This window comes from Meiothermus sp. Pnk-1 (genome assembly GCF_003226535.1).
GTDB lineage: Bacteria > Deinococcota > Deinococci > Deinococcales > Thermaceae > Allomeiothermus.
Genome location: NZ_QKOB01000006.1, coordinates 114,071 through 339,926 on the forward strand (window position 1 = coordinate 114,071; position 225,856 = coordinate 339,926).

The 225,856-nt window shown below is 64.4% G+C and carries 213 protein-coding genes, 5 tRNA genes, 1 other RNA gene, 2 pseudogenes and 2 riboswitches (2 of these 223 cut by a window edge); of the genes and pseudogenes, 119 read left to right on the plus strand and 102 right to left on the minus strand.

Translation table 11 applies throughout. The annotated features are described in order from the left end of the window. Together metX and DNA98_RS09850 are read right to left on the minus strand one after the other, a co-directional pair. A protein-coding gene (gene metX, locus DNA98_RS09845; protein WP_110530659.1) for a homoserine O-acetyltransferase crosses the window boundary here: on the minus strand, nt 1–809 show its 5' portion. Its footprint begins 361 nt before the window's first position; 809 of the gene's 1,170 nt are visible here — the first part of the coding sequence; the start codon lies at nt 807–809; the stop codon falls past the left edge of the window. 62 nt (nt 810–871) lie between these two features. Beyond that, the gene (locus DNA98_RS09850) at nt 872–2,176 is read right to left on the minus strand and encodes an O-acetylhomoserine aminocarboxypropyltransferase/cysteine synthase family protein (RefSeq protein WP_110529804.1); all 1,305 of its coding nucleotides are present in this window, start codon (nt 2,174–2,176) and stop codon (nt 872–874) included. A gap of 158 nt (nt 2,177–2,334) precedes the next feature. Continuing rightward, nucleotides 2,335–2,473, minus strand: a riboswitch (SAM riboswitch). Between the two features lie 268 nt (nt 2,474–2,741). Here DNA98_RS09850 and leuC point away from each other — a divergent pair. The 5 genes from leuC to ilvD all read left to right on the plus strand — a co-directional run bounded on the left by leuC (nt 2,742) and on the right by ilvD (nt 8,736). Beyond that, entirely contained in the window at nt 2,742–4,166 is a 1,425-nt protein-coding gene (gene leuC, locus DNA98_RS09855; protein WP_110529807.1) for a 3-isopropylmalate dehydratase large subunit, read from the plus strand. A 378-nt stretch (nt 4,167–4,544) separates the two neighbouring features. After that, nucleotides 4,545–5,150, plus strand: a complete 606-nt coding sequence (gene leuD, locus DNA98_RS09860; RefSeq protein ID WP_110529809.1) for a 3-isopropylmalate dehydratase small subunit — start codon at nt 4,545–4,547, stop codon at nt 5,148–5,150. Nucleotides 5,151–5,204: 54 nt separating this feature from the next. Further along, nucleotides 5,205–6,263, plus strand: coding sequence for a 3-isopropylmalate dehydrogenase (leuB, locus tag DNA98_RS09865; RefSeq protein WP_110529812.1), 1,059 nt, complete (start codon nt 5,205–5,207; stop codon nt 6,261–6,263). A gap of 19 nt (nt 6,264–6,282) precedes the next feature. Then, complete coding sequence (locus DNA98_RS09870) at nt 6,283–7,026, plus strand: SDR family NAD(P)-dependent oxidoreductase (RefSeq protein ID WP_110529815.1); 744 nt, start codon at nt 6,283–6,285, stop codon at nt 7,024–7,026. A gap of 48 nt (nt 7,027–7,074) precedes the next feature. Continuing rightward, nucleotides 7,075–8,736 (plus strand): dihydroxy-acid dehydratase, encoded by a 1,662-nt coding sequence (ilvD, locus tag DNA98_RS09875; protein WP_110529818.1) that lies wholly within the window; start codon nt 7,075–7,077, stop codon nt 8,734–8,736. Between the two features lie 220 nt (nt 8,737–8,956). Here the strand turns inward: ilvD and DNA98_RS09880 are convergent, their stop codons facing one another. From DNA98_RS09880 to DNA98_RS09895, 4 genes are read right to left on the minus strand one after another with little or no spacing between them, the layout of a single operon-like run. Then, complete coding sequence (locus DNA98_RS09880; protein ID WP_110529821.1) at nt 8,957–9,397, minus strand: DUF4864 domain-containing protein; 441 nt, start codon at nt 9,395–9,397, stop codon at nt 8,957–8,959. 50 nt (nt 9,398–9,447) lie between these two features. Further along, a complete protein-coding gene (locus tag DNA98_RS09885) occupies nt 9,448–10,635 on the minus strand; it encodes a M20 family metallopeptidase (RefSeq protein WP_233493175.1) in 1,188 nt (395 codons plus the stop codon). Between the two features lie 37 nt (nt 10,636–10,672). Beyond that, a complete protein-coding gene (locus DNA98_RS09890; protein ID WP_110529824.1) occupies nt 10,673–11,044 on the minus strand; it encodes a cupin domain-containing protein in 372 nt (123 codons plus the stop codon). A gap of 23 nt (nt 11,045–11,067) precedes the next feature. Beyond that, nucleotides 11,068–11,694 (minus strand): phosphoribosyltransferase, encoded by a 627-nt coding sequence (locus DNA98_RS09895; RefSeq protein ID WP_110530663.1) that lies wholly within the window; start codon nt 11,692–11,694, stop codon nt 11,068–11,070. A gap of 197 nt (nt 11,695–11,891) precedes the next feature. Between DNA98_RS09895 and DNA98_RS09900 the strand changes: the two genes are divergently transcribed. Beyond that, complete coding sequence (locus DNA98_RS09900; RefSeq protein ID WP_110530665.1) at nt 11,892–13,571, plus strand: long-chain fatty acid--CoA ligase; 1,680 nt, start codon at nt 11,892–11,894, stop codon at nt 13,569–13,571. A gap of 72 nt (nt 13,572–13,643) precedes the next feature. On the opposite strand, the gene DNA98_RS09905 is transcribed toward DNA98_RS09900, so the two are convergent. The 5 genes from DNA98_RS09905 to acs form a co-directional block, all read right to left on the minus strand. Then, nucleotides 13,644–14,780, minus strand: a complete 1,137-nt coding sequence (locus DNA98_RS09905; RefSeq protein WP_110529827.1) for a cysteine desulfurase family protein — start codon at nt 14,778–14,780, stop codon at nt 13,644–13,646. A 7-nt stretch (nt 14,781–14,787) separates the two neighbouring features. Continuing rightward, nucleotides 14,788–15,243 carry an Rrf2 family transcriptional regulator gene (locus tag DNA98_RS09910; RefSeq protein ID WP_110529830.1) on the minus strand — a complete coding sequence of 152 codons (456 nt, stop codon included), beginning with the start codon at nt 15,241–15,243 and terminating at the stop codon, nt 14,788–14,790. A gap of 56 nt (nt 15,244–15,299) precedes the next feature. Continuing rightward, nucleotides 15,300–16,106, minus strand: a complete 807-nt coding sequence (locus tag DNA98_RS09915) for a metal ABC transporter permease (protein WP_110529833.1) — start codon at nt 16,104–16,106, stop codon at nt 15,300–15,302. 1 nt (nt 16,107) lies between these two features. Then, entirely contained in the window at nt 16,108–16,863 is a 756-nt protein-coding gene (locus DNA98_RS09920) for a metal ABC transporter ATP-binding protein (RefSeq protein WP_110529836.1), read from the minus strand. A 69-nt stretch (nt 16,864–16,932) separates the two neighbouring features. Next, a complete protein-coding gene (acs, locus tag DNA98_RS09925) occupies nt 16,933–18,888 on the minus strand; it encodes an acetate--CoA ligase (protein WP_110529840.1) in 1,956 nt (651 codons plus the stop codon). A 199-nt stretch (nt 18,889–19,087) separates the two neighbouring features. Between acs and DNA98_RS09930 the strand changes: the two genes are divergently transcribed. The 9 genes from DNA98_RS09930 (at nt 19,088) to DNA98_RS09970 (ending at nt 29,570) form a co-directional block, all read left to right on the plus strand. After that, complete coding sequence (locus DNA98_RS09930; protein ID WP_110529843.1) at nt 19,088–21,745, plus strand: AMP-binding protein; 2,658 nt, start codon at nt 19,088–19,090, stop codon at nt 21,743–21,745. Nucleotides 21,746–21,770: 25 nt separating this feature from the next. Next, entirely contained in the window at nt 21,771–22,043 is a 273-nt protein-coding gene (locus DNA98_RS09935; protein WP_110530667.1) for a DUF485 domain-containing protein, read from the plus strand. A gap of 12 nt (nt 22,044–22,055) precedes the next feature. Continuing rightward, nucleotides 22,056–23,591, plus strand: a complete 1,536-nt coding sequence (locus DNA98_RS09940) for a sodium/solute symporter (RefSeq protein ID WP_110529846.1) — start codon at nt 22,056–22,058, stop codon at nt 23,589–23,591. A 61-nt stretch (nt 23,592–23,652) separates the two neighbouring features. After that, on the plus strand, nt 23,653–25,473 hold the full coding sequence (locus DNA98_RS09945) for a DUF294 nucleotidyltransferase-like domain-containing protein (protein WP_110529848.1): 1,821 nt from the start codon (nt 23,653–23,655) through the stop codon (nt 25,471–25,473). A gap of 78 nt (nt 25,474–25,551) precedes the next feature. Next, a complete protein-coding gene (locus DNA98_RS09950; protein ID WP_110529851.1) occupies nt 25,552–26,163 on the plus strand; it encodes a 3'-5' exonuclease in 612 nt (203 codons plus the stop codon). A gap of 292 nt (nt 26,164–26,455) precedes the next feature. Beyond that, on the plus strand, nt 26,456–27,148 hold the full coding sequence (locus DNA98_RS09955) for a MotA/TolQ/ExbB proton channel family protein (RefSeq protein ID WP_110529853.1): 693 nt from the start codon (nt 26,456–26,458) through the stop codon (nt 27,146–27,148). After that, nucleotides 27,145–27,552 (plus strand): biopolymer transporter ExbD, encoded by a 408-nt coding sequence (locus DNA98_RS09960; protein WP_110529857.1) that lies wholly within the window; start codon nt 27,145–27,147, stop codon nt 27,550–27,552. Before DNA98_RS09955 ends, DNA98_RS09960 begins: the two co-directional genes overlap by 4 nt. A gap of 1 nt (nt 27,553) precedes the next feature. Continuing rightward, nucleotides 27,554–28,870, plus strand: a complete 1,317-nt coding sequence (locus DNA98_RS09965; RefSeq protein ID WP_110529860.1) for a hypothetical protein — start codon at nt 27,554–27,556, stop codon at nt 28,868–28,870. Nucleotides 28,871–28,874: 4 nt separating this feature from the next. After that, complete coding sequence (locus DNA98_RS09970; RefSeq protein WP_165364021.1) at nt 28,875–29,570, plus strand: hypothetical protein; 696 nt, start codon at nt 28,875–28,877, stop codon at nt 29,568–29,570. Nucleotides 29,571–30,567: 997 nt separating this feature from the next. Here DNA98_RS09970 and DNA98_RS09980 read toward each other — a convergent pair. The 5 genes from DNA98_RS09980 to DNA98_RS10000 form a co-directional block, all read right to left on the minus strand. Continuing rightward, complete coding sequence (locus DNA98_RS09980; protein ID WP_110529866.1) at nt 30,568–31,095, minus strand: hypothetical protein; 528 nt, start codon at nt 31,093–31,095, stop codon at nt 30,568–30,570. A gap of 226 nt (nt 31,096–31,321) precedes the next feature. Then, complete coding sequence (locus DNA98_RS18520) at nt 31,322–31,612, minus strand: helix-turn-helix domain-containing protein (RefSeq protein WP_110529869.1); 291 nt, start codon at nt 31,610–31,612, stop codon at nt 31,322–31,324. Between the two features lie 484 nt (nt 31,613–32,096). Next, the gene (locus DNA98_RS09990) at nt 32,097–32,957 is read right to left on the minus strand and encodes a tyrosine-type recombinase/integrase (RefSeq protein WP_129865683.1); all 861 of its coding nucleotides are present in this window, start codon (nt 32,955–32,957) and stop codon (nt 32,097–32,099) included. Nucleotides 32,958–33,038: 81 nt separating this feature from the next. Continuing rightward, nucleotides 33,039–33,115, minus strand: a tRNA-Met gene (locus tag DNA98_RS09995). 2 nt (nt 33,116–33,117) lie between these two features. Then, nucleotides 33,118–33,194, minus strand: a tRNA-Met gene (locus tag DNA98_RS10000). 118 nt (nt 33,195–33,312) lie between these two features. Between DNA98_RS10000 and DNA98_RS10005 the strand changes: the two genes are divergently transcribed. From DNA98_RS10005 to DNA98_RS10030, 6 genes are all read left to right on the plus strand, one after another. Continuing rightward, the gene (locus DNA98_RS10005; protein WP_110529874.1) at nt 33,313–33,687 is read left to right on the plus strand and encodes a hypothetical protein; all 375 of its coding nucleotides are present in this window, start codon (nt 33,313–33,315) and stop codon (nt 33,685–33,687) included. Nucleotides 33,688–33,946: 259 nt separating this feature from the next. Then, nucleotides 33,947–34,300: a transfer-messenger RNA gene (gene ssrA, locus DNA98_RS10010) on the plus strand. A gap of 96 nt (nt 34,301–34,396) precedes the next feature. Continuing rightward, the gene (locus DNA98_RS10015; RefSeq protein WP_165364018.1) at nt 34,397–36,562 is read left to right on the plus strand and encodes a VWA domain-containing protein; all 2,166 of its coding nucleotides are present in this window, start codon (nt 34,397–34,399) and stop codon (nt 36,560–36,562) included. 37 nt (nt 36,563–36,599) lie between these two features. After that, nucleotides 36,600–38,522 (plus strand): S8 family serine peptidase, encoded by a 1,923-nt coding sequence (locus DNA98_RS10020; protein WP_110529877.1) that lies wholly within the window; start codon nt 36,600–36,602, stop codon nt 38,520–38,522. Between the two features lie 30 nt (nt 38,523–38,552). Next, a complete protein-coding gene (locus tag DNA98_RS10025) occupies nt 38,553–39,707 on the plus strand; it encodes an LCP family protein (protein ID WP_110529880.1) in 1,155 nt (384 codons plus the stop codon). A gap of 23 nt (nt 39,708–39,730) precedes the next feature. After that, a tRNA-Leu gene (locus DNA98_RS10030) sits at nt 39,731–39,816 on the plus strand. 74 nt (nt 39,817–39,890) lie between these two features. Here DNA98_RS10030 and DNA98_RS10035 read toward each other — a convergent pair. The 7 genes from DNA98_RS10035 to DNA98_RS10065 form a co-directional block, all read right to left on the minus strand. Beyond that, the gene (locus tag DNA98_RS10035) at nt 39,891–40,109 is read right to left on the minus strand and encodes a helix-turn-helix transcriptional regulator (RefSeq protein WP_110529882.1); all 219 of its coding nucleotides are present in this window, start codon (nt 40,107–40,109) and stop codon (nt 39,891–39,893) included. Next, nucleotides 40,099–40,329 (minus strand): hypothetical protein, encoded by a 231-nt coding sequence (locus tag DNA98_RS17810; protein WP_158531635.1) that lies wholly within the window; start codon nt 40,327–40,329, stop codon nt 40,099–40,101. The genes DNA98_RS10035 and DNA98_RS17810 overlap by 11 nt, the downstream gene beginning before the upstream one ends. Then, nucleotides 40,326–40,526: a hypothetical protein gene (locus tag DNA98_RS10045; RefSeq protein WP_110529885.1), complete on the minus strand. Its 201-nt coding sequence runs from the start codon at nt 40,524–40,526 to the stop codon at nt 40,326–40,328. Before DNA98_RS10045 ends, DNA98_RS17810 begins: the two co-directional genes overlap by 4 nt. Before the next feature lie 254 nt (nt 40,527–40,780). Then, nucleotides 40,781–41,239 carry a hypothetical protein gene (locus DNA98_RS10050; protein ID WP_110529887.1) on the minus strand — a complete coding sequence of 153 codons (459 nt, stop codon included), beginning with the start codon at nt 41,237–41,239 and terminating at the stop codon, nt 40,781–40,783. After that, nucleotides 41,236–41,934, minus strand: coding sequence for a 16S rRNA (uracil(1498)-N(3))-methyltransferase (locus DNA98_RS10055; RefSeq protein WP_110529890.1), 699 nt, complete (start codon nt 41,932–41,934; stop codon nt 41,236–41,238). The genes DNA98_RS10050 and DNA98_RS10055 overlap by 4 nt, the downstream gene beginning before the upstream one ends. Continuing rightward, entirely contained in the window at nt 41,931–42,692 is a 762-nt protein-coding gene (locus tag DNA98_RS10060) for a 50S ribosomal protein L11 methyltransferase (protein WP_110529892.1), read from the minus strand. Before DNA98_RS10060 ends, DNA98_RS10055 begins: the two co-directional genes overlap by 4 nt. Nucleotides 42,693–42,704: 12 nt before the next feature. Then, complete coding sequence (locus tag DNA98_RS10065) at nt 42,705–43,598, minus strand: metal ABC transporter substrate-binding protein (RefSeq protein WP_110529895.1); 894 nt, start codon at nt 43,596–43,598, stop codon at nt 42,705–42,707. A 58-nt stretch (nt 43,599–43,656) separates the two neighbouring features. Between DNA98_RS10065 and DNA98_RS10070 the strand changes: the two genes are divergently transcribed. Next, nucleotides 43,657–44,040, plus strand: coding sequence for a Fur family transcriptional regulator (locus DNA98_RS10070; protein WP_110529898.1), 384 nt, complete (start codon nt 43,657–43,659; stop codon nt 44,038–44,040). A 2-nt stretch (nt 44,041–44,042) separates the two neighbouring features. Here DNA98_RS10070 and DNA98_RS10075 read toward each other — a convergent pair whose 3' ends face one another. The 7 genes from DNA98_RS10075 to DNA98_RS10105 form a co-directional block, all read right to left on the minus strand. Then, a complete protein-coding gene (locus DNA98_RS10075) occupies nt 44,043–45,002 on the minus strand; it encodes a carbohydrate kinase family protein (RefSeq protein WP_110529901.1) in 960 nt (319 codons plus the stop codon). Nucleotides 45,003–45,016: 14 nt separating this feature from the next. Then, on the minus strand, nt 45,017–46,471 hold the full coding sequence (gcvPB, locus tag DNA98_RS10080) for an aminomethyl-transferring glycine dehydrogenase subunit GcvPB (RefSeq protein WP_110529904.1): 1,455 nt from the start codon (nt 46,469–46,471) through the stop codon (nt 45,017–45,019). A 55-nt stretch (nt 46,472–46,526) separates the two neighbouring features. Continuing rightward, nucleotides 46,527–47,828: an aminomethyl-transferring glycine dehydrogenase subunit GcvPA gene (gene gcvPA, locus DNA98_RS10085; RefSeq protein ID WP_110529907.1), complete on the minus strand. Its 1,302-nt coding sequence runs from the start codon at nt 47,826–47,828 to the stop codon at nt 46,527–46,529. Nucleotides 47,829–47,879: 51 nt separating this feature from the next. Then, nucleotides 47,880–48,263, minus strand: a complete 384-nt coding sequence (gene gcvH / locus DNA98_RS10090) for a glycine cleavage system protein GcvH (protein ID WP_110529910.1) — start codon at nt 48,261–48,263, stop codon at nt 47,880–47,882. 14 nt (nt 48,264–48,277) lie between these two features. Further along, nucleotides 48,278–49,330, minus strand: coding sequence for a glycine cleavage system aminomethyltransferase GcvT (gcvT, locus tag DNA98_RS10095; RefSeq protein WP_110529913.1), 1,053 nt, complete (start codon nt 49,328–49,330; stop codon nt 48,278–48,280). Between the two features lie 76 nt (nt 49,331–49,406). After that, nucleotides 49,407–49,997 (minus strand): ATP/GTP-binding protein, encoded by a 591-nt coding sequence (locus DNA98_RS10100; RefSeq protein WP_110529916.1) that lies wholly within the window; start codon nt 49,995–49,997, stop codon nt 49,407–49,409. Between the two features lie 91 nt (nt 49,998–50,088). Continuing rightward, on the minus strand, nt 50,089–50,580 hold the full coding sequence (locus tag DNA98_RS10105) for a roadblock/LC7 domain-containing protein (protein ID WP_110529919.1): 492 nt from the start codon (nt 50,578–50,580) through the stop codon (nt 50,089–50,091). 3 nt (nt 50,581–50,583) lie between these two features. On the opposite strand from DNA98_RS10105, the gene DNA98_RS10110 reads away from it, so the two are divergent. The 3 genes from DNA98_RS10110 to hemW are packed head-to-tail and all read left to right on the plus strand — an operon-like array spanning nt 50,584 to nt 54,047. Continuing rightward, complete coding sequence (locus DNA98_RS10110) at nt 50,584–51,939, plus strand: M20/M25/M40 family metallo-hydrolase (RefSeq protein ID WP_110529922.1); 1,356 nt, start codon at nt 50,584–50,586, stop codon at nt 51,937–51,939. A gap of 9 nt (nt 51,940–51,948) precedes the next feature. After that, a complete protein-coding gene (locus DNA98_RS10115; RefSeq protein WP_110529924.1) occupies nt 51,949–52,878 on the plus strand; it encodes a S9 family peptidase in 930 nt (309 codons plus the stop codon). 50 nt (nt 52,879–52,928) lie between these two features. Beyond that, nucleotides 52,929–54,047, plus strand: coding sequence for a radical SAM family heme chaperone HemW (gene hemW, locus DNA98_RS10120; protein WP_110529927.1), 1,119 nt, complete (start codon nt 52,929–52,931; stop codon nt 54,045–54,047). Between the two features lie 159 nt (nt 54,048–54,206). On the opposite strand, the gene DNA98_RS18090 is transcribed toward hemW, so the two are convergent. Beyond that, the gene (locus DNA98_RS18090) at nt 54,207–54,413 is read right to left on the minus strand and encodes a nucleotidyltransferase domain-containing protein (protein WP_233493176.1); all 207 of its coding nucleotides are present in this window, start codon (nt 54,411–54,413) and stop codon (nt 54,207–54,209) included. Nucleotides 54,414–54,606: 193 nt separating this feature from the next. Here DNA98_RS18090 and DNA98_RS10130 point away from each other — a divergent pair, with 193 nt between their 5' ends. Together DNA98_RS10130 and DNA98_RS10135 are read left to right on the plus strand one after the other, a co-directional pair. Continuing rightward, a complete protein-coding gene (locus tag DNA98_RS10130; RefSeq protein ID WP_110529930.1) occupies nt 54,607–54,855 on the plus strand; it encodes a CopG family transcriptional regulator in 249 nt (82 codons plus the stop codon). Next, the gene (locus DNA98_RS10135) at nt 54,842–55,270 is read left to right on the plus strand and encodes a type II toxin-antitoxin system VapC family toxin (RefSeq protein WP_110529933.1); all 429 of its coding nucleotides are present in this window, start codon (nt 54,842–54,844) and stop codon (nt 55,268–55,270) included. Before DNA98_RS10130 ends, DNA98_RS10135 begins: the two co-directional genes overlap by 14 nt. A gap of 163 nt (nt 55,271–55,433) precedes the next feature. Here DNA98_RS10135 and DNA98_RS10140 read toward each other — a convergent pair whose 3' ends face one another. The 4 genes from DNA98_RS10140 to mfd all read right to left on the minus strand — a co-directional run bounded on the left by DNA98_RS10140 (nt 55,434) and on the right by mfd (nt 60,712). Then, nucleotides 55,434–55,691 (minus strand): choice-of-anchor Q domain-containing protein, encoded by a 258-nt coding sequence (locus DNA98_RS10140; RefSeq protein WP_110529936.1) that lies wholly within the window; start codon nt 55,689–55,691, stop codon nt 55,434–55,436. Nucleotides 55,692–55,758: 67 nt separating this feature from the next. After that, nucleotides 55,759–56,709, minus strand: a complete 951-nt coding sequence (locus DNA98_RS10145) for a VWA domain-containing protein (RefSeq protein WP_110529938.1) — start codon at nt 56,707–56,709, stop codon at nt 55,759–55,761. Between the two features lie 127 nt (nt 56,710–56,836). Continuing rightward, nucleotides 56,837–57,601 carry a CsgG/HfaB family protein gene (locus DNA98_RS10150; RefSeq protein ID WP_110529941.1) on the minus strand — a complete coding sequence of 255 codons (765 nt, stop codon included), beginning with the start codon at nt 57,599–57,601 and terminating at the stop codon, nt 56,837–56,839. 162 nt (nt 57,602–57,763) lie between these two features. Further along, entirely contained in the window at nt 57,764–60,712 is a 2,949-nt protein-coding gene (gene mfd, locus DNA98_RS10155) for a transcription-repair coupling factor (protein ID WP_110529946.1), read from the minus strand. A gap of 215 nt (nt 60,713–60,927) precedes the next feature. Here mfd and DNA98_RS10160 point away from each other — a divergent pair, with 215 nt between their 5' ends. The 4 genes from DNA98_RS10160 to DNA98_RS10175 all read left to right on the plus strand — a co-directional run bounded on the left by DNA98_RS10160 (nt 60,928) and on the right by DNA98_RS10175 (nt 68,414). Beyond that, a complete protein-coding gene (locus DNA98_RS10160) occupies nt 60,928–62,091 on the plus strand; it encodes a lipid-A-disaccharide synthase-related protein (protein WP_110529949.1) in 1,164 nt (387 codons plus the stop codon). Further along, entirely contained in the window at nt 62,084–63,169 is a 1,086-nt protein-coding gene (locus DNA98_RS10165) for a glycosyltransferase family 4 protein (protein WP_110529952.1), read from the plus strand. Before DNA98_RS10160 ends, DNA98_RS10165 begins: the two co-directional genes overlap by 8 nt. A gap of 34 nt (nt 63,170–63,203) precedes the next feature. Next, entirely contained in the window at nt 63,204–64,436 is a 1,233-nt protein-coding gene (locus DNA98_RS10170) for an aminopeptidase (protein WP_233493177.1), read from the plus strand. A gap of 402 nt (nt 64,437–64,838) precedes the next feature. Continuing rightward, nucleotides 64,839–68,414, plus strand: a complete 3,576-nt coding sequence (locus DNA98_RS10175) for an alpha-amylase family glycosyl hydrolase (protein ID WP_110529955.1) — start codon at nt 64,839–64,841, stop codon at nt 68,412–68,414. 3 nt (nt 68,415–68,417) lie between these two features. Here DNA98_RS10175 and DNA98_RS10180 read toward each other — a convergent pair whose 3' ends face one another. Both DNA98_RS10180 and DNA98_RS10185 read right to left on the minus strand, forming a co-directional pair. Continuing rightward, nucleotides 68,418–69,551, minus strand: coding sequence for an FAD-binding oxidoreductase (locus tag DNA98_RS10180; protein ID WP_110529958.1), 1,134 nt, complete (start codon nt 69,549–69,551; stop codon nt 68,418–68,420). A 52-nt stretch (nt 69,552–69,603) separates the two neighbouring features. Continuing rightward, nucleotides 69,604–69,678, minus strand: a tRNA-Ala gene (locus DNA98_RS10185). A gap of 189 nt (nt 69,679–69,867) precedes the next feature. Between DNA98_RS10185 and rpsB the strand changes: the two genes are divergently transcribed. The 9 genes from rpsB (at nt 69,868) to DNA98_RS10230 (ending at nt 77,811) form a co-directional block, all read left to right on the plus strand. Next, nucleotides 69,868–70,617: a 30S ribosomal protein S2 gene (rpsB, locus tag DNA98_RS10190; protein ID WP_110529961.1), complete on the plus strand. Its 750-nt coding sequence runs from the start codon at nt 69,868–69,870 to the stop codon at nt 70,615–70,617. A 33-nt stretch (nt 70,618–70,650) separates the two neighbouring features. After that, complete coding sequence (tsf, locus tag DNA98_RS10195; RefSeq protein WP_110529963.1) at nt 70,651–71,241, plus strand: translation elongation factor Ts; 591 nt, start codon at nt 70,651–70,653, stop codon at nt 71,239–71,241. A gap of 58 nt (nt 71,242–71,299) precedes the next feature. After that, nucleotides 71,300–72,004: a UMP kinase gene (gene pyrH, locus DNA98_RS10200; protein WP_110530675.1), complete on the plus strand. Its 705-nt coding sequence runs from the start codon at nt 71,300–71,302 to the stop codon at nt 72,002–72,004. Between the two features lie 79 nt (nt 72,005–72,083). Then, nucleotides 72,084–72,641, plus strand: a complete 558-nt coding sequence (gene frr, locus DNA98_RS10205) for a ribosome recycling factor (protein ID WP_110529966.1) — start codon at nt 72,084–72,086, stop codon at nt 72,639–72,641. Between the two features lie 148 nt (nt 72,642–72,789). Continuing rightward, entirely contained in the window at nt 72,790–73,617 is an 828-nt protein-coding gene (locus tag DNA98_RS10210; protein ID WP_174720033.1) for a CDP-archaeol synthase, read from the plus strand. Nucleotides 73,618–73,624: 7 nt separating this feature from the next. Further along, nucleotides 73,625–74,749 (plus strand): 1-deoxy-D-xylulose-5-phosphate reductoisomerase, encoded by a 1,125-nt coding sequence (gene dxr, locus DNA98_RS10215; protein WP_110529972.1) that lies wholly within the window; start codon nt 73,625–73,627, stop codon nt 74,747–74,749. Between the two features lie 23 nt (nt 74,750–74,772). Further along, nucleotides 74,773–75,819: an RIP metalloprotease gene (locus tag DNA98_RS10220; protein WP_110529975.1), complete on the plus strand. Its 1,047-nt coding sequence runs from the start codon at nt 74,773–74,775 to the stop codon at nt 75,817–75,819. A gap of 166 nt (nt 75,820–75,985) precedes the next feature. Further along, complete coding sequence (locus DNA98_RS10225) at nt 75,986–76,624, plus strand: glycosyltransferase (RefSeq protein WP_110529978.1); 639 nt, start codon at nt 75,986–75,988, stop codon at nt 76,622–76,624. 53 nt (nt 76,625–76,677) lie between these two features. Next, nucleotides 76,678–77,811: a CofH family radical SAM protein gene (locus tag DNA98_RS10230; RefSeq protein WP_110529981.1), complete on the plus strand. Its 1,134-nt coding sequence runs from the start codon at nt 76,678–76,680 to the stop codon at nt 77,809–77,811. A 17-nt stretch (nt 77,812–77,828) separates the two neighbouring features. Here DNA98_RS10230 and DNA98_RS10235 read toward each other — a convergent pair whose 3' ends face one another. The 7 genes from DNA98_RS10235 to DNA98_RS10265 all read right to left on the minus strand — a co-directional run bounded on the left by DNA98_RS10235 (nt 77,829) and on the right by DNA98_RS10265 (nt 85,227). Beyond that, complete coding sequence (locus DNA98_RS10235; RefSeq protein WP_110529982.1) at nt 77,829–78,995, minus strand: ABC transporter permease; 1,167 nt, start codon at nt 78,993–78,995, stop codon at nt 77,829–77,831. Beyond that, on the minus strand, nt 78,992–79,714 hold the full coding sequence (locus DNA98_RS10240) for an ABC transporter ATP-binding protein (RefSeq protein WP_110529984.1): 723 nt from the start codon (nt 79,712–79,714) through the stop codon (nt 78,992–78,994). The genes DNA98_RS10235 and DNA98_RS10240 overlap by 4 nt, the downstream gene beginning before the upstream one ends. An 86-nt stretch (nt 79,715–79,800) precedes the next feature. Then, nucleotides 79,801–80,340 (minus strand): hypothetical protein, encoded by a 540-nt coding sequence (locus tag DNA98_RS10245; protein WP_110529986.1) that lies wholly within the window; start codon nt 80,338–80,340, stop codon nt 79,801–79,803. A gap of 111 nt (nt 80,341–80,451) precedes the next feature. Then, nucleotides 80,452–81,279, minus strand: coding sequence for an ABC transporter permease (locus DNA98_RS10250; protein ID WP_110529988.1), 828 nt, complete (start codon nt 81,277–81,279; stop codon nt 80,452–80,454). A 47-nt stretch (nt 81,280–81,326) separates the two neighbouring features. Further along, nucleotides 81,327–82,142: an ABC transporter ATP-binding protein gene (locus tag DNA98_RS10255; protein WP_110529990.1), complete on the minus strand. Its 816-nt coding sequence runs from the start codon at nt 82,140–82,142 to the stop codon at nt 81,327–81,329. 301 nt (nt 82,143–82,443) lie between these two features. Then, nucleotides 82,444–83,580: an FAD-binding oxidoreductase gene (locus DNA98_RS10260; RefSeq protein WP_110529992.1), complete on the minus strand. Its 1,137-nt coding sequence runs from the start codon at nt 83,578–83,580 to the stop codon at nt 82,444–82,446. 33 nt (nt 83,581–83,613) lie between these two features. Next, nucleotides 83,614–85,227, minus strand: coding sequence for a Na/Pi symporter (locus DNA98_RS10265; RefSeq protein ID WP_110529994.1), 1,614 nt, complete (start codon nt 85,225–85,227; stop codon nt 83,614–83,616). 169 nt (nt 85,228–85,396) lie between these two features. Between DNA98_RS10265 and DNA98_RS10270 the strand changes: the two genes are divergently transcribed. Further along, a complete protein-coding gene (locus tag DNA98_RS10270; protein ID WP_110529997.1) occupies nt 85,397–86,020 on the plus strand; it encodes a GNAT family N-acetyltransferase in 624 nt (207 codons plus the stop codon). 316 nt (nt 86,021–86,336) lie between these two features. Here DNA98_RS10270 and DNA98_RS10275 read toward each other — a convergent pair whose 3' ends face one another. Genes DNA98_RS10275 through metH form a run of 4 tightly spaced genes read right to left on the minus strand, consistent with a single transcriptional unit; the run spans nt 86,337 to nt 93,389 of the window. Next, the gene (locus tag DNA98_RS10275) at nt 86,337–87,074 is read right to left on the minus strand and encodes an aminotransferase class IV (RefSeq protein ID WP_110530000.1); all 738 of its coding nucleotides are present in this window, start codon (nt 87,072–87,074) and stop codon (nt 86,337–86,339) included. Continuing rightward, nucleotides 87,071–89,047: a chorismate-binding protein gene (locus DNA98_RS10280; RefSeq protein WP_110530003.1), complete on the minus strand. Its 1,977-nt coding sequence runs from the start codon at nt 89,045–89,047 to the stop codon at nt 87,071–87,073. Before DNA98_RS10280 ends, DNA98_RS10275 begins: the two co-directional genes overlap by 4 nt. A gap of 36 nt (nt 89,048–89,083) precedes the next feature. Continuing rightward, nucleotides 89,084–89,635 carry a Uma2 family endonuclease gene (locus tag DNA98_RS10285; protein ID WP_110530006.1) on the minus strand — a complete coding sequence of 184 codons (552 nt, stop codon included), beginning with the start codon at nt 89,633–89,635 and terminating at the stop codon, nt 89,084–89,086. Between the two features lie 25 nt (nt 89,636–89,660). After that, nucleotides 89,661–93,389 carry a methionine synthase gene (gene metH / locus DNA98_RS10290; protein WP_165364035.1) on the minus strand — a complete coding sequence of 1,243 codons (3,729 nt, stop codon included), beginning with the start codon at nt 93,387–93,389 and terminating at the stop codon, nt 89,661–89,663. Nucleotides 93,390–93,476: 87 nt separating this feature from the next. Here metH and DNA98_RS10295 point away from each other — a divergent pair, with 87 nt between their 5' ends. Then, nucleotides 93,477–95,027 (plus strand): nicotinate phosphoribosyltransferase, encoded by a 1,551-nt coding sequence (locus tag DNA98_RS10295; RefSeq protein WP_110530009.1) that lies wholly within the window; start codon nt 93,477–93,479, stop codon nt 95,025–95,027. A gap of 25 nt (nt 95,028–95,052) precedes the next feature. Here the strand turns inward: DNA98_RS10295 and DNA98_RS10300 are convergent, their stop codons facing one another. The 7 genes from DNA98_RS10300 to DNA98_RS10330 all read right to left on the minus strand — a co-directional run bounded on the left by DNA98_RS10300 (nt 95,053) and on the right by DNA98_RS10330 (nt 102,492). Then, on the minus strand, nt 95,053–96,801 hold the full coding sequence (locus DNA98_RS10300) for an ATP-binding protein (RefSeq protein WP_110530679.1): 1,749 nt from the start codon (nt 96,799–96,801) through the stop codon (nt 95,053–95,055). Nucleotides 96,802–96,814: 13 nt separating this feature from the next. Continuing rightward, entirely contained in the window at nt 96,815–97,759 is a 945-nt protein-coding gene (locus DNA98_RS10305) for a hypothetical protein (RefSeq protein ID WP_110530013.1), read from the minus strand. Between the two features lie 53 nt (nt 97,760–97,812). Then, on the minus strand, nt 97,813–98,919 hold the full coding sequence (locus tag DNA98_RS10310) for a tetratricopeptide repeat protein (RefSeq protein WP_110530016.1): 1,107 nt from the start codon (nt 98,917–98,919) through the stop codon (nt 97,813–97,815). Between the two features lie 16 nt (nt 98,920–98,935). Continuing rightward, complete coding sequence (locus DNA98_RS10315) at nt 98,936–100,192, minus strand: ATP-dependent protease ATPase subunit HslU (protein WP_110530017.1); 1,257 nt, start codon at nt 100,190–100,192, stop codon at nt 98,936–98,938. A 40-nt stretch (nt 100,193–100,232) separates the two neighbouring features. Then, nucleotides 100,233–100,781, minus strand: coding sequence for an ATP-dependent protease subunit HslV (gene hslV, locus DNA98_RS10320; protein WP_110530020.1), 549 nt, complete (start codon nt 100,779–100,781; stop codon nt 100,233–100,235). 75 nt (nt 100,782–100,856) lie between these two features. Continuing rightward, nucleotides 100,857–101,711 (minus strand): signal peptidase I, encoded by an 855-nt coding sequence (lepB, locus tag DNA98_RS10325; protein ID WP_110530023.1) that lies wholly within the window; start codon nt 101,709–101,711, stop codon nt 100,857–100,859. Nucleotides 101,712–101,730: 19 nt separating this feature from the next. After that, nucleotides 101,731–102,492, minus strand: coding sequence for a patatin-like phospholipase family protein (locus DNA98_RS10330; protein ID WP_110530026.1), 762 nt, complete (start codon nt 102,490–102,492; stop codon nt 101,731–101,733). A 118-nt stretch (nt 102,493–102,610) separates the two neighbouring features. Between DNA98_RS10330 and DNA98_RS10335 the strand changes: the two genes are divergently transcribed. Next, entirely contained in the window at nt 102,611–103,402 is a 792-nt protein-coding gene (locus DNA98_RS10335) for a serine/threonine-protein kinase (RefSeq protein WP_110530029.1), read from the plus strand. 182 nt (nt 103,403–103,584) lie between these two features. Continuing rightward, nucleotides 103,585–104,805 (plus strand): annotated as a pseudogene (locus tag DNA98_RS10340) (IS256 family transposase). 309 nt (nt 104,806–105,114) lie between these two features. Here the strand turns inward: DNA98_RS10340 and DNA98_RS10345 are convergent. From DNA98_RS10345 to DNA98_RS10355, 3 genes are all read right to left on the minus strand, one after another. Further along, nucleotides 105,115–105,702, minus strand: a complete 588-nt coding sequence (locus DNA98_RS10345) for an NYN domain-containing protein (RefSeq protein ID WP_110530032.1) — start codon at nt 105,700–105,702, stop codon at nt 105,115–105,117. Between the two features lie 73 nt (nt 105,703–105,775). Continuing rightward, on the minus strand, nt 105,776–108,451 hold the full coding sequence (locus DNA98_RS10350) for a phosphoenolpyruvate carboxylase (RefSeq protein WP_110530035.1): 2,676 nt from the start codon (nt 108,449–108,451) through the stop codon (nt 105,776–105,778). 53 nt (nt 108,452–108,504) lie between these two features. Continuing rightward, nucleotides 108,505–109,938, minus strand: a complete 1,434-nt coding sequence (locus DNA98_RS10355; protein WP_110530038.1) for an amidohydrolase — start codon at nt 109,936–109,938, stop codon at nt 108,505–108,507. A gap of 48 nt (nt 109,939–109,986) precedes the next feature. On the opposite strand from DNA98_RS10355, the gene DNA98_RS10360 reads away from it, so the two are divergent. Together DNA98_RS10360 and ribF are read left to right on the plus strand one after the other, a co-directional pair. Next, the gene (locus DNA98_RS10360; RefSeq protein WP_110530041.1) at nt 109,987–110,478 is read left to right on the plus strand and encodes an NUDIX domain-containing protein; all 492 of its coding nucleotides are present in this window, start codon (nt 109,987–109,989) and stop codon (nt 110,476–110,478) included. Further along, nucleotides 110,465–111,352 (plus strand): riboflavin biosynthesis protein RibF, encoded by an 888-nt coding sequence (gene ribF / locus DNA98_RS10365; protein WP_110530044.1) that lies wholly within the window; start codon nt 110,465–110,467, stop codon nt 111,350–111,352. Before DNA98_RS10360 ends, ribF begins: the two co-directional genes overlap by 14 nt. A 13-nt stretch (nt 111,353–111,365) precedes the next feature. Here the strand turns inward: ribF and DNA98_RS10370 are convergent, their stop codons facing one another. After that, a complete protein-coding gene (locus DNA98_RS10370; protein WP_110530047.1) occupies nt 111,366–111,764 on the minus strand; it encodes a DUF4258 domain-containing protein in 399 nt (132 codons plus the stop codon). 210 nt (nt 111,765–111,974) lie between these two features. On the opposite strand from DNA98_RS10370, the gene DNA98_RS10375 reads away from it, so the two are divergent. The 3 genes from DNA98_RS10375 to DNA98_RS10385 all read left to right on the plus strand — a co-directional run bounded on the left by DNA98_RS10375 (nt 111,975) and on the right by DNA98_RS10385 (nt 113,894). Next, complete coding sequence (locus DNA98_RS10375; protein WP_110530051.1) at nt 111,975–112,199, plus strand: hypothetical protein; 225 nt, start codon at nt 111,975–111,977, stop codon at nt 112,197–112,199. A 20-nt stretch (nt 112,200–112,219) separates the two neighbouring features. Beyond that, on the plus strand, nt 112,220–113,260 hold the full coding sequence (locus DNA98_RS17930; protein ID WP_199489383.1) for a hypothetical protein: 1,041 nt from the start codon (nt 112,220–112,222) through the stop codon (nt 113,258–113,260). 79 nt (nt 113,261–113,339) lie between these two features. Further along, a complete protein-coding gene (locus DNA98_RS10385; RefSeq protein WP_110530053.1) occupies nt 113,340–113,894 on the plus strand; it encodes a hypothetical protein in 555 nt (184 codons plus the stop codon). A gap of 69 nt (nt 113,895–113,963) precedes the next feature. Here the strand turns inward: DNA98_RS10385 and hemL are convergent, their stop codons facing one another. Further along, nucleotides 113,964–115,268, minus strand: a complete 1,305-nt coding sequence (hemL, locus tag DNA98_RS10390; RefSeq protein WP_110530057.1) for a glutamate-1-semialdehyde 2,1-aminomutase — start codon at nt 115,266–115,268, stop codon at nt 113,964–113,966. A 212-nt stretch (nt 115,269–115,480) separates the two neighbouring features. Between hemL and DNA98_RS10395 the strand changes: the two genes are divergently transcribed. The 10 genes from DNA98_RS10395 to hemG all read left to right on the plus strand — a co-directional run bounded on the left by DNA98_RS10395 (nt 115,481) and on the right by hemG (nt 125,604). After that, the gene (locus tag DNA98_RS10395; protein WP_110530060.1) at nt 115,481–116,668 is read left to right on the plus strand and encodes an NAD(P)-binding domain-containing protein; all 1,188 of its coding nucleotides are present in this window, start codon (nt 115,481–115,483) and stop codon (nt 116,666–116,668) included. Then, the gene (gene hemC, locus DNA98_RS10400; protein WP_110530063.1) at nt 116,661–117,575 is read left to right on the plus strand and encodes a hydroxymethylbilane synthase; all 915 of its coding nucleotides are present in this window, start codon (nt 116,661–116,663) and stop codon (nt 117,573–117,575) included. Before DNA98_RS10395 ends, hemC begins: the two co-directional genes overlap by 8 nt. After that, nucleotides 117,572–118,267, plus strand: coding sequence for a uroporphyrinogen-III synthase (locus tag DNA98_RS10405; protein WP_110530066.1), 696 nt, complete (start codon nt 117,572–117,574; stop codon nt 118,265–118,267). The genes hemC and DNA98_RS10405 overlap by 4 nt, the downstream gene beginning before the upstream one ends. 71 nt (nt 118,268–118,338) lie before the next feature. Next, complete coding sequence (hemB, locus tag DNA98_RS10410; RefSeq protein WP_110530069.1) at nt 118,339–119,325, plus strand: porphobilinogen synthase; 987 nt, start codon at nt 118,339–118,341, stop codon at nt 119,323–119,325. Nucleotides 119,326–119,334: 9 nt separating this feature from the next. Further along, entirely contained in the window at nt 119,335–120,540 is a 1,206-nt protein-coding gene (locus tag DNA98_RS10415; protein ID WP_110530072.1) for a sensor histidine kinase KdpD, read from the plus strand. Next, on the plus strand, nt 120,537–121,277 hold the full coding sequence (locus DNA98_RS10420) for a response regulator transcription factor (RefSeq protein WP_110530075.1): 741 nt from the start codon (nt 120,537–120,539) through the stop codon (nt 121,275–121,277). The genes DNA98_RS10415 and DNA98_RS10420 overlap by 4 nt, the downstream gene beginning before the upstream one ends. Then, nucleotides 121,274–122,341 carry a uroporphyrinogen decarboxylase gene (hemE, locus tag DNA98_RS10425; RefSeq protein ID WP_110530078.1) on the plus strand — a complete coding sequence of 356 codons (1,068 nt, stop codon included), beginning with the start codon at nt 121,274–121,276 and terminating at the stop codon, nt 122,339–122,341. Before DNA98_RS10420 ends, hemE begins: the two co-directional genes overlap by 4 nt. A gap of 9 nt (nt 122,342–122,350) precedes the next feature. Next, nucleotides 122,351–123,139 (plus strand): chlorite dismutase family protein, encoded by a 789-nt coding sequence (locus DNA98_RS10430; protein WP_110530081.1) that lies wholly within the window; start codon nt 122,351–122,353, stop codon nt 123,137–123,139. 126 nt (nt 123,140–123,265) lie between these two features. After that, nucleotides 123,266–124,222 (plus strand): ferrochelatase, encoded by a 957-nt coding sequence (gene hemH, locus DNA98_RS10435; RefSeq protein ID WP_110530084.1) that lies wholly within the window; start codon nt 123,266–123,268, stop codon nt 124,220–124,222. After that, nucleotides 124,219–125,604 carry a protoporphyrinogen oxidase gene (gene hemG, locus DNA98_RS10440; protein ID WP_110530087.1) on the plus strand — a complete coding sequence of 462 codons (1,386 nt, stop codon included), beginning with the start codon at nt 124,219–124,221 and terminating at the stop codon, nt 125,602–125,604. The genes hemH and hemG overlap by 4 nt, the downstream gene beginning before the upstream one ends. On the opposite strand, the gene DNA98_RS10445 is transcribed toward hemG, so the two are convergent. Both DNA98_RS10445 and DNA98_RS10450 read right to left on the minus strand, forming a co-directional pair. Beyond that, nucleotides 125,579–126,706, minus strand: a complete 1,128-nt coding sequence (locus DNA98_RS10445; protein WP_110530090.1) for an ABC transporter permease — start codon at nt 126,704–126,706, stop codon at nt 125,579–125,581. The genes hemG and DNA98_RS10445 overlap by 26 nt on opposite strands. Nucleotides 126,707–126,730: 24 nt before the next feature. Next, nucleotides 126,731–127,165: a 3D domain-containing protein gene (locus DNA98_RS10450; protein ID WP_110530093.1), complete on the minus strand. Its 435-nt coding sequence runs from the start codon at nt 127,163–127,165 to the stop codon at nt 126,731–126,733. Between the two features lie 531 nt (nt 127,166–127,696). Here DNA98_RS10450 and DNA98_RS10455 point away from each other — a divergent pair. After that, a complete protein-coding gene (locus DNA98_RS10455) occupies nt 127,697–128,038 on the plus strand; it encodes an Asp23/Gls24 family envelope stress response protein (RefSeq protein WP_110530095.1) in 342 nt (113 codons plus the stop codon). Nucleotides 128,039–128,070: 32 nt separating this feature from the next. Beyond that, entirely contained in the window at nt 128,071–129,672 is a 1,602-nt protein-coding gene (locus DNA98_RS10460) for a DAK2 domain-containing protein (protein ID WP_110530098.1), read from the plus strand. Nucleotides 129,673–129,679: 7 nt separating this feature from the next. Here the strand turns inward: DNA98_RS10460 and DNA98_RS10465 are convergent, their stop codons facing one another. Then, nucleotides 129,680–131,077 carry a S8 family serine peptidase gene (locus DNA98_RS10465; protein ID WP_233493178.1) on the minus strand — a complete coding sequence of 466 codons (1,398 nt, stop codon included), beginning with the start codon at nt 131,075–131,077 and terminating at the stop codon, nt 129,680–129,682. A gap of 146 nt (nt 131,078–131,223) precedes the next feature. Then, a riboswitch (cyclic di-GMP riboswitch) is annotated at nt 131,224–131,309 on the minus strand. A 129-nt stretch (nt 131,310–131,438) separates the two neighbouring features. On the opposite strand from DNA98_RS10465, the gene DNA98_RS10470 reads away from it, so the two are divergent. The 6 genes from DNA98_RS10470 (at nt 131,439) to DNA98_RS10520 (ending at nt 142,105) form a co-directional block, all read left to right on the plus strand. Continuing rightward, nucleotides 131,439–132,515: a TRAP transporter substrate-binding protein gene (locus DNA98_RS10470; RefSeq protein WP_110530683.1), complete on the plus strand. Its 1,077-nt coding sequence runs from the start codon at nt 131,439–131,441 to the stop codon at nt 132,513–132,515. Nucleotides 132,516–132,551: 36 nt separating this feature from the next. Further along, nucleotides 132,552–135,026 carry a hypothetical protein gene (locus DNA98_RS10475; RefSeq protein WP_110530101.1) on the plus strand — a complete coding sequence of 825 codons (2,475 nt, stop codon included), beginning with the start codon at nt 132,552–132,554 and terminating at the stop codon, nt 135,024–135,026. 61 nt (nt 135,027–135,087) lie between these two features. After that, entirely contained in the window at nt 135,088–135,471 is a 384-nt protein-coding gene (locus DNA98_RS10480; protein WP_110530103.1) for a response regulator transcription factor, read from the plus strand. A gap of 49 nt (nt 135,472–135,520) precedes the next feature. Then, on the plus strand, nt 135,521–140,116 hold the full coding sequence (locus DNA98_RS17680) for a PAS domain S-box protein (protein ID WP_146237989.1): 4,596 nt from the start codon (nt 135,521–135,523) through the stop codon (nt 140,114–140,116). Beyond that, complete coding sequence (locus DNA98_RS10515; protein WP_110530106.1) at nt 140,113–140,574, plus strand: response regulator; 462 nt, start codon at nt 140,113–140,115, stop codon at nt 140,572–140,574. The genes DNA98_RS17680 and DNA98_RS10515 overlap by 4 nt, the downstream gene beginning before the upstream one ends. A 1-nt stretch (nt 140,575) precedes the next feature. Then, nucleotides 140,576–142,105 (plus strand): hybrid sensor histidine kinase/response regulator, encoded by a 1,530-nt coding sequence (locus DNA98_RS10520; protein ID WP_158531636.1) that lies wholly within the window; start codon nt 140,576–140,578, stop codon nt 142,103–142,105. 98 nt (nt 142,106–142,203) lie between these two features. On the opposite strand, the gene ald is transcribed toward DNA98_RS10520, so the two are convergent. Further along, nucleotides 142,204–143,316 (minus strand): alanine dehydrogenase, encoded by a 1,113-nt coding sequence (gene ald / locus DNA98_RS10525; protein WP_110530113.1) that lies wholly within the window; start codon nt 143,314–143,316, stop codon nt 142,204–142,206. A 108-nt stretch (nt 143,317–143,424) separates the two neighbouring features. Here ald and DNA98_RS10530 point away from each other — a divergent pair, with 108 nt between their 5' ends. After that, nucleotides 143,425–143,889 (plus strand): Lrp/AsnC family transcriptional regulator, encoded by a 465-nt coding sequence (locus DNA98_RS10530; RefSeq protein WP_110530116.1) that lies wholly within the window; start codon nt 143,425–143,427, stop codon nt 143,887–143,889. Nucleotides 143,890–143,987: 98 nt separating this feature from the next. On the opposite strand, the gene truB is transcribed toward DNA98_RS10530, so the two are convergent. Beyond that, nucleotides 143,988–144,956 carry a tRNA pseudouridine(55) synthase TruB gene (truB, locus tag DNA98_RS10535; RefSeq protein WP_110530119.1) on the minus strand — a complete coding sequence of 323 codons (969 nt, stop codon included), beginning with the start codon at nt 144,954–144,956 and terminating at the stop codon, nt 143,988–143,990. Between the two features lie 64 nt (nt 144,957–145,020). Further along, complete coding sequence (locus DNA98_RS10540) at nt 145,021–146,235, minus strand: vanadium-dependent haloperoxidase (protein ID WP_110530122.1); 1,215 nt, start codon at nt 146,233–146,235, stop codon at nt 145,021–145,023. A gap of 77 nt (nt 146,236–146,312) precedes the next feature. Here DNA98_RS10540 and DNA98_RS10545 point away from each other — a divergent pair, with 77 nt between their 5' ends. From DNA98_RS10545 to DNA98_RS10590, 10 genes are all read left to right on the plus strand, one after another. Further along, nucleotides 146,313–147,911, plus strand: coding sequence for a CRTAC1 family protein (locus DNA98_RS10545; RefSeq protein ID WP_110530125.1), 1,599 nt, complete (start codon nt 146,313–146,315; stop codon nt 147,909–147,911). Nucleotides 147,912–148,174: 263 nt separating this feature from the next. Continuing rightward, nucleotides 148,175–149,212: a D-xylose ABC transporter substrate-binding protein gene (gene xylF, locus DNA98_RS10550; RefSeq protein WP_110530685.1), complete on the plus strand. Its 1,038-nt coding sequence runs from the start codon at nt 148,175–148,177 to the stop codon at nt 149,210–149,212. A gap of 142 nt (nt 149,213–149,354) precedes the next feature. After that, the gene (locus tag DNA98_RS10555; RefSeq protein WP_110530128.1) at nt 149,355–150,578 is read left to right on the plus strand and encodes a sugar ABC transporter permease; all 1,224 of its coding nucleotides are present in this window, start codon (nt 149,355–149,357) and stop codon (nt 150,576–150,578) included. Between the two features lie 25 nt (nt 150,579–150,603). Continuing rightward, on the plus strand, nt 150,604–151,353 hold the full coding sequence (locus DNA98_RS10560) for an ATP-binding cassette domain-containing protein (RefSeq protein WP_110530130.1): 750 nt from the start codon (nt 150,604–150,606) through the stop codon (nt 151,351–151,353). Nucleotides 151,354–151,466: 113 nt separating this feature from the next. Beyond that, on the plus strand, nt 151,467–152,633 hold the full coding sequence (gene xylA, locus DNA98_RS10565; protein ID WP_110530133.1) for a xylose isomerase: 1,167 nt from the start codon (nt 151,467–151,469) through the stop codon (nt 152,631–152,633). A gap of 24 nt (nt 152,634–152,657) precedes the next feature. Beyond that, nucleotides 152,658–153,467, plus strand: a complete 810-nt coding sequence (locus DNA98_RS10570; RefSeq protein ID WP_110530136.1) for an enoyl-CoA hydratase/isomerase family protein — start codon at nt 152,658–152,660, stop codon at nt 153,465–153,467. 143 nt (nt 153,468–153,610) lie between these two features. Next, a complete protein-coding gene (locus DNA98_RS10575) occupies nt 153,611–154,558 on the plus strand; it encodes a pseudouridine synthase (RefSeq protein WP_110530139.1) in 948 nt (315 codons plus the stop codon). Between the two features lie 66 nt (nt 154,559–154,624). Continuing rightward, nucleotides 154,625–155,161, plus strand: a complete 537-nt coding sequence (gene hpt / locus DNA98_RS10580; RefSeq protein ID WP_110530142.1) for a hypoxanthine phosphoribosyltransferase — start codon at nt 154,625–154,627, stop codon at nt 155,159–155,161. A gap of 41 nt (nt 155,162–155,202) precedes the next feature. Beyond that, on the plus strand, nt 155,203–155,874 hold the full coding sequence (locus DNA98_RS10585) for a queuosine precursor transporter (protein ID WP_110530145.1): 672 nt from the start codon (nt 155,203–155,205) through the stop codon (nt 155,872–155,874). Between the two features lie 272 nt (nt 155,875–156,146). Further along, on the plus strand, nt 156,147–157,910 hold the full coding sequence (locus tag DNA98_RS10590; protein WP_110530148.1) for a VanW family protein: 1,764 nt from the start codon (nt 156,147–156,149) through the stop codon (nt 157,908–157,910). 5 nt (nt 157,911–157,915) lie between these two features. Here DNA98_RS10590 and DNA98_RS10595 read toward each other — a convergent pair whose 3' ends face one another. The 4 genes from DNA98_RS10595 to crcB all read right to left on the minus strand — a co-directional run bounded on the left by DNA98_RS10595 (nt 157,916) and on the right by crcB (nt 159,692). Beyond that, nucleotides 157,916–158,224 carry a hypothetical protein gene (locus DNA98_RS10595; RefSeq protein ID WP_110530151.1) on the minus strand — a complete coding sequence of 103 codons (309 nt, stop codon included), beginning with the start codon at nt 158,222–158,224 and terminating at the stop codon, nt 157,916–157,918. A 33-nt stretch (nt 158,225–158,257) separates the two neighbouring features. Next, nucleotides 158,258–158,854 (minus strand): sulfite oxidase-like oxidoreductase, encoded by a 597-nt coding sequence (locus tag DNA98_RS10600; RefSeq protein ID WP_110530154.1) that lies wholly within the window; start codon nt 158,852–158,854, stop codon nt 158,258–158,260. Between the two features lie 119 nt (nt 158,855–158,973). Continuing rightward, complete coding sequence (locus DNA98_RS10605) at nt 158,974–159,306, minus strand: DUF190 domain-containing protein (RefSeq protein ID WP_110530687.1); 333 nt, start codon at nt 159,304–159,306, stop codon at nt 158,974–158,976. Nucleotides 159,307–159,326: 20 nt separating this feature from the next. After that, nucleotides 159,327–159,692, minus strand: a complete 366-nt coding sequence (gene crcB / locus DNA98_RS10610; protein WP_110530157.1) for a fluoride efflux transporter CrcB — start codon at nt 159,690–159,692, stop codon at nt 159,327–159,329. Nucleotides 159,693–159,781: 89 nt separating this feature from the next. Between crcB and DNA98_RS10615 the strand changes: the two genes are divergently transcribed. Together DNA98_RS10615 and tgt are read left to right on the plus strand one after the other, a co-directional pair. Beyond that, nucleotides 159,782–160,375 (plus strand): protoglobin domain-containing protein, encoded by a 594-nt coding sequence (locus DNA98_RS10615; RefSeq protein WP_233493179.1) that lies wholly within the window; start codon nt 159,782–159,784, stop codon nt 160,373–160,375. A 9-nt stretch (nt 160,376–160,384) separates the two neighbouring features. Next, nucleotides 160,385–161,539, plus strand: a complete 1,155-nt coding sequence (gene tgt / locus DNA98_RS10620; protein WP_110530163.1) for a tRNA guanosine(34) transglycosylase Tgt — start codon at nt 160,385–160,387, stop codon at nt 161,537–161,539. A 158-nt stretch (nt 161,540–161,697) separates the two neighbouring features. Here tgt and DNA98_RS10625 read toward each other — a convergent pair whose 3' ends face one another. The 3 genes from DNA98_RS10625 to rpmB form a co-directional block, all read right to left on the minus strand. Then, nucleotides 161,698–162,807 (minus strand): AI-2E family transporter, encoded by a 1,110-nt coding sequence (locus DNA98_RS10625; RefSeq protein WP_110530166.1) that lies wholly within the window; start codon nt 162,805–162,807, stop codon nt 161,698–161,700. A gap of 51 nt (nt 162,808–162,858) precedes the next feature. After that, a complete protein-coding gene (locus DNA98_RS10630; RefSeq protein WP_110530169.1) occupies nt 162,859–163,575 on the minus strand; it encodes a M23 family metallopeptidase in 717 nt (238 codons plus the stop codon). A gap of 91 nt (nt 163,576–163,666) precedes the next feature. After that, the gene (gene rpmB, locus DNA98_RS10635) at nt 163,667–163,963 is read right to left on the minus strand and encodes a 50S ribosomal protein L28 (protein WP_110530172.1); all 297 of its coding nucleotides are present in this window, start codon (nt 163,961–163,963) and stop codon (nt 163,667–163,669) included. Nucleotides 163,964–164,102: 139 nt separating this feature from the next. Between rpmB and lspA the strand changes: the two genes are divergently transcribed. Beyond that, entirely contained in the window at nt 164,103–164,555 is a 453-nt protein-coding gene (gene lspA / locus DNA98_RS10640) for a signal peptidase II (protein ID WP_110530175.1), read from the plus strand. Between the two features lie 15 nt (nt 164,556–164,570). Here the strand turns inward: lspA and DNA98_RS10645 are convergent, their stop codons facing one another. From DNA98_RS10645 to DNA98_RS10655, 3 genes are all read right to left on the minus strand, one after another. Then, nucleotides 164,571–165,722, minus strand: coding sequence for a pyridoxal phosphate-dependent aminotransferase (locus DNA98_RS10645; protein ID WP_110530179.1), 1,152 nt, complete (start codon nt 165,720–165,722; stop codon nt 164,571–164,573). A gap of 225 nt (nt 165,723–165,947) precedes the next feature. After that, complete coding sequence (locus DNA98_RS10650; RefSeq protein WP_110530182.1) at nt 165,948–166,943, minus strand: asparaginase; 996 nt, start codon at nt 166,941–166,943, stop codon at nt 165,948–165,950. A 134-nt stretch (nt 166,944–167,077) separates the two neighbouring features. Continuing rightward, nucleotides 167,078–167,446, minus strand: coding sequence for a DUF309 domain-containing protein (locus DNA98_RS10655; protein ID WP_110530185.1), 369 nt, complete (start codon nt 167,444–167,446; stop codon nt 167,078–167,080). An 87-nt stretch (nt 167,447–167,533) separates the two neighbouring features. Between DNA98_RS10655 and trxA the strand changes: the two genes are divergently transcribed. The 5 genes from trxA to DNA98_RS10680 all read left to right on the plus strand — a co-directional run bounded on the left by trxA (nt 167,534) and on the right by DNA98_RS10680 (nt 172,784). Further along, the gene (gene trxA, locus DNA98_RS10660) at nt 167,534–167,875 is read left to right on the plus strand and encodes a thioredoxin (RefSeq protein WP_110530689.1); all 342 of its coding nucleotides are present in this window, start codon (nt 167,534–167,536) and stop codon (nt 167,873–167,875) included. 166 nt (nt 167,876–168,041) lie between these two features. Beyond that, complete coding sequence (plsX, locus tag DNA98_RS10665) at nt 168,042–169,034, plus strand: phosphate acyltransferase PlsX (RefSeq protein ID WP_110530188.1); 993 nt, start codon at nt 168,042–168,044, stop codon at nt 169,032–169,034. A 130-nt stretch (nt 169,035–169,164) separates the two neighbouring features. Further along, complete coding sequence (locus tag DNA98_RS10670) at nt 169,165–170,214, plus strand: mechanosensitive ion channel family protein (protein ID WP_233493180.1); 1,050 nt, start codon at nt 169,165–169,167, stop codon at nt 170,212–170,214. 262 nt (nt 170,215–170,476) lie between these two features. Continuing rightward, nucleotides 170,477–172,006 (plus strand): carboxylesterase/lipase family protein, encoded by a 1,530-nt coding sequence (locus tag DNA98_RS10675; RefSeq protein WP_110530191.1) that lies wholly within the window; start codon nt 170,477–170,479, stop codon nt 172,004–172,006. Between the two features lie 112 nt (nt 172,007–172,118). Further along, a complete protein-coding gene (locus tag DNA98_RS10680) occupies nt 172,119–172,784 on the plus strand; it encodes a DUF5639 domain-containing protein (protein WP_110530194.1) in 666 nt (221 codons plus the stop codon). Nucleotides 172,785–172,795: 11 nt separating this feature from the next. Here the strand turns inward: DNA98_RS10680 and DNA98_RS10685 are convergent, their stop codons facing one another. Next, nucleotides 172,796–173,674 carry a diacylglycerol kinase family protein gene (locus tag DNA98_RS10685; protein WP_110530197.1) on the minus strand — a complete coding sequence of 293 codons (879 nt, stop codon included), beginning with the start codon at nt 173,672–173,674 and terminating at the stop codon, nt 172,796–172,798. 129 nt (nt 173,675–173,803) lie between these two features. Between DNA98_RS10685 and DNA98_RS10690 the strand changes: the two genes are divergently transcribed. After that, nucleotides 173,804–174,697, plus strand: coding sequence for a GNAT family N-acetyltransferase (locus tag DNA98_RS10690; RefSeq protein WP_110530200.1), 894 nt, complete (start codon nt 173,804–173,806; stop codon nt 174,695–174,697). On the opposite strand, the gene DNA98_RS10695 is transcribed toward DNA98_RS10690, so the two are convergent. After that, nucleotides 174,670–175,569, minus strand: coding sequence for a histone deacetylase (locus tag DNA98_RS10695; protein WP_110530201.1), 900 nt, complete (start codon nt 175,567–175,569; stop codon nt 174,670–174,672). The two genes, DNA98_RS10690 and DNA98_RS10695, sit on opposite strands and share 28 nt — an antisense overlap. Nucleotides 175,570–175,637: 68 nt before the next feature. Here DNA98_RS10695 and DNA98_RS10700 point away from each other — a divergent pair, with 68 nt between their 5' ends. From DNA98_RS10700 to DNA98_RS10735, 9 genes are all read left to right on the plus strand, one after another. Next, nucleotides 175,638–176,453, plus strand: coding sequence for a phosphatase PAP2 family protein (locus DNA98_RS10700; protein ID WP_158531637.1), 816 nt, complete (start codon nt 175,638–175,640; stop codon nt 176,451–176,453). Further along, a complete protein-coding gene (locus DNA98_RS10705; protein WP_110530207.1) occupies nt 176,450–177,154 on the plus strand; it encodes an endonuclease V in 705 nt (234 codons plus the stop codon). Before DNA98_RS10700 ends, DNA98_RS10705 begins: the two co-directional genes overlap by 4 nt. Before the next feature lie 169 nt (nt 177,155–177,323). Then, nucleotides 177,324–177,716, plus strand: a complete 393-nt coding sequence (locus DNA98_RS17685; RefSeq protein WP_129865546.1) for a hypothetical protein — start codon at nt 177,324–177,326, stop codon at nt 177,714–177,716. Between the two features lie 11 nt (nt 177,717–177,727). Then, on the plus strand, nt 177,728–178,786 hold the full coding sequence (locus tag DNA98_RS10710; RefSeq protein ID WP_110530210.1) for a MoxR family ATPase: 1,059 nt from the start codon (nt 177,728–177,730) through the stop codon (nt 178,784–178,786). An 11-nt stretch (nt 178,787–178,797) separates the two neighbouring features. Next, complete coding sequence (locus DNA98_RS10715; protein ID WP_110530214.1) at nt 178,798–179,799, plus strand: DUF58 domain-containing protein; 1,002 nt, start codon at nt 178,798–178,800, stop codon at nt 179,797–179,799. 76 nt (nt 179,800–179,875) lie between these two features. Further along, nucleotides 179,876–180,928, plus strand: a complete 1,053-nt coding sequence (locus tag DNA98_RS10720; protein WP_110530217.1) for a VWA domain-containing protein — start codon at nt 179,876–179,878, stop codon at nt 180,926–180,928. Nucleotides 180,929–180,938: 10 nt separating this feature from the next. Further along, nucleotides 180,939–181,898: a VWA domain-containing protein gene (locus DNA98_RS10725; protein ID WP_110530220.1), complete on the plus strand. Its 960-nt coding sequence runs from the start codon at nt 180,939–180,941 to the stop codon at nt 181,896–181,898. Nucleotides 181,899–181,937: 39 nt separating this feature from the next. Next, nucleotides 181,938–183,482: a phosphodiester glycosidase family protein gene (locus DNA98_RS10730; RefSeq protein ID WP_110530223.1), complete on the plus strand. Its 1,545-nt coding sequence runs from the start codon at nt 181,938–181,940 to the stop codon at nt 183,480–183,482. A gap of 9 nt (nt 183,483–183,491) precedes the next feature. Continuing rightward, nucleotides 183,492–184,847 (plus strand): hypothetical protein, encoded by a 1,356-nt coding sequence (locus DNA98_RS10735; RefSeq protein ID WP_110530226.1) that lies wholly within the window; start codon nt 183,492–183,494, stop codon nt 184,845–184,847. A 4-nt stretch (nt 184,848–184,851) separates the two neighbouring features. Here the strand turns inward: DNA98_RS10735 and paaD are convergent, their stop codons facing one another. The 5 genes from paaD to DNA98_RS10760 all read right to left on the minus strand — a co-directional run bounded on the left by paaD (nt 184,852) and on the right by DNA98_RS10760 (nt 188,277). After that, nucleotides 184,852–185,343, minus strand: a complete 492-nt coding sequence (gene paaD, locus DNA98_RS10740; protein WP_110530229.1) for a 1,2-phenylacetyl-CoA epoxidase subunit PaaD — start codon at nt 185,341–185,343, stop codon at nt 184,852–184,854. Continuing rightward, nucleotides 185,337–186,095, minus strand: coding sequence for a 1,2-phenylacetyl-CoA epoxidase subunit PaaC (gene paaC / locus DNA98_RS10745; protein ID WP_110530232.1), 759 nt, complete (start codon nt 186,093–186,095; stop codon nt 185,337–185,339). Before paaC ends, paaD begins: the two co-directional genes overlap by 7 nt. Beyond that, nucleotides 186,088–186,651, minus strand: a complete 564-nt coding sequence (locus DNA98_RS10750) for a phenylacetic acid degradation protein (RefSeq protein WP_110530235.1) — start codon at nt 186,649–186,651, stop codon at nt 186,088–186,090. Before DNA98_RS10750 ends, paaC begins: the two co-directional genes overlap by 8 nt. An 8-nt stretch (nt 186,652–186,659) precedes the next feature. Then, entirely contained in the window at nt 186,660–187,631 is a 972-nt protein-coding gene (gene paaA / locus DNA98_RS10755) for a 1,2-phenylacetyl-CoA epoxidase subunit PaaA (protein ID WP_110530238.1), read from the minus strand. 61 nt (nt 187,632–187,692) lie between these two features. Next, entirely contained in the window at nt 187,693–188,277 is a 585-nt protein-coding gene (locus DNA98_RS10760) for a Uma2 family endonuclease (protein ID WP_110530242.1), read from the minus strand. Nucleotides 188,278–188,341: 64 nt separating this feature from the next. Here DNA98_RS10760 and DNA98_RS10765 point away from each other — a divergent pair, with 64 nt between their 5' ends. Both DNA98_RS10765 and DNA98_RS10770 read left to right on the plus strand, forming a co-directional pair. Then, nucleotides 188,342–188,554 (plus strand): TraY domain-containing protein, encoded by a 213-nt coding sequence (locus DNA98_RS10765; protein WP_110530245.1) that lies wholly within the window; start codon nt 188,342–188,344, stop codon nt 188,552–188,554. 57 nt (nt 188,555–188,611) lie between these two features. Next, a complete protein-coding gene (locus tag DNA98_RS10770; RefSeq protein WP_233493181.1) occupies nt 188,612–188,782 on the plus strand; it encodes a type II toxin-antitoxin system RelE/ParE family toxin in 171 nt (56 codons plus the stop codon). A gap of 39 nt (nt 188,783–188,821) precedes the next feature. Here DNA98_RS10770 and DNA98_RS10775 read toward each other — a convergent pair whose 3' ends face one another. Both DNA98_RS10775 and DNA98_RS10780 read right to left on the minus strand, forming a co-directional pair. After that, nucleotides 188,822–189,439 carry a YceH family protein gene (locus DNA98_RS10775; RefSeq protein ID WP_110530250.1) on the minus strand — a complete coding sequence of 206 codons (618 nt, stop codon included), beginning with the start codon at nt 189,437–189,439 and terminating at the stop codon, nt 188,822–188,824. A gap of 30 nt (nt 189,440–189,469) precedes the next feature. After that, nucleotides 189,470–191,632: a glutamine synthetase III gene (locus tag DNA98_RS10780; RefSeq protein WP_110530499.1), complete on the minus strand. Its 2,163-nt coding sequence runs from the start codon at nt 191,630–191,632 to the stop codon at nt 189,470–189,472. A gap of 213 nt (nt 191,633–191,845) precedes the next feature. Between DNA98_RS10780 and DNA98_RS10785 the strand changes: the two genes are divergently transcribed. Further along, nucleotides 191,846–192,613: a nucleoside phosphorylase gene (locus tag DNA98_RS10785; protein ID WP_110530501.1), complete on the plus strand. Its 768-nt coding sequence runs from the start codon at nt 191,846–191,848 to the stop codon at nt 192,611–192,613. A 1-nt stretch (nt 192,614) separates the two neighbouring features. Here the strand turns inward: DNA98_RS10785 and DNA98_RS10790 are convergent, their stop codons facing one another. The 9 genes from DNA98_RS10790 to DNA98_RS10830 form a co-directional block, all read right to left on the minus strand. Beyond that, nucleotides 192,615–193,304, minus strand: a complete 690-nt coding sequence (locus DNA98_RS10790) for a D-lyxose/D-mannose family sugar isomerase (protein WP_110530503.1) — start codon at nt 193,302–193,304, stop codon at nt 192,615–192,617. After that, a complete protein-coding gene (locus DNA98_RS10795; protein WP_110530692.1) occupies nt 193,301–194,275 on the minus strand; it encodes a carbohydrate kinase family protein in 975 nt (324 codons plus the stop codon). The genes DNA98_RS10790 and DNA98_RS10795 overlap by 4 nt, the downstream gene beginning before the upstream one ends. A gap of 8 nt (nt 194,276–194,283) precedes the next feature. Then, entirely contained in the window at nt 194,284–195,045 is a 762-nt protein-coding gene (locus DNA98_RS10800) for a class I fructose-bisphosphate aldolase (RefSeq protein ID WP_110530505.1), read from the minus strand. 16 nt (nt 195,046–195,061) lie between these two features. Then, nucleotides 195,062–196,480, minus strand: a complete 1,419-nt coding sequence (gene xylB, locus DNA98_RS10805; protein WP_110530507.1) for a xylulokinase — start codon at nt 196,478–196,480, stop codon at nt 195,062–195,064. A 23-nt stretch (nt 196,481–196,503) separates the two neighbouring features. Then, nucleotides 196,504–197,019: a hypothetical protein gene (locus DNA98_RS10810; protein WP_174719986.1), complete on the minus strand. Its 516-nt coding sequence runs from the start codon at nt 197,017–197,019 to the stop codon at nt 196,504–196,506. Between the two features lie 106 nt (nt 197,020–197,125). Next, nucleotides 197,126–197,812: an outer membrane lipoprotein carrier protein LolA gene (locus DNA98_RS10815; protein WP_233493182.1), complete on the minus strand. Its 687-nt coding sequence runs from the start codon at nt 197,810–197,812 to the stop codon at nt 197,126–197,128. Further along, nucleotides 197,796–198,476 carry a hypothetical protein gene (locus tag DNA98_RS10820; protein WP_129865544.1) on the minus strand — a complete coding sequence of 227 codons (681 nt, stop codon included), beginning with the start codon at nt 198,474–198,476 and terminating at the stop codon, nt 197,796–197,798. Before DNA98_RS10820 ends, DNA98_RS10815 begins: the two co-directional genes overlap by 17 nt. Before the next feature lie 363 nt (nt 198,477–198,839). Then, a complete protein-coding gene (locus DNA98_RS10825; RefSeq protein ID WP_110530513.1) occupies nt 198,840–199,907 on the minus strand; it encodes a Gfo/Idh/MocA family protein in 1,068 nt (355 codons plus the stop codon). A 46-nt stretch (nt 199,908–199,953) separates the two neighbouring features. Next, a complete protein-coding gene (locus DNA98_RS10830) occupies nt 199,954–200,772 on the minus strand; it encodes a sugar phosphate isomerase/epimerase (RefSeq protein ID WP_110530515.1) in 819 nt (272 codons plus the stop codon). Between the two features lie 201 nt (nt 200,773–200,973). Here DNA98_RS10830 and DNA98_RS10835 point away from each other — a divergent pair, with 201 nt between their 5' ends. The 7 genes and pseudogenes from DNA98_RS10835 (at nt 200,974) to DNA98_RS10870 (ending at nt 210,015) form a co-directional block, all read left to right on the plus strand. Beyond that, nucleotides 200,974–202,035 carry a LacI family DNA-binding transcriptional regulator gene (locus DNA98_RS10835; protein WP_110530517.1) on the plus strand — a complete coding sequence of 354 codons (1,062 nt, stop codon included), beginning with the start codon at nt 200,974–200,976 and terminating at the stop codon, nt 202,033–202,035. Nucleotides 202,036–202,281: 246 nt separating this feature from the next. After that, nucleotides 202,282–203,817: pseudogene (locus DNA98_RS10845) on the plus strand (ABC transporter substrate-binding protein). A 137-nt stretch (nt 203,818–203,954) separates the two neighbouring features. Next, nucleotides 203,955–204,968, plus strand: a complete 1,014-nt coding sequence (locus DNA98_RS10850) for an ABC transporter permease (RefSeq protein WP_110530523.1) — start codon at nt 203,955–203,957, stop codon at nt 204,966–204,968. A gap of 57 nt (nt 204,969–205,025) precedes the next feature. Beyond that, on the plus strand, nt 205,026–205,865 hold the full coding sequence (locus DNA98_RS10855; protein WP_110530525.1) for an ABC transporter permease: 840 nt from the start codon (nt 205,026–205,028) through the stop codon (nt 205,863–205,865). A gap of 1 nt (nt 205,866) precedes the next feature. Beyond that, nucleotides 205,867–206,889, plus strand: a complete 1,023-nt coding sequence (locus DNA98_RS10860) for an ABC transporter ATP-binding protein (RefSeq protein ID WP_110530527.1) — start codon at nt 205,867–205,869, stop codon at nt 206,887–206,889. Beyond that, nucleotides 206,886–207,680: an ABC transporter ATP-binding protein gene (locus DNA98_RS10865; protein ID WP_199489384.1), complete on the plus strand. Its 795-nt coding sequence runs from the start codon at nt 206,886–206,888 to the stop codon at nt 207,678–207,680. Before DNA98_RS10860 ends, DNA98_RS10865 begins: the two co-directional genes overlap by 4 nt. A gap of 67 nt (nt 207,681–207,747) precedes the next feature. Then, nucleotides 207,748–210,015, plus strand: a complete 2,268-nt coding sequence (locus DNA98_RS10870) for a glycoside hydrolase family 3 C-terminal domain-containing protein (protein WP_165363892.1) — start codon at nt 207,748–207,750, stop codon at nt 210,013–210,015. A 38-nt stretch (nt 210,016–210,053) separates the two neighbouring features. Here the strand turns inward: DNA98_RS10870 and DNA98_RS10875 are convergent. Then, nucleotides 210,054–210,130: transfer RNA gene (locus tag DNA98_RS10875), tRNA-Arg, on the minus strand. A gap of 99 nt (nt 210,131–210,229) precedes the next feature. Between DNA98_RS10875 and DNA98_RS10880 the strand changes: the two genes are divergently transcribed. The 3 genes from DNA98_RS10880 (at nt 210,230) to DNA98_RS10890 (ending at nt 213,475) form a co-directional block, all read left to right on the plus strand. Then, nucleotides 210,230–211,444, plus strand: a complete 1,215-nt coding sequence (locus tag DNA98_RS10880) for an MFS transporter (protein WP_110530529.1) — start codon at nt 210,230–210,232, stop codon at nt 211,442–211,444. 85 nt (nt 211,445–211,529) lie between these two features. Next, nucleotides 211,530–212,126: a TRAP transporter small permease subunit gene (locus DNA98_RS10885; RefSeq protein ID WP_110530531.1), complete on the plus strand. Its 597-nt coding sequence runs from the start codon at nt 211,530–211,532 to the stop codon at nt 212,124–212,126. Continuing rightward, the gene (locus tag DNA98_RS10890) at nt 212,123–213,475 is read left to right on the plus strand and encodes a TRAP transporter large permease subunit (protein WP_110530533.1); all 1,353 of its coding nucleotides are present in this window, start codon (nt 212,123–212,125) and stop codon (nt 213,473–213,475) included. The genes DNA98_RS10885 and DNA98_RS10890 overlap by 4 nt, the downstream gene beginning before the upstream one ends. 48 nt (nt 213,476–213,523) lie before the next feature. On the opposite strand, the gene DNA98_RS10895 is transcribed toward DNA98_RS10890, so the two are convergent. The 3 genes from DNA98_RS10895 to DNA98_RS10905 all read right to left on the minus strand — a co-directional run bounded on the left by DNA98_RS10895 (nt 213,524) and on the right by DNA98_RS10905 (nt 215,911). After that, entirely contained in the window at nt 213,524–214,606 is a 1,083-nt protein-coding gene (locus DNA98_RS10895; protein WP_110530535.1) for a TRAP transporter substrate-binding protein, read from the minus strand. Nucleotides 214,607–214,716: 110 nt separating this feature from the next. Then, nucleotides 214,717–215,232 carry a DUF4384 domain-containing protein gene (locus tag DNA98_RS10900; protein ID WP_110530537.1) on the minus strand — a complete coding sequence of 172 codons (516 nt, stop codon included), beginning with the start codon at nt 215,230–215,232 and terminating at the stop codon, nt 214,717–214,719. 55 nt (nt 215,233–215,287) lie between these two features. After that, nucleotides 215,288–215,911, minus strand: coding sequence for a ribonuclease HII (locus DNA98_RS10905; RefSeq protein WP_110530539.1), 624 nt, complete (start codon nt 215,909–215,911; stop codon nt 215,288–215,290). A gap of 47 nt (nt 215,912–215,958) precedes the next feature. On the opposite strand from DNA98_RS10905, the gene DNA98_RS10910 reads away from it, so the two are divergent. Beyond that, nucleotides 215,959–216,786 (plus strand): isoprenyl transferase, encoded by an 828-nt coding sequence (locus DNA98_RS10910; protein WP_110530541.1) that lies wholly within the window; start codon nt 215,959–215,961, stop codon nt 216,784–216,786. 160 nt (nt 216,787–216,946) lie between these two features. Next, nucleotides 216,947–218,188, plus strand: a complete 1,242-nt coding sequence (locus DNA98_RS10915; RefSeq protein ID WP_110530543.1) for a LeuA family protein — start codon at nt 216,947–216,949, stop codon at nt 218,186–218,188. Here the strand turns inward: DNA98_RS10915 and DNA98_RS10920 are convergent. Continuing rightward, nucleotides 218,105–218,404: a type II toxin-antitoxin system HicA family toxin gene (locus DNA98_RS10920; RefSeq protein ID WP_110530545.1), complete on the minus strand. Its 300-nt coding sequence runs from the start codon at nt 218,402–218,404 to the stop codon at nt 218,105–218,107. The two genes, DNA98_RS10915 and DNA98_RS10920, sit on opposite strands and share 84 nt — an antisense overlap. Beyond that, on the minus strand, nt 218,394–218,624 hold the full coding sequence (locus DNA98_RS10925) for a type II toxin-antitoxin system HicB family antitoxin (RefSeq protein WP_110530547.1): 231 nt from the start codon (nt 218,622–218,624) through the stop codon (nt 218,394–218,396). Before DNA98_RS10925 ends, DNA98_RS10920 begins: the two co-directional genes overlap by 11 nt. Nucleotides 218,625–218,646: 22 nt before the next feature. Between DNA98_RS10925 and DNA98_RS10930 the strand changes: the two genes are divergently transcribed. From DNA98_RS10930 to DNA98_RS10965, 8 genes are all read left to right on the plus strand, one after another. Further along, entirely contained in the window at nt 218,647–219,885 is a 1,239-nt protein-coding gene (locus tag DNA98_RS10930) for a 3-isopropylmalate dehydratase large subunit (RefSeq protein WP_110530549.1), read from the plus strand. 18 nt (nt 219,886–219,903) lie between these two features. Continuing rightward, entirely contained in the window at nt 219,904–220,404 is a 501-nt protein-coding gene (locus DNA98_RS10935) for a homoaconitate hydratase (protein ID WP_110530551.1), read from the plus strand. Between the two features lie 21 nt (nt 220,405–220,425). Continuing rightward, entirely contained in the window at nt 220,426–220,755 is a 330-nt protein-coding gene (locus tag DNA98_RS10940; protein WP_110530553.1) for a paraquat-inducible protein A, read from the plus strand. A gap of 36 nt (nt 220,756–220,791) precedes the next feature. Further along, nucleotides 220,792–220,965: a lysine biosynthesis protein LysW gene (gene lysW, locus DNA98_RS10945; RefSeq protein ID WP_110530554.1), complete on the plus strand. Its 174-nt coding sequence runs from the start codon at nt 220,792–220,794 to the stop codon at nt 220,963–220,965. 125 nt (nt 220,966–221,090) lie between these two features. Continuing rightward, nucleotides 221,091–221,936 carry a lysine biosynthesis protein LysX gene (gene lysX, locus DNA98_RS10950; RefSeq protein WP_110530555.1) on the plus strand — a complete coding sequence of 282 codons (846 nt, stop codon included), beginning with the start codon at nt 221,091–221,093 and terminating at the stop codon, nt 221,934–221,936. A gap of 3 nt (nt 221,937–221,939) precedes the next feature. Beyond that, nucleotides 221,940–222,683 carry a sulfite exporter TauE/SafE family protein gene (locus DNA98_RS10955; RefSeq protein ID WP_110530556.1) on the plus strand — a complete coding sequence of 248 codons (744 nt, stop codon included), beginning with the start codon at nt 221,940–221,942 and terminating at the stop codon, nt 222,681–222,683. After that, complete coding sequence (gene argC / locus DNA98_RS10960) at nt 222,661–223,728, plus strand: N-acetyl-gamma-glutamyl-phosphate reductase (RefSeq protein ID WP_110530558.1); 1,068 nt, start codon at nt 222,661–222,663, stop codon at nt 223,726–223,728. Before DNA98_RS10955 ends, argC begins: the two co-directional genes overlap by 23 nt. Beyond that, nucleotides 223,725–224,534, plus strand: coding sequence for a [LysW]-aminoadipate kinase (locus DNA98_RS10965; protein ID WP_110530560.1), 810 nt, complete (start codon nt 223,725–223,727; stop codon nt 224,532–224,534). Before argC ends, DNA98_RS10965 begins: the two co-directional genes overlap by 4 nt. Here the strand turns inward: DNA98_RS10965 and DNA98_RS10970 are convergent. Beyond that, nucleotides 224,531–224,920 carry a hypothetical protein gene (locus tag DNA98_RS10970; protein ID WP_110530562.1) on the minus strand — a complete coding sequence of 130 codons (390 nt, stop codon included), beginning with the start codon at nt 224,918–224,920 and terminating at the stop codon, nt 224,531–224,533. The two genes, DNA98_RS10965 and DNA98_RS10970, sit on opposite strands and share 4 nt — an antisense overlap. A 4-nt stretch (nt 224,921–224,924) precedes the next feature. Beyond that, nucleotides 224,925–225,856 carry the 3' portion of a 1,4-alpha-glucan branching protein domain-containing protein gene (locus DNA98_RS10975; RefSeq protein WP_110530564.1) on the minus strand. It continues 631 nt past the right edge of the window, so the window shows 932 of its 1,563 coding nt (coding positions 632–1,563); its start codon lies beyond the right edge, outside the window; it ends in the stop codon at nt 224,925–224,927.

Genomic DNA, 225,856 nt, shown 5'->3' on the forward strand with positions numbered 1-225,856 from the left:
CTGGGAGCGCGGTAGGAGAGCATGGCGATCGAGCGGGCCAGTTGCAATCCTAGGGGCTGCTCGCTGTAGTAACCGCCCCGATACGCCGGGTCAGCGGTGATGGCATCGCGCGAAAGCCGGTTGAAAGCCCTAGCCCACGGCCCGTGGACGGGTGGGGCCGCCAACACCACCATCTTGCGCACCCGCTGAGGAAACAAGAGGGCGAACTCCATGGCCACCATCCCCCCCAGGCTGCCGCCGATCACCGTGACCTTTTCCACCCCCAAGAGGTCCAACAGCCGGGCCTGGGCTCGAGCCAGGTCGCGGATGGTGAGCCGGGGGAAGGTCGGGCCGTAGGCCAGTCCGGTCCGGGGGTTAGGGGTGAGGGGGCCGGTGCTGCCGTAGCAGCTACCGATATGGTTGGCGCAGATCACGTAGTGCCGCGCCGGGTCGAGGGGCCTCCCCGCCCCCACCAGATCGTCCCACCAGCCCTGCGGACCGAAAGCCTGCTCGAGCGGGCTCAGCCCCTTGAGCGCCAGCTCGCCGTAGGTTCCAGCCAAATGCGCACTCCCGGTGAGGGCGTGGAAGACCAGGTAAGCGTTGTCCTTGGCCGAGTTGAGCCGCCCGTAGGTCTCGAAGCGCAGCCGTAGCTCGGGAAGAAGCCCGCCGTGCTCGAGGGCGAAGTTCTCCTCCTGGAGGATAGCCGTGCAAGGAATGGGCTCTTGGGCGATATCGGGCTGGGGTACGGGTAAGCGCAAAATCGCCCCGTGCTCTCCCCACACCTCCCAGACAATGGGCTCGGATTCGGGTTGGAACGGTTCGCGCACCACCTGAACCTCCCTTGAGGTCACACGCCGTACGCCGAAGGTTTTTTCGACCTGCGACGCACGGCTCAATCTGCCGCCACCGAGGTCTTGGCCTGCAACGCCTGCTTGAGGTCGGCCTGGAGATCCTCCAGCGCCTCGATCCCCACGCTGAGCCGCACCAGCTCAGGGCTTACCCCAGCGCGGAGCTGCTCCTCGGCGGAGAGCTGGGAGTGGGTGGTAGAGGCCGGGTGAATGGCCAGGGTACGGGTATCGCCCACATTGGCCAGGTGCGAGACGAGCTCGAGACGGCCGATGAAGCGCTTGGCCGCCTCGTAGCCCCCCTTGAGCCCGAAGGTGAGCACCGCCCCCGGCTTGCCTTTGAAGTACTTGACGGCCTTGGCGTAGCTGGGGTGGTCCTCCAGCCCGGGGTAGTTGACCCAGGCCACCTCCTCCTGCTCGCGCAACCAGTGGGCGAGGGCAAGGGTGTTGTGCACTGAGCGCTCAGCCCGAAGGGAAAGTGTTTCCAACCCCAGCAGCAAGAGCCAGGCCTCGAAAGGACCCAGGGCCTGCCCCTGGTCGCGCAGGCCGTCCACCCGGGCCTTTAGGATAAAGGCCAGGTGGCCGAAGGCCTTGGTCAGCTCGAGGCCGTGGTAGCCGGGCTGGGGCTGGGTGAGCAGGGGGTAGCGCCCGTTCTCCCAGTCGAAGTTGCCCCCGTCCACGATCAATCCCGCGATAACCGCCCCGTGCCCGCCGATCCACTTGGTGGCCGAGTGCACCACCACGTTGGCCCCCCACTCGAGGGGCCGGAACAGGTACCCCCCCTGGCCGAAAGTGTTGTCCACGAAGAGAGCGATGCCACGTTCCTGGGCGGCTTGGGCAATATTCTCAAAGTCGGGAATGTTAAGCGCCGGGTTCCCCACCGACTCGAGGTACCAAAACCGGGTGTTGGCGTCGGTCAGGGCGATGAACTCTTCGGCGGTCTCGGCCCGGCTGGTGAAACGGCTCTCGATGCCCAACCGGGGCAGGGTAACTTTGAACTGGTTGATACTCCCGCCGTAGAGATTGGGGGTGCTGACGAAGTTATCCCCCGCTTGAGCGATATTGGTAATCGCCAGAAACTGCGCCGCGTGCCCCGAGCTGGTAGCGAGCGCAGCAGCCCCGCCCTCGAGCGCGGCGATGCGCTTCTCCAGCACGTCGGTGGTGGGGTTCATGATGCGGGTGTAGATGTTGCCGAACTCCTGCAGCCCAAAGAGCCGCGCCGCGTGGTCGGCGTCCTTGAACTGGTAGCTGGTGGTGGCGTAGATGGGCACCTGGCGGGCCCCGGTGCTGGGGTCGGGGCTATAGCCGGCGTGGAGCTGTAGGGTCTCGAAGCGGAGCTTCTTCTCGGACATATCGAACTCCTACCGCGTTTGGATTTGGGGCGCTGTCTGGCCTTTGCACACGCTTTGGGGTAGGAGTTTATAAAGAAAAACTCCCATCCCGATTCGTTCTCTTGGCTGGCGTGTGCCAGCGAATCTGGAAGGGAGTCACTGTGCCTAGCTCGTCCCTTCTCTCATCTTTCCCGGGCGTTTCCCCCGTCCGGGTCGGAATTGGCACCTTTGGTAAGCCACAGTCGGTGATGGGCGAATGGGCTTACCGGGTTGCCGCGACTTCATCGGGCCGAATCCCTCAGTCGCTCTGGATAAGAGAACGCACCTCTTTGTTGCCGCGCCCCGGCGCGGTTAGAGGTGAGTGTAGGGGTTGGCCGGGCGGCTGTCAAGCTTCTCCGCCCGAGGCAGCAGCCCGCAGGCTGTCATCCTTGACGTTTGGTATACCAAAGCGTATACTTCTTTCCAATGCGTGGCATCTCCTGCATCCTAGGCCCCCGAGCTCCGTGGGCCTGATGGTGCCGTACCCCCAGAAGCCCCGGAGCGAACCATCTCCGGGGCCTTTGCTGCGCGTAGAGGAGGAAGCCTGATGGGAAAAAGCCTGTACGAAAAGGTCTGGGAAGCCCACGCCATCCGCACGCTGCCGGGCGGCCAGACTCAGCTTTTCATCGACACCCACCTCATCCACGAGGTCACCTCGCCCCAAGCGTTCGGCATGCTCAAGGACCTGGGGCTTCGGGTGCGCTTCCCCGAGCGCACCTTCGCCACCGTGGACCACATCGTGCCCACCCATAGCCTTCTTGAGCCCTTCGCCGATCCCCAGGCCGACGAGATGATCCGAAAGCTGCGGGAGAACGTGCGGGAACACGGCATCACCTTCTTCGACGTGACCAGCGGCCTGCAGGGCATCGTGCACGTGATCGGGCCCGAACAGGGCATCACCCAGCCAGGCATGACCATCGCCTGCGGCGACTCCCACACCTCCACCCACGGGGCCTTTGGGGCCATCGCCTTCGGCATCGGCACCACCCAGGTGAGGGATGTGCTGGCCACGCAGACCCTGGCCATGAGCAAGCTCAAGGTGCGGCGCATCAACGTCGACGGGCGGCTGCGGCCCGGCGTGTACGCCAAGGACGTGATCTTGCATATCATCAAGGTGCTGGGCGTCAACGGTGGCCTCGGCTATGCCTACGAGTACGGCGGCAGCGTATTCGACAACTTCAGCATGGAAGAGCGCATGACCGTGTGCAACATGAGTATCGAAGGCGGAGCGCGCTGCGGCTACGTCAACCCCGACCAGACCACCTTCGACTACCTCAAAGGCCGCCCCTATGCGCCCAAGGGAGCCGAGTGGGAGGCGGCAGTCGAGCGCTGGAAGGCCCTGGCCTCCGACCCCGATGCCCACTACGACGACGTGGTGAACATTCGGGCCGAGGAGATCGCCCCTACCGTGACCTGGGGCATCAACCCCGGCCAAGGCTGCGCCATCACCGACCGCGTGCCCGACCCCGCCGACTACCCCGAGTCCGCGCGGGCGGGGCTCGAGGAGGCCCTCCGGCACATGAAGCTTCGGCCCGGCCAGCCCATCAAGGGGGTGAAGGTGGACGTGGCCTTCCTGGGAAGCTGCACCAACGGGCGCATCTCCGACTTCCGCGAGGTGGCGAAGTACCTCAAGGGGCGCAAGGTAGCTCCCGGCGTGCGGGCCATCGCGGTGCCGGGCTCGCAGGTAGTGGCCAAGCAGTGCGAGGAGGAGGGCATCGCCGAGATCTTCCGCGAGGCCGGCTTCGAGTGGCGGGGCGCGGGCTGCTCGATGTGCTTGGCCATGAACCCGGACAAGCTCGTCGGCGACGAGCTGTGCGCCTCCTCCTCCAACCGCAACTTCAAGGGGCGGCAGGGCTCGGCTACGGGCCGCACGGTGCTGATGAGCCCGGTGATGGTGGCCGCGGCGGCGGTGACGGGCGTGATCAGCGACGCGCGCGAGGTGTTCGGAGTGAGCGATCTGGTAAGCGCCTGAGCTCCTTAGGGAGACTTAGCTGCCCGAAAGGATGCAAGTGGTATTTTTAGGCCGTGAGCAGGAAAAGCACTTCCGAGCGGGTTCTGAACCCGTACCTTGGCCTGGGTGGGCAGAAACTTTTCGGCCTGGCTATGCCCTTTGCAAGGGTAGATGGGGTATTAGGGTGAGGTCTTCCGCCTTACGCATCGTTGGGGGGGTTGGCCTGGTGCTCTTGGGCGTGGTGGTTGCCGGTCTTGGAATCGCCCTTTCGGGATTCGCTGGGAAAGCCGTATCTCCCCAGGGTTATGTGATCCTAGCTGCGGGCTTAGCCCTTTCAGGCCTGATGGTTACAGCAGGAATCGTGGTTTTGCTGAGCGTGTTCAAAGAGTAGGAGGAAAAGTGGCCCTCGAACCGATCAGACAAGTCATCGGACGTGCCGTGCACGTCCCCGGCAACGACATCGACACCGACCGCATCACCCCGGCCCGCTACCTCAAGGTGGTCACCTTCGACGGGCTGGGCGAGGCGCTGTTCTACGACGAGCGCTTCAATCCCGACGGTTCGGAAAAACCTCACCCCCTCAACGACCCCCGTTTCAAAGGGGCCAGCATCATGCTGGTGGGGGCCAACTTCGGCTGCGGCTCCTCCCGCGAGCACTCGCCCCAGGCCATCTACCGCGCCGGTTTCCGCGCCCTCGTCGGGGAGAGTTTCGCCGAGATCTTCTTCGGCAACGCCACCGCGCTCTCCATGCCCTGCGTAAGCGCGGACAAAGCCGATATCGAACGCCTGGCAGCGGCGGTGGAGCACAACCCGGCCCTCGAGGTCACCGTGGACGTGGAGCGGCTCGAGGTGCGCTACGCCGACCGGTCTTTCCAGGTGAGGCTACCCGAATCCGCCCAAAAAGCCTTGGTCTCGGGCCGCTGGGACCCCATCGCCGACCTGCTCGAGGCCGGAAGCTTGCTGGAAGAGTTTGATCGCAAACTGCCCAAGGCGGTGAAAAGTTGACGTGCCCTACGCGCGCCAAGCGTAAGGCGTAGGACGCTTGGCAGAAAGGAAACCATGCCCAAAATCGCCCTGCTCCCCGGTGACGGCATCGGCCCCGAAGTAACCTATGCCGCCGTAGACGTGCTCAAGGCCGCCGACGAGGTGTTCGGCCTGGGGCTCGAGTTCGAAGCTTTCCCCTTCGGCGGCAATGCCATTGATTCCCACGGCGAACCCTTTCCCGAGGTGACCCAGCGGGGCTGCCTCGAGGCCGACGCCATCCTGCTGGGGGCCATCGGCGGTCCGAAGTGGGACAACGTACCCCGCGACATCCGCCCCGAGACCGGATTGCTGGCCCTGCGCAAATCCCACGGCCTCTTCGCCAACCTGCGCCCGGCCAAGGTGCTGCCCGGCCTAGAAGCCCTCTCCCCGCTCAAACCCGAGATCGCCAGGGGGGTGGACGTGCTGGTGATCCGCGAGCTCACCGGCGGGATCTACTTCGGCACCCCCCGCGGGATGAACGCAGAAGAAGCCTGGAACACCGAGCGCTACTCCCGCCTCGAGGTTCTGCGCATCGCCCGGGTGGCTTTCGAGGCCGCCCGCAAGCGGAGGGGACAGGTGTGCAGCGTGGACAAGGCCAACGTGCTCGAGGTCGGCGAGTTCTGGCGCAAGGCGGTGGAGGAGGCGCACCAGGACTACCCCGACGTCGCGCTCGAGCACCAGTACGTCGATGCCATGGCCATGCACCTCGTCACCAAGCCGGGGCGCTTCGACGTGGTGGTGACGGGCAACATCTTCGGGGATATCCTCTCCGACTTGGCCTCGGTGCTGCCCGGGAGCCTGGGCTTGCTGCCCTCGGCCAGCCTGGGCGAGAAGACCCCGTTGTTCGAGCCGGTGCACGGCTCGGCCCCGGACATCGCCGGAAAGGGGGTCGCCAACCCCACCGCGGCCATCCTCTCCGCGGCCATGCTGCTCACCCACGCCCTCTCCCGCCCCGACGCGGCCAAGGCGATCGAAGACGCCGTCGCTCAGGCGCTCGCCGCGAACCCCACCCCCGACCTGGGCGGCAAAGCCCGCACCGCCGAGTTCACCCGACAAGTTGCGGAGGCTGTGCGACGGATTGAAGCTCGCGCCTGAAACCTGGAATCTATAAGCCATGAAGCTCAAAGGGCAAACCTTTATCATCACCGGGGCCAGCCGCGGCATCGGCGCAGCGCTGGTCATGGAGTTGGCCAAAGCCGGGGCCAACGTGGTCCTGGGGGCGCGGAACAAAGGGGCGCTCGAGACGGTGCGCGAAGCGGCAAAAGGGCTTGGGGTGGAGGCGGCAGCGGTGGCGGGAAGCGTCGCCGACGACGGGGTGGCCCGGCAACTGGTGGAGGCCGCCAAGGCCCTCGGGAACTTCGCGGGGTTCGTCCACAACGCAGGGATCCTCAACGCGGGTCCTTTGGTGGTGGAACTCCCCGAGCCCCAGTACGACGAGATCCTCGAGTCCAACCTCAAAGGCGGCTACCAGCTAGCCCGCTACAGCTACCCCAACCTGCGGCCCCAGGGAGGGGTGGCGGTATTCTTGGGCTCTGGGGTCGCCGAACACCACATCCCTGGCATGGGAATATACGGCGTGGCCAAGGCCGCCGAGGAGTACCTGGCGCGGCAGCTGGCGCTCGAGGCCCCCGAAGTGACCTGCTTTATCTACCGCCCCGGCATCGTCGAGACCGACATGCAGCGCCAATTGCGCGCAGCGGAGGGGGGCGGGGCCACTGCATTGCGCCCGCTCTTCCAGGGCTACAAAACCCAAGGCCGGGTCCTCTCCCCCGAGCAGTCCGCCCGCACGCTGGTGCGTATCCTGGAGGGCGAAGCCCACAAATTCCACGGTAAGATAGCCACGTATCGCGACGCCTAAGCGTCAACATAGGCCATACGAAAGTACGACGCACCGGAGGTGCAACCCATGCGCTCTGACGTGATCAAACAAGGCCCACAGCAAGCTCCTGCGCGTGCGATGTTGCGTGCGGTGGGGGTGACGGATGACGACTTCAAGATTCCCTGGGTAGGCCTCGTGAACACCTGGACCGAAGGGATGCCCTGCAACTTCCACCTGCGCGAGCTGGCCGCCGACCTCAAGGCGGGGGCCAAGGAGGCCGGGCTGCATGCCTTCGAGTTCGGCGCCCCGGCCATCTCCGACGGGATTAGCATGGGCACGGTGGGGATGCGAGCCTCGCTCATCAGCCGCGAGGTGATCGCCGACTCCATCGAACTCATCGCCCGGGGCTACCTCTACGACGGAATGGTGGCGCTGGTGGCCTGCGACAAGACCAACCCCGGCGGGATGATGGGGGTGATCCGCGCCGACGTGCCAAGCCTGGTGCTTTACGGTGGCTCCATCGCCCCCGGAGTCCTGCGCGGTAAAAAGCAGACCGTGGTCTCGGTCTTCGAGGCGGTAGGGCAGTACGCCGCAGGCAAAATCACCGAGGAAGAGCTGGCCGAGGTCGAACGCACCGCCATCCCCGGCCCTGGGGCCTGCGGGGGGCAGTACACGGCAAACACCATGGCCATGGTGCTGGAGGTGATGGGCTTCTCCCCTATCGGCTACAACGCCATCCCTGCCATCGCCCCGGAGAAGAAAGCCGCCGGACGAAAGGCGATGTATGTCCTGGCCGACGCCATTCGGGAAAACCGCACGCCCAAGAGCTTCCTCACCCGGCAGTCCTTCGTCAACGCGATCGCCGCGGTGGCCGCCACGGGCGGCTCGACCAACGCGGTCTTGCACCTCCTGGCGGTCGCCCGCGAGGCGGGGGTCAAGCTCGAGCTCGACGACTTCGACCGCATCTCGCGCAAAACCCCGGTCATCGCCGATATGCGCCCCTGGGGCACCTACACCGCCTGGGAACTGTGGGAGGCCGGAGGCATTCCGCTCATCATCCGCCGCCTGATCGAAGGAGAGATGATCGACGGCAGCCAGATGACCATAACCGGTAAGACCCTGTGGGAAGAGGTCAAGGACGCCCCCGAGACCCCCGGTCAGCAGGTGGTGGTCCCGCGGGAGCGGGCTTTCAAAGCGGAGGGTGGCCTACGCGTCCTCAAGGGCTCATTGGCCCCCGAGGGGGCGGTCTTGAAGCTCGCCGGCACCGAGCGCAAGCAGTTCCGCGGCCCGGCCCGGGTCTTCGACGGCGAACCGCAGGCGATGAAGGCGGTGCTCGAGAAGCAGATTCGCCCCGGCGACGTAGTGGTCATCCGCTACGAGGGCCCTAAGGGAGCCCCCGGAATGCCCGAGATGCTCTCGGTGACCAGCGCCCTGGTAGGGGAAGGGCTGGGTCCGGAGGTGGCTTTGGTGACCGACGGGCGCTTTTCGGGCGGCACCAGGGGGTTGATGATCGGGCACGTCGCGCCGGAAGCTCAGGTTGGCGGGCCGATCGCGCTGGTCGAAGAGGGAGACTTCATCTCGATTGACTGTGACGCGGGGAAGCTCGAGCTGGAGGTTTCCCCCCAGGTGTTGGAAGCGCGCAGGGCTAAGTGGAAGGCCCCGGAGCCGCATTACCAGAGCGGGCTGTTTGCCCGCTACGCCAAACTGGTGAGCAGTGCGAAGTATGGGGCGGTGCTAGAGGCGGAATAGCGGCCACCAAACCGCCATGGCAGGGTTTCGCATAAACCCCGCCCAAAGCGCTCTGACGACCGGAAGTCCGCTGCTTTGCGCAACGGCCCTTGCCGCGCCCATCCCCGCCGTGCTTTCACGTAGCGAAACACGCAGGGCACACCCATTTTGGCCCAGAACCCCGCTTCGCTTGGGAGCGGTTCGGCGGTCCCAACCCGCTCGAGTCCCTCCGAAGACGCGATTAAACAGAATTAGGTGGGGCTTCGGCGGGGAGGGGCTCGAGGTACACCCCGGCGATCTTCCAACTCCCATCCGGCTGGCGCTCCATCAGGTAGTAGGCCCGGTAGCGCAGCCCTTCTCCGTCGGTGACGATGAGCACCTGAGTAGGTATACCTTGCAACAAACCGATGGCACCGAACTCCACCCGGGCTGGGCGATAGAGGGGCAGGTACCCCTGTTTGACCATCTGGAGAAAGCGCTCGGGGGTCTGAAACTTTTGGCGGATGCCCGGAGCGGCGAAGGAGAAGGCCCGCCCCGCATCGTCCTGTTGAAAAGCCGCCAGTTGTGCCTCTATCACCGCACGGATCTCGGCCTGTTGTTGCAGCGGTATGTCGGTAAGCCGCTGAGAAAGGGCTACGGCCGCCAGCAAAAGCCCCACCGCCACCCCAATTCGCGCAGCCATACCTCAAGATGGCGATCGAAGGCGGTGGGATGTGTCGCCTGCCCCACGGTTTAGGGCTTGAGAAACTCCAAGGTGGCCCTAGCCAGCAGTTCCACCGCCACCGGCAAGGCCCGCTCGTCATCGATGTCGAAGCGGGGGTGATGGTGGGGTTGGTTCTTCCCCGTGGCGGGGTCTCCCGCCCCCACCCAGAAATACACCCCCGGAGCCCGGTTCAGGAACTCGGCCATGTCGTCGCCGCCCATCACCGGGGGGGTCTCGAGCACCCGCTGCGGCCCTACCACTTCGCTCGCCAGAGCGCGGAAACGCTGGGTCAGCTCGGGGTCGTTGACCACTGCCGGCGAGCCATCCCGCCAGGCGATCTCAGCCGTCCCGCCCATCGCCAGGGCGATGCCCGTAGCCACCTCTTCGATCCGGCGCACCAGCTTGGCCCGCAGCGCAGCGTCAAAAGTACGCAAGGTCCCCTTGAGGGTGGCGGTCTCGGGGATGATGTTGTGGGCGCCTTCCCCGGCAGTAAGGGTGGCGATGGTAATCACCGAGGTACCCACCGGGTCGGTCTCACGGCTCACCAGGCTTTGCAAGGCGGTGATGATGTGCGCCGAGATCAGCACCGTGTCCACGCCCTCGTGGGGCATGGCGGCGTGGGTTCCCTTGCCGTGCACGGTGAGGGTGAAGGCATCGGCAGCGGCCATGCTGGGGCCGGGCCGTATCCCCACGGTCCCGGCGGGCAGCAGGCTATAGAGGTGCAACCCAACCACCCGGTCCACGCCTTCCATCACCCCCGCCTCGATCATCGGGCGGGCCCCCCCTACGATCTCCTCGGCAGGCTGGAAGACAAAGACCACGTTGCCCTCGAGCTGGTCTTTCATCTCGCTGAGGAGGGTGGCCACATGGGCTGCTACCGCCGCGTGGCCATCGTGCCCGCAGGCGTGCATCACCCCGGGGTTCTCCGAGGCGTAGGGGGCTCCGGTGGCCTCGTGGATGGGCAGGGCGTCGATGTCGGCGCGGACCAGCACGGTCTTGCCCGGCTTGGCCCCTTTCAAGCGCGCCACCACGCCGGTGGTGGCGATGCCGGTCTGGACCTCGAGCCCCAAAGCGCGCAGGTGAAGGGCTAGCTTTTCGGCGGTGCGGAATTCCTGGAAAGCCAGCTCAGGGTGGCGGTGGAAATCGCGTCGCATGGCGACGAGCGAGGGGGTGAGGTCAGCGATGCGGTTTCGGATATCCAGCGGTGCGACTTGCATGTCCCCCAGCATACTCCCGCCGAGGGAAATTTGCGCCTCACTCCTCGAGCCACTCCGTCGAATAGCTCGCGGTCTTGGGAATCACGCAGATGAACTCGGCCGTCTCAGGATCGGGATTTTCGTACCAGTGAGGGGTGTCGGCAGGGATGTAGATGGCCTCCCCGGCTTTGGCTTCGAAGATCTCCTCCCCGATACCGACGCGCAGCCGTCCGGTGATCAAGAACTGCTCGTGCTCCACGCCAGGGTGCTTGTGGCGGGGAATCCGCCCGCCGGGCAGGATGGTGAACTTACGGGTGATGTAGTGAGGAGCGCCGTCCTCAGGGCCAATCAGTACCTGAATAAAGGCCTGAACCCCCCGCTCGACGGGACGGGAGGGGGCTTGTTGGGCGGAGCGCACAAAGCCTTTCACGTCCCCAGTCTACCAACCCGGGGCTAGAGGTCGGCCCATGCGGAAAGCGTTTCCAGGACCTCTTGGTCGGAGACTTGGGGGAAGTCTTGATAAAAAGCCCCCACGGCATCGAAAGGAACCGGCGTATACAAGCACACTACCTCGACCTGGCGCCGCAGGTGCTCGAGCGCCTCCGGCGGGGCCACCGGAACGGCCACCACTAGCCGCCGGGGCTGCTCGGCCCGCACCGCCCGAATGGCCGCTTCCATGGTGCTGCCGGTGGCGATGCCGTCATCGACGACCACCGCGTCACGGCCCGCGAGCGGGACCTTGGGCCGCACCGCACGGTAGCGCTCCGCCCGCTCGGCGATCACCGCCTGCTGGCGCCGGGCCTCGGCCTCGAGGTAGGCCTCGCTCGCGTAGCGGTGGGCATAGGGTTGCAGGTGGATCGAACCATCCTCCCCCACCGCTCCCAAAGCGAACTCCTCGTGCCCGGGAGCGCCGATTTTGCGCGCCAAGACCACGTCGGCAGTACCTCCTAAAGCTCGAGCCAGCCGGTCCGCCAGCACCACCCCGCCCCGCGGAATCCCCAGGACCACCGGGCGCTCGAGGCCATGCCGCAGGGCCTGGGCCAACAGCTCTGCCGCCTGTGCCCGATCACGAAAGCGCACCGGCTCCCACCCGGCCTTTGCCACACGGCTTCATCTGCGCCCTCTTGCAAGGATTGTTGCACCCGCTCGCGCTATTGGCAACCCCGCCCGCAAGGATCTCGCTGCTCAAGGCCGAAAATTCCGGCGACCCTTGAACTCGGTATAAATTTTCCCTAAGCTGGTAGGTACAAGTCGTTGCTTAAGAGGTGGAGGAGCGAATGGAGCGTCCTTGGTTCAAGCACTACGACCCCGGTGTCCCTAAGGACATCGAGTACCCCGAGGTTCCCCTGTGGTGGCTGCTCGAGCACAGCGCAAACCGCTACCCCGAGAAGGTCGCTTTGGAGTTTTTGGGCAAGACCTTGAGCTACAAAGAGCTCTGGGAGTCTGCTCGCCGTTTTGCTGAAGCCCTGCGCGTCCAGGGGGTGAAGCCAGGCGACCGGGTAGCCCTCATGCTGCCCAACACCCCGGCTTTCGTGATCGCCTTTTACGGCACCCTGATGGCCGGCGGTATCGCGGTGAATGTGAACCCGCTCTACACCGCCCGCGAGCTCCACCACCAGCTCATAGACGCCGGGGCTGAGACCTTGGTGATGCTCGATATGCTGTGGCCCCGCTACGCCGAGATCGCCCAGGAGGTCCCGGTGCGGCGGGTGATCACCAGCGGGCTCCAAGACTATCTGCCCTTCCCCAAGAACCTGCTCTATCCGATCAAGATGCGCCGGGAGAAGCGCTGGGTCAACCTACCCAAAGATCCCAGGCGCCTCGGGCTCAACCCCCTGCTGCGCTCCCACCCCCCCATCGCCGAGCCGCTGCGGCCCAACCCCGACGACGTAGCCCTGCTCCAGTACACCGGCGGAACCACCGGGATCTCTAAGGGGGCTATGCTCACCCACCGCAATCTGGTGGCTAACACCTACCAGACCATCGCCTGGTCCCCGGAAAGCAAAGCCCTCGAGGGCAAGGGCGTGATGCTGGGGGCTATCCCCTTTTTCCACGTCTATGGGATGACCGTGGCCATGAACTTCGGCCTCGCCTTGGGATATAAGATCGTGCTCCTGCCACGGCCCGAAGTCGCCGCCTGCGTGGAGGCTATCGAAAAGCACAAGGTGACCCACTTCCCCGGGGTACCCACGCTGTACACCGCGTTCAATCACTTCCCCGGCATCCAAAAGCGCAAGATACACACCATACGCGTCTGCAACTCGGGCTCGGCCCCCCTTCCCCTCGAGGTGATGGAGCGCTTCGAACAGCTCACCGGGGGCAAGGTGCTCGAGGGGTACGGCCTAACCGAAGCCGCGCCGGTCACCCACTCCAACCCGGTCTCCGGGTTGCGCAAAAAGGGCAGCGTGGGTTTGCCGCTTCCGGGAGTGGACGCCAAGATCCTGGGACCCGATATGCAAGAGCTTCCCCCGGGAGAGGTGGGGGAGCTGGCGGTGCGCGGGCCTAACATCATGAAAGGCTACTGGAACCGCCCCGAGGAGACCGCTAAAACCCTGGTCATCGACTGGCTCCTCACCGGCGATATGGCCAAGATGGACGAAGACGGCTATTTCTACATCGTAGACCGCAAGAAAGACGTGATCATCGCGGGCGGGTACAACATCTACCCCCGGGAGGTCGAAGAGGTCCTCTACGCCCACCCGGCCATCCAGGAAGCCTGTGTGGTGGGGGTGCCGGACAGCTACCGCGGCGAGACCGTGGCGGCGTATGTGGTCCTCAAGCCGGGAGCTAGCCTGAGCGAGGCCGAACTCGAGAAGTACTGCCGGGAAAACCTGGCCGCCTTCAAGATTCCCCGCATCATCCAGTTCCGCAAGGAGCTGCCCAAGTCGGCGGTGGGCAAGATCTTGCGGCGGCAGCTGCGGGAAGAAGCGATACAAGCCCAAAAGGTCTCGAGCTGAAGCTGAATTTTCCCGCCCGAAGCGCCCTCCGGCTTCGGGCGAGGTCCCTGCACCACCGCCTCACCCTTAGCGTCAGCGCGCTGTGTCCGTGAGCCTCGAGCGCTCCACCGCCTGGGCGAAGATCCGGGCCGCCTCGTCCACCTCGGCCTCGGTGGTGAATCGCCCCAGGCTAAACCGCACCGAGGCCCGGGCTTCGGCCTTGCTGCGACCTATGGCGGTGAGGACATGGCTGGGCTCGAGGCTCCCTGCGCTGCACGCCGAGCCCGAGGAGGCGCACACCCCCATCAGGTCGAGGTTGAGGAGCAGGCCCTCGCCATCCGCATCCTTGGCCGTGACGTTGACGTGCTTGGGGCTCCTGTGGGTAGGGTGGCCGTTGAGCTCTACCCCGGGGAGGGCGAGCAAAGCGCGCTCCAGCCGACGGCGCAGGGCCAGCAACCGAGGGGTTTCTTCGGAAACCAGCCGCGCCGCCTTCTCAAGCGCCAAGGCCATCCCGTAGAGGGCGGGGAGGTTCTCGGTGCCACCCCGAAAGCCTTGTTCCTGCTTGCCGGGGGCGATAGGGAAAAGCTCGAGGCCTTTGCGCAAGTACAAAGCCCCGGCGCCTTTGGGGCCATAGAACTTGTGCGCCGCCAACGAGAGCATATCCACCCCCAGCTCCTGGATGTCGAGCGGCAAGGTCCCCGCCATCTGTACCGCGTCGGTGTGGAAGACGACCCCCCGCGCCCGGCAAACCTCGGCCATCTCGCGCACCGGGTAGAGGGTGCCGAGTTCGTTGTTGACGGCCATCACGCTCACCAGCAGGGTATCGGGGCGGAGGGCTTGGGCCAGCTGGTCGGGATACACCATGCCGGTAAGGGGTTCCGGCTGGAGGTAGGTGACCGCGTAACCCAGCCGCTCGAGCCCCCGCATCGCGGTGAGCACGGCGGAGTGTTCCACTTGGGTGGTGACGAGGTGGCCCTTACCCCGCGCGAGGGCATACCCCAAGATCGCCAGCGCATCCGCTTCAGATCCGCCGGAGGTGAAAATCACCTCGCGGGGGCGGGCCCCGATGGCCCTGGCTAGCCGCTCGCGGGCCTCCTCCAGCAGCGCCTTGGCCTTTCTTCCCGCGGCGTGCACCGAGCTGGGGTTCCCCCAGGCCGCGAAGGCTTGCGCCATCGCGGTGCTCACCTCTGGGTCCAGCGGGGTGGTGGCGGCGTAGTCCAGGTAGATCACGCTACACCTAGGCTGGCCGCTCGGCAGGCTCAATCTGGATGAGCTTGCGGGCCTCAATAGCCCGGCGCTGCTCGATCAAGTCCTTGAGCGAGGTGCTCCCCAGCACCCCGCGCATGGCCAGGTCCACCCGCTTCCACAGGGCTTCCGTGGAGCAGTGCCCGGTATGGTAGCACGACTGCGGGTCGTCCAAGCAGGTGACCGGGGCCAGGCTGCCCTCGAGGGCCTCTACCACCTCGAGCGCGGTGAGCTTCTCCGGCGGTTTCCCCAGCCTGTACCCGCCCTTGGCCCCGCGTACGCTGCGGATGAACCCGGCTCGGCGCAGTTGGGCGGCGATCTGCTCAAGGTAGTGCTGGCTGATGCTCTGGGCCTCAGCCACATCCTTGAGCGGGACCGCCTCCGGAGCGCGCAGACCGATCTCCACGAGCGCCCGCAAGCCATACTGGGATTTGGTGGAGACCCACATACCTCTACTATAATCCCGTATAAACCACCTGACAATTGTAGATTTGCTCCGGCTTGTTACTCTACCCGCTCCCGCTGTCCGGTAGCGAAGGCCACCGCGAAGACCACCCCCTGTACCAGCACGATGCTGGCTCCGCTGGGTACGTTAAGCTGATAGGACAAGGCCAGACCAACCAGCGCCGTAGCAACCCCCAGCACGACCGAGAGCAACGTCATGGTGGCGAAAGTGCGGCTCCACAGGCGAGCGGTAGCCGCCGGGATCACCAAAAAAGCCCCCACCAACAACGCCCCCACCACCTTTACCGCTACCACGGTGGCCACCGCGACGAGCGCCGAGAGAAGGTAGTCCTGCAACAGCACCCGGCGGCGGTCGGCCAAGGCCAAGTCACGGTCAAAGGTGACGTAGGCCCAGCGACCCCACGCAGGGAGCAGGGCTAGGGTCAGCCCGAGAACCCCTAGCGAGATCCAGAGGTCGGTGGGGGTCACGGCAAGGAGCGAGCCAAAAAGATAGGCCAAGGCTTCGGCGGCATAGCCGCTTCGGAAAGAGAGGATCAGGATACCCAAGGCCAGGGCCAGCGCGAGGAAAATCCCGATGGCCGAGTCTTCCGCAAGGCCCGTCCTCGAGCGCACCCAGGTGATCCCCAACGCCACCAGCACGGTAAACGGCAGCGCCACCCATAGCGGCTCGGTATTGAAGAAAAGGGCAATCGCCACCCCCCCGAAGGCCGCGTGGGCCAATCCGTGCGAGAGGAAGGAGAGCTTGCGCTGCACTACGAAGGGGGCGTAGTAGCTGATAAACGCCCCCACCAGCACCCCGGCCAGCAGGGCGCGCTGAAAGAAAGGGAAAGCGAGGGCCTCGAGCATATCAGGGCATACGGGGCTGGAGGGCCTCGTTCAGGTGAGCATGGCCCACGTGACCGAAAGCCCGGCTTAGACACTCCGGGCAGAGCACCTGCGGGGGTGGGCCGAAGCCGATCACCCGGCGGTTGAGTAGCAGTACGTGGGTAGCGTGGTGGTGGGCGGCCTCCCAGTCGTGGGTGATCATCAGGATGGTCGCCCCCGAGCGCTGCTGGTAGGCCTCCAGATGCCGGTACAAATCCGCCTCCCCTACCGCGTCCACGCCCGTGGCCGGCTCATCCAGCAGGAGCAACCTGGGCCTGTGCACCAACGCGCGGGCCAGGTAGACCCTTTGCAGTTCCCCCCCCGAGAGCCGCCCCAGCGAGCGGTTCTCCAGGTGGGAAGCCCCCACCTGCTCAAGCGCCTCCCGAGCGGTCTGGCGCTCGGCGGGGCGGACCCGAAACGGCCAAGCCCGACGAATCCCCGAGACTACCAGCTCGAGGGCTAAAGCGGGAAAGCTGCGGTCGAAGCCCTTGACCTGGGGGACGTACCCCACCTGCCCCGGCGGCAGGGCGGCAAGCGGCTTACCGAAGAGCTGGAAACGGCCCCGCTCGGGTTGAACCAAGCCCAACAGCACCCGCAGCAGGGTGCTCTTTCCGGCCCCGTTGGGCCCCACGATGGCCACGAAGGAGCCCTGGGGGGCCGCAAAGCTTACGTCTTGGAGCGCTTGAAAATCGCCAAAGCGCACCCTGAGGTCTTGTACCTGAACCGCTGGAGCCACCATACCACCTGATAATACGCTATCAAATGCAGGGGGCAAATGGCACCGCGGTTACGAAGCCGCACAGGTTCCCTACTGGGCGGCTTTGAGTCGCTCCACCACGCTACGGTCCTCGAGGGTGGAGGTGTCGCCCTTGATCTCCGATTCTCCCGCGGCAATCTGCCGCAGTAGCCGGCGCATGATCTTCCCCGAGCGGGTCTTGGGCATGGCCTCGGTGAAGCGAATCTCGTCCGGGCGGGCGATGGCACCGATAGCCTTGACCACGTGGGCCTTGAGCTCTGCGCCCAGCGCATCCGAAGCGGTATGCCCCGCCTTGAGGGTCACAAAGGCCACGATCCCCTCCCCTTTGATGGGATCCGGGCGGCCTACCACCGCGGCTTCAGCCACTGCCGGGTGCGAGACCAGGGCGCTTTCCACCTCCATGGTGCCCAGGCGGTGCCCGGAGACGTTGAGCACGTCGTCCACCCGGCCCATGATGAGATAGTAACCGTCCTTATCGCGGCGGGCGCCGTCCCCAGAGAAGTAGTTGCCGGGGTACTGGCTCCAGTACTGCCGCTCATAGCGCTCGGGATCGCCCCACACGGTGCGCAGCATCGAGGGCCAGGGACGCTTGAGGATCAGGTGGCCACCCTCGTCGGCGCTGGTGATCGTTTTTCCGCTGGTGTCCACGATGTCCGGCTCGACCCCGAAGAAGGGCTTTCCGGCATGGCCGGGCTTCATCGGATGCACCCCCGGCAGGGTGGTGATCATGATCCCCCCGGTCTCGGTCTGCCACCAGGTATCCACGATGGGGCAGCGGCCCTTGCCGATCACGTGGTAGTACCATAGCCAGGCCTCGGGGTTGATGGGTTCGCCCACCGAGCCCAAGAGCCGCAGGCTCGAGAGCCGATACTTACCCGGCCACTGCTCTCCCCATTTCATGAACGCCCGGATGGCGGTGGGAGCGGTGTAGAGGATGCTCACCCCGTATTTGTCGATGATGCTCCAGATCCGCCCCTCGTCGGGCCAGTTGGGGGCTCCTTCGTACATCAGCGTGGTGGCCCCGTTCAGCAGAAGCCCATATACCACGTAGCTGTGCCCGGTAACCCAGCCCACATCGGCGGTGCAGAAGTAGGTGTCGGTCTCCTTAAGGTCGAAGACGTAGCGAGCGGTGAGGGCCACATAGACCATATACCCAGCGGTGGCGTGCATCACCCCCTTGGGTTTGCCGGTGGAGCCCGAGGTGTAGAGGATAAACAGCGGATGCTCGCTGTCCAATGGCTCGGCCTCGCAGCGGTCGGAGGCTCCTGCCATCAGCTCGTGGTACCAGTGGTCGCGCCCCGGCAGCATGGGCACCTCCTGACCGACGCGCCTGACCACCACCACATGCCGGACGCTTTCGGTGCTGGCTAGGGCCTCGTCGGCGTTGGCCTTGAGGGGAACCACCGAACCCCGCCGCCAGCCGCCGTCGGCGGTGATCAACACGGTGGACTGAGCATCGTTGATGCGCTCGGCTAGGGCCGAGGCCGAGAACCCTCCGAAAACCACGCTGTGGATGGCCCCGATGCGGGCACACGCCAGCATGGCGATGGCGGCCTCCGGGATCATCGGCAGGTAGATGGTCACCCGGTCACCCGGCTTCACCCCCAGCCCCTTGAGCACGTTGGCGAACTGACAGACCTCGCGGTGCAGGTCGTGGTAGGTGAGCACCCGGGAATCGCCGGGCTCGCCCTCGAAGACGATGGCCGCCTTGTTGCGGCGGGAGGCGAGGTGGCGGTCGAGGGCGTTGTAGGCCAGGTTGGTCTTTCCGCCCACAAACCACTTCGCGTAGGGAACGTTCCACTCGAGCACCTTCTTCCAGGGCTCAAACCAGTGAAACTCTTGGGCAAAGCGGCCCCAGAAACCTTCGGGGTCCCTCAAGCTCTCTTCGTACAGGGCTTGGTACTCCTCGGGCTTTGAGATGAGCGCAGCCCGCCTAAACGCCTCGGCAGGTTCGAACACCCGCTCTTCCTTGAGCACCGCTTCGATCCGATCCGCGTTTTGATCCATAATCCCCCTCCTGGTGGTTGTACACGCACCTTACACAGTGGATCTGGCTACCAGCTTATGGAGCTGCACGCCCCCCTGCAAGAATGGCAGACTTTCGCGCAATGTTCAAAAGGGGCGGTTTCTTGACGCGGCAAGGGGCTCGAGGTAATGATGGCTCCGTCAGAGCGAAGCAAGTTTCAGAGGATTCCCAGGGAGGGTGATGGGAAGGAGCAAGCGGCTCAGCACAGTAGAAGCGGCCCTGCGGGTACTGGCCTACCTGGCCGCCCATCCGGAGGGGCTCGAGGCGAGGGAGGTGGCCCAGATGCTGGGCAAGAGCCTCTCCACGGCCTACGCCCTGCTGGCCAGCCTGGTCGCGGAGGGCTTCGCCGAGCGGGAGGGGTCTAGCTACCGGGTCTCCAAGGCCGCCTTGGCCCCCGCCCACCTCCCCCCCAAAGCCGAGCACTTCGAACGCCTGCAGGACGCGCTCGAGGAGCTTTACCTGCGCACCCGGGAGCGGGTCTATTTGGCCTTGCTCACCCCGGAGGGAGGGCTCGAGCTCGCCACCCGCGGCCGCCAGGGGCTGCCCAAGCCCGGGGGGCTGGAGAGGCAGGTCCAGGGGGGGTTGTACGCCTTCGCGCTGGGAAAAGCAGTCCTGGCCTACCTGCCGGAGGAAGAGCTCACCCAGCAGGTGGGAGAGTTGCGCCCCCGTACCCCCTACACCCTCACCGATCCTCTAGCCTTGCGCGAGGAGCTGGCGCGGGTGCGGCAGATGGGCTTCGCGGTGGAACTCGAGGAGTACGCCCTGGGCCTCTCTGGGCTGGCTGCGCCCATCTTTGGCTCCGAGGGACAGGTGATCGGCTCGCTGGGGGTGGTGGTGCCTTCGCGCCGGTTCCCCTACGCCTTTACCCGACTGCTCCGGGCAGTGCAGGAGGTGAGCCAGGCTAGCGCGAGCCAGGTTGGGGCGCAGCCCAGGCGTGAAGCCCCATCGCTCGAGAGCACCTGGCTGCCCGCACCCCCGAAAACCCCCGACAAGACGCCCGAAGCGCTCGAGGTGTGGGCCGATCCTGCGCTCCGCCGCGCGGCCAACCTGCAAGACTACCGCAGCGCTTATCGGCGCAGCCTAGAGGACCCCGAGGGGTTCTGGGCGGAGTGGGCTGAGCGCTTCTGCTGGTTTGAGCGGTGGAGGAAAGTCCAGGAGCTGAACCTGCCCCTTCATCGCTGGTTTGTGGGTGGGACGACCAACCTGAGCTATAACGCCCTCGACCGCCACGCAGCGGGGCCCCGGCGCAACCAGCTAGCCCTGGTGGCGCTTTCGGGAGAGGGCAAAATCCACAAACTCACCTACCGCGAGCTGCTGGAGCGGACGGCCCGGTTGGCTTCGGCCCTAAAGCGGCTGGGGGTGGCGGCGGGGGATCGGGTGGCCGTGTACATGCCCACCGGGCTCGAGGCGGCCCTGGCCATGCTGGCCTGCGCCCGCATCGGGGCGGTACACGCCCTGATCCCAGCGGGCTTAGGAGCGGCTGCCCTGCGCGAGCGGCTGGAAGACACCGGGGCCAAGCTCTTGATCGCAGCGGACCGGGCTTACCAGGCCGGACAGGCCGTATCCCTGAGCGGGATGGTCGAGGAGGCGGTGCAGGGGCTAGACCTGGAGGTGCTATGGCACCGCCGGGGCAGCACCCCCAGGCACCCCGAGTTCTGGGGGGTGCTCGAGGCCGAAAGCACCCTGGCCCCCGCCGAACCATTAGACAGCGAGCATCCGCTATTTATCCTCTACACCTCGGGCTCCACCGGCAAGCCCAAGGGGGTCGTCCACGTTCACGGCGGCTACATGGTAGGCACCACCTACCACCTGCGGCAACTGTTCGACCTCAAGGACGGCGAAACCCTGTGGACCACCGCCGATCTCTCCTGGATCGTAGGGCACGCCTACGGGCTCTACGCTCCCCTGCTCGAGGGCCTTACCACCGTCTTGCGCGAGGAAAAGCTGGCCTACCCCGATCCCTCGGCGTTCTACGGCATCCTGGACGAGCTGGGGGTGAACGTGCTGGTGACCAGCCCCACCTGGCTGCGCCACCTGCGCCGTTATGGGCCGGAGTGGGCAGCCCAGGCCAACCTCTCGAGCCTGCGCCTGGTGACCTCGGTGGGCGAGTACCTGGCCCCCGAGGTCTGGCAGTGGGCCCACACTTACCTCAAAACCCCCGTCATCGATCACTGGTGGCAGACCGAAACCGGGGCCCCTACGCTGAGCACCCCGCTTTGCGAACCAGCCCGGCCCGGCAAGGTAGGCCTGCCCCTCCCAGGGGTCGAGGCCAAAGTAGTGGACACCGAAGGTCGCGAGCTACCGCCGGGCCAGAAAGGGCACCTGGTGCTCCTCCAGCCCTTTCCCCATTTCATGCGCGGACTGTGGAACAACCCCGAGGGCTACCGTGCGCTGTGGCAGAGAATCCCCGGCTGTTACGTCACCGGTGACCTAGCCGTGCGCGACGAGGCCGGATACATCGCTCTCTTGGGGCGCTCAGACGACGTGATCAAGGCCGGAGAGCAGCGCATCGGCACCGCCGAGATCGAAGGGGCCATGCTCACCCACCCGGCGGTGGCGGAGGCCGCAGCCATCGGCCTGCCTGACCCCGAGCACGGCGAGACCATCAAGGTCTATGTGGTGCTCCGCACCCCGGACGTAGGGGCCGAGGTGCAGTCGGTGCTGGCCCAAAAGCTCGCCACCCATCTGCGCCGCCAGCTGGGGCGGCTCGAGGTACCCGTCGAGGTATCCTTCCTCCCCCGGCTCCCCCGCACCAAAAGCGGCAAGATCCTGCGGCGCTTGCTCAAAGCTAGGGAACTCGGGCGCGATCCGGGAGATCTGTCCAATCTCGAGGAGTAGCCCGTTCCAAATGGAGGAGGCAACCATGGGAGAAAAGGAGAAAGCCCTCGAGGCGCTAGCCGCGCAGCGTTGGCGGATTGCTTTACAGCTCACCCTGGCCATGATGGTGATCTACTTTGGCTTCATCCTGTTGGTGGCCTACGCCAAAGGGGCCATGGGCACCCAGCTGGTGCCGGGGTTGAGCCTGGGCATCCTGCTGGGAGCGCTGGTCATCATCGCCGCCTGGGTGCTCAACTGGATCTATGTGCGCTGGGCCAACCGCGAGTACGACGAGGCCATACGACGGTTGGGAGAGTAAAGGAGAAGTCCCATGCAAACCACGCTCGGACAGACCAACCCCGTCGCTATTCTCTTTTTCTTCCTTTTTATCGCCATCACCCTAGGCATCACCTACTGGGCCGCCCGCCGCACCCGCACCACTGAGCAGTTCTACGCCGCGGGGCGCAGTATCTCCGGCTTCCAAAACGGTCTGGCGCTGGCCGGGGACTACATGTCGGCGGCCAGCTTTTTAGGGATCGCGGGGTTGGTGGCCCTCTCGGGATTCGATGGGCTGATCTACTCCATCGGCTTTTTGGTGGGCTGGCCAGTGGTGATGTTCCTCATCGCCGAGCCGCTGCGCAACCTGGGCAAGTACACCTTCGCCGACGTGGTCGCCTACCGGCTGCGGCAGGTGCCGGTGCGAAGCGCCGCCGCGGTGAGCACCCTGGCGGTGGTAGCTCTCTACCTCATCGCCCAGATGGTGGGAGCGGGAAACCTGATCAAGCTCATGTTCGGCCTCTCCTACGAAGCCGCGGTGGTCATCGTGGGCGCGGTGATGCTGGCCTATGTGCTCTTCGGGGGCATGGTCGCGACCACCTGGGTGCAGATCGTCAAGGCCGTTCTGCTGCTGGGTGGGGCTTTCCTGCTGGCCCTTCTGGTGCTATTCCACTACGGACTCAACCCCTTGGCGCTCTTCCAGGATGCCGCCGCCAAACAGGGGGATAAAGTCCTGGCTCCCGGAGGGTTGGTGGCCAATCCCATCGACACCCTCTCGCTCGGACTGGCCCTCATGCTGGGCACCGCCGGGCTACCTCACATCTTGATGCGCTTTTACACCGTGCCCGACGCCAAGGCTGCTCGGACCTCGGTTACCTGGGCCACCCTCTTCATCGGGTTTTTCTACTTGGTGACCTTTGTGCTGGGCTTTGGCGCGATGACCCTGGTGGGGCCGGATGCCATCCGGGCCATCGACAAAGGGGGCAACATGGCGGCTCCGCTGCTGGCCGAGGTGTTAGGGGGTACCCCCTTCCTGGGATTCATCGCCGCGGTGGCCTTTGCTACGATCCTGGCGGTGGTGGCGGGCCTTACCCTCTCCGGGGCGGCGGCGCTCTCCCACGACATCTGGGTCAACGTGGTGCGCCGGGGCCACGTTTCCGAGGGAGAACAACTACGGGTAGCCCGGACCGCCACCCTGGTTCTGGGAATCGTGGCCATCCTCCTGGGGATCGCGTTTAAAGGGCAGAACGTGGCCTTCACCGTGGGCTTAGCCTTCGCCATCGCCGCCAGCGGAAACCTGCCGGCTTTGGTGTATTCGATCTTCTGGCGGGGCTTCACCACAGCAGGAGCGGTGGCCGCCATCCTGGTGGGCACGCTCTCCGCGGTGCTGCTCATCTACCTCTCCCCCACGGTTCAGGTAGATATCCTCAAGCATGCAGCGGCCATCTTCCCCTTGAAGAACCCCGGCATCATCTCTATCCCCCTGGGCTTCCTGGCCGGATGGCTGGTCTCGATCCTCTCCCGCGAACGCGAAGCCGAGGAGCGCTTCCTCGAGGTCGAGCGTCGGGTACACCTGGGTGCAGGTGACTAGGTGAGGTGATCCCGCTTTATGCCCACCCCGCCTAGCCGGCTAGGCGGGGGTTTTATCCATCATGAACACCCAAAAGTTCTCTGATCCGTTGGATTTTATTCGCTTGTGCCCGCCCTTTGACCAGCTCCCACCCCAGGGCTTGCAAACGCTGGAAAAAAGCCTCGAGGTGGCCTATTTGCCCGCCGGGACGCGGGTGCTCGAGGAGGGGGGTAAGAGCAGTAACCATCTATACCTGATCCGCAAAGGCTCGGTTCGACTCGAGCGAGGGGGGAAGGTGGTGATGCAGCTCGAGGAGGGTGACCTATTCGGTTACCCCTCGCTGCTCTCTCAGGACGCCCCGGCCTTCGATGTTATCGCCGAGGAAGACCTCTTGGCCTACCGCTGGCCCGCCGAGACCTTTCGCACCCTGATGGAGTATCCCGGCTTCGCCCAGTTCTTTACCCAGGGGCTCGCCGAACGGCTGCATAAGGCGGTGCAACCCGAATCCACCTACCTGAACGTAGATTTCAGCTTGCCCATCAGGCAAGTGGTGAGCCGGCCTGCGGTCTTTGTTCCCCGCGGATACACGGTGCAACAAGCAGCCCAGCTCATGCGACAGCACCGCATCAGCTCGGTGCTGGTGATGGGCGACCCGGTGGGCATCCTGACCGACCGCGACCTTAGAAACCGGGTCCTAGCCGAGGGCTTACCCCCCAACACCCCGGTAGAGCAGGTGATGAGCACTCCGCTGAAAACCTTAGCGGCCTCGAGTTCGCTCTTCGAGGCGCTATCCTTCATGATGGCCCACGATATTCACCACCTGCCCCTCACCGAGGAAGGGCGGATCATAGGAGTCGTCACCGATACAGTTTTTCTGCACCAGCAAGCGCGAAGCCCACTGTACCTAGCCCGGCGTCTCGAGCGTAGCGAAGATCCAGAACAGCTACAGGGATACGGGCTCGAGCTAGCCGGAGTGATAGAAAACCTGCTCAACGGTGGGCTGGGTGCGGCGGAGATCGGGCGCGCGGTGAGCACCCTCAACGACCTACTGCTATACCGTCTATTGCGCCTGGCCGAACAAAAGCTGGGGCCACCCCCTACCCCCTATGCCTGGATTGTCTTCGGCTCCGAAGGACGGATGGAGCAGACCCTCCTCACCGACCAGGATAACGCGCTGATCTACGCCCAGCCCTCTCCACAAGCCGCCCATTACTTCCCCCAGCTCGCGGAGTTCGTGGTAAAGGGGCTGCTGAGCGCTGGGTTCCCTCTTTGTCCGGGCGGTTACATGGCGACAAACTGGCACAAACCCCTGGCCGATTGGCTCCAGCTCTTCCGGGAGTGGATCGAGCGGCCTACCCCAGAGGCCCTGCTCGAAAGCGCCATCTTCTTTGACTTCCGCCCGCTACACAGCTCGCTTGATCTCAGCGTGCTGCGCGAAGCAGTGGGACAGGCCCGCTCGAACCAGCGCTTTCTAGCCCAGCTGGCCCGCTCCGCGCTCGAGTTCCGCCCTCCGCTCACCCTCTTCCGGCAAATCCGCCAGGATGAGGCCGGGCTCGACCTCAAGAAAAGCGGCATCACTCCCATCGTCAGCCTAGCTCGCCTCTACGCCTTAGCCGCCGGTTCCGAGGCGGTGAGCACGCCCGAGCGCCTGAAAGCTGCCGCCCAAGCCGGGACACTGAGCGAAGAGACCGCGCTGACTCTGGCAGAAGCCTTTGCCTTCTTGCTGCGTCTGCGGCTACGCGAACAGCTGCAGGCCTTCCGCAAAGGTCAGCCGGTGGGAAACCGAGTACGGCTAGAAACCTTGAGCCCGCTGGAGCGCCACCATCTACGCGAAGCCTTTCTGGCCATCCGCGAAGCCCAAGAGGCCACCCGCCTAAGCTTCCGCACTGACCAGCTCGGGTGAAGTCAGGCTGTGGTCGACCATGGATCCTCTCCCAACCAACGACAACCCCGCTTGATCGCATTTTCTTTGCTTACACCCATGCTTAAGCGCCTGCTACGACGCACCCCCGCATTGCCTTGGGAGGAAGTGGTGTACTGGGCGCTTGACCTTGAGACCAGCGGGCTCAAACCCCAAGATCAAATCCTCTCGGTGGGCATGGTTCCCATTCGGAAAGGGGTGATCCGCTACGGGGAGCACTTGTACAGCTTGGTGCGCCCCCACCGTTTCGACACGCTCTCGCTCGAGGGGCTGCGGGCCCACCAGATCCGTCCTTTTGAGCTGCGTGAGGCCCCCCCGCTTTGCCAGGTCTTGCGCGAAGTTCATCAGCGGCTCAAAGAGGGGGTTTTGCTGGTCCATCACGCTTTGGTGGACGTAACGTTTTTGAAGCGCGCGTATGCCCGTTGCGACCTGGTTTGGCCCGAGCCACAGGTAGTAGATACCGTCAAACTGCTGCACAAGCTCGGCCAACGGCGAGCGCTGCTCGAGCCCCACCTTGAAGCACCTCCTGAGAATTTGGCCAAGGCGCGGGCCTTTCTTGATCTACCACCTTACACCGCTCACCACGCTCTAATCGATGCGCTCGCTACCGCGGAGATATTTTTGGTCCTGCGCGCCAAGCTAGGAATCCGGACGTTGCGTGAACTGGTTTAGACAGTTCGTAGCCCTGGTCAGGTTTCTCAGAGGGGATTCTGTTTCAAGGCTTGGCCCCAATGATATGAACCCCACCCCAAGCGTTCCGCTAAGGGCAAGCCAAAGCCTATCTGTTATGACCGCTTCGATTGGCAGCGCTACCCGGCTATCGCCGCGAAAATACGCCGCGGTTGGGGTCCCAAAAATAAGAAAAAGCCAAGAAGATTTCTTAATGACCTCTATCCCTGGGTAAAACCCCGAACATCACAAGACTCTCATCCCTCTGACCTCAGCTCGTGGTACAGAAGAGCAAATGACCCCCCTCGAGCTGATCCAAGCGGCTGGGCCGGTGTTGTGGGCCATCCTGGCACTTTCGCTGTACGTGGTGTACACGTTCTTCTTGCACCTGCAAGCCCTCTTGCGCCTAGGCCGGGATAGCCGGTTACTCTTGACCCGGGTCCACGCCTCGATCATGCACGGCGACCTGGCCGGGGCCCTGCGGGAGGTGCGGCGTGAGCGGAGCGCGGTAGCGAATGTGCTGCGGGCGGGGCTCGAGCGGGCTGAAGTGGGAGGGATCGAAGCCGCGCTCAACGAGGCGGTGCAGTACGAGGAGGCCCGGCTTTTCCGGCCCTTGGGCGGCTTGGGAACGGCGGCCCAGATCGGCCCGCTGCTGGGGTTGTTGGGCACGGTGATCGGGATGATCCGCTCGTTCCTGGTCTTCGCTCAATCTCCCAACCCCACCCCCACCCAGCTCTCCACCGGGATCAGCGAGGCGTTGGTCAACACCGCAGCGGGGCTCATCGTGGCGATCGTGGCCTATCTGGCCCGTAGCTACCTGCGCAACCGAGCCGAGGCCCTGCTGCTGGGGGTGGACCGGGCGCGCGAGGCCCTCCCGGCTTGGCTCGCCGAGGCCCAGCTTCGCCGCGAGGGCCGCCTGCGAGGAGCCCCGGCCCCGCTTTACGAACCCGACCGGGTGGAGGCTGTGAGCCCCAAGGAGGGCGCATGAGGCGCCGAGCGGGCCTGGGGCGGCGCACCCTCGAGCCCGTAGAGTTCAACTTCGCCCCCATGGTGGATGTGGTGTTGATCCTGGTGATCTTCTTCATGCTGGCGGCCAACCTGAACCGCCCGGATCGGGCCTTTGCGGTAGACCTGCCCCAGGCCAGCACCGCCCAGGCCATCCCCCAAGCCCCGCTGGTGATCGCCCTCAGCCGGAACGGACAGGTGGCCCTCAACGGCCAGGTGGTGAGCCCGGCAGCGCTCGAAGGAGAGCTGCGCAAAGCCCTCAAGAACCCCAACCGCGCGGTCTTGCTCGAGGCCGATAAGGCCGCCACCCACGGAAGGGTGGTCTCGCTCATCAACCTGGTGCGCTTGGCCGGAGGGACCCGGCTGGAGATCGCCACCCTGCCCTGAAATGACCCCGTCCCTGCCCCCTAACGCCGAACGCAGCCGAGCGCTGCTGGCCGCGCTGCTATTTCACCTGGCCCTCTTGGTGTGGCTGGGGTTGTTGCCCCCCCTGCGCCCTTCGGCCCCGCCCCCGCTCCGCATCACCGTAGCGCCTCCCCCGACCCCGGCGGCGCAGCCTGCGCCTAGCCCCACCCCCCCGGCGGTCAGACCCCCCCAGGTGCGCCCGGCCCCAACACCCAAACCGAAACCTGCCGTACCCTCTTCGGCTCAGGCTCGAGCCTCCCAAGCCACCGCACAACCGCGGGCCGGGAGCCGCACCGTCCAGCCCGGCCCCCTACCCAAAGCTGAGCCTCAGCCCACCCCGCGTCCGGAGGTCGCCTCCCGGCCCAATCCGGCCCTCGACTCTCCGCAAAACGGCCCGCTCGAGCCCCCCAGCCCGGTCCGGTCCGCTCCGGTGGGCGAAAACACCGCGGCAGCTCGCCAGGCCCTCACCCCCTCCCCCGAAGGGAACCTGCCCGCCCGCCCTGCCCCCTCGCCCGAGATGCAAGTCGGGGGTGGACGTAGCCCCGGTAACACCCCCATCCCCGAGGGGCAGCCGCGCTCGAGGGCGGCCAACCCGACTTCCGCGCAGGCCGAACCCATAGCAGCCTCGCCGCGTTCGGGAAGCGCGCCGCTCCCCGAACCCCAGGCCGATACGGTATCCGCCCCTGACTCCCTGCGGCGCAACGGCACCTCTCCCGCGCCGGATGCCGCCTCGAGCCCCACCCCGGCCCCGCTCGCCGAGCCCCAACCTGCCGCGCCGCACCCTGGCCCTGAGACCGTGGGGAGCGAGTCCACCCGCATAGCCCCCAAGACCACCCCGTCCCCACATCCCAGCGAGCAAGCCCGCCAGGACGGCCCGGAAGCTGCCGCAGCCCAGCCGGGGGTCGAGGCAGACGGTCTCGCCGGAGGGAGGGCAGGCGGCAGGGACCAGCCGGATTGCGCCGTCGTGGTGGATGCCCGGGGACTCTCCCCCCGCCTCTCCCCTAGTCCTTCGCCGGCAGTGCTCGACCCCAGCGGTAAGAAAGTCTGGCCTAACTCCGAGGCCGTCAAGGGAATTTCCTCCAACTTGGTCAATAAGACCAGCATCGCCCTGTTCTTTGAGAAAGAAGCCGAGGTCGCCTTCGGACAATACACCCGCACCCTCAAGGTGCGCGCCGAGGCCACCAAGCCTTCGGAGTTCGCCACCTCCTCTAAATTCAACGACTACGTGATGGTTTCCAAAACCGACGCCGAGCGCATCCAATCGGCGGGGTTGACCTGCCAAATGATCTTCCTGAGGTGACCCGATGCAGCGGATGGTGATTTTTCTCAGCTTGAGCTTCCTCGCATCAGCCCTAGCCTGGCAACCGGCCCCCGACCTCGAAACCGCCCAGCGGGTAGTGGACGGGGCGTATAGCCGTATCCCTACCGTAGAGACCTCGACTACCGTGGACCTGAGCGTAAAGGACAAAAGTTTTTCCGGTGGCGTGGGGGTCAAGACGCTGTATGGAAACCCCGCCGCCTGCTTAGCCCCTTGGCTCGAGAACCCCGAGGCCTATGCCCAGTACGGTAGCCGCCCGCACTCCATCACGGTGGCGGGCCAGGCGGACGTAATCAGCCTGGAGGCTCAGCGGGTGCGCAATGCCTTCAAGAACCTATCCGCCCAGGAAGCGCTCTCGAGGGCACAAAAAATCCTGCCTGCCGGACACCTACGCATCTTTGTGGAGATTTGGGGGCTGGCCAAACCCGCCCTCCGCGCCGCCTATACCGTCGGGCTGGGCGGCCTAGGCAACGGCTTCGTGATGCCTTACAAATCGGCCTACCTGGACGACTGGAAACCGCTTGACAGCGACCCTGGGCGCTACAGCGGCACCATGGTCTATTACTTCGATCTCTCGAAGACCAGCGTGGATCCCAAAGGTACCCTCAACGTGGTGATCAAGACCGAGGCTGACAGCGATTGCGCCTATATCGTGCCGGTGGACCTGTCAAAGTTTGAATAAAAATCCGGAAGCGCTGGGCTTCCGGGGGTGGTGGCTATGGGCGGACTTGAACCGCCGACACCACGATTATGAGTCCCCCCAACCCACTGGTAATGTAGCCTCACCGGGTTCTGGACACAAGAACCGGTCTATGCCCTAATCCAAGGGGCAGTCTATGACATGCAGTCCATACTTTCAAGGGGGTACGCTTACCCGCCATTATATATGTCGGTACCCAAAATTCATGCCCCAATCCCTGTCCTACACGACCTTTCCTTGAGGTCAATACTTTCCCCTTATATACTCGAGTACAAGTTTGTAGACTTATCCCTGTCCTAGACTCTACTCATACACCTCAATGCTAGCTACTCACTCCTCTCAACCCTGTGCTGTGTGACTTACTCCTAAGGCAGTTGACCCCACCGAGGGCTAAGGTGAGCGCTATGCTTACCCTCATCCTTGTCCTGTGAGTACTTACTCCTCACATCCTTTGTACTTGGTAACCCACCTTCGTAGGTAGCCTTCGCCATGTAGCTCCCCCAACGTCCTATGTCCTTTTGGTCAATCCGTCCTCCCCACTGCGGCCTATGCTTGACTTCTGGGGCATGCCAACCGTGAAGCTCTGATTCGACCATGGCCCAGGTGTACTCCTCTAGGCGCTCAGCCGCACTCAGCAAGTTCCACGCTTCCCGCGTCTGCGCTGCTGTAACGTGGGCATGTGCACCCATCCCGTCAGCGTCAAGTTCATACTTGATGACGTGTGGAGTACTGCCGAGGGCGCGCTCGAGCTCACGCTCGAACGCACCCCGCTTACGCTTGTCCGTCAGCCACTCCTTCGGACCTTTGTACGTGCTTGTAATCACACCAGGTGCCCACTCCGGGTCACCGCTGCGCACTAGCCTGTCCAGCCTGTCCACCCACCGCTTGGTGGCCCTGGCGTGCTGCTTCCTCTCGAGGCTCGTGCGCCGTGCCGCTTCGGGCACATAGCGTACTGGTCTACGTGCTTTGCGCGGCATGGCTAGAATTTCTCGGTGACGTCGGCCATGGCCTCGAGGTCGCTCAACTGCACTACGTAGTACGGCTTGTGACCTTCAGCCTTGCCCTCGCGGACTTTCGCCGCGCTCTCGAAGTCGGCTAGGCGCTCGAGGCCTTGTCCGCCAAGCCGCGAAGGTAGGAAGCAGTACACCGCGCACACTTCCTCGCGCTTACTGTCCACCAGGGCGTAAATCAGCAAGTTGTCCCAGCGGTGCGCCTTCTCGGCCGTGCCTGCGGTGATGGTGACGCTACCGTGCCAGTGCGCGCCCTCAACCTCGGTTTGCTTCACCTCGATGCGCACTCGGTGGTCGCCCAAGAGGACCTCCGCGTCCCAGCCATGCGCACGTTCGTGTGACGTGTAGGACACCTGGTCCACAGGCTGAGGCAGCTTGCCATGCTTAGCCAGGGCCTCCAGCGCCTTAGGCACGATACGCGTTTCCCAGACTTTGAAGTACTCGTAGTACTCCAGGCTTAGGGTCGTCGTTGAAAGTGATGGTGTGCTATAATTCATTCATCTGAACCTCAAAAAAGTAGGTCAGGGGTCTGCCAACCCCTGACCTTTAGTTGCGACTACTTGTGAAGTTATCCAGGCCCGTAGGCCTTCACACGGACCTACTGCTGCCTGATGCTGCGCCGGGCTCCACTACCCTCGCCATGCCTCAATGCCACGAGGGGGGTTGGATACCCCCCTCGCTTTGGAAGCCCGTAAAACGCCTTATAGCGCCTTACAGGGGCCTTTAAACCTTGCCCTCAGCCTTAGCTTGCGCGTACTCCCGGCCCTCGAGGATACGCTGTAGCAGCTCGAGGCTTTCAGTCTCCAGCATGTAGCGCCTACCCCAGCGAATGCTAGGTACCTTGCCGCTACGTGCCCAGTCCCTTATGGTGTACCGGTTCACCCCGAGGATTCTTGCCGCTTGACCTGTAGTGAAAAGCATACGTCCTCCTGGCCTCAGCAAAGCCTGAGGCTCATAACTGCACCTAATTAGCTTGGACACCCCATTATATCGTGCGTGGGTTTTGAACCCCATACGCTGGGGGCTTGCCACATAGGTGGGCGGAGTGAGTCAAGGCCGACGCCTCCGCGAACTGGGGGTGGTCAGTACGACAGGTGCTCCTGCCCGCGCTAGCGCTGTGACCCCGCGCACTCGCACCGCGCCTTGGCCTCACTGTGGGTAGCTTTTGGGGGATATGCGGGGGGATTCGTCAATGGGCTCCAGCCTCCCGAGTCGCCACCCACACGGCAATCTCCACACTTGACGCTAGCTCACGGTCAAATTTCCGCTAATTCCCATTAGGGGAAATTTGCATTCAGCTTTGGTGCGCTTGCCGTGTGCCGCGCCGTGCGTACTCACCCGTCCGGCCTTGCCGCACTCGAGGAGTAGCTCATGAGGCATGGAGCGTGTCCACACAGCCACGTACCCACCTAGGGGGACAATTTTCCGGGCGTGACGCACCCCATAGCGTTATGGCCTCCCGATGTACCGGGGGCTGTCGCCGCCGCGCCGTGCTCAATCACACCCAGCGTTCCGGCCTAAGTACTCTGCGGTTGAGGTCTGCCGCTACATCATCCAGCACCAAGTTCACGTACCGCTGGGTCATGGAAGCAGTCTTGTGACGCATTAGCCGCTGTAGCCGGAAAGCGTCACCGCCTGCTTTCAGGTAATTTGTGGCGAATGTGTGGCGCAGCAGGTGCGCACCTACAGGCCTAGAAAGTCCAGCCCGCTTTGCCAGTCGCTGCACCCAGCGGCTCACCGAAGTCCCGGTGACCGCTAGACTACCGGTGGCGAAAAAGTAGCGGCTTTGCCCTCTGCGCTCCGTGGTCAGGTACGCTTTCATGGCCCGGTACACATCGCGGCTCATGGGTACGACGGCGTCTCCAGTCTTACCCCGTACAATGATAGCCGCGTTCTCCCAGTCCACATCCTCAACCCGCATTCGGGCTACCTCCGAAGCCCGCAAACCTGCCTGTAGCAGCACGTACAGCATGGCCCGATTGCGTAGCCGGTAGCGTGGGTCTGACCCAGCCGCAGCAAAAAGGCGGTTTACCTCCTCTTGGGTCAAGGTTTTCTTGGGCTTGTACTCCTCTCGAGGGCGCTTCATGCCCTCGAATGGAAATTTGGCGATGATGCCGTCACGGTACAGCGCTCTGGTGAATCCGCGTAGCGCCCGCTCATAGATGGCCTTGGTGTTGGTGGATACATTCCGGTCTAGCACCTTGAGCATAAGAGGCTTGGTCAAGGCGGTCACAGGGTCGCCCTGGTGGTCTCTAAGCAACAGGCTCAACGTGGTGCGGTACCACCTTATGGTGTCCGGACGCGAACCAAGCCGACGGTGGTCTGCCAGAAAGTACTCGATAGCCTCACCAATGGTCATACTGCCCTCCGTGCTTCGACACACAGACTAGGGCAGTAGACCGGTACACTTTACTTTTCAAACTCTTGCGTCTGGTAAGCTTGGTGGCTATGGGCGGACTTGAACCGCCGACACCACGATTATGAGTCGTGTGCTCTAACCAGCTGAGCTACATAGCCATTGGTTGCGGGGGAAGGATTTGAACCTTCGACCTTCGGGTTATGAGCCCGACGAGCTACCAGACTGCTCCACCCCGCGGTGTAGCGTCGCACTAGACGCAACGTTTATCTTAGGCGGGGTCGCAGCTAACGTCAAGCCTGGCGCAGAATTTTAGTCCGAAAAATCGAGGCATAATAAAGGCTGAGGGGGTAAAGGTATGGTCGGCACCCTGAGAGTCGAGCGCATCAATGCTTTACCCGAGAACCATGTGCTGGAGTGTCTGTTACAGGAATCGGGAGAGTCGATCCGGCTGGTGGTCCTGCATACCTCGCCGAGCCATTACGAGGCTTTGGGGAACATCGTCACGCGCAACGCCAAACATCTCTACCCACATTCCGGCCCCATGAGCGCAGAGCTTTTGGTCCACTGGCTAGATACTTTGTTGGTGAAGTGGAACCCTGAGGGTTCGATCAGCTGGCGAGAGCATCCGCTGGATGAGGCCACCCGTCAGTTCATCGCTACCGTGCGGCAGTCAGCGGCAGCGATAGCCAGCCGAGCCACGAGCAACGCCGCGCAAACCCCTGGGGACTAATTTGCGTACCCTTTTGGGCGACCCTGCTCAAGGAGGTTGATCTACCGGAGACATAAACCCGGGCGGCCAGGGAAGGTCGTCACGGGGCCGGAAGTACATGTGTCTGGGGGCTATCCGCACGAAGCCTCGAGCGCCGACGGATGTGATGGCCCTCCGAAAGTCCCCGGAGTCGCGGATAGGCTGAGCCGGCTGCATTGTCTGAAATGAGAAAAGCTGCTATACTGGACTTTGCCTCGAACGGGGACGCCGAGAGGTACAAGGGCGCGACCTGGCTTCGACGGGGGTCGCCAAAAGTGTGGTAGCGTGCCGAGGTGGTCGGTGGCCTCGTAAAACACCGGCAAAGCCATAACTGGCAACACTCAGCGTTCTTACGCTCTCGCTGCTTAAGTCCAGCGACGTTCCTAGCAAGCCTTGCCGTTGGCTCGGCTAGCGAACGACCTAAAACCGGCTAGCCCGCGCGAGGCTCCGTAAGCGTCGGGCGAACCTTTACGGGGCTTGGCTTAGAGCCCCTGCTGATGGGGAAACTCTAGGCGACAGCTAAACATCAGCTACGCACGTAGAGGCCCACTGGAGGGACTTTCGGACGGGAGTTCGATTCTCCCCGCGTCCACCAGCACGTTAGACTCCGCGCAAGCGGAGTTTTTCTTTTGGCCCAGCGTAGACTGGGTACACCTGGTTTAGCACTCGGTTTAGGCTTGATAATTGAGGGGTGCGGGGGCTGCGACTCGGGGTGATTTTGCTGCTGCTTTGCGCAGCTTGGGGGCCCAGCTTGCCGCTTCGCCCAGCCCGCACGGTGGTCATGCTCGATCAAAGCCCCTCGGCGCGGGAGGCTACGGCGCGATTGGCCCCGCAGCTCGAGCTTCCCGGAGCGCAGTACTTGGCCTTCGCCTCGAGGCCCCAACCCATCGCCACCCCCACTGCCCGCCGTACCGACTTGGGCGATGGCACCGACCTCGAGCAGGCTCTGGAGGCGGCCCAGGCATTCCGACCCGACCGTATCGTGCTGGTCTCGGACGGGCTATGGCAGACCCAGGTACCTCCGCCTCCGGTGCCGGTGTACGCCTTAGCGGTCTCTCCCAGCCCCAACCTCTCGCTTTCGTTGCTGCCCCCCGCTTACCCGATGAAAGGCGAGGTTGCAGAGGTGCGGGTACTGCTCGAGTCCACCACCTCCGCTCGAGCCCGGCTGATCGTGGAAGGCCCTGCCGGGCGGTTGATCCGCGAACTGCGGGTCGAGCCGGGGCAGCAGAGCTTGGGTTACCGCTTTCCCCTGGAAAGTCCAGCGGTGGTGCGGGCTACCCTGCAAAGCCCTTTAGGAACCAAGCAGGCCCGGCTCGAAGTGGCCCCTATAGACCAGGTGCGCGTCTGGGTGCTGGGGGACCCGGCGCTGGCCCGCTACCTGGAGGCCCAAGGTTTCGCCGTGGAAGAACCACAGCACATCACCCTACCTATAAAAGCCCAGGTGGTTGCGCTGGGCAAAGGCGCCCTTGAGTTTTCCCCCGCTGAACTCGACGCGCTGCAAAGCTTCTTGGCCCAGGGAGGAAGCCTATTATGGACCGCAACGCCCAAGGGCCTGTTCTTCGGGAGTTGGGAGCGCAGTACCCTGGCCGATGCCATCCCCCTCGAGCCGCTGAAAGAAGATGGCGGGGTGGGCTTGGTGCTGGTTCTGGACGTCTCCGGCAGCATGCTCGAGGCCGACAAGTTGGGGTTGGCGCTCTCCGGAGCGTTGGAGCTGATCCGCTCTGCCCGCGAGCAGGACTATATCGGGGTGGTGGCTTTCTCCAGCGGTGCCCACTGGATCTTCCGGCCCCGGCCTATGACCCCACAGGGACGGCGCGAGGCGGAGAGCCTGCTCCTGTCGGCTCGTGCGGGGGGCGGCACCGTGATGGGCGAGGCCTATGCCCAAGCCCTGCAAGCGCTACAAGGGCTCAAGGTGCAAGACAAGCAGGTGTTGGTGCTTACGGATGGGTTGGTGCAAGATCCCACCCCGCCCATCCTGCAAGCGGCCCACCAGGCCCAAACGAGCAAGATTCGCACCAACACGGTGGCTCTGGGTACCGACGCGGACCGCGGCTTCTTGCGCGAGCTGGCCCGGCAAGGCGGAGGGAGTTTTTACGACGTGCCCCGCCCGCAAGACCTGCCTCGCTTTTTCCTCGAGGAGGCCCAGCGAGCCTTCCGGCGCGAGGCTCTGGTGGGGAACTTTCCCCTATCCTTGCGCCTTCACCCCATCACCCGTGGCCTTAACCCACCCCCCCTCTCGGTAATCCTTCCCGCCAAGACCAAACCCTGGGCCCAGGGGCTGCTCTACTCGGGGGAGCGAGTGGCGCTGGCGGTAGGCGAGGCGGGGCGAGGGCGGGTGGCGGCTTTGGCGACCGATCTTTCGCGCTCGTGGCTAGGCTGGCGGGAGGTCAGCGGTTTTCTGGGAGGGATGGTGCGCTGGCTGGCCCAGACCCCGGCCCGCCCCCACATCCAGGCTTTGAGCCAACCAAACGGGGTGCGAGTGGTGTTGGAAGGCCAGTTCGAACACCCCTGGTTGCGCCACGCCGGCCTCGAGCAGGCTATGCCCCCGGTTGGGCCACTACGCTACGAGGCCCTCCTGCCTCCGGGCTCGAGCGGAGAGGCGGTGGTGCTCGAGGGCGATCAACCTCGCCTTAGCCTACGCCTACCCGAGCTGCCCGAGTGGCGCCTAGAGGATGGACGGGTCCACTTGGCCAGGCTGGCCGAAGCCAGCGGAGGGCGGCTTCTGACCAGCCCTGCTGAGCTGCGGCAGCTTCCTAGCCGCGCCGACCTCTCTACCCGGCCCTACTTGTTGGGGTTGGCGATCCTGCTGTTTTTGCTTGAGCGCTACTTCGAGCGGCGGGTTGGATTAGGCCACTAATGTTTCTCTCGAGGTTCTCACCTACACTGGCAAAGATATGCGTCTGGCTCTTTTGGCGCTGGTATTGGGCCTGGCGGCCTGTGCACAGCGGGGCGTCTCCCCCTCTCAGATTCGCCTTGACTATAGCGGTCAGGGAACCCTGGATTTAAACGTAAGCTACTCCACCGCCTGGAAGCTTATCCCCGGCAGCCCCTGGCTGACCACCACGCCCGCCGAGGGGCTAGGCCCGGCCCGGGTGAGCTTACAGGCTAAGCCGACGGAGCTTCCCGAAGCGCCTTCCATCAGCACCGACTTGCAATTTTCCGGCGATCTCCAAGGGAGCACCAAGGTCACCCTCCCGCTGGTCAAGCTCAGCGGCCAAGTCCAGGCACCTCCGTCGCAAACCTCCTTCTCTCTCGAGGCAGGCGCCGTCCCCCTGCGTGGCAAGCCCCAGAACCTCTCGACCGGTGAAATCCTGGTCAAGTACCGCTCGAGCGGGCTGGAGGGAAGCCGCACCGCTCTGCATGAGCCGGTCGAGATCGTCCCCCAGGGGGCCGCACTCCTCTCCAGCGACCGCCTCAACCGATTGGTCAAGCTTCGGACTTCCGACCTCCAAACCGCGCTGCGCCGCCTACAAAGCGACCCCCGGGTGGAGTGGGCCGAGCCCAATGGGATCGTCTGGGCCTTGGGCGAACCTGCCGATGAATTCTATCCTCTGGAGTGGCATTTGCGCCTCACCGGGGCGCGCTTTAGCTATTTGGGCTCCTATCCCAATCCGGTGACGGTCGCAGTGGTAGATACCGGGGTGCGCTATGACCACCCTGACTTACAGGGCCGGTTGGTGCTTCCCGGAGAGGGCGCGCTTGACCTGGTAGAGGGCGACTCTGACCCCACCGATACCGGCGATATCGCGTCTCCTGATAAGGGCAGCCACGGCACCCATGTGACCGGTATTATCACTGCCGGCGCCGGTACGTTTGTTGCTCCTTGCCCGAACTGTAGTAACAGCGGGGTGGTGGGGGTGGCCTGGCCAGCCCCAGTCAAGGTACTTCCCATCCGAATACTCGACGAGAGCGGCAATGGCACCTTCGAGGCGGTAGCGGCGGCTATCCGTTATGCCGCAGGCATCCCGGTGGAATTCGACGGGAAGAAGTACGTCAATCCCCAGCCAGCCTCGGTGATCAACCTCTCCTTGGGCTCCACGACGCAATCCCAAGCTATGTGTGAAGCCGTGGCCGAAGCCACCGCGCGGGGCGTGGCGGTGGTGGCGGCGGCAGGGAATGGGGGCGGAACCGCCTACTACTATCCAGCCTCCTGCCCCGGGGCGATCAGCGTGGGCGCCACCGATTACAACTTTGGCGGGCTTCCACGCCCGGCTTGGTATTCCCAGCGAAACGACCGCGTAAGCGTCGCCGCTCCCGGTGGAGACACCGCCCAGTTCACCGGCGGCCTCCTATGCCGCAACAAGCAGACCGAAGACGAGCGCCCCTGCCCGGATGGCATCCTCTCCACTACCTGGAACTTTAACACCAACCAGCCCAACTACGCCTTTTACATGGGCACTTCCCAGGCTGCTCCCCAGGTGGCGGCAGCGCTAGCCCTGCTCATCTCGAGCGGCCAAGCCAGCGATGGTCAAGCCGCTTGGGAACAGCTCAAAAGCCACCTCACCGACCTTGGTCCGGCCGGTAAGGACGACGCTTACGGCCTAGGGTTTCTCAACTTGCCGGGGGCGCTGGGCCTAAAGCTTCCGCCAGGGCCTTATGTGCTGGCGCTGGAGGGACCCACCCCCCGGCTCCTCAGGCCCGATGCCTCTGGGTACTTCGAGACTTACGTGATGGCCGGAGACTACGAACTCAGGTCCTGCCGTGACGATTCCCAAAACGGACTATGTGACGCCAGCGAACCACGTACCGTGCGACAACTGCAGGTGCCGTCCCAGGCCGAGTTCAGCATGGGGTTGCAGCGCGTACCGACTCCCTAGCCAGCCCGCCAAGCGCTACACTGGGCATGGGTGCGACGGCTCATATGGGTTTTGTTATTGATTGGTCTGGCGGCGCTTGGCTACTGGGCCTTTCCGCTTCTTCAGGCGTTCTTTCGCTACGGTAGCCTTCCGCGCAGTCTCAATAACCCCCTCAACGTGTTGGTGCAAGGGGTATCGCCAGAGTATTCCGGTTACCATACCCGTGCTCCGGAGAACTTTCGCGGTCACGCCGATACCTTGCTTCTGGTCCGCTTCGACCCCGGCCAGAAGCGGGTGGTGGTGCTTTCCATTCCCCGCGACACCTATGTGCAACTCCCCGGCCACGGCTACCGGAAGATCAACGAGGCCAACGTACTGGGCGGCCCCGAACTAGCCAAGCAGGCGGTCTCGAGCTTGGTGGGGGTGCCGGTAGATGCTTACGTTTCTATCAGTACAGAAGCCTTACGCCAAGCGGTAGACGCCTTGGGTGGGGTGGTGGTGTGCGTGGAACGTCCCTTGCACTACCGCGACAGCGCAGCTCAGCTCGAGATCAACCTCGAGCCCGGCTGCCAGCGGCTCGACGGCAAGAACGCCGAGGCCTACCTCCGCTTCCGCAAGGACGCGCTGGGCGACATCGGGCGCATCCAGCGCCAACAAGCATTTTTTCAGGCCCTGCACGAGCAACTGTTGAGCCCGGCGGGGGCGCTGCGGCTACCGCAGGTGGTGGCTGCGGTAGAGGCCAACCTTCGCACGGATTTGGGCCGCGCCCAGATCGGGCAGTTGCTGGGCTTCGCCATGCAGCGGCCCAGCCTGGTGAGCCTGCTGCTGCCGGGCGGTTTTGGTGGTGGCTGGGAAGTGGACCAGGCAGGGCTCGAGGCGCTGGTAAAGCGCTACTTCAAAGGCCAAGGGGCCGAGCAGGCCGCCGCGGTTCAGGATCTGCAGGGTCGGGTGGCTTCGGTGATCTACGCCCCTGAACAGTGGGAGGAGGCCAAGCAAATGCGCGACACCCTCCACCGGTTAGGGATGCGGGTGATTCTGCGCGAAGTGGATGCAGCCCCCCAACACAGCGAGGTGCTCTCCAACGGGGATTCAGGTTTGGCTCGAGCCTTAGCCAGCCAGCTGGGAATCTCCTGGCGCATCTCCGGGGAGACCACCTTGGGGGCTGACCTCACCGTGCGGCTTGGCGCAAGCCGCACGAACCCGTAAAATACGTAGCGCTGTCTATCTGTGCCGGGGTGGCGGAATGGTAGACGCTACGGACTTAAAATCCGTTGGGGGAAACCCCGTGTGGGTTCGAGTCCCATCCCCGGCACCACGTTTTTCGCACCGAGCCTGATTGCCCTGAGCCCATGTTGAGCCCGCAGCATTAGAAAAAGGGAGTGTGAAACTTCAGTCCGAGGAGTCGTCGCGTACGAAGCGGATTTCAAGCCGCATCCCGAGCACCTCGGCGATGCGCTCGAGGGTGGCCACGGTGTGGCCCTGGTAGTTCTCGGAGAGCCAACGTGGGACGTTGCCCCGGTCGGTGCCGAGGCGCCGGGCCAGCTCGGCCTGGCTGAGTCCGGCTCGGGCCAGGGCCTCGCAGATGGCCAGCACAGTCTCACTCGGCATCGGCCAGGGCCTCCTCGGCTTGCTCGGCGCTCGAGGCCAGCAGCACCACCTTGGCGTGGAGGTCGGCCTCGAGCTGCTCCCGCTCGTCGTCGCCCAGCGCCGCACCGCGCAGCCGCGCCCGCAAGTCGGCCGCGCTCTGCTCCAGCTCCACCAACAGGGCCTCGAGGGATTGGGTCTTGAGGCTCCTTCCTGGGCGAGGGGTGAGGGTGAGGCCCCTCAAGAGGGCCTCTTCTCGCGCTTGCGGATGTTGAGCCTGGCCCGCTCGATGTCCTTCTGCCATTTGCGGATGAGGGTCACGTCAGGTTGGGGCTTGGCCTGCTCCCTGGCGATCTTGGCCTCGTGCTCGGCGATCACGGCTTCCAGGCTCTCGATCTGCTTGCGGAGCTTCTTGTTCTCGCCATATACAACTGTTGTCAATACTTACAACAGGTAGGCTCATCGCACCCAAATGCATTTCAATGCAAAAAGTCTAGCAAACCGGACAACTAAATGCGCGTGTGTAACGGCATTTTGTGCCTGTTTGTGGACGAGGGGCATACCGTAAAACCCGCGGGTAGCGGGACTCTCAAGACCGTCCTTGCGGGCGACAGTCAGAAGGCGGCATACAGCCGCCTTAGCCAGACCCCCTCGAGCGCGACCCCCCGTATCCGGCCGTACCACGCCGGGCATTATTAGGGCGCGGACGGCGGGTTCGGGTCGGTAGGCAGGCTCGGCGTACCCGTATCCAGTTGTAATACCGCGGAGCCCTCGAGGATCACCACCAAGCGGTAGTAGTTTTCCAAGGCCGGTTTTTCGGGAGCGGTGGGATTTTGCGGTGCGGCCGCGCCGGTGCTTTCGGGCGGTGGGGTGGCAAGGGGCAAGCGGACCTCGAACTTACCCGGCCCCTCGACCCACAACGAGCGCTCGGCCAACAGGGTTTCCTCCTTGTACCACTTGAGTTCGATATAGCCCGGCCGGGGCATCCGGCGTACCTCGAGCTTTGCCACGATTTCCCTCTCGGAAGGCTCGAGGGTCCCGTAGAGGCTCGGGCGATCCGGGAAAGCGACCCGTTCGGGGACTAGCGGCAAAAAAGTATACCGGCACGAGGCCAGCGTCAAGGCCAGAACGAGAACGGTCAGAACGCGGGTCACACACCTTCTCCTGCGGTCACCAGGCTCAGCAGGGCCAGCGGCGCCGTCTCCGCCCGAAGGATACGCTGTCCCAATGTGACCGGGGTGAAGCCCCGCTCCGTCAAAGTTTGCATCTCGTCCTCGCTAAACCCCCCCTCCGGCCCGGTCGCGAGGGTTATCGGCCTGCTTAGGTCGAGCACGTCACGCACCCGCACCGCACTTCCCGGATGGGCCGCCAAGCCCTGCTCGACGGGAGGAATAGCCGATAGCGGGATCGGGGCCAGCACCTCGGGAACCGTGGTCCGCCCCGATTGTTTAGCCGCCTCGAGCGCCACCCGGCGCAAGCGCAGGAGCTTCCCCTCCCCTATCTCTTTAGGAACTGAATAAACACATACCAGCGGGATGATCCTGGTCGCCCCCAGCTCAGTGGCAGCCCGCACCACGTCAGCCAGTTTGTCGCCTTTGAGCAGGGCCACGTAGAGCACCACCGGCACGGGGACCTCGCGGCTGGCAGGCCAGGTCGCGGTGACCTCTAGCTCCACTACCCCACCCTCGACCGCACGAACTACGGCCCGACCTTCCAAACCTTCACCGTCAAAGACCGTGAGGGTATCCCCCGGCCTAGCCCGGAGCACCTCCGCCAGATGGCGGGCCTCTCGCCCGGTGAGGGTCAGCAGGGGCGCTAGCTTGGGAGCAAAAGCGCGGTGGGGCCTCATGGTTTGCGATAGGTCAAATGCATCCACTCGCCTTCCTGGCGGCGATGTAGGCTTTCGAAGCCTTGCGCACGCATGGCGCCATCCACTAAACTTTCACGCTCGCGCAATATACCGGTCATCAGCATCAAGCCGCCCGGAAGCAGGTACTTGGGGTACTCGGGGGCGAGCTGGGCATGGAGTTCGGCATACAGGTTGGCGACGATGAGGTCAAAGGAACCTTGGGCGTCTTCCAGCGTTCCGACATAGAATTCGGGGTCTACCCCATTGGCTGCGGCGTTATCGCGGGCCTGGGGGATCACCGCCGGATCGTTGTCGATTCCCACGGCCTGAGCCCCCAGCACCTGAGCGGCAATAGCCAGGATCCCCGAGCCGGTTCCCAGGTCCAGCACACGCATTCCTGGCCGGACGTGCTGGGCCAAGGCTTCCAGGGCCATGCGGGTGGTCTCGTGGTGGCCAGTACCAAAGGCCATGCCGGGCTCGAGCAGGATGCGTAGTTCGTCCCCTACCCACTCATGCCAGGGGGCCAGCACCACGAAGGGCCCTGCTCGCACCGGCTTGAGGTCGCGCCGCCAGGCCTCGAGCCAGTCGGTGTCGGGCAGCTCGAGCCACTCCCCGGGGAGGGGCAGCTCGAGGCGCTGGGGGAAATAGGCCCAGACCTCGCCGGGTTTCTCCTCGAGGCCCCGGGCCCCTAAATCGAAGAGCAGCGGCGTGTACGCGTCGAGGGTGTCGAAGTCGCCTTTCAGACGGAAGACGTGCATAGAGAATATCGTCTAGGGTCTGGAGGCCAAGGTCAAGCTCTCGCACACCGCCCGCCCGTTCCAGCGAATCAAGCCTAGGTAGGTGTTCACCTGGGCATCGAAAGCATCCGAGTAAATACGCGCTGTTTTGGCCCCGGTGGCCTCGGCCAAGGCGCGGGCTTCGGCAGGACTAAACTGCGGCTCGGTGAAAACGACTTTCACGCCCTGGCGCTTCATCTCCTGGGCCAAGCGGGCAAAGCTCTGGGGGCCTCTTTCCTGTCCGGCGAAATCGGCGATGGAGCCTACGATGGTGATGCCGTAGGCGCGGGCAAAATACAAAAGGGCCTCGTGCTGGCTCACGACCTTGCGCTTGTCCACCGGGACCGCGCGCAAACAGGCGCGCACCTCGGCGTCGGCCTTCTGGATCGCGGCGATGTAGCGGCTGGCGTTGGCAGTGTAGGTGGCCTTGCCGGCCGGATCAAGCTGGCCCAGCGTGTCGCGGATCCGCTCCACGTAGCGCACGCCATAGGCAGGGTCAAGCCAGAGGTGGGGGTCGTAGGCGGTGTGGGCGTGGCCTTGTCCTTCCTCCCCGGAGTGCTCATCACCTTCAATCAGGCCCGGCATCCCCTCGGCCAACTCGACTACCCTGGATCCTTGAGGAAGCTGGGCCTTCAATTTGTCCAAAAAGGGCTCGAGGCCCAGCCCGTTGGCAAATAGCACCCGCGCTCTCGATAGCTCCCGCATCGTCGAGGGGCGGGGCTCAAAGCTGTGGGGATCAGCCCCCAAAGGAACCACCGCCGTCACCCGGACCCGCTCTCCGCCCACGTTGCTTAGCATATCCGCGATAAAACCCGTGGTGGCCGTGGCCGCGATCGGCTGGGCCATCGCCAATCCGAGCAACACCGTCAAAGCTGGCCATACTCTCATGGCATTATTTGATATTGATATATCATTACTTGTCAAGGGGAGGTGGTATGCTTAACTCATGCGGCGCAACACCCGGCAGCGAGAAGCCATCCGCCAAGTCCTACGGGAGTCGGGACGGCCTCTTTCCACCCAGGAAGTCCTCCAGGCGGCGCAGGAAAAGGTACCCGGCTTGGGGATCGCCACCGTATACCGAACCCTCAACAGCCTGCTCCTGGAGCAGCAGATCTCTGCCGTAGAACTCCCCGGCGAGACCCCCCGCTACGAGATAGCCGGGAAGCGGCACCACCACCACTTCCACTGCACAGCCTGCGGCAAGGTCTTTGAGATCGAAGGCTGCCCAGGCGACCTCGAGCGGCTGGCTCCCCCTGGCTTCAAGGCCGAACGCCACGAGATCGTGTTGTACGGGCGCTGCCCGGAGTGCCCTTCGGCAAGCAAGCGCTAAGCCTATGGCGGGTTCACGCCATACACCCGCAGGCGCTGTTTGAGCTCATCGTCTGCCCGCCCCCTGGCCCCGAAACGGGTCACTACCCATCCAGCGACCTGAACGGCGAGCCTCCCGGCGGCTTGGGCGTCGCGGGAGCGTAGGTAGTGCCCTAAAAAAGCTCCACCGAAGGCGTCTCCTGCCCCCGTAGCATCTACCGCGACGTCCGCGGTGGCCTCGAGGTGGATCACCCGGCCCTTCTCGGCGATGAGCGCCCCTTTGGGCCCCAGCTTGAGCGCAACGGTAGCCTCCGGATACAGCTCGACCAAGGTCTCCAGCACCTCGTCTGGCTCGGTGGCCCCGGTGAGGGCCCGGCCCTCCTCGAGGTTAGGGAACAGAAAATTTATCGGGAACTCACGCAGGATTTGGCGGAAGCGGCGCGGCCCCAGTTGCAGGATCATCTGGTACGAACCCGGATCGAAAGAGACCGTAGCCCCAGCTTCTGCCGCGAGCCGGGCGGCCTGAAGCGCGGCTTGGCAGGGCGGATTGGTAAACACTGACCAGGCCGTGATGTGGACGTGAGCGGCCGCTTGCAGTACTTCTACCGGCAATTCCTCAGGCCGCAGGTCGAAGTCGGCGCCCTGGGAAGTCAGGTTGGAGCGCTCCCCGTTGGCGTCGATGAACACCACGATTACCCCGGTGGGTTTGGCCTCGCTCCAAATCACATGGGGCTCAACTCGCTCGGCCTCGAGCTCCTCTACCGCGAAAGTCCCGAAACGATCCCGCCCGACTTTCCCCACAAACGCGCTGGGGTAGCCCACCCGCGCCGCCCAGACCGCCAGGTTGGCGCTCGAGCCCCCTCCCGCCAGCTGCACCCGTCCCGTGGTGTCGCCCCCCGGCAGAAGCGGATGGTCCGGCTTGGCCAGCACGTCCCAGGTAAGGTCGCCGACGGCGACTAGGGGGCGGTAGCTGGGTTTGGTCATAATCCAGGGTACGCCTATTCCCCCGGATCCCAACGCAGCTTGGGCCTGCGGTTGGCCTGCACCTCGTCCAGTCGGCGCACCGGGGTCGAGTAGGGAGCCCCTTCGAGCCAAACTTGGTCTTTGTTCAGCAGCGCTCCGGCAGCCTGGGCAAAGGCCTCGAGGGTTTCCTTGCTCTCGGTTTCGGTAGGCTCAATCATCAGGGCTTCCTTGACGATGAGCGGGAAGTAGACGGTAGGCGGGTGGAAGCCCAGCTCGAGGAGCCCCTTAGCTACATCGAGGGTCTTGATGCCCTCCGGCGGCTGGGCCACGAACTCGTGCATGCAGGTGCGATCGTAAGGGATGCGGTAGCCCTGGTCTTTGAGCAGCTCCTTGAGGTAGTTGGCATTGAGCACCGCCAGGGCCGCGCTCTTTTTGATCCCCTCGGCCCCCAGCATCCTGATGTAGGCATAAGCCCGCACCAACGCCCCGAAGTTGCCGTAAAAGCTCCTGACCTGACCGATGCTATGCGGGAGGTCGTACTCGAGCGCGTAGGTTTCGCCGTTCTTAACCACTTGCGGAACTGGCAGGAAAGGCGCCAGGTGGGCCTTGACCCCTACCGGTCCCGAACCGGGGCCGCCGCCCCCGTGGGGCACCGTAAAGGTCTTGTGCAAGTTGAGGTGCACCACGTCGAAGCCCATGTCGCCGGGCCGGGCCATGCCCATCACCGCGTTGAGGTTGGCCCCGTCGTAGTACAGCTGCGCTCCCACCGCGTGGGCGGCCTGGGCGATCTCAAGGATATTGCGCTCAAACAGCCCCAAGGTGTTCGGGTTGGTGAGCATGATCGCCGCCACGTGCGGGCCGAGCTCGGCCCGGAGGGCTTCTAGGTCCACTTCTCCGTCGGGGCCTGAGGCGATCTCCTTCACGGTATACCCGGCCATGCTGGCCGTGGCCGGGTTCGAGCCGTGGGCCGAGTCCGGGACCAACACCACCCGGCGCTGTTCGTGCTCCCCTCGGCTTTTGTGATAGGCCCGGATGATCAGGATGCCGGTGAGTTCGCCGTGCGCCCCGGCAGCAGGCTGCAGGGTAGTGGCATCCATCCCGGTGATCTCGGAGAGGTCCTGCTGCAGCTCGTACATCAGTTGCAGCGCTCCCTGCACGGTCTCGGGGGCCTGATAGGGGTGCAAGTCGGCGAAGAGGCCCACCGCCGCCTCGTGCACCTTGGGGTTATATTTCATGGTGCAGGAACCGAGCGGGTAGAAGTGGGTATCCACCCCCATCTGGCGGCGGGAGAGGCCGGTATAGTGGCGCACCAGGGTGAGCTCGTCCACCTCGGGTAGTTTGGGCGGCGTGGCCCGAAGGTTATCGGGACCCAGCAGGGCCGCCAGATCCACCTCCGGCGCCTTCGGCGGGGTGATCCCGCGGCGGCCTGGCACGCTCTTCTCAAAGATGAGCGGCGATTCGACGACGGTTTCCTTTTTGTCAGCGATCATGCTTCACCCCAAAGAGGTAACACGTGATACGCCAGATGCTTTTGACGTACGACATTCACCGCAACACCTCGCGCAAAGCCTCAGCCAGGTTGTCCAGGTCGGCCTCGGTGTGCTGCTCGGTGCAGGCGAAGAGGGCCAGGTTGGGGCCGTACTCCGCGGGGACCGGGGTGGCGGCGGCGATGCCCTTTCGGGCCAAGGCCAGCCGGACCTCGAGCGCCCCCTTGGGCAGCCGCACGGCGAACTCGTTGAAGAAAGGCTCAGGGGTGACGAGTTCGACCCCGGGAATGCGGGAAAGCCTCTCCGCCAGAGCGTGGGCCATCGCCACCGAGCGGGTGGCTACCTCCTTGAGCCCCTGCGGGCCTAAGGCGGCGAGGTACACCGCCCCCATCAACGCGGTGAGCTGGGCATTGGTGGTGATGTTGGATTTGGCCTTGCTGCGGCGGATGTACTGCTCGCGGGCTTGCAGGGTCAGGATATAGCCGCGCTTGCCGTCGGCGTCGGTGGTCTCGGAGACCAGCCGACCCGGCAGCTGGCGCACCAGGTCTGCGCGCACCGCCATGAAACCGAAGTGCGGCCCTCCAAAAGCCATCGCGTTGCCCAGGGGCTGCCCTTCCCCTACCGCAACGTCGGCGCCATACTCGCCGGGGGGCTTGAGCAGCGCCAGCGAGAGGGGATCCACCACCGCCACGAGAAGGGCCCCGGCGGCGTGCGCGGCCTCGGCGAGGGCGGTGAAGTTGTGTACGCTACCGAGAAAGTCGGGGTTTTGCACCACTACCGCGCCGGTCTCGGGAGGGATGGGGTCGGCGGTGGACTCGAGCGTCACCAGCTCCGCCCCGATCGCCTCCAGGTAGGTCTTAACCACCCGGCGGTACTCCGGGTGGACACTTTTGAGGATCGCCACCCGCATCCTGCCGCTTTCCCGCAGCGCCAACAAGGCCCCTTCCGCCAGCGCCGTAGAGCCGTCGTACATGGAGGCGTTGGCCACCGGCAGGCCGGTGAGTTCCGAGATCATGGTCTGGTATTCGAAGATGGCCTGCAACAGCCCCTGGCTGGCCTCGGGCTGGTAGGGGGTGTAAGCCGAAAGAAACTCCGCCCTGGCCGCCAGCGCCGGGACCGCTGCGGGGATGTAATGCGCGCGGATCCCGCCCCCTAGAAACCCCACGCTTGCCGATTGGTTCTTGGCGGCCAGGGTACGTAAGTGGCGCATCAGCTCTGCCTCGGTCATGGCGGTGTCGAGCTGCAGGGGCGGATCCACGATCTCTTGCGGCAGGTCACGGTAAAGATCTCTGAGGTGTTTCGCGCCGACCCGCTCGAGCATCTGCTCGAGGTCGGCCTCGGTGTGGGGGGTGTAGTCCATGGGGATCAGCTTATAAGAGAAGGCGGGGGGCGAACGTCGCCCAGGCTATAGCTACTGGCTTTGGGCGAAGGCTTGGTAGGCGGCCGCATCCATCAGGACCTCGAGGTCGGCGGAGTTGTCAGGGCGCAGTTTGAAGATCCAGCCATCCTGGTAAGGGCTCTGGTTGAGGAGTTCCGGGGCTTCCTCGAGCGCTGGGTTGACCTCCACCACCTCTCCGGCCAGGGGAGCGTAGATATCCGAGGCGGTCTTGACCGACTCCACCACCGCTACCGCCTCTCCGGCTTTGTACTTCTTTCCCGGTACCGGCAGCTCCACGAATACCACATCGCCCAAGGCGTCTTGGGCATAATCGGTGATGCCCACCACGGCTAGCCCGTCCTCGAGCCGCACCCACTCGTGGGACTTGGTGTAACGCAGATCGTTCGGATAGTTCATAGGGCCTCCCGGGGTCATTTTAGCCTGACAAAGGGAGGGGATACGAGGCGAGCCGGGTAAGTTTTGCTGCGGATCTCCACCTCGAGGTGGCCCGACTCGGCACCCGCGCGCACATAGGCCAGCGCAATACCCTTCCTGAGCGAGGGGGAGAGGGTTCCTGAGGTAACCCGGCCTACCTCCGCCCCGCCCGAAAGTACCGCATACCCCTCGCGGGGAATGCCCTGCTCGAGCAGGAGGCCTACCAATATCCGCTCGCAGCGCCTGGCGAGCAAAGCCGCTTTTCCGTAGAATTCCTTGTGCTCCTTGACCACCCAGCCAAACGGGGTACAGCGGGGGTCGGTCTCGTCGGTGAGTTCGTGGCCGTAGAGAGGGAAACCGGCCTCGAGCCTTAGGGTATCGCGGGCCCCTAAGCCACAGGGGGTCACCCCGGCCCAAAGTAGCGCATCCCAGACCGCTTGCACGTCCTCGGCCTGGGTGAAGATCTCGAAACCGTCCTCGCCGGTGTAGCCGGTGCGGGCCAGGCGGGCCGGTCTTTCCGCCACGGTAGCGGTGAAGGTGTCGTTTTTCCGCTTGCTCGAGAGGTCTACGTCGCAAAATTTTTGCAACACCTCGGCGGCCTGGGGGCCTTGCACGGCCAGCAGCCCGGTGCGTTCGGAGGCGTCCTCGAGGCGAACGGCAAAACCCTCTGCCAGGCGTTGCAGATGGTGCCAGTCCTTCTCGATGTTCGAGGCGTTGACCACCACCAAGTACTCCTCTTCCGCTGTGCGGTAGAGGTAGATATCGTCTACTACCCCGCCCTGTTCGTTGGGCAGCATCGAGTACTGCGCCCGCCCCACCTTGAGCTTGGAGACGTCGTTGAGGGTGGCGTACTGAAGGAAGTCTAAAGCCTGGGGCCCGCGCACCCAGAACTCGCCCATGTGGCTTACGTCGAAGACCCCCACCCCTTCGCGCACGGCCAGGTGCTCGGCGGTGATCGAGGTGTACTGGATGGGCATCCAGTAGCCTGCGAAAGGGGCCATCTTGGCTCCTAGTTCCTGGTGGACTTTGGCCAGCGGTGTGGTTTTCATCTCGAGCACAGCATATCAGCTAGGCTCGAGAAAGCCCGGCGACCTCACCCCACCTTGAGGCAGGAGCACAAAGCAATCAGCTGGTAGCAACTACCTTGGCCAGCACCTGGCGGCTCACCGCCTTGAGGGTATCGAAGACCCCGGTCCCATTGCTGGCCACCGCTTCGAAGATCGGGTAGCGCTGTTCGGGATCGATGACCGCGTGGATCATCTCTACCGGGAGGGCGTCAGGGAGGTCACGCTTGTTGGCCTGCAACACCAAGGGCACATCCTCGGGGCGAATGCCGTACTCGGCTAGGTTCTCCCGCAGGTTGCGCATGGACTCGGCGTTGGCCCGCAGGCGGTTGGGGGCGGAATCCGCCACGAAGACGATCCCATCCACTCCGCGCAGGATTAGCTTACGGCTGGCGTTGTAGAAGACTTGGCCCGGCACCGTGTAAAGGTGAAAGCGGGTTTTGAAGCCCTTGACCTCGCCCAGGTCCACAGGCAGGAAGTCGAAGAACAGGGTACGTTCATCCTCGGTGGCGAGGGAGACCATCTCCCCTTTGCGGTTCTCCGGCACCTGCTGAAACACCCATTTGAGGTTGGTGGTCTTGCCAGACATGCCGGGGCCGTAGTAGACGATCTTGAAGTTGATCTCTCGAGCAGCGAAGTTGATGGTGCTCATACGAATCCTGCCTGTGATGGACTCTGCCCGGCCCGCCGGGCCGACCAGAGAGAGTAAGCTGCCAGCCGAACTGCCCTATCCCTTCGCATAGTCAGCTTCCGAAAAGCTCGTCTAACAGGGCGTTGGCTCCCTCGCGGTACTCGGTGTCGATGCCCAGCTTCTGCGGGCTCACCACCGACTCTGCGGCTATGCTGGCCAAAGCTTGCGCCGACTTGCGGGCGAAGAGCTTGACCCGGCCCACCGGGGTGGAGTTGTCGAAGATCACCAGGAGCAAGGCGTGCTCTCCGGCCCCTTCGACGTACAGGCTCTGATGCTGGCCTTGGTGAACCTGCTCGCTAAACTGTAGCTCTCCCAACATCCTGGCCAAGGCCTGGGTGGCGGCGGCATTCCCTGCCACCAAGGTCGCCAAGGAGTCTAAGGCCGGGGGACGAGGAGCCCAGAGCGCTTCTTTATGGGCGAGCACAAAGCCTTTGCGGTCAACCAGCATAGCGTAGCGGGCCCCGCTCTCCCGCAGAAGCTCATCGAGCACCCCTACGGCCTTTTCGAAAGCGGCCCCGTAGAGTGCCACAGTAGGTTCGACCATAGTATGGTTTACTCTAGCATGATGAAGCTGCCCAAACATGTTTATCAGTACGCCCGCGAAACCCTGGCCCATCTGGTGAGCTTTCCTACCGTTTCGGCAGAAGGTAGGGCCATCCCCGAGACCGCTCAAGCCGTGGCCAAGCTGCTCGAGGACCTAGGCCTCAAGGCCGAGATCCACCCCACGCCCGGCGCCCCGGTAGTCTACGCCGAGGGCGGGGAAGGCGGCCCGACCATGCTGTTCTACAACCACTACGACGTGCAACCCGCCGACCCGCTCGAGCTGTGGGAGAGCGACCCCTTCACCATGACCGAGCGCGACGGACACTGGTACGCGCGGGGCATCAGCGACGACAAGGGGGAGCTCACCTCGCGCCTGGCGGCCCTCAAGTGGCTCATCGAGGAGCACGGGAGGCTGCCTTTTAGGGTCAAGTTCGTCATCGAGGGCGAGGAAGAGATCGGAAGCCCCCACCTCGAGGCCTACGTGCGCGAGCACCGAGAGCGCCTCACAGCCGACGCGGTGATCTGGGAGTTCGGCAGCGTGGACACCTCGGGGCGCCCGCTGGTCTACTGCGGGCTCAAGGGCATCGTGGCGGTGGAGCTGCGGGTGCGCACCGCCGCCTACGACCTGCATTCCTCGCTGGGCGCGGTGGTGCAGAACCCCATCTACCGCCTCTCGGCGGCCCTGGCCAGCCTGCGCGACGACGAGGGCAAGGTACTGATCGAGGGTTTTTACGATAAGGTACGGCCCCTGAGCGAGGGCGAGCAGAGGAGCCTCGAGGCCATCCCCGACGAGTCGGAAGACCTGGCCCAGCTCTACGGCGTAAAGGGGTTTTTGGGCGGGGCCAAGGGCAGCGAGTTCTACCGCCGCCTGGCCGCCCTTCCGGTGGTCAACTTCAACGGCTTCCACGCCGGCTACGGCGGCCCCGGCTCCAAGACGGTGCTGCCCGCCGAGGCCTTCGCCAAGCTGGACTTCCGCCTGGTCCCCGACCAGGAGCCCTCCGAGGTGGTCGAGCTGCTGCGCCGCCATCTCGACAAACACGGCTTCACCGACGTAGAGGTGGTCACGCTCGAGGTCGGCGAGCACCCCGCCCGCAGCGACCTGGAGGCCCCCTGGGTCCAGCAGGCCGTGGAAGCCCTGCGCGAGACCTACGGGCTCGAGCCCATCGTGCACCTCAGCTCCGGCGGCAGCGGCCCCATGTACCCCTTCACCCACTACCTGGGGGCCCCGGTGGTGGCGATCGGCATCAGCTACCCCGGCAGCCGGGTACACAGCCCCAACGAGAACATCCGTATCGCCGACTTCGAGCGGGGGGTGGCGGCGATCAAGCGGGCGCTGGAGAAGTTTGCTGCCCTGCCCTAGCCTCGAGCCATGCGGCTTTTGCTCATCGGGGTTCTGCTCGCGGGAAACCTCTGCCTGGCCCAAAGCGGCCTGGCGGTTGACGATCTCGCCAAACGCAGCTACGGCGGCGGGCGGATCGCCATCGAGCGGGTGCTGGAGCGTAACCCCGACTTCACCCGATACCTCATCCGCTACCCTTCCGATGACCTGACCCTCTACGGTTTCATGAACGTGCCCACCGGGAAAGGCCCCTACCCGGTGGTGCTGGTGCTGCACGGCTACGTCAACCCCGCCACCTACCGCACCCTGGCCTACACCACCCGCTACGCCGACGCCCTAGCCCGCATGGGCTACGTGGTCCTCCACCCCAACTACCGGGGCCACCCGCCTTCGGAAGGCAAACCCGACCCACCTTTCCGGATAGGCTATGCGGTGGACGTGCTCAACCTATTGGCCATCGTGCGGGCTCAGGCTGGCCAACCCGGCCCTCTGGAAAAGGCCGACGGCGGACGCCTGGCCCTCTTTGGCCACAGCATGGGCGGGGGCATCGCGTTGCGCGTCGCGGTGGTAGACCCGCGGGTCCGGGTGGTGGTGCTCTACGGCTCGATGTCCGGCGACGAGGCGAAGAATGCCCAGCGCATCTACTACGTATTCTCAGGGCGGCAGCGGGGCCAGGAGGAGCTGCGCACCCCGGCCTCGGAGCTGGCCAGGATCTCGCCCATCAACTACCTGAGCCGCACCCAGGCCGCCTTCAGCGTGCACCACGGCACCGCCGACCCTCAGGTACCCTACGCCTGGAGCGTGGAGCTGTGCCAGAAACTAAAGGCCCTGGGCAAACGCACCGAGTGCTTTGGCTACGCCGGAGCAGGCCATCTCTTTCAGGGGCGGAACGACCAGGTATTTTTGCAGCGCGTCCAGGCGTTTTTCGCCCGGACGCTGAAAGGTGCCGATAGTCGATAGCCGGTAGCAGCGGCAGTGTGTCCTCATCGACTGGCTTGACCGGCCTCCGTATGCGAAGCCTTTACGTCCACGTCCCCTTCTGCCCCACCCTTTGCCCCTACTGCGACTTCCACGTAGTGCGGCGGCAGGGCGGGATCGTGGAGGCTTACCTCGAGCGCCTCGCCGAGGAAGCCGCAGCGCTCTACGAGCGCTTCCCCAGCCCGCTGGACACGCTCTACTTCGGGGGCGGGACGCCGAGTTTCCTGCGCGCTCACGAGCTCGAGCGCCTCTTCGCCGCCCTGCCCTGGCGGCTATCGCCCGGCGCGGAGGTGACCATGGAGGCCAACCCCGGCACCCTGAACCGCGAGCGGCTGGCGCTGCTCAAACACCTGGGGGTCAATCGGCTTTCCATCGGCGTGCAGAGCTTCCAGGACGGCGTGCTCAAAACCCTGGGCCGCGCCCACGGGAGGCGGGGGGCCTTCCAGGCAGTAGAAATGAGCCTGGAAGTGGGGTTTCGCACCTCCATCGACCTGATCTTAGGGCTGCCGGGCCAGGACTTCGAGGCCGACCTGCGCGAGGCCGCCGCGTTGGGGGTGGGGCATGTCTCGGCGTATACGCTCCAGGTCGAGCCCGGCACCCCCTTCGCAGTGCGGGGCGTGCGGCTGGACGAGGACCTCGAGGCCGCCGCCTTCGAAGCCGCCGAGGCGATCTTAGGGGAGGCCGGGCTGTTGCGCTACGAGGTCTCCAACTTCGCCCGGCCCGGCGAGGAGAGCCGCCACAACCGGGCCTACTGGCGCAACGACTTCTGGGGCGCGCTGGGGCCGGCGGCGGCGGGGCACTACCCCAAAGGGGTCGAGGGCCACGAGGTCTACTCGGTCAGGGCCACCCACCCGCCGCTCCCCCGCTGGCTGGCGGGCGAAGCGCCGGCGGTCGAGGCCATCGGCCCGCTCGAGCACGCCCGCGAATCGCTGATGCTGGGCTTGCGGCTCTGCGAGGGGGTGGACGTGGGCGCGCTCGAGGGGCGGACGGCCCTGGATCTGTGGACCCCCTTGCGGCCTGCGGTCGAACAGATGGCCTCGGAAGGTCTCCTCAGGGTGCAGGGAAAGCGCATCTGGGCGAAAAACCTCGGCGCCATTCACCCCCTGATCTTGCGGTTGTGGGCGGCGCTCGAGCTTACAAAAGCCGGATAAACACCCGGCCAAGGGCCTCGAGGTCGCCCAGATTCTCCTAGCGCCGGTCGATCTCCAGCAGATTGCGAAAACCGATCATGCCGCAGTACCTCAGGCCGGGTCACCCAACCACTGCCTTTTCATAGCCTCCCGCTGGATGCGCAAGAGGGGCTCCAGGTCCTAGTACTCCCGCACCACCCGCGAAACATAGCTGCCCGCGCAAAACCCCTCCCGCCGGTAAATTACCTTGTTGGCCCGCACTACCTCGAAGGCCAGCACCGGCGGGGCCTGGTTCAAAACCACCAGGTCGGCGCGCTCAAAACCGGCTTTCACCAAGTCGGTGAGGATCTCCAGCGTGGGGTCGGGTTCGGGGGGCTCGAGGTACACCGCCAGGTCCCAATCGCTATCCGGGCGAGCCCCCCAAAGGCGCGGGAGCCGAACAAGAAAGCGGCTTGCACCTGCGGATACCCGGCAAACACGGCGCAAAGCTGATCTGAAAAGCTCCCCACAACCCCTAGGGTAGCAGAAAGCCGCCCCTCTGCCATGCCATCATCATGTTTTACCATGCTATCATTCAAGCATGATCAGAACCCAGATCCAGCTCGAAGAGAATCAGCTGCGCCGCCTCCGCGAGCTGGCCTATCGGGAAGGCATCTCGGTCTCTGAGGCCATCCGAAGGGCCGTAGAGTGCATGTTGAAGGATGAGAGCCAGGAGTGGAAGGGGCGGAAAGAGCGGGCCCTCAGGGCCGTGGGACGCTTCGCCTCCGGCCTGCAGGACGTAAGCCGCTCCCACGACCGCTACCTGGAGGAGGCCTTTGACTCTCGTTGACACCTCGGCACTATACGCGCTGCTCGACCAAGACGACGGGAATCACGCCTCCGCACGGGAAACCTGGGAGCGGCTACTGGGCGAGGACGAGCCTCTGGTGACCCACCTCTACGTAGGGGTGGAGGCCACGGCCCTGGCCCAGCGCCGTTTGGGCCTGGAGGCGGTGCGGGCCTTGGAGGAACTCCTGGGGGTGGTGTCCCTACACCCGGTGAGCCTTACCCTTCATCAGCAAGCCCTGGCGGCCCTGCTGGGAACGGGTCGTCGGGAGGTGAGCCTGGTGGACTGGGTGAGCTTCCTTTTCATGCGGGAGCATGGCCTCTGGCGAGCCTTCGCTTTTGATCGTCGCTTTGCCGAGCAGGGTAATACCAACCCTTTAGTCGGTCATCCCAACCCCACCCTGACCCTCCCCTGCTAGGGGAGGGAACTCTACGAGGCTGGGTTTTCAGGTGGAAAAGCCCGAGGTGAGGACAGGTGGCGAGGCCCTATGCCACCCACCTTCCCCTGCGGGGGGAGGGTGGGGTAAACTGTTCGCATTGGCCTTCTGTGCTTTCGCGCGGCGAAACACCCTCAAGAGCGCTCTAGTTTCGCTCCACCGCCCCGATGTCGCAGCTCCCGCTCTGCGGACGGCTGACCCCGCGGGCGTCGGTGGAGACCGGGTTGCCGCCCAGGTCGGTGCAGGCCGAGGCCGGCACCTTGTCCAGCACCGGGCTGCCCGCGTTGGGCAGGTGGGTCCGCACCGGGCCACCGTTGTCGGCCAGGGCGCCCAGGCTGGGGTCCTGGCCAAGGGTGTCGGTGCTGTCGCGGGTGAAGGTGCAGTCGGCGTTGCTCTGGATCATCCTCCTCTAGCAGGGTCGCTCCGAAGGGTACGCCAATCATGTTACCAGGCCCCTAACCCAACTTTAGCTAGAAAACCACATCGAAATCAGTCTTAAAGGGCTTGCCACTTACTTGGAACGCGAGGGTTCCAGTAATTCGCATGCCCGCTGTGGGAGGCTTGCCGTCTACCAGGAAGATTACCTTTATGCAAAAAGAAGCTTTGGTAGCGTTGAACATGCCATCAAAAAGAGCCTGAAGACCAGAAGCGTCATTCACTGCCGCGAAAAGTCCTCCCGTTTCAGCAGCAACATTTTGCATGCGGGTGAAATCAAGGCTGCTGGGGTCTCCCAAACCTACCATATAAACCTTGACGCCATTTGCCCTCGCATAATCGCTAGCTTGAGAGGAAGACTTAATGCTGGAGTTGTCCGCACCGTCAGTGAGCACCAATTGCACACGATTACCGTTTTTTGCCCTTAAGAGATCGACCCCATCATATACTGCATCCCACAAATTAGTTGCTCCCAATGCAAAAGTGGCTTGGTCAATAGCTGCGTTGAGGAGGTCCTTGTCAGCGGTGAAATTTTGCCATAGGCGAATGGCCAAATACGAAGAGGTTGGAGAAGTAGATGCGTCAAAAGAGGCCACTGCAGCCTGGTCATCTGGAGTCAAGCGACCAACGAAAGCCTTGGCTGCATCGCGACGCTTCTGGTTGGGATCGGTTGAGTCCATAGAGCCCGTGGAATCCAAAGTGATCAAACAGTTCAGCGCTTTCTGAACGCTGATTTGTCCACATATAGTTGCTGTACCGACTACGCTAGAAGAATTGGAAACCTTAAGGTTATTCACCCCCGGGTTTTCTACCCTACCGACGGTAAGGACTGCACCATTGGCGTCCAAAGCGCTCAGGTTGAAACTGGCTGAGCCCTCGCTCCGGTTCACGACATAGCCATTGAGGCTCACCTTGGAAGGGATGGGATTCTGAGAGCTGCATGCACTTACCAACGAGAGCAGTAGCAACCAAAAGGTTTTTTTCATAGAGCACCTCTTGTGTTTTGGAGTACGCGCCAGCACGTGTACATCATGGGGTTAAGTACCCCACGGAAGGCTTCATAGCTTTGAAAAGTGCCTTCCGTGGGGGTCCCAAGAAGAGGAGGATACTTGGTTATTGTTGTACTGGCTTACCTGTCATATCATAACGGAAGTAGTTTTTAGGCAAGCGCTCAATAATCGATTGGGTAGCAGCGTCAATCATTATCGATAAGGCCTTAGCCATCGGTGTGTTATTGTATGTGCTCAGCCCGCCCACAAGTGGAATAAAGCCACCTCCAAGACCTGCGATATTGGTATCCGTAGCCTCGGCCTCTACCGGGAAGGCTGCTAAAATAGCACCACTCCGGGTATCAACCAAACGCACATCTACGCGAATGTAAGACTTTTTTTGCGAAACCAGCCCGCCGATAAAAGGAATAGCACCTAAACCCCCGGTTCCTGAAGCATTGGGTTCAAATCCAGTAATCACACCCGTAACGATTACATCAGCCCCGGTGAACTCATTTTGCTGATTGGAAAAGGCGGCCTCACTGCGCAGCTGATTGAGGATGCTGCGGTCGTACACCACAAAGTGGTTGCTGTTGACCAAGGCTGTGTTGAGCATGGTGGACACGTCAGCACCCACTCCAGTGGTAGCGACAGGAATGTTCAGCCCAAAAAGATTCAACACCTGTGCTGTACCTACGGACACCCCTCCTCCACCACATTGAGGGGTGTTGCAATCGAAGCTAGCTACCACGATCCGAGCTCTCGGGCCACTGTAGTTGGAATAATCAACCTTTTTGATTTCCTTACCGGCCACAGTTGTACTGACAGAAGGCGCACACGCCGTGAAAATGACAGCTAAAACCACCAAAAGGCCGCTTATCCTTCTCATGCCTACTTCACCGCCTTTTATAAGAAGATTCTTTTTTTATCGCCGCTTGACAGCAAGAATAACCTTATAAAGGCATTTCTTGCTGGCAGTGAGAATCTTACCAAATCTTCTAAGAAAAATGAAAGAGGTGAGGCTTTGCTTTTACTTTGTCCAAAAAGATTTTTAGATCACTAAGTACAACAACTCACTCACCGCCTGGGCGTACCGCTCCTGGGTCAGGCCCTTCTTGGGGATGCGGAAGCCCGGCGGGTGCTGGATGAGCTCGGGGCGCGGGGTGAGCTCGCGCAGGGCCTTGGCGTCGTAGTCGAGGGGCCAGTGGTCGAAGACGACCATCAGGTGGGTGAGGTCTTCGGTGATGGAGGCCACGCGCTTACTCTCGGCCAGTAGGCGCAGACGGGTGAGGGCCAAAAAGTTCTCGACCTCGGCGGGTGGCTCGCCGTAGCGCTCGCGTAGCTCCTTGGCGATGCGGGCCACCGCGGCCAGGCTCTTGCTCTCGGCCAGGCGGCCGTAGTAGCGGCTGCGGGCCTCGGCGCTGGGGATGTACTCGGGGGTGAGGCGGGCCGAGACCTGAAGGTCGAGGGTGACGTGGCGCTCGGGCTCCTTGGCCTCGCCCTTGAGCTTGGCGATGGCCTCGGCCAAAAGCTCGGTATAAACCTCGAGGCTCACCGCGCGGATGTGCCCGTGCTGCTCGGGGCCTAGTAAGTTGCCAACCCCGCGGATCTCCATATCCCGCTCAGCCAACAGGTGGCCTGAACCCAAATCGGAAAGGTCGGCGATGGCCGAGAGGCGGCGTTCGGCGGCCTCGGTGAGGCGCGGGGGGTGGAAGAGGTAGGCGTAGGCCTCCTGGTCGCGCCGGCCCACCCGGCCCCTTAGCTGGTAGAGCGCGGCCAGGCCCAGCCGGTCGGCCCGCTCGATGACGATGGTGTTGGCCTCGGGGATGTCCAGGCCGCTCTCGATGATGGTGGTGGCCAAGAGCACGTCGAAGGCCCCCTCGGCGAAGGCCAGCATCACCTCCTCGATCTGGCCCTCGGGCATCTGTCCGTGCACCATGCCGATGCGGGCCTCGGGGACTAAGGCCTCGAGGTAGCGCCGCCGCGCCTCGATGGTGGCGACCCGGTCGTGGACGTAGAAGACCTTGCCCCCGCGCTCGAGCTCGTTCATGAGCGCCTCGCGCACCAAGCCGGGGTCGTAGGGGGCCAGGTAGGTCTGGATGGGCTTGCGGCCCGGGGGCGGGGTCTGGATGCTAGACATGTCGCGCAGGCCCACCAGGGCGCTGTAGAGCGTGCGGGGGATGGGGGTGGCGGAGAGGTAGAGGGTGTCCACGGCTTCGCGCAGCTCGCGGATGCGCTCCTTCTGGCCCACCCCGAAGCGATGCTCCTCATCGACGATCAGCAGGCCCAGGTCCTTGAAGCGCAGGTCGGGCGAGAGCAGGGCGTGGGTACCCACCACGATGTCGATCTGGCCCTCGGCCAGGCCCTGCTTGATCCGGGCGGCCTCGGCATCGGAGGTGAAGCGCGACAGCGCCGCCACCTGCACCGGCAACCCGGCCAGGCGGCTCTTGAAGGTCTGGTAGTGCTGCTCGGCCAACAAAGTGGTGGGCACCAGCATCGCCACCTGGGCCCCGTGGCCCACCACCCGCCAAGCCGCCCGCAGGGCCACCTCGGTCTTGCCGAAGCCCACGTCGCCGGAGATCAGGCGGTCCATGGGGTGGGGGCGCTCGAGGTCGCGCAGGGTCTCCTCGAGGGCCTTCTCCTGGTCGGGGGTGAGGGTGTGGGGGAAGTTCCGCTCGATCAGGGGGTCGAGTTCGGGGTTGGGCGGAAAAGCCCGGCCCGGCGTGGCGGCCCGCTTGGCGTGGAGCACGATCAGGCGGGCGGCCAGTTCCTCGGCGTCCTTCTGGGCCTTTTCCTTGGCCCGCTTCCACTCGCCCTTGCCCAGGCTGGAGAGCCTGGGCGGGTCGTCGGTGGTGCCGGGGTGACGCTTGAGCAGGGGGAGTTGCTCGACCGGCAGGTAGAGCTTGCCCTCCCCGGCGTACTGCAGGATCAGGTAGTCGCGCTTAGCCCCCAGCACCTCGCGGGGTTCCAGCCCCAAAAACTGCCCGATACCGTGCTCGGGGTGGATCAGGTAGTCGCCCGGCTCGAGCGCCCCCACGTCCTGCACGTCCCCCCCCACCACTTTCTGGATGCGGGCCCCGCCCGCGCCGAAGGCGTAGAGGTGAGGCTCGGTGAGGTAGACCACCCGGCGCTCGGGGTCGAGGAAAGCCCCCTCGTAGGGGCCGGGGACGAAGGTGAGGAGGCCGGGGTGGGCCTCGAGCTGCCCCGCAAAGCGCAGGGGGAGCCCCTCGAGCTTGCGCCGTAGGTAGTCGCGGCTCTTGGGGTGGCGGTAGAAGAACACCGCCGCGTAGCCAGCCTCCAGCCAGCCCTGGAGGTCGGCCTGGAGCTGGCTGATCCGAGCGCGGTAGGGCGGCAGAGCCTGATACCCCAGGTCGAGTTTGGGCAGCTCCGGCCCTCCCAGCCCGAACGTCACCCGTTCGCGAGCGGCGAGGTGCGGCCACAGCTCGGCGGGGGCCAGCGCGGGGGTGTCGAGGAAGACCGGGCCGGGGAAGTGTTCGATCTTGCGACTGCTCCAGGCCTCGGCCTTGCCGGGCTTGGCCGCCAAGACCCAGCGCCCTTTGCTCTCCCCGGCTACCTTGATGGCCTCGAGCTCGTCGCCGAAGAACTCCAGCCGCAGGTCCTCGAGCTCCAACACGTCGCCCTGCACCTTGAAGTCCTCCTCGCGCAGGTAGCCCATGCGGTAAAGCCGCTCGAGGAGTTCGGAGCGCAGGTAGCGCTGCCCCACCGAAAGCACCAGCCGCCAGGCCGAGGGGTCTTGGGGGAAGGCCGCCAGGGCCTCCTCGTAGCTGAAGACGAAGAGGGCCTTCTCGCCGTGGGCCTCGAGGCCAGGGTTTAGGTAGACCCCTGCGCCGAAGGGCTCGAGGGTGCGGTACAGCTCGAGGCGGTGTTCGGGCGCAAGCAGTACCGCGGGGGGGTTGGTTTGGGAGAACAGCTGGGCTCGAGCCACCTGGGGTAGGCCCGGGAGGTAGTGGTTGAGGATTTGGTCCTTGGTTAGCGCCATACTGGAGTGTTACGTATCGGCAAGCCCATAAATATACCCACCCTACTCAGGGCGGAAGCCACCAAACACCTCAATTGTACGCCCATCGGGAACAAGCCCCCTGCTCCTCAGAAGAACACGGTAAACTGAAGCAGATATGGCGGCGATAGCAACCGATCTTGCCCCCTTCGCCCTGTCGGACGCCGACCTCTGTACCGTGATCCTCATCCTGTGTCATGCTGCTTATCATCTCTAACGGTAACGCGGAAGATCTCATCGGTAGCCATCTGCTGCGCTTTTTCCAGGTACCCGCACGGGCTTTGCCGCTGGTGGGGCGGGGGCTCGCCTATGAGCGAGTCGGGGCCGAGGTTATCGGCCCGCGGCAGGAAATGCCGTCGGGAGGATTTCCTTTCGGCAGCCTCCATAACCTCATCGCCGATCTGCGCAGCGGGTTTATCAGCCAAAACCTCAAGCAATGGGAAGCGGCTTTCAGGGGTAGCAGCGGGTGCAAAGCGATCGTAGCGGTCGGAGATGCCTATACCTTGCTCATCGGGGTGGCTTTTGGGCGGGGGCTCCCTCTGTTTCACATCAATCCGCTGGTTTCGGCTTACTACCTGGAAGGCCAGTCCCTGCAGCAACGGCTCAGCCGGCTCAATGAGCTAGGAGCGGAGGACTTTTTATGGTATGAGCGCTGGGCCCAGCGCCGGGCTCGAGCGGTCTACGTACGAGACCAGGTCAGCGAAGCTCGGCTGAAGCGATTAGGGATTCCTCACGCGCGTTTTTACGGTAGCTTCGCCATGGATATCCTGCCTCCGCCGCAAAAACAGCTCCGGGGAATCCTCGACGGCCGGCCGGTCATCGCGCTGCTACCCGGCTCCCGAGGCGATGTCGCTTTTAGCCTACCCCGCATGCTGAAAGCGACCTTATACCTGAACGAGTTGCAACCGCTGGTGGCGTGGCCTTTAGGGTTCGAGGGAATCCGGGTGCCGGAAGGCTGGACCCTTGCCCTCCAGGGGGAGGAAATGGCGATCGCACACAAGGGACAGCACCGGGTCTTTCTGCTGCGGGGCTACTTCTCGGAGATCTTACACCACGCCAAGGTTGCCCTCGGCACCGCGGGGACCGCCAATGAGCAGGCCGCCGGGCTGGGTATCCCGGTGGTGGGCTTCCCGACCCCCGGACCGCAGTTCACCCTAGGGTTTGCCCAGCGGCAACGCCGGCTGCTCGGCCCCGCCCTCACCCTGGCGAAGCCTGAAGCGACCGAGATCGCACAGGCGGTCCGGGCAGTCCTCGAGGAGGAGCGCTACAGGCTGGCCTCAGCAGCGGGCAAAACACGTATTGGCCCTCCGGGGGCCCTACCCCGCATCGCCAAAGAGATTCAAGAGGTCTTAGGTGGTTGAAGTCGCCTTCCTCACCGACGCCCCGCGGGTCGCCGGGAGCGAAACCTGGCTCTTGGCTTACCTGCCCCTCCTGCGGCAGCACGGCCTCGAGCCCACCCTTTACCTGAGCACCCACCCCGCCCTGGACGGGTACGCCCAGCGGCTCGCCGAAGCCGGGGTGGCGCTGCGGCGCTACGAGAGGCTGGAGGGCGCGTTTCCAGCCATGGGCCAGGCCCACCTGCGGGTGATTCAAGCCTGGCAACCGCGCACCTATGGTCGGGCCTTCGCTCACCTTCCTCGCCCCAACGCCGCGGTGATCCACGACCAGCTCGAGTACCATTACCCCTATGGCCTGCGCCCGCTGTTTCGCCTGGGGTACTGCCTGAGCAAAGCCCGCGCCTTGCGCAACGCCGACGCCCTGATTACGGTGTCGGAATGGGGAGAAAGTCATCTGAGGCGCTTGGGGTTATCCAAGGTGTTCTCGGTACCCAACGGGGTGGACGTCGAGCGCTTCAAGCCCTGCCCCAAGCGGCGGCCCGAGCTGCGCACAGGCTTCGGATTTCGGCGCTTCACGGTGCTGGTCCCAGGGCGCATGTCGCCCGAGAAAAACCCCTTGGCCGCTTTGTCTGCGGCCCGCTTTTCCCCGGATTTGGATTTCGTTTTTGTGGGAGACGACGACTCGCAGACCGGGCACCTGGTCAAGCGGCTGGCCCGGGTATGGAAGCTCGAGAACGTACGGTTCTGGGGCAAGCGCTGGGACATGCCGGCGCTGTATCAAGCGGCGGATGCGGTGTTGCAACCTACCTTGGCCGAGAACCAATCGCTGGTGACCCTGGAAGCCATGAGCAGCGGCCTCCCGGTAGTCTCGAGCCCCATCCCCGCCCAGGCCGAGCTCATTCGAGACGGCGTGGAGGGCTTGTTGGTGCCCCCGCACCCCAAGGCCCTGGCCAAGGCGCTGGAAATGCTGGCTGGCGATCCCCAAAAGTCCAACGCCCTAGGAAAGGCCGCTCGAGCCCGGGTACTCGAGCGGCACACGCTACAGCACAGCGTTTCCAGGCTGGCCCAGGCCTTGCTGGGCCGGCTAGAAGAGGCTGGCTGAAAAGTCGTTGGCCATATCGGGTAAACTAGCGGGCGTGAAAAACTACCTGGAGATGCTCGACAAGCTCGCCGACGTCACCGTACAAGTAGGCCTCAACCTGCAAAAGGGCCAAGAACTCGTCATCACCGCGCCCATCGAAGCCCTCCCGCTCACCCGGAAGATCACCGAACGAGCCTACCGGGCTGGGGCCAAGCTGGTGACGGTGATCTACAGCGACGAAGAATCCACCCTGGCCCGTTATCGGCTCGCCCCCTCCGAGGCCTTCGACTACGCCCCGGCCTGGCTTTACGAAGGGATGGCCGAGGCCTATGCCGCCGGCGCAGCGCGGCTGGCCATCACCGGGCAGAACCCGGCCTTGCTCAAAGGCCAAGACTCAGAGCGCATCAGCCGGGCCAGCAAAGCCCAATCCATCGCCAACCAGCGGGCCCTCGAGCTCATCACCGGCTTCCATATCAACTGGAGCATCGTCGCCTACGCCACCCCGGCTTGGGCCAAGATGGTCTTTCCCGACCTGCCCGAGACGGAGGCCGTAGAGAAGTTGTGGGAGGCTATCTTTAAGGCCTCGAGGCTGGATACTGACGACCCGGTGGCGGCTTGGGCGGCGCACAACGCCAACCTGCACAAACGGGTACGGTTCCTCAACGAGAAACGCTACGCCGCCTTGCACTTCAAGGGCCCCGGCACTGACCTCAAGGTGGGCCTGGCCGACGATCACGTATGGTCGGGCGGAGCCGCGACGGCCAAGAACGGGGTGGTCTGCAACCCCAACATCCCCACCGAGGAGGTCTTCACCACCCCCCACAAAGACCGGGTGGAAGGCTACGTCAGCAGCAGCAAACCCCTGGCCCACCAGGGCAGCCTGCTAGACGGGATCCGGGTGCGCTTCGAGGGAGGCCAGATCGTCGAGGCCAGCGCCAAAGTGGGCGAAGATATCCTAAGGCAGCTGCTCGAGACCGACGAAGGAGCCCGCCGTCTGGGCGAGGTGGCCTTGGTGCCCCACTCCTCCCCCATCGCGCAGTCGGGGATCTTGTTCTACAACACCCTCCTCGATGAAAACGCGGCCAGCCACATCGCCTTGGGCCAGGCTTACAGCGAGTGCATCCGGGGTGGGGAGCGCCTGAGCCGGGAGGAACTCGCCGCCCGGGGGGCCAACGCGAGCCTCATCCATGTAGACTGGATGATTGGGTCGAACGAAATCGACGTAGACGGCATCACCCACACTGGGCAGGCCGAACCGCTGATGCGCAGGGGGGAATGGGTGAGCTGAAGACGAATCCAGCCCATTGCTATCGCGCTGGCCACTTGAATTGGGGCATCGGGTCGTGCTGACGTCGTACGCTATACGCTAAACGCGACTTGCGTCGTACGTCATACGCAATACGCAAAACGCCAGACGCTAAACGCGGGGGACGATCCCCTACCCCGCCTACCGGCGGCGAAGGAAGCGTCTCGGGACGGCGTACCGCCGTACACCCAAGGGACGATCCCCTATCGGGACGAGCAAAGCTCGTACGCCTAGGGGTAGATTCCCTTCGGGACGGCGTACCGCCGTACACCCGGGGGACCGATCCCCTTCGTATGACGTACGACATTTGATAGCGGGGGATATACAAATCTAGAAAGCGTAGGACCCCTAAAGGCAGAATAGACTGGGGCCAGGGGGAGCATCATGGGGTATCGCCACGGTGTACGAATATGCCACGCAGCAAAGGTCGGAAGCCTAGAGTTTCACGTTTCGGCCAAAGCGCGCCGTTATTACCAGTTTGACCTGTCGCTGTTCTCTTCTTCGGGCAATGTGATCTTCGCCGACTTTGAAGCCGCCCGGCGCTTCGCGGCGGCTATGAATGCCAAGCGCGACCTGGCAAATCACCCCGAGTCCGCGGTGAGCGCGGCCCAGATCGCGGCGATGGGGCTCATCGACGAGATGCTGCACTTCGTGGTGGAACAATACCGCCGCCAACACAACCCCCACGTAATGCTCGAGGCCCTTGGGGCGCTCGAGGCCACCCTGGGTGCCGATACCCTAGAAACCGCCCTGCGGGCTTTTGCCCAGGAATTCCCCCCGATCCGGGTCTACCGGGGCGAGCTCGCGCTGGACGAGTACCTCTCGGGCCATACGGAGGGGCGGGCCAATCGAGAAATCCTGCTGGAAGAGATGTTGATGCTCTGGCTGGCCAACGCCAACCCAGCCTTTGCGCCTTTCCTGGAACTTTTCGACGACGCCGCGCTCGAGCACTCAACCGCCTATTTGTCCATCATCCAGGGCCTCGAGGCCTTCTTCGAAGCCCAACCAGCCTCCAGCGAAAGCGGCGTGAGCCTATTCCGCACCCTACGCCTTCCCGCGCTGATGCACCCCGACTCGCTCGAGGCCCAGCTCGAGTTCCTGCTCAAACGCTTCGGTGGTACCCTGGGCCGTTTCGCGCAGCGCATCCTGACCGGGATCGGTGTGCTCAAAGAAGCGGCCCGGTCGTTCTGGACGCCGGTCCATTTCGACACCCCACCGGGCCACGGGATCACCGCTGAGATGTATAACTGGCGCTCGAGGGACGCCGAGTACGAACCCGAAGCCTTCAGCCCCGACGTGGACTGGATGCCCCGGGTGGTGCTCCTGGCCAAGAATACCTTCGTCTGGCTCGACCAGCTTTCGAAGAAGTACGCCCGGCCCATCACCACCCTAGATCAGATCCCCGAGGAGGAGCTGGACATCCTGGCCAGTTGGGGGATCACCGCCTTGTGGCTCATCGGCCTGTGGGAACGAAGCCCGGCCTCTCGGCGGATCAAGCAGATGATGGGTAACCCTGACGCGGTAGCCTCGGCCTATTCGCTGTACGATTACGTCATCGCCAAAGAGCTGGGAGGTGAAGCGGCGCTGGAGGTGCTGCGGCAAAGGGCCTGGCGGCGGGGTATCCGGCTGGCTTCGGACATGGTGCCCAACCACACCGGCATCGACAGCAAATGGGTGATCGAGCACCCCGACCGGTTTATCAGCCTTCCCTACCCGCCCTATCCCACCTACACCTTCAACGGCCCCGACCTGTCCTCGGATCCCCGCGTGGGGATCTTCCTCGAGGACCACTACTATGACAAATCCGACGCCGCCGTGGTATTCAAGCGGGTGGACCGCCGCACGGGTGAGGTCCGCTACATCTACCACGGCAACGACGGCACCGCCATGCCCTGGAACGATACCGCCCAGCTCAACTACCTCAACCCCGAGGTACGCGAGGCGGTGATCCAAACCATCCTGCACGTGGCCCGGCAGTTTCCCATCATCCGCTTTGACGCCGCCATGACCCTTACCAAGCGGCACATCCAGCGGCTGTGGTGGCCCGAGCCGGGAGGGAGCCCCTGGGGAGCGTCCATCCCCAGCCGGGCCGAGCACGCTATGCCCAAAGAGGAGTTCGACCGGCTCGTGCCCCAGGAGTTTTGGCGCGAGGTAGTAGACCGCTGTGCCGCAGAAGCCCCCGATACCCTCTTGCTGGCCGAGGCTTTTTGGATGATGGAGGGCTACTTTGTGCGCACCTTGGGAATGCACCGGGTCTACAACTCGGCCTTTATGAACATGCTGCGCGATGAGAAAAACGGCGAGTATCGGGCCATCATGAAAAACACCCTGGAGTTCGAGCCGGAGATCCTGAAGCGCTTCGTCAACTTCCTCAACAACCCCGACGAAAAGACGGCAGCAGAGCAATTCGGCAAGGGAGACAAGTATTTTGGGGTGATGACCCTGTGCGCCACGTTGCCGGGGTTGCCGATGGTCGGGCACGGGCAGGTAGAGGGCTTTAGCGAACGCTACGGGATGGAGTACCGGCGGGCCTACTACGACGAAACTCCCGACCAAGGGTTCATCCGCTACCACCACCAACAGATCTTCCCCCTATTCAAGCGGCGCCACCTCTTCGCCGAGGTGGAGCACTTCGTGCTCTACGACTTCTCCTCAGAGGAAGGTGTCAACGAGGATGTGTTCGCCTACTCCAATCGCCACCAGAGCGAACGGGCGTTGATCGTTTACCACAATAAAAATACCTACACCAAAGGATGGGTCCATACCTCGGTGGCTCAGGCGGTGAAAACCGGGGAAGGTCGGGAGATGCTAAAGCGTACGCTGGGGCAGGGGCTGGGGCTAGGTACAGATAGTTGGGCCATCTTCCGCGACGCGGTGAGCGGCCTCGAGTACCTACGCCCCTCCCGCGAACTCCACGAACGAGGGCTCTACCTCGAGCTAGGCCCCTATCAGCGGCACGTTTTCCTGGACTGGCGCGAGGTGAGTGACCCCGAGGGCATCTACGCCCGCCTCGCCCACATGTTGGGCGGGGCGGGGGCGGCGAGTGTGGAAAGGCTAAGGCAAGAGCTTTGGCTCGAGCCCGTTTTGACCCCCTTCCGCCAGCTCGTCAACCCGCAGCTGTTCGAAAAGCTGATCGGGGCTAGGGTGAGCAAGGGGAAGCCCGACAAAGCCGTGCTCGATGAGGGCAGCAACAAACTCAGCGCACTCGTGGAAGCCGCGCGGGAGTTCGGCGGAAGGCCCCTCAACCCCGACCTCAAAGCCCTCCGCAAACAGCTCGAGGCCTTGTTGCGACTGCCCGCCTTCGTGGAGGGGCTAGAGCCTGCTCGGGCCACCCCATCCAAGTCCACCACGGCCCGCCTCAGCCGCAAGCCGAAAAGAGCCCCCCGCAGTTCCCTGCCGGCTAGCCTGGACGACCGGGTCGAGCGCTGGGGGGTCCTCTTGGGCTGGCTGTTCGTCCAACCTTTGGCCGACGATCCCCAAACCCGGATTCGCCTGCTCGATGAGTGGCTGTTGGGCCGGGTCTTGGCCGACACCCTGCGGGAGATGGGACTTGGCGAGGGCGAAGCCGAACGCGCGGTGGGGCTGGTCAGGGTACTCCTGGCGGCGCAGCCTTGGCTTGCCGAAGAAGCCCCCAAGCCCCAAAAGGCCAAGAAGCAGCTCAAGGCTTGGCTGCAGGACCCGCTGATCCAGCGCCATGTGCAAACCCACCGCTTCGAAGGGGCGGTATATTTCAATCAGGAAGCCTTCGAAGCGATGCTTTCGGCCATGGTCCGGCTGGTGGCGGTGGTATCCGCTGGCGAGCCGGGGCGCAAAGTGGCCGACACCCGGCGGATCGTGCGGGAGTGGTACGCGGTGCTCGAGCGCTACCGCTCGGCGGCCCTCAAGGCCGGGTACCGCCTAGATAAGTTGCTCGAGCCCGCCCCGACCCGCAGGAAAAAGCAGGCCGCCGCGCAGCCCTAACCCCTACTCCAGCAACGAGCAAAGGCCGAGCAAACCTACGTCCTGGGGCTTCTTGCCCAGGGCCGCTCGGGCCACCGCCCGGCCGCAGATGGCCCCTACTACATTCCCGGTGCCGCTATAGGCCCCGATAGCCCATACCCCAGGCCGCACCTCCTCCGCTACGGGTAAGCCATCCTCGGCGTAGCTCACCGAGGCCGCCCAACGGTGGGTGATCTGAGCTTGGACCCCAATCGAGCGGAGCAGATTTTCCAAACGGGTCTGGATGGCCTCGCTGGGCGCATCCGCATAGGTCCACTCGGCCTCCAGATCGGCATCACGCCTCCCGCCCAGGGCGAGGCGCCCGTCGGGGAGCTGTTGCCAGTAGTCGTAGCCCCAGCGGGTGTAGACCGGGCGGGGAAAATGGACTTCCGGCGCGGGGGCCGTAGCGAGCATCTGCAACCGGGCGGTGCGCACCCGGCCAGAAAGCTCGGGGAAAAGCCGCTCGAGCCCACCGTCTACCGCCACGATGACCCGTCGGCAGCGGATCCGGGCCTTGGGGGTGCGGATTTCCTGAGCGCTGATCTCCCAAGCCGGAGTGCGCTCGAAGAGCCAAGCCCCCCTTTCGAGCGCCCGCTGGGCCAGGGTGCGGCAGCGCTGCAAGGGATTGAATACCCCGTCGCTGGGGATCAGTACCCCTCGGCCTTCGGGACCTTCGTAGGGTTCGGCGGGAAAGCCGTCGGCCTGTAGAGCCCGGTAATGTACGAGGCAGTCTCGCTCCTCCTCTTCCGAGGCGGCGATCCGCAGCGAGCCTACCCGGCGAATAGCCGCGGGGGTCTCTTGGAGCATGCGTTCGATTTGCTCGAGGGTGGCTCGATACACCCTCCGGGCGAAGCCGCGCCCGAACTGCCGTACGGTCTGGTGGTAGAACTTGGCCAGCCCGGCCAGCAAAAACCCCCCGTTGCGTCCTGCCGCCCCGCCCGCGACCCCCTTTGCATCAATTCCGACCACCTGGCACCCCAAGCCCAGCAGCTCATGAATGGCCGCCAGCCCGCTCCCGCCCAGCCCGACCACGCAAACTTCGGCCTCGAGGTCGCGCTCGAGCTCGGGCAGCCCCGGCCAGGCTCCGTCATCCCAGATCGGCGAGTTCGGCAGATTCACGCCATCAGCTTACATAAAACCGAGCCGGGCTGTCTCCGGCTCGGTTTGGGTCTGGTGGAGCTGGAGGGATTTGAACCCCCGACCTTGTCCTTGCAAAGGACCTGCTCTCCCGCTGAGCTACAGCCCCAAACCGTCGAGCACCCAGGAGTATAGCAGCCCTCGAGCCCAAACGCAAACAGTTTGCCAAAGCCCTCCTTCCCGGCTATAATTCCCCTTTGGGTGCGCCGAAAGCGATCTGGGGCAGGGAGAGGTCCCCAGATCAAATGCGGCCGGCGCAAACTCCAATCCCACTCCAACCTCTCCCGTTAGGAGAAGCATGGCTTTTAACATCCATATCAAGGAGCTGCTGGAAGCGGGGGTCCACTTCGGTCACGAGACCAAGCGTTGGAACCCCAAGATGAAGCGCTACATCTACGCCGAGCGCAACGGCATCTTCATCATCGATCTGCAAAAGACCATGGTGGAGATCGAGCGTACCTTCAAGTACGTGCAAGACCTCGCCATGCGCGGCGGCACCATCCTCTACGTGGGCACCAAAAAGCAAGCCCAGGAGATCGTGCAGCAGGAGGCCGACCGGGCCGGGATGCCCTACGTCAACCAGCGCTGGCTGGGGGGGATGCTCACCAACTTCCGTACCATCACCGCGCAGGTGAACCGCCTGCAAGAGCTCGAGGAACTCTTTGCTTCAGAAGAGATCAACGAGCGGGTCAAGACCGAGCAGGTACGGCTCAAACACGAGATGGACCGCTTGCAGAAGAACTTGGGCGGTTTCCGCAAGCTCAAACGCCTGCCCGATGCCCTCTTCGTGATCGACCCGACCAAGGAGGCCATCGCCGTCAAGGAAGCCCGCAAGCTGGGCATCCCGGTAGTGGCCTTGGCCGATACCGATTCCGACCCGGACCTGTGCGACTACATCATCCCCGGCAACGACGACGCGATCCGCTCGATCCAGCTCATCGTGACCCGGCTCACCGACCTCATCGTGGAGACCCGGGGCGGGGGTAGCCCCAGAACTACCACGCCCGTTGAACCCGAGGAGGGTCAAATCGAGGAAGCTCAGGCGTAACGTTAGCGAAGCGCAATCAAGGGTGAGGTCAACATGACGCAAACCGAACAGATCAAAAAACTCCGCGAAGCTACCGGCGCGGGGATGATGGAAGTGAAAAAAGCCCTCGAGGACGCGGGCTGGGACGCCGAGAAGGCCACCATCCTGCTACGGGAGCGGGGGGCGCTCAAAGCCGCCAAGAAGGCCGACCGCGAGGCCCGCGAGGGAATCATCGGCTACTACATCCACCACAACGCTCGGGTGGGGGTGATGGTCGAGCTCAACTCCGAAACCGACTTTGTGGCCCGCAATGAGCAGTTCCAGCAGCTCGCCAAGGACATCGCCATGCACATCGCCATGGCCAACCCCCGTTACGTGAGCGTGGAAGAGATCCCGGCGGAGGAACTGGAGAAGGAGCGAGCCATATACATCCAGCAGCTTCTAAACGAGGGCAAACCGCAACCCATCGCCGAGAAAGCCGCCGAGGGCCGGTTGCGCAAGTTCTACGAGGAGACCGTGCTGCTCGAGCAGCCTTTCGTCAAAGACGACAAGGTGAAGGTAGGCGACCTGATCAAAGCCGCTGTAGCCAAGGTCGGCGAGAACATCGTGGTAAGGCGCTTTGCCCGCTTCGAGGTAGGAGCGTAGGGTTGTCGAAGGTCGAGGGTCAAGCGGCTAGCGCTTGGCCCTCTTTTTTGCCCAGCCTATGAAATACAAGCGCGTACTGCTCAAACTCAGCGGCGAGTTTCTGACCAGCACGGGCTTCGGGATCCAGCCCGAGCCCACCAAGGCCCTAGCCGAGGAGATCGCCCGGGCTCACGCTACCGGGGTTCAGCTTTCGGTGGTGGTGGGGGCGGGAAACCTCTGGCGGGGGGCCAAGCAGGGGGTGGGGATGGATCGGGCCACCGCTGACTACATCGGGATGCTCGCCACCATCATGAACTCGCTGGCCCTGCAGGATGCCCTGGAGAGCCTGGGCGTGCCCACCCGGGTGCAGACTGCCCTCACCATCAGCCAGGTAGCCGAGCCCTACATCCGCCGCCGCGCCCTACGCCACCTGGAGAAAGGGCGGGTGGTGATTTTCGGTGGAGGAACCGGCAACCCCTTCTTCACCACCGATACCACCGCGGCGCTGCGGGGGCTCGAGGTGGGGGCGGAGGTGGTATTGATGGCCAAGAACAAGGTGGACGGAGTATACTCCGACGATCCTTTGAAAAACCCTTCGGCCCAGCGTTACGATACCCTGAGCTACATGGACGTGCTCAACCAGGGCCTACAGGTCATGGACGCTACCGCAATCAGCTTGTGCATGGACAAAAAGCTTCCCATCGTGGTCTTCGATATCTTCCAACCGGGCAATCTGGTACGCCTCATTCAGGGCGACCAGGTAGGGACGCTGATCCACGGGTGAGAATCCAGCGGTTGAGCAGCTTGCCCTCGACTTCAAGCTATAAGCTAGGAACGACAAGCAAGTCTTTGGAGGTAAGACTATGCTCAAAGAGCTCTACACCGAGACCCGCAACCACATGCAAAAAGCGCTGGAGGCGCTCGAGCACCACCTTTCTAGCCTGCGTACTGGACGGGCCAACCCGGCGATCCTCAAATCCATCCGAGTGGATTACTACGGCTCGCTGATGCCCATTGACCAGCTGGGAACCATCACCGCGCCGGACCCCCGCACTTTGGTCATCCAATCCTGGGACGCGGGGGCGCTCAAGTCCATCGAAAAAGCCATCCGCGATTCGGACCTGGGCCTCAACCCCAACAACAAAGGAGACTCCCTCTTCATCAGCATCCCCCCCCTCACCGAGGAGCGCCGCCGCGAGCTGGTGAAGGCGGTGAAGCACTATGCCGAAGAAGCCCGGGTAGCCGTGCGCAACGCCCGGCGCGAGGCGGTGGACAAGGCTAAGAAGCTGGGCAAGGAGCAGCATCTCTCCGAGGACGATATCAAGCGAGCCGAGGCCGAGATCCAAAAGATCACCGACGAGTTCATCGGTAAGGTGGACGCTGCGCTGGAGAAAAAGGAGCACGAAATTCTGGGTGGGTAGTGCCAAATGGCCAGCCCTCCACACCTCGAGCCGGTCCCATAACCCCAGCTTTGCGGTTATGCTGTTGGGTCAAGGAGGCTAACCCATCATCGAAGAACCGCCGCAAAGCAACAAACCTGAACCCCCCGGGGAGTCCCTGGCCACCCGGGTGATCTCCTCGGTGGTGGGGGTGGCCATCCTGGGTTTCATCATGTGGGTAGGGCTACCGCTGGTGGTCCCGGCGCTGATCTTCTTGCTCTGGCTAGGCAGCGCCGAGCTGCGGGACATGCTGGCCAAGCGGGGAATTGAACTCAACATGACGTTTTTGCGTGGGGGCGGCTTGCTGGTGCTGGTCTTCTCCTACCCCCCGCTCTCCGCCCAATACCCGGGCATCCCCTGGCGAGAGATCGCCTTGGGGCTGGTGCTTATCGGCGCCTTCAGCTACGAGCTGCTCAACGGGGCCAACATCCCCCGCTTCGCCTACAGCTTGATGGCCTTCTTATACCTGCCTTGGACGCTGGGGTACTTCCTCTTGCTGCGCTACCATCCCTACGATGATACCTTGGGCATCTGGACGCTGACCCTCCCCTTGCTGGCCACCTTTGCTACCGACGTGGGAGCGTACTTTATCGGCAGGTTCTTCGGGCGAAACAAGCTAGCCCCAACCATCAGCCCCGGCAAGACCGTGGAGGGCTCTATCGGGGGCATCCTGGGCAGTTTTGTGGTGCTCCTCATCTACACCTCCATCGTGCGGCATTTTTATCCTGAGAGCGCCTTTTCCCTTTTGAGGCCGCTCGAGCTATTCGTCTTCAGCCTGCTGCTCTCGCTGGCCGCCCAGCTCGGCGACCTCACCGAGTCCATGCTCAAGCGCTACTGCGGAGTAAAGGACTCAGGGAGCTTTCTGCCTGGCCACGGGGGGCTTTTAGACCGTATGGACAGCGTGCTCTTCGCGGTTCCGCTGGCTTACTACCTGCTGGCGATCTTTTACCCTATCTGAGGCCCAAATGCCGGAAGCTTCGACCAAGCGAGTCGTCATCTTGGGTTCTACCGGCTCCATCGGAACCCAGAGCCTGGATGTCTGCCGCTGGCGCGGCTACCGGGTGGTGGGGCTTGCCGCCGGGAGAAACCTCGAGGCCCTAGGTGAGCAGATCCTCGAGTTCCAGCCCGAGATCGTCGCCGCCGATGCCTCCATCCAACCCGAGCTTCGGCGGCGCTTTCCTGAGCTCGAGCTAGCCACCGCCGAGGAAGTCGCCGTCCACCCGGCGGATGTGGTAGTAGCCGCCATTCCGGGCCTGGCCGGGCTGCCGGGAGTCCGCGCGGCGGTACGGGCCGGGCGCAGGCTGGCTTTGGCCAACAAGGAAAGCATGGTGGCGGCAGGAGCGCTTCTTTGGGCCGAGGCCGAAGCCAGCGGAGCGGAGATCCTCCCGGTGGATTCCGAGCACTCCGCCCTCTTTCAGTCCCTGGCCGGTGAGCCCTTCGGGGGTGTGGCCGAGCTGATCCTGACCGCCTCTGGGGGGCCGTTCCTACATGAGCCCGCCGATCTCTCCGGGGTCACCCCCCAGATGGCCCTCAACCACCCGCGCTGGAGGATGGGGCCCAAGGTGACGGTGGATTCCTCTACCCTCTTCAACAAGGGGCTGGAGGTCCTCGAGGCCAAGGAGTTCTTCCGGCTTCCTTTGGAGAAAATCAAGGTGCTGATCCACCCCCAGTCCTACGTACACTCGCTGGTGCGCTTCCAGGATGGCAACCTCAAAGCCCAACTGGGCCCTACCGACATGCGCTTGCCGATCCAGTACGCCCTCACCTACCCCGAACGCCCCCCCACCCCGCTCCGCGACCTGCCGATTCCCGAGCGGCTCGAGTTCTATCCGCCCGACCTAATACGCTTCCCCGCGCTGGCCCTGGCCTATGAAGCCGGACGGATGGGGGGCTTGGCCCCAGCAGCCTTGAACGCCGCCGACGAAGTCGCGGTGGAAGCCTTTCTGAAGGGGCAGATCGGTTACCGGGACATCGTCCGGATCCTCGAGAAAGTGTTATATCAAACCCCCGCAGGTACGCTCACCTGGGAGAATATCGAACAGGCGGATCGCGAGGCCCGGCGGTTGGCCCGGGAGTTGACCGGGGTCTAGCGGTTTCAGCTTTCGGAGCATCCATGAGTTTACTCTGGTTCATCCTGATCATCGGAATCGCCATTTTCGTCCACGAGCTGGGTCACTACTGGGCCGCCAAGGCGCAAGGGGTGGGGGTCAAGACCTTTGCCCTGGGATTTGGCCCCCAACTCCTGGCCTTTCGCTGGCGCAACACCGACTGGCGGCTCAACCTAATCCCGCTGGGCGGCTACGCCGAGATCGAGGGGATGCAAGAACTTCCCGGCACGGCTCCTCACGGCTATGCTCGGCTTTCGATCCCCGGCAAGCTGTTGGTGTTGGTGGGTGGGGTGGTCATGAACCTCCTGCTGGCGTGGGTCTTGCTGGCTACCGTCTTCGCCACCGAGGGCGTACCCCGGGGGCAGGTGGACAACAGCCGGGCCATCATCACCCAAGTCACGCCGGGAAGCCTGGCCGAGCGAATCGGGTTGCGCCCCGGTGACGTCATCACCGCGATCAACGGCCATCGCTTGACCAGCGTGGGCGAGATCACCCGGGTGCGGCAAAAACCGGGGGCCTACACCTTTACGGTCGAGCGGGGTAAACAGCGCCTCGAGGTCTCCTTTATTTGGACAGGCACCCCCCAAGAGCGCATCGGAATCGGGCTGGCCCCTTACCAGGAGTTTGTCAAACTGCCCTTTTGGCAAGGGTTGATCGAGGCCCCCAGGCTTACCCTGCGGCTCGTCCCGCAGTTTTTTAGCAGCCTGGTGCGCGGGGTGGGGGGGGCCATCTCGGGCAACCCCTCTGGGGACGTAGCCGGGCCGGTGGGGATCGCAGTCGCTACCGGGGAAGCCGCTCGGCAGGGGCTGGGTAGCCTCCTCACCTTGGCCGCCGGGCTCAACCTCTCGCTGGCCATCTTCAACCTGCTGCCCATCCCCATCCTCGACGGTGGACGCATCTTTTTCGTGCTGCTGGGAGGCTTTTTAGGCCTCTTTGGCCGCCGGATTCGGCCCGAGCAGGAAGCCTACGTGAATTACCTAGGGCTGGCCTTCTTGCTGTTTTTGTTCGTGCTGTTCACGTTCAACGACATCCGCCGCCTGATGGGCGGGTGAGCTTTGTGGCTTGAGAAAACCCGAGCTGAGTTTCTGCGCCACGCCGAGAATTACCCCACACATCCCGAGCATTCGCACCGGGTAGACTGGGGCCTACGTTGGATGCCTCTAGGCCAACTACACCCATGAAGTTTCCCGCTTCCCACCTCGCTGCGAAAGGTCACCGATGAACCAAGCCACCGTGCTCATCCCCGCTTACAACGAGGAAACCACCGTAGCCGAGGTGGTGCGGGTGGCCCGTCAGGCCGGATACCCGGTCGTGGTGGCCGACGACGGCTCCAAAGATCGGACTTCCGAGGTCGCGTGCGCAGCCGGGGCCCAGGTGGTGCGGCTCGAGCCCAACCGGGGCAAGGGGGCTGCCCTGGCGGCGGGCTTAGCGGCGGTCCAAACCCCTTTCGTGCTGCTGCTGGACGCTGACTTGGTGGGGTTGAAACCGGAGCACCTGCACCGTTTGCTCGAGCCGGTGGTCTCCGGGAAGCTGGACATGGCCATCGGCGTGTTCCGCTCGGGGGGCCTGATGACCGACTTTGGCAACCGGGCTACGCCCTATTTGTCGGGGCAGCGGGCCTGCCGGGCGGAGTGGCTCCGGGGAGTGCCCCATCTGGCCCTCGAGCGCTGGCCCGAACCCCTAATCACCGACCACCTGCGCCGAACCCGGGCCCGCTGGGCCTACGTGCCGCTACCCGGAGCCAGCCAAGTCATGAAGGAGAAAAAGCGCGGCTTCTGGAGAGGGTTTTGCTACCGGCTGGGGATGTACCGCGATATCCTGCGGTACTGGATAGGGGGACGGCGAAGGGCACGCTAGGACAATCCCGCGCCCGATACCTTTTTCCCAAAGTCAGGTTGTACCATAGGGCCATGGACCTGCTCGAGCGTGCCGTCAACGGGGAAGCTCTCAACCAGGCAGAGATCGTCTCCTTGTATGCCTTGCCCCTGCCCGAATTAGCCGCGGCGGCGCACGAGGCCCGATTGCGGCAAACCCGCCCGGATATCGTGACCTTCCTGATCGACCGCAACATCAACTACACCAACATCTGCACGGTGGCCTGCAACTTCTGCGCCTTCTACCGCACCCGTCGCCAAGCCGATGCCTACACGCTTAGCTACGAGGAAATCGGGCGTAAGGTCGAGGAGCTGATGGCCATTGGGGGACGGCGCATCCTCATGCAGGGCGGGGTCAACCCGGCCCTTCCGTTTGAGTGGTACTTGGACCTTCTGCGCTACCTCAAGGCCCATTATCCCGAGGTGCGCATCGACGCCTTCAGCCCGGAGGAGATCTTAGGGCTCGAGAAGCTCACCGGGCGGAGGGCGCCGGACCTCCTCGCCGAACTCAAAGCCGCCGGGCTCGACGGGCTGCCGGGCGCGGGGGGAGAGATCTTGGTGGATGAGGTGCGGGCCAAAGCCGCCCCGGCCCGAATCCGCACCCAAGACTGGTTCCGCATCCTTGACGCCGCACAAAGCCTGGGGCTATACACCATCGCCACGATGGTGATCGGCTTCGGGGAGAGCCTAGAGCAGCGGGCCGAGCACCTGATCGGGCTGCGCGAGCAGCAAACCCGGGCGCTCGAGCAATATGGCCAGGGCTTTGCCGCTTTTGCCATGTGGACCCTGCAAACCGAACACACCCGGCTCAAGGGCAAAGCTCCGGGGGCCACCGCCTCCGAGTATCTGCGCAACCTGGCGGTCTCGCGGCTGGCCCTCACCAACATCCCCAACCTGCAAGCCTCCTGGCCTAGCCTGGGCTTCAAGGTAGCCCAGGCTGCGCTCTACTACGGGGCCAACGACTTCGGGAGCACCATGCTCGAGGAGAACGTAGTCTCCGTAGCCGCCGGGCACAACCGCACCCATGCTACCGTCCAGCAAATCGTGCGGCACATCGCCGATGCCGGGTTCACCCCCGCCGAGCGCGACCCCTACTACAACATCCTGCGCTACCCCGACATCGAGACTACCCTGAGCGCGCGCGCGCCCGAGCCGCTGCCGATGGCCTGAGCGCGGCATGATTCGGGTTAATTCCGGAACACCACCTCTTCCCGCCGGAAGTTGCGCACCGCGAGCATCAGGGCCAACCCTGAAAAGAGCAGCGTGCTCAGCCAGGTCAGGGTGATTTGCCACCCCTCAGCGGAGCCTTTTACCAGCCCGTCCAACAGGAGCATCACGTTGAAGGCCGGGACCAGGTAGAACCAGCTTTGCTGGGTCAGGAAGTCTGAGAACTGCAACAGCAAAAGCGGAACGATGAACGCCAGCAATAGCGGAGCCATGTAGCTCTGGGCCTCCTTGAAGGTACGGGCGTACACCCCCAGCGAAAGCTGCACCGAAACCATCATGGCCGCAAACAGCACCGCGGTGAGCAAGAGCGCCAGATAGCCTGTGGGCTCGAGGCTCAGCCCCCCACCCAAAGCAGAGCCACCCAGCATCTCTTTAGGGGCTAGGCTGCGCATGAGCGTGCCCCCCAGGACGATTCCCGCCACCCCGGCGAAGGCCGCCGCCAGCGCCACCGTGAGCACCGCTAGGGCTTTGCCCAAGACGATTTGGAGCAGCGGAACCGGGGCGCTCAAGAGGGCCTCCAGGGTTCCCTTCTCCTTCTCGCCTGCCGTCGCGTCGATCGCCACCGCCTGGCCGCCGTTGAGGATGAAGATCACCAAAAAGTAGGGGATCAAAAAGGCGAAGACCCCCGCCGCCTGCTCTTGAGGACGGGAGGCGTCCTGGGTGCGGATGCTGACCGGCTCGAGGATCTGGGCCGAGAGCCCACGCTCTTGCAGGGCCTGGGCCACGAGTCGATCCTTGTAGCCCCGCAGGGCTTCTTGGATCTTGTCCACCACCAGGCTGCTCTGGGTGGCTCCGCTCAAGCGTCCGTAAACGGTGAAGGTACTCCCCTGATAGCCCACCGCGGCTTGAAACTTCTTCCCCCGGACATCCTCGAGCGGACTATCGGTGGGAACCGGCTCGAGCTTGGCCGCGCGCAAGGCGGCGATAGCCGCTTCGGGAAGGTTCTGCACCCCGATTTTTTGCGTGGCCTCGGCAGTCTTACGGGCAGCATTGCCGAAGAAAAGAAGCGGGCCGTACATCAGCACCGGCATCAGGACGATGGGCAAGATCAGCGTGGTGAAGAGTACCCGCCGCTCGCGCAAGGTGGAGAGCAGCTCCTTACGAAAGATGCGAAGCGCCTCGTTCACGCCACCACCCCCTGCACCTTGTGGACGAAGGCGCGCTCGAGGCTCCCCTCACCGATCTCCCGGGCTTCGGCGGTGGTTCCCTCATAGACCAGCCTACCCCCGTAGAGGAACCCCACCCGGTCGCATACTTCTTCGGCCTCGCTCATCACGTGGGTGGAATAGATCAGGGTCTTGCCGAGGTCCCGGTACCGCTTGACAAAATCGAGCAGCGCCCGCCGAGCAAACACGTCCAGCCCGCTGGTGGCCTCATCCAGCAGCAAAACCGGCGGCTGGTGCAGGATGGCCCGCGCGATGACGGTTTTCTGGCGCATCCCGGTGCTCATCTCTTTGACCAGCTTCCCGATGGCATCCTCCAGCCCCAGCAACCCCACCACCCAATCCAGCCGCTCCTCGAATACCTTGCCGCCGATGCCGTAGAACCCGGCGAAGAACTCCAGCACCTCTCGCCCGGTGAGCCGCTCGTAGACCTGCATCCCCCCGTTGACGATGCCCAGATTGCGCCGTACCTCGAGGGGTTGTCTTCGGATATCGAAGCCCGCCACGGCGGCGGTTCCTCCGGTAGGGGTAAGCAGCGTCGCCAGCATGCGGAGGGTGGTGGTCTTCCCTGCCCCGTTCGGCCCCAAAAGGCCATAGACCTCGCCGGGTCGTACCTCGAAGCTCAGGTGATCCACTGCGCGGAAGCGTTTGTAGTCTTTGGTAAGCCCTTCGATTTTGACCATACCTGCCTTTTGGGATCATCTTACCCGCCTCGGTCAAAATACATGCCAGGAGGGCCCGCGCGGGCCCTCCTGTGGCGCAGGGCAGTTTACTGGCAGTTCGCCCGCAAGGTCAGGTCGTAGCCGGGGTAGCTCTCCCCTTGGTAGGGGTTGGTGCTGTCCTTGGCTTTGCTGCTATCGTAGCCGTTCCAACCCTTTTTGACGTTGACGGTGCCGACGAAGATATAGGTTTTGCTCCCCTCGCTGTTGGCGTAAAGCAGGTACTTGCTGCCGCTATCGGCGATGTCCTCCCCGTTATCTAGCTTGCTATTGTTGTTGGCATCGCAGTAGGCATACACTTTGTAAGCCGCTTCGTTGGCGCTGGTGGGAAGCTCCATGACGTAGGTCTTGAACTGGTTGATGTTTTTGATCTCCTGCTGGTTGTCGTAGGTGGGCAGCCCGCCCTGGCCGATTCCTATCAGCGCCAAGCGCACCTTGCTGGTGTTCACGTTGGCCCACTTGTAGGTGCCATCCTGGCTGTCTACAAACGAACCCAAGACCTGCTGCCCCCCGACCCCGGGCAACAACCCACACCCGGCGAGAAGACCGGTGGCTGCGACCAACCCCAATAGCTTTGCTTTCAGATTCATGTCATCACCTCCAAGGCAGAAGGTATTGGGGCCAGCTTAGGCCTGGCTAAGCCGGAGCTGACCCGTCGCTGTGTAGAGGGTTAATGCGGGCTTGAGCCCGGCTTATTAGCTTTACCCAGTCCGCTTAAGCTTGCCGGTACGCTTGGCCCACCGCTCGGCCTGGTGGAATACCCAAAGCCCTGCCGGGATCAGGACTACACCCATCAAGAGCAGGACGCCCAGCTCGGGCAGCACCGAGGAGATCGGGGCCCCCACCAGGTGGTGCGGTGTGGACTCGGGGTTGTTGATGCCCATGAGCTTGCGCGAAGCCTCGAGGGCGTACGTCGCCGGGCTCAGGTAGGCCAGGGGTTGCACCCAAGCAGGCAGTACATCCACCGGATAGTAGATGCCCGAGACCAACAGCAGGACTCCCTGAAAGATATTGGTGGCCTGCGCCCCGTTCTCCGGGCTCATCACCGGGAGGACCGCGGCCATCAAGCCCAAGCCCATAAAAGCCAGGCTCGCCACGAGCAAAACCACCAAGACCCCCAGCAGGTTGGCCCCCGAAACCGAGACCTGGATGAAGATCACCAGCCCTACTAAGATCACCACCGTCCTGAGGATGCTGTAGATGACGGCGAAGAGCGAAACCCCGGTGAGGTGAATGAGCCTCGAGACTGGGGCCATGAAGGTGTACTCTAAGGTCCCCTCCCAGCGCTCGTAGCTGATGGAGTTGGCGATCTCGTTGTACATGGCCGACAAGAACGACCATAGCAGCACCCCCAGCAAGAGGGTGAGGGTGAGCCGGAAATCCCCCTGGGCCTTTCCGATCAGGGCGATGGTGGCCGAGTTGACAATGGCGTAAAAGACGAACACCACCACCCAGCTCAAGTAGCGCCGGGTCAGGTGCCAGTCACGGAACACGAAGGCCCACATGGGCCGCCAGTATCGCTCAAGCATAAAGCTCCTTTCGGTCGCGTGGTATGTCGCGCGCCGAGCGTGTGACGTCAGACGTTCTCCTCTTCGTCGTCGATTTCCTCGCCGGTCAGGATAATGAAAGCCTCCTCGAGGTCATCGGTTCCAGCTTGCGCTTTGAGATCCGCCGCGCTCCCTTCCGCCACCAGACGACCATGGGCCAGGAAACCGATGCGGTCGGAAAGCCTCTCGGCCTCGGCCATGTCGTGGGTGGTGAGGAGAATGGTGGTTCCCGCTTCACGGCGCAAATCCTCCAAAAAGGCCTGCACATCTCGACGGCTCTTAGGGTCCAGACCGGTAGTGGGCTCGTCTAACAACAGCAGCGGCGGGTTGATGAGTAACGCCCGGGCGATGGCGATCTTCTGCTGCATCCCCCGGCTCATCTCTTCGATGGGGTCGGTGAAACGGCGGGACTCGAGCCCCAAGCGTTCCAAGATCTCCATCGCCCGCCTCTCCGCCTTCTTGGGCTCGAGGCCATAAAGCTGCGCGGCGTAGAGCAGATTCTCGCGCGGCGAGAGCTTTTTGTAGAAGGCTGCGTCCACGCTCACCCGGCCCATCTTCCGGCGCAGTTCACGCTCGCCCTCGGGCAGCTCGTGCCCCAGCATTCGCACCGTACCGCCGTCGGCGGTGAGCAGGGTAGAAAGGATGCGAATAAGGGTAGACTTCCCCGAGCCGTTGGGGCCCAACAAGCCGTAGGTTTCCCCCTCATACACCTGGAAGCTCACCCCCTTGAGGGCCCATTCCTCCTTCACCACACTGTGAAATATCCCCTCGCGCTTGCGAAATACTTTCCTCAGATCTCGCACTTCAATGGCCGTCTTGGTTTTCACAGGTGTCTGCAACGTCATAGCTCCTCCAGCGAAAAGCTTCTCAAGCCATCCAAACAGAACAGGCGGCCCGAAGGCCGCCAGCTCTCACAGGACATCGTTTCGTCCCGATAGTCGCGGAGTTCGGGTCAGGGTGAGCGCCTAGAAGCGCACTCTAAGCATGAGGATGTTGCTCATCGTTACACCTACCGCTCCGTAGTGTAACCGCTGGTCAGCCCTTTTGCAAGGCGGGTTGTAGCGCATAGGCCACAGGTATGATTATAACGTAATAGTCCTCGAGCCCGATCAGCGTAAAACCCAGCCCGAACGACACCCCCCACCCTTAGACGATGTGGCGCTCGGTAGCTCGAGCCCGGTTCGAGAACCGCTCGTAGCGAAGCGGATCTATGTTGAGGGTAGCGGCGCGGCCCTCGGTGATTTCCTCGGCCATCAGGCGACCCACCGCGGCGGCCTGCTGAACCCCATGCCCGCTAAAGCCACACGCATTGACCCAGCCCTCCACCCCTGGCATCCGGCCCAGGATGGGGGTGTGGTCAGGGGTGACCTCGTAATACCCCCACCAGGAAGCCTTGCGATCCAAAGCGGTTTTGGCCAGCCAGGGAAAGCGGTCAAGGCCGGCCTCGAGGGTGGGCTCGAGCCAGGCCCAGTCCATTCCCGTAGCGAAGCCCACATCGGCCAGGTTGCTCTTGCCGAAGATGAGCCGCTCTCCCTCCGAACGGAACCAGAAACCGCTCGCGAGGTCGATGGTGAGCGGGTAGCTGTGCTTCCAGGCGGTGGGGGCGGTGGTGAAGACCATCCGCCGCGCGGGCCGCACCGGGATCTCCAACCCAGCCCGCCGCCCCACCTCGCCCGCCCAGGCCCCGGCGGCGTTGAGGAGGTATGGAGCTTCAAACGTAGCGCGGCTGGTTTCTACCCTCCACACTTGCCCCTGCCGGAATGCCCGGAGAAGCTCGGTCTCGAGGTGCAGCTCCATCCCTAACGTACGCGCCCGGCGCAGGTATTCCATCGTGATGCCGTGGGGGTCCACCACCCCATCGGCCGGGCCCAAGGTAGCCCCGGCAAGCCCTTTGGGATCGAACTCGACGATATGCTGCGCGTCCTCGAGGCATAGCTCCTCCACCGGAACCCCGAGCGAGCGCTGCAGCTCCACCGCTTTATGGTGCTGGGGCCATTCGGTTTCGGGCACCAAGAACAGGTAGCCGATAGGCCGATAGGCCGCCTGCGGCATCTGGCGGTATTCCCGGATGCTCTCCCAGGAGAGCAGGATGTTGGTGGGCTCGGAAAACTGCACCCGTACCCCCGCCGCACTCTTACCGGTGGAACCCATCGCCGGCGCAGGGGCTGCCTCGAGGAGGCGTACCTTCAGCCCCCGTTCGCCCAAGCGGTACGCACACGCCGCCCCGATAATCCCCGCGCCGATGAGCAAGACATCGGCCGTATACACAGCGCTTTCCCCCATGCCCTACAGCTAAACCACCTCACCACGGGCTTGTCAAATCTTCGAGGAGCGATCGAGCGGCGGCTGAGCCGGGGCATCGAGATCGCGGGCTAGGGCAGCAAGGCGGGTCAAGCTCTGGTCGAGCTCCTCCAACACGATCAGCAAATCGAGGTGAGCCAGGGTGGTAGCCCTAGACTCGACCCGACCGTGCTCGAGGCGCAGCAGGTGGGAGCGGCGCAGATCGAGCAGGTAGCGCTCTACCTCCTGCCGCTCGGCCACCACCTGGTCTGCCAAAGCTGCGTTGCGCGTAGCCAGGGCAGCCAGGGCCAGCCGCAAACGCCGATGGGTACGCTCGGCGGCGGCCGCCAACTCGGCCCGTCCCTCGCTGGAAAACTCTAGATGCTGCTGGTAGAGCTTGTTCTGCATCCGCAATATGCGCCGCACCTGGTCGCCCATGTGCTCGATCTCACTGGCGGCGATCATCAGCATCAGCGGGGCTTCCCCCGGATGGCGCGAGGAGAGCTCGCTCAGGTACAGCACCACCGCCCGGGTTAGCTGGTCCACCTTCTCCTCACGCCGGGCCACCTCGGCGGCGTTCCCCTGGCCATCCGCCAGGATCCGCACCGCCTCGGCCAGCATCTGGGCGAGTTGGTCACCCACCCGGCTCACCTCCCGCAGGGCCAGGCTCGAGGCCAGCTCGCGCGAGGCCAAGGCCTCGGCGGAGAGGTACTTGGGCGAGACAGCTTGCGCGGTGTTAGGGATCAGGCGGCCCATCAGGGCCTCGAGGGGGCGCAGCAAGGGCAACGCCAGCAGCGAAGCCAGCAGATGGTAAAGGGTGTGGGCCTGGACCACGGCACCCCCAGCCCCTAACCCCAACGCCCCGGCCAAGCCTTGGCTGAAAGCGGCAAAAGGCCCCATCAGCAACAAGAAAACCCCCGAGAGCAAGGTCTTCCAGCCCACGTGCGCCCAGGCGATCCGCCGCCCCAGCGGGGCCCCGCTCCAGTGGGTGAGCACCAGCAAGAATCCAGAGCCCGCCCCTCCCCCCAGCAGCAGCGCCAAAGCCGCCGAAAGCGACAGCGCCTCGGCCCCGGCCAGCGCCAGCGCCAAAGCCGCCACCGCGTTAGCCGATCCCAGCAAGGCGGCCAGGGCGAAGCCCAGCCCCCATAGCCCCAGGGGGCTGGCCTCGAGGCTTTGCCGCACTAGCCGGAAGAGTTCGCTGTCCATCGCCGGGAGCAGGTTTTGCACCATCAGGTTGATCCCTAGCAGCAACAACCCCAACCCCATCAGCATCTCACCCCAGCGCCGGGCCTTGTTCCACAGGCTGAGCAGGTACCCCACCCCCACGATGGGCAAGGCCACCGCGCTCAAGGGGGTAGCGGCGAGTTGCAGGGCCACCGTGGCTCCGGCCTTGGCCGCCAGTCCCAGCACCAGCGCGGTAGCGAAGGAGGTAATCCCGGCTTCGGCCAGACCGATGGCCGTAAGGGAGAGGGCCGAGCTGTTGAGCGAAAGCGCCCCTACCACGACCCCGGCCAGCCAGGCCCGCAGCGGGTTGGCTGTGGCGGCGGTAAGAATACGCCGGGCCGATCCCCCCAAGAGCGCCGACAGCGCTTCGGAGAGGAGCTTGAGACCTAAAGTCAAGATAGCCAGGCCGCCAAGAGCGATCAGCACCGTTGCACCTCCCCGCTACGCGGCGAAAGAAACGCCTCCCCGCTACGCGGCGAAAGAAGCATCTCCGCCCGGCTCGAGCTACAAATCACCCCGCAAGTATAGCGCGTTGCTACCTGAATTTGCCCCAAAGCCACCCCTCCGGGAAGCCCCGGCTTTTATCCTAAAAACCATGAGCTTGGTCATCCGTCCCTACACCGAGGCCGATTACCCCGCGCTTTTGCACATCCAGCGCGAATGCTTCCCGCCCCCCTACCCCGAGGAGCAGCTGTGGAGCCTCGAGCAGATCCGCTCGCACGTGGAGCATTTTCCAGAGGGCGCTTTGTGCGCGGTGCTCGAGGGGCAGCTGGTGGGTTCTTGCACCTCCCTCATCATCCAGTGGAACCCTGGCGAAGCAGCCCACTCCTGGGGCGAGGTTACTGACTGGGGCTTTATCCGCACCCATAACCCCAGGGGCAACACCCTCTACGGGGTGGACATCGCAGTCCGGCCTGCCTACCGGGGCCGAGGCATCGCCCGAGCACTTTACCAAGCTCGCTACGAGTTGGTGCGGCGGCTGGGCCTGGAGCGGTTCCTGGCCGGAGGCAGAATGCCCGGCTATCACCGCTACCAAGACCGCCTCACCCCCGAGCAGTACGCCCAAGAGGTGATCGCGGGCCGCATCCTTGACCCGGTGATCACCCCCCAGCTCAAAGCCGGGCTCAAACCGCTTCAGGTGGTGCGGGATTACCTCCCAGACGAAGAGTCGGGGAACTGTGCGCTGCTGCTCGAGTGGCGCAACCCCGACCGCGCGTGATCGCCACGCTAGCCTAACTGCCGCGCCGTCCTGGGCACCGTGCTCGTGGACGAGACTCGGCGGAACCTCGCCCAGCTCTCCTGGAAGGAACTGGGCGGCCAGCGGGGAGAACTGCTCGATAGAGCGCAAAGCCTAGGAGGCCGAGCACGGCCAGGAGATGCCGGTGTTGGCGCAATCACAGCCTCTTCGCCAGCGACCTACCCCTCGGGCTCGAGCAAAGCCGCCAGGAGCTCCGTACAGCTTTGGCCGGGTTCAACTCTTCGAGGGCTGGTCGCAAGTGCGCGTTTGGAACTTTGTTGCCGCGCCATGAACGCCGCTAGCCCCTTGACGACGGCCCGGAGGGCCGGAAATGGGTGATCAGGGCCTCGAGCACGCTATCTAATGGCTTGCCTACGGACAGGAGGCCGATGCCTGTCCCGGCGAGGAGGAGCTGGCCCTCTAGTTCCTGTGGCCTAATGTAGGCCAGGAACACCGGAAGGCCCATCTGGGTGGCGTGATCTACCACCTTCTGCCGGGTAATGCCCTCCACCCCGCCCTCTAGCACCCACAGCTCCCCATCGCGCCACAGCAACGGGCTGGTGCGGCTGCCATCGACCACATGCCCGTGAACATCGAGCAGCAGGCCCTCGAAGCAGCCCTCCTGCTCGGCCTCGCGCCGGGCGAGGCGGTACGGAAGGTAGTTGCCACTCTTGTAGCGGCCAAGGTCGGGGTGGACCCGCAGCGAGGTGACGTGGACGCTCACTCCGTAGGTATAGGCGGGCTCGGGGGGCGGGGCGAAGGGGCGGGCGCTCGAGGCGTACCCTTCGGGAGCCACCGCCAGCCGCAGCAACAGGTCCGAGCGCTGCTCGCGGTAGTGCTCGACCTCCCGCTCGAGCGCCCCGAAGCCCGGAAAAGCGATACCCAGTGCCTCGGCGTGGTGGCGCAGGCGCTCGAGGTGCTCGGGTAGCCACAGCGGCTCGCCACCCTCCAGGCGCAGCGTGGTGAACACGAAGAAGCCATGCCAGAAGGACTCGGGGAGCGAGGTGCCGACGGGTTGACCGTTGATGCGGATCATGGCTCAGGGTTCAGCGAGAGAAAGTTGCCCAGCAGCACCATCCCGTACTCCGAGAGCAGGCTCTCCGGGTGGAACTGCACGCCCCAAGCTGGGCGTCGCCGGTGGGAAAGCGCCATGCACAGCCCGGAGGCGGTCCAAGCCTCCAGCCGCAGCACCGGGGGCAGGTCGCAGAGGAGCAGGGAGTGGTAACGGGTGAAGCGGGCCGGACTGGGCACTCCCGCGAAGATCCCCTCGCCGCGGTGCTCGAGCCAGAAGGCTTCGCCGTGAACCGGACGGGAAGAGCGCTCCAGGCGTGCCCCCAGCACCACCCCCAGGGCCTGGTGCCCCAGGCAGATCCCCAGGAAGGGCAGGCGGGCCTCGAGCGCGGCTCGGGTCCACTCGAGGGTCCGGCCCGCCGTCGCCGGCTCGCCCGGCCCCGGCCCGACGACGAGGTGGGTAGCCCACGACAGATCGGGCGCTTCGCCGTGGTCAACCACCCGGACCTCGGCCCCCAGCGCCCTAAGGTAGTCCACGAGGTTGTAGCTGAAAGAGTCGTGATTCTCCAGGAAGATCACCCGGCCTCCCAGGCGTCTTGCCGGTATCGGCGGCCTCCAAACGCTGTCTCGACGCGGTAGGGCCGGGGCCTGCCCCTCCCGACCCTGCCCCAAAGCTTGCAGTAGGGCTTCGGCCTTGGCCTGGGTCTCGGCGTACTCGCGCTCGGGATCGCTCTCGATGACGATGCCCGCCCCCGCCGAGAAATAGCCCGTCCCGCCCGCGAAGCTGAAGCTGCGGATGAGGATGTTGAAGTCGCACCCCCGCCCCGAGACGTAGCCCATGGAGCCGGTGTAGGCCCCCCTCGGCACCGGCTCGAGCTCGGCGATGGCGCGCATCACGCTCTCCTTGGGCGCGCCGGTGATGGTCCCGCCGGGGAAGATGCTGGCGAAGGCCTCGCGCAAGGGGGCCCGGCTCCTGCCCCGCACCTCGGAGACCAGGTGCATGACGTGGGAGTAGCGCTCGAGCGTAAAGGCTTCGCTCACCTCCACGCTTCCCGGCTCACATACCCGCGCCAGATCGTTGCGCAACAGGTCCACGAGCATGACGTGCTCGGCCCGCTCCTTGGCGCTGGCCCGCAGTTCGGCCCCCAAGGCCTCGTCCTGCTCGGGGGTCCGGCCCCTGGGGCGGGTCCCGGCGATGGGCCGCGCGGTGATGACGCCATCCCGGTAGTCAAACAGTCGCTCGGGGCTGCCCGAGACCACCGCGTAGCCCTTTTCCGCCGGCCCGCCCTCGAGCAGACCCATGAAGGGGCTGGGATTGTGGCGCCGCAGGGCCCGGTACAGGGCCAGGGGGTCCACCCCGTGCGCCGCGAAGCGGAAGCGGTGGGAGAGGTTGACCTGGTAGACCCAACCGGCCCGGATGCGCTCTTGCACCTCCGCGACGCCCGCCAGAAAGGCCCGCTCGGGGTAGTCGCCGTGCAACTCGACTTGCGGCAGCGGTCGAGGCTCGGCCAGGACCGGGGCGAGCGCCGTGGAGGGGCTCTGGACGCGCTGCCCCTCGAGCCAGGCATACCCCTCGGGGTAGTAGTAGAACGCCGCCTCGGGCAGTCCGGGCATGGGGGAGTGGGTGGGCAGCCCCAGGTGACGGGCGTACTCGTAGGCGAAGAAGCCGATCCAGGCCGGGAAATACCCACCGGCGTACCGGGCTTGCCCGGTCCCGAAGGGAATCTGCCGCCCGGCGTACCGGGTCTGCCCGGTCCCGAAGGGAATCTGCCTCGCTCCCAAGCCCTGCTCGAGGTAGCGAAAGACCTCGAGCGCGTCCCCCACCGCCTCCCCGTCGAGGTAGGTGATGCCTTCCCACACCTCCAGCCGCCGCGTGGCCCCCACCCCGAGCAGGGTCAGCCGCCCGAAGGGGGTTACCACCCCGGCGGACTCGAGCAGGGCCGGGCGCAGGCCCTGGGACCGGGCCCAGGCGTAGAGGGTGGCGGCATCCTCCTGCATCGCCTCCCACGATTGTAAAGCGGGCTCGGGGTCCCCCTAATGGAAGACGTTTCTGTACACGTCCAGCAGCTCAATCGAGCCACCCAAACACGGCAAGGGGATCTCCCCGCTCCCTACTACGTCCTCCTGCTGCCAGCGCCCGGTCGGATCGCGGAAGAAGTGGCGGATGGTCATGGCCTCGGTATCCACCACGAGGTAGGTCTGGAGGCTGCTGAGGCTGCGGTAGGCCCATAGCTTCTCCCGTAGGTCGATGGTCTTCGTGCTCTCCGAGACCACCTCCACCAGGATGCAGGGGTCGGTTTCGTAGTACTCGTTCGCGGGCTCGGGCGCGCAGACCGCCATCACGTCGGGGTAGTAGAAGGCGTCCTCGAGGCGCAGCTTCATGTCGGAGGCGAATACCCGGCAACCCTTGCCGTCGGCGAGGTCGGCCAGCAGGCGCAGGACGTTCACCACGATGCGGTTGTGGCGACGGCTGGCCCCCGCCATCGCATACATCACGCCCCCCACCAGCTCGTGCTTGACGGGGCTGTGGCGCTCGAGCTCGAGGTATTCTTCGGGCGTGAGCGGCTTGGGGAGGGGGTTGACCATAAGCTCAGTGTAGCCCAGCCCGCCGCTACAGGTTGAAGTACTTCGCCGAGGGGTGATGGACCACGATGGCGCTGGTGGATTGCTCGGGGTGAAGCTGGAACTCCTCGGAGAGTTCCACGCCGATCTCCTGCCACTGCAAGAGCTCTTGCAGGTATTTTTGGTCCTCTAGCCTTGGGCAGGCCGGATAGCCGAAGCTGTAGCGGCTGCCCTGGTAGCCCTGCTGGAACAGAGCTTGCAGGTCGGTGGCGTCGTCCTGGGCGATGCCGAGTTGCTGACGCACGCGCTTGTGCCAGTACTCGGCCAACGCCTCGGCCATCTCCACCGAGAAGCCGTGCCAGTAGAGGTAGTCCTGGTAGCGGTCGGAGGCGAAGAGCTTGGCGGCGTGCTGGGAGGCGGCGCGGCCCATGGTCACCACTTGGCAGCCCAGCACGTCGCGCGCGCCGTTTTCCCAGGCCGCTCGCGGCATCCAGCTTTCCTCGTCGCCCAGCGGGTCGGCGTAGCGGGGGCGGAAGAAGTCGGCGATGCAGAGGTGGCGGCTAGCACCGCCGCGCGCGGCGGTGCCCATCTGGCGGGGGAAGTCGAAGGCGAAGAGCTCTTCTCCGCTTTGGGGGTCGAAGACGATGAGCTTGTTCTTGTCGGAGGCTACGGGCCAGAAGCCGTAGGCCACAGCGGGCTCTAAGGTCCCCTCGTGCATGGCTTGCTCGAGCAGCTGGCGGAAGATGGGCTCGGCCTCGCGCTCGAGCTTCGCCGCGTACTCCGCCTTGTCCATCTCGCCCCGGCGGAAGCCCCACTGGCCGCGGAAGAGGGCATTCTTGTTGACGTACTGGGCGATCACGCCGAGGTCGAGCCCGTTGCCCGGAGCCAGGGGCCGGCCCCCCCGCCTAGTCGGCCTCTTCCCTTCGGCCCGCACCACCTTGCGGCCCCAGAAGGGCGGGCGGGGGATGCGCGGGGCAGGGGGAACGTTGGAGGGGACGTACTCCGAGCCGGCCTTGAGCTTCTCCATGAGGATCTCATAGGCAGTCTTGTACTTGTGCCCGCTCTGCTCGCGGCTGGTGAGCCTGGGCGGGGCGTGGCCGCAGAGCTCGTCCATCAGTTGCAGGCCGTCGAAGGCGTCGGAGGCGTAGTAGACCGGGCCGGTGGTGTAGGTCTGGCGCAGGTCGTGCTCCACGTAGTGGCGGTTGAGGGCCGCTCCGCCCAGAATCACCGGGATGCGGTAGCCCCGCTCGCGCATGTACTCGAGGTTCTCCTTCATCACCACCGTGCTCTTGACCAAGAGGCCGCTCATGCCCACCGCGTTGGGCCGATGCTCCTCCACGGCGGCCAGGATCTCCTCGATGGGCTTTTTGATGCCCAGGTTCACCACCCGGTAGCCGTTGTTGGAGAGGATGATGTCCACCAGGTTCTTGCCGATGTCGTGCACATCGCCCTTGACGGTGGCGAGCACCATGGTGCCCTTGTGGACGCCCTCCAGCCGGTCCATCTTGGGCTCGAGGTAGCGCACCGCCGCCTTCATGCATTCGGCGGCCTGGAGCACGAAGGGGAGCTGCATCTTGCCCGCGCCGAAGAGGTCGCCCACCACCTTCATGCCCTCCAAGAGCACCTCGTTGATCACCGAGACGGGGGTGTAACCGGCCTGCAACGCGGCCTCGAGGTCGGCCTCGAGGCCCACCTTGCGCCCCTCGATGATGCGCCGCTTGAGGCGCTCCTCCACACTAAGCCCGGCCAGGGGGTCGGCGGCAGACGAGCGCTCGACCTTGTGCTTGGCGAAGTAGTCCACGAAGGCGAAGAGGGGGTCGTAGGCCACCGAGCCGTCGGGGTTATAGCGGCGGCGGTCGTAGATGAGGTCGAGGGCGAGCCGGTACTGCTCCTCGGGGATCTGATTGATGGGCAGGATCTTGCCCGCATTGAGGATGGCCGCGGTGAGCCCGGCCTGGATGCACTCGTCGAGGAAGACCGAGTTCAAGACCACGCGGGCCTGGGGCGAGAGGCCGAAGGAGACGTTGGAGACCCCCAAAATGAAGCCTACCTCGGGCAGCAGCTCGCGCAGGCGGCGGATGCCCTCGATGGTCCAGAGGGCCAGCTTGCGGGTGTCCTCGTCGCCCTGGGTGATGGGAAAGGTGAGCAGGTCGAAGAGGATCGAGCTTCCTGGGATGCCGTGGAGCCGGGTCAGGCGCTCGTACATGCGCAGGGCGATCTCCACCTTGCGCTCGGGCGTCTTGGCCATCCCGGCCTCTTTGTCCTCGTCGATGGTGAGGGCGACCAGGGCGGCGCCGTGCTGGCGGGCGAGGGAGGCTATGCGGTCGAACTTCTCCAGGCCGTCCTCGAGGTTGACCGAGTTGAGGATGGCCCGGCCTCCCAGGTGCTCGAGGGCTTCTTGCATCACCTCGACCTGGGTGGAGTCGATCATGAGGGGGATTTGCACCGAGGTGGCGAAGCGCTTGACGACCTCGCGCATGTCGCGCACCTCGTCGCGGCCGGTCCAGGCCACCGAGACGTCGAGGACGTGGGCCCCTTCGGCCACCTGCTCCTGGGCCAGCTCGAGCATCCCCTCGAAGTCGCCGGCGAACAAGAGTTCGCGGAACTTCTTGCTCCCCGTGGCGTTGGTGCGCTCCCCCACGATGAGGATGCCGGTGTCCTGCTTGAGCGGCACCGCCTGGTAGAGGCTCGCCACCTGCGCCGGGAACTGCGCCGGGGGCCTCGCGGCCTGCGGGTGGCCCCCCAGGGCCTCGGCCAGGGCGCGGATGTGCTCGGGGCCGGTTCCGCAGCAGCCGCCCACCACGTTGAGGCCGTACTCCTTCACGAACTTCGTCTGCCAGCGCACCAGCTCCGCAGGAGTGAGGTCGTAGACCACCCGGCCCCCCTCGTTGCGCGGCAGGCCGGCGTTGGGCAGGCAGGAGACCCAGCGGGTGGAGTTCTGGCAGAAGAAGCGGATGTGCGAGTCCATCAGGTCGGGGCCGGTGGCGCAGTTCATCCCGATGACGTCGATGGGGAGCGACTCGAGCGCGGTCAGGGCGGCGTTGTCGTCGGTGCCTACCAGCATGGTCCCGGTGGACTCGATGGTGACCTGCACCTGCAAAGGCACTTCCCGGCCCACCTCGCGCATAGCCGCCCGGGCCGCTAGCACCGCGCAGCGCACCTGGAGGATGTCCTGGGCGGTTTCGATGAGCAGGAGGTCTACCCCGCCCTCGATCAGGCCGCGGGCAGCGGTGCGGTAGGAATCGAACATCTCCCGCCAACCGATCTGCCCCAGGCTGATGAGCTTGGTGCCCGGCCCCAGCGAACCGGCCACGAAGCGGGGCTTCTCCGGGGTGGAGAGTTTATCGGCCTCCTGGCGGGCGATGCGGGCCCCCAGGTAGGCCAAGTCCTCGGCCTCGGCCTCGAGCCCGTACTCCACCAGCACGTGAGGGAAGGCCCCGAAGGTGTTGGTCTCGATCACGTCGGCGCCGGCCTCGAGGTAGCTTTTGTGGATGCGGGCGATCACGTCGGGCCGGGTACGGTTCAAAACCTCCGGACAGCCGTTGTAGAGCTCGCCGCCATAATCCTTCGCCTGCAGGTCATACTTGAAAATTTCGGTGCCCATCGCCCCGTCATAGACCAACACCCGCTGGGAAAGGGCTTTTAGGTAGGGGAAGGTTTCAGCCCGCTCCTCCCGCCGGTAACCCAGATGGGTCAGCGGCTCCTCTCCCCAACCCTGGCCTTTCAGATGAGGGCAGCCCGGGCCACAGGCGTGATCGGCGGAGGTAGAAGAAGCCATACCCTCCAGTGTAGGGAGCTCGGGGGGGAATGGAAAGAGCTTCCCGTTACCCCTAACCCGACCCGGTGGCTCTGCTATCGTTAGGACATGTCCGACGCCAAACCTAGCGACCTCACCCGGGGAATCCTCTTCACCGATGAGTACCAACTGACCATGGCCCAGGTCTACTACCGGTTGGGCTTAGCAGAGAAACCCGCCCTCTTCGAACACTTCTACCGGCGCAACCCCGACTACGGACAGCATCAAGCGGGGTACTGCATCTTCGCCGGCTTGGACCCCCTGCTCTCTTGGATGCAGGGGGCGCGCTTTGACGACCCCACGCTCGAGGCCCTCCGCGGCCAGAAGAGCCGCTCGGGAAAACCCCTTTTTGACCGGGACTTTCTCGAGTACCTGCGCCAGCATGGCTCCTTCGAAGGGCTCTCGCTCAAGGCCGTCGCCGAGGGTCGGGTAGTCCACCCTCAGGTTCCTTTGGTGGTGGTCGAAGGGCCGCTCTTACAGGCTCAACTGCTCGAGACCATCCTGCTCAACCGGCTCAACTTCGAGACCCTGATCGCCACCAAGGCCAGCCGGGTGCGCGAAGCGGCGGGCGAGAGTACCGTGTTGGAGTTTGGGGTTCGCCGGGCTGCGGGAGAAGCCGGAAATGCCGCGACCCGAGCCTGCTTGATCGGAGGGGCCGACCGCAGCTCGAATGTAGGGATGTCGTACGAGCTGGGCCTGCAAGCTGCCGGAACCCACGCCCACAGCCTGGTGCAGGCTTTTATGGCGCTGGGGATGAGCGAGCTGGAAGCCTTCCAGGCTTTCGCCGAGGTCTACCCCGACGACACCGTGCTGCTGGTGGACACCGTAGACGTGCTCGAGTCGGGCATCCCCAACGCCATCCGGGTCTTCGAGGAGCTCAAGCGCAAGGGGCACCAGCCGGTAGGGGTCCGGCTCGACTCGGGCGACCTGGCCTATCTCTCCATCCGCAGCGCTCAGATGCTCAACAAAGCCGGAATGGAAGAGGTCTCGATCGTGCTTTCCAGCGACCTCGACGAGCTGGTGATCTGGCAAATCCACACCCAGATCCGCCAGGAAGCCCGGCGCTATGGGGTAGATCCCGACCACCTCATCAACCGGCTGGTCTTCGGGGTGGGCACCCGGATGGTGACCAGCTGGGGCCAACCCGCCCTGGGCGGGGTCTATAAGCTAGTAGCCATGCACGACGGGGGGGAGTGGAAACCGGCCATCAAGGTCTCCGAGTCCATCGAGAAGATCCTCAACCCCGGCCAGAAACGGGCCTGGCGCATCTACGATGACCGGGGCTTAGCCAGCGCGGACTACCTGACCCTGGCCAATGAAGACCCCGGGGCCGAGCCGGTGATCACCCTCCGCCACCCTACCGACCCCGGGAAACAGCGGCGGCTTTGGCAAAGCCGGTGCAGCCTCGAGCCCCTGCATGAGGAGGTCTTCCGGGGCAAGCGCCTGTTCGACCCTTTGCCCCTCGAGGCCCTGCGGCTGCGGCGCAAGGCCGACGTAGAGCGCCTCGACCCCGGGGTGCGGCGACTGGTCAACCCTCACGAGTACCACGTCTCCCTCTCGCAAAAGCTATGGAGCCTCAAGGCGCAGATGGTAGAGGGGCTGGGCTCGAGCCACCCCTGAGGGGGAACGCCTCGGATGGGGTTCATCAAAGCCCCAGTTCGTTGATAAGGGCTTGGTCAGAGTTGTCCTCGAGCACCTCTTCGGCCTTGGTCGCCCAGGCAGGAAAGGGAAAGGTAAGGGGCATGGGAATCGGGAGTTCGGGCTGTTGAACGATCATCGTGCCCTGCGGAAGGATCACCGCCCGTTCGCGAAAGGAGGGGGGCAAGTAGCGGTACTCGGGGCGCTCGGCTTCGGCGGCGTCGAGGCGGCCCACCACCCGAATGGCGGCGTTGCCCACCACCCGGCGCTCGACCTCGGAGGCGGTCTGCTGGGCCCCGATCAGGATCACCCCTAGGCTGCGCCCACGCTCGGCGATGTCGAGCAGGATGTCCTTGATGGGGCTCTCGTCCTCGCGCGGAGCATATTTGTTCAGCTCGTCCAAGACGATAAAAACTCGCCCCCCTCGGCCTTTTTCCTTCTTCTCAAAGATCTCGCGCAAAATCGCCCCCACCACGAACATCTGGGCCTGCGCGGAGAGCTGGTGGAGGTCCACCACGTTCATCTGAAACTGCCCGGCCAGCGGATCGGGGGGGTTCCCTGCCCTGTCGCCGCGGATGAGGTGGGAGACGTTGCCAACGGCGGCCCGTAGGCGGCGGACAAAGGCCTCGAGCGTTCCCCGGGCCTGCCGGGCAACCCAGCGGGGGTCACCTTTACCCTCCTCGTCCCCTTCAGGGCCTAGCAGCTTGAACTCCACGTAGCGCACCAGCTGGGCGAAGCTCGACAGGCGCACCTTGCCCAGGCTATCGAAGCTCACCTCGGCCACCGCCTGGCCCACCTCGTCGTTCCAGTCCTCCACCGTCAGGTACGGCCCCTTTTGCCCTTCAGCCAGCTTGCGCAGGCGCTCCGTCACCTGGTCGATCAGGAAGCCTAGGTTGCTCATGGCCCCCCGGTCGGCAAAGAGAAAAGGTAGGAGGCCGCTGGAGCAAAACTGTACCAAGTCCCAATAGTAAGGGCTTACCCCCACCGGGCGGCTTTCCACGTCAGGGATGATATCTCCCGGAATAGGCTTGGGCGGAGCGCGAAAATCCACGCTCCTAAAGGGCCCCGGCTCGAGGCCCAGGCGGCGGTATTCCTCGCGCTGAGCGGGGGTGAGGCGGTTGTTGGGTTTGTCGAGGTGGAAGAGGTCTTCTCCTTTGACGTTGAAGAGCAAGGCCCGGGCACTTGCGGCGTCGTGCAACACCCCGGAGTTGAAGAGGCTATAGAGCAAGAAAGTAGCGTAGCTGGTCTTGGTCGCCACCCCTGAGATCCCCGAGACGTTGACGTGTCCGCCCTTGACCCCGTTCAAAAACTCCAGGTTCAAGTAGGCCACCTCGCCGTTCTTGAGAAACCCCGCCGGAAGCCGGGTAGAGCCCTTATGGTTGCTCATCCTGTCGTAATAGAGAGCCCGCTCGAGGGCTTCGGCCTGGGCCAAGTAGACCTTAGAGCCGGGGTCGGGGGGGAGGTATTCCTCGGGCTCGAGGCGCGTCACCTTGACGTGCGCGGCATAAGACTTGCTCACCGGCAGCAGCTCGCGCTGGGCCAAAAACACGTCGGTGTCGAACTGCGAACCCTCGTAGAGCTTCAAGACTTGGTCCACCAGGCCGTAGTACCGAATCGTACCTAGGGTGGGGTCGGGGTGGGCGAACTCGACGTAGACCACATCGTCGAGCCGCAGGAAACACCCCTCCTCCACCGCTACCCAAAAGTCCAGGGCCCCGGCCTCGCGGCTACCCAACACCATTCCGACCTGCTTCAAGCGACCCTCCGGTTTAGCCAAATAGCGTCTGTACGATCTTACGCCGAATCACTTCGCCCTGGCCCATATAACGCCCCAGAAACATCTCCAAAGCCCCTACCGCGATGAGATTCTGCGGGGCCCGGGGGTCACGGGCCGGCGAGGAGGCCATGGCACACAAAAGGCTCACGGAAAGATCGGCCAGCCGACGGGCTTCGTAGGGCTCGACAACCGTAGTCTCAACCCGCATCAGCCCAGCCCCGCCGTGAAAGGGTGCGCTGGGGCTAAGGGGCAACCTGATGTACCAGGAAAAGACGTCCACCCGACGGCCCATCCCATAACCGGGTAGCCGAAAGATGGGGGTGCGCTCGTAGGGCTCGAGCCGGTAAAGCAGAGCCTGCTCCTCAGGAGGCAAGTACAAGCCCGGCATGGTCTTGGTGTAGCCCAGCAGCGGATGCTGGGTGGGCTGCCCGGCGAGGTAGATCTGCCCATCCATCACCACCAGACAGCCATCGCCGCAAAGCGCCAGCGCCAGCTCGGCCTCGAGGCGGCGCATCACCTCGGTGACCTTGCTGCGCAGGTTTTGCAGATCGGCCGCTCGCGCGCTTTCGGGTTCATACACCAAACTCCCAAACCGCAGCGGCTCCACCTCCAGGCCCTCCGGGTGCAGGAGCACCCGCCGCATCTTAGGCTCCCCCGCCAAGCGAATCCCTGCGCCATCGCGCACCACAGCCCCGGCGGCCACCGTAGCGAGGATGGCTCGGTGCCCCTCTGGATCCACCACCACCGCATCCACCCGCTGGCGACCGTCCACCATGTACAGCACCGGCCAGTCCGACGGCGGGACCATGGCCGGGCGCTTGGCCTCCCACGCGGTTCCTTCGATGCCGGTCTTGACCTCCTCGCGGGCGGGGGTCTCTTCGAAGCCCACCTGGGGCAGGGCATAGTCAGGGTTCCAAGCCTCCAAGCGCCACTGCATGCCCCCAGCATAACTTAGCGCCGCCCCAAGGGTCAGCCCTGGCTCGGGGTGGGCTACTGATTCTTAGCCACGCACTCCTGCGCTTCCTTGAAGTCGTTTTGCAGCTCGAGGGCTTTCTGGCACTGGGCCTTGGCCCCGGCCTTGTCACCCAGTACCTCGTTGGCCTTGCCCAGCCAGTAGCGGAAGCTGGCGTTTTGCGGCTCCAGCGCCACGGCCTTGGTCAGATTGAAACGGGCCTTTTGCGCGTCGCCCAGCTCGAGGTAGACCCGACCCAGCCCGGCGTAAGCCTCGGGATAGCGCACCGGAGAGAGCGCCACCGCGTTTTCATAGGCGGCTCCGGCGGGCTTCCAGCTTTTCAGGCACTCCAATGCCTGCCCCTGGTAGACATAGACCTCGGCGTTGCCCGGAGATAAAATGGCGGCCTGGTTGAGGTGCGAGAGGGCCCCCGCACAGTCTTTGCGGGCGAGCAAAAAGGTACCGTACTTGAGGCGCAGGTCGGCGTCCTTGGGGTACTTGCCCACCGCGTCGTTGTAGACCTTGAGGGCCTCGTCGGGCTTGCCGCTGGCCACGTACAGGCTGGCCAACGTCGAACGCAGGGAAGGGTCATCGTCGAGGGCGATGGCCCGGTTGGCCGCCTCGATGGCCCGCTCGTACTGCCCCTGCAAGCCCAGCACCACCGCCCGCCAAGAGTAAATGGGGGCGTATTTGCTATTGACCCGCTCGGCATCGCGCAGCACGCTCAGGGCCTGGTCCAAGTTGCCCTTGGCCGCCTCGCGGTTCTCGGCGAAGCGGAAGGAGTCGGTGTAAGCCTGGGCCAGAGCGATGTAAGAGTTGATAAAAGTAGCGTTCTGGGCGATCGAGCGGCGCAGGTTCTCGATGGCCGCGGTCATCAGGCCCAGGCGCATCTGGTTGCGGGCCAGGAAGTACAAACTCTCCGCGCTCGAGTTACACTCCTTCACCGCCCGCTCAAAGAAGGGTTGGGCGGTCTCGAAGCGGCCCGCGTTGTAAAACTGCAAACCCGTGCGCAGGTTGCGCTGGCAGCTGTTCTGTGCGGAGGGGTCCGCCGCAGCAGTCTGGGCTATCGAGCCTGGCACCAGCACAAAGGCAGTGCCCACCAAGACTAAGCTCGTACGCACGAGGGTAGAAAACCACACACGCATCGTCTTCCTCCAAACCCTAGAGAATATACCGGGACAGGTCCGGCGAGGCCACCACGCTGGCTAAACGAGCCTCCACGTATTCCTTAGTAATCTCTACTTTTCCCAAGTCAGTCTGGAACGACACCTCTTCCAGCACCCGCTCGAGCACGGTGGAAAGCCGGCGCGCCCCGATGTCCTCGAGGTCGCGGTTGGCCGCGTGGGCGTATTGGGCGATGGCGCGCACCGCTTCGGGGGTAAAGTGAATCTCCGTGCCGTCCGCTTTCAAAAGTTCGGTATATTGCCTGAGCAACGAGGATTCGGGCTCGGTCAGGATGCGCTCAAACTCCTCGGCCCCCAGCGAGGACAGCTCAACCCGGATGGGAAAGCGCCCCTGTAGCTCAGGGATCAAATCGGAGGGCTTGGAGACGTGGAAGGCCCCGGCGGCGATAAACAAAACATGCTCGGTGGAGACCGGACCCAGCCGGGTAGAGACCACCGTGCCCTCCACCACCGGCAACAAGTCGCGCTGAACCCCTTCTCCCGATACATCCGGCCCGCCTACACTGCCCTGTCTGCGAGCCACCTTGTCGATCTCGTCGATGAAGACGATTCCGTCTTCCTGGGCTCGGCGCAACCCCTCTTGGGCCGCCTCTTCTTTGTCCACCAGGCGCTCGGCCTCCTGGTTTTTGAGGACCTCGAGGGCCTCCTTCACCCGCATCCGGCGACGCACCCGCCGCTGGGGTAGAAGCCCCCTGAGCATGTTGCCTAGGCCCTGCATCTGATCGCCGCCGCCCAACACCCCCATAAAGGGCAGTTGCGGTTCCTCATCCACCTCGATCTCCACCAGCTGCTCGTCAAAGCGCCCGGAGCGAATATCCAACACCGAAACCCGCAGCAACGCTGCCAGCTGCTCCTCGGCCTGAGCGGTGGCCCGCTCGGCCACTTTAGCCTTCAGCTCCTGCAAGACCATCTGGTAGCTGGCTTCGGCTAGGTCCCGCACGATGGAGTCCACGTCGCGGCCCACGTAGCCGACCTCGGTAAACTTGGTGGCTTCCACCTTGAGAAAAGGCGCCCCGGCCAGCCGCGCCAGGCGGCGGGCGATCTCGGTCTTGCCTACCCCGGTTGGTCCGATCATCAGGATGTTGCGGGGCACCACTTCACGGGCCAGAGCCGGGGGCAACCGCTTGCGCCGGTAGCGGTTGCGCAAAGCCACCGCCACAGCCCGTTTAGCCGCTTCCTGACCGATGATGTGTTTATCCAGCTCGCGGACGATCTCGGAGGGGGTCAAGTTCATAGGAGTATTCCCAAAAGCAAAGCGCCCAAAGTCGAAGGCCTCACCGTTCCTCTCCCACGACAAAGACGGTGGGGTTGCCGGTGGTGTACAGATCAATCTCTCCAGCGATGCGGATGGATTCTCGCGCGATATCCGCTGCGGAAAGCCCAGAGTGGCGCAACAGCGCTTTGGCTGCCGCGATGGCGTAGGGACCTCCCGAACCCACCGCCAGCACCGGCTCGTCGGGCGAGAGCACCTCCCCGTTGCCCGATAAAAGCAGCAGATTTTCCACGTCGGCAACGATTAACATGGCCTCCAGGTTCCTAAGCACCCGGTCGGTGCGCCACTTCTTAACCGTCTCCACCGCCGCCCGAGGCAGGTTGCCTTTGGCGACTCCCAGGGCCTCTTCAAAGTTCTCCAAAAGGGTCAGGGCGTCCGCCACGGCCCCGGCGAAGCCCACCAGGATGCCACCGCCTACCTCCAACCGGCGCACCTTGACGGCAGAAGTTTTCATGATGGTCTGGCCCAAGGTGACCTGACCATCTCCGGCAATCGCGGTCTGGCCGTTCTTGCGAACGGCCAGAATAGTTGTGGCGTGCATTGGCTCCATCTACACCAAGAGGCTAGCCCCTAGCCATGAAGCGGCGGTGAGAGCAAGGCCCGCTTGGCCAGGCTCTCCTCAGGGCTATCTAAACGCCGGAGGGATGGGTAGGCGGCGGATGTTGAGACGGGTGTTCCCGGTTTCATCGCGGCTCACCGGGGGCCACCACACCGCATTGGCCCGCCCGGCGATGCGGTCCTTGGCGATTGGGCCAAAGGTACGGGAATCCTCCGAGCCGCCGATGGTGCGGTTGTCCCCCATCACGAAGTAGTGGTCGGGGGCGATCTTGAGGGTACCGATTACGCAGCGCTCACCTTGCAGCTCAAGCGGCGGCGAGGGGTAAGCGGGGTCGCTGCTCGAGGGCGGCATCATCATGCCCGGAAGGTCCTTGAGATAATCGGGCAGTTCGTCCACCGCGAACGGGGTCCCCTGCTGCATGATGATGTGCGAGAGCCGTCCATCGCGGTAGCAGGCCCCGGGAAAGTTGTCGCCGTAGGGAGTGATAAGGCTGGTGATATGGGTTTCTTTGATCGGCTGCCCGTTGAGGACCAGTTGCCCATCGCGGATGCTGATCTCATCCCCCGGAACCCCCACGATGCGCTTGATGAAGAAGGCCTTGAACTGGAAACCCAGGATAGGGAACTGGGCTACCGCGTTGGGGGTTCCCTCAGGCGGCTTGATGATGGCGATCTCGCCCCGCCGCCACTGCGTCAGGCCGAAGCGCACCAGCCAAGTCTCATACTTGGGCACAAAGACCCGCTCGCCGTTTTGCAACGACACCGAGCCCGCGGGCAAGGCGCCGCCGTTCAAGGGGTTCATGCTGTTGCCCACGACCCCTACTGTAGTAAAGACAAAGGTGGTGACCAGAAACGCCAGCAGCAGCGCTTCCCCCACCTGGCGAAGCCACTCTTTGAAGAGATAATCCCAGAAGTTGCGCACGGCTTTGAGTATACACAGCTCATCGGGGTTGTGGTTGGGGGTCTTGGAACAAGGCGCGCGCAGCCCGCCGCCCTGCCTCCACGATCTCCTCAATACGGCCAAACTGCTCAATCCCCACGCCCCCCAGCTCTGGCCGCAGGTACTTCTCCGGCGGATACAACGCCCGACGGACGGCGGTGAGGTGGTTTTGCATGATATCCACCGAGCGGCGAATCTGGCCGATGGCGGTTCGGGGCACCCCGGGCAGGGCGATCTCGGGGGTAACGTCTACCGCCAACACGCGGGTGGCTTTCAAGAAGCGGGCCGCATCCACCGGAAGGTTATCGAGCACCCCCCCGTCCACGTAGGTCCGGCCTTCGAAGACCACGGGGCTAAAAAGACCTGGATAAGCCGAAGACGCCAACACCGCCCCGCGCAGATCCCCCTCAAAGAAGTAGGCCAACCGCCCCGCCTCGAGGTCGGTAGCGGTCACGATTAGGCGGTGCCGAAGGCCCGCAAAGGTCTCCGGGAGATAAACCGCCAGCAGCTCGCGCATGCGCCGCTCGGAGATGAGCCCGGTGGTACGGGGGTTGAGGCTCAACAGGCGCAGCCAAGGGGTGTGCCGGGCGATTTCGAGGATCTCCCCTGCGCTCTTCCCCGCCGCCCATAAGGCCCCGATGATGGCTCCCATGCTGGTCCCGGCCACCACTTCAGCCTCAAAACCGTTGGCCTCGAGCACCTCCAAGACTCCGATATGGGCCAGCCCCCGGGCCCCACCCCCCGACAACACCACAGCCTGCACGCTAATAAATTACCTCACGCCGGTTTGTTTTCGCTCGGCCTCATGCCCCGGCGGATCCGGCGCGGTTTGTCGGTCAAAATTTTTCCGCTGGGATGACTCTAAACGGTATAGTGAGGGGGTGGGTTTACCGGGGACAACCCTGCTCGGACGCTACCGGGTGATCCGGCCCATCGCTCGTGGCGCAGTAGCGACGGTCTACTTAGCCTTTGACGAGCATGGCCAACCCTATGCGCTCAAGCTCTTCCCCAAAGGGCGCGAGTCCCGCGCCGACCGGGAGTGGAAGGTGGGACGGGCGCTCGAGCACCCCCGTATCAACCCAGTGCTGCAACGCCTCGATCTGAGCAAAGAGGAGACCGGCGATGTCGAGGGCCCCGCGGTCCTGCTGGCCTTTGCTCCCGGCGAGCGCTTTTCCGAGTGGCGCAGCCACTACCCTCATGGTACCCTTTCGGTTTTCGAGGCCCTGCTCGAGGCGCTGGCCTACATGCACGAACAGGGCTTCGTCCACCGCGACGTAAAACCGGAAAATTTGGTAGTGGACGGCACCGGGCAGGCCCGTCTGATAGATTTCGACCTTTCTGGCCCCATCGGGGAACGCTTCTCCAAGCCGATCCGCCTAGGCACCCTAGCGTATATCGCCCCCGAGCAGGTGCGCGGCCAACCCCCCGGCCCTCCGGCGGACCTCTACTCGGCAGGAGTGCTGCTGTACTGGGCGCTCTCGGGTGAACTCCCCTTCACCGGAACTCCCGAAGAGGTGCTCGAGGCCCATCTGCACGAAAGCACCCCCTTTTTGGAGAATACCGATCCTTGGATGCGGCGCTTTATGGAGCGGTTGTTGGCTAAAGACCCAGCGGAGCGCTTCCAGGTGGGAAAAGAGGCGCTCGAGGCCTTCAGGGCGCTGCTCAGGATATAAAGCCCTGGTAATTTGATTTTTGGGGCATGCTGCCCTCGCGTCCCACGTCATACGTCGTACGCCAAGCGTACTGCCCAGTAGGCAAATCTCGTTACCAAACCACTGGTGCGGTAGCGTTGCAGATTTTGTATAAGCCCACCTAAGCAAAAGGGGGTACCTGTAAGAGAGACGGGAGGTACCCCATGCCCGAGTTTAGCATTGACCGAAGCTGGCTGGATGAGGTCGTCAGGGAAGTGGTCAAGCAGGTGCTGGAAACGGTGATGGAGTTGGAGCGCGAGGTCTTCCTGGCGGAGGAGGGTGGAACGAAGAACGGGTACTACGAGCGCGGTCTGGTCACCAAGCACGGTCCGGTGCGCCTGCGGGTGCCCAGGGAGCGGGATGGCCGCTTCCACATCGCCCTGTTCGCTCCCTACCAAAGCCGGACGGCTGCTTTCCCCCGAAGGGGGAAACACCGAGAAGACCTTGAGGCGCTTGCCCTAGCCATGTATGCCGCCGGCATCTCCACGCGAAAGGTGGGCGAGGTCCTGGGGCATCTCTTGGGGGAGACCTACAGCGCCAGCACCATAAGCCGCATGGCAGAGGAGGCGCTGCCCAGGCTAGAAGCTTTCAGGGAGCGCCCGCTCAGGCAGCGTTACGCCTTCGTCTACCTGGATGCCCTGTTCGTCAAGGTCTTCCGGGAGAGGGAAGGTGTAGCTACCGCTGCTTTCCCCCGAAGGGGGAAACACCGAGGGGCTGCTTACCTGGCCCTGGGGATCACCCAGGAAGGCCACCGGGAGGTCCTGGGTTTCTGGCTTCTGCCCACGGAGTCGGGCACGGGCTGGGGCGACCTGCTCCTTGAGCTCAAGGAGCGGGGGGGTGGAGGAGGTGTTGCTTTTCATCACCGACGAGCTGCCGGAGATGGAGACCGCCATCAAGCAGCTCTGCACCGTGCACAAGGTGCGTTCCACCCTGCGGCGGGTGCGCAAGAGGGATCAGGACGCGGCGCTTCCGGACCTCTTGTCCGTCATCCGGGCTTCCGATCGGAACCAGGCCTTGAGGGCGCTGGAGGCCTTCAAGGGTCGCTGGGCAGATAAGTACCCTCAGGTGGTGGCCGGTTGGATGCAGCACTCTGCAGCGCTCTACGCTTCTTCGAGTACCCGAGGGCCCTGCAGCCGGTGATCAAGAACACCCACCTGCTTGAGCGGAGGATCAAGGAGGTGAAGAGGGCTACCCGTGCTTTCGTGCAGCGAAACACCTTCCAGACGCGGGACAACACCTTTCCCACGCCCGATGCCGTGCTCAAGGTAATCTACTTCGTGGCCGAGCGCTATGAGGCGCGGTTTCAGGGGAGAAAGCTCCGGGGCTTTCAGCAGGCAGAGGATGAGATCCGTGCTATCTCTGATCTCAGGTACCCCCGGGCTTAGGTGGGGGCGTACACAAAATTCGGGACACTACCACTGGTGCGCCGATAACTCGATTTCCTGCACTGATGTCTCACGTCGTACGCAAAACGCCAAACGCGGCAGGTCATCCTCGGATACCCCTTTGGGCTGTACCTTCGCCCTGGTAGCAGCCGGCCAGGCCGGGGGCCAGGAAAGCTAGATACCCCCTCCCCTGCTAGGAGAGGGTCGCCCATGAAAGGGTATGACGGGGAAGAGGGGCCAATTCGGGAGCGGTATCGTTTGGCGTATGGCATAGGTATAGCAACAAGCTGTCAGCGCCCTAACCTTGAGCTATTTCTCGGTGACGTTAGGAATTAGCCTTTCCCGCTCACGGCCTGGCATGAAAGGATCGGGGATCTCCGGAAGGTGCACGAAGCGGTCCACCGCGTCAATCAACCGCTGTGAAGTTGTCTCCTTGAAGGCTATCACCTCCACCCGGATACCTCTTTCCATCAGCACCTCGATGATATCCACAAAATCTCCATCTCCCGATCCCAGCACCACCACGTCCAGGGTATGCATCAGCCGCACCATGTCGGCGGCGATTCCCATGTCCCAGTTGCCCTCGTAGATGGGCTTGCCCTCGTCGGTGGTCTCCTTGAGGGTAAGGTTCATCCGGCGCACCCGGTAGCCGATGGTGGAGAGCTTGTAGATGAACGGCCAAGCCGAGGTATCCCCCTCCCGTTCAACCACGTAGGCGGTGGCCCGCACCAGTTGCCGCCCGCTTGCCGCGTGTTTCAAGAGGCTTTCGAAGTTGACATTCTTCTCGTAGTAGTCGCGGGCCGAGTGGTAGAGGTTCTGGGTGTCCACGAAAAGGCCCACCCGTTGCAGGGGACTATAGCCGGGCAAAAGCCGGGGGTCAAGCAAATGTTCCGCCATGTTGTAGCTCCTCAAAAAGCATCCCTAAACAAGCCCATTATCCCCGAAATCCGACCCGCCGGGAATGGCTGGGTCATCCGGCGTTCCTCAACCCCGCCGCGACGCCCAGAATCGAGAGCATCAAGGCCCGCTCGAGCCCGGGGCGCTCGGGGTGTTCGGGGGAGGTGGCGCGGTAACGGGCCAGCAGCTCGACCTGTACATGGCTGATGGGGTCGACGTAGGGATTGCGCAGCTCGGTCTGGCGGGCCAGGACCGGGCGGTTGTACAATAGCGGCCCCTGGAAAGTCTCTTCCAGCAGCGCCACGCTTCGCTCGAAGGCTTGGGCGATGGGAGGGAAGAACGACTCCGCCAGTTCGGGCGGGACGAGGCGTAAATACTCGCGGGCGATGCCCAGGTCAGCCTTGGCCAGGGCCTCGGCGGCAGCCTCGAGGGTGCTTCTGAAAAATGGCCATCCCTGGTACATCTCCCGGCGCAGCTCAAGGGGAATCTGGATCAACCCGGCGTCAAGCCCATACCAACCGGGTAACAACAGCCGCACCTGGGTCCAGCTCATCACCCAAGGGATGGCCCGCAGGTCGGTGATCTCCCGCACCCGCCCGGAACGATACACGGGCCTCGAGGCAATGTTAAGCGCCCCGATCTCGCGGATAGGGGTAAAGGCTTCATAAAACTCGAAGAAGCGCGGCCGGGCAAGTAGGGCCCGGTATGCCTGCTCGGACTCACGCGCAGCGCATCCGAGGGCCTCCTCCCATTCCGAGGGCAGCGCGTTTTTCTCCCCATACGCATCCCGCGCAGCGGCCAAGCCCATGTAGTAAAGCATCTGCTCGAGGTTGCGGTAGGCGAGCTCGGGGTGCTGATAGCGATCAGCCAAAGCCTCTCCTTGCTCGGTGATGCGCATCCGGGTGCCCACCGTGCCGGGCGGCAAGCTGGCGATAGCTCGGCCCGCGCTGCCCCCGCCGCGCGCGGTGGAGGTGCCGCGCCCGTGGAAGAAATACACCCGCACCCCGTGTCCCTGAGCCACCTGGGCTATCTGTTCCTGCGCCCGGTACAAAGCCCAGTTGGCCGAGAGGAAGCCGGCGTCTTTGTTGGAATCGGAGTACCCGATCATCACCTCCATCCCTCCACGCCCCCGTACATGGGCCTGAAAGATCGGGTTGTCCAACAGCTCCGCGACCACCCGGGGGGCAGCCTCGAGATCGCGCAAAGTTTCAAACAGCGGCACCACGTCGAACGGCAAGGGACGCCCCGGGCGATACAGCCCCACCTCACGGGCCAGAAGGAACACCTCCAGCAAGTCGCTCGGATGGTGCGTCATGCTCACCACGTAGGCCCCTCGAGCCTGCCAGCGGTGCAGCGCGCCTAGGGCTACCCCCAGCGCCCGGCTTTGCGGGCGGTAACCAACCGGAGCCAAAGGGCGGGGCGAGCTCAGCTCCTCGGTGAGCAGGGCCTCGCGCTCCTTTGGGCTGAGTTCGAGGTAGTCCTCCCGCACCCCAGCCGCCTTGAGGAGCTCGGCCACCGCCTCGGCGTGCTGGCGCGACTCCTCCCGCAAATCCAAGGCCACCAGGTCCAGCCCGTAGGCCTCGGCGCACAAGCGGACGGGCTTGACCAGAACCCGCGCGACCCTTTGCAACCCCAGCTGGGCCAACCCGGCCTCGATGGTGCGCAAATCGGCCACCAGCTCTCTCCCGGTGGCGTAGCCCGTCCCAACCTGCTCTCCCAAGAGCGCGCGCAGCTTGTGACGGAGGATCATCAGATAGCGCCGGTAGGGCTCTGCCGCAAAGCGGTCGGGCAGGGGCAGTTTTTTGAAAGCCTCCTCGGTGGCCAGGCGGATCTCGCGCGGGGTGGGCAGGCGGTCCTCACCGAGGGAGAGGGCACGGATTAGCCCGTCTACTTCTTCCACAAATTGCCGCAGCACCAGCTCCCGGGCATAGTGCTGGGCCCACTGGGTGACCTCGGGGGTGACGTTGGGGTTGCCGTCGCGGTCACCGCCGATCCAGCTGCGGAAGGCCAAAGGGGGCGAAAGGTCGGGCCGAATCCCGTAGTGGGCCTCCACCGCCTGCTCGAGCCCCTCCACCAACCGAGGGAGAACCGTCCAGAGGGCGCGGGGCAGGTAGAAAAGCCCCCCTTTTACCTCGTCCTCTACGCTCACGCGGGCACGGCGCAGCTCGAGCGTACCCCACAGGAGCAAAGTGTGAACCTCGATGGCCTCCAAGCTGGCCTCGGGGCGGCCCTCTTCGTAGGCCTCCAACCACCTCTCGATCTCCCCCAGGTGATAGCGCACCGTACGACGGCGAGTTTCGGTGGGGTGGGCGGTAAAGGTAAGGTGCAGCCGCAGTTCGGAGAGTACCTTCACCACCTGTTCGTAGCTGAGCCCTTGGGCTTTGAACGCTCCCACCAGGGCCAAAAACGACTCCGAGCGCGGCGAGTTCGGGGTGGAGGCGGCTTCACGGGCCCGGTTGACCCGCACCCGCTGCCGCTCCTCGGCCAGGTTGACCAGGTGGAAGTACGTGGAGAAAGCCCGCACCAACCCCTCGGCCTCGCTCAGGGAGGCCCCCCGGATGAGGTGCAGCATCTTCTCGTGGGCTTCGGCGTCACCAGGGTTCTGCCGCAGGTGTTTGCTCAGGGCCCGCACCTCTTCCTCAAGCCGATACAGGCGCTCGCCAGAAAGGGCCTTGATGGCCTGGCCCAAAGCCCGGCCCAAAAGGTCTACTTCGCGCTTGAGCTGGTCGTAGAGGGGATCCGAAACCATTTAGAGAGAGTCTCGAGGGTCCGCGGGAAAGAGTCAAGGGAGGCTCCAACGCTTTAGAACAGCTCGAGCTCCCCTCTAAACACCCGCCCTACCGGCTTCCCGGCTTCCCACAGGGTCAAATCCGCCGGGGCTTGCGCGCGGATCTGGCCGTGTTCGGGCCAGCCCGCCGCCAGGGCCGCACCGCGGGTGAACGCCCACAGGGCCTGGGCCTCGCCTAAGGATTGCGCCGGGGCGATAGGGTGGGATAGCGCCGCCTGAAGGCCCCCCAGCACGTCCGGCGGAGCGACCGGGGCGTCGGAGCCAAAAGCCAGGGGCAGGCCGGTGTTCCATAGGTCACGCAGGCGGAAGGCTTCGTGTTCGCGGCCAGGCTGGTGCTGGCGGACGAGGGCGGCGTCCTCGAGCGCGTGGATCGGCTGCATAGAGACAGCCATCGGCAAGCCTCTAAAGGAGGGCAAATCGGCATCCTGCACGTGTTGGGCGTGTTCCATCCGCAACGGGCGGCGCGGATGAAGCTGAGCCAGCTCGCCAAACACCGCCAATACCCCCCGCACCGCCCGGGTCCCGATGGCGTGCACCGCCAGCCCAAACCCCGCCGAAAGCGCAGCCCTTCCCTCCTCCCGGATGAACTCGAGGTCGTCGAGCGGCATGCCAAAGGAGCCGTCCGGGTAGGGTTCGAGCATCCAAGCGGTGCGGCTGCCCAGCGCTCCATCGGCGAAGAACTTGACCGCCGCGACCTCCAAGGCATCTCCTCGCCATCTCGGCTCGGCTTCCCGCCAGCCCTCCTTGTCCAGCGCCCACCATAACCGCACCGGAAGCTCCCCCCTGCGAGCCAGTTCCTCGGCGAAGGCCAGCGGGCACCAGCCCAGGTGGTGCGCGGCGGTGTAGCCCCGCCGAGCCAGATCCGTAAGCCCCAAAGCCAGCTCCTGGACGGTGGGTCCGGGCAACACGGCATGGACCAGGTCGGTAGCCCGCTCGAGCAGGCACCCCGTAGGCTCACCCGCCGCGTCGCGAAGGATCACCCCGCCCTTGGGGTCGGCGGTGGTGGAAGTGATGCGGGCTTGCTCGAGGGCCCGCGAGTTGACCCAGCCCGAGTGGAGATCCCGGCTTTGCAAGAACACCGGGTGATGGGGCGCTGCCCGGTCGAGCAAGGCCTTATCGGGGTAAGCGTCAAACAGGTACCCCGCCCCACGAATCCAGCTCCCTGCGGGAAGCTCCCTGGAGCGCTCGGCGACCCGTGCCGCGACCTCTTCAGGGTGGTGCAGCCCCGACAGGTCGAGCGTGGAAAGCTGCCGCCCCCAAAGCACCGGGTGGATGTGGGCATCGTGTAGCCCAGGGGTAACCCGCTGCACGCGAAAACGCCTCGCCGCAGGATAGCGCGCCTGCAAATCCTCCGCCGGCCCCAAGTCGGCGATGCGACTTCCCTCGAGGTACACCGCCCCGGCTCGAGCAGGGTCGGCCATGGTCAGTATTTCACCCAGGATGAGCATGCTTACATACTACCGTCGAGCGCCAAAGGGTACGGCTATACTTTCCTCATGGCGAAGCGCCGCTACCTCTACCGCGGGCGCATCCTGAACCTGGCGCTCGAGGACGAAAAATACGAAATCGTCGAACACCAGCACGCCGTCTGTGTAATGGCCGAGCGGGAGGGAAAGCTCCTCTTCGTGCGACAATACCGCCCCGCCGTGGCGAGCGAGACCTTGGAGATCCCCGCCGGGCTCATCGAAGACGGCGAGGAGCCCGCTGCGGCGGCCCGGCGGGAGCTAGCCGAGGAGACCCAGCTCGAAGGCGACCTCGAGTACCTCACCGCCTTTTACGTCTCCCCCGGTTTTTGCGACGAAAAATTGCACCTCTTTCGGGCCACCAACCTACGCCACGCCCACGGCACCCCCGACGATGACGAGCACATCACCGTAGAGTGGCTCGAGCCTCGGCGGGTGCTCCAGCAAGCGCGCGAAGGTAAGGTGCAGATCTCCGCTTCGGCCATGGCCGGTATCCTTTGGTATCTGGCGTATGTTGCTCGTTAACGACCCCGCCGACGCACCCCCTGGCCCCAAAGTGGTGGCGATCGGGAGTTTTGACGGGCTACACCTGGGCCACCAACACCTCCTGCGGCAGGCTTTGCAGGAGGCCAAGGCCCTGCACATGCCGCTTTTGGTCTACACCTTTGACCCCCCCAGCAAAGTCTTTATGAAGGGTGAGGGCTTCCTGAGCGACCTTACCGAAAAGACCGAGCTATTGCGCGAGCTGGGGGTAGAAATCGCCCTCATCGTCCCGTTCAACGAAACCTTTGCCCAGCGCAGCAAGGAAGAGTTTTTGGAGGATCTGCGCGGCCTCGAGGCCCAGGAGATCTACGTCGGCGAGGACTTCCGCTTTGGGAAGGGGCGAAGTGGGGGGCTCGAGGATTTGCAAGCGGTGGCCCCTACCAAGATCCTGCCGCTGTTGGAGCTTTTCGACAGCCCGGTCAAGTCCAGCCGGATTCGCGATTTGCTGCGAGAGGGAAAAGTCGAGGAAGTAGGGCCGCTCCTGGGGCGGCCCTACGCGGCCCGGGGCATCGTGGTCGAGGGGGACCGGCGGGGGCGCATGCTGGGCTACCCCACCGCCAACCTCGAGGTCGCCCCCGGCAAGGTGCTGCCCCGGGGCGTTTTCGCGGTGCGGGCGCGAACCGCCCAGGGCACTTATGGCGGCGTGGCCAACATCGGCCATCGGCCTACAGTAGACGGGCGCGGGCTGCGCTTCGAGGTGCACCTATTTGGCTTCCATGGCGACCTCTACGGCGAGGACATGAAGGTGGAGTTCATCAAAAAGATCCGCGACGAGAAAAAGTTCTCCGGGCTGGAAGAATTAAAAGCCCAGATCGAGCGCGACGCGGAGGAAGCCCGGAGCTACCTAGGAGTTTAGGCCCGCGACGGCGCTATTTTTCCACCTCCACCTGCCTGGGCCACACCCACTCCACCTCCTCGAGCGCCCCATCGAAGCGCAGCAGGGCAGCCACCCGCGCCCGCGAGTACACCCGGTGGGGATCGCGGGGGATGAAGGCCGTGACCACATCCACCCAGCGGGGGTTTTTGTACTCGAGCACCACGTGTAAGGGCAGCCTGAGCCGGGGGGGGATCACCATATAGCCCAGCACCAACATCCGCTCATCCTCGGCGTAGACCGCCAGTTCACGGCCCCACTCCACCGCCCTCAGCACGTCCAGCTCGGTAAAACCCTCCTGGAGCATGTGCTTGGCGACGTGCGGGCCGAGGCGGTAGCGGCCTTCTTTGAGGTGGGGAAGCAACTCCTCGAGTCTACGAATCCTGCGCTTCACCTTTTCCTCCCCGCTATCGCTGCGAAACAGCTTCTCTCGGCTGTTGCTGCGAAAACACCACCTGCTTGGGCCGCTTAAGTTTCGCGCCGCCCTAAAAGGCGGCGGGGGTTTCGCGGTTATCTGAATTATACGGGATGATCCACGAAAAAAGGTGTCCGATATCGCCTATGGGTGTGTCCTGAAAATAGGCAAACAGCCTAAACTGTTGGAATGAGCGAAATACGGGAACGGATGCATCAGTTGGTGGATGAGTACGAGCGGCTGGGAGAGGGGAAGAATATAGCCGAGCAGGAGTTGCTGGTGATTGAGTTTGGCAAACAGATCCAGCGGCTGATGATGCAGGAGATGGTGGAAAAGGGAGAGCGGGGTACAGGAAGCGGAGGAGAGGGCAAAGGGGTCAAAAAAAAACGTGCGGAGGATGCGGGAAGGAGCTGAGGGGTAGCCGAAGCCATCGGGTGAAGGTAGGGAGCCTGTGGGGAGAGGTGGAGGTGCAGCGGTATCGGTATCGCTGCGGGTGTGGTCATCAGGGCCAGGGGTATCGCGACGAGAGCCTGGATGAGAGCGGCTACTTGCCGGAGTGCCTCCGGCGTATACATGGGACGACCCTACGGATGTCCTACCGAGAGGCTGAGGCGTGGTTGGGGGAGTGGGGGGTGAAGGTGGGCAAGAGTTCGTTGCAGGTGCTGGGGATTCGGCTGGAGCAGCACGAGCAAGAGCTGAGTCGTGAAAGGCTAACCCAACTGGCGCAGCAGCCCTTGAGGGGGCGGGAGGGGGAACGGGGCCGGCGCTGGTGTGTGGAGGTGGATGGCTGTCTGGTGGCGGCCCAGGGGGAGGGCGGCATCGAGTGGCGGGAAGTCAAAAGTGCGGTAGTGTACCCGATGCGCTGCCCAAGCCAGCGGTACTACGTGAGTGCCCTAACCACCGCCACAGCGTTCGCCCCCCAGGTGCATGGCCTGCTCCGCCATGCGGGCGTTCGCCAATCCGACTCCCTGATTGGCCTCAGTGACGGGGCGGCCTGGATCGCCGAACTCTTTGGCGAACTGGGGGTTCACCGACACATCTTGGATGTCTACCACGCCAGCACCTACCTCGACACCCTGATGACGGGACTCGGTTATTCCGAGGCTCACCGTCAAGAACAGCGAGAGGCTCTGCTTCGGGGAGAGATAAGTATCCAGCGCTGGCTCAACCTCAACCTCCGCGATCAGCCCATCAACCCAGAGGCCCATCAAGCCCTCCGCTTCTTGCAAAAGCAGGCCCACCTCGACCACACCGACTATCCCCGCTTCAAGCGGGAAGGTATTGAGGTCATCGGCTCAGGTCAGATCGAAGGCGCCAACAAGCACGTCATCGGCCAAAGACTCAAGATCACCGGGGCCCACTGGAGCGAATCCGGAGCGAGCGCTAAGGCCCTGGTCCGCTCGCGGTTCTTCTCCCACAGCCCCGTCACACCTTTCCACGCCGTCCGACACGGCGCTTTCCCTACTGCAGCCTAGTTGCCTAAATCCAGGACACACCCCCTGCCCTCGCACCGCGCCGCGGGGTAGGCCATCTTTGGTATGCTAAAGGCGCGCTATGCAGCTCGACGAGTACATCGAGACCTTGGGAGAGGCCTACGCTTGCTTGGGGCGGCCTCGCCTGGAAGGTCGCCTGGTGGCTCTGCTGCTGGCGAGTCCGCGCCCGATAGCCTTGGGCGAAGCCGCGCAGGTGCTAGGGGTGACGAAAAATGCCTTGCTCAAACTGCTTACCCCCATGACCGAGCGCGGGGACGTGATGCGCACCCTCGAGCCCTCCACCCGCCGCCACCTCTTTGCCCTCACCGACCATGCCTTTATCCACGACCTGCGCACAGAGGTGGTCAACCGCCAAAAGATCAGCGAGGCCACCCTCGGCTATCTCAAAAGCACCCGCGGGCTTCCCCCTCACGCCAAAAGCCGCCTGCGGGGCCATGCCGAGTTCACCCGGCGGCTGGCTCAGCAGCTGGGCCGAGTGCTCAAACACAAAGAGCGCGAGTTGGCCCGCGAAATGGAAGAGCACCTCGAGAAGGATTGGTACGCCTTACCCCCCCATCGAAAACGCTGGCGCGAGCATATCAAGGGTGAGCTCGACAGCTCGGCGAGGGGCGGCTGACCCCACCGCGAGCGGCGGGCGACCCCCGAGTTCGCCCAAAGGTTTTTCCAGGCGAATGCACGCGGGGGGCTACCCTAACGTTTGGAACACCTCACCCACCGCCGCCAAGGTCTGCTCGAGCTCGGCCTCGCCGTGGGCGGTGGAGAAAAACGCTGCCTCGAACTGGCTGGGGGGCCAGTACACCCCGCGTTCCAAGAGCCCGTGGAAGAAGCGCTTGAAGGTCTCGGTATCCGAGCCCACCGCTTCGGCGTAGGTAGCCACCGGCCCGGCGCGAAAAAACACCGTGATCATCGAGCCGACCCGGTTCACCGTGACCGGGAGGGTGGCGGCCTCGCGGATCCCAGCCTCCAGCCTCGCGCCGTAGCGCTCGAGCTGGTCATAGGGGCGCTCTTCGGTCAGAATCCGCAGGGTCTCGATACCCGCGGCCATCGCGATGGGGTTGCCGCTTAGGGTCCCGGCCTGGTAGACCGGGCCTAGCGGGGCCACCTGGCGCATGTACTCGGCTTTGCCGCCGTAGGCCCCCACCGGCAACCCCCCGCCGATGATCTTGCCCCAGCACACCAGGTCCGGCTCGAGGCCCAACCGCTCCACCGCCCCCCCCAGCCCCAAGCGGAAGCCGGTCATGACCTCATCGGCGATCAACAGGGCGCCGTGCTTGCGGGTCAGGGTGTGCAGGGCAGCGAGAAATTCAGGCGTGGGCACCAGCACCCCGGCATTCCCTACCACGGGTTCGAAGATCACCGCCGCAATGCTATCCCCCCACTCGGCGAAAATCCGCTCGAGCCCCGCCGGGTCGTTGTACTCGGCGACCAAGGTCAGCTCGGCGAAGGCCTGGGGAACCCCGGCGCTCGAGGGGGCGCTGGTGGCGGTCCCCCCCCCTGCGGTGAGCATCCCCGACCCCGCCTGCACCAACAGCCCATCGGCGTGGCCGTGGTAGTTACCGCGAAACTTGACGATATGGTCACGCCCGGTGACCCCGCGCGCCAGCCGCAGGGCGCTCATGGTGGCCTCGGTGCCGCTCGAGACAAAGCGCACCTGGTCGCAGCAAGGATACGCCGCCAGGATCAGCTCGGCCAGTTCGATCTCGCGCTCGGTGGGAGCCCCGAAGCTGGTTCCCTCGGTAGCCGCCCGCTGCACGGCCTCCACCACCCGAGGGTGGGCATGGCCTAAGATCATCGGCCCCCAGGAGCCGATGTAGTCGAGGAGTTCGTGGCCATCCACATCCCACATCCGAGCACCTTGGGCTTTGGCGATAAAGCGGGGGATACCTCCCACCGCTTTGAAGGCCCGCACCGGGGAGTTCACCCCGCCGGGAATCACCCGCTGGGCCCGCTCGAACAAGGCTTGGGAACGGGAATCCGAAACCGCGCTCATACCTGTGACCGTATCACCGACCGGCCTCCCCGGCAAGGGAGCCACCCCCAATGCTCAGCGGTGACACTTTCGTGACACATATTCTGTCGATAATAGCTACTACTACTCAGGGGCTACCCAGGGGTAGCCTCCGTAGGCAAAGCGGGGTATCGAAAGATGAGCAAGGACATTCGTCCACGCAATGTCCTCTACCATAGCGAAGGTGAGGGGTGATGGAGGCGCTGGCCCTAATCGGGGTATCCCAGCGGCGCGGAGGCACCGAAGCGCTCGAGGCCTGGACGGCCTGGGTGGAAGGGGTGGAGCGTTGGCCGCAGGCGTGGGTGCAGGAGGTGGTGCCCATCACCACCTGCAACCGCTGCGACCTGGTGCTGGCTTTGCCCAAAGGGGTAAGTCTGGAGCGGCTGCGCCGCGAACTCATCCCTGCCGGCCTGCCGCGGGGGTACGCCTTCGCGGGGGAGGCGGCCTTTGAGCAGCTGTGCCGGGTAGCGGCTTCGCTCGACTCCTTGAACCCCGGCGAGGACCAGATCATGCACCAGGTGCGCTCGGCCTTCGAAGCCGCCCGACGGGCGGGCACGGTTGGCCCCACCACTAGCCTGGCCTTCAACCTGGCCTTGCGGGTGGCCAAGCGGGTGCGCCGCGAGGTGCCCCTGGCCCCGGAGAAAACCAGCCTCTTCAGCCTGGCCCGCCCGGTTTTCGAGCAGTCCTTGCCTGCAAGGGCCAAAGTGGCGGTCCTCGGCGCGGGGGAGATGGGCGCGATGAGCGCCCGCAGCTTGGCGGCGAACGCCCAGATCTCCCTGCTGATCGTCAACCGCAGCCCCGAGAGGGCCCGGGCTCTGGCCGCTGAGCTAAATGCGGAAGCCCTCGAGCTGGAGGCTTTTCTCGCGGGCGAAATCCCCGTAGACGGCCTGGTGTGCGCCACTCCGGTCGAACACCTGATCGGCGAGGATTTTCTGGCCCGGCAACCCCGGCTGCGGGCCATCGTGGACCTGGGCCTCCCGCAGAACGTGGATCCTGGCCCAGCAATGCGCAGGGGCATCTTGCTGATCGACCTCGAGCGGATGCGGGCTCTGGGCGAAGAGCGGCGCCGGCAGTTGCAGGTGCACTTGGCCCGGGCCGAGGGGATCATCCAAGAAGAACTGGAGGCCGCTCTTGCCGAGTGGACCGAGCGCCGGTTGGGTGCGGCCATCGCCCAGCTCCGCGAGCGCTACCGGGTAGCGCTCGCGGGGGTGTTGGGGGAGTTGCTGCCGCCCGAGGAAATCCACCGGCTGGCGGGCCGCTTTGCTCATCTGCCCATCAAAGGATTGCGGGGCCTAGTGCGCTCGCACGGCCTCGAGGCGGCTCAGGTCTTCCTCGACGAAGCCGGGTTGGGTCAGGAACTCCGGGAGGTCGAGCATGCCTGAGGTCAGGATCGCTACCCGAGGCAGCCGCCTGGCCCTGTGGCAAGCCGGATGGGTAGCTGCCCAGCTGCAAGCCCAGGGGATCGCCAGCACGCTGGTCGTCGTCGAAACCCAGGGCGACCGGGAGCGGGTGGCGTTCTCCCAAATGCAGGGGCAGGGGTTTTTCACCAAGGCCATCCAGGAGGCGGTGCTCGCGGGGCGCGCCGACCTGGCGGTGCACTCGCTCAAGGATCTGCCCTCCGCCCCCACCCCAGGGCTGGTGCTGGCGGCTGTACCGCCTCGGGAAGATCCCCGCGAGGTGCTATTGGCGCTCCCCTCGGCTTGGGACGCCCAAGCCCCGGCGCTGCCGCTGGCTCCGGGAGCGCGGGTGGGCTCCAGCGCGGTACGTCGCCAGGCCCAACTGGCCAAGCTGCGGCCCGACCTAACGCCGCTGGAGCTGCGCGGCAACGTTCCCACCCGGGTGGAAAAGCTCCGAAGCGGCAGTTACGAGGCGATCCTGCTGGCCTGGGCGGGGCTGAAGCGGCTGGGGCTGGATCTGGGGGGGCTCGAGGTGCGGCTTCTAGAGCCGCGAGAACTGGTGCCCGCGCCGGGGCAGGGGGCATTGGCCCTGGAGTGCCGCGAAGAAGACACCCAGCTAAGAGAGGTCCTGCAGGGGCTGGATGACCCTACCGCCCGCCTCACCGTGGGCCTCGAGCGCGGCCTGATGGCCCGGCTCCAGGGGGGCTGTCAGCTGGCCCTCGGCGCGAGCGCCCAGAGGGTGGAAGGAGGCTGGCAGCTCCTGGCCTGGTACGGCGGCAGGCTGTACGAAGCGCTGAGCGCCGAACCCCAAGAGGTGATCGAGGGGGTCTACGCCCAGATTTCGGCCGATCACCCGGAGGCCGCAGGCGCGATGGGGGAGGTGCGGCGGTGACGGTGGCCCTAACCCACGCCGAAGGACGCCTGGAAGGGTTAAGGGAGGGCCTGGAAACGCGGGGGTATAGGGTGGTGCACTACCCGCTGATAGCTACCCAAACCCTGCCGGGGGTGAGCCTGGAGCCGCTCGAGGCCTGCCGCTGGTGGCTCTTCTCCAGCCAGGCGGCGGTTCGGGCGGTGGTGGAGCTAGGGGGAAGCTTCGCCGGGCGCTGCCTCGGAGCGGTAGGGGAAGGCACCGCCAGGGCTTTGCGAGATCTGGGCCTGGAGGTCGAGCTGGTGAGCCCGGAAGGCCACGCCGAATCCCTGGCCCGCGCTTTCCTCGCCCGGCAAGCCCCGGGGCCGGTAGGGCTCCCGCGCGGGAACCGGGCGCTACCGACCCTGGCCGACCGGCTTCAGGGGGCTGGGTACGAAGTGCGTGCCCTGACGGTGTACGAAACCCTCACCCAGCCCTGGCCCCCGGATGCGCCAATCCCCGATCTCACCGTGCTGGCCAGCCCTTCGGCGGTGGAAGCTTTGCCGCTGGAGGTCGCCCGGCAGACCCACTGCATCGCCCTGGGGCCGAGCACCGCGCAACGCTTGCGGGCCTTTGGCCTCCGCTATAGCCAAGCCCAAAGCCCGAGCGTAGAAGGGGTGATCGCCGCCCTCGAGCGCGCGGCCCAAACCCTACCCCCCTCTAGTCCACCCCGCTGAAGAGGACAACGATGAAGATCCATCCCACAGAACTACCGATCGCTTCGACCCCCGGGCCAGCCCTGCCACATATGCCCCACCGGCCCCGGCGGCTGCGCCAAAGCGCCGCCTTGCGCGACAGTGTGGCCGAGACCTGGCTCCACCCGGAAGACCTGATCGCGCCGTTCTTCGTGATCCCGAGCCAAGGGCGCGAGGAGCCGATACAGGCTCTGCCGGGCATCTCGCGCTACAGCGTGGACCGGTTGCTGCCCCAGCTCGAGCGCGCCCTCAAGCTGGGGGTGCGCTCGGTGATGCTCTTTGGGGTGCTGCCCCCGAGCGAAAAGGATCCGCTGGCCCAAAGCGCCGCCGACCCAGATGGGCCGGTTCCCACCGCCCTGCGTGCGGCCCGAAAAGCCTTCGGCAACGACCTGGTGCTCTACGCCGATGTGTGCCTTTGCACCCACACCGACCACGGGCACTGCGGGCTGCTCAAGGAGACGCCTAGGGGCGTGGTGATCGACAACGACGCGAGCCTAGCGCAACTGGCCCGGATGGCCCTCGTCCAGGCCGAGGCCGGGGTGGATTTCGTGGCCCCCTCCGACATGATGGACGGGCGGGTAGGCTACCTGCGCCGGGCGCTGGACGAGGCCGGGCACCCCGGGGTGGGTATCCTCTCCTACGCGGTCAAATACGCCAGCGCCTTCTACGGCCCCTTCCGCGAGGCCGCCGGGAGTGCCCCCAGCTTCGGCGACCGCAGCACCTACCAGATGGACCCCCGCAACGCCCGCGAGGCCCTGCGCGAAGCCCAGCTGGACGAGGAAGAAGGGGCCGATCTGCTGATGGTAAAGCCCGCCCTGGCCTATCTGGACATCCTAGCCCGGCTCCGGCCCACCACCCAACTGCCGCTGGCAGCCTACAACGTGAGCGGGGAGTATGCCATGCTCAAGGCAGCCGCGGCCGCAGGAGCGCTCGAGGAGGGCCGGGCCGTGCGCGAAACCCTCACCGCGATCAAACGGGCCGGGGCGGACCTCATCATCACCTACCACGCCCTGGAGGCGCTCGAGCGCGGCTGGCTGTAGGAGGACGAGATGGCGGGGAAAGCCCCGGGAGAAAAAGCGTTCCTCTTCCCTCTTCCGCGCCGCCAACGGCTTCTCACCCCCGTCCGAAGCCGCTACCCCTGGGTCTGGGTGGCCTTCGGCCTGGTGGTGCTGTTCCTGGTGGCCCAGGTGAGCTGGTGGATGATCTTCCAACGCCAGCTGATTCAGCAGAGCATCGCCTACGCCGAGACCACCTGGCTGCAAGAGGCCGCGCTGGTGCAACGCCTATGGTCGGCCTCGGACCCCGCTGAACGGGAGGCGCTGGCCCGGGAGCTACACGAGCAGTTCCCTCAACTGCGAATCGAGGGCGATACGGTCTCGGTGGACCCTGAGCGGCTGGCCACCTACCGCAACGCCCAACTGCGTCACCTGCGCATGCTGGCCTTCGAGGGGCCCTTCTTCTTGTTGGTGGCCTTGCTGGGCTTATACATCATCGGGCAGGCCCTGCGCCGCGAGCAAGACCTCAAGCGGCGGCAGCAGAACTTTTTGATGGCGGCCACCCACGAGTTTCGCACCCCTATCAGCACCGTGCGCCTTTTGGCACAGACCCTCGAGCGCCGCGAACTGCCGCGGGAAAAACAGCTTGGCTATCTGGCCCATATGCACCAAGAACTCTCCCGGTTAGAAGCCCTCACCGAGCGGCTTTTGGCCACCGCCCGGCTCGAGGCCCGGCTCAGCCCCACCCGGCTCTCGCGGCTGGAGCTAGGCCAGGTGGTGGCGGAACTCCTGCAACGCCAGCGGGGCGGGCTGGAGGCACGGGGAGCGGTGATCGTGCTCGAACCCGCCAAGGACTCGCTCCTGGTCGAGCTCGATGAGGAGGCCTTTGGTATCGTGCTCTCCAACCTGCTCGACAACGCGATCAAATATACCCCAGGCCCAGAAAAACCCGTGTGGATCCGGCTTGAGCGCCAGGGTAACGAGGCCTTGCTGCACGTCGAGGACCGAGGCTCAGGCGTGGACACCGAGGACTTGCCTTATATCTTTGATCCCTTCTACCGCTCGGGGAACGAGTTGACCCGCGAGGTCCCGGGGCTGGGAATCGGGCTGTACCTGGTCAAAGCGATTATGGAACTCTTGAGAGGAACCATTGCCTGCACACCGTTGGAACGCGGAAGCCGCTTCACCTTGAGGTTACCCCTGGTCGAGGGAGAACCTCCTGGCGCCGCTCTCGAGCACGCCAAGGGAGGGAGGGCATGAGGCAGCGGGTGCTAATCGTCGAGGATGAGCGGGTGCTAGCCGAGGTACTGGCCGACAACCTGCGCGAGGAGGGGCTCGAGGTGACCGTCGCCCGCGATGGCGAGAGCGCTTTACGGCTGTGGCAGTGCTTCCAGCCGGACTTGGTGATCTTGGACGTGATGCTCCCGCGCCTTTCAGGGCTCGACGTCTGCCGCCGGATGCGTACCCAGGGCGACCGCACCCCGGTGCTTTTCTTGAGCGCCAAGGGCCAACCCGAGGAGCGGGTGGAAGGGTTGCGGGCGGGCGGAGACGACTATATGGGCAAGCCTTTTCACCTTCCCGAGTTGCTGCTGCGGGTGCAGAACATGCTCTCTCGGCTCCAGTGGGGCCGGGAAGAGGTGACCCCGGCGGAACTCAGCTTTGGCGGGCACCAGGTGGACTTCCGCACCTGGAACGCGACGCTGGCCGATGGCCGGGTGGAGCCCTTGGGGGAACGCGAGATCGGCATCCTCAAGCTGTTCGCCGAGCGGGCCGGGGAGGTGGTGAGCCGCGACGAGATCCTGGATCGGGTATGGGGCGGGGACATCTTCCCCAGCAGCCGCACCGTGGATAACTTCATCGTGCGCTTGCGTAAACTCTTCGAACCCGACCCGGCCCACCCGATCTATCTGCATACCGTCTGGGGGGTGGGCTACCGCTTCACCCCGGAGGGCGCTGGCTCCCAATCCCCACACAAACCCGCCCAGGAGTCGGCATGATGGCAGCTCCCCCAGCCCCGGACAACTCGCCCGCCGCCCCTTTGTTCCTTCGCGCAGCCTGGGGCGAGGACACCCCTAGGGCCCCCATCTGGGTGATGCGCCAAGCTGGACGCTACCTGCCTGAGTACCTGGCGGTAAAGGCCAAGGCCAGCTTTTGGGAGATGGTGCGCACCCCTGAGCTGGCCGCCGAGGTGACCTTGCAGCCCCTGCGGCGCTTCCCGCTGGATGCAGCCATCCTCTTCAGCGACATCATGACCCCCCTGAGCGCGATGGGGGTGCGGATCGAGTTCAATCCGGGCCCCCTCATCGCCGAGCCCATCCGCTCGTTGCGGCACATCGAAGCTTTGCGGGTTCCCGAACCCGAGGAGATCGCCCCTTTTGGAGAAGAGGCTATCCGGCTGGTGCGGCGCGAGCTCGAGGGCAAAAACATCCCCCTGATCGGCTTCGGGGGGGCTCCGCTGACGCTGGCGACGTACCTGATTCAAGGTTCCGGCTCCAAGGAGTACGAAGCGTTCCGGGCTTTTTTGCGTCAGGAACCTGCCGCGGCCCATACCCTGTTGGAGAAACTCACCGCGGTCTCGATTCGCTACCTGCAAGGCCAGCTTCGGGCTGGAGCCCAGGCCATCCAGCTTTTCGACTCCTGGGCTGGCCTATTGGACGAGGCTACCTACCGCGCGTTCGCTCTGCCTTATACCGCCCGGGTGCTCGAGGCCCTGGCAGGATGGGGAGCCCCCCGCATCTACCTGGCGGTGGGGGCCTCCCACCTGTACCCGGCGATCGCCGAACTCCCCCTCGAGGTGGTGAGCGTGGACTGGCGGCTAGGCCTGGAACGCATCCGCCCCTGCTTCCCCCGGCGCACCCTGCAAGGGAACCTCGACCCAGCGGTGCTGCTGGCTCCCCCGGAGGTCATCGCCCAGGAAGCCCACCGGGTGCTGCGGGCCGGGCTTGGCGGGCCCCACATCTTCAACCTGGGGCACGGCATCCTGCGCCAAACCCCCCCCGAGCACCTGGCCCACTTGATCGAAGTCGTGCACGCCTTTGACCGGACGGCCGAACAAAGCTAGGAGAAAACCATGGCACAACCCTACGAAGAAAAGCGCGAATACCAAGAAAAGCCCACCCGCCGCACAGTGGACATGGACCCGGCCGGGCTCATCACCCGCAAGGCCCCCGACCAAGCCAAACGGCAGTTCCTCAACTACAGCTTCTACAAGCTCTTGCCGGAGTTCCGCCGGTTGCCGCGAGGCGAGATCGCGGAGGCCAAGGCCGAGTTTGCCGGGGTACTCGAGCGCTGGGCGGGTCGGGGCGAGGGGTTCATCCTGCGCAGCTACAGCCTGGTGGGAACCCGCGCCGACGTGGACTTCATGCTCTGGCGCATCTCCTTCGACGTGCGCGACTTCCAGGCCATGCAGGCCGAGCTCAACCGCACCCGCCTGGCTGGTTACCTGACCCAGCCCTACTCCTTCCTCTCCATGCAGAAGCGCTCGATCTACGTCGATCGCTTCAACCCCGAGGGCGAGGGGGTTCACCTGCGACCCGGGGAGGGCCGCTACCTCTTCGTCTACCCCTTCGTGAAGACCCGAGCCTGGTACAACCTCTCCCCCCAGGCCCGCCAGGGCATGATGGACGAGCACATCTACGTCTCGGCCCCTTTCACCGGGGTCACGCTCAACACCAGCTACTCCTATGGCATCGACGACCAGGAATTCGTGGTGGCCTTCGACTCCAACTACCCCCAGGAGTTCGTGGACTTAGTGCAGCGCCTGCGTTTCACCGAGGCCAGCCTCTACACCCTGCGCGACACCCCGATGTTCACCTGCGTGAAGAAGGAGATCCGGGAGGTGCTCGACGACTTAGCCTGAGCACGTGGCGATGGCCGCTGGGGGCAAAACGCCAGGCGCTGGCAATTCGGGATTTCTGGCGTTTTGCGTCTGGCGTATCGCGTACGACGTAAGACGCATGACCTACGACCCTAAAAGGACCCAACCATGAACGTACTGCTGATGGCCTACGGCACCCCCTACCGGCGCCGCGAGATCGAAGCCTACTACACCGACATCCGCCGGGGTCGGCCCCCGACGAAGGAGTTGCTGGAGGAGCTCGAGGAGCGCTACCGCCGCATCGGACGCAGCCCCCTCAACGAGATCACCTACGCCCAGGCGGTGCGGCTCGAGGCCGCCCTCAACGCCTCCTTGCCGCTTTTCCCCGAGCCCCTCGCCGCTTCGCCCGGCCCCCGGGTGCGGGGGCCAGCCCGGGTGTACCTGGGCACCAAGCACTGGCATCCCTTCATCAAGGAAACGGTACAGGCCATGGCCCAGGACGGGGTGAGGCGGGCGGTGGGCATCGTCGCCGCGCCCCACTTCTCGGCCCGCAGCATCGCCGAGTACCAAGAGAAGGTCCTGCAAGCCCTGACCGAGCTGGGCAACCCCTTCGAGATCCGCTTTGTGGAGGAGTACTACGACCACCCCGGCTACATCCGGGCCCTCGCTACGCGGGTGGGGGAACAGCTCTGGCGGCTCGTCGAGCCCCAACAAGCCCTCTTCCTCTTCACCGCCCACTCGATCCCGGAAAAAGCGGCCCAGGACGGGCGCTATCCGGGGCAGATTCGATCTACGGCGGCGCTCGTCGCCCAAGCCTTGGGCTTGGCGCACTGGGACACCGCCTGGCAGTCGGCAGGGCGCACCCCCGAGCCCTGGATCGGGCCAGACATCAACCAAAAGCTCGAGGAGGCCGCAGCGGCGGGCTACCGCGAGGTGGTGGTAACGGCGGTGGGCTTCCCCAGCGATCACCTCGAGGTCTACTACGACCTCGACTACGAAGCGCAGAACACCGCGCAAAAGCTGGGGATTCGCCTGTTGCGCACCCGCAGCCTCAACGCCGATGCAGACTATATCGAGGTGCTGCGCGACATCGTGACGCGCAAGTGGAGGGAATTCGAGCCATGAGCCGGCTAGTCGTCATCGGCGGCGGCATGGCCGGTTTATCCGCCGCCTACACCGCCCGCAAAGCCAACCCGGCCCTCGCCATCAGCCTCCTCGAGGCCGGTCCCCGGCTGGGGGGCAAGGTGCTGACCCACACCGAGGACGGGTTTTTGCTGGAAGGCGGCCCCGACGCGGTGGTGCGGTACAAACCCTGGGCTATCGAGCTGATGCAGGAGCTGGGGCTCGAGGGCCAGCTGGTGGGGACCCTCCCGGCCAACCCCTCGGCCCTGATCCACGACGGAAAACGGGCTTTGCCGATCCCTGCGGGGTTGCAGATGGTGGTCCCCGGCGACCTCTGGGCGCTGGCGAAAACCCCGTTGCTATCCCCCTTCGGCAAGGCGCGAGCCCTCCTCGATCTGCTGTTGCCGAAAGGCCTGGAAGAGGACGAAGCCTTCGGAGACTTTACCCGGCGCCGCCTGGGCAACCAGGCGTGGGAGCGCCTGGCGGCCCCGTTATCGGGCGGGATCTACGGGGGTGACCCCGCTGAACTCTCCACCCTAGCCGCCTTCCCCCAGCTCAAGGAACTCGAGCGCACCCACGGCAGCCTGATCCGAGGCGCCCTCGAGCAGCGAAAAAAGCGGGGCACCCGCGAAGCCGGGGGGCTTTTCGCCTCGCTGCGCGGGGGATTGGGCACCTGGGTGGAGGCCATCACCGGGGAGCTCGAGGGGGTGCAGGTGTACCCCAACACCCCTGTAACCGGCCTCGAGCGCCGCCCCGAGGGCTGGCGCGTTTATACGTCCCAGGGCTACCAGGAAGCCGCCGCGGTGATCTTGGCGCTCCCCGCCAGCGCGGCAGCGCGGCTGCTAGAACCCCTTCATCCCTCCGCGGCCCAGGCCTTGGGAGAGATCCCCTATGGCGACTCGGCTACGGTCTCGCTGGCCTTTCCCGCCGAGAAGATCCCCCCCCGGGTGGGCCACGGGATGCTGATGGCGGCTGGGCAGGGCTTCCACGTGCGGGGCTTTACCTGGACCGACCAGAAGTGGGCCGCTCGAGCCCCTCAGGGCTACGCCTTGGTGCGGGCCTATTTCTCTGGGGTTAGCGCCCACGAAGCCGAGCTCACCCAGATGGCCCTAGCCGACCTGGAGCGGCTGTGGGGCCGGGTCCCCGCGCCCGAGCGGCGCTGGGTCTTCCGCTGGAGCGCAGGCCTGCCCCGCTATACGCTGGGCCACCTACAGCGGGTGCAGGTGGCTATGGAGGCCGAACGGCTGGCGGGGCTGTTCCTGGCCGGGGCCGCCTACGGGGGGGTAGGCTTGCCCGAGGTGGTGCGCATGGGTCGCGCCAAGGCCCTCCAGGCGGTGGCCTTTCTGGGCCGCGGAACCCCTAGCGCAGCACCTCACCCGGCTTGACCCCGAGCGCCCGCCAAAGCGGCAACAGCGAAGCCAGCAGCACCACCCCCAGGCTCATCAGCGAGACCCAGACAAAATCCCCCAGTCGGAGCTGGGCCGGTAGCCCGCTGATGAAGTACAGCTCGCCGGGGATGCGCACCGGGTTGAGGGCGAAGTAGGTGGAAAGCCCGTAGCCGAGCAGGTTCCCCAGGGCAACCCCGGCCGCGCCGAGGATCAACCCCTCGAGCGCGAACACCCCGGCCACCTGTAAGCCCCCCGCTCCCATCACCCGCAAAAGGGCGATGTCGGGGGTTTTTTCCACCACCGCCAGCACCAGCACGTTGGCCATGCCCAGCGCCGCCACCGCGACGATCAAAAACACCACGATCCCGATGACCCGCTTTTGCAGGGCCAGCTGCTCGATGAGGGTACGGTTGAGGCTTTGCCAGGTCTGGGCGAAGTAGTGGGTGCCGGAGAGCCGCTGGGCCACCCGAGGGGCTTGCTCGGGATCCCTGAGCAGCACCTGGTAACCGCTGAGGCCTTGGGGTTGATCGGTAAGCCGCCGCACATCCTCCAGGGTGGCGAAAGCATTTCCCGCGTCGAGCAGGGCGTTGCCGGTGCGAAAAGTCCCGGCCACCTCGAGCGAGAGACGCTCCTGGCTCACCGAGAGCAGGAAAATCCGGTCTCCCGGGAAGGCCCCCAGCTGTCGGGCCAGCTCAACGCCTAAGATGATGCTTCCCGGTTTCAAGCCGGAGAGGTCGAGGCGGGGGTACACCCGCTGCGCCCCCGCCCCCAAGCCCCACACGGTAGCGACGTCTATTCCCGCTTGCTGCCCCAGGGTCGCCCGGCGGGTGAGCAGCGCCTTGGTGACCAGGTATGGGGTCTGGGCCACCACCTCGAGGTCGGGCTGGGGGGGTGGGGCATTCCGGGGGTCGAGGGCTTGCAAGAAGATGTGTGGCACCCCGCGCAAGGTGGCCTCTATGAGCCCCTGGGTAAAGCCGTTGGTGAGGGAAAGGGCGGTGGTGAGCACCATGACGCCCACCGCTACCCCTAACAAGGTGGCGAGGCTTTGCGTGCGGCGGTAGCGCAGGTGGCGCAGGGCCAAGAACCAGACAAAACGCATCCCAGCCCAGGATACCGCAGGCCCCTACCGACCCACCTGCAACACCGTCACCCGCACGGTGCGCACGCCAAAGCGAAAGGCTGTGCTGCGATCGGGTAGCCATACATCGATGCGGCCGCGCTGGCGCGGGTGCATGGTGTCTTCTACCACAAACACAGTATCCCGAAAGAGGTAGTTGAACTGCCCCCGCCCCCCTCGGACGGTGCCCAGGTCTTCGAGCCGGACCTTGGAGCCGTAGGGAAGCAAACCCAACAAGTCGCGGCTCACCGCGATGATGCCGACCCTGGTCCGGGCCCCGGTAGCGGTGATGCGGGGGGTAGGGTCGGTTTCTCGTACGCTCGAGGTGTAAGCGGTGGCGGTAAGGATGTAAGCTCGAGGAGCCTGGGCCAATCCCGCGTTTACAATCACCAGCCCCAATATCCACCAAAAAAAACGTACGGCGATCAATCGTCGTACCATAGATGCCCTAAAGGCTAGACGGCCTCTACAAGGAGAGCCTAAGAAGGCTGCATATACATCCTCATTATTCAGTCACCTTTTTTCTCACTTGATTTTCATATTTTGCGAAGAATCCCATACCTAACAGGCTCGTCCGTCGGATCGTTAAAGTGAGGCTCAGATTAAGCACGCCCCTTCCCTCTCATCCGGGGGTATACGCCGTGGTGTTTACAAATTTAGGGGCGGCGATCCGGTTCTATGATCTTTTTGCCTCCCAGACAGGTTTTCCTGCTGTTTCGCCGTGGGCGAAATGCATATTCGTTCGCCCCTCAATCTAATCTAGAGGATGACCACCGCATCTAGCGCTCTGCCGGGCTGGGCCTCAGCGATGGACCAAACGCAGCGGCTACGGGTCGCCAGCTATCAAGGCCGGCTCGGGCGGCCAGTCACAGCGCGGGCCTGCTTGGAGGCTGCGGTGAGGGTATACTGTCTCAATAGTTGAGTCGTCGTCAGCCTCGAGCCCGCTTCGGGCTCGCTCGATGGGAGGAAAGTTTGAAAGGCAACATCAACGTAAGCGAAGGGGCGCTGGCCGCCATTTTGGGGCTGGCGGCCCATGAAGTGCCGGGGGTGGTGGGGATGAGCCCGGCGGGCATCCGGGAGAGCATCAGCCGCATCCTGGGCCGGGCTGAGGCCAACGAGGGGGTGGTGGTCAAACCTGACCCCACCGCGCCAGGCAAGTACCAGGCCGACTTGTATGTGGTGGTGGCCTTCGGTGCGCGCATTCCCGCGGTGGTGGACTCCATCGGGGAGCGGGTGTCTTGGGCGGCCAAGAGCCTCGCCGGGGTGGAGATCTCCCTGGTGCGGGTGCACGTGGTGGGGGTGAGCCGTGGTTAGAACCCGCCCGCCCCTCCCGATAGGAGGTCCTCGTGCCTGAACGCCTCTCCCCCGCCGAACTGGCCCAAGCCTTCCGCTATGCCACGGATTGGTTTGCGGTGTACCTCGAGGAAATCAACGCCCTCAACGTCTATCCGGTTCCCGATGGGGACACCGGCACCAATATGCACCTCACCCTGCAGTCCCTACGGCGCGAGCTCGACATGGTAGACACCACGCGCATGGCCGAGGTGGCCCGGGCCATCAGCTACGGTTCGCTCTTAGGGGCGCGGGGCAACTCCGGGGTCATCACCTCGCAGATCCTCAAGGGTTTCTCGGAAGCGATAAAAAAAGCCGAGGCCCTCACCCCCCAAACGCTCGTCGAAGCCCTCGAGGAGGGCACCCGCACCGGATATAAGGCGGTGATGAAGCCGGTGGAAGGGACCATCCTCACCGTGGCCCGCTACGCCTCAGAAGGCGCCCGCAACGCCCTCGAGGAGGGAGCGAATAGCCTGGAAGCGGTACTCTCGAGGGCGTTGGAGCAAGGCCGCCTCGGCCTCGCCGAGACCCCCAAGCTGCTTCCGGTACTCCAGCAGGCCGGGGTGGTAGATGCGGGCGGAGCCGGGTATCTGCACATCTTGGAGGGACTGCATGGCTTCTTGCTGGGCCTTCCGCTGCCCGAACCACCCAAGGTGGAAAAGTACGCCCAGACCCAGTTCGTCCAGGAGGACTTCGGCTACTGCACCGAGTTTTTGATGGAAGGGGTACGGGTGCCTATTGAGGAGATTCGCCAAGCGGTCTCGAGCTTCGGCGATTCCCTTTTGGTGGTGGGCGCAGAAGGCTATGTCAAGGGCCACATCCACACCAACGATCCGGATGCCCTCTTGAGCGCGGTAGCCCGCTACGGCAAGATGGTGCGCACCAAGGTCGAGGATATGTCGCTACAGCACACCGAGATCCTGGGCATGGCCGGGGCCGCCGAGGAGGCTCCTCCGCCCACCGGTCTGGTGGTGGTGGCGGCGGGATGGGGATTGGTGAAGGCATTCCGCAGCCTGGGGGCGCGGGTGGTGGCCGGGGGGCAGACCGCCAACCCCAGCGTGCAGGACATCCTCGACGCGATCAAAAGCCTGCCCAACCCGCATGTGATCGTCCTGCCCAACAACGCCAACGTTCTGATGTCGGCTCAGCAAGCGGCCAAACTGGCGGAGGAGGAGGGGAAACACATCCACGTGTTGCCTACCAAGACCATGGGGCAAGGTTTGGCCGCGGCGGTGATGTACCAACCCGACATGGAGCCCACTGAGCTGTTGGGCGATATGGAAAAAGCCATGAACCGGGCGGTGACCCTCGAGGTCACCCGGGCTAGCCGCGACGCCACCATCGAGAACCTGGAGGTCAAGGAGGGGCAGCCCATCGGCCTCAAGGACGACAAGCTGGCCCTGGTGGCCGCCACCCCCGAGGAGGCCCTATTGGGGCTGGTTCGACTGGCCAAGGACGCCTCCCACGAGATCATGACCCTCTTCCACGGCCCAACCGTGGAGAAGCCGGGGCTCGAGGCGCTCGCGGAGCAGATATCCCGGGCCTTTCCTGACCTTAGCTTGGAAATCCACCCCGGCGGACCTGACCTTTATGACTATCTGGCGGTGCTCGAATAGGGGCCAATTAGAAGCACCCGGCATTGCCGGGGTTCACCACCTGGGCCGCGTCCACCAAGCCATAGCCGGTTTGCGGCTCCCAGCCGTTGGGCCCGTGCTGGGCGGCGCTGCGCAGGCAACGGCGCACCGCATCCAGGCGTTGGGCGGCGGGCTGGGGCTTTCCCAAAGCGTTCTGCTGGTATAGGTAAAGCGCCACCACGCTGCTGATAAAAGGGGCCGCGAACGAGGTGCCAAAGCCGTTGGCATATTCTCCTTCCTGCCGTCCGCTGAGGACGGTGATCTCGCTCCCAGGGGCCATGAATGCAAGCTCCTGACCATAGTTGGAAGCGGCGCCTTGGCTCCAAACCGCCCGCGAACGGGTCAGGTCGGTAGCCCCCACGGCGATCACCCAGGGGGAAGAGGCGGGGTAGTCTATAGCGTCGGCCCCTTCGTTGCCGCTGGCCGCTACTACCACCAATCCCTTCTGGGTGGCCTGCTCGAGCACCGCCTCCAGGTAAGGGTCACGAAAACCCCGGCTTTGGGGAGCGGCCAGGGCCAGAGAGAGGTTTAGGACCTGCGCCGGGTAAGGATTGACAAAACTCTGCCCGCCGATGGTGGTTACCCCCAAGGCGTACTCCACCGCTTGGGCGATCTGCAAAGTACCGGCCTGCCCGTGGGCGTCAAAGATCTTGAGGGGGAGTACCTGCGCCAGGTTGTAGGCTGCTCCGGCTAGCCCCCACCGGCGGTCAGTAACCGCCGCGATAACCCCGGCTACGGCGGTGCCGTGGTTGCGCCCGGCCCAGTCGCCTGGCGTAACCCGCCCCTGAACCGGCTGGGGCGCTGCCAGGTCGTCCCCCACCAGGTCCAGCCAGCTGGCAGAGGGGGTGAGGTTAGGTCTCAGATCGGAGCGTTCGGCGTAAAAGCCGGTGTCGGCGACCGCTACCACTGGCCTGGCACAGCCGGGGGTAAGCTGCCTCCAGGCTTCCTCTAGATTTAACTGCGCGAAGATAGGGCGCTGGTTGAGCACATAGTCGGGGCTATCCGGGGGAACCGCAAGGCCGGTGGGACGGTAGAGGTACTCGGGCTGGACATAACGGGCCCCACCCCGCAACAGCGCCTGTGCAGCCTCGAGCTCGGCGCCGGGGCGCACGGCGTAAAGCTGCCAGCCCTGCGCCCCCGCCAGCTGTAGGGGGCGAACCTCCAGCCGCTCGAGCTCGGGCCACGCGGCGCTTTGCAAGCGCACGCCCTCCTGGTAAACGATAACCCGTCCCGGCACGTGGGGCAGATCAAAACGCCCCACCCCCTGCACAGCCGGACGCAGCACTTCCGGTGCTGCCGCCGCCCGGAGGCACCCCCCCGCCGGCGCCAGCGGAACCTCTGCGCTTTGCAAAGCCGAGGAACAGCCCGCCAGCAGGCCCGCCCACAACAGCCATGCTCCCCACCTGGCCGCGCGCCCAAAGGTAGCGCGGGGCCCTTCCTTCAAGCCCGAAGCGCGTCGATATAACCGATGTAACAAAGGATTTTCCCAAAGCTTACGCACCCCGACCACCTCCTGTGGTGGGGTGCAACCGGGCGGTGTTCGGCCGGTTGCACCACTGGCTCCCTGTGCCCCTTGGTGCCCACGTTGGGTAACACAGTTCTTCGCCTCCGAACTCCCCGCGGGTATATCCCGCTAGAGCCTGTCTACCAGTCTGCCCGGCGGGGGTTGCATCAGGGTTGTACCTATATCTCGGGTTGTCCTTAAAGCGCGCCGAATGGTAACTTGGGCGTACACCCAGGAGGTTCACATGCAAAGGCGTGATCTCATCAAGAAGGCGGGCGTGGGTTTGGCGGCAAGCCTCTCATACTCGGCCCTCGCCCAAGCCACCCCCCAGGTACGCTGGCGGATGGTCTCCAGCTACCCCAAGAGCCTGGACACCCTCTACGGAGGCGCCGAGGATCTGGCCAAGCGGGTCGCCGAGCTCACCGAGGGCCGCTTCCAAATCCGCGTTTACCAGGCGGGAGAGATCGTCCCCGGAGGGCAGGTGCTGGACGCTGTCCAAGGCGGCACGGTGGAAGCGGGCCACACTTACGGACCCTTCTACGTGGGCAAGAACCCCGCCCTGGCCTTTGACGGAGGGGTCCCCTTTGGCATGACCTACCGGCAGCACAACGCCTGGATGTACTTCGGCGGTGGGCTGGAACTGCTGCGATCCCTCTACGCGGACTACGGGGTGATCCAGTTCCCCGGGGGCAATACCGGCACCCAGATGGGGGGCTGGTTTCGCAAAGAGGTCAGGTCCTTGGCGGACCTCAAGGGCTTGCGGATGCGCATCCCCGGCCTGGGTGGGCTGGTGATGGGGCGGCTAGGGGTGGTGCCGCAAACCCTGGCGGCGGGGGACATCTACCCCGCCCTGGAGCGCGGCGCCATTGACGCCACCGAGTTCTCCGGACCCTATGACGATGAGAAGCTGGGCTTTTACAAGGTGGCCCGCTACTATTACTACCCCTCCTTCTGGGAGCCCTCCGCCCAGCTCTCTTTCCTCGTCTCCCAGCGGGAGTGGCAACGGCTGCCCAAAGAGTTCCAAGAAGCCTTTCAGGTGGCTGCTACCGAGGTCAACCTCACCATGATGGCCAAGTACGACGCCCAGAACCCACCCGCCCTGCAACGGCTGCTCAAAGGAGGGGTGCTCTTGCGGAAGTGGCCCCTCGAGATCATGCGCAAAGCCCAGGAGGAGGCCAAAGCCCTCTACGAGGATCAGGCGGCGAAAGACGCCACCTACCGGGAGATCTACACCAGCTACCGTAAATTCCTCGAGCTCGAGTACCGCTGGTTCTCCGTGGCCGAGCTGGGTTTCGAGCAGTTCGCTTTCCCCGGAGTATAAACACCGCGGCGGCGTTTACAGATGTAAAAAAAGGGTGTGGACGCGTGGCTTTCCCGCCATCTCGAGGCCATCCGCCGACACCCCGGCCCGCTCATCCTGGAGGGCGAGCCCGGATGGGGGGCCCCGTACCTCATCGCGGCCCTGAACGAGCGGCCTTTGGTCTGGCTCGAGCTCAACCCCCGCGACGCCAAGGACCCGGTGGTACAGGGCAACAAGCTGGCCGAAGCCGTGGCCCGGGCCCTGGGGAGCCCCCTGTTTGGCTACGCCATGCCCTACGATTACGGGCTCTCGGTGCTGCATAACCACCTGGAGCTGCTAGGGCCTTTCACCTTCGCCCTCTCGGGGGCCGAGTACGGGGTCGGGCTGGCCCGCGGCCTGCTGGGGCTAGGCCGCGCCGGGAGCCGGGTGATCCTGCACTTTTCCCACCTCCCCGCAGAATTCCGTCCACCCGCCGGGAGCCTGCGGCTAGGCCCAGAGCAGCTCGCCCTCACCTACGAGGAAGCCGCCGCCCTTGCCCAAGGCGGCGTGCACCGGGAGCAGCTCGAGACCCTCTTGGAGTCGAGCGGGCGGGCTTACGAGCGCTTTTTGTTGCTGCTCGATGCCGCGCGCGGCCTCTTTGGACCCCGCGCCAGACCCAGCCCGCGCGGGCCGCGCCCTTTATCCGGGGAAGCGTCGGCCACCACCGAGGAGCAAGCCCAAGCCCTTTTCCACGCCCTAACCCAGCAACGACGCTGGATTGAGGCCCTCGAGCTGGCCAGCGCCCAACTGCCCCACCAGATCGCCCAGGCCCTCGAGCCCGCCGCCCAGGTTATGTGGACCCGGGGCACCCTCGAGCTGCTGCAACACCTGCTCCGCCGCCTTCCCTCCGACCCTCAGGTGCTCCGTTGGCGGCTGGCAGCAGCGCTCGAGCAAGACCAGGAAGCCGAGCTATTGCCCCAGGTCGAAGCCCTTTTGCAGCAGGAGGAGGCCCCGGAGCTGCGGGCGCTGTACGCTTTGGCCCTTTACCGCCGGGGCGATCTGGAAGCGGGGATACACCAAGCCCGCCGGGCTGCCGAGGCCGCAGCCACCCCGCTGACGTTACACCACTGGGGCTGGATGTGCACCCTGCTGGACCCCACCCAAGCCCTGCACGTCCTCACCGAGGCCCTGCGGTTAGCCGAGCGGCAACAAGACCGTTACCACACCGTTCTGTGCAGCCTCTCCCTCTCCCAGACCTTCAACGCGCTGGGGCGCTACGAGGAGGCGGCGGATTGGGCCGAGTGGGGGCTCAACCTGTACCGGCACGAAGGGCTGGGGCACGACGGCCTGCGGCTGCGGCTTTTGCTCGAGTGGGCCGCCAGCCGCATCCTGCTGGGGCAAACGGCAGGTCTCGAGGAGCGCCTAAAGCAGGAAAGCCCTCCCCTTGAAAGCGCCGGCTCTGGGCTTAGCGCCCTTTTTCGCAGCACCTTGGCCGATCTTTACCTGAGCCAGGGGCAAGCCGAGCAAGCCGAGCGGATCTACGCCGAGCTGGCGCAGACCACCCGTCGCCGCGAGGAATACGTCGCCCGCGCCAACCTCTGGGCGCGGGCGCTGTTGGAATGCGGGCGGGCAGAAGAGGCCCTGCAAGTGGCCCGACGGGCTTTGCGGCTGGCCGAAGGGCTGCCGCCTTTTTTTCGCCGCCACGCCCAGCTCGCCCACGGGATGGTCCTCAGCCTGCGCGACCCAGCCCAAGGGAAAGAGATCTTGCAGAAGGTGCTGCCCGAGCTGCAAACCCCGCTGCTGGCCTCTCGGCTGGCCCAGGCCGGGCTCTACCTGGCCCGCGCCCAGCTGACCCTAGGGGAGGCTGCCGCCGCCGAGGCCACCTTGAAGTCTATCCGTAGCTTCCTAACCCCGGGGGGGGCTGGGTATCTGGCCGGCCCCGAGGAAGCGTTCCGTCCCACGCTGGCCCTGCTATGGAAAGAGCACTTCGACCTCGAGCTGGAGTTTCTGGGAGGAATCCGGGTGATCCACCCCCGGCTCGCCAACCCCTGTCGGCTGCGCTACGCCGAGCTGATGGCGGTTTTGGCCCTGCACCCAGCGGGATTGAACCTAGAAGCCCTCACCCTGGCGGTCTACGGTGAAACGGCCAGCCCCCAAACCGCCAAGGCCGACCTCTCCCGGCTGCGGGGGGAAGGCGTAGGGATCGAGAGCAAGCCTTACCGGCTCGCCGGTCGCTTCCGGGCGGACTTCCTCGAGGTCACCCGGCTGCTCCAACAAGGCCAGGTACGCAAAGCCCTGGGGCTGTACCGCGGCCCGCTCCTTCCCGGTTCGGAAGCCCCGGCGGTGGTCGAACAGCGCGAAGCGCTGGAGGAGAAGCTGCGCCAAGCCGTGCTGGCCTCGGGCGACCCCGAGGCGGTGTGGCTGCTCGCCGAGCGCCTAGCCCAGGACCTCGAGCTGTGGGAGCGGGCGCTCGAGCTGCTCCCTAGCGGCGACCCCCGGCGGGTCTTGGCCAGGGCCCAGGTCGAGCGGCTGCGGCGCGACTGGGGGGCGTAAACCCTTCTCCTCAGCTAGCCCTCAGCTAGATATGGGTCTAATACGGTTTGCTTAGGAGACGATGAACGACCCCCGGTGCATCCTAGTAGTAGACGACGACCCCTCCGTGCGCGGCTTTCTGCGGCGGGGATTTTCGCTCGAGGGATATACAGTCCAGCTCGCCACCTCGGGAGAGGAAGGCCTTAACTTGGCGGAGGCCGCTTCACCGGCCCTGGTAATCCTGGACCTGATGATGCCCGCCCTCGACGGATACCAGACCCTTTCGCGGCTGCGGGTGCACAACCCCGACTTACCGGTGCTGCTGCTCTCGGGCCAGGACGACCCTGAAGCGCGCGACCGGCTGTTGCAAGCCGGAGCAGACGCCTACCTGACCAAGCCGGTGGGCTTTGCGGAGTTGCTGGCCGAGGTGCGGCGGCTGACGGAGGGCCCGGATGCGACCGATTGAGCGCCCACCGGGGGTCTTGCGCTTGCTATGCTGACGCTCGAGGTGCACTTTGGAACCCACCCGCCCAGATGAAGCCAGCCTAACGGCGCTCAATCTAGCCGATGCCTTGCCATACCCGGTCTGGGTGCTAGAAGGGGAAAAGGTATTCCTCAATCGGAGCTTTAGCGAGTTCTCCGGCTTACCCACCCCGTCGCCGGGCCATCTAGAGGAGGTGCTGCGCCAAGCCCTGCACCCCGACGACCAAGCGGCCTGGGCCAGGGCCTACAGCGGCGGCCAACCCCAAAACCTCGAGCTGCGCCTGCGTCGCCGCGATGGAGTCTACCGGCGGTTCGTCGCCCACCTGAGGCCGCTAGCGAAAACCGGTTGGGTGGTGAGCTACACCGAGCTGGACGGATCGGGCGAAGGGAGGGGCAGAGCCTACTTCGCACTGGACCGAAAGTGGCGCTTCACCCAGCTCGACCGCGAAGCCGAGCGGTTGTTGGGCCGCTCTCGCGAGGAACTGCTGGGCAAGGGGTTGTGGGAGGAGTACGCCGAGGCCACGGGGACCGAGTTCCACCGGCAGTGTACCCGCGCCATGCAGCAGGGGATCCCGGTGGCCTTCCAGGCTTACTTCCCCCCGCTGGGGGCCTGGTTCGAAGTGCAGGCCTATCCCGAGGACGAGGGGCTAGCGGTGTATGTGCAACCCGTCAACGGCCACGAACGCGCCGCAGCCGCCGAGCTCAAGTACCAGCAACTCTTTGAAACCGTACCGCTGGGGATCGTCTACCAAGACCGCGAGGGCCGCATTCTCTCGGCCAACCCGGCGGCCCAGCGCATCTTGGGGCTCACCCTCGAGCAGATGCGGGGTATGGCCTCTTTGGATCCGCGCTGGCGGGCCATCAAGGCCGATGGCAGCCCCTTCCCTGGCGAGGAGCACCCGGCCATGATAGCCCTGCGCACCGGCCAACCCGTACGCGACACGCTGATGGGGGTATTTCACCCCGCGCGGGGGGAGTACCGCTGGATCCTCGTGGATGCCGCCCCGCTGTTCGAAGACGAGACTGGCCGACCCTCGCAGGTGTATACGGTATTCCGCGACATCAGCGAACGCCGCCGGGTGGAGCAGGCCCTCCAGGAGAGCGAAAACCTCCTGCGGTTGACCCTGGAGTCCATCGGGGAGGGGGTCTACGGGATTGACGCCCAGGGACGCTGCACCTTCATCAACCCGGTGGCGGCCCGGCTGCTGGGTTACACCCCAAAGGAGGTACTGGGCCAGGAGATGCACGCCTTGATCCACCACCACCGCCCGGACGGTAGCCCCTACCCCCTCAAGGAGTGCCGTATCGCCCAGGCTTTGCGCGAGCGCCAGGGTTGCCGGGTGGAGGACGAGGTGTTCTGGCGTAAGGACGGTACCGCACTGGCGGTGGAGTACAACGCCCACCCCATCCTCGAGGGCGACCGGCTGCGAGGCGCGGTGATCAGCTTTGTAGACATCACCGAGCGCAAACAAGCCGAGAATGCCCTGCGCGAGAGCGAGGCGCGCTTTCGCGCCCTCAGCGAGAAGGCCCCGGTGGGCATCTACTACTCCGACCCCACCGGCTACAACTTCTACACCAACCCCAAGGCCCAGGAGATCGGGGGTTATACCCTCGAGGAGGGGCAAGGCTACGGCTGGATCGAGTACGTGCACCCGGAAGACCGGGAGTGGGCCTATGCCCAGAGCATGGCCGCCAAACGGGAGCAGCGTCCCTACGACCTCGAGTTCCGGTGGTTGCACAAAGATGGAAGCATCCGGCACAGCCGGGTGCTGGGGACACCCCTGTTTGATTCCAAGGGCACCCTGACCGGATACGTGGGCACCGTAGAGGACATCACCGAGCGGGAGCGGGCCGAAGAGGCCCTGCGGCGGAGCGAGGAACGCTACCGCAGCCTAGTCGAGGCCACCGCCCAGATCGTGTGGGATACCCCGGCCCACGGCGAGTTCGTACGCGAGCAGCCGGGCTGGGCGGCCTTCACCGGACAGCGTTGGGAGGAGTATCAAGGCTGGGGCTGGCTCGAGGCGGTCCACCCCGAAGACCGGGAGGCCACCGCCCGGGCCTGGAACCAGGCGCTGCGGGAACGGCAGCTCTATCAGATCGAGCACCGGCTGCGCCGTCATGACGGCGAGTACCGGCACATGCGGGTGCGGGCGGTACCGGTGCGCAACCCCGATGGCTCGGTGCGCGAGTGGGTCGGCCTACACACCGACATCACCGAGGAGAAGCAGGCCGAGCGGGCCACCGCCTACCTGGCCGCCGTCGTGGAGTCCTCTGCCGATGCGATCATCAGCAAGGACCTCAACGGGGTGATCACCGGCTGGAACCGGGGCGCCGAGGAGATGTACGGCTACAGCGCCGAAGAGATAGTGGGGCAGCCGGTGACGCGGCTCATCCCACCGCATCTGGTCGGGGAGGAGGAGAAGCTCCTCGAGCGGGTGCAGCGCGGGGAACGGGTAGAGCAGTACGAGACCCTGCGGCGGCGCAAGGACGGGAGCGACCTTTACGTATCGCTCACGCTCTCGCCGATCCGGGATCGGGCGGGCCGGGTGATCGGGGCCTCCAGCATCGCCCGCGACATCACCGAGCGGAAACTGGAAGAGGAAGGCCTGCGCTTCCTCGATCAGGCCAGCGTGGCTTTGGCGGCGAACTTAGATGTCGAGGAAACCCTGCGCCGGATCGCTCAGCTGGCCGTTCCGCGCTTGGCCGACTGGTGCAGCGTGAGCCTGCCCAACGCCGAGGGTAAGCTCGAGGCCCTGGAGATCGCCCACCCCGACCCCGAGCGGGTACGGCTGGTGCGGGAGCTGGCGGCGGAGTACCCGGAAGATCCCGAGGCCCCCGGCTTCGGTGCCCGGCTCATGCGCACCGGGCAGTACTTGCTGGTGCCGGAGGTCAACGACGAGATGCTCCGGGCGGTAGCCCGCGACGAGCGACACCTCGAGCTCTTACGCAAGCTCGAGCTGGGCTCTGTGCTCCTCGTACCGATGCTAGCTGGAGGGGAAACAGTAGGGCTGATCGGGCTAGGGATGAACCGGGGGAGCCGCCGCTTCGGCGCGCGGGACTTGGCCCTGGCCCAGGAGCTGGGTCGCCGGGCTGGGGTGGCTTTGGCCCACGCCCGGCTTTACCGGCAGCTGCAAGAACGCGAGCAGGAGCTGCGCACCCTGGCCGAAACTATCCCTCAACTGGCCTGGATGGCCGATGAGGACGGCTACATCTTCTGGTACAACCAGCGCTGGTACGACTATACCGGCGCTACCCCTGCGGAGATGGAGGGCTGGGGCTGGCAAAAGGTGCACCACCCCGAGGTGCTGCCCAAAGTGATGGAGCGCTGGTTAGCGTCGTTGCGCACCGGACAGCCCTTCGAGATGGTCTTCCCTCTGCGCGGGCGGGATGGGCGCTTCCGCCAGTTCCTCACCCGGGTGGTACCTTTGCGCGACGAGAAGGGGCGGGTGGTGCGCTGGTTCGGCACCAACACCGACATCACCCAGCAGATCGAGACCGAAGAAGCCCTGCGCGAGTCGCAAAAACGCTACCGCTCGCTGATCGAGAACTACCCCGGCGGGACGGTGATCCTCTTCGATCAAAACCTGCGCTACCTGCTGGTGGACGGGCTGGGCCTGGCCGACATGGGCCTTTCGCGCGAAGAGCTGGAGGAGCGCACCGTCTATGAGCTATTCGAGCCGGAGCTGGCCGAACGGCTGGCCGGGCTGTACCGCCGGGCCCTGGCCGGCGAGCGGATGAGCGAGGAGGTGGGTTTCGGTGAGCGAACCTATCTGGTGTGGGTAGCCCCGGTGCGCTCGCCGGACGGACAAGTGCGCCAGGGGCTGGCTTTCACCCAAGACATCACCGAGCTCAAGCGGCTCGAGCGTGAACTACGAGAACTCAACGCCGAACTCGAGACCCGGGTAGCCCAGCGCACCGCCGAACTCGAGCGCTCCAACCGCGACCTGGAGCAGTTCGCCTACGTGGCCTCGCACGACCTGCAAGAGCCTTTGCGGATGATCTCTTCATATACTCAGCTCCTGGCTAAGCGCTACGCCGATAAGCTCGACGAGAAGGCCCACCAGTACATCCACTACGCCGTGGATGGGGCCGAGCGGATGCAGCGGCTCATCCAGGACCTGCTGGCCTACTCGCGGGTGGGCACCCGTGCCCAGGCGCTCGAGCCCACCGATGCCCAAAGCGTACTTCGGGAGACCCTGGAGAACCTCCAGTTCGCCCTGCGAGAAAGCGGCGCGGCGGTGGAGGCCGACCCTTTGCCCGTGGTGCTGGCCGACCGCAGCCAGCTCGGCCAGGTGCTACAAAACCTCATCGCCAACGCCGTAAAGTTCCGCCACCCGGAGCGTCCACTGCGTATACGCATAGGGGCAGCTCGCCAGGGGGAGATGTGGCGCTTCAGCGTAGAGGATAACGGGATCGGGATCGAAGAAGAATACTTTGAACGAATTTTCGTGATTTTTCAGCGGCTTCACGGGAAAGAAGACTATCCTGGCAGCGGGATCGGCCTGGCGATGTGCAAGAAAATCGTGGAGCGGCACGGCGGAAAGATCTGGGTGGAGAGCGTTTTGGGGGAGGGATCGCGTTTTTACTTCACCTGGCCCGCAGCCGAGGAGGAGAAGGAGCAGAAATGAGCGAAGGGACAGCGGTGGTCACCAACCTGGTCGAGATCTTGCTGGTCGAGGACAACCCCGGGGATGTCGAACTCACCCGGGAGGCCTTCGAGGAGGCCCGGGTCCACAACCGGCTGCACGTGGTGGAGGACGGGGTAGAAGCGCTGGCCTACCTGCGCCGCCAGGGCCGCTACGCCCAGGCCCCTCGACCCGATATTGTGCTGTTGGACCTTAACCTGCCCAAGAAAAGCGGGCTCGAGGTGCTGGCCGAACTCAAGCAAGACCCTGAGCTGCGGCGTATCCCGGTGATCGTGCTCACCACCTCCCAAGCCGAGGAAGACATCGTGAAAAGCTACCACGCCCACGCCAACGCCTATGTGACCAAGCCCGTAGACTTTGAGAAGTTCCTCGGGGTGGTGCGCCGTTTTGAGGACTTTTGGCTGGCGGTGGTGCGGCTGCCACCCAAGGAGGGAAAGTAGGGTGAGCCCCACACCCTCCATCCGGATCCTGCTGGTCGAGGACAACCCCGGCGACGCTTTCCTGGTGGAGGAACTGCTCTCCGAGGTGGAGGGGTTGTCGCTATCGGTGCGCCGGGCAGGGAGGGTGGCGGAGGCCCTGGAGGCGCTGGCCAACGCCCGCTTCGACGCGGTGCTTTTGGACCTATCCCTACCCGATGCCCACGGCCTGGAGGCAGTACACCGCCTGCGCGCGGCTCTACCCGAGGTCACCATCGTGGTGCTCTCCGGCCTGAACGATGAACAGACCGCTTTGCAGGCGGTGCGCGAGGGCGCTCAGGACTACCTGGTCAAGGGCCGAGTAGACGGGGAGGCCATCGCCCGAGCGCTGCGCCATAGCCTCGAACGCTCGCGCATCCAACTCGAGCTCGAGCACCAGCGCCGCTCGCTCGAGGCGCAGATGTCGCTGGCCATCGAGGCTGCGGGGATCGGGCTGTGGGAGTGGGATCTAGTCAAGGGTAAACCGCGCTGGTCGGAGGAGCAAGCCCGGCTTTTGGGCCTCGAGCCCCCGCAGGAGGGAGAGCCCATCGCGACCAAGCTTCGCGCCCTGCTGCGGGCCGTCCATCCCGACGACCGCAAGCGCCTGAAAAGCAAAGTGCGGCAGGTGCTCGAGGCGGGTGAACTCTACGAGGACGAGTTCCGGGTAGTCTTGTCGGGTGGGCAGGAACGCTGGCTGGCGGTGCGCGGACGGGTCTACCGCGACCGCAGCGGGCGGCCCACGCGCATGGCCGGGATCACCCTCGACACCACCCAGCGCCGCCTAGCCGAGGAGGCCCTGCGCCAAAGCGAAGCCCGCTTGCGCGAGATCAACCAGGCTCAGCAGCGCTTTGTGGCCGACGCCGCCCACGAGCTACGGGCCCCGCTCACGGCCATCCAGGGCAATCTGGAACTGCTCCACCGCTACCCCGAGATGTCCCCCCAGGACCGTATGGACTCGGTGGTCCAAGCCCTCCAGGAAGCCCGGCGGCTGGGACGACTGGTAGCCGATATGCTGGCCTTGGCCCGGGGCGATGCGGGGCACCGGCTCAAGCGCGAGTCCATCGAGCTAGACCGCGTGCTGCTGGAAGCCTTCGAAAGCGCCTGCCACCTCAGCCAGCAGCACCATCTTACCCATGAGCTGGAGCCGGTGCGGCTGGTGGGAGATCGGGATTACCTCAAGCAACTGGCGCTGATCCTGTTGGATAATGCGCTTAAATACACCCCTCCCGGGGGAAAGGTGCATCTAGCCCTCCTTCATCAGGGGGGCCACGCCGAGCTGCGGGTTTCAGACACCGGAAACGGGATCGCCCCCCAGGATCTCCCCCACGTCTTCGAACGCTTCTACCGCGCCGATCAGTCGCGCCGCCGCGACCCCGGGGGAAGTGGGCTGGGCCTTTCCATCGCCAAGTGGATCGTCGAGCAACACGGCGGGAAAATCCGGCTCGAGAGCGAACTCGGCAAGGGCACCACCGCCATCGTGTGGCTGCCTTTATCCGCAGGGCACAGCGCGCCTTAGTCGCCCCCATACCTCGCGCCGTAGGCCACCGGAGAGGCTTTATACCGCCCGAAGCGTTCCGCCAAGGGCCAGTGGAAAGCGCTTCGGGCAGAGGATTTCTACAACGTATTTAGCAAGGACTCTGCCGGGGTATAGGCCAGGCCGAAAGCCTCAGCCACCCCCCGATGGGTGCACTTTCCGGCGAAGGTGTTGAGTCCCTTTCTCAAGGCCGGGTCTTCGCGCAGGGCGTCCAGGCCCTTCTCGGCCAGCCGGATCAGGTAGGGCAGGGTCTGGTTGGTGAGGGCGAAGGTGGAGGTACGCGGCACCGCACCGGGCATGTTGGCTACCCCGTAGTGGACCACCCCGTCCACCACATAGGTGGGGTTGGCGTGGGTAGTGGGGTGGATAGTCTCCACACACCCCCCCTGGTCCACCGCCACGTCCACGATCACCGCGCCCTCTTTCATGCTCCCCAGCATCTCGCGGGTGACCAGCTTGGGGGCTTTGGCCCCGGGGATCAACACCCCGCCGATGAGGAGGTCGGCGTGCCGAATCGAGGATGCGATGTTGGCCTCGGTGGAGGCCAGGGTGATCACCCGCCCGCCAAAGATGTCGTCGAGGTACTGCAAGCGGGCTTTGGAAAGCTCTAGGATGGTCACCTGAGCGCCCATGCCCAAAGCGATCTTGGCGGCGTTGGTACCCACCACCCCCCCGCCGAGGATGACCACGCTGGCCGGGGCCACCCCAGGCACCCCGCCCAGCAGAACTCCTCGCCCGCCGTGGGGCTTCTCCAGGGCCGCGGCCCCCACCTGGGGAGCCATCCGGCCTGCGACCTCGCTCATCGGCAGCAGCAGCGGAAGCGATCCGTCCTCGAGCTGCACCGTTTCGTAGGCGATGGCGGTGGTTCCCCCGGCCAACAGGGCCTGGGTGAGCGCTTCGTCAGCGGCGAGGTGTAAGTAGGTAAAAAGCAGTAAGCCCTCGCGCAGGTAACGGTACTCCTCGGCGATGGGCTCCTTGACCTTGACCACCAAATCGGCGGCCCAGGCCTCCTCGGCGGGGACGATCTCGGCTCCGGCAGCCCGGTACTCGTCATCCGAGATTCCCGAGCCGACCCCGGCGTTATGCTGCACCCGCACCATATGGCCGCGCCGCACCAAGCTGGTAACCCCACCGGGCGTCAAGGCCACGCGATTCTCGAGCGTCTTGATCTCCTTGGGCACTCCGATGATCATGCTTCACCTCTTTTTCCGAAAGTGTAGGGCCTGGGTAGGGGCAAAGGAATGCCAAAGTTAAGGCTATATTGGAAGACTAGTTATGGTTTGTTAAGCTTAAGTGCAAATATGGCTTCCGATCCCCAAAAGCTGCTGGACCCTATCAACTTGGCTATCCTGCACGAACTGCAACAAGACGCCCGGCTTTCCTACAGCGAGCTAGGCCGACGGGTGGGGCTTTCTACCCCCGCCGTCACCGAGCGGGTGCGGCGGCTCGAGGACCGCGGAATCATCACCGGCTACGGGGCCCGGCTGGATCTGGCTCGCCTCGGCTACGAGATCACCGCCCTCATCGAGGTAGCGGCTCCCCCTAGCCGCTACCCCCAGGTAGTGGAGTTTGCCCGGGGTAAGCTCGAGGTGCGCGAATGCTACTTCGTGACCGGAGAGGCTTCGTTCGTGGCCCGGGTGGTGACACGCTCCATCGCGCACCTGCAAGAGCTCATCCAGCAGATGATGGTCTTCGGCAACACCCGCACCTCGGTGGTGCTGTCTACCCCCATCATCAAGGAAACCTTCGAACTGGGGCAGGGGTGACTTGATCTTTGGGGGATTGGGCTTTACTGACGTCGTACGCAAGGTGGGATTGTCCTCGCCCTAACCAGGTCGCACCGGTGACGCCCAACCTCCCCCGCTCAGCCTTTGAATACCCGTTTGATCTTGAGCTTGAAGCCGTCTCCCTCGGCGATGGCGACGAGGCGACGGCGGCTGTCCAGCAAAGCTACGTACCCTTGGGCTGGGATGGGGAGCGGCACACCCTCGAGCACCCGCTTCACCTCGGTGTGGGAGAGCTGCACTAGCGGAAAGGAGAGGACTTGGGTCTCCTCCAGGGAGCGCTTGGGATCAATTTGCTCAAGGGGTACACAGCGCTCCAGCCCCACCCGCCCTACCCGGGTCCGCACCAACCCTGACAAAAAGGCCTTGGTCCCCAGCATCTCCCCCAAGTCGCGGGCAAAGGCTCGGATATAGGTTCCGCTGCCTACCACCAAGCGGATCACCGCGGTGGGATACTCTCCCAGCGCCCGCGGAAGCGCAACCGGGCGGCCTCGCTGAGTACCGGCATCGCCGGGGGCCTGTCGGCCCTTCACTGGGGCGATCTCCCAGCCATGGGGCGAAGGGGCGATATGGTAGGCCTTGAGGGCCGGATCGAAGGCCAGCAGGGTGGCCTCGAGGTACCTAACCGGCCTGGGGACAAGCTCCAAGCTCTCCCCCTTCCGGGCCGCTTCGTACGCCTTGACCCCACCGACCTTGACCGCCGAATACGCCGGGGGCACCTGTTCGGTGAGGCTAAGAAAGCGCGTCAGGGTGGTCTCGAGGTCTCTCCTGCTGAAGCGCGCCGGAACCTCCGCCGTCACCGGACCCTCGGCATCGAGGGTCTCGGTGGTCGCGCCGAAGGAGACCCAGGCCAAGTACTCCTTGTCCTCGGCGGAGAGAAAGGGGACCAACTTGGTCGAGGCGTCGCTCGCCAGGATCAGTACCCCCGTGGCTAGGGGGTCGAGGGTTCCGGTGTGCCCCACCCGGCGGGTTCCTAGCTGTTTGCGGATAGCGTCCACCACGTCGTGAGAGGTGATGCCAAGGGGTTTGTCCACGGCGAACAGGGCCATGTCAGGGGGATTGTATGCTACCTGTGACCCGCGCGCAAAGCGACACCGCCGGCTGGTCCCTAGCTCAATACCGCTGACGTTCAAGCACCTGCTCGGCCACCCTGCGGCCCAGATCTAGCCCATTTTTGCCGTCCACAAACCAGTGGATCCCGGCGATGATCCGCGAATACGAAGCCTCCTGGGCCATCTCCTCAAAGAAGGCGGCCTGCTCGGGAAAGTAGTGCTCGAGCACCCGTGCCGCGGCTCCGCTCACGGTGGAGTGGCCAGAAGGGTAAGCCGGGAACCGCGGGGTACGGAGATAGGGTTTCCAGCTTTTATCAAAGGTATGCACCCACTGGTCAGGCCGGGCTGTATAGTAGGTGAATTTCGCTTTCCAGCAAGCGATAAAAGCGTCGTGCATAGCCACATTGAGCGCGGCCAGGACCTTTACTGCGGCCTCAGGGCTCGAGGCTTTATCGCGTAGCACGCGCAGCGCAAGCTCCTGCCATAGCCCGGCGGGGGTAACGGTACCGGGGTCACCAGCCCACTTATCGGCGATCGCGCGACCGTGGTCATCGAGTCTCTTTTGTTCCTCCCAGAAGAGCCGGCGCTCTTGTTCGTATTCGGGGGAGTCCCAGGCAGGAGGAGGCAAGGCTTCGGCCAACTGATCTTTAGCCACGCCGATAGGGATGAGTTGACCCCAGCCCGGCTCGGCAGCGGGCCGACCGAGCGGGAGCACCCAGACCCCCGGCGCAGCCGGGGGATATTGCGGGATCACCTGGTGGCTGTACCCATCCCGGCGGGCGAAGTCCACCACCTGCCTGCCTACCAAAAAACCCACCCGAGCCGAACCCTGCAACACCTCCTTGGCTACCCCTGCTCTCTCGGTTTTGGCCTGGATGTCGGCCACCGTCTCCCGCACCCCGTCCTTGAGGTTGGGAAACGTCGGGTGGAGGTAGAGCATCACCTCTTGGGCGGCGTAAGCCAAGGCCACGTTGCGCTCAGCTCCAGCTTCGCCCAAAAAGGCTAGGGTGTCGTTCAGGGCGACCGAGAGCAAAGCCAAGGCCCGGGCAGCTCGCGGTGGGCTAAACATCTGGGTCTGGATGCCCAGCAGCTCGAGGCGTTCGATCTCGCTCAGGGTGTCCCAGGTGAGCGGACCGGGGGAGGTCTGCGGTAGGCGGGAAACGGCTTGCTCGAGAGCAGAGGTGTGCCTAGCGATCCAGGGCTCGAGCGGCTGTGCCACCGCTACCCCGACGAGCAGCGCTAGGCCACAGAAAAATTTTCGGGCTAAAGCCAACATGACTCCTCCATGGTTTGCGCAAACCGGTCTTGCCCTACGGTTGGATGCAGCTTAGTCTATCGGAAACAGGAACTCCTATGCGCGCTTTCCCCTCGATTGGGCTTGCTCTGTTTGCTCTAGGCGGCTGGGGTTTCGCCCAACCGCCCATCCCGAATTTCGTGGAGGAAACCCAAAGCGCTGGCCTGCATAGCCGCTACGATGGGGACTTTATGGTGGGGGGTGGGGTGGCGGTTTTTGACTGTGACGATAACGGCTTGCCAGATCTGCTGCTCTCGGGCGGGAGCAACCGGGCCAAGTTCTACCGCAACCTTAGCCCGCTGGGCGGGGCCTTGAAATTCCGTGAAGAAGCGGCGGGGCTCGAGGTCGATAACGTGGTCGGAGCCTACCCGTTGGATGTGGACGGGGATGGAAAGACCGATGTGGTCTTGCTCCGCGCAGGGGAGAAGCTCCTCATGCGCGGCCTGGGAAATTGCCGTTTCGAGCGGGCCAACGAGATCTGGGGATTCAAATCAGACCGGGAGTGGACCACGGCTTTTTCCGCGACCTGGGAGAGGGGGCAGGACTGGCCCACGCTGGCTTTTGGCAACTACATCGACCGCGAGACCAGGTTTCCCTGGGGAAGCTGCAAAGGCAACGCGCTTTACCGCCCTGTCGGTAAGGGGTACACTGCGCCGATCCCGCTCGAGCCCAGCTACTGCGCCCTCTCGATGCTCTTCAGCGACTGGAACCGCTCGGGTACGCCCTCCTTGCGGGTCAGCAACGACCGCGAATACTACGCGGGCAAAGGCCAAGAGCAGCTCTGGCAGATCGTTCCCGGCCAGCCACCCCGCCTCTTCACTGAGGCCGAGGGCTGGAAGCGATTGCAAATCTGGGGTATGGGCATCGCCAGCTATGACCTGTTGGGCCAAGGCTACCCGGTGTACTTTCTCTCGAGCATGGGCGACAACAAACTTCAGGCCCTGCAGGCTGGGTCCAAGGGGCCGACCTACTCGGATATCGCCTTTCGCCGAGGGGTCACCGCACACCGCCCTTACACCGGTGGCGACGTGCACATGTCCACCGCCTGGCACGCCCAGTTTGAAGATGTCAACAACGATGGGCTCATTGATCTCTTCATCGCCAAGGGAAATGTGGGCTTTATGAAGGACGCCGCAGCCAAAGACCCTAACAACCTGCTGCTGGGCCAGCCGGACGGGAGCTTTCAGGAAGTTGGAGACAAGGCCGGGCTAGCCAGCTTTTTGCGCGGACGGGGAGCCCAGGTAGTGGACCTCAACGCGGACGGGCTCTTGGACGTGGTGGTGGTGAACCGGCTGGACGAGGCCCAGGTCTGGCGCAACGTGGGTGCCGGAAGCGCGAGCGCCCCCAAAGCGTTGGGCAACTGGCTACAGATCCGCCTGCGGCAGCCCGGCGGCAACCGCGACGCGGTAGGAGCCTGGCTCGAAGTTCAACTGGGCGACCGCATCCTGCGCCGCGAGCACACCATAGGCGGTGGCCACGCCAGCGGGAGCTTGGGGTTTCTGCACTTTGGGCTGGGTAGGGCGGAGACAGTCCGGGTGCGGGTACAGTGGCCGGATGGGGAATGGGAAGGCTGGCAGGAGGTAAAGGCCAACCAGTTTATCCTCCTCGAGCGCGGCAGCAAAGCCCAACCTTATACCCCTCGGCCCGCCAACCCCTAACAGGATCTGCCACCGCCACACAAATGTTTTTTCTTTGGCGGGGCCTGAGCTTCGAAGCTCCCCCGCCAGGTTGACAGTCGCCCATGAATACGGTATTTTCTACCCTGAGTCGAAAAACTCAGGGTAGCTGAAGGGGTCAAATTCCGCTTTGGGGTTTCGACTCGTCGGTTCAGGGAAAGAGCCTTTACGCCGGAAATTCTTGGTTGGCAGCGTCTTTGCGCCCAGGCGTGGGGTTCACCGAAAAGGGGTTCGGAGGGAAGAGTATGAAGCTATTCCTCAAGGCAATCCTGCTCGTTCTGCTCTTGGCAGCACCGGCATTGGCCCAGAAGAAAGTGATCGTGGGGGTAAGCTGGGCCAATTTCCAAGAGGAACGCTGGAAGATCGACGAAGCCGCCATCCGCCAGCAGCTAGGCCGTATGGGAGCCGACTATATCAGCGCCGATGCGCAAAGCTCCTCGGAGAAGCAGCTCAACGACATCGACGCCCTTATCTCGCGCGGAGCCAACGCCCTGATCATCCTGGCCTGGGACAAGGATGCCATCCTGCCCGCCATTGATAAAGCCAAGGCCGCCGGGATCCCGGTGGTGGCCTATGACCGCTTGATCGAAAACGACTACGCCTACTACATCACCTTCGATAACGTGGAAGTGGGCCGGATGCAGGCTAGAGCGGTATACGCCGTAAAGCCCAAGGGCAACTATGCCTTCATCCTGGGGGCCAATACCGACCCCAACGCCGACTTTTTGCACAAAGGGCAGCTCGAGGTGCTCCAGCCCGCCATCAATAGAGGGGACATCAAGGTGGTAGGCAAGCAGTATACCGAGGGGTGGAAGCCCGAAGTGGCCCAGCGCAACATGGAACAAATCCTTGCCGCCAACGGCAACAAAGTAGACGCAGTGGTGGCTTCCAACGACGGCACCGCCGGAGGAGTGGTGGCTGCGCTGGCCGCAGTGGGCCTGGCTGGCAAGGTTCCAGTCTCGGGGCAAGATGGCGACCAAGCCGCCCTCAACCGCGTAGCCCGTGGGCTGCAAACGGTAAGCGTCTGGAAAGATGCCCGCGAGTTGGGCAAAAAAGCCGCTGAGGCCGCAGTGCTGATGGCGCGAGGCACGCCCAAGGAAAAACTCCCCGGTCGCACCGTGTTCGCCGATGGCCCCAACAAGGTCAAGATGAACGCCCTGTTGCTTAAACCCATCCCGATCACCCGCCAGAACCTCGACGTGGTGCTCAAAGCGGGCTGGATCACCAAAGAAGCCCTCTGCCAAGGGGTAAGCGGCGCGAACGCTCCTGCCGCCTGCCGCTGATCTGCTGGGATCAGGAGGGGTGGGCCGCGCGCCCACCCCTTGTATGCTGAAGGGACCCCGGCTATCTCAGCTTCCCTCTCGTAGTGCAACGCAAATAGCCTTAATATAGGCTCAACCAGCGTTAACGAAAGGAGCGGCAGCCATGCAGATGCAGCGCAATAGAGCGGGTGCCGAAAACGTTTTTCAAAGCCTCCGGGTAGATGGTCGAATCCTGACCATGCTGATCGTGCTGATCGTAGTATGGACGGTCTTCCAACTGCTCACCCTGAACCAGCCCGGCCAATTTTTGAGCCCACAAAATCTCTGGAACCTCTCAGTGCAGACCGCCGTGGTCGGGATCATGGTAGGGGGTATGGTGTTGGTGATCGTGACGCGGCAAATTGACCTCTCGGTGGGCTCAGTTTTGGGCTTCACCGGGATGATCATGGCCCTGATCCAGACGGTTCCCCCGCTGGGCTGGGGCGGCCACTGGCTTTTGGCGCTTTTGGTGGGCTTGGCGTTGGGCGCCCTGATCGGGGCCTTTCAGGGGTACTGGGTGGCGTACTGGGGGGTTCCGGCTTTTGTGGTCACGCTGGCCGGGCTGCTCATCTTCCGCAATGCCACTTTCATCGTGGCCAGCGGACGCACCATCGGGCCGCTCAACGATAGCTTCAAGGTATTGGGGGGCGGGCTGAATGGTTCGATCGGGGAAACCTGGACCTGGGTAGTGGGGGGGGTGGTAATGCTCCTCATCGTCTACCATTCGCTCTCCAACCGTAGCCGCCGCCAGAAGAACGGGCTTCCGGTGCGCCCGATGTGGGCCGAGGGGGTAGTGATGGGTTTTTTGCTGATGCTCACCCTGGCCTTTGTACTGGTAATGAATGCCTACACCTACCCTGGCACCAACATCCCTCGAGGCATCCCGGTCCCGGTGCTGATCACCTTATTGGTGCTCTTCACGCTCAACTGGGTGACCCTCAACACCCGCTTCGGGCGCTATGTCTTCGCCATTGGAGGGAACCCCGAAGCGGCCCTCCTGGCCGGGATCAACGTGCGGCGAATGCTGGTATGGGTCTTCGCCTTGATGGGGCTACTGGCCGCGCTGGCCGGGGCAGTACAAGCCGCCCGGCTCAACTTCGTGACCAACAGCATGGGGAATTTGCTCGAGCTGGATGTGATCGCCGCCGCGGTGATCGGGGGCACGGCTTTGGCCGGGGGCAGCGGAACCATCGTGGGAGCAGCCATGGGCGCTTTGCTGATGTCCTCTTTGCGGGGGGGCATGGTGCTTTTGGGCCTTCCTACCGAGTGGCAAAACGTAGTGCTGGGAGCGGTGCTCTTGGCCGCAGTCATCTGGAATACAGTGTACTTGAGGAACCAAAAGAGCTAGGGCTCTTTCAGGCTTGGAGGTTAGTATGACACCCCTGGTCGAAATGAGAAACATCTCTTTGCGCTTTGGCGGCAACCAAGCGCTCGATAACGCCAGCATCGACCTCTACCCCGGCGAGGTGGTAGGGCTCCTGGGCCACAACGGGGCGGGGAAATCCACCTTGATCAAGGTGCTTTCGGGGGCCTACCAAGCCGATAGCGGGCAGATCTTCGTGAATGGGCAGGAGGTCAAGATCAGCAGCCCGCAAGATGCCCAGCAATATGGCATCGAGACCATCTACCAGAATTTGGCCCTAGCCGATAACCTAGACGCTGTTGCCAATATCTTCTTGGGCCGGGAGAAGGTGCGCGGAGTGATGCTCGACGAAGACGTTATGGAGCTCGAGGCCCGCAGGGTTCTGGACCGTCTGCGGGTAAGGATTCCTAGCCTGCGGGTTCCCGTGGCCAACATGTCGGGCGGGCAGCGCCAGACCGTCGCCATCGGGCGGGCCATTCACTTCAAGGCCAAAATCCTGATCATGGATGAACCCACCGCCGCCCTAGGGCCAGAGGAAACCCAAAAAGTGGGCGAGCTCATCAAAGCCCTCAAGGCCGAGGGGGTGGGGATTTTCTTGATCAGCCACGACCTGCACGATGTGTTCGACTTGGCCGACCGAATTACCGTGATGAAGAACGGGCGGGTCGTGGGAACCGTCAACACCCGCGATGTCACCCACGATGACGTGCTGGGCATGATCATCGGCGGGGTGATGCCCAAGAGAGTGCCGAACGCTTGAGGCACAAGGCAGGGGGCCAGACGCCGAACGCAGTCCCCCGGCGAGGTTCTTCCGAAAAGCCCGTGTCAGCAGAGCGCCAAGCGCCTAAAAACCTTTTCTGAAGGAGCAAAGCCATGGCAGATTACACCCCCCAACCCTCGGACAAGTTCACCTTTGGTCTGTGGACCGTGGGCAACGTGGGGCGCGACCCCTTCGGCCTGCCCACCCGCCGGCCCCTCGAGCCCGACTACATCGTCTACAAGCTGGCCGAGTTGGGCGCCTACGGGGTCAACCTGCACGACGACGACCTGGTCCCGATAGAAGCCAGCCCGTCCGAGCGGGACAGGATCGTGAAGCGGTTTCAGCAAGCCCTCCAAGACTCCGGCCTGGTGGTGCCGATGGCCACCACCAACCTCTTCAGCGACCCGGTGTTCAAGGACGGGGCCTTCACCAACCCCGACGCCCGGATCCGAGCTTATGCCATCCAGAAGACCCTGCGCGCCATGGACCTAGGGGCCGAGCTGGGGGCCAAGATCTACGTTTTCTGGGGCGGGCGCGAGGGGGCCGAGGTGGACGCCGGGCACAACACCTTGGACGCCCTGGCCCGCTACCGCGAGGCGCTCAATTTCCTGGCCGAGTACAGCGAGGACCAAGGCTACGGCTACCGCTTCGCCCTCGAGCCCAAACCCAACGAGCCCCGGGGCGACCTCTACCTGCCCACGGTAGGGGCCATGCTGGGCTTCATCGCCACGCTGGACCGGCCCCACCTCTTCGGGCTCAACCCCGAGTTCGCCCACGAGACCATGGCCGGGCTCAACTTCGTGCACGCAGTGGCCCAGGCCATCGACGCCGGGAAGCTCTTCCACATCGACCTCAACGACCAGAAGATGAACCGCTTCGACCAGGACTTGCGCTTCGGCGCGGAAAACCTCAAGGCGGCCTTCTTCCTGGTCAAGCTCCTCGAGGACGCGGGCTACGACGGCCCCCGCCACTTCGACGCCCACGCCCTGCGCACCGAGGACGAGGCGGGGGTGTGGGAGTTCGCCAAGGGCTGTATGCGCACCTACTTGATCCTCAAGGAGAAGGCCCGGCAGTTCAACGCCGATGCGGAGATCCAGGCCCTCCTCCAGGCCTACAAAGTACAGGACGCCGGGCTCGCCGCACTCACCCAGAAGTACAGCAAGCAGAACGCCGAAGCCCTCAAAGCCCACCCCTTCGACCGCCGAGCCCTGGCCGAGCGGGGGCCCAGGCTCGAGCGCCTGGACCAGCTCACGGTTGAGCTGTTGCTGGGCGTGCGCTAAGGCTCGGGCGGTTACACTGGGGGCATGCACACCTGGAGGTCTGCCTATTCCCGCCTCAAGTTCGCCGCGCCCGCCGAGGGGGTGCTGGAGGTCATCCTCTCCAACCCGGGCCGCCTCAACGCCGCCGATGCCACCATGCACCGCGAGCTGGCCTACGTCTGGCGCGACATCGACGCCGACCCGGAGATCGGCGCGGTGCTGGTGCGGGGCGAGGGTGGGGCTTTCAGCGCCGGGGGCGACTTCGCCATGATCGAGGAGATGATCCGCGACTACGACACCTTGGTGCGGGTCTGGAAAGAGGCCAGGGACCTCGTCTACAACATCCTGAACTGCTCCAAGCCGGTGGTGGCGGCCATCGAAGGCCCGGCGGTGGGGGCAGGGCTCGCGGTGGCGCTCCTTTCGGATATCAGCGTAGCGGGGAAGAAAGCCCGCATCCTGGACGGGCACACCCGGCTGGGGGTAGCGGCGGGGGATCACTCGGCGATCATCTGGCCCCTCTTGATCGGGCTGAACAAGTCGAAATATTACCTGCTCTTGAACGAGTCCATGAGCGGGGAGGAAGCCGAGCGGATGGGGCTGGTCTCGCTGTGCGTGGACGACGATCAGGTCTACGCCAAGGCGCTCGAGCTGGCCCAAAGGCTCACCCAGGGCTCCGCAACCGCGATCCGCTGGACCAAGTACGCCCTCAACAACTGGCTAAGGCTGGCCGGGCCGACCTTCGATGCCAGCCTGGCCCTCGAGTTTCTGGGCTTCAAGGGACCGGACGCGCGGGAGGGGCTCGAGTCGCTCAGGGAAAAGCGCAAGCCTGAATTCAGCAAGAAAGTCCCCCTCTGAAGGCCAGGCACCGCTTTTGCGAGGCTGCCGCACCAGCCCCGTCTTAGCGTTTTGGAAACGCCCCTTCGAATGCTCCACGCGTTTCGCGTACGACGTAGATGCAGCAAATCAAGTCACCAGGGCACGAGGTAGAATAGGCTACTATGCGCTTGCAACAATTTCTCGCCCGGGCCGGGGTGGCCAGCCGCCGCAAGGCTGAAGACCTGATCCGCGCAGGGCGGGTCACCATCAACGATCGGGTAGCCAAGATCGGCTCGAGCGTCTCCGATAGCGACGTGGTGCGCCTCGATGGCGAACGGGTGCGCCTTCCCGAGAAAAAAGTGGTGATTGCCCTACATAAACCGGTGGGCGTGACCACCACCAAGCGCGACCCCCACGCCGAGCGTACCGTGTATCAGCTCGTGCCCGACGTACCTGGCCTGCATCCGGTAGGCCGCCTCGACAAGGACTCCGAGGGGCTCCTGCTGCTGACCAATGACGGCGAACTGACCCTAAAGCTCACCCACCCCCGCTATGGGGTGCGCAAGGTCTACCGGGTCTGGTGCAAGCAAGGCCGGGTGCCCGAGGCCGACTGCCAACGGCTGGTGGAGGGGGTGGAGCTTGAAGACGGGCTGGCCCAGGCCCTCGAGGCCGAGCCTACCCCAGAGGGGGCTCGGATCGTCATGGCCGAGGGGAAAAAGCGCGAGGTACGGCGGATGCTGAGGCGGCTCGGCTACGCCGTGACCCGGCTGGTGCGCTGGCAGGTGGGGCCGATCAAGCTGGGGAAGCTCAACCCCGGCGAGTGGCGCTACCTGACCCCGGAAGAGATCAACGTCTTGCACGGGAGAGCGCCGGCCAAGCCCCGCAGGGTGCAGATCCAGTCGGCCCAATTTGGGCTTCAGGCCTTAGTCGAGGCGCCGACGAAAGCCCCCCGCCATCGCCGGGGGAAGCAGGTCAAACCAGACCGCGGGCCAGAATCCATTCACCCCCAGCCAACCGCCCTCCGAGGCTCCGAGCGCCCACCCACGGCCAAAACCTCCCTCAGAGATGCCCGGCAGCGCGGCGCTTTTGCCCCACAGAAACGGCGGAGCAAAAAACCCCGAGTGGTTTGATAACGAGATTTATCGAGGGGACTCCACCGCGTTTTGCGCCGCTAAACCTTCAGGTACAATCACTTTGTGAGCACCTTCCATCCCGGAGACGGCCCCATCCAGATCGGCGAGCAGCAGATCCAAGCGCGCATCCGCGAGCTCGGGGCCCGGATCACGCAGGACTATAAGGGGAAACAACCCCATCTGATCTGCATCCTGAACGGAGCCTTCATCTTTATGGCCGATCTGGTGCGCCAGATCGACCTGCCGCTCTCGATGGACTTCCTAGCCCTTTCCTCCTACAACAACGATACCAAGACCAGCGGCGAGGTGGAGCTGGTTAAGGACCTGCGCTACCCCATCAGTGGCAAGGACGTGATCGTGGTGGAGGACATCGTGGACACCGGGATCACCCTCAACTACCTGCTGCACTACCTGGATGCCCGTCAACCCGCTTCGGTCAGGATCGCGGCCCTCCTCTCCAAACCGGCCCGCCGCCGCGTCGAGGTACCCATCCACTACCTGGGCTTCGAGATCGAGGACGCTTACGTCTATGGCTACGGCCTGGACCGAGCCCAATACGACCGCAACCTGCCCTTCATCACCTCGATTCGCTCAGAATAGCTCCGGGAAGCCCCCTAGCCAGGGTTATACAATCGGACGTTATGCGGGCTTATCGCTACTTGGACTTCATCACCGCCCTCTTCGTGGTGGTGCTGATCGTCTCCAACATCGCCTCCACCAAGGTAGTGCTGCTGGGGCCTTTCACCTTCGACGGCGGGACCATCCTGTTCCCGCTCGCCTACATCTTCGGGGACGTGTTGACCGAAGTGTATGGGTATAAGCGCTCGAGGCGGGTGATCTGGACGGGGTTCTTGTTGCTGACCCTGGCCACCTTGACCTTTGGCCTCGTGAACGCCCTCCCTACCCCTCCCGACCAGCAAAACACCGCCCGAGCTTTTTCGACCGTCCTAGGTCTGGTGCCCCGCATCGCCTTGGCCAGCCTGGTGGCCTACTGGGTAGGCGAGTTCGTCAACAGCTATGTGCTGGCGAAGCTCAAGATCGCCACCCAAGGGCGCTGGCTGTGGACCCGTACCCTCGGCTCGACCCTCATCGGACAAGCTTTCGACACCGGCCTTTTCTTGCTCATCGCCTTCTACGGGGTATGGGACGACACCCTGCTGCGGACGGTGTTCGTGTCAAACTACGTGTTCAAGGTGGGGGTGGAAGCGCTCTTTACCCCCCTTACCTACGCGGTGGTGGGATTTCTAAAGCGCACTGAGGGTGAGGATTACTACGACCGCAACACCAATTTCAACCCCTTCGCGGTTCGGTGACGACCCCTCGAACTGCGCCACGGCGCGGCGCTCTTCCCCTACCCCGCCTACCGGCAGCGAAAGAAGCGTCGTTCGGAGAACGAGGGTTGGCTACCCAACACGCCGTCCCCGCTCAAAGTTCCCGGGGAACCCTTTCCCCAAAGACGAGCATGCCGCCGGAGGCAGCGAGTCCCTCCCCGCGAAGCTCCTTCACACCCCCTCTTTTCTTGAGGCGCCACTGGGTGACCCGGTCTACGCTCGAGATAACAACCCTCCCCTAAACTAAGAGGTAGATGAATCCTCCCCACCCCTCCCCTAGGGTAACAACCCGCCTCAGGATAGCCTTGGCCGCGGGGCTGGGCATTGCCGTGCTGCTCGGCGGGCTCGAGCTATACTTCGGCGCGCGTATCTTCCCGGGGGTGACGGCCGACGGGGTCGCGGTGGGAGGGATGACGGTAGAGGAGGCCGCCGCTCAAATCGCCGCCCGCGGCAAGATCGCCAATCGCCCCCCGGTAGCGGTGCGAGCCGCCGGGCGCAGCTATATGCTGAGCGCCGCCGAACTGGGCTGGAGGGCCGACGCCACGGCCACGGCCCAGGCGGCTTTCCGCATCGGGCGCGCGGGCGGGCTGGCCCGCTCGCTGCGCGAACGCTGGATCGCCTGGCGACAGGGGGTGAACGTCCCGGTCTCGGGGGTGGTGGAACAAGCCGTGCTCTTCCGGCGGCTCGAGCAGCTTGCCACGGCCCTCAAGCAATCCCCCAAAAACGCCAAGGTCGAGTTCAAAAACGGCCGCTTTGTGGTAATACCCGACGTCCCGGGGCGGCGCTTCGATGTGGAGAGAGCAGCGGCCAGCTTCCTGGCTGATCCCAGCGCGACCACCCTGGAACTGCCGGTGGAGGAGGTCGCGGCAAGCGTCCGGGCCAGCGAGTACGAAGCCCGCGCTGCCGAAGCCAACGCCCTTCTGCGCCCCATCACCCTCAACTACACCCCGCCGGGGGGCGCGCCCAAGACCTACCCCCTCCGGCCCGAGCAGGTCGCCGGGTTGATCGTGCTGAGAAGAGAAGGGCTCGAGGCCAACCTTCCCGCGGTGCGTAAGCTCCTGCGGCAGGTGGCCAAGGCCTATGACCGAGAAGCGGTGAACGCGCACTACACGCCGCAGACCCCCGGCACCCCCTCCCCCTTCACCGTGGTGATGGAGAAGCCCGGCTGGAAGCTCGATCAGAGAGCGGCGGAGGAAGCCCTGGTACCCCTCCTCTGGCAGCCCGAGGCCCGCACCCTGGACTTACCGGTCGTAACCGTCGAGCCCATGCTCAAGGCCGCCGACCTGCCCGATCCCGGCCAGCTGGTGCTCCTCTCCAGCGCCACCACCACCTTCAAAGGCTCGAGCGCCGAACGCATTCACAACGTACGCACCGCGGCTGCTCGCCTCGACGGGTACATCATCGCCCCCGGCGAGACCTTCTCCTTCAACCAAGCCGTCGGCGAGATCACCCCCGAAGCCGGCTTCAAGGAGGGTTTGGTGATCTCCGGCGGGCGCACCGTGCCTGGGGTAGGAGGCGGGGTCTGCCAAGTCTCGACCACCACCTTCCGCGCCTTATACATGGCCGGCCTCCCGGTAGTGGAGCGCAACCCCCACGCCTACCGGGTGCGCTGGTACGACCCCATCATCGGCTTCGACGCCGCCGTATACCAGCCCTACCTGGACCTGCGCATGAAGAACGACACCCCCTCCCCGCTGCTCCTGCGCACCCATTACGACCCCCACAAGGTGAGCCTGACCGTGAGCGTGTGGGGCCTACCCTTGGGGCGCACGGTGACGGTATCCGACCCGGTCATCCTCTCGCGCACCCCCCACCCCCCGGACAAATACATCCTCGACCCCAACCTTCCCCCTGGGGCTCGCAAGCAGGTAGACTGGGCGGCCGATGGCTACAGCGTGCGCCTGAGCCGCACCATCACCGACGCTTCGGGCACGCGCACCGAAGTACTCTCCACCCGCTACCGCCCCTGGCAGGCGGTCTACCTGGTAGGGCCGAGCCAAGCTCACCCCGATCAGTAAGGCCCCTAAGCGGGTGGGGTGCTTCCCCCCTCGTCCTCCCACCGTTGCACCGAGCGCCGCTCATCCATCCGCCGGTAAACGGCGCTCCGGTATTCGCCAAGCTCGAGGTCGGCCCGGTTCCCGCCCGCTTCCACGTAGCGGATACAGGCCTCCACCAACTCATTGAAAAGGAGCACGCACGGATCAGGTGCGGGGGCCTCATCCTCCATCCGCTTGACCTCGTCGTACTGCTCCTTGTACTCGCGCTCTTCCAATTCCTGGCAGTCACGGTAAGCCTGCAAGGCTAGCTGCACCGCCTGGGCCTCGGCCGTCATCTCGACTCACCTCGAGCTGAGTATAGCCCAGAGCTACTCATCGCTAAAGCGCTCTTCCTTCCAGGGGTCCCCCCGGCGGTGATAGCCGTTGACCTCCCAGAAGCCGAGTTCTTCCCGGTCCAAGAACTCTAGCCCCCGCAGCCATTTGGCGCTTTTCCAGGCGTAGAGGTGCGGCACGACGAGCCGCAAAGGGCCGCCATGGTCCCGCGGGAGGGGTTCGCCATAAAGGGTGTGGGCCAGCAGGTTCTCCGGGCGCAGGAAGTCCTCCAGGAGCAAGTTGGTGGTGTATCCCCCGTAGCAGTGCACCAGCACAGCTTTGGCGCCGGGCTCGAGCCGGACTCGCTCCATAAGATCGAGCACCCGCACCCCCCGCCACTTCACGTCGAGCTTGCTCCAGCGGGTGACGCAGTGGAAGTCGGCGGTGAGGTCGCTTTGGGGCAGGGCCATCAGGTCGTCCCAGGAGAGCTCGAGGGGGCTCTCCACCCGCCCATATACCCTAAGCCGTACCTCCTGGGGTTTTAGGCTGGGGGTCGGGCCGTAGGTGAGCACGGGGAAGCGCTCGGTAAGGGTCTGGCCGGGGGGAACTCGGCCACGGTCGCCTTTGGGAGCTTGGAAAAACTTACCGAACATAAGCCAAGGGTAGCCCTGGCTTTGGCCAGGGCGGGTAAGGCGCCGTACATTCCCAGCGACCGCGTTTAGCGCCTTGCGTACGACGCATCACGTGCGACAACGATCAAGCCGCCCGTGCACTAGCGGTGCTGGTAGCGGATCACCTCCACCCGCTCCATGGTCACCAACCCCTCCCCCACCATCGCCTCGAGCGCTGGCAAGAAGGCCCGTACCTTCTCTTCGGCATCCACGATCTCGATCATCACCGGGAGATCCTCGGAGAGCTGCAGGATCTTGGCGGAGTGGATGCGCGAGTGGGCCCCGAAGCCCATTACCCCCTTGAACACCGTGGCCCCCGCCAATCCCTGGCGCTTGGCCTCGAGCACGATGGCCTCGTAGAGGGGTTTTCCCTGCCAACGGTCCGACTCCCCGACAAAGATGCGCACGAGCTTGGCTTCACCCTCGAGCTTCACGCTTACCCCCTGTCCAAACCTCACCCAGCTAAGCGATAGGCCAACCAGACCGCTATAAATCCCAACACCACGCTGCCGGTCACGTACAAGAACGCCTTGAGCCATTCCCCCTGTTGGACCAGGGTCAGGGTCTCGTAGCTGAAGGTGGAGAAGGTGGTATAGCCACCCAAAATGCCCACGGCTAGGAACAGCCGGGCTTCGGTAGAGAGGCTGCCCTCGAGGGAGAGGCGCAGCACCGCGCCGATTAGAAAGCTTCCGCTCACGTTGATAAAAAAGGTGCTCCAGGGAAAACCTAGCCCGACCAGCCCTTGCAGCCAAGCCCCCAGCCCATAGCGCAACCCCGCGCCGATGGCCCCGCCCAACATCACCAGCAGATACCGCTCCACGTCGGCCCTATCTTATGCTATCCAAACGCCGTTACCGTTCACGGCCCCTCCGGACAAATGTCCTCGAGGGCGGCGTGAAGAATGGAGGCGTGCCAACCGAGAAATCCCTGGCTGAGTTCTACCGCAAGGCCCAGCTCATCTGGGAACAGATCCCTCCACCTGCCCGCCTTCAACCCCGTGACGGCAGGATCCTCGCCAAACACCAAGACCTTTTGCTCTCCTGGGAGGACCGAATTGTTCAGGGATTCTACGACACCCTTTTCCAACACCCTCCCACCCAACGTATCTTCCATCCGGGCGAGCGCCCCATCCGCGAAGCCACCCTGCGCCGCTGGTGGCGGCGTACGGTGAGCGGCCCCTTCAACGGGGAGTATTTCGCCTGGCAGGCCTTGGTAGGGCTGGTGCACGTCAAACGGCAGGTGAGCAACGCCATGATGGCGGGAATGTGGGGCTGGATGGTGGAGCGAGTAAGCGAGGAAGCCAGGCAGGAGCTAGGGGAGCAAAGCCTCCCGCTTATCCAGGCCTTTAGCCGCCTGGCTGCCAGTGTAAGCGCCCTCATCGCGCAAAGCTACCTCGATGAACACTTGGCCGCCCTAGCCCGTCGCCTCGCCACCTCCCAGGAGAAGCTCGAAGAGGAGGCCCGCCGCGAAGCTGGGCACCACCTATCCCACATAAGCCCCTAAAATTCTGCTGTGTTCGACTTTCGCATCACCACCCAGGCAGGCCGAGCCCGCACCGGGCTCTTGCAGACCCCGCACGGTTTGGTGCACACCCCGCTCTTCATGCCGGTGGGTACGCTAGGCTCGGTCAAGGGCCTCAGCCCCCAGGAGATTCAGGAGATCGGTTCGCAGATCGTCCTGGCCAACACCTATCACCTGCTCTTGCGCCCCGGCCCCGAGCGAGTAAGAGCCCTGGGCGGGCTGCACCGCTTCGCCGCCTATAGCGGCCCCTGGCTCACCGACTCCGGCGGCTTCCAGGTGATGAGCCTAGGCCACCTGCGGCGCATCTCGGAGGAAGGGGTGGTCTTTCAAAGCCATATCAACGGCGACCTGATCGAGCTGTCGCCGGAAAAAAGCGTAGCCGTGCAGGAAGCGTTGGGGGCAGACGTCATCATGGCCTTTGACGAGTGCCCACCCTACCCGGCCCACCGGGAGTATATGAAGGAGTCCATCGAGCGAACCCTGCGCTGGCTCGAGCGCTGCCTGAAGGCCAAAACCCGCCCCGACCAAGCCCTCTTTGCCATCGCCCAGGGAGGGATAGACCTCGAGCTGCGCAGAATAAGCACGGAGGCCACAGTCGCCTACGACACCCCCGGATTCGCCATCGGTGGGCTCGCCGTAGGCGAGCCCAAGGAGGCCATGTACCCGGCGGTGGAGCTTTCGACCCGCATTCTGCCCGAAAGCAAGCCCCGCTACCTGATGGGGGTGGGCCACCCGGAGGATCTGGTCGCGTCGGTAGCGCTGGGGGTAGACATGTTCGACTGCGTATACCCCACCCGCACTGGACGCTTTGGCTACGCCTTGGTCGCGGAGGGCCGGATGAACCTCAAGCTCACCCGGCATCTCGACGATCCCAGGCCGATTGACCCAGAGTGCGACTGCTACGCCTGCCGTCACTTCAGCCGGGCCTATCTGGCGCACCTGATCCGGGCCGAGGAGATGCTGGGCCTGCGCATGGTGAGCCTGCACAACCTGCGCTATCTGCACCGGTTGATGGAGCAGGCCCGAAGCGCGATTGCCGAAAACCGCTACGGCGAGTTCGCCCGGGACTTTGCCCAGCAGCGTTTCGGCCAGGAGGTGCCGGGGTGGTTCGCTCGCGCCCTGCAAGAAGGCGGTCACTGGGAATAGAGGCCTGTCGAGCGTCTAAGCGGCAGCGATCACCGGGCCCGCCCCCGGACCCCGGCGAGCCCACGCTTCCCTGCTAGGAGAGGATGACCCCCCGCGCTTAGCGTTCATCGTACGCGGCACACCTACCCCAACGCCCTGAGCGTCGAGTCGCTGGGCACCTAGCCCTCCTTGTAGAAACGGCTTTTTTGGTAATAGTCCACGTACAAGATCTTGAAAAACGCCAGCATCGGCGTGCTGAACAAAGCCCCGATAAAACCGAAGAGCGAGCTGGTCACGAGGATCCCGATGATTCCCGTTACCGGGTGGATGCTCACCGCCCGGCGCATCACGAAGGGGCCGTAGACGTTGCCCTCGAGCTGGTTGGTCAGGTACAGCACCCCCACGGTCAGGGCCAGCTTTAGCCAGCCCAAGGGCAACGCCAGCAAAATGGCCGGGATCGCCGAGATGATGACCCCCACAAAGGGGATGAAGTTGAAGATAAAGGTCAGGAAGCCCAGGCTAGCCGCCTGAGGCACACCCACTATAGAGAGACCTAGCGCTACCAGGGTCCCTGATATGGTCGCGACCAGAATCTGGCCCCGCACGAACCCCCCAAAAGCCCGATCGGCTTTCTGCGAGACCTCGAGCGCCATGGGCTGGTAGGGCTCGGGGATGGCCCTGAGCAGGGTGTGGGCAATTTTGGGAAGGTCATAAAGCAAGTAGATCGAGATGGTGAGGGCGGTGAGAAGTTGAAAAATCCCCCCCACCAGGTCGCTGAAAAAACCGATCAGGTTACCCCCCTGGGCCAGCAGCGCCTGGAGCAGGCGCAGCAAGGACTGAGTAAACCCCTGGAGCAACGTTTGGAGGCTGCTGCTGGCCTGGGCTAGGGCATCCCGCAGCGGCTGGGGCAGTTCGATCTGCCCAAATCGCCCCGGCAGGGCCTGCGCCCAGTCCAGCAGGGGGGACAACAGGTGGGGGAGCCCGGTGAGAAAGCCCGCCAGCTGACCGGCCATGTTCGCCAGGAGCACCGAGGCCAAGGCCACGAAGAGCAAAAATCCTACAAACACCACCACCACCCCCAGCGCCCGGCTCAGCCGGCGCCGCTCAAACCAGCGCACGATGGGGCTGGTGATGTACGAAAAGACCACCGCGATCAAAACGGTGACGATGGCCGATCTCGCCATGGCGAAGGCCCAGTTCAGGTAGTGCAACGCCAGGGCAATCAGCAGCGCATAGACCGCGACCCGAAGCCAAAGATATTGCCACGCCTGACGAAAGGTTTCGCGCATGGCTATTACGTTACCCTAATATTTCGGCTTCGCCCGGCCTGCCCTCAGCGCTCAGGGCAGGTCGAACCTCTGCTTGGCTTGAGCCAGGAGAAGCTCTGGAGAGGCAATCCCTTGCCCGAAAAAACGGCTCTCGCCGGGAGTTCCCTCCCATAGCTCGAAGAGGAGCCGAGCTCCGGCGCGGCTCCCTCGCACCCCGTTGAGGGTTCCGGAGTTTCCCACTTGGCCGATAAACTGCCCTTTGGTGACCTTGCTGCCGACCTCGAGCCCCGGCGCGATGGCCGAGAGGTGGGCATACACCGTGGTCGAACCATCGGGATGGCGAATCCAGATCTCGCGGCCCCGCAGCCGGTCAAGCTGGGCCGGGGTAGCGCCTTTTTCGACCGCCTTGAGCAGGGCCTCAAACTCTGCCAGGGTGAGTTCGCGGTAATCGCGCTCGAGCTTCACCACCTCTCCTCCACCCGCCGCCACCACCCCGGTCCCGTACACCACCGGCACGCAAGAAGACCCATCGGTAAACACAAACCCTTGATTGACCCCTTGCCTATACTTGCGCGGCGCTCCAGGGAGGTTGGCCCGGTCTTTGGGCAAACACGCCCCGATCAAGGGTAACATCAAGCCTTCCGGTCCGCGTTGCAGCGAATCCCGGATCCTCGCGACCTCGGTGCGCAAAGCGGCCACCTGCTGCCGTTCAGCCCGCCAAGCCAAGGTCATCACCAGGGCGTAGAGGAGGACGAGCCCTAGCATGTACCATCCTGGCTTAGCCCTCATAGCCCTATTGTAGAGCCGAACCCGGGTTGTCCTCGCGCCCTACACAAAAAAATCCAGGCCAGAGCGGCCCGGCCTTTTTCCAGCTCGTTGGCTATACGAGCTGGAGCAGCTTGGCTTTGATCTGCTTAGCGGTGAGCCCCTCGAGTTGCATGCCCTTGGCCCGCTCGGCCAGCTCGTAAACCTTGTGCACGTAGCTGGTAGCGACCCGGAAAGTGATCTCCTGGCCCGCTACGGTGACGGTGACCTTTTGCAGGTTGGGGTACTGCCAGCGCTTGCTGATGCCGGTGGTCTTCTTACCCACACCGCCGTCGGCCTTGGCCTTACCCCGCCGGGTGACCGAGTTGACCACGGTCGGGCGCTTTCCGCTGATCTCGCAAATCCTGGACATCGCTTTTTCCTCCAAGCCGGGCCGGACCCTTGTGCCCGGCTCCGAAGCAACGGCGAAGATTATAGCATAGGCTTGCGCTTACTTGCTAGGTGGAGCTCGGGGCTTGCATCTTTCCCTGCTGCCCCTTTAGACTCGCCCCGTGCCCTTGATCCTCGTTCCCCTTTTACTTTGCCTCGACCAGGCAGTAAAAATCTGGGCCGTAGCCCATCTTGCTCCGGGCGTACCTCACCCCTTTATCCCTCTGCTCGACCTGACCCTCATCTACAACACCGGGGCGGCCTTTGGCCTCTTCCCGGGGGGAGCCCGCATCTTGGTGATCGTGAGCGTCGTGGTGGGGTTTGGAATTCTCTACTACCTCAGCCGCCATAAGCTGTCCCTGCTGCAGCAAGCAGCCTTTTCCCTGATCGCCGCCGGGGCCTTGGGCAACGCCATCGACCGCATTGGGCGGGGATCGGTGGTAGATTACCTCGATGCCACCGGAACTGGCTGGGGGCCTTTTGACAATTTCCCCATCTTCAACCTGGCCGATGCTTGCGTGGTGGTAGGGGTGATCTTGCTGCTGTTGCCGACCCGCCGGCGTTCCAAATGGTGAGCCTGCCCTCGGGATTTATAGCATCGAGCCGATGCGCTCGAGGGCCTTCTTGATATTTTCCTCGCTGGTAGCGTAAGAGAAGCGCACGTGGTGCGGCGCGGCGAAGTCGGTGCCGGGGACCACCGCCACCTTGGCCTCCTCGAGCATCCGCAGCGCGGCCTTATTCTCGTCGGGGTCGATGCGGCTCACGTCAGAGAGCACGTAGAAGGCCCCGTTGACCATGGGCGTGATCAGGCCAATGTCGTTGAGGCCCTTCACGATCAGGTCGCGGCGCTTGCGGTAAGCCTCGCGGGCCATGGCGATGAACTTGCCTGATTCCTCGACGTTGTTGAGGGCCTCGACCATGGCCCACTGGGCGATGGTGTCGGGGGAGGTGGTGGACTGGCTCGAGACGTCGATGATCCCCTTGATCACGTCCTTGGGCCCGCCCGCGTAGCCGATGCGCCAGCCGGTCATGGCGTAGGCCTTGGCCGCGCCGTTGACGGTGATGGTGCGCTCAGGGGCGACGTGGGCCGGGGAGAAGTGCTCGCCCTCGTAGATCAGGTGCTCGTAGATCTCGTCGGAGACCAGGTAGAAATCGTGCTTGTTGGCCAGCTCGGCGATGGCCCGGATCACCTCGGGCGGATACACCGCGCCGGTGGGGTTGCCCGGCGAATTGAGCACCAGGGCCTTGGTACGGGGCGTGACTTTGGCTTCGATCTCCTCAGGGTCGGGCACGAAGCCCGACTCGGGGCCGGTGAGCACCTCGACGGGGTGGCCCTGGGCGAAGCGCACCATCTCGGGGTAGGAAACCCAGTAGGGCCCGATGACGATCACCTCGTCGCCGGGGTCGAGGATGGCCTGGAAGAGGTTGAACAAGGCCTGCTTTCCTCCCACCGTGACCACGGTCTGCTCGGGGGGGATCTCCAGCCCGTTCTCGCGCTTGAACTTGGCGCTGATGGCCTCGCGCAGCTCGGGGATGCCGGCCGGGGGCGCGTACTTGGTCTTGCCGGCCTGCATGGCCCGCAAAGCCGCGTCCTTGATGTGCTGGGGGGTGTCAAAGTCCGGCTCACCGGCGGTCATGGCGATAAGGTCCACGCCCTGGCGGCGCAGTTCGAGGGCTTTGGCGTTCACCGCCACGGTGGCCGAGGGTTTCAGGGACCTGACGCGCTGGGACAAGCCTCGCATACCCGTAGATTCTCAAGGGTCTGCGGGGGAAGGTCAAGAGCCCACCGCCCCGTGGGGTACAGGGCCGTCCAGAAGACGGCGCGAGCTGCCCCTACTCCCAGGCGGGTGCGCATCCCCCCTCGAGCCAACACCCCGCGGTCGCAGTATAGCCACACTTCGCGGCCGCTGCGACCCCGATGGGCGATGCGGAAGTCAGCCGCCCCCCAACCGCCATGTGGCGGGATCTTAGCTCCACTCCAGCTCGAGGTGGGCCTGGTAGTATCCCACCTCGAGCCCTTTCACGTTCTTGATGAGCGGCCTGCGCCATTCCAGCGGCGTGCTGGGATCGAGTACCCCCAATAGCTCGAGCAGTTGCACCACCGCCGGTTCCCGCGCCACGACCGCGCCATCCTCGACCTTTAGGGCAATGCCCAGGGGCCCCCACCGCGTCTCGCGCAAGGCCATGCCGTAATAGCCATCGGCTCCTCGCTTGGCGGCTAGGCCCGGGACCCGCTGCATCAGCACGGTGTCGATGCTCTCTGGCCCGGCGATGAGCTCAGGGTGTAGGCGCATGGCCGAGTAGGCCGCCTCGAGGCCTTCCCGGTAGGGCTGGGGGGCCAACGCGGGCTCGGCCAATTGGGCGAACATCCATGCCGCGCGGTCAAGGGGGAGCACAAAAGTCGGAACGCTGCAACCGTCCACCCCGTAGGGGATCTCCGAGACGCCGGAAAGTTCGCGCACGGTTTGAAAGATAAGCCGCTGCACCGGGTGCTGCGGGAGTTCGTAGCCCTGCGGGTCGGCGCCCAGGGCCACGGCGGCCGCCAGCATCCCGGAGTGTTTACCCGAGCAGTTATTGTGCAGCACGCTGGGTTTTTGCCCGCGGGCCTCGAGTTCTCGCCGAGCCATGCGGGAGAAGGGAGGGTGCACCCCACAGGCCAGATAGCTGGGGTCGAGCCCGATCCGCTCGAGCATCCGCGCGGCAATCTCAGCATGGCGTGGGGTTCCGTCGTGGGAAGAGATGGCCAGGGCCAGCTCCTCCGATCCAAAGCCGAATCTTGGCATGGCCCCACTTTGGAAGAGGGCCTGGGCCTGGAAGGGCTTGGCCGAGGAACGCATGTGGGCCAGAAGCCGGGGGTCGCCGGCGGCGGCTAACAGCTTGCCCTCTCGGTTCACCACGGCCAGCGAAACCCGGTGGCGGTTTTCGATCACAGGGCCGCGATACGCATAGACGTAGGATTGCACCCGTTCAGTCTACAAAAAGCCCGGCTTTTTCGCCGGGCGTTGCCTGGACCGCAAGGCCGTCAGGCCGGACTCTTTACAAGGAGGTGGGTTCTCGCCCACCGCAACAAGGGTATGCTTCCATCATCAAGGCGATGTCAGGGAGCTGGGGTGCGCTTTGGCCAGCCAATCCGATCCGCGCAGGTAGGGAAAGCCGGAATCCGCTTCGGGTCTTGCAACGCGGCGCTTACCTCCTCGATCAGTTCGGCCACCCGGACTCCCTGGTAGATCGGGGGGATTGCCTCGAGGTGCCGCAGCGCTTTGGCAAAGTTCCGCCCACCTCCGCTCGGGCTGGATTTAGCCTTGTGCAAGGCCGCCGCCAGCAAAATCACTCCTTGGGTGAACTCCCGCTCCAGCCCCCTGAGGCGCATCCACAAGGGCTCGAGCGCTTCGTGCACCTCCCAAAACTCTCCGCGCCTCCACAGCTCGAGGGCGGTGGTAAACTCGGGGGTCTCGAGCACACCCATACCCCCAGCCTACCCAAAAGTGCGCCGACTCCCCCTGGCACGGGTCTGCGGTGCTAGAGTGAAGGCCGAGACTTGGAGGACGCCCTCATGGCCAAACCCATCGAAGTGAACGACAGCAACTTTGACCAGACCCTCAAGGAAAACAGCCTGGTGTTGGTGGATTTCTGGGCGGAGTGGTGTGGGCCCTGCCGCATGGTAGCCCCGGTCATCGAGGAGCTAGCCAGCGAGTACGCGGGCAAGGTCACGGTGGCTAAGCTGGACGTGGACGCCAACCCCAAGACCGCCATGAAGTACCGGGTGATGAGCATCCCCACCATCATCCTGTTCAAAAACGGCGAGCCCGCCGAGGTGCTGGTGGGGGCCCAACCCAAGCGCAACTTCGAGGCCCGGCTGCAAAAGCACGTGCCCGCGGCTGCGCAGAGCCAATAGCCCCTAGGGCCCTCGCTGGCTTCACGCGTACGCTACGCGCGGCGGATCGGGCAGCGCACCCCCAAAGACAGGGGGTGCCTTTCGGTTGGGGCACCCCGCGGGCTGCCGCCGTTTCCCAACCGGGCCAAGGGCCCAGATGGGCGAGGAGCGCTGTAAGCTATCCCTTGTGAAACCCATTGCCCTCGACGCTATGGGCGGCGACTACGCCCCCCGGGAAACCGTGGCCGGGGCGCTGTTGGCCGCCAAAGAAGGCATCCCGGTGGTCCTGGTCGGGCAGGCCCCAGCGCTCAAGGCCGAACTGCACAAGCAGGGTGGCGACCTCCCGCTGGTGGAAGCGCCCGAGTACATCACCATGCAAGACGCCGCTACCGATGTACGCAAGAAGCGAGGGGCCTCGATCAACGTATGCATGGAGCTGCTAAAGAAGGGGGAAGCCTCGGCTGTGGTCGCGATGGGCCATACTGGGGCCACCCTGGCCTCGGCCCTGTTCCACCTGGGGCGCATCCAGGGCGTCGAGCGCCCCACCTTGCTCATCGAGATGCCCAGCGAGAAAGGCCGGGTCTACCTTACCGATGGCGGGGCTAACGTGGACTGCAAGCCGCATTGGCTGGTGCAGTTCGCGGTGATGGCCACGGCCTACGCCGAGGCCCAGGGGGTAAACAACCCCCGCGTGGGCCTGCTCTCCATCGGCGAGGAAGAGGGCAAGGGCAACGCGCTCACCAACGAGACCTACCCGCGGCTCAAGGCCACGCCGGGAATCCGCTTTCACGGCAACGTGGAAGGCCGCGACATCTTCAAGGGGACCACCGACATCGTGGTGACCGACGGCTACACCGGGAACGTAGTCCTCAAGCTCTCCGAGGGAGAAGCCCGGACCCTCCTGAAATGGGTTCGCGAAGCCCTCTCGAGTTCACCTCTGGCCAAGCTGGGTGGGCTGTTGGCGCGGGGTTCACTGCAACGCCTGCGGGCCAAGATGGACCCCGCCGAATATGGGGCGATGCCCCTTTTGGGGGTGGAGGGTCCGGTCTTTATCGGGCATGGCTCGGCAGATGCTCGAGCGGTACACAACGCCATCCGTAAAGCCAAAAGCGCGGTCGAGGCCGGCCTGGTCGAGCGGGTGCGGGCGGGAATTGCTCGGCTTGCCCCGGCGGAGAGCTGAGGCAGCGTAGTAGCATGTTCTCGCGAGCGGAAGCGGGCTCGATCTGTTCGCTAGCCTAGTCGCCCCAACGGGTGGCGGGCTCGAGGGGCAACAACCCCTGCCGTTTTTGCGCAAGCCCTTAGGTGGTCGCATGGAACCTACCCTCCTGCAAGCCAACACCCTCCCCTGGCAGGTCCTCTTGGGCTTAGGGGTCGTCTCACTCGTGCTATGGCTGGGGCGCACCGGAGCCCGTCTTTTCAACCAGGTCGGACGCCTGACGCCCATGTCGGGAGATGACCGCTACTGGCGCCTCCTGGGATGGGTCTGGTGGGGGGTGGCCCTGGTGGGCGGGCTATCGCTGCTTGCCGAAATCTTCCGCCATCCCTTGGAACCCTTTCGCACCTGGGGCCACCAGCTCGCCCAGTGGCTGGGCTCGAGGGGGCTCGCCGGCCTCCTCATCCTGGCTTCGGCCTCCCTCGCGTACCGGATGATCCCCTTGCTGCTGGGCCGGATACCCGTGGCGACCTCCAGCGAGTTCACCCGGCAGCAGGTGCGAGGCCAAACCCTAAAAGCCGTGCTGGACTCGGGGCTTCGCGCGCTGGTGCTGGTGGTGGGGGGGCTATTCTTCCTCTCCAACTTGGGGCTCAATGTCACCGCGCTCTTAGCCGGGGTGGGGGTGGCGGGCCTGGCGGTGAGCTTCGCCGCGCAAAACCTCATCCGCGACCTGATCAACGGGTTTTTCATCCTGCTGGAAGACCAGTTCGGGGTGGGGGACGTGATCACCGTGGGGGCCCTCACCGGCACCGTGGAGCGCTTCAACCTGCGCATTACCGTGCTGCGCGACGTAGAAGGCCGGGTACACTTCCTGCCCAACTCGGGCATCACGGTGGTTTCGGTGTTGAGCCGGGACTGGGCGCGGGCGGTGGTAGACGTGCCGGTTTCCTGGAAGGAGGACCTCGAGCGAGCCTTGGAGGCCTTTCGCGACGAAGCCGAACGGTTTTACCAAGACCCCCAGTGGAGACCCAAATTTTCTGCCCCGCCGGACGTGCAAGGGGTGCAACAGCTGGCCAACGAGGCCATCGTCCTGCGGGTGTTGTTCACCACCAAGCCCAAGGAGCAGTGGGAAGTGGGGCGGGAATTTCGCCGCCGCATCGCCGAACGCTTTGGACGCGAGGCCATCAAGACCCCAGCCACCCAGTAGGAATTTTGATAATAGTGTAAAACTGGCCCAATATTTATGTATTGACAGAAATGGAGTTTATGTCTTATACATATTACATGCTCACACCACGTAAGGGGCGTAACAACGCGGCGGTCCGCACGCTCGTGGTCGACCTCGTAACCGGTGCCATCCTGGGGGCGGTGCTGGCCCTGTCGCTGTGGTTGGCCTCCACCTGAACCCTCCCGTCTAAAAACCCCCCCATACCACAAAAAGACTCCAACCTCGAGGCCAGACTGGGGGTATGTCCACCTGGCCGCGCTGGATCGCTTTGCTGCTCATTCTCGGCCTGAGCCAAGCCCAGAGCCTCTACCTCCTTAGCCCCCAAGGCCCCCTGCGGGGTGGGGTCAACGAAGCGCTCGGGGTAGGCTATTTTCTGGGGATTCCCTACGCTCGAGCCGAGCGCTGGAAAGCCCCGGTGCCCGCTTCGGGTTGGAGCGCGGTGCGGGAAGCCAGGCACTTCGGTGACGCCTGCCCCCAACGGGGGGTCGTGACCACCCGCCTAGGGGGCTACCTCCCGCCGCAGAGCGAGGACTGCCTGAACCTCAATGTCTGGCTGCCCCTAGCCTCCCCGCCCGCGGAGGGCTGGCCGGTGATGGTCTGGATCCACGGGGGCAGCTTCACCGGAGGAGGGAGCGGGGAGCCTGTCTACGACGGAAGCCAACTGGCCGCAGGGGGGGCGGTGGTGGTCTCGCTCAACTACCGGCTGGGCCCCTTGGGCTGGCTGGCGCTGCCCGCCTTGCAAGCCGAAGACCCCCAAGGTTCGGTGGGGAACTACGGACTGCTGGACCAGCTCGAGGCGCTGCGTTGGGTGCAGAGGAATATCCGGGCCTTCGGCGGGAACCCGCGGAATGTGACGGTGTTCGGGCAGTCGGCCGGGGGAATGTCGGTGTGCGATCTGCTGGCCAGCCCCAAGAGCCAAGGGCTCCTCCACAAAGCCATCGTGATGTCCGGAGGCTGCACCTTCGTGCGCAACCTCGAGCAGGACTTCAAGTCCGGGGCTCGGTGGGCCCAGGCCATGGGCTGCGCCGAGGAGGACCTGGCCTGCTTACGCCAGGTGCCCCTCGCCAGGATGTATCCGCCGGAGGGCGCAGCGCTCGCCGAAGCGGTGCAGAGGGTCGAGGCTGGAGGCTTCGAGCGCTCACCCTGGAAGCCTCATCTGGACGGGGTAGTGCTCGATAAAATACCGCTACAAGCCTTGAAGGAAGGTCGCGCAGGGGGGATTCCCCTGCTAGCGGGGGGAACCCAGCAGGAACTGTGGAGTGAGCTACTCTCCGCGCCGGGGGACTGGGCGGGCTTCGAGGCGCGGGCGGAAAAAGTACTGGCGGGTAAGGGTAAAACCGCTCGAGCCCTATACCAAAAGCTCTACCCAGACCGGCCTCGCGAAGCCTGGGCCTACTTCCAGACCGACCGCGTGCTCCTTTGCCCTAGCCTGGAGGCCGCCCGGGTACAGGGCGAGTGGGCGCTCACCTACGGCTACCTGGTCAGTTACCGGTCCCCGGTTTTCCCCGAGCTGGGAAGCTTTCACGGGATCGAGCTGCCGCTGCTGTTCGGCACGCAAAACACCTGGCCCGCGCAGGCCATCTTCCTCAGCGCCCAGGCCTATGAAGAATCCTTGCCGATCAGCCGCGAACTACAGCGGCACTGGCTCGCGTTCGCCCGAAGCGGCGAGCCCGGATGGCTTCCTTATGACTCGGGCGAGCTTCTCGAGATTGGAACCAGATTGCATATCACCGATAATCCCTACGATGAGCGGTGCGGGCTGTTTCGCTAGCTGCCCCACGGGAAGCTTTCCGCCTTCGCTGACCTCCAAACCATGGCCGATAGCTCGGGCAGAAAGCGCTCCAAGCATACCGCGTTTAGCCTTTTGCGTTTAGCATCGGGATATGCCTCTTCTTGAGCTTTCTCCCTCCGATCAGTACCTTACCGCCAGCGGGGACACCCCCCTGCTCGAGGTTTGGGAAGCCCTCCCCCCGGGGCTTTTCCCTCCCTTTCCCCCGGTGGAGCTTCCGGGGGGGCTGGGCGGCCTGGTGCAGCGCGGCGGCTTCGGCCAAACTTTCTTCTTCGGGGCGGAGGTGCTGGGGGTAACCTTGAAAACCCCCCAGGGGCGCACCGTGCAAGCCGGGGGCCGGGTGGTTAAAAACGTGCAGGGCTACGACCTGGTACGGCCCTTCGTGGGGAGTTTCGGGGCGCTGGGGGAAGCCGTTTCCGTGACGCTTCGGCTACGACCAGGCCGGACTTCGGTCTTCTTGCAAAAGCCGCTCGAGCCCGGGTTTGCTTGGTCTTCGGCCGCGGCCCCCCAGCCGCGGTTTCTCTGGCAGCACGAGAGCACCCTGCTCGCCTTCCACTTCGGTCACCCCAAGGAGGTCGAGCGCCTGCGCCAAGCCTTCGGGGGCGAGATTGTGGATAACCCTGTGGATTACTCTGGACTTTTCCCCAACGGGATGGGGGTGGGTCCAGGCCCCTTGCGCGATCTGCGCTTTACCTGGGCCGACGGCGGGGCCAAGCCTCCCCTCCCCGCGGTGTTTCAGCGGCTGGCCTCGGTGCTCTAGGGGGTGGTCTCCTAGGGCAGGGCCACCCGCAAGGCCCGGGGGTGGATCCGCACCTCATACCGCGCCTGGGGCTCGAGCAACTCGCCATCGGTGTGGGCCGCCACTGGCCGGTCGAAGCGCACCGTGAAGGCCGCCCCGCCATACTGGTGCACTCGGGGATGGTGAACGTGCTGGCCGAGGAGCAGCCGGGGCAGGATCCCCACCACCCCCAAGCGGCTAAACTCCCCGGCCACCACCCCCGACAGGAGTCCGTCGGTAGGGCTGGCCGAGGGCGCGATGGGAATACCCCCGCCATAGGTATGGCCGTTCATCAGGGCGACCAGGAGGGCCTTCCCCTGGAAGAGCACCTCCCCTCCGGCCTCGAGGGTCAGTGTAGGCAGGGAGAGCTCCTTGAGCACCGCGAAGATCGAGTAGAGGTAGCGGGGCATCCCGCGCAGAAACGTCGGCGCGGTCAGGGCCTTGCGGGCCACCATGGCGTCGAAACCGATCCCCAGGGAGGCCCCGAAGGGCTGGCCGTTCACCTCCCCCAGATCCACCGCGCCGGCAGGAGCGTTGAGGGCGATCTGAAAAGCCTCCGCCAGGGGCTTTCTGTGAAGCCCGATCATGCGGGCGAAGTCGTTGCCCGAGCCGATGGGCACCACCCCCAGCACCTTGGCGGAGTGGGCTAGGCCGCGGAGTACCTCGTGGACGGTGCCATCCCCGCCGACGGCGATGACCCGCTCGGCCGGGGTGGTCTGGGCCAGTAAGGTGGCGTGGCCAGGGCTTTTGGTCTGGACGACCTGGACTTGGCCGTTGGGATGAATCGCGGCTAGCGCACTTTGGATCTGAGGGAGCATCCGCCCCACCCGACCCCGGCCCGCCGCCGGGTTGACGATGACCAGGCTCTGCATTGCTGGCTATTCTAGCGTGTTCGCGGGCGCGGGGCTCGAGCCCCGCTCGGCAAAACGCCCAAGGCAGTATTGTACCGCAGGTGCAGCCAACCCGCCCCTGCGCTAAAATGCCCCCAAAGGAGGCCTGCCGTGATTCGTCCGCTGGCCCAGAAAGACCTTCCCCAGCTCGTGGAGCTGCTCTCCTGGATGGACCAAGATGCTTCTAGAGGGGTGTTGGCTCCCGAGTCGCGCAGCCCGGAGGGGCTGTACTGGGAGGTGATGGCCCTAGGCGGCGAGGCCGACTGGGAGACCTTAGCCATCGAAGAGGATGGCCGGCTGGTGGGGTATGCCGCCCTCTACTCCTTCTGGGAAGGCGGAGTTCTGGAAGGGCCAGTAGTGCGAGGCCCGGAGGGGAAAAAACTGCTCGAAAGAATCATCGCCCGGGCCAAGGCGCGGGGTTATCCCACCCTGCACGCTTTCCCCCAAGAGTCCAACCGCCCGCTGCGCCAGATGCTCGAGGAGGCCGGTTTCGCCGCTCAACACACCACCTATTTCTTCGCCATCCTCCGCGCCGACCTGACCTACCCGCCCCCTCCCGACGTCCGCATCGTGGCGGATGAACCCCCTGACCCGGAGGTCTACCGCCAGCTTTACCAAGCCTGCGAGGACAACTGGGCCCAGCGCCTCTCCTGGAGCGACGAGGAGCTGATGGAACACTTCGAGGACCGCGAGGTGACGTTGCTGGTCGCCTACCGCTTCGCAGACGGGGCCCTGCACGAAGCGCTGGGAATGGTGGAGCTCGAGCGCGACGACGACTGGGCCGAGATCGCCTATATCGGGGTGATCCCCGAGCGGCGGGGACAAGGGATTGGCCGAGCCCTCCTGGGTGCCGCCGCCAAGCTGGCTTTCGCCGATCCCCAAGTCCAGAAGCTGCGGGTGCGGGCCCATGACCACGAAAAAGCCGCCATGGAGCTATATAAGCAGCTGGGGTTTCGCCTCGAGGAGGCGGTCGTCACCTATACCCTGGATTTAGACCAAGCTTGAAGGGCCAGCCGGTAGGTCTGGGCGTGGGCGGTGACCGTGACCTTGGGATCGCGGTTGTATCCCCCTCCCATCACGATCACCAGGGGTATTCCGGCTTGGCGAACCCTGCCAAACACCATCCGGTCGCGCTCGGCCAACCCTTCCAAACTCAGGCTGAGCCGCCCGAAGCGATCGCCCGCCAGCACGTCCACCCCGGCATTGAAGAACACCAGGTCGGGCTTGAAGGCAAAGCCGGCGGAAAGGGCTTGCTCCAGCGCTTCCAGATAGGCGTGGTCCCCAGTCGCATCGGGCAGGCCTACATCGAGATCGCTCCTCTCCTTACGCAAGGGGTAGTTGCGCTCGCCGTGCAAAGAGAGGGTAAACACGCTGGGGTCATGTTGGAAGAACACCGCGGTGCCGTTCCCCTGGTGGGCGTCCAGATCTACCACCAGCGCCCTTCCCCCAAATCCCTCGGCCCGTAAGTTGGCCAGCGCAACGGCTACATCGTTGAATAGACTGTACCCTTCGGCCCGGTCGGGGTAGGCGTGGTGGGTGCCTCCTGCCAGGTTCATTCCCAGACCACGCTCGAGGGCATCGCGGCTGGCCATCAAGGTGCCCCCGGCAGCATGCAGGGCCCGGGTCAGCAGACTCTCGCTCCAAGGAAGTCCCACCCGGAGCGATTCCTGACGAGAAAGTCCCTGGGTGCGCAAACGTGCGAGATAATTCGGGTCGTGGACTAGGGCGAGGGCTTCCCAAGGGAGGGCCGGGGCTGGCCGCACTTGTACCTCGCCTCGCAGCGCCTCGGCCACCCCGCCGTACTTGTAGCGGGGGAAGGGGTGGTGGTCGGGAAGCTCGAGGACGTGGTGGGCGGTCGAGTAAGCGGTGAAGGGCATCTAGATGTATTGTGCCGGTTTTGCCGGGGGCTTCCGTGGGAGATGCAACGATTGGCATAATGACCCCGATGGAGATCGTACGCGCGCTGCAGGAGATCCTACCGGGGCAGCAAGGTTTCTTTTTGCTCCTCACCCAGCTCGGCTCGGAATGGGCCTACATCGTGCTGCTGGCGCTGTACCTGTGGCTGGTGAGCCCGCCGACGGGCCGCAGGTTGGGAATGTTGGTGGGGTTTTCCTACGCCCTCAACGCGGGGTTCAAGGAATGGTTTGACCAACCCCGGCCCTACCAGATAGACCCCCGCGTCTCCTTCCCTGCAGCCGAAGCCACCGGGACTGGGAACGGCTTTCCCAGCGGTCACGCCCAGACAGCTGCCACCTACTGGTTATTCCTGGCGCTGCGCCACCGCAAGGCCTGGCTGTGGGCGTTGGCGGGGGTACTGGTGGGGCTCATCGGGCTCTCGAGGATCTACCTGGGCGTCCATTTCCTCTCCGACGTGCTGGGCGGTCTGCTGATCGGAGTAGGGCTGGCCCTGGCCGGGGCCTACTTCCCGGTGCGCGAGTTACCCCCCACCTTCTTGCGGGTCTTCGCGGCGATCTTTTTGCTATTCCTAAGCCTCGCCGGGGGCAAGGACGTAGGGGTGGCGTTGGGGCTGGTGAGCGGACTTTTGTTCAGCAATGCCAGCTTCAGCCCCCCGCAGACCTGGCCCAAACGGCTGATCTTCGCGGGGCTGGGGCTGGCGCTGGTGTTCGGGGTGTATATAGGCTTGGGGCTAGGGATGGGCGAACTTCGCCACCAAGCCTGGGGGGCTTTCATCCGCTACGCCATCGTGGCCTTTTTCGCCGCCGAGCTGTGGCCGGGGCTGGCCCGACCCCTCCTGCGATGACCCTTTCCCCCTTTCCAAGGCCCGGCGACCTGGCCCAAGCTACGCGCATCCAAAAGGAGCTGCGGGGGCGGGTCGTCCTGGCGGGGGACCCTGTAGAGCTACGCTACCTAGCCGCCCTCGACGCTTCTCACCCCACCCGGTTTTCTCGCCGGCAAGGTCTATCGGTGGCGGTGGCGGTGCTGTGGGACCGGCAAGCACAGCAGGTGGTGGAAGTGGCCCAGGCTCTGCTAGACGCCGATACCCTCTTCCCTTACGTCCCGGGCTTCCTCTCCTTCCGCGAAGCCCCCTCCTACCTGGCCGCCCTCGCCAAGCTCTCCCGCCCCCCTGAGCTGTTGCTGGTGGACGGGCAGGGTATCGCCCACCCGCGCGGCTTGGGGATCGCCGCGCACCTGGGGGTCTATCTCGACCTACCCGCCATCGGGGTGGCCAAAAGCCTGCTGTACGGAAAACCCCAAGGGCAGTTGCCGCCGGAAGCGGGAAGCGCCGTCTTGCTGTTGGACCCCCGGGGGCAGCCCATCGGCTATGCCTACCGCTCGAGGACGGGGGTCAAACCGCTCTACGTCTCGCCGGGGCACCGGGTGGGGTTGGCGGAGAGCCTCGAGTTCGTACGTTCCCTGCCCACCCGATCCCGCCTCCCCGAACCCTTGCGCATCGCTCATATCGAAGCTGGGAAGGCTCGGCGGAGAGGTGCTGAGGGTTAGAAGCCGTGTCGAACTTTCTGGGGGTTCGTGGCCCGTAGCAAGCAAGCTCCAGGCCACAAACTGGCTTGTGACGTTCACCCTTTCTTCGCAATGTGCCCCAGGCTCAGACACCCCACAGAAAAACGTTCTACATTGGGATATGGCACGGCAAAATTCGATAGGGCGGAGTATGGCGGTTGCTTTGCTAAGCACTGGGCTGATGATGGCCGGTTTCCTCATGGGGCGGCTTAGCGCTCTGTCCTCGCCTTTGCCACCGGCTGCGACGCCCCCCGCGCTTCGTGCCCTACCCGTACAAGCCCAGGGCGATCCGCGCGAGATGATCCCGCTTCCCGGGCCAGGCAACCAGCAGCCCGGACAGCAACCCGGCCAAGGGCAAGGGGAATGCCCCGTCCTGATCTACCAAGACGGACAACTTTATAGCTTTCCTGGACCGGGATTCGGCCCCGGGCCCGGTTTCCCCGGCGGCGACCCCGAGCTGATCCCGCTACAGCCGGGTTTGCCCAGCCCCCTGCCACCAACCCCGGCTGAGCCCGCCCCAACCCCGCAGAACCCCAGCATCTAGAGGTACTGGCCATGAACCCCTCTCCCAACGAAACCCGCCTCGAGCCCCAGGCCGTGATGGAAGCCTCCGCCAAGCTGCGCACGCTGCTCTTGGAGGTCAAGAAGGTGATCGTCGGGCAAGACTTGATGCTCGAGCGGATGGTGGTAGCCCTCCTGGCCCGCGGGCACATCCTCATCGAGGGCGTACCGGGGTTGGCCAAGACCCTAGCCATCAAGAGCATGGCCGAGGCCATCGGGGCCAGCTTCAAACGCATCCAGTTCACCCCCGACCTGGTGCCCGCCGACCTGATCGGCACCCGCATCTATAACCCCAAGGAAGCGGCCTTTGAGGTCGAGCTAGGCCCCTTGTTCGCCAACCTGATCCTGGCCGATGAAATCAACCGCGCTCCGGCCAAAATCCAGTCGGCCCTGCTCGAGGCCATGCAAGAACGCCAGGTGACCATCGGCAAGGAGACCTTTAAGCTCCCCGACCCTTTTTTGGTGCTGGCCACCCAGAACCCCATCGAGTCGGAGGGAACCTACTTCCTCCCCGAAGCCCAGGTGGACCGCTTTATGTTCAAGGTCATCGTGGACTACCCGGCCTTCTATGAGGAGATGGCCGTGGTGGATCGGGTTTCAAGCAAGTTTGAGCCGATCCACGTGCAACTCCACGCCGATGACCTGCGCGCCCTGCAGGCCATGACCGACCGGGTGCACGTCCACCCCGCCGTCACCGAGTACGCCGTACGGCTAGTCCGCGCCACCCGTGACCCCGGCGAGGCCAAGCAACCTGACCTCAAAAAATACATCAGCTTCGGCGGATCGCCTCGAGCCAGCGTAAACCTGATCCTGGGCGCCAAAGCCTTGGCCATCGTACGTGGGCGGGAGTATGTCCTCCCTGAGGACGTGCGCGACCTAGCCCCCGAAGTGCTGCGCCACCGCATCATCCTCTCCTATGAAGCCCTGGCCGATGGGGTGAAGCTCGAAGATCTGGTGCGAACGATCATCGCGGGGGTTCCGCTGCCTAAGGTCCACCTGGGTGACCCCTACCGCGACACCCGAGCAGCCACGACCGAGGCACCAAACGCTTGAGGAGATGGACGATGCTTCGAAGCCCTAGGGATCAGCCCCTCAAGGGGTCTGGCCCACACCTGGCGCCGCAAAAACCCCCTCCGAGGGTTCAGGAGCCTCCAGCCGAGCTGCTGCGCCGGCTCGAGTTCAAGGTTTTGCGTCGGCTGGATGGCTTCTTGTTCGGAGATTATACCGGGGTCTTCTACGGGCCCAGCTTGGACCTGGCCGAGGTGCGCGAGTACCAGCCCGGCGACGAGGTACGCCGCATTGACTGGAGCGTAACCGCCCGCACCGGCAAGCTCCACGTGCGCCAGTACCGCGAGGAGCGCGAGATCACCGCTTGGCTGATCGTAGACCTGTCCGCTTCGATGAACTTTGGCACCCGCAGAGTCCTGAAGCGCGAAGCGGCGCTGGAGTTTGCCGTCACCGCCGCCGCCATCGTCGCCCGGCATGGCGACAAGGTGGGGGCCGTGGTGACCTCGGAGGGCGGAATGCGGATCCTCCCGGCAGGGACTGGACGGCGGCAAATTTTGAAAATTGCGCAGCTATTCACCTCGCCGCCCAGCGAGGCGGGGCCGCGTAATACCTCTCAGCCCCCGCCAGTAGACCCGCTCGAGCAGGCGCTTCACTACCTCAACCGCACCCTCAAGCGGCGGGCGTTGATCTTTGTGGTCTCGGACTTTCTGGCCTCCCCCCCAGCGGCACCCGGCGCTTTGAGCTGGGCCAAACCCATAGGCCGTTTGGCCTATCGCCATGAGGTCATCGCGGTGCGCATCTCTGACCCTGCGGAACGGGAGCTACCCAAGGTGGGCGAACTCCGTTTGCGCGACCCAGAAAGCGCGCAAGAGATCTGGGTAAATACCTCCGATCCTCGGGTGCGCTCGGCGTACGCGGCCTTGGTAAGGGAGCACGAAGAGGGCATAAGACGTGTCTTGCGCAGCGCCCAGGTAGATCTGCTGGAGCTTTCCACCGCTCAGGAAATTGTCGAACCCCTCCTCAAGTTCACCCTGCGGCGCAAGGGGGTGAGGCGATGAAGCAAGAGACCAGGGGCAAAACGCCGAACGCTCGAGGAGTTCCGGCCAATGGCTACTCGCGCCGAAGGGGGCGGGTATGACCTTCACCTGGCCCACCCTTCTATGGGCACTGCTGCTGCTGCCCGTGGTGATGGGGGTGCTGGTGAGGGCCGAGCAGCGACGGCAGCGCACCGCTCAGGTTTTTGCCGATTCGCATTTGCTCAGCGCCGTGGTCCGGCAACCCTCTCCGGCACAAGCCCGTTGGCCGCGGATGCTCTATCTGCTGGCCCTGGCCTTGCTGCTTCTGGCGAGCGCCCGTCCGGTGGCAGCCCCTCCCCTGCCCACCAACAAGGCGGCGGTGGTGATCGCCTTGGATGCCTCCAAGTCCATGCTGGCAAGCGACATTAACCCCAACCGCCTGGAAGCCGCTCGAGCTATCGCCAAGGAGTTCGTGCGGCTAGCCCCACCCACCACTAAAATCGGGCTCATCACCTTCTCGGACTCGGCCTCGGTGGTGGTGGCTCCCACTACCGACCGCGCGGTGTTGCAAGAGGCTTTAGATAATGTCAAACCGGTGCAGAACACCTCGCTTCCCTCGGCCATCGTCACCGGGGTACGGCTGTTGCCGGGCCGCAAAGAGGTGCAACCGCCCACGGAGCTCCAGCCGCAAGGTCCGCAGGGCCAGCCGCCCCAGACCCCACTGATCCAACCCGACGCTCCGCCGCCTCGAGAATTCCCCCCGGGGAGCCTACTGGTGATCTCCGACGGGGCCACCAATGTGAGCTCCAACCCCCGCCTGCCTAACCAAACCGCCCTCGAGGCCGCGGCCAAGTTCGCCAAGGACAACGGGGTCAAGATCTACGCCTTCGCGGTGGGCAAGGAGGGGGGCGCGGTGATGCGCCTCGAGGGGCGGGATTACTTCGTACCCTTCGAGCCGCGCTCTTTGCAACAGCTCGCCGAGCGCACCGGCGGCAAGTATGTCTACCCGCCCACCGAGGAAGCGCTGCGCGCAGTGTACCGGGAGCTGGGTACGGTGATCCGCTGGGAAGCCACCCGGCTCGAGGTCTCCTCGCTGCTCTCCGGACTGGCGGTCATCCTGATGCTGGTGGGGGCCGGGCTCAACCTCAGGCTATACCGCCGGGTGCCCTAGGGGGTGGAAGATGGGCTTTCTCTGGCCCTCGGCTTTGCTCCTGTTGCTGTTGATCCCTGTGCTGGCCGTTTGGTACCGCCGCAGCCTGGCCCTCCCGGCGGCAGCTGCAACGCTCCACCCAGATCTGGCGACCCTGGCCCGGGCCAGCGGAAAGCAGCGGGACTTGACCCGCCACCTCCCTGTTGCGTTCTTCTCGCTGGCGCTGATCTTAGGGATCGTGGCCCTAGCCCGCCCGATCATCCCCATCCTCCACGCCGATCCCCGCACCACCATCGTGCTGGCCCTCGACGTCAGCCGCTCGATGCGCGCCACCGACGTCCTGCCCAGCCGCTTTGAGGCCGCTCGGGAGGCCCTCAAGGTCTTTATCCGCGAGCTCCCACAAGGGGCCCGCATCGGCCTGGTGACCTTCTCCCGTGCAGCCACCGAGGTGGTGGCCCCCACCACCGACCGCCAAAGGCTCTTGGATTCGGTGGATCTGATCCAGCTCGAGTTCGGCACGGCCATCGGCGAGGGCATCCTGACCAGCCTCCAGGCCCTCCCGCCCTTAGAGCAGCGCAAAGGCGCCAAGGACCCCAGCGAGCTGGCCACCATCATCCTCCTTACCGATGGGCGCAGCATCAGCGGCATCGACCCCCTCGAGGCCGCCCGGATCGCCGCCGAGCAAAAGGTCCGCATCCACACCATTGGCGTGGGCCGGGTCACCGAGGGCCCGGTGCCGGGGCTAGAGAATGTCTACCAGTGGGCCGCCTACTTTGATGAGGAGGTGCTCAAGCAGATCGCCGCCATCACCGGCGGGAAATACTTCTTCGTCAACTCGGCGGGAAAACTGCGCGAGACCTACCAGCAGCTCTCCCGAAGCTTTGTCTGGAAGGTCAAGCAAGACGAGGTGAGCGGCATAGCGACCCTGGCTGCCGGGGTGTTCTTGCTGAGCAGCCTAGTCCTTTCCGAGCTGCGCCGCCAGGTAGTCTGATTTTGACTCAGCGCTCATAAAAATCGGTTTAATCGGAATATGGATTTAGCCCATAAACTATTGGCTGCTTTGTTCTGCGTATCGGGGTTCGGCTTCGCCCAAAACCCCCCGCCGCCAAATCTCCCTACCAGCCCCACCCCGACGCTGATCCCCGCCGCGCGGTTGGGCCTCAGCTATAGCGCCGACGGCAATACCCTGCTCTTTCGCAAAAACGGCCTCGAGCTTGCCTACGTAGCGGGGGTAGGCTGGGCTCCACCCCTCGAGCCGGCGCTGCCGCCCCCCCAATCCGACCTACTGCCGCTCGAGGTCGTACGGGCCGCCGGGCTGGTGCAGGCCCCCGAGGCGGGGGTCCGCTTCAGCTTAGGCAGCGACCGGCTGCGGCTGGTCTTTGACCTGCCGGCGGATTTCGATGCCCCTCTGCCGCGCGGCGAGGGTGGCTTTTCAGGGCGCTACGCCCTCGAGCTTCCCCTCTTCGCCCCAGGGCTCGAGGCGGTGAGCGGGGAAGGGCTGAGCTTCTCCGTGCTGTACGGCCCAAGCTCCACCCGCTTCGCCCTCACTGCGCCGCCGGGCCGGTTTTATCGCTACCGCAGCTTCACCCTGGAAAACCCCCGGCGTTACGTGCTGGACCTCTACTACCTGCCCCCCGAGCGCACCGAAGCGATCGCCCCCGGCTTCCGCTACCGCGAGGTCTGGACTTTTACACCGGAACCCCTGCGGCTTTACCTGGTCGAGGCCGACCCTGGACGCTGGCGGATGGAACCGGTAGGACAGCCCGGTCTGCGGGCCTCCCTGCCCAGCCTGGCCCCCACCGCCTTGGCCATCCTCAACGGAGGATACTTCGACCCCAAAAGCGGCACCCCCATCGGCCTGTGGGTCAAGGATGGGGTGGCCCTCAACTTCCCCTTTGGCCGCAGCACCCTGATGTGGGAAGGCAACCAGGTGTTCGCGGGGTTTCCCAAGTTCGGCACGGTGGTATTGACCCAGGGTGGGCAGCGCCTGGCGGTGGGCATCAATCGCTACCGGGCCCGGCTTACCGCCCATACCGCTCCAGGCCCAGCCGGGCAAGCCGGGGAAGCCATCGCCGTGGTCGAGGGAGACCGGGTGATCGCCATCTACCCGGCCCCCTACGAGCTCAAACCCGGACAGTGGGGCCTCTCCTTCCCTGGGGGAGAGACTCCCCCGGTACGCGCCGGGGAGATCCTCAAGCTCTATGGTTCGCTCGAGCCTCCCGTGTCCTACGCGCTCGAGGCCGGTCCGTTGCTCATCCAGTCAGGGGCTTACGCCTTCGATCCCAGCCGCGAAGCTTTCACCGACCCCCGTCCCCTGAAAGCCGTCACCCCCCAATCCGCCGTAGCCTGGACCCAAGACGGCAGGCTCTGGCTGGTAGTCTCCGAGCCCACTACCCCGAGTACCCTGGCCCGTGCTCTGCAGCTGTTCAACCCAAACATCTGGGGTGCTATTCGCATGGATGCAGGCGGTTCGGCCCAGCTATATGTACGGGGTAGTCTCCAAACCCCGCTTATCGAGTCCAGGCCGCGCCCGGTTGTGAACGGGCTTGCCCTTTATCCGAAGGCCGGACCCTAAGCTGGAAGCATGCAGGCCCAGGTGACCACGCGGCCTGGAAGATTCACCGGCGTTCACCGGCGCTGGGCGAGCCGACTGGCCTGGCGGCGGCGCTCGCAGTGGGCGCTCGTCGCCTTGGTCCTGCTGCTGCCGCTGGCCCTGTGGCTCCATCCGGCCTGGAGCCTGCTCTCCCTGCTCACCCTGCTCTACCCCAGCCGCCTCGAGCTGCCCCGCGCCCTGCGGCAGCTCAACGAGCGCTACGGCCTGGCCTACCACAGCGCCCTCGAGGCCCCCCCTGCCCACCCCTGGCGCGAGCGGCTCGAGGCCGAAGCCCGGGCCAGCCTGCGCCGGGCCCGTCCTCCGGCCTTCCCCTGGCCGCTCGCGGTAGCTTACCTAGCCTTGATCGGGCTGATCTGGGTACTCCCCCCCCTCCAGAACCCGCTCAACCCCCCTGCGTCGGTAGGCCAGGCCTCGAGCCCTTCGCCAGGCTCTCCCGAGCAAGCCCCCAGCAGCCGCCCCCCGGAGCGAAATCCGCTGCCCAACCCACCGGGCCAACGCACTGAGCAGACCGAACCGGCATCTCAAGCGCCTGTGTCGAGCCCCCAAAACCCGCAGGCCAAATCTCCAACAGAGCAAAAGCCAAGTGCACAAAATCCGCAGAACCAACCCAGCGCTGGCCAGGAGCAAACTGTGGGCGAGCCAGGCCAGCCCGATCAACCTGGACAAGCGCACCCTCGCCAACCTGGACAAGCGCACCCTCGCCAACCTGGACAAGCGCACCCTCGCCAACCTGGACAAGCGCAGCCCAACCTGCCCGGGAAAACCCAGCCCACCCCGAATCAGCCTGGGCATCAAGGTCAGGAGCAGCCGCAACAACCCGCACAGGGCCAACCCGGGCCGCCGCAAAACGGCCAGCCGAGCAACCAGAATCCGCAAGGTCAAGGCCAAGGGCAGCCCGGTCAGCCAGGCACGCCCAATCCGGCTTCGCAGCGACCGCCACCCGGCTATCGCCGCGAGAATACGCTACCGCAACCGCAAGCCCAACCCGGTCAACCCCAAGGTCAGGGAAAGCAAGCGCCTAGGCAGCCACAGGGCCAGGGCACCGACTCGAGCCCCTCAGGCGAGCGGGGCTCGGGGCTGGCTTCACAGCAGCCCTTGCCGCAAACCCCGAACCTCCAGCCCGGCATCCGCCCCAATGGCGAAGCCCCGATCCAACGGGGATCAAGCCAGGGCCGACCGCAACCGCTCCCCTCCCCCTGGCCGTCTGGGCAACCTCCGCAAAACGTGCAGCGGCAAGCCGAGAACTACCTCCAAAGCGAACCTCTCCCGCCCGAGGTGCGGGAGGTACTAAGGCAGTATTTTGAGCTACCCGCCGATAGCCCATAACCGATCAAACCCTCTTAAAGCCCTCGAAGGGCTCCCGGCAGGCGTTGCAGACGTAGAGGCTCTTGCACAGCGTGGGGCCGAAGGGGTTCTTCACCGAGGTGTCGAGCGAGCCACAGCGCGGGCAGCGCACGGGCTCGAGCTCAAGCTCGATCAGCCCCAACTCGCCCGCCGGGCGCGGCGGGGCGATGCCGTAGCGCTCGAGCTTGGCCCTGGCTTCCGGGGCGATGCAGTCGGTGGACCATGGCGGGAAGAGCACGGTCCTGACCTCCACTTCGGCAAAGCCCAGCTCGCGCAGGGCCCGCTCGAGGCCCTCCCGGATCACGTGCAGCGCCGGGCAGCCCGAGAAAGTAGGCGTCATGGTCACGACCGCCTTCCCCCCCTCCACCTGCACGTCCCGCACCATCCCCATCTCCACCACATTGAGGACGGGGATCTCGGGGTCGGGCACCTCTGCCAGGGCCTGCCAGACTTGGTCGGCGCTCGGGGTTCTCACCATACCTTCGCCTCGCTGTCCCAGCGGGCGGTGGACTGCATCTCGGCCAGCAGCGACCAAAGGTGCTCGGTGTGCGTCTGGCGCGAGGCGGGCTGGTAGCCGGGTTGCAGGGGGAGCTTTAGGCCCGAGTTCTGGAGGTGCTGGGTGGTGTGAGAGAGCCAGGCCCCCTTGAGCTCGGTGAGGTCGGGCACGATGCCCCCCTCCACCAGAAGGGCCTCGCCCTCCAGGGGCACGAAGAGTTGCTGGGCATAGCCCCACTGCGCGTCCAAAGCCGCCTGCATGCGCCGGTTCGACTCCTCGGTGCCCAGCCCCAGCCGCTCGACCCAGGCCCGGGTGTGCTGCAGGTGGAAGCGCTCCTCGCGCAAGACCTTGGCGGCGACCTCGGCCAGGGGTTTGTAGGTGCTGTCCTTGGCCGCCGAGAGCCACAGCGTCTCGTAGGCGTCAAAGAGGTACTGCCGGAGCAAGGTGAAGGCCCAGTCCCCCTTGGGCAGCTCCACCAGCTCGCAGTTGCGGAACTCCGTGGCGTCGCGGAAGAAGGCCAGCCGGTCGGGGTCTGAGCCGTCGAGGGCCGAGCGCAGGCCGTACCACAGCGTAGCGTGCCCCAGCTCGTCCTGGGCGATGTTGGCCAGGGCGATGTCCTCCTCGAGGATGGGCCCGTGCCCCACCCACTCGCTATCCCGGTGGGCCAGGATCAGCTCGTCGTCGGCCAGGGCGGTGAGCTTGGCGATGAGGGCCTGTTTTACCTGCTCATTCATCCTCTTCCCCCCGTGGACGCTTGAACTTGCTCACGTGCGAACCCACCACACCGTAGTACGACTGCTGCTTGTAGGTCTTGTCTTTGGCCGGGGCGAACCAGCTCTCGACGGTCTCGGGAGTGTCCTCGCTCTTGGTCACGCTCGAGGCAGGTACCACCCACCACGCCAGCGCCGGGGCGTCGGTAAAGCGCTCCATGGCCCGCTTTAGCGCGTCCTCGGGGGAGGTGGCCTCGAGCTCGCCCACGTAGTCCACGAAGGTCATCGAGCGCTTGTGGGAAGTCTTGCGGAAGATCAAGTACTTCTCGCTAACCGATGGCGCTTCGGGGCGTTTAGCGTTTGGCGTTTGGCCTTCGGCCAGCTCTTCCTTCGTCGCCGAGAAGATCGCCGAGGCGGGGGCCACCCACAGGCTCACCGCCTGGGGCCGGCGGGCGAAGACGTCACGCGCAGTGAGCAGGGCATGTTCGGGATCCACCGCATGCACCGAGCCCACCGCCTGATGGGGCTTAGCAGGGGTGTCCTGTTTGAAGACTTCCCAGCGGGGCCACTGTGTGTCCATACAACCCCTCAAACCGCGACCGCGGCCTGCTGCTTCCGCGCCGCATAGGCCGCCAGCGCCTCGCGCACCCAGGCGCCTTCGGCGTGGGCCCGGCGCCTGGCCTCGAGCCGCTCCTTGTTCATGGGGCCGTTGCCATTCACCACCCTCCAGAACTCGTCCCAGTTGATGGGGCCGTGAATCCAGTTGCCGGTGGCCTCGTCGTAGCGCAACTCGGGGTCGGGGAGGGTGAGGCCGGCCTCCAAGATCTCCGGCGCGTGCTCGTTGATGAACTCCTGCCTGACTTGGTCGTTGGTCTTGGTCTTGATGCCCCACCGCACCAGCGTGGGGGTGTTGGGCGAGTCGGAGTCGTGGGGGCCCAGCATCATCAAGGCCGGCCACCACCAGCGGTTGATGGCGTCCTGGGCCATGGCGCGCTGCTTGGGGGTGCCCTTGGCGTAGGTGATCACCATCTCCTTGCCCTGCTTGTGGTGGAAGGTCTCCTCGGCGCAGATGCGCACCATCGCGCGGCTATAAGGCCCGTAAGAGCATTGCGCCAGCATGGTCTGGTTCTTGATGGCCGCCCCGTCCACCAGCCAGCCGATGGTGCCGATGTCGGCCCAGGTGAGGGTGGGGTAGTTGAAGATGGAGGAGTATTTGGCCTTGCCGGAGAGTAAGGCGTCCAGCATCTCCTCCCGCGTGACGCCCAGCGTCTCGGCGGCGTGGTAGAGGTACTGCCCGTGCCCGGCCTCGTCCTGCACCTTGGCGATGAGGATCATCTTGCGCTTGAGGCTGGGTGCCCGGGTGATCCAGGCCCCCTCCGGCAGCATCCCCACCACCTCGCTGTGGGCGTGCTGCGAGATCATGCGCACGAGCTGGCGGCGGTACTCCTCGGGCATCCAGTCGCCGGGCTCGATCTTCTCTCCGCGGGCGATGCGGGCCTCAAACTCGGCCAAGCGGGTTTCGTAATCGGGGTCGGTGGGTTTTCCGAACTTTCCAGGCATGGGCCTACCTCCCAAACTAACGCTCGTTAGGTTAAGAGTATAGCGGGCCAATACCCTGCGATCAAGAATCCGGCCCCGTGCGATTCGGACTCAGGCCCGCGTCGGCGTAAATCTCTTCCAGGCTCAGCTTCAAGCCCAAGCAGGGCAGCTCGAGCGCTCCGCTTCCTTCCACCGTTTCATAGCGCCAGGTGCCGTCCTCGAGCCTCCGGTATACCTCCACCAGCTTTCGGTCGTACGAGACGAGAATATAGGCTTTTAGGCTAGGGATTTTGCGGTAATGGTGTAGCTTCTCCCCCCGGTCAATGTCTGAGGTGCTTTCCGACAGCACCTCCACGATGAAGCAAGGGAAGCGTTTGTAGCGTGAGCCGTCGTTGCCCTCCTCGCAGGTCACGAACACGTCGGGGTAATAGGTGGGGCCCTCCGGAGTTTGCAGCAGCATGTTCTCCATATAGACAAAACAACCCGAAGCCCTAGCGGCCGCTCTAACCTGGGTGGCGATGTTCAGGCTGATCGTGGCGTGGTAATCCGTACCGCCCGCCATTGCAAACAGGTAACCGTCCACGAACTCGTGCCGTACCGAAGAGCGGGCCTCGAGTTCCAGATACCCCTCGAAGGTGGTTTTTCCCACGGGCTCGGGGCGGGGCATGACCTTAGTATAGCCGCCGCACTCTCCCAGACCGGCTCGAGAGGGGTGCAATACTTGTATTGCAATGCTTGCCGTCCGGCTGCCCAAGGAGATCGAGGCACGCCTCGAAGCGCTGGCCCGGAAGACGGGGCGCAGTAAGAGCTACTACGTGCGCCAGGCCATCCTGGAGCATCTGGACGACCTCGAGGACTATTACCTGGCCGTAGAGCGGCTCGAGCAGAACCTCCCCGGCATCCCCCTAGACGCAGTGGAGCGCCGCCTTGGGTTACAGGATTGAGTTTGACCCACGGGCCAAGAAAGAGCTGGCAAAGCCCGCCGCATCCTGCGCGAGCGGGTGGCCGTACTGGATGATCCCCGCAGCCTCGGAGAGGCGTTGCGCGGACCAGAGCTGGGTAAGTTCTGGAAGTACCGGGTAGGCGATTATCGGCTGATCTGCCACCTCCAAGACCGGAGGATCGCCATCCTGGTTTTGCGGGTGGGGCATCGCCGGGACATCTACCGCTGACCGGTACCCCACAGCGGGGGTAAATCCGTTGGAGAGCGCTTAGGCCCCTAGAGCCTGTTTCAGCGCTGTCACCATTGCCCGCAGCTCGCGCACCTCGGCCTCGAGCGCCTCCACCCTGGCTTCGAGCTCGCTCTTCTCCTCCGCCCGCACCACGGGGGAGGGGGTCCCGGCCAGCAGGTGGGCGTAGCGGGGCTCGCGCTCGCCGCTCTGGCGCTCGAGGCGTGTCACCAGGGGGTGGGGGGCCAGGTTCATCAGGGTACCCAGCACCGCCTCGACCTCCTGGATGGAGGCGAACTTGTGCATGGACTCGCTGCGGGCCTTGAGCTCGCCCACCGTCTGGGGGCCGCGCAACATCAGCACCGCCAGCACCGCCAGGGCGGGGGGCTCGAGCTTGAACTCGCGCTCGAGCAGCTGGCGGTACTTGGGGGCGCGGGCGCCATACTCCTTGACCAAGGCGGTCAGGCGCTTGATCTGGAGGGTGTCGAGGGCCTCCTGTACCTCGGCGTCGCTGAGGTTGGTGACGGGGTTGCGACCTTGCTTCTGGTTGGCACCCAGCCGAACGGCGTTGAGGGTCAGGGGGTAGTACTCGGGGGTGGCGAGCTGCTTCTCGATGAGCACTCCCAGCACCCGCACCTCGGTCTCGTTGAGCAGTTCCACGGTCTTAGATTCTAGCCCAGCTCCTCCCCCCTACTTGACGAATAGCATCTCCCGGTAGCTAGGCAAGGGCCAGTGCTTGTCCGCCACGATACGCTCGAGGGCATCGGCGGCCTTGCGCACCGCGGCCATAGCGGGCAGCACATTGTCGCGCACGTGGTAGGCCTTGGAGTGCACGTCGTCACCGCCCAGCTCGGCGTTTTGCTTTTTCAGCTCTTCTAGCGCATCAGAGAGGGCATCGGCAGCCTTGGCCACCTGCTCGATGGTGCGAGTCGCTGCCCGCGAACTGCCTCCTAAAGCGGTGAGCTCGGCTAAGTAGGCGAGTACTCCGGGTAAAATCTGGGTCTGGGCGATCCACTCGGTGGTCTCCCCTTCGATGTTCACCGTCTTGAAGTACTGGTCGTACATGATCTCCTGGCGGGCCTCCAGCTCGCGCGGGTTGAGCACCCCGTATTTGGAGAACAGCTCGAGGTTTTTCTTGCTGTTGAACAGTTCGATGGCCTCGAGCGTGGTGCGCAGGTTCAACAGACCACGCCGCTGGGCTTCCTGGTGCCAGGCCTCGGAGTAGCCGTCGCCGTTGAAGACGATCCGGCTGTGCTTCTTGTAGGTATCTTTGAGCACCTCCAAAAGCGCATCCTCGAAGGATTTCTTCTTCATGGCTGCCTCAACCTGGGCCGTGAGGACCTCCACCGACTCGGCCACGATGGTGTTGAGGACGGTGATAGGGAAGGAGATGCTCTGGCTCGAGCCCACCGCGCGGAACTCGAACTTATTGCCGGTGAAGGCGAAGGGAGAGGTGCGGTTGCGGTCGCCGGAATGTAGGGGCAGCGGGGGCAGCACCGGGGTACCTAGCCCCAGGAGCCCGGCTTTCTTGCGTGAGCCTCCCTTCCCGCTGACGAGGCGCTCAAAGATATCGGTGAGCTCGGCCCCCAGGAAGATCGAGATGATCGCGGGCGGGGCTTCGTTGGCCCCCAGGCGGTGGTCGTTGGAAGCCGAGGCCACGCTGATGCGCAAGAGGTCTTGATGGAGGTCCACCGCGCGGATCACCGCCGCACAGAAGAACAAAAACTGCATGTTCTCGTGCGGGGTGTCACCCGGGTCGAGGAGGTTCACCCCGGTATCGGTGCCCATGCTCCAGTTGCAGTGCTTGCCCGAGCCGTTGATCCCGGCGAAGGGTTTCTCATGCAACAGCGCCACCATGCCGTAGCGGCGGGCGGTGTTGCGCAGGATCTGCATGATGAGCTGCTGGTGGTCGGCGGCCAGGTTGGAGTGTTCGAAGATGGGCGCGATTTCGTACTGGCCGGGGGCTACCTCGTTGTGCCGGGTCTTCACCGGCACCCCCAGGGCGTAGAGCTGGCGCTCCACATCGGTCATGAAGGAGAGCACCCGGTCGGGGATGGAGCCGAAGTAGTGGTCCTCGAGCTCTTGCCCCTTGGGCGGCTTAGCCCCGAACAGGGTGCGCCCGGTCATCACCAGATCGGGGCGGCGGAAGTAGAACTCCTCGTCGATGAGGAAATACTCCTGTTCGGCCCCCAGGGTGCTGCTCACCTTGTTGGCATCGGTCACCCCAAACAGCCGCAGCGCCTTGAGGGCGGCCTTGTTGAGGGCTTCGATGCTGCGTAGGAGGGGGGTTTTGAGGTCCAAGGCCTCCCCCGTCCAGCTCACAAAGGCGGTGGGGATACACAGCGTGGCCCCGTTGGAGTGGCGCATGATAAACGCCGGAGAGGTGGGGTCCCAGGCGGTGTAGCCCCGCGCTTCGAAGGTCGCGCGCAAGCCTCCGGAGGGGAACGAGGAGGCGTCCGGTTCGCCCTGGATCAGGTCCTTACCGCCGAACTGGTAGATGGCCGAGCTATCCGAGGTGGGGGTGATGAAGCTGTCGTGTTTTTCCGCGGTGGCTCCGGTGAGCGGCTGGAACCAGTGGGTGTAGTGGGTGGCTCCTTTCTCCATGGCCCAGGTCTTCATGGCCAGCGCCACGGTGTCGGCGATGGCCGGGTCGATGGGCGCCCCCCGCTCGATGGTGGCCAAGAGCGACTTCCACACCGGCTTGGAAACGCGCTGGCGCAGCTCCTCGGTGGTGAGTACGTCGCTGGCGAAGATCTCGCTGGCTACGTCGGGGACCGGTGCGGCCGCGATCCCATTCTTGCCGTTCATGCGCCAATTGCGTCCTGCGGTAATCACATCTACGTCCTGGTTCATCCCTGTTACCCTCCGTGAGCGCCGGGCTTCGCCTGAGGGTTTTGCCAAGCGTACCTCAAAAGCGAAACTCAAGGCGGGAAATCTCTTCCCACTGTGCAGCATATCACGTCCTTGGAGCAAGTTGTCCAGCAAATTTTGACCAACGTTCGCTCTCGGATGTACACCTTGCACCCGGCGCCGCTCCTCTCCCCGGATTCCGGCCATAATGGAGCCATGCAGCGCCTATACCACATCGGTTTCGGCAAGGAGGACCTCGGCGCCACCCCACCCACCCTGGCCATCCTGAGCGGCGACCCTGACCGGGCCAGCCTGATCGCGCAGCGGTGGCTGCACGATAGCAAAGTCCTCTCGGAGAACCGGGGGCTCGCCAGCTACTTGGGAAACTTGCCCAACGGTAGGCCGGTGATCTCGGCGACCAGCGGGATGGGCGCACCGTCTTTGAGCATCGTGGTGAACGAGCTGGTCCAGCTGGGCATCCGCACCATCATCCGGGTGGGAACCTGCGGCTCGATCCAAGACCATGTGCCGCCCGGGAGCGTCGTGATCAGCCAGGCTGCCCTAGCCCGCCAGGGTGCGGCCAACGACATCGCCCCGCCCGAATACCCGGCCAGCGCCGACCCCTTCCTCACCGTGGCCTTGGTGGAAGCCGCCCAAGCCTTGGGCATCGAGTACCATTTAGGGATCACCGCCTCGGTGGATACCTTTTACGAAGGGCAAGAGCGCACCGACTCCGCCAACCCCCACCTGCTCCGGACCCTTCAGGGCATCACCGAGGAGTACCGCAAGCTGCGCATCCTAAACTATGAGATGGAGGCGGGAACGCTCTTCAAGATGGGCAACGTCTACGGGTTCGCCGCGGCCTGCGTTTGCGGGGTGATCGCCCAGCGCACCCGCTCCGAACAGCCGGTGCTCGAGGCCAAAGCCCAAGCGGTGGACCGGGCCATCCGTGTCGCGTTGGCCGCGGCGGAACGCTTCGCCTAAATCAGGGGAGGCGGCAGTACCGAGGGTAATCTCCTACCAACAGCCGGTAGGGTTCCTCGTCCTCCTCCACGGTGGGGAAGCGGCCTACCGCTTCGTAGAAGCGGTTGTCGGTGAGGTCGTCGTTGACGGTGGAGACCTCTCCGACGAGCACCGGGGCCTCGAGCGCGCGAAACTGGTGGTACTGGTAGGGCCTAAGGGTGATGGACTCCCCGGGCGCCAAGACCACCGCACCGCCCGCAGGCACGGTGCGCCAGACCCCGTCGCAGTTCACCCGCACGTCCTCTCGGGAGAAACCTTCATGCGCATCGGCCTGGTGCAAGACGACCTCGAGCTTCCCCCCGCCGCGGTTGATGATGTCCTCCGTTTTGCGCCAGTGGAAGTGGTGCAGCACGAGCTGTCCCGGTTGGCAGACCAAGATCTTCTCGCAGTAGACCTTGCCTTCGCCGCGCCCCAGCTCCTCCAGGGTCCCGTTGCGCAGGGTGAAGAGCAACACCCCCTTTTCCTCGTATGCGCCAAGGCCGAAGTCGGTGACGTCCCAGCCCAGACCCCGTTCGACGATCTCGGCCACTTCGGGACCTTTGGCAGCCCACTCCTGTGGGGTCCAGCGGGCGAAGGGGGGCAGGAAAAAGCCCATCTGGCGGATGAAGGCTTCCCCCTCGCGGATGGCACGGTTGATCTCGGAACGTTTCACAGGTCACCTCCTGACAGCACCGGGACCTGCTGGGCCATGGACTCGAGTTCCGCCCAGTCGGTAATGCCCGGCATGGCCCCCACCGCCCGTACGCACATAGCCCCGGCGGCGCTGCCCAGCTGGCCGCATTCGCAGAGCCCCCGCCCCCGCAGCCACCCGGCCAGAAACCCCGCAATGAAGGCATCCCCGGCCCCGGTGCCATCCACTGCCGGCACCGCCAGGGCGCCTAGGCGATACCGCTCCCCTCTCCGGCTGATCACCCAAGCCCCCTCCGGCCCCATCTTGAGCGCGACCACCTGCCGTACCCCCAGGGCGAAAAGCTCCTCCGCCACCGCCTTTGGCTCCCACTTCCCGGTGATGTGTCGAGCGTCGTGGATGGAGGGAAAGAAGAAGTCGCTATAGGGCAAGACCGCGTGGATCCGCTCCCAGCGCCCCGTAGCGTCCCAAACGTTGTCAAGCGAGGTAAGAAACCCCAGCTCCAAGGCCTGGGCCAGAAGCCTGGCCGCCGGAGCACCCTCTGGATCATCCATCCCCGGCAGGGCAAAGAACCCCGCCAGGTGCAGGAGCTTTGCCCCTCGAGCCCTGAGTTCCGCCAAGGGCACGTCCGCAGGGGTGAGCCGGGCGTTGGCCCCGATGGCGTGGATGAAGGTGCGCTCCCCTTCAGGGTCCACCAGGACCTGGGTGGCCGAGGTCGCGGCCTGGGGGTCACGGATCAATAGGCTTTGGGCCCCGTGCCGAGCGGCCTCGTTTGCCAGGAAGTCCCCGAAGCCATCCTGGCCCACCCGCCCGATCACCGCGCTGGAGATGCCGAAGCGGGCCAGCGCGTAGCCGGTGCTGGCTGCCGACCCTCCTGAGCACAGCAGGATCTCCTCGACCAGCTCGAGCTGGCCCCTCCCAGCGCTGCCCTGCACCGGCCGCGCCACCACATCGGCCACCACGATGCCTACGCTGACCGCTTCCAGGCCGCCCACCTTCGCCCTCACATCGAAGCCCGAATGGCCGCGATGGCCTCGGCCATATCGGGCCGCTGCCAGACGTTGCGCCCGATCACCACCCCCCGCGCCCCCATCCGTAGCCCCTCGGCGATGCGGCGGTAGAGGGCCTCGGGGTTGTCCTGCCTGGCCCCGCCCAAAAACACCGTCGGGATCTCCCAAGCTAAAATCTGCTCGAGCGCGGCCTCTCCCACCACAGGGATCTTGAGGATGTCGGCCCCTAGTTCCACGGCGATGCGCGCGGCGTGGACGATCACCCGGTCGTGCTCCTCCGCGTCCAGGGCAGACCCCATCCACAGGGGCTCGAGCATCAGGGGAAAACCGGCACGGTCGGCCTCCTCGGCGACTTGGGCGATCATGACCAGGTTCTCGCGGATCACCTGGGGGGGTAACCCCCAAGGGAACAACAGCTTGACCGCCTGAGCCCCCAGAGCTTCAGCCCGGCGCACGGTGCTCACCGGGATCTCCGCTTGGATCGCCGCTTGCACCCCGGGCTGGGTGCTCCAAAGCTGGAAATCCAGGGTCAGGGTCAGGCTCATCTCCCCCCGCTCGGCCCCGATCCGCTTGGCCAGCCCTGCCGACATCAAAGTTCCGTCCACCCCGGCTTGGCGCAGGGAGTGGAGCAGCGCTCGAGGGCGCTCGAGCCCCGGCAGGTTGCCCATGCTCAGCCCGTGGTCGATGGGGACGATGAGGGCTTTGCGTTGGGGGGGTAGGACGCGCTGAAGCCGTTGTTGCAAAGTCTCGTTCATGAGGTCTCCCCTGCTATTATCCCCAACCTTTGAGCCTTGGGTATAGCTCCTCGAAGCGAACATAGGCCGCCTCATACGGTGAAGGCTGCGGCTCAGCCACGGGTACTAAGGGCTCGGCGGGCCAATCGGGATAGGGGCCGGTGGCCATCGCGGCCAGGAGGGCTGCTCCCCGGGCCGAGGCCGCCGCAACCGAGCTGGCCCATAGCGGACGGCCCAATACGTCCGAGAGCATCTGCCGCCAGAAGGGCTCGAGCGTCCCTCCCCCGGCGAGGCGCAGGGGGGTGGCGGCGGGAATCGCCGGACCCAAGGCCTCCAACCCCTGGCGCAGGGCAAAGGCCAAGCCCTCGAGCGCCGCGCGCACCAGATGTGACCGGGTATGCCCCAGGCCCAACCCGGCCCACGCCCCCCGCGCTTGGGGGTCCAGGTGGGGGGTGCGCTCCCCGGTCAGGTAGGGCAGAAAGGTCAGGCCCTCGCAGCCGGGAGGAACCCTTTGGGCTTCGGCGTAGGCCGTAGCCCAGTCCAGCCCGAGCACACCCAGCACCCACTCCAGCGCGATCCCTGCGTTCTGCATGGCGGCCAGGGCGTACCAGCGGCCCGGCTGGGCCGCCCGGTAGAGATGGGTGCGCAAAGTGGGGTCGATCCGGGCCTCCTCGAGCACCACCGCGATCTGGGCCCCCGAGCCCACGGTGAGCTGCGCCTCGCCGGGGGCCAGGCCGCTGCCCAACAGCGCCGCCGCGGTATCGGCAGCCCCCGCCGCGACGGGAATCCCCGCCGAAAGCCCCAGGTGGGCGGCGGCCTCCTCGGTCAGACACCCCGCCACCGAGGCCGAGGGTACGAGGGGAGCCAGCCAGTCCTGCCGCAAATCCAGCTCCTCGAGCAGGGCGTGAAACCACCCATCCGCCTCGAGGTCGTACATGAGCGTCGCCGAGGCGTCCGAGGGCTCGGCCCGGGCCTCCCCGGTGAGCCGCAGGCGCAGCCAGTCCTTGGGCTGCAAGGCCCAGCGCGCCCGCCGGTAGACCTCGGGCTCGTGGCGCCTGAGCCATAACAGGCTCGGCCCGGCCATCCCCACCGCAGGGGGGTTGGCGAGCCGGCGGCGGAACTCCGCCGGAAGGCGGCGGTAGAGTTCGAGCTCTGCTCCCGAACGCCCATCCGCCCAGAGGATTGCCGGACGAAGCGGGGCGCCATCCGCCTGGCACAACACCACCCCGTGCATCTGCCCGGAAAGGCCTATGGCCTGTACCCGAGCAGGGTCAGGCACCGCTTTTCGCACCGCCTCTCCTGCTGCACTCCACCAGGCTTGGGGGTCGGACTCAGCCCAACCGGGGCGGGGGGAGCGCACCGGGTAAGCCCGGCTAGCCTCCCCGCGCACCCGCCCCGCCTCGTCCAGCAAAAGCACCTTGAGCGAGCCGGTGCCCAGATCGAGGCCGAGGAACATGCCCTGATTCTACCCCCGGTCGGTTACCCGACCCGCACCCGCACGGTGTGATACCCGGTCGCGCCATCCGGCAGGGGTTCGCGGCGGGTGGCCTCCTGAACTTTCTCGCCCACCTCCACCGCCCGCACCTGCAAGGCGCGATCCTCAGGCACAGGGCGAACCAAGCGACCCCGGCCCCACCCAGCGAGCCCGAGCAGGGCGGTGTAGATCAGCCCAGCCAGCCAACCGCCCAAAAGAGCGTACAGGGCAAACCCCAAGACCAAAGCCGCCCACCCCCAGCGGCGGAAGGCCCAGAGCAAAAAGGGGTGTAACGCCAGCCACACCCCCACCGCGCCCACGAAGGCCAGGTCCTTGGCCAGCTCGCCGTAGCCAAGAACCCGGTGAACCAGGTTGAACACGGCGGGTACTCCCAGCCAGAAGGTCATCTGGGCGTAAAGGTTGAGCAAAGGGTAGCTCAGGCCCCACCGGTAAAACAAAAACCCCATCCCGGCCAACCCCACCCCAACCAACACACCCCAGCCCACGTCACCCCGGCGCATGCCTCACCCCGCGGAACTCGAGATTAAGGCCATCCTAGGGCGTGCAGGCAACGCCAAAAGTAAGGGTATAGCCTTTACCGCCAGGCCGCTCGAGCCCCGAAAACGCCTATCGCCTGACCACCTCGGCATCGGCGGGTCGTTTGCGCAGGGCGCTGGCGGTCAGGTTGGTGCGCTTGAAGCTGCGGAGGTTGAGTTCGGCCAACACCTTGTTCGAAGAGTCCAAGAGGCGGATCGAGAGGGGGCGGGGGTCGCTTTTGAGCACCACAAGCTCGATCTGGGCAAACCCCAGCGAGTTGTCCTTGGGGGTCCCGGCGATGCGCCAGGCCGGGCCATCCGGAGTGTTCACCTCTACGGGGGGCCGCAGGTTGAGGCGGCCGGTGAGTTCCTCGAGATCCCCGAGGGAGCTGAGGTTAACCCCCAGGCCCTCCACCTTGGCCTTAGCGCGCGGTTGGATGATGACCTGATTGGTAAGGAACAAATAGTTCCACACCTCCTTGTCGTCGATCACCACGAAGTTCCCCTCGAGGCTCGCCGGCTTGTTGAACTCCACCCGGGCCACCCGGTTGGCCCCCGGCACTACCTGTAGCCTCAGTTCGGCATCCTGGGTGGAGCCGTCGGGGGTTTGTACCTTACCGGTAAGGATGGCCTCCCAGGGAGATTTCTCCAGGTTGGCCTGTACCTGTTTGACGATATCCGCAGCACTCTGGGCAAAAACCAAGCTGGCCCAGATCATCGCCGCCACGGCAAGAAACCGCCTCGGGTTGAGCGTTTGGCATTTAGCGTTCGGCATCATTCTCCTCTCCAAACTCGAGCGTGTAGCGTAACCAGCCGAAGATCCCGGTATCGACCCCGTATCCAGCGTCGGCCCGCCAGGGGCCTCCCTCCACCCCCAGGCTAGCCGCCCAGGGGTAGGAAAGCGTGAGGTGGGTCTTAAGTTCCTCCGTAAAGAGGGCCGCTTCTAAGCGGTTGTACCACCCCAGCCGCAAGCTTAGATCAAGCACAGCACCGCCCAGCTCGCCACGCCAACCCGCCAGGCCATAAGGCCCGCCCCGGTAGCCGAGGCCCAAGGTCCAGGTAGTCTCGGCGCGGGTGGTGTAGCTGGCCTCGCCGTATAAGAACGGATTGGCATAACCCACGGTCAGGCCCAGGGTTTCCCGTCCGGAAAGCCGATAGCGCCCGAAAAACCTTACATTCAACCCGGAGAGGTTCGCTTCGCCGTAATCGCCCACCCAGAGGTTTTGCCGAGGCGCCGAGGCATAACCCAGGCTGGCGTCCAGCCCCACCGGCCCCAAAGCCCCCCGAGCAAACCCCTCCACCGCCCAGCCTGCTATCCCCAAGCTACCGCGCAAGCCATAACCGATCCGCCCCATGGGGCCGAGTTCGACCGCGCCCTCCGCCGAGAGCCCGATGGCCGCCCACTGGGCCCGCAGCCCAAGGATGAAATCACCCGCCGACAAGGTTCCCTCGAAGGTCGGTGTCAGGTACCCCGAACGCCCGTACACCCCGAAAGTGAAGGATTGCGCGAAGGCTGGCGTAGCCAGCAGCAATAGACCCCACGCGATGCGCAATAGGCCACGGCAAGCCGTACGTCGTACGTCATACGACATGCCCGCGTTCAGCGTTCGGCTTGGCATCTCGCTCCCTTAAGCCACCCGTCGCTGGCCAGACCGAGCACGGCGGTGCCGAAGATGACGAGCGCGCCCAGATCCAGCCACAGGGTCTCGAGGATGCCGGGGAGCGTAATTGGGCTGCACGTACGACATGCTACCCGTGCGACCCTTCGCGACAAGGCACCGAGAACCCAAAGGCAATTCAGGCTGTCATTTCACCCAGTCCATCAGGGCAGGCGGGGTGAAGGTCGAGGTGAGTTCCACTGGCCGGTGGGTGCGGGCGGACTGGTCGGTGGCCTCGAGGATCTCCACCACGTGCGCGGCGTGCTCCCCGGTGACCCGCGAGGGCCTGCCGGTTTGGATAGCCTGGGCATAGTCCACCAAACCCCGGGCCCAGTCAATTCCCACCTCGCTGGAACGCAAGGGCGGGATGGGCGCATAGGGCTGGTTGAAATCGGCGTACTCGAGCGGGCTATTGGCCACAAACCAGCTGTGCAGGCGCAAAGAGCCCAAGTCTCCGTGAAACTCGATTCCCTCGCCCTGGAGGGTCTGGCCGGAGACGTAGAAGTTGGCGGTGAGCCGCACCAAGGGGCCTGGCTCAAACTCGAGGTTGACCACGTAAAAATCGGGGGCCTCGACGGTGAAGGGGTGCCCCTCCTTGGTAAGGCGGTGAGGGTACAGGGTCGCAGCGAAAGCACTGAGCCGCTTGGCTGGACCAAACAACGCGGTGAGCAACGCCAGCGGATATACCCCCACGTCGAGCATCGGCCCCACTGCGTAGAAGGGGGCCGGGTTGGGGTGCCAGGACTCGATGCGCCCGTGGTTGACCTCCGCATAGACCACCCGCACATCCCCGAGTTTGCCGTCCCGTACGATTTTCATCGCGGTTTGCTGGGCCTCTCCCAAGAAGGTGATGGGGGCACAGGCCAAGCGTAAGCCCTTGGCCTTGGCGAGATCGACCAGCTCTTGTGCCTCACGGTAGGTGAGCGCTAGGGGCTTCTCGGAGTAAACGTGCTTTCCCGCCTCGAGCCCGGCCTTGACCACCCGGTAGTGGGCGTCGAAGATGGTCAGGTTGACCACGGCCTCCACCTCAGGATCGGCCAAAAGCGCCTCGAGCGACGCATAGGCCTTTCCCCCGTGCTGGGCGGCGAAGGCCTGAGCCCGCGCGGCGTCTACGTCGTAAAAGCCGATCAGCTCGAGTTCGGGGTGCTTCTTGATGTCCTGGCTGTACGGCCCAGCGATGTTGCCGCAGCCGACGATGGCGAGTTTGAGGGGCATGGGTTCTCCTTGAGGGATGGCCGATAGCGCTGTTATTCGCGGTCAGCTATCGGCCCCGGGTTGCCTTCGCAGCGAGCCAGCCCTCGAGCATGGCCCGGCTGGCCTTGATGTCCTCGGTGGGGTCGCCCTGTTCGGGCTCGTGCTCGATGCCGAGGGGGCCGGTATAACCGATCTCCTGTAGAGCCCGCACACAGCCTTCGATGTCGGCTACCCCATGCCCGAAGCGGCAAGTCTGGTGGGTTCCGGCGGAGCGTACATCCTTGAGGTGAACGGTGAGGATATGGCCGCTAAGCTCGCGCAGGGCCTGGGGGGCGGAGTACGCCTGGGTAGCCCACCAACCGGTGTCGGGGGCCGCCCCCAGGTGTCCTTCTGCCCCATCCCCGATGAGCTCCAACACTTCGGCGGGAGTCTTCTCGGGGTGGTTCTCGATGCCCAACCTAACCCCGTAGTGCTGGAGGATCGCCACCGCTTCCTTGCGCTGCTCCTTGAGGAGAGGGGCTCCCCCGGCGATCAGCGAGACCCCCATCGCTCGAGCCAGCTTGCAGGTGCCCTCGAGCCCCTGCAACGAGCCTACCCAGGTGGCGAAGCTCAGCACCTCCAGCCCATGCCGAGCGAGGGAGTCCTTGGCGATGGCGACGTGCTCGGGCGTAGCCCAGGTCCAGTTCAGATGCGCTCCCCACAGATCAATCGCGTCAAACCCCATCTGACGAATCTCTGCCAGCATCCTATCCAGCCGCTCGCCAAAGGTTTCGACCGGCCGGAAGTAGTCCTGGGTGGCGGCATCGCCTTGCATCCAGCCTTCAGTCATGTGGTAGCCGATCTGCCGTGCCACAAAGTTGGCGGTGATAAAAGAAATCCGATTCATCTCTAGTCCTCCAGGAGCCTGCGCCCCGCCTCTCCAACCGCCGATTACCTTCGCTTTTCGGTGTTTGTTTCCTCCTCTCTCGCGACCCAGCCAGGGCGATGCCCCTCCCCGGCTTGGCGCTATATTGACAGTTTTTGGTTAAGCGCTTAACTTAACGCTAAACATCATACCAGGTTATCCTTCCGCGAAAAGAGCGAGGCCATGAGAAAGGAAGTGCGGGTCACACTGAAGGACGTTGCCAAGCTAGCAGGGGTTTCTGCGGTGACGGTCTCCAATGTAATTAACCACCGGCCTAATGTCTCCGAGGCTACCCGAGCTCGGGTGCAAGAAGCCATCCAACGCACCGGCTACACCGTCAACCTGGCGGCCCGAGGCCTGGCCGGAGGGCGTACCAACACCGTGGGCATGTTGGTGCCCGATCTATCCACGCAATACATGGGAGAGATCGTGCGAGGAGCTGGCGACGAAGTGCGCCGCTCGGGGATGGAGATGCTCATCTCCACCGCCTCCGACATCACCCGAGAGCGCCATCAAGTGGCTTTCCTCCAAGGCATCACCGACGGGTTGCTGCTGCTGCTGCCCCGTACTCCCGACGAGATGCTGGTGGTGCTCGAACAAGCTGGGATTCCGGTAGTGGTGATTGACCACCGGGGGAGCAAAATCATGCTGCCCTCGGTGGACGTGGACAACTACAGCGGAGCCCGGCTGGCAGTGGAGCACTTGCTGGCCCTGGGCCACCGGCGCATCGGCTTGGTCAGCGGCCCTACAGGCTATGGGGCCTCCTCGGCGCGCTTGCGGGGCTACAAAGAAGCCCTGCTGGCTGCGGGTCTTCCTTTCGATAAGACCCTGGTGGTGCCGGGCGACTTTTTGCAACCCAGCGGCTTCAGTGCAGGGAAAAAACTCCTCTCCCTACGTGAGCCCCCCACGGCTATCTTTGCGGCCAACGACCTGATGGCTTTCGGAGTAATGGAGGCCATCAAAGAGCGGGGCCTGCGGGTGCCCCAGGACATCTCGGTGATCGGCTTTGACGACATCCCGATGGCCAGCCAGGTCTACCCGCCCCTCACCACCATCCGACAGCCCCTCTACCAGATGGGGGTGGCCGCGGCCCGAATGTTGATCGCCATGCTACGGGGGGTCACCCCTCCCTCCAGCCGCATCACCTTGCCCACCGAGTTGGTGGAGCGGGCCAGCACGGCCCGGCCTCTCCGGCGTTCCCATCGCCTCGTCAAGGGAAAGGAGGTGGTACACGAGCCGAGCTGAGCCGGTTTTACCGCAACCCTTCGAGTTCCACAATCATCCAAATAGGTCTGTGTGCTTCTAAGAAATGAGGTTGGCATGAGGATAAACCAACGCGGTTTCACGATCTTGTTGGGGGCTTTGGTGGTGGTTCTCGCCGCCTTGGCTCCGGCACAGCAGCTTCCTCGCAAGGAAACTCTCTACATCGGGGGTTTCCAATGGGGCCCACCCACTAACTTCAACCCCATCGCCTCCGGCCCGGCTTGGCCGATGGGTCAGACCTTCGGTACTCAGTACGTCTACGAAACCTTGTTCGTCTATAACTTGCTCACCGGCAACCTGGACCCACAGCTTGCGGCTAAGCTCGATGTCAAGGGCAACGTGTTCACCATTACCCTGCAAAACGGTACCCGGTGGCAAGATGGCCAGCCCTTGACCAGCGCTGACGTGGTCTACACCTTCGATCTCGCCAAGCGCCAGCAAGTGAGCTACGCGCCCTTTTGAGACTATGTCTCTAGCATCAGCGCGCCCAATGCCAAAACTGTGGTCATCAACCTCAACCCCAAAAAGCTCAATCCGGGTTTGGTGCGGCAGTATCTGGCAACCGTGGTGGTGCTGCCGCAACATATCTGGAGCGGGCTCGAGAAAAGCGAGAAGTCACTTCTACAGTACGCCAACATGAAACCTGTAGGCTCGGGCCCCTACACCCTCAAAGAAGCCAACAACGAGCGCGTGGTGTTGCAGCGCTTTGACAACTACTGGGGCAAGGCCATCTGGGGCCTCCCGGCACCCAAATACATCGTCCACCCCATCTTCAAGTCCAACGACGCCGGAAACCTGGCCCTCGAGCAAGGCCAGCTCGACATCTCGCAGCAGTTCGCCCCCGAGATCTGGAAGATGTGGGAGCAGAAGAAGCTGCCCGTCTCGACTTGGTTCAAACAGCCCCCCTACCACATCCCCGGCTCGATCCCGATCATGTTCATTAACGTGAACAAGAAAGGGCTGGATAACCCCAAGGTACGCCGGGCTATCGCCTACGCCATCAACTACCCGCTCATCGTCCAGACCGCCATGTCCAGTTACTCGGTGCCGGCCAACTCGAGCCTAATCATCCCGGATGGCGGAGAGAAGAAGTTCTACAACGCCGACTTGGTCAAGCAGTACGGCTGGAGCTTCGATCCGCAAAAGGCGGTGGACATCCTCGAGAAAGACCTAGGCGCCAAGAAGGGCTCGGATGGCATCTACGTGCTGCCTGACGGCACCCGCTTAGGCCCTTGGAAGGTGCAGTGCCCCTTCGGCTGGACCGACTGGAACCAGGCTTTGGAGATTGTGGCCTCGAGCGCCAAGGCCGTGGGCATCGACATCAAGACCGACTTCCCCGAGTTCCCGGTGGCCAACCAGAACATGGCCAACGGCACCTTCGATCTAGCCTTGTGGTATGTAGCCTCGGTCGGCCCGGCCAGTCCCTGGCTGCGTTTTCGTGACGTAATGGACGGGCGCGATGTGCCCCCGGTGGGTCAGACCGCTTTCTGGGGGTACAACCGTTACAACAATCCTAAGGTCGGTGAATTGCTCGACCAAGCGGCCGCGGCCGAAAGCGAAGCCGAGCAGAAGAAGATCTTCGGCGAGTTGGACAAGATCTTCATGACCGACATCCCGGCCATCCCGCTGATGTACCGGCCCCTGGAGTTCTACGAGTTCAATGAGAGCGTCTGGAGCGGCTTTGCCAGCGCTGCCAATCCCAAGGCCCCGCCGATGTTTACCGGTGCGGGCATTCGCATGTTGTACAACATCCGGCCCAAATAGGAGCGGGTGGGGGCATCTGCCCCCACCCCCGGCCAAGGCTCGCTCGGATACGCTGCTTGCTTTGGCTAGACCCCAAAAATGCCTTGTTGTACGGTGGGGTTACCTAAAAGGGCGGATTTGCGCAAGGGCCTGCGGATATGAACACCTTTCAGCGCTACATCCTGAACAAGCTGCTGTGGTATTTGGCAGCGTTTTTGCTGGCGGCCTCGCTAAACTTCTTCCTACCCCGACTAATTCCTGGCAACCCGGTGGACGCTATCGTAGCCAAAATGGCCCAAGGTGGAGCCGCCGAGGGCGAAGCTAGGCGTCGCACTTACGAGACTTACATGAAGGAGTTTGGCCTAGATAAACCGCTGCTGGTACAATTTGGCACCTATTTGGCCAATCTCGCTCGAGGGGATCTGGGCACCTCCTTTGGCAACTACCCGGCCAAGGTCAACGACTTGATCGCTGCCTCGCTCCCTTGGACCATCGCTTTGCAACTTCCGGCCATTCTGGTGGGCTGGATTTTGGGCAATCTCTTGGGGGTGTTGGCCGCCTACAAAGGCGGAGCTTTCGACCGCTGGGCCTTTGTGGGATCGCTGGTGTTCTCTAACTTGCCCTATTACTGCTTGGCCGTATTGCTTTTGTACCTTTTCTCGGTGGCCATCCCGATTTTCCCTTCATTCGGCGGCTATAACCCCGGCAGCACTCCCAACCTCAGCTTGAGCTTCATCCTCGACGTGCTACGCCACTATACCCTGCCCTTTTTGTCGTTGGTGCTGGTGCTCATCGGCGGGCAGGCGGTGGGAATGCGATCGATGGCGATCTACGAGCTTTCCGCCGACTATGTGAGCTACATGCGCAGCCTGGGGGTAGGAGACCGCCGCATCGTGGGAAGCATCTTCCGCAATGCCATGCTGCCGCAGATCACCGGTCTAGCCTTAGCCATCGGTTCATTGGTAGGCGGCGCCCTGCTCACCGAGGTGGTGTTCTCCTACCCCGGCCTCGGCTCAACCCTCTTTACCGCGATTCGGCAAAACGACTACCCGGTGATTCAAGGCATCACCATTTTGGTCACGGTGGCGGTGCTGACGGCAAACTTCCTGATCGATATCGGTTACGGCCTGATTGATCCGCGCATTCGCTCGGCGCAACGGGGAGAAAGATGAAACCCCTCCTCCAAGCTGCTTGGACCTAGGCTCGAGGAACAGCACAAGAGGGAATCTATGAACCCTTTTTTACGCCAACTCCTAGGCAATGGCCGCTTCCGCTTTAGCGCGATCCTGATGCTCCTGATCGTGGGGTTCGCCATCATCGGCCCGCTGCTCAACCGGCGCAATCCCCTATTCGCCGTGGGCGGACGCTACGATCCCCCCTCTAGCAAAGCCCTCTTGGGTACCGATGTGATTGGCAACGACGTATTCTTGCAGCTCATGCACGGAGTAGGAACCTCGCTCGAGATCGGCCTGATCGCCGGAGCCGTCGCCACCCTGATAGGCGTAACCATCGGTACGCTGGCCGGTTTTCTAGGCGGGTTCGTGGACGAAGCTTTGATGGGGCTCACCAACGTGATCATCACCATTCCCACCATCGTGATCCTCATCCTCTTGTCGGTAGCGGTGGAGTCGCGCTCGCTGATAACGATGGGGCTCATCATCGGGGTGACCAGCTGGCCCTGGACGGCTCGAGCGGTGCGGGCGCAAACCGCTTCTCTGCGCACCCGTGAACACGTGGATGTAGCTCGACTTTCAGGCGCGGGGATCGGTTCGATCATCCTGTGGGAGATCTTGCCTTACATGTTCAGCTACATATTCATGGCCTTCGTTCTGCAACTCGCTAGCGGTATCCTCAACGAGGCCGCCCTGAGCCTACTGGGACTCGGACCGGACAACACCATAAGCCTGGGGAAAATGCTCCAGTTTGCCATCCAGGGTGAGGCGGTGCGCACCGGAGCCTACTGGGCCTTTCTACCGCCTACTATCCTGCTGGCCTTGATCTCCTTTGGGTTGTTGCTGATGCAGTCGAGCATGGATGAGGTGTTCAATCCCCGGCTGAGGAGAGCTTGAGATGGCCGAAGTTCGCTTGAACAACCAGGAGACGCGGGATCCGGCCGAACTCCTGAAGATCCGAGATATACGGGCCGCCTACGCGGTAGGAGGACGTGTGGTGCAGGCAGTGGACGGGGTTTCGCTCACGCTGCGGCGGGGCGAGGTGCTGGGCTTGGCGGGAGAATCAGGCTGTGGAAAATCCACGCTAGCGGCAATCTTGGCGCTTTCAGCACGCCCTCCGCTATACGTACAAAGCGGGCAGATGGAACTCGAGGGCAAAACCCTCGACCTTACCCAAGACGCCCGGCTGCCCCGCGAATTCCGGGGCAAGCTCATCTCGGTGCTGCCTCAAGGGGCGATGAATTCGCTGAACCCCACCGCCCGGGTGCGCGATTTTGCCTTCGATGTCTTACGCGCCCACCACCCCCAGATCACCCGCCAGGAAGCCCATGAGCGAACCGCCGAACGCCTTGAACAGTTAGGCCTTCCCGCACGGATCATGCAGAGCTACCCACACCAGCTTTCCGGCGGGATGAAACAGCGGGTGGTGACGGTAATCTCAACCCTCCTGAATCCCACCGTGCTGATCGCCGACGAGCCCACTTCGGCCTTGGATGTCTCGAGCCAGAAAGCCGTGGTGGGGCTCTTGGATACCCTCTTGGAACGCGGGGTGATTCAAAGTATCGTCTTTATCTCCCACGACCTGCCGCTGTTGCGCGAGATTGCCGACCGCATCGCCATCATGTACGCAGGGAAAATCGTCGAGATCGGAAATAACCAGGAAATCCTTCATACCCCGCGCCACCCCTACACCCAAGCCCTAATCGACTCGGTTCTGGTGCCCGAACCTTACGTGCGCCAAAAGCGCATCGAGGGGATCCCAGGCTACCCGCCCGACCTGCGCACCCCACCCAGCGGCTGCCGCTTTCACCCCCGTTGCAAATACGCCCTGCTCAAATGCAGTCAGCTCGAGCCCCCCGGGTTTGGTAAACCCGAACACTTCGCAGCTTGCTGGCTGCTAGGAGAGAAGGTGACGTCGTGACCCCGGCGCCCTTGGTCAAACCCGTGGGAACAGATCTCCTCGAGGTTTCTCGCCTCACCCGCAACTTCGGCTTCGGTAAGAATCAACTCGCGGCGGTTAAAGGAGTTTCCTTCAGCTTGAAACCCGGCGAAATCGTGGCGGTGGTGGGCGAGAGCGGGTCGGGCAAATCCACGCTAGCCCGGCTGTTGCTGCGCCTACTGCGGCCAAGCTCAGGGCACATCTTCTTCGCTGGGAAAGATATAAGCAGCGTCTCCACAGCGGATTACTGGCAGCAGGTGCAGGCCGTTTTTCAAGACCCCTACGCCTGTTTCAATCAGTTCTACACTGTGCAGCGGGTGCTGAGGAACGCCCTACGGCTGCTGGATCAGCGAATATCCCCCGATCAGCGGCAAGAAAAGATGAAGGGGGCCCTCGAGGCCGTGGGGTTAAAAGCAGATGAAATCCTCGGTAAGTGGCCCCATCAGCTCTCGGGCGGGCAGCGCCAGCGGGTGATGCTGGCCAGGGCCCTGATGCTCCGGCCCAAACTGCTCATCGCCGATGAGCCGACTTCCGCGCTCGACGCGAGCTTGCGGGTGAGCGTGCTCAACCTCTTGCAAGACCTCCGCCAACAGTACGGTATGGGTATCGTATTCATCACCCACGACATCGGGCAGGCCTACTACCTCTGTGACCGGATGCTGGTGATGTACCAAGGGGAGTTGGTCGAGCAAGGCCCAGTGGAGGAAGTGGTGCAACAGCCTAAGCATCCCTACACCCAACGGCTACTGGCGGACGTGCCGAAGCTGCACTAGAAGGTCGCTCGATCGACTCGCTGTGCTCCGCGGTAGGTTTGTTGTGGAAAGCTCTAACGGAGAGTTTATGTCTGAACGAATCGAAGAACTGATCTCGCAGATGACCCTCGAGGAAAAAGCCGCCCTCTGCACCGGAGCCGGTCCTTGGAGCACAACCCCCATCCCCCGCCTAGGCATCCCCCAGTTGACCGTCTCGGATGGGCCGCACGGGGTGCGGCGGGTGGCCAACCCGAACGAGATAGCCTCTCCGAGCCTGCCCGCCACCTGTTTCCCCACGGCTTCGTGCCTGGCCGCGACGTGGAATACCGATCTGGTGCGCGCGGTGGGAAAGGCGATCGGAGAGGAAGCTCGAGCGCTCGGGGTAGACGTGGTACTCGGCCCCGGCAACAACATGAAGCGCACCCCCTTGTGTGGGCGCAACTTTGAATATTTTTCGGAAGATCCTTACCTCTCGGGTGAGCTCGCCGCCAGCTACATCCAGGGCGTACAGAGCGAAGGCGTGGGCACTTCCCTCAAGCATTACGCGGTCAATAATCAGGAGTTTCAGCGCTTTAGCATCAGCGCCGAGGTAGACGAGCGCACCTTGCGCGAAATCTACCTGTCCGCCTTCGAACGCGCCGTCAAGAAAGCCCATCCCTGGACAGTGATGTGTTCGTACAACAAGGTCAACGGCACCCATGCCTCTGAGCATTCCCTACTGCTCACGGAAATTCTCAAGGGAGAGTGGGGTTTCGAGGGGTTGGTGGTCTCAGACTGGGGCGCCGTGCACGACCGAGTGGCTTCCTTGCAAGCCGGGCTCGACCTCGAGATGCCCGGCCCCAAGCCGCGCCATACCCAAGCCGTAATCGCGGCGGTACGCAGCGGAAAGCTGGCGGAGTCCAAGCTCAACGAGGCGGTACGGCGCATTTTGCGGATTGTCTTCAAGGCCGCTGAGACCCCTAAAGGAGGCACCTTCGATGTAGAAGCCCACCACGCCCTGGCCCGGAAAGCCGCTGCAGAGGGCATGGTGTTGCTCAAGAACAAGGGTCTGCTGCCCCTGCGGAATCCTAGGCGCATCGCAGTGATCGGCCGTTCGGCCCTGCACCCCCAGTTCCAAGGCGGGGGCAGCTCTAACGTAAACCCCACTCGGGTAGACATCCCTCTGGAGGAGCTGCGTAGGGCAGCTACGGGCGCGGTGATCACCTTTAGTGAAGGCTATCCGTTGGGTCTTGATGAAGATCCCGCCCTCATCGAGGAGGCGGTGATCCAAGCCCAGCAAGCCGAGGTCGCGCTGATCTTTGCGGCCCTGCCCCCTGCGGTGGAGTCGGAGGGCTATGACCGTCCCTATCTGGGCCTCACCCCTCAGCAAGTAGCCCTCATCCAAGCTGTGAGCCGGGCCCAACCCCACACTGCGGTGATACTCAACACCGGCTCGGCGGTAGAGATGAGCTCGTGGATCGAAGGGGTGGAGGCGGTGCTACAAGGGTGGCTGATGGGCCAGGCCGGAGCTGGAGCCATCGCCGATATCCTCTTTGGCCGCATCAACCCCTCCGGCAAGCTGGCAGAGACTTTTCCCCTGCGCCTGCAGGACACCCCAGCCTACCTCAATTTTCCTGGCGAGAACGGCCAGGTACGTTACGGAGAGGGCTTGTTCATCGGCTACCGCTACTACGATGCCAAGGAAATCCCGGTGCTCTTTCCCTTCGGCCATGGCCTCTCCTACACCACCTTCGAATACCGCGACCTTCGGGTCTCCGCCGAAACCTTCAAGGACATCGAGGGCCTTGGCGTCTCGTTCGAAGTGGGCAACACCGGTCAGGTAGCAGGTCAAGAGGTGGTGCAAATCTACGTGCGTGACGTGAAATCCAAGCTGATACGCCCGCCGAAAGAGCTCAAGGGGTTCGCCAAGCTCGAGCTACAGCCCGGCGAGACCCAGACGGTGAGCGTGATGCTAGACTTCCGCGCCTTCGCCTACTACCACCCCGGCTACAGGCGCTGGATCACCGAAGACGGGGAGTTTGAAATCTTAGTGGGGGCTTCGGCAGCAGATATCCGCCTTCGCAAGACGGTAGTGCTAGAATCCACGCTTGACCTTCCCTCGCTCCTCAATCTCGAGTCCACCCCGCGCGAATGGCTCGAGGACAAGCGAGGACGCGCAGTGCTCGAGCCGATGCTCAATGACCTCGTGCGGCAAATGGGGGCAGCGATGGGAACCGGTGAACAGGCCATCGGGATGGATATGATGGGATTTATCCTCGACACCCCTTTGCGCAGCGTGCTGGGGTTTCAGGAGAGCCTCCTGCCCACTTCCGCTGAAGAGATCGTACAGGCGCTGCTTGCACGGGTGCGGGGCTAAAGCTTACCCCTCGAGCCCGATGGGCTCGAGGGGATTGCTGGCGGGCCCGAGAGGATTCGAACCCCTGGCCTACTGATCCGTAGTCAGTCGCTCTATCCAGCTGAGCTACGGGCCCTAGCTTTACGCTCGCTCGAGCGCGTCCTGTAAGATAGCACAGCCCCCGAAGGCTGTCAATAACGACCTTGTTGGTCGGCTCCAGCCTATACTGGGCTCAATGCAACCCTTTACCCCAAGCTGGTACACGGTCTTAGCCTCTTACTGGTTTGCCACTAGCTTCAAATGGGCCGCCGTCCTTTTGGCCTTGCTCCCGGAACGGGTAGCGCAACTGGTAGCTAACGAGCAAAAGGCTGGAGCCCTGGGCCTTTTGTTCGCCACCGGCGCAGTGATGGCTTTGATTGGCCCTCCACTGACGGGCTACTTTTCCGACCGCTTTGGGCGACGGATGCCTTTTCTGGCCATCGGGGCCGTGCTCACCGCCGTGGCTTTGGTCTGGATGGCCCACGCCCCTAGCTACGCAGTGCTGTTTGCGGCCTACATCCTCTTGCAGATCGCCGATGACCTTGGCACCGGCCCCTACTCAGCCCTGATCCCTGATCTGGTGCCCCGCTCCAAGCGGGGGACCGCCTCGGGGTACTTGGGAACCATGCAGATGGTCGGAAACATCGTGGCAGCGGTGCTGATTTTCTCTTTACCCAGCATCGCCGGGCAGTTTTACGTGCTGGCTGGGGTCAATTTGCTCGCAGCGCTGCTCATTTTGCGGACGATCCAGGAAGTGCCTGGGCTACGCCAGCGGCAGCTCGGCTTCGTGCAGAGCATGCTAGCCCCCTGGAGAAACCCCGATTTCCGCTGGGTGTGGGCCACCCGTTTCTTCGCCATGCTAGGCCAGTACAGTGTGCAGACCTACTTGCTGTACTACCTGAGCGACGTGGTCCGCACCTTCGACGCCTTCGGTTTGCGCCTCGCCGACGCAACCCAAGCGGTAGGGGTATTGGGGCTGATGATCTTCGTGGGGGGGGCGCTCTCGGCCGTCTACGCCGGGCGTCGCTCGGACCAACTGGGGCGCAAACGCCCGATCTACATCTCGGGGGTTGGGCTATCGTTGGTGGTGTTGCCGATTCTGCTCTTGCCCCGTTTTGATCTGCTGGTGGTGTTGGCCCTGGTCTTCGGGGTGTTTTTCGGCGTCTATCTAGCGGTGGACTGGGCCCTGGTCGCGGATGTGCTTCCCGATCCCGAGGGCTACGCCACCGACATGGGGCTATGGCAGACTTCCATCGTGCTGCCCCAGGTCATCGCGGGGAGCTTCGGCGGGCTGATTGACCGGGCCAACCAAGCCTCGGCAGGCTCGGGGTATACCTTGGTCTTCCTGATGGCGGCAGGGTTTTTTCTGCTGGGAACGCTTCTGGTGCGGCAGATTCGCGGGGCCCGTTAACTTGCTCTTGCCGAGAGAACCTCGTTCGCATTGACGAGGACAATACCGTCCTATACGATGATCGGGTCAGTTTAAGGGAGGTCGCATGAGGTTCTTGCTGGGTATCTCACGGGCCATCGACGCACTTAGCCTGGGCGTCAACAAAGCGGTCATCTGGTTGGTTTTGCTGGCGACTTTGGTCTCGGCGGGCAATGCCCTGGTGCGCTACGCGCTGCACAGCAGTTCAAACGCCTGGCTCGAGCTGCAATGGATCATGTTCGGGGCCATCTTCCTGCTGGGGGCCAGCTACACCTTGATGAAGAATGGGCACGTCCGGGTGGACGTGCTCTATGGCAAGTACCCCCCCAAGGTCAAGCTCTGGGTGGATTTGCTGGGAACGCTTTTCTTTCTGATCCCTACCGCGGTGGTGATCTTTCTGACCTCGCTGCCTTGGGTAGCCAACTCCATCAGCACCCGGGAAATGTCGCCGGACGCCGGAGGGCTGCCCTACTGGCCGATCAAGCTCATGATCCCTGTAGCCATCGTTCTGCTGATCCTACAGGCCATCTCCGAGGTCATAAAGCGTTTGGCCATGCTCACCGGTCACCTGGAAATTCCCGAGTACGTGACCGAAGAGGAAGCCGAAGTGGAAGAGGTCAAAGCCATTGTGGCCCAAGGTGACCCGAAGGAGGAGAGACCGTGAGCTTCGAGGTAATGGCCCCGCTGATGTTCGTGGGCTTGATCGTCTTTTTGCTCTTAGGGTACCCGGTGGCCTTCTCGCTGGGGGCGGTGGGCTTGCTATTCGGCTGGATTGGGGTGCACTACGACTTCATCCAGCCGGTGTTCTTGCAAAACATCCCCCTGCGCATCTTCGATACTTTGAAAAACCAGACCCTGCTGGCCGTCCCCTTCTTCACCTTCATGGGCTTGATCCTCGAGCGCAGCGGTATGGCCGAGGACTTGCTGGACACGATCGGACAGCTGTTCGGACGGCTGCGCGGCGGGATCGCCTATGCCGTGATCTTGGTAGGCGCCTTGCTGGGGGCTACGACCGGCGTGGTGGCGGCCTCGGTGATTGCGATGGGGCTCATCTCGCTACCGGTGATGCTGCGCTATGGCTACTCCCCGCGGGTCGCCTCGGGGGTGATCGCGGCCTCGGGCACCCTAGCCCAGATCGTCCCCCCCAGCCTGGTCCTCATCGTCATGGCGGATCAGCTCGGCGTGAGCGTAGGCGACATGTACCGTGGGGCCTTGGTTCCCAGCCTTATCCTCACCGGGCTCTATCTGGTCTATGTAATCTTAGTCAGCCTGTTCAACCCCAAAGCGGTGCCCGGCTTGCCCGAGGAGGCTCGCACCCACCGCGGAGTCCAGTTGGCCGTGCGGGTGCTTACGGTCATGATTCCGCCCTTAGTGCTCATCTTTTTGGTGCTGGGCACTATCTTTCTCGGGGTAGCTACCCCCACCGAGGGCGGGGCCATGGGGGCGGTGGGCGCGCTGGTGCTGGCTGCCTTGCGACGGCGGCTGAGCCTGAAGATACTGCTCCAGGCCATGGAGTCCACCGCCCGGCTTACCTCGTTCGTGGCCTTCATCCTGGTGGGCTCGCGCATCTTCAGCCTGGTGTTCGTGGGCGTGGACGGGGATCGCTGGGTGGAAAACCTGCTCAAAACCGCCCTGCCCGACAACCCCATCGCTTTCTTGCTGGTCATCAACCTGCTGGTTTTCTTGATCGCCTTCTTCCTAGATTATTTCGAAATCGCCTTCATCATCATCCCGCTGATCTTGCCCGCGGTGACGGGAATTATGGAAGGGCTCTACCCGGAAGACTACAAGATCGGGCTGTACTGGTTTGGGGTGATGTTGGGGGTCAATCTACAGACCTCGTTCATGCACCCGCCCTTTGGTTTTGCCCTGTTTTTCCTGCGCAGCGTGGCCCCGCCCAACCTCAAAACTTCGGATATCTACTGGGGGGCGGTACCCTTCGTGCTGATCCAGCTCATCATGACGTTGGTCCTGCTCTTCAACCCTCAGCTGGTCACCCACTGGCTAAAGTAAACACGATTCCCACACCGCTATCTACGCGGTGTGGGAATGGGTAGTTTCTTATCCCACGTTGGGGAAAGCGAACTGCTCGTAGCCCAGCTCGTACACCGCAAAGGCCTTGTACTCGTCGTCACGGAACTTCCGCCAGGCGGTGTAAACTTTTTTGTAGGTGGCGTCTTTGGCGGCCTCCTCCTCGTACCAATCAAAGGCTGCCTTCTGGCCAGCCTTGAGAATCTCGTTGGGGAACTTGCGCAAGCGCACTCCGTTTTTGAGCAAGCGCTGCAAGGCCTCGGGGTTTACCTTATCGTACTTGGCCAGCATGGTGAGGTTGGCCTCGGCGGCGGCTACCTCAAAGGCTTGCTGGTAGTCCTTGGGGAGCTTCTTCCATTCGTTGAGGTTTATGTAGAACGAAAGTTGCGGCCCTGGCTCCCAAAAGCCCGGATAGTAGTAGTACTTGGCGATTTTGTAAAAGCCTAGCTTCTCGTCGTCGTACGGGCCTACCCACTCGGTGGCGTCAATGGTGCCGCGCTCCAAAGCGGGGTAGATATCCCCCCCCGCCAACACCTGCGGAACCACCCCCAAGCGGCTCATCACCACGCCGCCGGGGCCAGGGATACGCATCTTGATGCCCTTGAGGTCGGCAGCGCTGTTGATCTCCTTGCGGAACCAGCCTCCCATCTGGGCACCAGTGTTCCCGCCGGGGAAGTTGATGATGTTGAAGTCAGCGAAGATCGAGCGGAACAGCTCGAGCCCGCCCCCGTAATACATCCACGCATTCTGCTGGCGGGCCGTAAGGCCAAAGGGTACCGCAGCATCATAGGCCAGCACCTGGGCCTTGCCGACGAAGTAGTAGCTGGCGGTATGGCCGACTTCTACCGTCCCCTGCTGGACCGCGTCGAGCACCTGGAGACCCGGTACGATCTCGCCTGCGGGGAAGGTGCGGATCTGGAACTTCCCATCGGTGAGCTGGCTCACCCGATCGGCCAGCACTTCGGCTGCCCCGAAGATGGTATCGAGGCTTTTGGGGAAGCTGCTCGCCAAGCGCCAGCGAATGGTCGGGGTGGCTTGTGCAAAGACCGGACCGAACGCGGTACTGGCCGCTACGCCCACCCCGGCTTTCTTGAGGAAACTGCGTCTATCCACATCGCCTCCTAAGAAGGGTTTTTCGCACTACTGGGTGCGAGGTGATTATATGCAACTCCCGACCCCGGTTCAAGCTGATAGGGGTCGGGAAAGTCGCCAGGGGGCAACCTCTACTGGGTGATGTAGAAGTAGGTATCGCGCACGTCGCGCACCTGGGCCCCGCTCAGCTGAAGGTAGCTGCTGGTGCGGCTGTTGAAGCCATCGCTATAAATCCGCCCTTCAAAACGCACCGAGGCCGGAGCAGGGGTGTTGGTGTAAATGGCCCGCACCTGTTGCAAGCCCAGGGGGTAGGTCAGGGTGTACTGGATCTGCCGGCTGGCCAGAGGGAGGGTGTAGGTACCGGGGTTGAGGTAGTAGCGGTCGAACTCGTAGGCCCGGCCATCGGGATCTACCCCGACCAGGGCGATGTAACCGGGGCGATTCAAGCTGATCACAAAGCGCACGGCTTCCCCAACCCGGTAATAACTGCCTTCTCCGCGGTCCGGGCGGAACTGGGTGATGACGGGGCTCAGCTCCACGCCAAAGCCTACCCCCACGCTCACCGTACCGGGGCGAACGCCAATCGTACAGGCCGAAAGCAGCAGCGCCAGCAACACCAGGCTTGGCAGTCTCAGGCTCAATCCCATGCCTTTAGGCTACCGAAGCAATCTGAAGGAGGGCTGAACTGCCTTCCAACCTCGGTTAACTAAAGAGCAGAGCTCGCACCGGGGCGAAGGTCTTACGGTGGACCGGCGAGGGACCCAGGCGGCGCAAGCTCTCCCGATGCAGCGCGGTGCCGTAGCCTTTGTGGGTGGCAAAGCCGTAGCCGGGATACTGCGCCTCCAGCTCGAGCATATGCCGGTCCCGCGCCACCTTGGCCAAGATACTCGCCGCTGCCACGGTAGGGCTATCCCGATCCGCCTTGGGCGGGCAGCGGAACAAGCAAGCAGGACCCCGCCACTCCCGCTCGAGCCGAAGGCAATCTGTGAGCAAGGCATCGGGCAACAGCGGCAAACCCTCGAGGGCTCGCCGCGCGGCCAGATGGGTGGCTTTGAGGATCCCCAGCCGCTCGATCTCATCTACCTCGGCGAATCCCACCCCCCAGCCCAGCGCCACCGCCTTGACCCTGGCCTCGAGGGCTTCCCGCTGCCGGGCGCTGAGGGTCTTGGAATCGCGGAAAGGGTATTCTCCCCTCCTCAGGACCACCGCTCCCGCTACCACCGGCCCCGCCCAGGCCCCCCGGCCGGCCTCGTCCACCCCGGCGACCCGTAGCCCAGCTTCCCACCAATCCCTCTCAAGCGGGGGAAATTCGCCCTCCGACCTCATGTTTAGCTACTCTAATTGGCCCCTGGGGAAAGTGCTACTCTTGAAGGGTGGCAGCTACGGCTTCTCCCTCCTGGCCGGCCCGTGCGCTCGGCTGGGTCAAAGCCCTCACCAAGCCCCTGTACTGGTGGTATGAGCGCCGCCTCGAGCGGGAGGTGCGCGGCGGCCATGTCCCCAGGCACCTAGGAATGATCCTCGATGGCAACCGGCGCTTTGCCCGCAGCCTGGGGCTAGAGAGCCATCAAGGACACGAGTTCGGGGTAGCCAAAGCCTACGAGGTGCTCGAGTGGTGCCTGGAGCTAGGGATCAAAACCGTCACGGTGTGGGTCTTCAGCACCGACAACTGGAGCCGCAGCCAAAAGGAAGTCGAGACCCTGATGAACCTCTTCGTCAAGGAGGCCCGGCGCATGGCGGTAGACCCGCGCATCCACGCCAACGAGGTGCGGGTCAAGGTCATCGGGCGGCGCGATCGCTTCCCCCCCAAAGTATTGGAGGCCCTGGAGGAGCTCGAGCGGGCCACCGAGCAACACGAGGGCATGCTCTTGCAAATCGCCATGGGCTATGGCGGGCGCGAGGAGATCGTGGATGCGGTCAAAGCTCTGCTGCTCGAAGCTGCCCAAACCGGTAAAAGCCCGGAGGAACTGGCCTCCGAGCTCGACATCGAGCATATCGGCGAGCGCCTGTACACCGCTGGGGTTCCCGATCCCGATTTCATCATCCGCACCTCGGGCGAGGTGCGGCTATCGGGCTTTTTGCTGTGGCAAAGCGCCCATAGCGAGTACTATTTCTTCGACGCCTTGTGGCCCGCTTTCCGCAAGGTGGACTTCCTGCGGGCCATCCGCAGCTATCAAGGGCGCGAACGGCGGTTCGGGCGTTAGCAGGCTTGACATATCCGGGCAGCTTGTATACCCTTCTTCCAGGATGATCTTAAGTGCAAAAAAACCCAGCGCCGGGGGGCTAGCCTGAGCTAGTCCGCGCGAGTGCGTATCCCGGCCCGCCAACCCAGCGGGCCGGTTTTTCTCTGAGGAAACCAGGGGTATGGGCAACAGCCAAACACACTTCAGGCGCATCGAGATCGTGGACACCACCCTCCGCGATGGCCAGCAGTCGCCGCTGCTCTTTGACACCGAGAAGTACCGCTTCACCCTCGAGGAGAAAAAGCAGCTGCTGGCGGGATTGATCGAGCTGGGGGTCACGCACATCGAGTTCTTCTCGCCCGTGGTGGGCCTAGCCGAAGAGCAGGACGTGCGTGAGCTCATCGCCTACGCCAGGGGCCTCACCGCGCGGGAACTGCGCCTGTTGGCCCACTGCCGCTGCCACCCCGAGGACATCGAGCGCTCGCTCGAGGTCGGTTGCAACGGGCTCAACCTCTACCTGGGCGTCTCGCCGCTGGCCCAGCGGCACAACGCCCAGAAGAGCTTGGAAGAGGCCATCGCCCTGGCCAAGGAGGTGCTCCAGAGCACCCGCGAGCGTCACCCTGAGCTCTACCTGCGCTTCAGCGCCGAGGACGCCTTCCGCACGCCCAAAGAAGACCTCTTTCGCCTCTACGACGCGGTGTATCCCTACGTGAACACCCTGGGCCTGCCCGACACGGTGGGCCTGGCCGAGCCGGAGGACGTGGCAGCGCTGGTATGTGCTTTGCGCGAGCGCTACCCAAGCGTGGACCTAGAGTGCCACTTCCATAACGACCGGGGCCTGGCCCTGGCCAACGTCCTCGCGGCGGTGCGCGCGGGGGTGCGCTATGTGGACGCTTCCATCTGGGGGCTGGCCGAAAGATCGGGGATCCCCTCGGTGACGGGGGTTTTGTTCAATCTCTCTAAGCACCACCCTGAACTCTTCGGGCAGTACAACCTCAGCCAGTGCTACCCGCTCAACGTGCTGATGGCCTCGATCCTGGGCACCTTGGTGCCCTACACCGAGCCGGTCTCCCTCACCAACCGCACCCACACCGCCGGGGTTCACCAGAAAGCCGTGCTCAACGAGAAAAAAGTCTACGAGGCCCACAACCTCCACGACTTCGGCGTGGACAAGAACCAGCTCCTCTTGGGGCCGCTGTCGGGCTGGAACCTGATCTACTACTATTTGAAAGAGGTCGAGGCGCTCGAGATCACCAAGGAAGAGGCCAAGGAGATCACCCAGGAGTTCAAGCGCCGCACCCACGAGATCGGGCGCAGCAAGAAGCCCGAGGAGTTGCTGCTAGAGATCGCCACCGCCCGCGGCATCCGCAAGCACCCCCTGCCCGAAGAGGTGCCCACCGCCCGCCTGGAGAACCTGGACTAAAGGGTTATGTCGAAGTTTCCGATATTCTTCCTCACTCAGCCCGACGTCCTTGAGGATTTTATGGTAGGTACCTTTCTTGAGTTCCTTCCGATGGAACGGAATCACCGTTCTACGCCCGTCCAGATGGATTACAATGCGGTGACTGCCTTTGCCCGACTCCTCTTCAAATCCGATGCGCCTAAGCTTACGAAGCACGTCTTCGGGTTTAGGCGGCATTCACTTCTACCTCTACCCACTCTCCATCCGGCTCGGGGATTGGAAGGCCCCGGCGTTTCAGCGCGTCAAGCATCCCCTCGAGCGCTTCCAAAACGTTGCCAATGGCTTCCTCACGGGTATCGCCGTCGGAGTGAACCCCAGGCACCGCCGGGACATCCGCCAACCAAACCCCTGGCTCTTCCGGATCTTCGTAGACGTGTACCCAATACCTGCGTTTCATACCCTGATTATAGGAGGTCGAGATGGGCCTAACCCTAGCCGAAAAAATCCTTTCCCAGCGGGCCGGGCGTGAGGTGCGGGCCGGGGAGCTGGTGGTGGTGGAGGTAGACCAGGTGATGGTGGTGGACTCCATCGCCGGGAGCTTCTTCAAGCGCTTGGAATACCTGGGGGCCACCCCCCGCTACCCGGAAAAGGTCGCCATCGTCATCGACCACGTGGCCCCGGCGGCCAACGTGGAGGTGGCCAAGGCGCAGAAGGAGATCCGGGAGTGGGGGCAGCGGATGGGCTGCCGGGTCTATGACGTGGGGCGCGGCATCTGCCACCAGGTGCTCATCGAGGAGCGGCTGGCCCTGCCCGGCGGGATCGTGCTGGGCTCGGACTCCCACTCCACCACCTACGGCGGGGTGGCCTGCTTCGGCAGCGGGATGGGGGCTACCGACATCGCGCTGGCGGCGGCCTCGGGCCGCACCTGGCTGCGGGTGCCCGAGAGCGTGAAGGTAACCCTCCGAGGGCGGCTGGCCTCTGGCGCGACGGCCAAGGATGCGGCTTTGGAGATGGTGCGCCTTCTCACCGCCGATGGCGCGACCTACATGAGCATCGAGATCCACCTCGAGGACGGCGCCGAATCCTTCACCCGCAGCCAGCGCCTGACCCTGGCCAACCTCACCGTAGAGGCCGGGGCCAAGTGCGGGCTGGTGGTGCCCAGTGGCGAGATCCTGGAACTCTACGAGGTGCCTGACTGGCTCTACCCCGACCCCGATGCCGTGTATGTGAAGCAGGTCGAAATTGATTTGGCGACGCTCACCCCCCGCGTCTCGGTGCCCTTCTACGTGGACAACGTGCAGACGGTGGAGCGGGTGATGGGCAAGAAGGTGGACCAGGTCTTTGTGGGCACCTGCACCAACGGGCGCCTCGACGACCTGCACGAGGTGGCCGAGGTGCTGCGTGGGCGCCGGGTCGCGCCCGGGGTGCGGATGCTGGTGATCCCGGCCAGTTCGCAGGTGCTCGAGGAGGCCACTGCCGACGGCACGCTGCTCACCCTGCTGCAAGCCGGCGCGACCATCGGTACCCCGGGCTGCGGGCCTTGCATGGGCCGCCACCAAGGGGTGCTGGCGCCGGGGGAGGTCTGCGTATCCACCTCCAACCGCAACTTCAAAGGGCGGATGGGCGCCGCCGACGCGGAAATTTACCTGGCGAGCCCCAGGGTGGCGGCGGCGAGCGCGGTGGCGGGGTTCATCACCACGCCGGAGGAGCTCGCCTGAGGGGCTTTTGGAGGGCGAATGGCACGCATCTGGAAGTTTGGCGATTCCATCAACACCGACGACATCCTGCCGGGCAAGTACGCCCCCTTCATGGTGGGCGAGGACAAGTTCCACACCTACGCCTTTGCCCACCTCCGCCCGGAGTTCGCCCCGGGGTTCAGGCCGGGCGACATCCTGGTGGCCGGGCGCAACACCGGGCTAGGCAGCAGCCGCGAGTACGCCCCTGAGGCGCTGAAAAAGTTGGGCCTCAGGGCCATCATTGCCAAGAGCTACGCCCGCATCTTCTACCGCAACCTGATCAACCTGGGCATCATGCCCTTCGAGGCCCCTGAGGTGGTGGATGCCCTGCACGACGGCGACGAGGTGGAGTTGGAGTTCGAGCAGGGCCTGCTGCGCCGGGGGAGCGAGACCTTCCGGCTCACCCCGCCCCCCGCCTTCTTGCTCGAGGCCCTCAAAGAAGGATCTATCCTGGAGTACTACAAAAAGCATGGAAGGTTCCCGGGCGAGGGTCCATCGTAAACTTTAAGGAGGGGGGGTGTTATGGACGAGGTCGAGGTTAGTTGTCCGGTCTGCGGCGAGGCCAACTACATGTCCGCCGAAGAGTACGAAGCGCTCGCCGAAGGCGATGTGATGGACTGCCCGGTGTGTGGAGCGACCCTCGAGGTCGTCTCCACCGATCCGCTCGAGCTGTTGGTGGTAGAAGGCGACCTGCACGAGTTCTACGTGGACTGCCCACGCTGCGAAACCCAGATTGCCGTCTCGGCGGACGAGGAGGGCAATCCGGTAACCTGTGAGAACTGCGGCTTTACCTTCGTGCCAGACTGGTCGGAGATCCACGAGGACGACGGGGAAGCGGAATACCTAAACTGAGCCCTACATTCGCAATGCGCAACAAAGGAGCTAGTCATGGCAAAAATCACCTTCATCAACCCGGAAACCGGCGCTGAGATCGTTTTGGAGAACCCTGAGCTGGGCGAGATCGTGGTGGACGACGAGACCGGCATGGAGTTCGAAGTGGTGAGCCTGGACCCACCCCGGCTCGAGGCCGCCCCCGAGGAAGCGGAGGACTGGGGGGAGTAGGCGCGAAGGGCCGTCGAAGCTCCAGAGCGTTTAGCGTACGACACAAGGCGTGAAGGCCGCACAATGCCCCGAAAATCGAGTTGCCAGCGCACCTTGACGCCCGGCGTTCAGCGGCCCAGAGGGTTATGCTAGCCATTCTCTACGACCGTATCCGTCCCGACGAGGAGATGCTCTTCGAAGCCGCGCATCGGCTCGACATCCCTTTCAAGAAGATCTATGCCAAGCAGTTCCCTATGCGCCTGGGCGAGCGCCCCGCCGAGCTCGAGGGCGTCACCTGTGCCGTCGAGCGGTTGGTGAGCCAGAGCAAGGGCCTGGCGGTGAGCCGCTACCTCACCAGCCTGGGCATCCCGGTGGTCAACCGGCCCGAGGTGATCGAGGTCTGTGGCGACAAGTGGGCCACAAGCTGCGCCTTGGCCGCCTGTGGCGTGCCCCAGCCCAGGACCGCTCTGGCCACCGAGAGCGAGGAAGCCCTCAGGCTCATCGAGGAGATGGGCTACCCGGTGGTGATGAAGCCGGTGGTGGGGAGCTGGGGCCGCCTGCTCTCCAAGATCAACGACCGCGACGCCGCCGAGGCCATCTTGGAGCACAAGGAGGTCTTAGGCGGCTACCAGCACCAGCTCTACTACATCCAGGAGCTCGTGAACAAGCCGGGCCGCGATATTCGGGCCTTCGTGGTGGGCGACACCTGCATTGCCGCAATCTACCGCGCCAGCGAGCACTGGATCACCAACACCGCCCGCGGCGGCAAGGCTTCCAACTGCCCGGTCACGCCCGAGCTGGCCGACATCGCCGTGCGGGCCGCCAAGGCGGTGGGCGGGGGCGTGGTGGCCATCGATCTCTTCGAGAGCGAGCGCGGGCTCTTGGTCAACGAGGTCAACCACACCATGGAGTTCAAGAACTCGGTGAGCACCACCGGCGTGGACATTCCGGGGAAGATCCTCGAGTACGCCTGGGGCTTGAGGAGGGGGTAGGGTTTGGAGCCAGGGGCTGGGGTGCTGCTGTTCCTGGCCGGGGTAGCGGGCAGCGCAGTGAATGCGGTGGCCGGTGGCGGGACATTTTTCACCTTTCCAGCCCTGCTGGCCGTAGGGGTGCCCCCGGTGGCAGCCAACGCCTCCAATGCTGTAGCCCTGTGGCCCGGCTATATCCTCTCCGCTTTGGGCTTTGGCCGAGAGATCGCCAGCCTCAAAGACCGCCTGTTGCGCTCTTCTCTACTTGCACTGGCGGGAGGGCTGTTAGGGGCTTGGTTGTTGCTACACGTTGGGAACACAAGGTTTTTACAGCTGGTCCCTTTGCTGCTATTCTTCGCCACCCTGCTCTTCGCCTTAGGCCCCAAGATCACCGCCCAAGTAGGCCCGGCTGGCCCCCTCCTGGGAGGGGTAGCGGAGCTGGCCATCGCCACCTATGGAGGATTCTTCAATGCGGGGCTGGGCATCTTGCTCATGGCCGGCCTAGCCCTGACCGGGGTACAGCAGCTCCACCAACAAAACGGCCTCAAGAACCTGCTCTCCGCCGTGATCAACAGCGTGGCTGTGATATCTTTTCTCCTGGCCGGGGTGGTGCGCTGGCCCGAGACGCTAGCGGTCTTGGCCGGGGCGGTAATAGGGGGCTACGGAGGAGCAGTGCTAGCCCGGCGCATACCGGCGCGGTGGCTGCGGCAGGGGGTGGTGGGCCTAGGTTTTTTGCTGAGCCTGTACTATGCAGTACGGGTGTATCTCTAGGGGTACGTTTGTGAAGAAGACCGTTTCCATCGTCGGCGGCTCCGGCTACGCGGGGGGGGAGTTCTTGCGGTTGGCTTTGGGGCACCCTTACCTCGAGGTGAGGCAGGTCACCTCGCGGCGCTACCTGGGCGACCCGGTGAGCTTGGTCCACCCCAACCTGCGGGGCCGCACCAACCTCAAGTTCTCCGACCCTGCGGCGCTCGAGCCCTGCGACGTGCTGGTGCTCTCGATGCCCCACGGTGTCGCAGCTAAGGAGTTCGACAAGTATAAAGACAAGGCGCCCATCATTCTCGACCTCTCCGCCGACTTCCGGCTGAAGAACCTCGAGCTCTACCGGAAGTACTACGGCGAGGAGCACCCCCGCCCCGACCTCTTGGGGCATTGGGTCTACGGCAACCCCGAGCTGCACCGCGAGGCCCTTCGCCAGGCCAACTACATCGCCTGCTGCGGTTGCAACGCCACCGCGACCCTGCTAGCCCTCTACCCTCTCCTCAAGGCGGGGGTATTAGCGCCCAAACCGATCTTCGTCACCGTCATGATCTCCACCAGCGCCGCCGGGGCCGAGCCCAGCCTGGCCTCGCACCACCCCGAACGCGCGGGTTCCATCCGGGCCTACAAGCCCACCGGGCACCGCCACACCGCCGAGATCCTGGAGAACCTGCCCGGCAAGCCCGAGCTCTACCTTACCGCCGTCGCCACCGACCGGGTGCGCGGCATCCTGATGACCGCCCAGACCTTCCTGCAAGATGGCTGGAGCGAGCGCGACGTGTGGCAGGCTTACCGCAGCGTCTACGGCTCCGAGCCCTTCATCCGCATGGTCAAGGTGAGGAAGGGCGTCCACCGCTACCCCGACCCGAACGTGGTGGAAGGCACCAACTACTGCGACATCGGCTTTGAGCTCGAGGAGGACACCGGCCGCCTGGTGGTCATCAGCGCCATCGACAACCTGGTCAAGGGTACCGCCGGCCACGCCATCCAGTCGCTCAACGTGCGCATGGGCTGGGAGGAGACCGCGGGGCTGGAGTTCACGGGGTTGCATCCATGATCGTGGTCAAGGTTGGGGGTTCTGAAGGCATCAACTACGAAGCCGTAGCCAAAGATGCAGCGGCTTTGTGGAAGGAAGGTCGACGGCTCATCCTGGTGCACGGGGGCTCGAGCGAGACCAACAAAATCGCCCTTGCCCTGGGCCATCCACCGCAGTTTCTGACCCACCCGGGCGGGATGACCAGCCGCCTCACCGACCGGCGCACCCTGGAGATCTTCGAGATGGTCTACTGCGGCTTGGTCAACAAGCGCATGGTGGAGCTGCTGCAGAAGGAAGGGGTCAACGCCGTCGGGCTATCGGGCCTGGATGGGCGCATCTTCGAGGGAAAGCGCAAAGAGGCCGTCAAATACGTGGAGAACGGCAAGATCAAGCTTCACCGGGGCGATTACACCGGCTCGGTGGAGCGGGTGAACACTGGCCTACTCACGATGCTCTTAGAGGCTGGATACCTGCCGGTGCTGACCCCACCCGCCGTAAGCTACCAAGGCGAGGCCATCAACACCGACGGAGACACCGCGGCCTCGAGGCTGGCGGTCTCGCTGAAGGCCGAGGCGCTCTTGCTCTTATCGAACGTCCCCGGCCTGCTGGCCAACTTCCCCGACGAGTCGAGCCTCGTTCGGGAGATCCCGGCCAGCCGGGTGAACGACCCGGAGTACATGGCCATAGCCCAGGGCCGGATGAAGAAGAAGGTGCTGGGAGCGGTGGAGGCCGTGCAGGGCGGGGTGGGTCGGGTGATCTTCGGGGATGCCCGCGTCGAGGGGCCGATCCGCCGGGCGCTCGAGGGGGCCGGGACGGTGGTGCGCTAAGGTTGGCCTGGCCTGCGGGTGAACACCGCCAGCGAAACCAGGATCAGCCCGAAGATGAGCAGCGGAACCAGCGGGCGTAGGCCGGGGATGAAAGCGTAGATGAGCACCACCAAGGCGAAGGCGCCTGCCGTTCCCTGCACCATCTGGCGATCCAGAGGGGTAAGGGGCGGAGCTTTGTTGAGGAGCAACAACATCAGCAGCGAAAGGGCGCCCAGGCTCTCCACCAGCCCCCCCGAACGGCTCCCCAGAAACAGCCAGTCCCCTGCCCAGACAAACCCCACCAGCAAAAGCGGGACCCACCCGTAACGAGAACCGCGCAAACGCCAGGCCAGCAGGCAGGCCAAGGCCAACAGGAAGACGAGCATCCAGTAAATCGGGGTCGCCATGGGCTTAGGAGGAGGTCGCGCCGTTGAGATAGAGGGTGGGATCAGCCTCGGGGAAGGGGTTGTCCAGGGATTCGAGCTCGGCCAACCGGGACGGGTCTACCGCCTCGCCCTGTAGCATGGCCTCGAGCTCAGCAAAGCGCCTGGCGTGGCCCCGGTAGCGCTCCCGAGCATACTCGGCAGCTTGATGGGTCTCGATTAGAAAGGGCCAGTCCGAGGCCTCGAGCAGCAGCAACTCCCGCATCATCTGGCGCAGGACGCGCCGGGTGGGTCCGCTCTCCCGCCGGGTGTTCCTGGCTGCCTCCTTCATGCGGGTTTCGGCTTCGTAGACCTGTTGCCAGTAATCCTGGGTAGCGGGGTTCTGCCAGATCTGGTGCATCCCGCCGCGCCCCCAGGAGCCTTCAGGGAGGCTCACGCGGGTGGTGGGGCCCCGGGTAGCGCTGCGCGCGGTTTGCGCGGTGATCTTTCCGTGGCGGTGCAGCTCGCGGTAAACGGCCTCGAGCCAGATCGGCCCCTCATGCCACCAGTGGCCGAATAGCTCTGCGTCGTAAGCAGCGCAGATCACCCCCTCGGGGTGCTGCGCCGCCAACCGAAGAAGCAGCCCCACGAAATGCTGGGCGTGCTGCTGGGCCAAGCTGGCGGCGGCTTCGGGGTCGTAGGGTTCTTTGGCTCCCAGCTCGAGGCCACGGTCGGTGATCTTCCAGTGATGCAGGCCAGAGGTGGCGTCCTTGCGGTGGAACTCGCGGTAGTCGCCCGCCCCGGGATACCCCAAGTCGCTGCTCCAAACCTGGAGGGTGGTCTCGCGGTTCCGGGCCAGCAGGCGCAAGCCAGAGTTTAGCTCTAGCACGTGGTATAGCGCGTCACTGCTCTGCTTTGGCGTCGGGTCTGTTCCGGCATAGGGGGGCAGGGCCCCACCCCCCTCGATCAGGTGAGCGTCCA

Excerpts from the sequence above, each read along its gene's own strand:
- DNA98_RS10515 (WP_110530106.1), top strand. The coding sequence starts at position 140,113 with ATGAGCGAAGGGACAGCGGTGGTCACCAACCTGGTCGAGATCTTGCTG.
- DNA98_RS10810 (WP_174719986.1), bottom strand. The coding sequence starts at position 197,019 with ATGCGCCGGGGTGACGTGGGCTGGGGTGTGTTGGTTGGGGTGGGGTTG.
- paaD (WP_110530229.1), bottom strand. The coding sequence starts at position 185,343 with ATGGTGAGAACCCCGAGCGCCGACCAAGTCTGGCAGGCCCTGGCAGAG.
- DNA98_RS10710 (WP_110530210.1), top strand. The coding sequence starts at position 177,728 with ATGAACCCCTCTCCCAACGAAACCCGCCTCGAGCCCCAGGCCGTGATG.
- DNA98_RS10070 (WP_110529898.1), top strand. The coding sequence starts at position 43,657 with ATGCGGCGCAACACCCGGCAGCGAGAAGCCATCCGCCAAGTCCTACGG.
- gcvPA (WP_110529907.1), bottom strand. The coding sequence starts at position 47,828 with ATGGACTACACCCCCCACACCGAGGCCGACCTCGAGCAGATGCTCGAG.
- DNA98_RS10395 (WP_110530060.1), top strand. The coding sequence starts at position 115,481 with ATGGAGGCGCTGGCCCTAATCGGGGTATCCCAGCGGCGCGGAGGCACC.
- DNA98_RS10585 (WP_110530145.1), top strand. The coding sequence starts at position 155,203 with ATGCGGGCTTATCGCTACTTGGACTTCATCACCGCCCTCTTCGTGGTG.
- xylB (WP_110530507.1), bottom strand. The coding sequence starts at position 196,480 with ATGTTCCTCGGCCTCGATCTGGGCACCGGCTCGCTCAAGGTGCTTTTG.
- leuB (WP_110529812.1), top strand. The coding sequence starts at position 5,205 with ATGCCCAAAATCGCCCTGCTCCCCGGTGACGGCATCGGCCCCGAAGTA.
- DNA98_RS10295 (WP_110530009.1), top strand. The coding sequence starts at position 93,477 with ATGTCCGACGCCAAACCTAGCGACCTCACCCGGGGAATCCTCTTCACC.
- lysW (WP_110530554.1), top strand. The coding sequence starts at position 220,792 with ATGGCAAAAATCACCTTCATCAACCCGGAAACCGGCGCTGAGATCGTT.
- DNA98_RS10725 (WP_110530220.1), top strand. The coding sequence starts at position 180,939 with ATGGGCTTTCTCTGGCCCTCGGCTTTGCTCCTGTTGCTGTTGATCCCT.
- gcvPB (WP_110529904.1), bottom strand. The coding sequence starts at position 46,471 with ATGATCGCTGACAAAAAGGAAACCGTCGTCGAATCGCCGCTCATCTTT.
- DNA98_RS10575 (WP_110530139.1), top strand. The coding sequence starts at position 153,611 with ATGCGCTTGCAACAATTTCTCGCCCGGGCCGGGGTGGCCAGCCGCCGC.
- DNA98_RS10430 (WP_110530081.1), top strand. The coding sequence starts at position 122,351 with ATGGCACAACCCTACGAAGAAAAGCGCGAATACCAAGAAAAGCCCACC.
- DNA98_RS10075 (WP_110529901.1), bottom strand. The coding sequence starts at position 45,002 with ATGACCAAACCCAGCTACCGCCCCCTAGTCGCCGTCGGCGACCTTACC.
- DNA98_RS10695 (WP_110530201.1), bottom strand. The coding sequence starts at position 175,569 with ATGCCCTTCACCGCTTACTCGACCGCCCACCACGTCCTCGAGCTTCCC.
- xylF (WP_110530685.1), top strand. The coding sequence starts at position 148,175 with ATGAAGCTATTCCTCAAGGCAATCCTGCTCGTTCTGCTCTTGGCAGCA.
- DNA98_RS09955 (WP_110529853.1), top strand. The coding sequence starts at position 26,456 with ATGACCCCCCTCGAGCTGATCCAAGCGGCTGGGCCGGTGTTGTGGGCC.
- DNA98_RS09990 (WP_129865683.1), bottom strand. The coding sequence starts at position 32,957 with ATGACCATTGGTGAGGCTATCGAGTACTTTCTGGCAGACCACCGTCGG.
- gcvT (WP_110529913.1), bottom strand. The coding sequence starts at position 49,330 with ATGAAAACCACACCGCTGGCCAAAGTCCACCAGGAACTAGGAGCCAAG.
- pyrH (WP_110530675.1), top strand. The coding sequence starts at position 71,300 with ATGAAATACAAGCGCGTACTGCTCAAACTCAGCGGCGAGTTTCTGACC.
- DNA98_RS10260 (WP_110529992.1), bottom strand. The coding sequence starts at position 83,580 with ATGGGGGAAAGCGCTGTGTATACGGCCGATGTCTTGCTCATCGGCGCG.
- DNA98_RS10035 (WP_110529882.1), bottom strand. The coding sequence starts at position 40,109 with ATGCCGAGTGAGACTGTGCTGGCCATCTGCGAGGCCCTGGCCCGAGCC.
- DNA98_RS10860 (WP_110530527.1), top strand. The coding sequence starts at position 205,867 with ATGGCCGAAGTTCGCTTGAACAACCAGGAGACGCGGGATCCGGCCGAA.
- DNA98_RS10655 (WP_110530185.1), bottom strand. The coding sequence starts at position 167,446 with ATGGGTGTGCTCGAGACCCCCGAGTTTACCACCGCCCTCGAGCTGTGG.
- DNA98_RS09915 (WP_110529833.1), bottom strand. The coding sequence starts at position 16,106 with ATGCTCGAGGCCCTCGCTTTCCCTTTCTTTCAGCGCGCCCTGCTGGCC.
- dxr (WP_110529972.1), top strand. The coding sequence starts at position 73,625 with ATGCCGGAAGCTTCGACCAAGCGAGTCGTCATCTTGGGTTCTACCGGC.
- DNA98_RS09885 (WP_233493175.1), bottom strand. The coding sequence starts at position 10,635 with ATGCAAGTCGCACCGCTGGATATCCGAAACCGCATCGCTGACCTCACC.
- DNA98_RS10225 (WP_110529978.1), top strand. The coding sequence starts at position 75,986 with ATGAACCAAGCCACCGTGCTCATCCCCGCTTACAACGAGGAAACCACC.
- DNA98_RS10470 (WP_110530683.1), top strand. The coding sequence starts at position 131,439 with ATGCAAAGGCGTGATCTCATCAAGAAGGCGGGCGTGGGTTTGGCGGCA.
- DNA98_RS10785 (WP_110530501.1), top strand. The coding sequence starts at position 191,846 with ATGCAGCGCCTATACCACATCGGTTTCGGCAAGGAGGACCTCGGCGCC.
- DNA98_RS10230 (WP_110529981.1), top strand. The coding sequence starts at position 76,678 with ATGGACCTGCTCGAGCGTGCCGTCAACGGGGAAGCTCTCAACCAGGCA.
- DNA98_RS10160 (WP_110529949.1), top strand. The coding sequence starts at position 60,928 with ATGCTGCTTATCATCTCTAACGGTAACGCGGAAGATCTCATCGGTAGC.
- DNA98_RS17685 (WP_129865546.1), top strand. The coding sequence starts at position 177,324 with ATGGCGGTTGCTTTGCTAAGCACTGGGCTGATGATGGCCGGTTTCCTC.
- DNA98_RS10590 (WP_110530148.1), top strand. The coding sequence starts at position 156,147 with ATGAATCCTCCCCACCCCTCCCCTAGGGTAACAACCCGCCTCAGGATA.
- DNA98_RS10100 (WP_110529916.1), bottom strand. The coding sequence starts at position 49,997 with ATGAGCACCATCAACTTCGCTGCTCGAGAGATCAACTTCAAGATCGTC.
- DNA98_RS10445 (WP_110530090.1), bottom strand. The coding sequence starts at position 126,706 with ATGCGTTTTGTCTGGTTCTTGGCCCTGCGCCACCTGCGCTACCGCCGC.
- DNA98_RS10900 (WP_110530537.1), bottom strand. The coding sequence starts at position 215,232 with ATGGGATTGAGCCTGAGACTGCCAAGCCTGGTGTTGCTGGCGCTGCTG.
- DNA98_RS10855 (WP_110530525.1), top strand. The coding sequence starts at position 205,026 with ATGAACCCTTTTTTACGCCAACTCCTAGGCAATGGCCGCTTCCGCTTT.
- DNA98_RS10360 (WP_110530041.1), top strand. The coding sequence starts at position 109,987 with ATGGCGAAGCGCCGCTACCTCTACCGCGGGCGCATCCTGAACCTGGCG.
- DNA98_RS10830 (WP_110530515.1), bottom strand. The coding sequence starts at position 200,772 with ATGAATCGGATTTCTTTTATCACCGCCAACTTTGTGGCACGGCAGATC.
- acs (WP_110529840.1), bottom strand. The coding sequence starts at position 18,888 with ATGGATCAAAACGCGGATCGGATCGAAGCGGTGCTCAAGGAAGAGCGG.
- DNA98_RS10735 (WP_110530226.1), top strand. The coding sequence starts at position 183,492 with ATGCAGGCCCAGGTGACCACGCGGCCTGGAAGATTCACCGGCGTTCAC.
- tsf (WP_110529963.1), top strand. The coding sequence starts at position 70,651 with ATGACGCAAACCGAACAGATCAAAAAACTCCGCGAAGCTACCGGCGCG.
- DNA98_RS09910 (WP_110529830.1), bottom strand. The coding sequence starts at position 15,243 with ATGTGGGTCTCCACCAAATCCCAGTATGGCTTGCGGGCGCTCGTGGAG.
- DNA98_RS10685 (WP_110530197.1), bottom strand. The coding sequence starts at position 173,674 with ATGCAGAGCCTGGTCATCGTCAACCCGGCGGCGGGCCGGGGTCGGGTG.
- DNA98_RS10480 (WP_110530103.1), top strand. The coding sequence starts at position 135,088 with ATGAACGACCCCCGGTGCATCCTAGTAGTAGACGACGACCCCTCCGTG.
- DNA98_RS10905 (WP_110530539.1), bottom strand. The coding sequence starts at position 215,911 with ATGAGGTCGGAGGGCGAATTTCCCCCGCTTGAGAGGGATTGGTGGGAA.
- hemE (WP_110530078.1), top strand. The coding sequence starts at position 121,274 with ATGATGGCAGCTCCCCCAGCCCCGGACAACTCGCCCGCCGCCCCTTTG.
- DNA98_RS10850 (WP_110530523.1), top strand. The coding sequence starts at position 203,955 with ATGAACACCTTTCAGCGCTACATCCTGAACAAGCTGCTGTGGTATTTG.
- DNA98_RS10760 (WP_110530242.1), bottom strand. The coding sequence starts at position 188,277 with ATGCCCCGCCCCGAGCCCGTGGGAAAAACCACCTTCGAGGGGTATCTG.
- DNA98_RS10150 (WP_110529941.1), bottom strand. The coding sequence starts at position 57,601 with ATGAGAAGGATAAGCGGCCTTTTGGTGGTTTTAGCTGTCATTTTCACG.
- DNA98_RS10730 (WP_110530223.1), top strand. The coding sequence starts at position 181,938 with ATGGATTTAGCCCATAAACTATTGGCTGCTTTGTTCTGCGTATCGGGG.
- DNA98_RS10645 (WP_110530179.1), bottom strand. The coding sequence starts at position 165,722 with ATGCGAGGCTTGTCCCAGCGCGTCAGGTCCCTGAAACCCTCGGCCACC.
- DNA98_RS10970 (WP_110530562.1), bottom strand. The coding sequence starts at position 224,920 with ATGGCGACCCCGATTTACTGGATGCTCGTCTTCCTGTTGGCCTTGGCC.
- DNA98_RS10570 (WP_110530136.1), top strand. The coding sequence starts at position 152,658 with ATGCACACCTGGAGGTCTGCCTATTCCCGCCTCAAGTTCGCCGCGCCC.
- DNA98_RS10915 (WP_110530543.1), top strand. The coding sequence starts at position 216,947 with ATGGGCAACAGCCAAACACACTTCAGGCGCATCGAGATCGTGGACACC.
- rpmB (WP_110530172.1), bottom strand. The coding sequence starts at position 163,963 with ATGTCCAGGATTTGCGAGATCAGCGGAAAGCGCCCGACCGTGGTCAAC.
- DNA98_RS10940 (WP_110530553.1), top strand. The coding sequence starts at position 220,426 with ATGGACGAGGTCGAGGTTAGTTGTCCGGTCTGCGGCGAGGCCAACTAC.
- gcvH (WP_110529910.1), bottom strand. The coding sequence starts at position 48,263 with ATGAACTATCCGAACGATCTGCGTTACACCAAGTCCCACGAGTGGGTG.
- hemB (WP_110530069.1), top strand. The coding sequence starts at position 118,339 with ATGCCCCACCGGCCCCGGCGGCTGCGCCAAAGCGCCGCCTTGCGCGAC.
- DNA98_RS10270 (WP_110529997.1), top strand. The coding sequence starts at position 85,397 with ATGAGCTTGGTCATCCGTCCCTACACCGAGGCCGATTACCCCGCGCTT.
- hemH (WP_110530084.1), top strand. The coding sequence starts at position 123,266 with ATGAACGTACTGCTGATGGCCTACGGCACCCCCTACCGGCGCCGCGAG.
- hemG (WP_110530087.1), top strand. The coding sequence starts at position 124,219 with ATGAGCCGGCTAGTCGTCATCGGCGGCGGCATGGCCGGTTTATCCGCC.
- DNA98_RS10765 (WP_110530245.1), top strand. The coding sequence starts at position 188,342 with ATGCTTGCCGTCCGGCTGCCCAAGGAGATCGAGGCACGCCTCGAAGCG.
- DNA98_RS10780 (WP_110530499.1), bottom strand. The coding sequence starts at position 191,632 with ATGAACCAGGACGTAGATGTGATTACCGCAGGACGCAATTGGCGCATG.
- DNA98_RS10675 (WP_110530191.1), top strand. The coding sequence starts at position 170,477 with ATGTCCACCTGGCCGCGCTGGATCGCTTTGCTGCTCATTCTCGGCCTG.
- DNA98_RS10715 (WP_110530214.1), top strand. The coding sequence starts at position 178,798 with ATGCTTCGAAGCCCTAGGGATCAGCCCCTCAAGGGGTCTGGCCCACAC.
- DNA98_RS10530 (WP_110530116.1), top strand. The coding sequence starts at position 143,425 with ATGGCTTCCGATCCCCAAAAGCTGCTGGACCCTATCAACTTGGCTATC.
- DNA98_RS09920 (WP_110529836.1), bottom strand. The coding sequence starts at position 16,863 with ATGGTGGCTCCAGCGGTTCAGGTACAAGACCTCAGGGTGCGCTTTGGC.
- DNA98_RS10305 (WP_110530013.1), bottom strand. The coding sequence starts at position 97,759 with ATGCAGTGGCGCTTGGAGGCTTGGAACCCTGACTATGCCCTGCCCCAG.
- DNA98_RS10175 (WP_110529955.1), top strand. The coding sequence starts at position 64,839 with ATGGGGTATCGCCACGGTGTACGAATATGCCACGCAGCAAAGGTCGGA.
- hemC (WP_110530063.1), top strand. The coding sequence starts at position 116,661 with ATGCCTGAGGTCAGGATCGCTACCCGAGGCAGCCGCCTGGCCCTGTGG.
- hemL (WP_110530057.1), bottom strand. The coding sequence starts at position 115,268 with ATGAGCGCGGTTTCGGATTCCCGTTCCCAAGCCTTGTTCGAGCGGGCC.
- ribF (WP_110530044.1), top strand. The coding sequence starts at position 110,465 with ATGTTGCTCGTTAACGACCCCGCCGACGCACCCCCTGGCCCCAAAGTG.
- DNA98_RS10020 (WP_110529877.1), top strand. The coding sequence starts at position 36,600 with ATGCGTCTGGCTCTTTTGGCGCTGGTATTGGGCCTGGCGGCCTGTGCA.
- DNA98_RS10415 (WP_110530072.1), top strand. The coding sequence starts at position 119,335 with ATGGCGGGGAAAGCCCCGGGAGAAAAAGCGTTCCTCTTCCCTCTTCCG.
- DNA98_RS10750 (WP_110530235.1), bottom strand. The coding sequence starts at position 186,651 with ATGGACACACAGTGGCCCCGCTGGGAAGTCTTCAAACAGGACACCCCT.
- paaA (WP_110530238.1), bottom strand. The coding sequence starts at position 187,631 with ATGCCTGGAAAGTTCGGAAAACCCACCGACCCCGATTACGAAACCCGC.
- DNA98_RS10055 (WP_110529890.1), bottom strand. The coding sequence starts at position 41,934 with ATGAGGCCCCACCGCGCTTTTGCTCCCAAGCTAGCGCCCCTGCTGACC.
- DNA98_RS10385 (WP_110530053.1), top strand. The coding sequence starts at position 113,340 with ATGCAGCTCGACGAGTACATCGAGACCTTGGGAGAGGCCTACGCTTGC.
- DNA98_RS10145 (WP_110529938.1), bottom strand. The coding sequence starts at position 56,709 with ATGAAAAAAACCTTTTGGTTGCTACTGCTCTCGTTGGTAAGTGCATGC.
- DNA98_RS10625 (WP_110530166.1), bottom strand. The coding sequence starts at position 162,807 with ATGCGCGAAACCTTTCGTCAGGCGTGGCAATATCTTTGGCTTCGGGTC.
- DNA98_RS09880 (WP_110529821.1), bottom strand. The coding sequence starts at position 9,397 with ATGGCTGCGCGAATTGGGGTGGCGGTGGGGCTTTTGCTGGCGGCCGTA.
- DNA98_RS10555 (WP_110530128.1), top strand. The coding sequence starts at position 149,355 with ATGCAGATGCAGCGCAATAGAGCGGGTGCCGAAAACGTTTTTCAAAGC.
- DNA98_RS10245 (WP_110529986.1), bottom strand. The coding sequence starts at position 80,340 with ATGAATCTGAAAGCAAAGCTATTGGGGTTGGTCGCAGCCACCGGTCTT.
- frr (WP_110529966.1), top strand. The coding sequence starts at position 72,084 with ATGCTCAAAGAGCTCTACACCGAGACCCGCAACCACATGCAAAAAGCG.
- DNA98_RS10355 (WP_110530038.1), bottom strand. The coding sequence starts at position 109,938 with ATGCTCATCCTGGGTGAAATACTGACCATGGCCGACCCTGCTCGAGCC.
- DNA98_RS18520 (WP_110529869.1), bottom strand. The coding sequence starts at position 31,612 with ATGGGGTTCAAAACCCACGCACGATATAATGGGGTGTCCAAGCTAATT.
- rpsB (WP_110529961.1), top strand. The coding sequence starts at position 69,868 with ATGGCTTTTAACATCCATATCAAGGAGCTGCTGGAAGCGGGGGTCCAC.
- DNA98_RS10680 (WP_110530194.1), top strand. The coding sequence starts at position 172,119 with ATGCCTCTTCTTGAGCTTTCTCCCTCCGATCAGTACCTTACCGCCAGC.
- DNA98_RS10835 (WP_110530517.1), top strand. The coding sequence starts at position 200,974 with ATGAGAAAGGAAGTGCGGGTCACACTGAAGGACGTTGCCAAGCTAGCA.
- DNA98_RS10345 (WP_110530032.1), bottom strand. The coding sequence starts at position 105,702 with ATGGCGGAACATTTGCTTGACCCCCGGCTTTTGCCCGGCTATAGTCCC.
- truB (WP_110530119.1), bottom strand. The coding sequence starts at position 144,956 with ATGGCCCTGTTCGCCGTGGACAAACCCCTTGGCATCACCTCTCACGAC.
- ald (WP_110530113.1), bottom strand. The coding sequence starts at position 143,316 with ATGATCATCGGAGTGCCCAAGGAGATCAAGACGCTCGAGAATCGCGTG.
- DNA98_RS09945 (WP_110529848.1), top strand. The coding sequence starts at position 23,653 with ATGAACACCCAAAAGTTCTCTGATCCGTTGGATTTTATTCGCTTGTGC.
- DNA98_RS10130 (WP_110529930.1), top strand. The coding sequence starts at position 54,607 with ATGATCAGAACCCAGATCCAGCTCGAAGAGAATCAGCTGCGCCGCCTC.
- DNA98_RS10275 (WP_110530000.1), bottom strand. The coding sequence starts at position 87,074 with ATGATCCGCATCAACGGTCAACCCGTCGGCACCTCGCTCCCCGAGTCC.
- DNA98_RS10870 (WP_165363892.1), top strand. The coding sequence starts at position 207,748 with ATGTCTGAACGAATCGAAGAACTGATCTCGCAGATGACCCTCGAGGAA.
- DNA98_RS10375 (WP_110530051.1), top strand. The coding sequence starts at position 111,975 with ATGAGCGAAATACGGGAACGGATGCATCAGTTGGTGGATGAGTACGAG.
- DNA98_RS10595 (WP_110530151.1), bottom strand. The coding sequence starts at position 158,224 with ATGACGGCCGAGGCCCAGGCGGTGCAGCTAGCCTTGCAGGCTTACCGT.
- metH (WP_165364035.1), bottom strand. The coding sequence starts at position 93,389 with ATGGCTTCTTCTACCTCCGCCGATCACGCCTGTGGCCCGGGCTGCCCT.
- DNA98_RS10140 (WP_110529936.1), bottom strand. The coding sequence starts at position 55,691 with ATGATCCAGAGCAACGCCGACTGCACCTTCACCCGCGACAGCACCGAC.
- DNA98_RS10930 (WP_110530549.1), top strand. The coding sequence starts at position 218,647 with ATGGGCCTAACCCTAGCCGAAAAAATCCTTTCCCAGCGGGCCGGGCGT.
- mfd (WP_110529946.1), bottom strand. The coding sequence starts at position 60,712 with ATGGCGCTAACCAAGGACCAAATCCTCAACCACTACCTCCCGGGCCTA.
- DNA98_RS10670 (WP_233493180.1), top strand. The coding sequence starts at position 169,165 with ATGGAACCTACCCTCCTGCAAGCCAACACCCTCCCCTGGCAGGTCCTC.
- DNA98_RS10350 (WP_110530035.1), bottom strand. The coding sequence starts at position 108,451 with ATGGTTTCGGATCCCCTCTACGACCAGCTCAAGCGCGAAGTAGACCTT.
- DNA98_RS10240 (WP_110529984.1), bottom strand. The coding sequence starts at position 79,714 with ATGGTCAAAATCGAAGGGCTTACCAAAGACTACAAACGCTTCCGCGCA.
- ilvD (WP_110529818.1), top strand. The coding sequence starts at position 7,075 with ATGCGCTCTGACGTGATCAAACAAGGCCCACAGCAAGCTCCTGCGCGT.
- DNA98_RS10880 (WP_110530529.1), top strand. The coding sequence starts at position 210,230 with ATGCAACCCTTTACCCCAAGCTGGTACACGGTCTTAGCCTCTTACTGG.
- DNA98_RS09850 (WP_110529804.1), bottom strand. The coding sequence starts at position 2,176 with ATGTCCGAGAAGAAGCTCCGCTTCGAGACCCTACAGCTCCACGCCGGC.
- DNA98_RS09960 (WP_110529857.1), top strand. The coding sequence starts at position 27,145 with ATGAGGCGCCGAGCGGGCCTGGGGCGGCGCACCCTCGAGCCCGTAGAG.
- DNA98_RS10115 (WP_110529924.1), top strand. The coding sequence starts at position 51,949 with ATGCGGCTTTTGCTCATCGGGGTTCTGCTCGCGGGAAACCTCTGCCTG.
- DNA98_RS10630 (WP_110530169.1), bottom strand. The coding sequence starts at position 163,575 with ATGAGGGCTAAGCCAGGATGGTACATGCTAGGGCTCGTCCTCCTCTAC.
- xylA (WP_110530133.1), top strand. The coding sequence starts at position 151,467 with ATGGCAGATTACACCCCCCAACCCTCGGACAAGTTCACCTTTGGTCTG.
- DNA98_RS10545 (WP_110530125.1), top strand. The coding sequence starts at position 146,313 with ATGCGCGCTTTCCCCTCGATTGGGCTTGCTCTGTTTGCTCTAGGCGGC.
- lysX (WP_110530555.1), top strand. The coding sequence starts at position 221,091 with ATGCTAGCCATTCTCTACGACCGTATCCGTCCCGACGAGGAGATGCTC.
- DNA98_RS10965 (WP_110530560.1), top strand. The coding sequence starts at position 223,725 with ATGATCGTGGTCAAGGTTGGGGGTTCTGAAGGCATCAACTACGAAGCC.
- DNA98_RS10255 (WP_110529990.1), bottom strand. The coding sequence starts at position 82,142 with ATGACGTTGCAGACACCTGTGAAAACCAAGACGGCCATTGAAGTGCGA.
- DNA98_RS10600 (WP_110530154.1), bottom strand. The coding sequence starts at position 158,854 with ATGTTCGGTAAGTTTTTCCAAGCTCCCAAAGGCGACCGTGGCCGAGTT.
- DNA98_RS10825 (WP_110530513.1), bottom strand. The coding sequence starts at position 199,907 with ATGCCCCTCAAACTCGCCATCGTCGGCTGCGGCAACATCGCTGGGCCG.
- DNA98_RS09980 (WP_110529866.1), bottom strand. The coding sequence starts at position 31,095 with ATGAATTATAGCACACCATCACTTTCAACGACGACCCTAAGCCTGGAG.
- DNA98_RS10540 (WP_110530122.1), bottom strand. The coding sequence starts at position 146,235 with ATGTTGGCTTTAGCCCGAAAATTTTTCTGTGGCCTAGCGCTGCTCGTC.
- DNA98_RS10560 (WP_110530130.1), top strand. The coding sequence starts at position 150,604 with ATGACACCCCTGGTCGAAATGAGAAACATCTCTTTGCGCTTTGGCGGC.
- DNA98_RS10800 (WP_110530505.1), bottom strand. The coding sequence starts at position 195,045 with ATGAACGAGACTTTGCAACAACGGCTTCAGCGCGTCCTACCCCCCCAA.
- DNA98_RS09970 (WP_165364021.1), top strand. The coding sequence starts at position 28,875 with ATGCAGCGGATGGTGATTTTTCTCAGCTTGAGCTTCCTCGCATCAGCC.
- DNA98_RS10220 (WP_110529975.1), top strand. The coding sequence starts at position 74,773 with ATGAGTTTACTCTGGTTCATCCTGATCATCGGAATCGCCATTTTCGTC.
- DNA98_RS10315 (WP_110530017.1), bottom strand. The coding sequence starts at position 100,192 with ATGAACTTGACCCCCTCCGAGATCGTCCGCGAGCTGGATAAACACATC.
- DNA98_RS09900 (WP_110530665.1), top strand. The coding sequence starts at position 11,892 with ATGGAGCGTCCTTGGTTCAAGCACTACGACCCCGGTGTCCCTAAGGAC.
- paaC (WP_110530232.1), bottom strand. The coding sequence starts at position 186,095 with ATGAATGAGCAGGTAAAACAGGCCCTCATCGCCAAGCTCACCGCCCTG.
- DNA98_RS10250 (WP_110529988.1), bottom strand. The coding sequence starts at position 81,279 with ATGCTTGAGCGATACTGGCGGCCCATGTGGGCCTTCGTGTTCCGTGAC.
- argC (WP_110530558.1), top strand. The coding sequence starts at position 222,661 with ATGCAGTACGGGTGTATCTCTAGGGGTACGTTTGTGAAGAAGACCGTT.
- DNA98_RS10920 (WP_110530545.1), bottom strand. The coding sequence starts at position 218,404 with ATGCCGCCTAAACCCGAAGACGTGCTTCGTAAGCTTAGGCGCATCGGA.
- DNA98_RS10005 (WP_110529874.1), top strand. The coding sequence starts at position 33,313 with ATGGTCGGCACCCTGAGAGTCGAGCGCATCAATGCTTTACCCGAGAAC.
- hslV (WP_110530020.1), bottom strand. The coding sequence starts at position 100,781 with ATGGAGCCAATGCACGCCACAACTATTCTGGCCGTTCGCAAGAACGGC.
- DNA98_RS10885 (WP_110530531.1), top strand. The coding sequence starts at position 211,530 with ATGAGGTTCTTGCTGGGTATCTCACGGGCCATCGACGCACTTAGCCTG.
- DNA98_RS09935 (WP_110530667.1), top strand. The coding sequence starts at position 21,771 with ATGGGAGAAAAGGAGAAAGCCCTCGAGGCGCTAGCCGCGCAGCGTTGG.
- DNA98_RS09965 (WP_110529860.1), top strand. The coding sequence starts at position 27,554 with ATGACCCCGTCCCTGCCCCCTAACGCCGAACGCAGCCGAGCGCTGCTG.
- DNA98_RS10105 (WP_110529919.1), bottom strand. The coding sequence starts at position 50,580 with ATGGTCGAACCTACTGTGGCACTCTACGGGGCCGCTTTCGAAAAGGCC.
- DNA98_RS09930 (WP_110529843.1), top strand. The coding sequence starts at position 19,088 with ATGGGAAGGAGCAAGCGGCTCAGCACAGTAGAAGCGGCCCTGCGGGTA.
- DNA98_RS10705 (WP_110530207.1), top strand. The coding sequence starts at position 176,450 with ATGACCCTTTCCCCCTTTCCAAGGCCCGGCGACCTGGCCCAAGCTACG.
- DNA98_RS09870 (WP_110529815.1), top strand. The coding sequence starts at position 6,283 with ATGAAGCTCAAAGGGCAAACCTTTATCATCACCGGGGCCAGCCGCGGC.
- DNA98_RS09940 (WP_110529846.1), top strand. The coding sequence starts at position 22,056 with ATGCAAACCACGCTCGGACAGACCAACCCCGTCGCTATTCTCTTTTTC.
- DNA98_RS10450 (WP_110530093.1), bottom strand. The coding sequence starts at position 127,165 with ATGGTACGACGATTGATCGCCGTACGTTTTTTTTGGTGGATATTGGGG.
- trxA (WP_110530689.1), top strand. The coding sequence starts at position 167,534 with ATGGCCAAACCCATCGAAGTGAACGACAGCAACTTTGACCAGACCCTC.
- DNA98_RS10310 (WP_110530016.1), bottom strand. The coding sequence starts at position 98,919 with ATGCGTGTGTGGTTTTCTACCCTCGTGCGTACGAGCTTAGTCTTGGTG.
- DNA98_RS10285 (WP_110530006.1), bottom strand. The coding sequence starts at position 89,635 with ATGGTCAACCCCCTCCCCAAGCCGCTCACGCCCGAAGAATACCTCGAG.
- DNA98_RS10925 (WP_110530547.1), bottom strand. The coding sequence starts at position 218,624 with ATGAAACGCAGGTATTGGGTACACGTCTACGAAGATCCGGAAGAGCCA.
- DNA98_RS10935 (WP_110530551.1), top strand. The coding sequence starts at position 219,904 with ATGGCACGCATCTGGAAGTTTGGCGATTCCATCAACACCGACGACATC.
- DNA98_RS09950 (WP_110529851.1), top strand. The coding sequence starts at position 25,552 with ATGCTTAAGCGCCTGCTACGACGCACCCCCGCATTGCCTTGGGAGGAA.
- DNA98_RS10700 (WP_158531637.1), top strand. The coding sequence starts at position 175,638 with ATGGAGATCGTACGCGCGCTGCAGGAGATCCTACCGGGGCAGCAAGGT.
- leuC (WP_110529807.1), top strand. The coding sequence starts at position 2,742 with ATGGGAAAAAGCCTGTACGAAAAGGTCTGGGAAGCCCACGCCATCCGC.
- DNA98_RS10815 (WP_233493182.1), bottom strand. The coding sequence starts at position 197,812 with ATGATGCCGAACGCTAAATGCCAAACGCTCAACCCGAGGCGGTTTCTT.
- DNA98_RS10110 (WP_110529922.1), top strand. The coding sequence starts at position 50,584 with ATGGTTTACTCTAGCATGATGAAGCTGCCCAAACATGTTTATCAGTAC.
- DNA98_RS10420 (WP_110530075.1), top strand. The coding sequence starts at position 120,537 with ATGAGGCAGCGGGTGCTAATCGTCGAGGATGAGCGGGTGCTAGCCGAG.
- hemW (WP_110529927.1), top strand. The coding sequence starts at position 52,929 with ATGCGAAGCCTTTACGTCCACGTCCCCTTCTGCCCCACCCTTTGCCCC.
- DNA98_RS10280 (WP_110530003.1), bottom strand. The coding sequence starts at position 89,047 with ATGCAGGAGGATGCCGCCACCCTCTACGCCTGGGCCCGGTCCCAGGGC.
- DNA98_RS10065 (WP_110529895.1), bottom strand. The coding sequence starts at position 43,598 with ATGAGAGTATGGCCAGCTTTGACGGTGTTGCTCGGATTGGCGATGGCC.
- DNA98_RS10060 (WP_110529892.1), bottom strand. The coding sequence starts at position 42,692 with ATGCACGTCTTCCGTCTGAAAGGCGACTTCGACACCCTCGACGCGTAC.
- DNA98_RS10720 (WP_110530217.1), top strand. The coding sequence starts at position 179,876 with ATGACCTTCACCTGGCCCACCCTTCTATGGGCACTGCTGCTGCTGCCC.